Source organism: Haloechinothrix halophila YIM 93223 (assembly GCF_000504245.1).
GTDB classification, from domain to species: domain Bacteria; phylum Actinomycetota; class Actinomycetes; order Mycobacteriales; family Pseudonocardiaceae; genus Haloechinothrix_A; species Haloechinothrix_A halophila.
On the sequence record NZ_KI632509.1, the window covers coordinates 485,557 to 716,242 of the forward strand.

The following is a 230,686-nucleotide window of genomic DNA, read 5'->3' on the forward strand; positions in this document are numbered from 1 at the left end:
TGCCCGCGATAATCGAGGAGCTCAACGCCCGGTCGAAGACCTGATCTTGTCCGGGCCGTCCTCGACACAACGGAAGTGCCCTAGACTCGAAGGTCGTGAGCTCCCCTAATGATGACCGCAGGCCCGGCGGTGTGCAGTCCGTCGACAGGGCGATCACCATCTTGGAGTTCCTGGCGCGCAATGAGTGGTCGGGTGTCACCGAGGTGGGACACGAGCTCGGGGTGCACAAGTCGACCGCGTTTCGACTGCTCAACACGCTGGAGGCGCGTGGCATCGTCGAGCAGCACACCGACAGTGGCAAGTACCGGCTCGGCGCTGGTCTCGCGCATCTCGCGCGTGGCATCAGCGTCGACCCCGACCTGACCCAGAACTCGCGGTTCGGCTGCGAGTGGCTGGCACGGCAGACCGAGGAGACCGTCACGCTGACCGTCCTCGAGGAGTCGATGTGCGTGACGATCGACCAGATCGTGTCGAGTTCCACCGTGGTGAGCCGCAGCTGGCTTGGCAGGCAGACGCCGCTGCACGGGACCTCGCCCGGCAAGGTGTTCCTCGCCTTCCTGCCGGAGGAACGGCGTACCGAGCTGCTGTCCGGCGAGCTGGAGTCCTACACCGAGAACACGATCGTCGACCCCGTCGCGCTGCGCAAGGAACTCGACATGGTGGTCAAGAACGGCTTCGCCACCACGATCGAAGAGTTCGAGGAAGGCCTCAACGGCGCCGCGGCCCCCGTGCGTGACGCGGAAGGCACGGTCGTGGCCACCATCGGCGTGTCAGGCCCCTCGTACCGGCTCGACGAGGACGAGCTGCGCAAGCTCACCCCGGTGATCCGCGAGGCAGCAGACCTCGCGTCGTCCAGGATGGGCTACTTCCACCCGGTCAGCGGCAACGACTGACGCGGCCACGCGGCTGCCCAGCTTGGGTGCCCGGCCGCTCAGCCCAGCGCGCCCCTGCGGCGTGCTGGCGGCCCCGCGGGCACCATGACCGGCTGCAGGTCGCGCCGCATGCAGACCCTCGGCCATTTGCCGAGGCCGTTGGCCCGCTCCGCCTCGATGATGGCGAGCAGTCCAGGCGACAACTCAGCGAGGTCGAGTTCCCGGAACCCGCAGCGCAGGTAGTACGGGGCGTTCCACGGCACCGCGGCGAACGTCGTCAGCGTCAGCGCCTCGACGCCACAGCGCGCCGATTGATCGGCGATGTGGTCGAGCAGCGCCTTGCCGATGCCGCGCCGCGCGAAGTCGGGGTGCACCGAGACCTGTTCGATGTGGGTATTGCCGTCGACGACATCGGTAAACAGATACGCCATCAGCCTGCCGAATGGCCCGACAGCCACCCACGCCTCGCCGTTGCGCTGGGCGTACGCCAGCTCGGTCAGCGTGGGCGGCTCGTCGTCGGCGATCTCCGCCATCCCGATGTCACGGAAACACCGGCCGGCGGCACGCTCGATGTCCTGCAGTGCAAGCAGCTCGTCGGCACGAGCCGTTCGGATACGCACTCCCCCAGTATCGGCCCCGTTGGCCCGCCGTGCCATCCCTATACAGTGTTCGACTGCTCGCAGACGTGATCCGGCCCACGAGTGGTACCACCCGCTGTGGCATCATCCTGCTTATGAACATCATTTCCATCTGTGTCGATAGATGCCAATCCGGCCGAAAGCGCGCCGCCGAGCAATGCGACGACACGGTAGCCCGTCGGCCCACGTCCGGCCTTCTTCGCATTGCGAGCGAGTGACATGGCAACGCTGCTCATGGTGGAGAGCTGGCTGCGCTCGACCGGCCACAGCCTGCCGCCGCTGATCCGGCGGCTCGGCCACGACTACGTCCTGCTGACCGCGGACCCCGCGCTGTACCCGGACTCGTCGTCCGGGCTGCGGCACCCGGTGCGCGGCAACGCGAGCGAGATCGTGCGCGCCGACACCAACGACCCAGCGGCCGCCGTGACGGCCGCGCGTGTGGTGGCGAAGCGACGTCGGATCGACGGCGTGCTGACGACGTGTGACTACTACCTGCCGACGGTGGCCACCATCGCACACGAACTCGGCCTGCCAGGCGCGCGGCCGGACGTGCTGCACACCGCGACCCGCAAGCACCGGGTGCGACAGGTACTCGACGACGCTGGAGTGCCGAACGTCGAGTTCGCGGTGGCCGACTCGTACGACGCCGCGCGGGACGCGGCGGCGCGGCTCGGGTATCCGCTGGTCGCGAAGCCGGTGGACCTCAACTCGGGCACCTCGGTGCAGCGGGTCGACGACGACGCCGCGCTGAAGGACGCCTTCCACGAGATCACCGCGGCCGAGCGCAACACGCGCGGCCAGCCGCGCGAGCGGGTGATGCTGCTTGAGCGGCTGGTCGAGGGGCAGGAGATCAGCGTCGAGGCCATCACACGAGGCGGCGAAACCACGATCGTAGGTATCACCGACAAGAGTCTCGCCGGACCGCCTGCCTTCGTGGAGTCCGGGCACATGTTCCCCGCGGACCTGCCAGCGTCCACCGCCGCCGAGGCGGCGGACTACGCCCGCGACGTGCTCGCCGCGCTTGACTATCGTCACGGCCTCAGCCACACCGAACTGCGGCTGACCAGTGACGGCCCGCGCCTGATCGAGATCAATCCCCGGCAGGCTGGTGGGTACATCTTCGACCTGTTGCGGCTGGTGACCGGAGTGCATCCACTTGAGCAGCTCGTGCGGCTCAGCATCGGCCAGCCACCGCGCGACCACGAGGCCACGGACGTCGGCAGCGCCGCGGTGTTCTTCGTGATCTCGCCCCGGCCGGGAACCGTCGTCGGGGTGGCGGGCACCAGCGCGCTCGACGCCGACCCGGACGTGGTGCGCTGGCAGCTCTCGGTGCCAGCGCGGGCTGGCCTGCCGCGCAGCAACGACGCCTACCTCGGCCACATCGTCGTGTCGTCCGCCTCACCCTGCGACGCGCGAGCCAAAGCGGAGGCGGCGGTCGGCTCGCTGCGGCTGCGGTTCGCGGACGGTACGCAGGCCCAGCCGCTCGGCGTTCCGTCCGTGGTGACCCCGGCTCCGGTGGGCGCGTAGACCTCCCGAAACGGACGGCGAACGCGGCCAACCTGTGCTTTTCTGAAACCGTGGACTTCGATGCCGTCGCCGATGAGCTCTACAGCGGCCCGCGCGAGGAGTTCATCCGCAGGCGCAACGCCCGCGCGGCCGAGGCCGAGGACCGGTCGCTGGCCGCGCGGATCAAGGCGTTGCGCAAGCCGACGCTGGCGGCGTGGCTGGTCAACCGGCTCGCCCGCGAGCACCCTGACGACCTGGCCGAACTCGCGGCACTCGGTCAGGAGTTGCGCGCCGCGCACGAGGAACTGGCTGGCGGACGACTACGGGAGCTCTCCGTGCGGCGACGCGAAATCGTCGACGCGCTGACGCTGACCGCGCGAGAGATCGGGCGCGAAGCGGGGCTCGGTGTCAGCGAGGCGGTCACCGATCAGGTGCACGCCACGCTGCAGGCGGCGCTGGCAGGCGGCGATGCGGCGGACCTGGTGGCGGCCGGGCGGCTCGCCACCCCGCTGGACCCGTCCGACGCGCGGCAGTGGCTCACGGCTGGCACGCTCGCGCGGCGGGCGCCGGAGGCGGACGACGAGGATGAGTCCGGCGAGGCGGACGACGAAACGGCCGCACGCGCGGAACCTGGCGAACAGCCGTCCGGTGGCGCTCGCAGGACATCACGGGGCCCGTCAGGCGCGAAGTCCCGCACTCGCCCTGGCACCACGACACGCGCCACCGTCAGCGCCAATGAACTGCGGCGCAGGCGCGAGGGACGCGAGCGAGCCAAACGGGATGCGGAGGCAGCGAAGGCGCGGCGGGACGAGGCCGCCGCGACACTGGCCGAGGCGCACCGACGCGCGAAGGAAGCCACAGAGGAAGTCGCCGAGCTACGCGCGAAGCTGGTCAAGGCGCAACGGTACGAGAAGCTGGCGCGCAACGCGGTGCGGGCCGCGCAGTTGGAACTCGGCACCGCCGAACGGGAATCCGACCGCACCGAGCGTGCGCTGCGCCGCCAGGAGCCCCCGCCCTGAGCATGAAGAAGTCGACATGTGGCCCGGTCCCCGCGAGGCCACATGTCGACATCTGCAACCCGGCATCAGCGCACGGTGCGCCGGTACCAGGTCGTGCTGCCTTCGGGCAGTGCGACGCGGCTGATCAGGGTGGTCAGTCCGGAACCGATCACCAGCCACAACAGCGCTGCGATGCCTTCGTTCAGCGCCACCTGAAGCTTCTCGTTAGCCATCGTGAACAGGTTGCTCAGACCGAGATCCACCGCGCCAGCCAAGTTCGTGACGAACTGCGCGAAGCTGTTACCCATGTTCGCCTCGCCAGCCACGAGGATGACGTGGATCGCGAGCGCAACGGCGAACAGCCCGGTGACGACGCTGATCAGCCCGTTGATGCCCCGGACGAACCCATGCCGTCCGGTCGGCCGCTCCGCCACCACCTCTTCGCGCTGGCCAGGGTCCGGTTCAGGGTTGGTCGTCATGCCCTGGGGATATCCAGGCCGTCCACAGCGCAAACCCGGCCTACGGCAGGGAACGGCCGGACCAGGACCACGCGTAGCCGGGATCCTCGCAGGCATCGGCGGCTTCGCCCAGGTCGAGCGGGGCGAAGGTGTCCACCATGACCGCCGTCTCGTCGAAGAACTCCGCGCCGACCGACGCCTCCGCCGCACCGGGCTGTGGCCCGTGCGTACACCCGGACGGATGGAGCGACATCGAGCCGATATCGATGCCGGAGCCCTTGCGTGCCTCGTAATTGCCGCGCACGTAGAACATCAGCTCGTCGGAGTCGACGTTGGCGTGGTTGTACGGCACCGGGATCGCCAACGGGTGGTAGTCCACCTTGCGCGGGCAGAACGAGCAGACGACGAAGTTGGGCCCTTCGAACGTCTGGTGCACTGGTGGCGGCTGGTGCACCCGGCCCGTGATCGGCTCGAAGTCGTCGATGTTGAACACCCACGGGTACAGGCAGCCGTCCCAGCCGACGACGTCGAACGGATGGTGGTCGTAGGTGAATCGCGTCAACCCAGCGCGATGGCGGACAAGGACCTCGGTGTCGGCGTCGGCGTCCGGGCCGTCGACAAGCAGCGGCTCGGTCGGCCCTCGCAGGTCGCGTTCGCAGTACGGCGCGTGTTCGAGGAACTGGCCCTTCGCGGACAGGTAGCGCTTCGGCGGCCCGATGTGCCCGCGCGCCTCGAGCGAGAGCACGCGCAGCGGCACTGTGCTGTCACCGCCAGGCACCACCCGGTACGTGGTCGACGTTGGCAGCACCACGTAGTCGCCGTCGGCGACGTCGAGAGCGCCGTAGATCGTCTCGATGGTCCCCGCGCCGCCCTGGATGTAGAGCAACTCGTCACCGGTGGCGTTGCGGTACAGCGGGCTCGGCTCGCTCGCGACGGCGAAGCCGATGGTGACGTCGTTGTTGCCGAACAGCCTGCGCCGCGCGGTGATGGCGTCGGCGTCCGGCTTGAAGCTGAGGTCCTGCGTGCGGTAGGCGCGAGGCTTGAGCGGGTGGTTGGCCGCGATGGGGCCGCGGTCATCCTCGACGGCGTCCGCGCCGACGATCGACGTGGGCAGGTAGCGGTGGTAGAGCAGGGCGGAGTCGGAGGAGAAGCCCTCCACCCCCATCAACTCCTCGGCGTAGAGGCTGCCGGTTGGCGAGCGGAACTGGGTGTGCCTTTTGGGCGGTATCTCGCCGACTTTCCGGTAGTACGGCATAACGATCTCCAGGAGTACGCACGTCGATGCGGTGAATGAGCCTTCGTTCACCGCACCCAACATGTCCGATAATCGGAACGTTTCGTTCGACTATAGTACGCTACTAGCGTGTCAGTCGTGTCAAGCGCAGTGGAACTCACGCCGCCCGGCCCCAGCGGCATCCCGCCCCTGTTCACGAGGCTCGTCGACGACTCCGCGCTCTTCCCACCAGGCACGGCGTCGATGTCCGATGCGCTGAACTCCTACCTCGACGCCCGCGCGGGCAACTACTCCGGCGTGCTCGGCCTGTTCCTGTGCCCCGCGTCCCGGCTGCCCGAGCTGATCACCGAGATCATCAAGATCAAGCCGTCAACGCCCCTGCCGCTCTCACTGATCATCGACACCGGTCTCGGCGGCGTCCCGAAGGCGATCTCGATCGTCGAGTCCCGCGCCGAGTTGCTCACGTTGCGCATGGTCGAGATGCCCGCACCGTCCGATGTGGACGAAGTCTGGCTTGAGCGGGTCTCCGAGTTCGTACCGGAGGACGTCGTCCGCGTGGTCGAGCCCCGGCGCGGCGTTGGCTGGCTCGACGGCGTCCGCAAGGTCATCGAGCACGGCAGCTGGCCCAAGATCCGCTGCGGCGGGCTCTCCGAGGAGAACTTCCCCAGCGTCGACGAGGTCGCTGACTTCTTCGCCGTGGTCGCTGGCGTCACCGGCGCGTCGTTCAAGGCGACCAACAGCCTGCACCGCGCCGTCCGGCACATCGACCCGGAGACCGGTTTCGCTCACCACGGATTCCTGAACCTGCTCGTCGCGTCGGCCCGCTGCCTGGCTGGCAAGGACGTCCGCGGCGCCCTGGAGTCCACCGACGGCGCCGCACTCGCGGCCGAGGCCAGCGAGCTGAGCGACTCGGCCGCCAAGGCGGTGCGGGAGCTGTTCGCCTGCTACGGCTCGGCCACGTTCTCCGAGTCCATCGCCGACCTCGAGGAGCTGGGCCTGCTGTGACCGCGAGGCGCCAGCCATGAGCACGGCGAACTCCGGCAGTTCGCTCACCCTCGACCGTGGGCTGGCGCTGCTGCAGACCGTCGCGGACGCCGAAGGCCAGGCGTGCAGCGTGTCCGAGCTGGCCGAACGCATCGGCGTCAGCAGGGCCGCGGTGTATCGACTGCTCGGGCCGCTCGTGGAGCGCGGGCTGGTATGGCGGGACGGCACCAAGGTCCGGCTCGGCGTCGGCCTGCTGCGGCTGGCCGACCGGGTGCTGCCGCAGTTGCGCGAGGCCGCGACTCCGATCCTGCGCGCGCTGGCCGAGGACGTCGGCGCGACAGCGCACCTGTCCATCGCGGACGGCGATACTGTGCAGGCCGTCGCCGTGGTGGAGCCGTCGTGGACCAGTTACCACGTCGGATACCGGATCGGCAGTCAGCACCCGATCACCAAAGGCGCCGCTGGTAAGGCGATCACGCTGCGCCAGGACGACCCTGAGTGGGTGGTCACGGTCGGCGAGCTGCAGCCGGGCGCTTTCGGCGTCGCCGCGCCGGTGCGCAAGGTGATGGGACTGCGCGCCAGCATCGGTGTGGTCTCACTCCACCATCTCGATGCCGACGAAATTGGCCCGCGAGTGGTGGCATCGGCAGCCGAATTGGCTCGCGTGCTGCGGTGATGTCCCGCTAGCCTGAGCGTGCGCGGCCGCGCGGGCGTGAAGGAACGCGCCCCTGCGTAGCGGACCTATCGGGGCCGCACCGTCATCGGGATGCCGTTGGCTGGGCGCAGCGTGACCGCCGTCAGCGCCTGTGGCTGATGCCCCGGCACGAGATCGAGTTCGAACCGCTGCGTGATCGTGGCGAGCAGCAGCACCGCCTCCAGCATCGCGAAGCCGCCGCCGATGCACTGCCGCCGCCCGCCACCGAAGGGGAGATAGGCAAGCCGGTGCCGATCCGCGGCGCCTGGCAGGAAGCGATGCGGGTCGAATCCCTCCGGATTCGGCCAGTGGTCCGGGTTGCGATGCACCAGATACGGCGGCGTCGCGACGATGCTGCCAGGGGGAACGCGGATCCCGTCCAGATCGTCGGCGTCCCGAGCCTCCCGCTCGATCATCCATGCCGGCGGGTAGAGCCGCATGGACTCGGACAGCACGGCCGAGGTCCATTCCAGCTTGTTCATGTCGGCTGCCGTCGCTGGGCGCCCGGAGAGCACGTCGTCGACCTCGGCAACGAGCCGGTCGCGGGCAGCTGGATGGCGTGAGAGCAGCAGCAACGTCCAGGCGAGGGCATTGGCGGTGGTCTCGTGCCCCGCGAGGAGGAAGGTCATCAGCTCGTCGCGGATCTGCTGTTCGTCGAGCGGGTTGCCATCGTCGTCGCGCGCGGCGAGCAGCGCGTCGAGCAGGTCGGTGTCCTCGCGGCCTGCCGATTCCGCGCGGCGGCTGCTGATCAGGCCGTCAACGACGCCACGCAGGTGCTGCTCGGCGCCCCGCGCACGCAGGCGTGCGGGCGTCGGCCAGCGGTGGTAGTCGGGTACGAGCAGGAACAGGGGGTGACGCACCACTTTCACGAACGATTCGAGAACCGTCTCCAGCGCTGGCGCCATCTGGCTGGCCTCGCCGCTGAGGTCGGCGCTGAACAGGGCACGTCCGACGACGTCGAGCGTGAGCGCGCTCATCTCGTCGGCGACGTCGACGACGCTACCGCTGCCGAGCGCAGCCCAGCGGTCCATGGCCGTGCTCGCGGCGTCGACCATGGCGGGGGCGAAGGCATCGATGCGCCTGCGGGCGAACATCGGCTGCACCAGCCTGCGCTGATGCGCCCAGCTCTCGCCCTCGTTGGTGAGCAGGCCGTTGCCGAGCACTTCGGTGAGCGGTCGGTAAGTGCGCGCCTTGCGGTAGTTGTCCTGGTTACTGACCAAGACGTGCGCGACCAGCTCCGGCCGCGAGGTGAGCACAAGCTGATTGCCGCGCGGCAGCGGCACGCGCACCACATCGCCGTGGGTGCGGATCAGTTCGGAGATAGCGGTGAGCGGGTCGGCGCGCAACGTGGGCAGCAGCCGTAGCGCTTCTCGTCCGCTGAGCTGTCGCGCCATCGCTGCCTCCCTGCTCCGATGGATCTCGTCCGAAGGGACTTTAGACAAGCGTCTATCTACCGTCCGGCGGTGTCAAGCGAACCGGTGGCAGGTTGCTGGCCTTGCGTCCTCACGGCACGTTCCTGGCCGCTGGACTGTCACTCCGCGCGCACAGGCGCCAGCGATGACGTGCGGGATGGGGCTCAGGCGAAGGTCTGCACGGCGGCGACCACGGCGAAGACGGCGAACGCGACACCGGAGACCCGGTGCAGCAGACGCGGGTCGATGCGGGCGCGCACCTTGCGGCCGACCAGCACCGCGATGCCCGCGACCGCGACCAGCGCGACGAACGAGCCGAGGCCGACTGCCAGCGGCTCACCCCAGCGCGCCGCGAGGCCGACCGTCGCCAGCTGCGAGGCATCGCCGAGTTCGGCGGCGAACAGCACGCCGAACGACGTCAGCGCGGCGCGCACGAACGACACCGGGCCCGCGCCCTGGTGGCTGGCGTCCTCCGCGCCGTCGCGCACCGGGGCGAAGCCTTCCCGCAGCAGCAGGTACGCGCCGATGCCGAACAGCAGCGCGACGACGCCGGTCACCAGCGCGCCAGGGAGTAGCCGCAGCGCGCCGCCGAACAGCGCGGCGACCGTGACGTGCAACGCGAACGCGGCGGTGACCCCGGCGAACACCGGCAGCCCCCGGTAGCGCGTCGTCAGCACGAGCGTGGCCACCATCGTCTTGTCCGGCAGCTCGACCGCGAAGACCAACGCGAACGCGCTGGCAAACGCCAGCAATTCCGCAGTCATCAATTACCTGCATCCCCTTTCCAATCCAAGCTAACGGAAAGGCGATGCCGGGGTCTATATTATTGGAATTGCGAATCGCTATTTTTGCCGCGTGGCAGATCGGTTTTTCGGCGTGCCGCAACCACGATTTCCATATGACAGTTTTCGTTTTTCGCGCGTCGGCGTTTAGTTTTCAGCGCGCCAGCCGCTGCCACAGGAACTCGAACACCAGTGCCCACTTGACCGCCCGCTGCTCGTTGTCCGCGGCGCCGCCGTGACCGCCCTCGATGTTCTCGTAGTAGCGCACGTCGTGGCCGAACTCGCGCATCCGCGCGACCATCTTGCGCGCGTGGCCGGGATGCACCCTGTCATCGCGGGTGGACGTCATCAGCAGCGTCGGCGGGTACGTCAGCTCCGGTGCGAGGTTCTGGTACGGCGAGTATTTCCGCAGGTAATCGGCGTCGTCGGCGTCGTCTGGGTCGCCGTACTCCGCCATCCAGGACGCCCCGGCGAGCAGCAAGTGGTAGCGCAGCATGTCCAGCAACGGCACGCTGCTGACCACCGCGCCGAACAGGTCGGGGTAGCGGGTGAGCATGACGCCGGTGAGCAGGCCACCATTGCTGCCACCCTCGATACCGAGCCGTTCAGGAGAGGTGATGCCGCGCTCGATCAGGTCGCGCGCGACCGCCGCGAAATCCTCGTACACCCGCAGCCGGTTGCGTTTCTGCACGGATTGATGCCACTGCGGGCCGTATTCGCCGCCGCCGCGAATGTTAGCTACGACATACGTGCCGCCGCGCGCCAGCCAGGAGCGGCCGATAATTCCACTGTAGGACGGGGTGAGCGAAATCTCAAATCCGCCGTATCCGATGAGCAGAGCCGGCCCATTCGACTCCGGCGCACCGACCACGAAATACGGGATGCGGGTGCCATCGTCCGAGATCGCGAAGTGCTGCCGGACGTCGATTCCCTCGGCATCGAACCGGGCTGGCGCTCGCTTGAGCGTCTCGAGTTCACCGCCGATCACGCCCCGGTGCAGTGTGGATGGCTGGGTGAAGCCGCTGACGTCGAGCAGAAACTCGTCGCCGTGATCGGGGTCAGTGCCCCTGATGTCCGCCGTGCCCACTTCGGGCACGCCCGCGAGCGGTTCCTTGCGCCAGCCCTCGTGTGGCGTGAGCACGTCGAGCCTGCTTTTGACGTCGGTGAGCGTGGCGAGAATCAGGTGGTTGCGGGTCCAGGCGTGGTAGCTCAACGAGGTGTGTTCATCAGGTTCGAACAGCACGGTGAACTCGCGGTCACCGGCGAGGAAGTCGTCGAACCGGATGGCCAGCAGCGCCCCCGCCGGGTACGTGCGCGTGTTGATCGTCCATTCGGAACGAGTCTCGACCAGCAGCCACTCGCGCTCGACGTCGATCTCGGCGTCGTCGGGCACCTCAATGCGCGTAAGGCTGTCGTCCGCGCCGAGGAGGTAGTACTCGGTGCGGTAGAAGTCGACCGCGCGAGCGACGAAGTCGCGCTCGTAACCGGGCGTCGGGTCGTGGTAGGCCACGACGGCGACGTCGTCCGGCTTGCCCTCGAACACCACCGTCGCCTCGGACAGCGGTGTGCCGCGCCGCCAGCGCTTCGCGATGCGCGGGTAACCGGAGTTCGTCAGCGCGCCCTCGCCGAAGTCGGTGCCGACGAAGACGTGGTCGGCGTCGATCCAGCCGATACGGCTCTTGGCCTCGTCCAGCGCGAAGCCGTCGTCGACGAAGGTCAGCGACTCCAGGTCGAACTCACGGACGACAGTCGCGTCCGCGCCGCCGCGCGAGAGCTGCACCAGACAGCGGTCGTAGCCGGGCCGCAGCACCTTCGGGCCATGCCACACCCAGTTCTCGCCCTCGTCCGCCGCGAGCGCGTCGACGTCGATGAGGACCTGCCAGTCCGGTTCGTCCGTGCGGTACGACTCCAGCGTCGTCCGCCGCCATAGCCCGCGTGGGTGCGCGGCGTCCTGCCAGAAGTTGTAGAGGTACTCGCCCCTGCGTCCGACGTACGGGATGCGGTCATCGGCGTCGAGGACCGCCCGGATGTCATCGCGAAGTTCGGCGAAGCGCGGTGTCTCGGACAGCTCGGTGAGGGCTTCGGCGTTGCGGGCTCGCACCCAGTCAAGCGACTCGTCGCCGGTGACGTCTTCCAACCACAGATACGGATCGTGTTCCACGCCCGCGAGGCTAACCGACCCGCGCCGTGTTCCCCGCTCCCGACGCCGTGTCCCGCACTCCCGACGCTGTGTCCTGCACTCCCGACGTCGTGTTCGTCGTTCGTGACGCTGTGTTCGGCACTCCCGACGCTGTGTCCTGCACTCCCGACGTCGTGTTCGTCGTTCGTGACGCTGTGTTCGGCACTCCCGACAAACGAGGCAACAGCATCGCCGGCGAGTACCGGCCTGTCAGCTGCCCGGCCGGTGCCAGCCGTTCAGTTGCACCTGCGCTGATTGCTCCCGTTCGCGCTTAGCCAGCTCCGCGTGCAGCTCACGCAACAGCTCGCGGTCCCGGTCGCTGAGCTGCGCCTCGGCATCGGCGGCAGGCAGCTCCACCGCCTCCCGCTGAGGAGGCTGAGGAGGTGGAGGTGGCTGAGGTGGTTGGTGCGCTTGGGGCGCACCCCGATCGGCGGCTTCGGCCTCGCGCAACGCCTGGTGCAGTTGCTGCGCATCGTTGCGGGACATCTCCGCCGTGCTCTCCGCTTCTGATTCCGGGAAGTTCACAACGTTGTTGCCGCCATGGTTCGGCGGCTCGGCGGGATAGTCGTTGCGCGGCGGTTCGGCAGCGGGGTCGGCGCGTGGCGGTTCCGCCGGATGGCCGTTATGCGGCGGCTGCGCATGGTGGCCATTGCGCGGCGGCTCAGGGTATCCGTTGCGAGGCTCGGCTGGCTGGGCGTTGTGGAATGGCTCCGCGGCGTGGCTGTTTCGGGGCGGCTCTGGAGCATTGCCATTGCTCTGCAGCCCGGTGACGCGGTCGGCGCGTGGTGGTTCAACGGCCTCATGACGGCTGGGTCCAGCAGGCCGGTCGGCGTTCGGCTCAACGGAGTGGCCATTGCGAGGTGACGCGCCGGGGTAATCAGCACGTGGCGGCGCGAAGCTGTTCTCCTGCCGAGGTGGCTCATGGCGAGGTGGCTCGACGCCGTGGTCAGCGCGCGGTGTCTCGGCAGCCTGGTAACCGCGCGGCGACTCATCGGCGTGATCGTTTCTGGGTGGCTCGACGGCATGGCCGGTCGGCGCCGGTGCGGCAGTTCGCTCAGCACGCGGCGGCTCAGCTGGCTGCTCAGCGACCGGCTGTGGCTGTGGCCAGAACGACTGGCTGGCCTGCTCGGGCGCACGGTGGTGTCCATTCGTTCTGGGCGGTGTTGTGTGTGCGCTGGTCTCGTTCGTGCCGTTCGCGGGGGTCGACGTCCCGGTCGCTGCGGCCGTGGATGTCGCGACGGCGTGGGCTGGCGCGGACTCGCCGTGCCCGTTGCTGTACTCCGGGGCCGACTGCGCCGCGAATGCGGGCTTCTTCGCAGCGAAGAAACCTGCCGACTCAGCGGGGCGTTCCGATACGGCAGCACGCTCCGGCGCCGGTTCCTGGCTGGGCGCGGGTGCCTGCTTCTGCCCTGGCACCTCGCGCACCGGCGCACTCGCCTTACCGTCAACCACGGCTACTGCCGCGGCGAGCGCGTGCTGGTGGTAGTTGGTCCACGGGACATCAGCGGACGCCACCTCGACAGCGGTCCGGATGCCCGCATCGCGCAATGCCGCAGCGACAAGGTGCGCCGTCGCTGGCGCGCTGCCTCGTGCGCCGAGTTCGATCAGCACGACGCGCTGCGGCACCTGGCCAGGCACCCTTCCCGCGGCGGTGGTGCGCCACGCCGCGTGGATCGAGCGCACGTCCGTCAGCGCAGCCTTGATCGGCTCGATCGCCTCAGCGACTCCCGCGTCCGGCTGGTCCTCAGCGCTGAAACCATGCGGCGGCTCGACATCGTGTTCACTGACGATCAACTGGTCGAGCAGCGCGACGTCGGCGCCGCTCGCTGTGAGGACCTCACCGAACTCACGCCGTTCCGACGGCCGCAGCGGAATTCCGCCCGCGATCAGCGTGCCCGCGATCAGTTCACCGGCCTCATCGACCCGCGCCGCCGCCGACAGCTGCCTGGCGTGGCCGAGCGCGCCGTCATCGATCCTGCCCGCCAGCGCCAGCAGCACGGTGTGCAGCCGTAGCGGGACCGACGTCACTGATCCCTCATGGTTTGCCACCTTGCGACCTCTCCCTCCAGCTCGCGGGTGGTGCGGACAGGCTCACGTCGCTGCTCCGACCGCACCCACGCTGACGGGGCGCGAGTTCGCCAGCGCTTCCCGGTGGTATTCGGGCATTTCGAAGTTCGGTGGCAGCACCTCGATGCTCGGCTCGTCGTCACCAAGCACCCGCAGCACACGTTGCAGTTCGCCGGTCAGCCGAGGCCAGCCCGCGACCGCGCTCACGAGCAGCACCCGCTTCTCGCCACGCTCGCTGCCATCGCCGCGGCGCCAGGTGGCTCGCACCTCACCGACGTCCGGCCTGCCGCGCAACGCCGCGTCGAGTAGCGCGGACACCGAGTCCGCCGCGTTCGCCCAATCCGATGGGGATTCCGAGAACGTGTAGCGCGGAAGTGTGACCTCGCCTACGCGCAGTGTCGAACTGACCTGATGGAAGTCGGCCCCGTGCGGTACCAACCCGGTGGACAGCAACGCGTGTTCGCGCTGATCAAGCCCAATACCGTGTCTGAGCAACGATTTCGGCAAAGTCCGGGCGAGCACGGAGAGTTTACTTTCGCCGAGCCAATCCCGGAACCGCCAGAGCGCCACGTCTGGCAGCCGACCCGCGAGCAGGAGCAGCAGCTCGTGGCACGCTAGCTCGTTCTCGGATTCCATCGGCCCTCCACGTGCACACTCAGACGCCCGTGACGGCAGCATGCCACAATCGAGATTCACCCGTTAGAGGGGTGCCAACGTCGATTTGTGACTTACCGTATCAAGTGCGATTCCAGACAAATCGACTTTGACCTGCTTCATCCACACGTCGCGTGGCACTCAACGCGGACACGTCTATCCCCATACTTTGGGGTGCAGACGAATTGTCAGCGTCGAGGAGGCAGCGTGCTTGTCGCGTTCAGTGTGACCCCGCTCGGCGGGGAGTCCGACGGCGTCGGCGAGGCCGTCGCCGAGGCCGTGCGAGTAGTCAGGGAATCCGGACTTCCCTGCGAGACCAACGCCATGTTCACCCTGGTGGAAGGCGAGTGGGACGAAGTGATGGACGTCGTCAAACGCGCGACGGACGTGGTACAGCAGCACGCCCCACGGGTGAGCGTCGTACTCAAGGCAGACGTTCGGCCAGGCCACACCGGACAGTTGCAGGCGAAGCGGGAGCGCGTCGAACGCTACTTGGAGGACGGTGCCTGACTGGGAGATCCCTCGGTGGGCTCTGGCTCGGTGAGCGTCGGGTCGGCAGGCGCTGAATCGGCCGTCTGCTTGAGTTCGATCTCGTACGACGCGGTACCGCCCTCGACAGCCGTGACGACGACTTCGACTTCGTAGTCGACGCCGTCTGCCGTCATGGTGCAGCTGGTGATCTCCGCGATCTGTGCCTTCACCGGACCGTCGCAGTCCAACTCGTCGGGCGGGGTGTTGGCTTTGCGCAGCGCGTCCGCGACGCCGTGTTCCAGGTCCGCGACGGATATGACGTCCTCGGTGCCCGTCCCGCACCCGCTTGTCGCGAGTGCTCCCGCGAGCACCGCCGCAGCCACGACCAACCCCCTGCGCACCATCCCAGATCCTCACTTCCCGCTCGCCATGTTCCGGCGCGCTCCACACTAGCGCCGCCCTCGTGCCAGGTGCGCCGCGTCCTGCGTTCCCGACGCCGTGTCCTGCGTTCCCGACGCCGTGTCCTACGTTCCCAACGCTGTGTTCCTCATTCCTGCCGATATGCCCGGCACTCGCGACGTCGTATCGCTACGGTGTTCTTCGGCTCGCAACCAACTTCGAGGGGGACGGCATGCAGATCACCCGGACCGTGAAAGCCTCAGCTATCGCATTGGCGCTGACTGGATTCGGCGCCACGGGATGCACTTTTGACGTCGGCGGTGGCGTCGAAACATCGCCATCGGTGCCACGGGAACGAGTGGAACGGATCGTGAAGGAGCGGTTGACCGAGACGGTTGGCCGGAGCCCGGACTCCGTATCCTGCAAAGACGGCCTCGAAGCGACGATCGACGCGTCCATCCGGTGCACTCTCACCGCAGACGGCGAAACCCACGGCCTGACCGCCACGGTGACCGGCATCGAAGGCGGCACGGTCAACTTCCACATCCAGGTCGACGACAAAGCGTTTCGCTAGGTCCCGCCAACGCGGGTGAGGGAACACGGCGGTCCGAGCGAGGAACACGCCGCCCGGAACGCACAACACAACGTCGAGAACGACGAACACGGCGTCCTGAGTGCAGGACACGGCGTGCGGAACGACGAACACAGCGTCCTGAGTGCAGGACACAACGTCGAGAGCGACGGACACGGCGCAGCGGGCAGGCACCGCAGCGCCGTGCGCGACGTGAGGGGCGTCACCGTCGTGACCTCGTCGTCTTCCAGGTTTTGTGGGGTTCCTACAACGGGCGGCCGGGAGCCGGTGAGGCGAATGGCCATACCTGTACTGCCTAGTAACCGGCATGCTGCACATGGGAAGCGGGAATCGCCCGCTTGACCACGACAGCGCTGTAGTCCCGGTTCCATTTGGCCAACTCGAACAGTTTTGGCCGCCACACTCGCGTCCCCACTCAGGAGGCTCACCGGTGTTTCGCCGTGTCGTCATCGTCAACCGAGGCGAAGCCGCGATGCGGCTCATCCACGCCGTCCGCGACCTAGCCGCCGAGACCGGCGAATCGATCGAGACCGTCGCGCTCTACACCGACACCGAACGGACGGCGACATTCGTCCGCGAGGCGGACATCAGCTACTGCCTCGGACCCGCGGCCAACCGGCCGTATCTCGATCTCGACGTCCTGGAACGCGCCCTCAAAGACACCGAAGCGGACGCTGCCTGGGTCGGGTGGGGTTTCGTCGCGGAGGATCCGGCGTTCGCGGAACTCTGCGAGCGCGTCGGCGTCACCTTCATCGGGCCGAGCGCGGACGCGATGCGCAGGCTCGGCGACAAGATCGGTGCGAAGCAACTCGCCGAGGAGGTCGGCGTACCGGTCGCACCGTGGAGCGGTGGCCCGATCGGGGACGTCGACGCCGCGCACCACGCCGCGAAGGAGATCGGCTACCCGCTGATGCTCAAGGCCACCGCGGGCGGCGGCGGCCGCGGCATCCGCGTCGTGACCAGCGACGATGAGCTGACCGACGCCTTCACGCGCACCAGTGAGGAGGCCGCGCGGGCGTTCGGCAGCGGCGTCGTGTTCCTGGAACGCCTCGTCACCGGCGCGCGGCACGTCGAGGTCCAGGTGATCTCCGACGGCGAGACGGCGTGGGCGCTCGGCGTGCGCGACTGCTCGGTGCAGCGCCGCAACCAGAAGATCATCGAAGAGTCGTCCTGTCCGCTGCTGGACGCCGACCAGATCCACCAGCTCAAGACATCCGCCGAACGGCTCGCGGTCACTGTCGGCTACCGGGGCGCGGCAACCGTCGAATTCCTCTACCAGCCGACCGAGCGGCTGTTCGCATTCCTCGAGGTCAACACCCGGCTGCAGGTCGAGCACCCGATCACAGAGGCCACCACCGGAACAGACCTCGTCAAAGCGCAGCTGCACGTGGCGTCCGGCGGCAAGCTGACCGGCGACATGCCACGAGAGGCAGGCCACGCCATCGAGGCACGCCTCAACGCCGAGGACCCTGACCGCGAATTCGCGCCCGCACCGGGCAGGATCGCCCTCCTCGACCTGCCAGCGGGACCCGGCATCCGGGTCGACACCGGCGTCACCGGCGGCGACACCATCCCCGCCGACTTCGACTCCATGATCGCCAAGATCATCGCGTATGGCCGCGACCGCGACGAAGCGCTCGGCAGGCTGCGCCGCGCCATCCGCGAGACGACGGTCATCATCGAGGGTGGCGTCAGCAACAAGAGTTTCCTGCTCGACCTGCTCGACGAGGACGACGTCGTCAACGCCACGGCGGACACCGGCTGGATCGACCGGGTGCGCGCCGAGGGTGGCCTCGTCTCCGACCGGCACTCGGGCATCGCGCTGGCCGCCGCGGCGATCGAGGCGTACGAGGACGCCGAGCGCACTGAGCGGCAGCGGCTGTTCAGCACCGCACACGGTGGACGTCCCCAGGTGCAGCACGAGGTGGACCGCGCGATCGACCTCAGCCTGCGCGGGGTCAGCTACCGGGTGAAGGTCGCCAAGACCGGCCCACACCGGTTCCGCATTGGTATCGGCACCGACGACACCGACATCACCAGGGTGGACGCCGAGCTGGAGCGCTACGGCTCCGGCGGGAACGGTCAGCGCGACGTCGCCACCGGCAGGCTGATCGTCAACGGGCACAGCTTCCGCCTCGTCACCCACACCCACGGTCCGGTACACCTGATCGAGGTCAACGGCACCGCGCACCGTGTCAGCCGCGACGAGGGCGGCGTGCTGCGCTCGCAAGCCCCAGCTCTTGTGGTCGCGACGCCGGTCGAGGTCGGTGCCGAGGTCGAGGCCGGCGCGCCGGTGATCGTGCTGGAGAGCATGAAGATGGAGACCGTGCTGCGGGCGCCGTTCGCCGCGACGCTGCGGGACTGTTTCGTCTCCGCTGGCAGCCAGGTCGAGACCGGCGCGCCGTTGCTGCGGTTGGAACCGCGCGCCGAGGACGACGAGGCACCAGCCACCACCGCCACCCCAGTCGACCTCGCGCTGCCACCCGCGCCGAACGGCTCTCCCGCCGACCGTGCGCGGCGGCACCTGGAGGACATGCGCAGCATCCTGCTCGGCTTCGACACTGACCCCGCCGACGACGGCAGTGTCCTGCGCCGATACGTCGCCGACCGCGACGCGGCGGGTGACGGCAGGCTGGCAGCCGAGACAGAGCTGCTCGAGCTGTTCGCGGACATCTCCGAACTGAGCCGCAACAAGCCTGCTGGTGAAGAGGCCAAGGCAGACACCCGCGTGCACAGCGCGCGCGAGTACTTCCACACCTACCTGCAGAGCCTCGACGTCGAGCGCGCGGGCGTCTCGGAGACGTTCACCTCGCGGCTGAAGCAAGCGCTGAGCCGCTACGGCGTCGACGACCTCGAGCGCACCGATGCGCTCGAGGAGGCGGTGTTTCGCATCTTCCTGGCGCAGCAACGAGTCAACGCGGACGTCGAGGTCGTCACCACGGTGCTGCGACAGTGGCTGACCGACCCGCCGCCGGTCGGCGACGCCCGCTTCACCGCTGGCGAGGCGGTGGAACACCTGGTCGCGGCCACCCAGCTGCGCTTCCCCGTCGTCGGGGACCTCGCGCGCAGCGTCGCGTTCCGCTGGTTCGCCCAGCCGATGTTGCGCCGCACCCGCGCCGAGGTCTACGCCGGGGTCCGCAAGCACCTGCGTTATCTGGACGAACACCCCGACGCGCCGGATCGCGCCGAGCGGATCACGGAGATGGTCGCCAGCCCAGAGCCGCTGGTGCGGCTGCTCGGGCAGCGCATCGGCAGGCAGGGCTGCGACCTCGGCCCACTGCTCGAGGTCATGACCCGCCGCTACTACCGGTCGCGTGGGCTGGCCGAAGTCCGCTCCTTCGAGCGCGACGGCCAGCCGTTCGTCGCGACGTCGTTCGACCTCGATGAGCAGCGGCTGCGGCTGCTGTCGACCGCCACGGACTTCACCCAGCTGCCGAAGGCCGTCCGCGCCATCGCCGAGGTGGCATCAGACACCGAGAGCACCTCCGACCTCGTCGTCGACATCTACCTGACCTGGGAGGACCAGCCGGTCGGCACGGACGCCGCCGACGCGATGGCCGCCGACCTGCGCGCGGTGCTCAGCGAGGTACCCGAGCTGACACGGGCGCGGCGTGTCACCACCACGGTCGCTGGCCCTGGCGGTGGACACGGGCCGACGATGCACCACCACTTCACGTTCCGGCCGTCCACGACGGGGCTGACCGAGGAACGGCTGATCAGGGGCATCCATCCGCTCGTGGCGCAGCGGCTGCAACTCCAGCGGCTCAGCAACTTCGATCTCACCCGGCTGCCGTCGGCGGACGAAGACGTCTACCTGTTCCGGTGTGTCGCGCCGAACAACCCGTCCGACGAGCGGCTGGTCGCGATGGCGCAGGTGCGGGACCTGACGCCACTGCGGGACAACGACGGCAGGCTGGTCTCGCTGCCCGCGGCCGAGGGCGCGCTCGCCGCGTGTCTCGACGCGATCCGCAAGGTGCAAGCGCAGCGCCCGCAGAAGAACCGGCTCGACACCAACCAGATCCTGATCTATGCCTGGCCTACGAGCGAACTGACGCCGGACGAGCTGACGGCGCTCTCGCAGCGCATCGGGCCGTCAACGGCTGGCGCCGGGATCGAGGAGGTGCGGTTCATCGGGCGGCAGCTCGACCACCACACCGGGGAGGCACACGACGCCGCGGTGCGGGTGTCGTACGAGGCGAGCACCGGGGTGACTGTCGCGGTCGGCGAGCCGTCGTCGGAGCCGATCACGCCGCTCGACGACTACCAGCAGAAGGTGTTGCGGGCGCGCAGGCGCGGCACGGTGTACCCGTACGAGCTGATCGAGCTGCTGGCTGGCGACGGCGGCGCGTTCACCGAGTACGACCTGGACGACACCGGCACGCTGGTACCGGTCGAGCGACTGAAGGGCAACAACACCGCCGCGATCGTCACCGGCGTGGTCAGCACGCCGACCGAGCGGTACCCGGAAGGCGTCACCCGGGTGGTGCTGCTGGGTGACCCGACAACGGCGCTCGGTGCACTATCCGAACCGGAATGCGCGCGGGTGATCGCCGCGCTGAACCTTGCCGAGCGAATGCGGGTACCGGTGGAGTGGTTCGCCCTGTCCGCTGGCGCGAAGATCTCCATGGATTCCGGCACCGAGAACCTGGACTGGGTCGGGCGTACGCTGCAGCGCATCGTCCGGTTCACCCAGGACGGCGGCGAGATCAACGTCGTCGTGGCTGGCATCAACGTCGGCGCGCAGCCGTACTGGAACGCCGAGGCCACGATGCTCATGCACACCAAGGGAATCCTGGTGATGACGCCGGACTCCGCTATGGTGCTGACGGGCAAGCAGTCGCTGGACTTCTCCGGCGGCGTATCCGCCGAGGACAACTTCGGCATCGGCGGCTACGACCGCGTGATGGGCCCGAACGGGCAGGCGCAGTACTGGGCACCCGACTTGGCCGGCGCACGGGATGTGCTGCTGTCGCACTACGAGCACTCCTACGTCGTGCCGGGCGAGACTGGCCCGCGCAGGATCGAAACGTCCGATCCGGTCGACCGGGACATCTCGTCGTACCCGCATGAGCTGGCGGGCAGCGACTTCCGCACGGTCGGCGAGATCTTCACCGCGAACCCGGAACGCAAGAAGGCGTTCGACATCAGGACGCTGATGCGCGCGGTCGCCGATGCAGACCAGCCGCTGCTGGAGCGCTGGGCTGGCATGGCCGACGCGGAGATGGCCGTCGTCACCGACACCCACCTCGGCGGGTATCCGGTGTGCCTGATCGGGATCGAGTCGCAGTCGGTGCCGCGCAGGGGCTTCCCGCCGACCGACGGGCCGGACACCTACACGGCTGGCACGCTGTTCCCGCGCTCGTCGAAGAAGGTGGCGCGCGCGATCAACGCGGCGAGTGGCAACCGGCCGCTCGTCGTGCTGGCGAACCTGTCCGGCTTCGACGGCTCGCCGGAGTCGATGCGGAAGCTGCAGCTGGAGTACGGCGCCGAGATCGGGCGCGCGATCGTCAACTTCGACGGGCCGATCGTGTTCTGCGTGATCTCGCGCTACCACGGCGGCGCGTTCGTGGTGTTCTCCAAGGCGTTGAACCCGAACATGACGGTGCTCGCCGTGGAGGGCTCGTACGCCTCGGTGATCGGCGGCGCGCCAGCGGCCGCGGTGGTGTTCCCCAGCGAGGTCAACGCTCGCACGGCCGCGGACGAACGGGTGCGCGCGCTGGAGGAACGGCTCGCCGCGGCGTCCGGCACCGAGCGGGCAGAGCTGACGACCGAGCTGGCGGAGACGCGGGCGGCCGTCCGTTCGGAGAAGCTGGGCGAGGTCGCCGCAGAGTTCGACCAGGTGCACAGTGTCCAGCGCGCCGTCGACGTCGGCTCGGTCGACGCGATCATCTCCCACACGCGGTTGCGGCCGGAGCTGATCGACGCCGTCGCGCGCGGCGTGACGCGCTGAATGACGCCTTGCCGCAGTTTCGACCCAGTTTGATAGTACCCTTCACTTTGTGCAGGGCGCTATCAAACTGGGGAGAAACTCGTGACTACGTCAGCTCAGGTTCATGCAGTCCTTGATCAGATATGGGCCGGGGCTACGCCAGACAGCCTCGAAGGTACGCGGCTTGATTTCAAGGAGGATGCCAGAAGCAAGAAGGAGTCCCTTCGGATAGCGCTCGAGACTGCCTTGTGTCTTGCCAATACGGCAGGCGGGCACGTGATCTTCGGCTTGGATGATGATGTAGCCGGTCCCGATTCGTTCGTTGGCACCACGCTTGATGCCACTGAGGTGAAGAAGTACATCCACGACAACAGCCGCCCTCGCTTGCTTGTCGATGTGGATGACGCGCTCCATCGTCAACACCGAGTGCTGGTCGTGACCGTGCACGCTGACCACGACATTTACTCCGACACCAAAGGGCGTGCGCCGCATCGGATTGGCACCGATTGCGTGGGGATGGAGCCCGTGACCCAGCAACGGTTGCGCGAGGAGCGCCGGGGCTTCGACCCGTCCGGTGTCCCTGCTCCCGGGCATGAGGTGGACAGCGCGGCATTGCTGCGCGCGAGGCAACGATTGAGCGCATCGTTGCGACCCGAGCGAAACGCACTGGCGAAGTTGTCCGACAGCGACTTGCTGCGGGCACTGGGTGTGGCTGACGCCGCAGGCCAGCTTCTCGACGCGGGGCGGCGGCTGGTTGGCACGGAAGGAACCAACGTGGTCTACCAGTACCGGGAGTCGCCCGGAGGTGAACCACGTGCGGTCGAGCGCCTAGTCGGACCGCTGCTCACGGTGTACGACCGCGTGCTGGAACTGATCAGCCTGCGCAGGCAGTCGACTCCGGTGACGTTGCCGGATGGCCAGCAGTTGCAGATCGAGGACTTCCCCGAACTCGCCGTTCGTGAAGCCATTGGCAACGCCCTGATTCATCGCGACTTCCGTATGGACGGACCCGTGGTCATCGAGCACTCGCCATCGGTGCTCGTGGTGGTATCACCTGGTCCGCTGGTGGCAGGCGTCACGGTCGACAACATCCTGACGCACCCATCGAAGCCACGAAACCGTGCGCTGACCGCTGCGGTACGCACGCTCGAACTGGCGGAGGAAGTCGGTCGCGGGGTCGATCGAATGTATCGGGAAATGATCAGGTCGGGGCGGCCCACCCCCACCATTGATGCCACGTTCGAGCAGGTGCGCGTAGCACTGGTCGGTGGCGCCCCCGACGTCCACATCGCGCGATATGTGGCGCAGCTGGAACCGTCGGTGCGCGACGACACCGACGCCATGCTCGTATTACTGCGGTTGTGTACGACACGGACGGTGACAGCAACCGCGATCGCTCCGTTGCTCCAGAAGAGCGTGGCCGAAGCCGAGGCCTCGTTGCGGCATCTCGCCTCGGAGCGTGTCGGGATGATCGAACCGACCCGGCAGACAATCAGGGCAGCGCATCCCAACTACCGATTCCGCGAAACCGCCGTCAAACAGTTGGCCAGCGTTCTACCCTATGCCCGTCACACCTCCGACGAGATCGACCGGCGCGTGATGGCGCACGTGCGGGAATACTCTCGGATCACCAACGCGACGGTGCGCAACCTCTTCAACGTCGGGACACCAAGGGCGAACCAGATCCTGGTCAGCCTGGTCGAGCGAGAGATCCTCACCAAGACGTCGAAAGCGCAGCGCGGACCCTCGGTCGAGTACGGTCCCGGCCCAAAGTTTCCGACGTCCTCGGATCGACGACGCCAAAAGAGCCGTGCCAAGGACGACGGCGACGATCAGGAAACGCTGCCGGGCATCTGAGCCCCTCCCTTCGTAGCCTTGCCACCACCACCGGACAAGGTTAGGCTCACCTAACAACAGGAGGGAGCGCCATGACCAGCACCGTACGCAGGCGACCACCCGCACCCTCCCCCGAAACGAAGGCGAAGTCGATCGCCGCGCACCGCGCGCCCGCCAGGCTCGCGCCCGCGTCGGCATCCGAGCTGACCGGCGCGATCACGGGCGAGGCAACCGGGTCCGTCGATGCGACGACGCCCCGGTTCTGCCACGTGCACGACACCGGCGGCGCGAGCGTGCTGCTCGACGAGAACGACCCTCTCGTCGTCACGACCGCGACCGCGCGCGGCGGCGATCTGCCGGTACTGCTCGAACTGACCGACGTCGCACCGGTCGGGTTGCGCGAGCGCACGCGGGGGCTGCTGTGGATCACGGGGTGGCTGCGGCTGTTGCCGTCGAAGGCCGCGCGCCACCGGGCGATCATGCTCGCGGAGGAGCGCCCAGCCGCCGAACTGCTCGACGTCGGCCACGGCGCGCGGATGGCATGTTTGCACCCGTCGTCATTGGTTCTCGCGGACAGCGACGGTACCCATCCGCTGCTGCCGCACCAGTTCGCCAAGGCGAAGCCCGACCCGTTCTGCGAGTTCGAGCGCTATTGGCTGCGGCATCTGGAGGGCACGCACCCAGACGTCGTCAGCGCACTGGCGCGGCACGTGCCCGCCGAGTTGCGGCACGGCAGGATCCGCCCGCTCAGCCTCGATCAGTATGGGCTGCGGCTGCGCGTGGAGGCGGACACCGGTGACCACGACGTCCGGCTCGCGTTCCGGAATCCCGCCGCCACACCACAGCAACTGTCCGACGAGATGCGACGTCTTGTCGGCTGCCCATTCATCGCCGCGCATAGCGCGGCCCCCGGCGGCTGATCAACGCCACCGGGGGCCGCGGTGAATGACTGCTCCTAACGCGAGGACTTCGTCGTCGTCGTGGCCTTGCCACTGTCGCCGCCATTCGGCTCGACGAGTCCATCGTCGATCAGGCTCTGCGAGACGTGCTCGGTGAGCTCATCACGCTGTTGCCTGCGCTGTATACGCAGCATGATCGCGCGCTCCCGCCGCAGCTCCTTCAACGTCGAGACGCACATCGCGAGCATCACGACGCTGAACGGTAGTGCGATCACGATCGCCATCATCTGCAACGCGGCCAGTCCGCCTGCCAGCAGCAGCGCGATCGCGACGAGCCCCTCCATAGCGGCCCAGAACACGCGGCTCCAGGTCGGCGGCTCCGGGTCACCACCGGAGGCGAGCATGTCGACCACCAGCGAACCGGAGTCCGAGGACGTCACGAAGAACAGCACGATCAGGATGATCGTGATGCCGATGACAATCGTCCCGCCGGGCAGCGCGTCGAGCACGCTGAACAGCGAGCCCTCCGTTTCCACCGAGGGCGAGCCCTCGTCGAGCGTCACGAGACCGCCCTCGCCGAACAGCTCACGGTACAGCGCGGAGCCGCCGAAGACCGTGAACCACAGGAACGACAACGCCGTCGGGACGAGCAGCACACCCGCGACAAACTCACGGATGGTACGGCCACGGGAGATCCGTGCGATGAACACACCGACGAAGGGCGCCCACGAGATCCACCAGCCCCAGTAGAACATCGCCCAGCCGCCTTGCCAGGTGGCGCCTGCCTCCCCTTCGTTGGCGGTGGTGTCGAAGCTCAGCTGCAGCAGGTTCTGCAGGTAGAGACCGATGTTCTCGACGAAGTCACGGAGCAGGTAGAGCGTCGGCCCCGTGATGAGCACGAACAGCATGATCGCTGCCGCGATGATCATGTTGGTGTTCGACAGGTACCTGATGCCCCGCTTGACACCCGTGACCACCGAGACGATCGCCACCAGCGTGATCGCGCCGATGAGGATGACGAGCAACAGATCGCTCGGCTCGTCAACGATCTCGAGGAAGCTCAGCCCGGAGGCCACCTGGGTGACACCGAAGCCAAGCGAGGTCGCCACACCGAATAGCGTGCCGACGATCGCCGCGATGTCGACGGCGTCCCCGATCGGGCCCTTCACCTTGTCGCCGAGCAGCGGTTGGAGCACCCAGCGAATCGAGATCGACTTGCCTTTCCGGTGCACCATGTAGGCGACCGCGAGGCCGACGACCACGTAGATCGCCCACGGGTGGATGCCCCAGTGCAGGAAGGTCTGCACCATCGACTGCTCGGCGATGTCAGTGTTGCTCACCGGCCCGCCGGTGGCATCGACACCGCCTTCACCCGCGAACCGCGCGGCGTTGGTTTCGGCGTCCACCCCCAAGCTCGGCTTCGGGTTCGCGAAGTGATTCAGCGGCTCCGCGACACCCCAGAACACCAGGCCGATGCCCATGCCTGCCGCGAAGAGCATCGCGAACCAGGAGCCGAGGCCGAACTCGGCTTCCTCATCCTGCGGAGAGAGCTTGATGTCACCGTAGTGACCGAGCCCCACCCACAGTGAAAACACCACGAACAACGAGACGATGATGGTGTAGTACCAACCCACCGTCTCGACAATGAATGTCTGAACATTCGTGATGGTTTCATTCGCCGTGTCCGGCGCGATCACCGCGAAGAGGACGAACCCTGCGATGATGACCGCTGACGGCCAGAACACCGGCCCATGAATTGCTTTGTACCAAGGCTGTGGCCCGGCTGTGCCGGGCTCAGCAGCTGACGGTTCCGCCACGAGACTTATCCTTCCTCTCGGCAGCTCGGGCTAATCCTCACGCGTTGCAGCCCGGACGCTATACCGACGGAATAACAAATAGGTTGCTTAGCTGCGGTTTCACTGGGCTCCGATAGCATGAGCCGACCGCTTGTAACCCTCCTGACCAGGCATTACCTCCTCTACCAGCGAACGTGAAACAGTGTTAAGGAATCTTCGCGACTGGCTGACGCCAGCACCCGTGCCATCACACAGTGTGGTCACTGACAACGGACAGCGCAGGGCGATCGTGGTCGAAGTCGTCATCGTCTTCGCCATCACGCTCGGTCTCTCCGCGTTGCGCAGCCTCCTTTCCCTGGTCGAATCGCTGCTGCGTGCCGGAGCGCTGTCCGACCAGCAGGTCGCGCTGCACCGCCCGCAAGCTGACATCGCTACGATCGATCTGCTCAAGCAACTGCTCGGTGTCGTTCAGCTGATCGGGTGGGGAGCACTGGGGTTGTACCTGCTCTGGCGCGCCGGATTCAAGCTCGCCGAGGTAGGACTCCCCCTTCGGATAGGTGGCCGCGACATCGGAATCGGCGTCGGCCTCGCTGCCGTAATCGGCATCCCTGGCCTGGCGTTGTACCTGCTTAGCTGGCAGCTGGGGTTCAGCGTCGCCGTCGTGCCGTCGTTGCTCGACGCGACCTGGTGGCGACCGATCACGCTGACGCTGTCCGCCTTCGGCAACGCCTTCGCCGAAGAAGTCCTTCTCGTAGCATTCCTCCTCACGCGCTTGCGCCAGCTCGGCCTGTCCGAGAACTCGTCGCTACTGCTCTCATCGGTGCTACGAGGTGCGTATCACTTGTATCAGGGCGCCGCTGGCTTTTTCGGCAACATCGTTATGGGACTCATCCTTGGCAGGGTCTGGCAGCGGACGAACCGGGTGTGGCCGCTTGTGCTGGCACACTTCCTGCTGGACTTCGTCGCGTTCGTCGGGTACGCGCTGCTCAAGCCGGTACTGCCCTGGTTGCCATAGCTCGTATGCGCTGCCGCCCGCTGCCACGCGCGGTTACGCTCAGCACGGTGATGACTGACACCGAACCCGCTGTGGCCCGTGTGGACAGTGAGGTCGGGCGGCTGCGCACCGTGCTGCTGCACCGGCCAGGCGCCGAACTGAAACGGCTCACTCCTCGCAACAACGACACGCTGCTGTTCGACTCGATCCCCTGGGTAGCCAGGGCGCAGGACGAGCACGACCAGTTCGCGGACGTGCTGCGTTCTCGGGGCGTCGAGGTGCTGCTGCTCACCGACATGCTGCGCACCGCGCTGGCCGAACCGGCAGCACATGACGCTGGCGTACGGACGGCCGTCGACCGGCGCCGACTCGGCACCGACCTCGCCGACGTCCTCAGCTCCCACCTGTCCAGTGTGGACGCCGCGACACTCACGGAGACGCTCGTCGCGGGCATGACGTTCGAGGAGTTGCCCGCGGCGGAGGGGGCGTCGCTCGTACGGAAAATGAACCACCCACACGACTTCGCCATCGACCCGCTGCCGAACCTGCTGTTCACCCGAGACTCGTCGGTGTGGATCGCGGACGCCGCCGCGGTGGCGTCGCTGGCTATGCCAGCACGGCGCAGGGAGACGTCGCTGCTCGACCTGATCTACGACCACCACCCACGCTTCGCGGGCACCGAGCTGGCGTACGGCTCCCACCACGCACCAGTCGAAGGCGGTGACGTACTGCTGCTCGCACCCGGTGTGCTCGCGATCGGCGTCGGAGAACGGACGACGGCGGCCGGTGCCGAGTCGCTGGCGCGGTCCGTGTTCGCGGACAACCTCGCGCACACCGTGCTCGCCGTGCCGATCACGCAGCACAGGGCCACCATGCACCTCGACACGGTGTGCACCATGGTCGACACCGACGCCGTCGTGATGTATCCGCTCGCCCGCGACGAGCTGGTCGCCTACACGCTGCGCGACGAAAACGGCGGCCTGCGCGTGGACGGACCGGCACCGTTCCTCAGCGTCGCCGCCGATGCCATGGGCATCGACCACCTCAGGGTGATCGACACCGGGCTCGACCCGGTCACCGCGGAACGAGAGCAGTGGGATGACGGCAACAACACGCTCGCCATCGCGCCGGGCACCGTCGTCGGCTACGAGCGCAACGTCGAGACCAACGCACGGCTGGAGCAGGCTGGCATCGAGGTGCTGCCGATCGCGGGGTCGGAGCTCGGGTCAGGAAGGGGTGGGCCGCGCTGTATGTCGTGTCCCATTTCGCGCGATTTTCATCGGGAGAGCTATTCATGAGCGAAAGGGAAGCCTAACTAAAATGAGCACACCCTTTCCTAACAAGATGTGACACACAATTGACGTATCTCACGAATTTGCGGTGGAAATGCGTTCAGCGATCGGGTTAGTGTCGAAATATGACCACGAATGAACCCCGTTCCAAGTTCTACGAGCTACTGCAGCAGCAGGTCCACAACGAGTTCAACGCATCGCAGCAATACATCGCGCTCGCGGTGTGGTTCGACAAGGAAGACCTGCCGCGACTCGCCAAACGCTTCTACACACAGGCCGTCGAGGAGCGCAATCACGCGCTCGCGATCGTGCAGTACATGCTCGACACCGACCACCACGTCGAGATTCCTGGCACGGGTCAGGTCCGCAACGACTTCTCCGATCCGGTCGAGCTGATCGAGCTCGCGCTGGCACAGGAGAAGGAGGTCGCCAGCGATATCGAGACACTGGCCAAGACCGCGCGCAACGACGACGACTACACCGGCGAACAGTTCATGCAGTGGTTCCTCAAGGAGCAGGTCGAGGAAATCTCGCAGATGTCGACGCTGCTGAATATCGCCAAGCGCTCACAGGGCAACATGTTCGAGGTGGAGCGGTTCCTCGACCGTGAGAACGACGGCGGCGGCGCCGACCCGACCATGCCGCCGGTCGCTGGCGGCGCGCTCTAACGCACGACTCGGCCGCCACGACCGGCGGCCAGCGACGATCCCTACCGCCGCGGGCTGCTCTGACGTTCGTCAGGGCAGCCCGCAGTCCTGTTCGTCGGCCACGAGCGAGAGTGCGCTGACCCGGTCGTCGTCGACCCGGAACAGGTAGTAGCCACCAGCGCCGGTGGGAATCTCATACTGCGCGGGATCGTCGGCCTCGGTCGCGTCGTAAGCCCGTTCCAGCTGCTCGCGGGTCGAGCCCACGGCGATGCCTTCCGGTGTGCTCGCCCGGTTCGCGACGACCGCAGCGAGGCCGACGTTCTCGGACACCAGGATGGCGCGCACCGCGACGTCGTCCTTCGCGAGCCGGTAGCGCACGCAGTCCCTCGGCGGTGGCGCGTCCGGGTCGGCGAGCATGCCGGTCTCGCGGATCTCGTCGTAGGACATGCCGAGCCGGAGCGAGCGGTATCCGTCCGGGCCGAGGTGTGTCCGCTCCGCTGCCTCGTCGGGCACGGGCGCCATCCGCTGCCTGGTCACCCGGTCGGAGCCGGTGGCCATCGGCGCGGCGTCACTCGGCGGTCCCGGTTCGGCACGCGCTTCCGCGCGAGCGCCGGGCGGCTGGGACGTCGATGGCGCGTCCTCGGCGAGCGTCGCCCCCTCCTCCGGCTGATGCGGGCTTACCAGCAGGAACCCGCCGAGCAACACGCCAGCGACGGCGAGTGAGCCGCCGGTGGCGTAGCCGACCTCCCGACGTCTGCGCCGCCTGCGTGCGGCTGCCACGATGGACTCCCGCGCTGAGGCCGTAGGCCGCAGTGCGAACCGGTCATCGGAGAGCGACGCGCGCAGGCCGTCGGTGAATTCGGTGTCGTCATGCTGGTTCACGCCCGGCCTCCCTTCATCCGTCGCTCTCAACCGGGTCCGCTACTTTTGTCCGAAGTGTCGATATCGCCTTGCTTGCCTGGCTTTTCACCGTTCCCGTGCTGATTCCGAGCGCCTCCGCGATTTCGTTTTCGGAGAGTCCCTCGTAATAACGCAGCACGACGACCGCACGTTGCCTCGGTGGTAATTCCCGTACGGCACGGACGAGCGGTTCGTGCTCGAACGGGTCCGCCTCGGTATACCCGTGCTGTTCCGGCGTTTCAGCGACCAGCCGCTCCCGCTTGACGCGCCGCCACCTGCTGATGTGCGCATTCGCCATCGACCGCCTGATGTAGGCGACAGGATCGGACGTCTTCCGCCGGATACTCGGCCACTTCGAGCCGACCTTCTCCAGCACGGTCTGCACGAGATCGGAGGCGTCGTGCGGATTCCCGGTGAGCACGTAGCCGTAGCGCAACAGTCCAGGCAGTTCGGCCTCGACGAACTCCCCGAAGTCCGCGAGGTCGTTTCCCACCGAAACCTCCTGGTCAGCGGAGCGTGAACTGGCGGCCGATCAAGCCATCCCGCGCGCGGCGTTCCGCGGCGTCGAGCGGCTGGTCCGCCAGGCTCGCGAGCGACTCTTCCAGCCGCGCGCCGAGCTGCTTGGCAGGCTCCACCCACTCCCGAGGATGCGCATCGGGGTCGAGGTCCCACACGGGGACGAGCAGGCCATGCGCCCGGAACGACCCCGCGTACCGGGAGTCCTCGCCGAGCGCCAGCTCATGACGCACCGAGAGCCTGGCAAGCGCCTTGAGGACGTCGTTCTCGTCTTCCTGCCGCACCCAACGCAGGTGCGCCTTCTCCCCGGCGTGAACCCAGTACGCGGCGGGTCCGATGCGTTCGGAAGGCTGAATCGCCGCGTTGGCCCGCTCAAGCGAGAGCGCGACCTCACCGGTCGGCTCGGTGTCGGAATCCATCCACCATGAGAAGTCCTCGTGCAGCTCCGGCTCGAGCTCAGCGTCCGGGGCGAGGAGATCCTGCAGCCGCTCATTCTCGCCGGGCTCGCTCGTCGTATCCGGCGCCGCGAGCACGGCGCCTGGCTCCGCGTCGAGTACCCAGCGCAGCGAGCGGCCGATGTCCCTGCTCACGTCGGACGACCGAGTCTGTACCTGCAATCCGACGAACCGCTCGCCATCGGCGCGCACCATCGCGGCGGCGGCGCCCGGCAGCACGGACGCCAGCGTGACCTGTGTGTCGCCCGGCTCGGCCAGCGTCAGCGGCGCGGTCGCGGATGGGACGAACTCCCGGAGCGCGATGAGCTCCGGCTCGGCGGCGAGTCCCTCGAACGGCCTGCCGACGAAGACGTCCCTGACCTTGCGACGCTTGTTCTCTGCCCTGCGCGCCGTCCGTGCCTTGCGGGAACCCTTGCCCACGTCCGTCCTCCTCGGAAAGTCGTCATCACGATCGTGTTCGGGCAGGCCGCCCACGCGTGACGCTACCGGGCAGCTACCTGCGCGCACCCGCTGGGCGCGTCGTTCGCAGCTCCGGCTCGGGCGCACCGCGCACGCCCACCACCCGGAACTGCCGCCGCGAACGCCGTGAGCCCGGCTCGAGCAACGCCATCACCCTCCTGATCACCAGCACGGTGAGCACCGCGAGCATGGCGGCTACGAAGTCGGTGAGCGCCGTCAGCACCACGGCGTCGGCCTGTTGTTGCAGACCATCGCGAGTGCGCCAGATAGCGGTCAATGCGACGAGCAGACCGTTGCCGACCCATGCCGCCCACCACACCAGCGCCAGCCGCGACGGCCGTGGCGTGCCTGGGCCGTTGCCGAGCGCGGCGTGCTCCAACTCGACGACGACGGGACCGGCGAGCACGAGTGTCACCAGCAGCACGCCGAGCGCGGCCACCGGCATCAGCGTCTCCATCACCTGTTCCGTCGCCGGCGCCAGCGTCGCGACGAGCCACAGTAGGCCGAGCGCGAGCCCGACCGCTGGCCACGGTGCGAAGATCCGCAGAATGACGCTGACTACCGACCGGGGTGGCTCGTAGCCGGAGCGCCATGCGGCGGCGGTGCGGGCGAGCAGCAGCCAGGCGAACGTCAGGCTTACGGCAACCAGCGAGAGCAACGGCACCGTGGCCAGGTAGACCCACACCACGAGGGTGTCCGACGCCTGCACCGCGCTCGCGCTCAGCGCGGTGTCCCTGCTCTGGACGAGCAATGCGTAGCGCCACAGCTCGGTGCCGCCCGCGAACGCGGTGAACGCCGCGAGCACCAGCAGCACGACGATCGCGGCGATACCGGTGGCGCGCTGGGCGTCAGCCGGGTTCTGCCTGGTGGTCGCGGTGCCCGGCACGCTCGTCGGCAGCCGCCAGATCAGGTTCGGGAAACCCCACTTCGGCGGCGCTGGATACGACGGCGGCCCGGTGTAGGACTCCTGCCTCCGCGTGCGCCGGGTAGCGGGCGGGTACGGCGCGAGCGCCACCCACCGGATGCCACCCCGCGCAGGGCCGGGCGGCGGCTGCCGCCACCCGGGGCCCTGGAACTGCCAGGCACCCGACATGGCTCACAGCACCGTCGGCGCGGCGTCCGGGTGCTCGGCGACCACGTCCCTGCCTTCGGTCTGCCACGACTTCATGCCACCGGCGACATTGACCGCCTCGAAGCCGTTGGCGTTGAGGAACGCCGTCGCCTGCTCGGAACGGCCCCCGGTGCGGCACACAACGTAGATCGGCTTGTCGTCCGGGAAGTCGGTCAGCTCGCCCATGCGGGCCGGGATGTCCCGCAGCGGGATGTGCACCGCCTCGGGTGCGTGGCCCGCCTGCCATTCGTCGGGTTCGCGCACGTCGAGCAGCGCAAGGTCGGATTCGGGCAGGTCCTTCACCGATGCGGTCGGTACGTCTTCTGCGAACAGCACACCCCGATGGTGCCACGGACACCCGTTGCCTGCGCGTGAGCTGCGGCGGGCCTCACCGCCGGTGGCGGCCGTGCCCCTGTCCGAGGCGGACGCGCTCCTCGGCGCGGCCGTAGCGCGGGATCGCGGCGTCGGTGACGAAGCCGAGCCGGTCGGGCGCGTGCATCCGCAGCATGAAGTTGTTGACCGTGGCGGACTTCGTTTCCCTGCTCGCCAGGCTGATCAGCACGGTGGTGAGGAACGCGGCTGGCACCGTCAGCAGTGCGGGCCGCTCGACGAGGACCGGCGCCCAGTCGCCGGTGTAGTCGCTGGCGATGTCCATCCCGAGCGCGGCGAGCACCGCGAACCCGCCGACGAACATGCCCGCCGCCGCGCCCTTCGCGGTCAGCCCGCGCCACCAGATGCCGAGCACGAGCACCGGGCAGAACGTCGACGCCGCCAGCGCGAACGCGATCGCGATGCTGTGCGCGATGTCCGGCTGCCTCGGCAGCAGCGCGACGGCGAGCGCGGTGAGCGCGAGTAGCACGGCGGCGACGCGGAAGTCCCGCAGCCGCTCCGGCATCAGGTCGGCGGAGACCACCCCGGCCACGCTGTGCACCAGCCCGGACGTCGCGGCGAGGAACGCGGAGAACACCCCTGCCACGATCACGGCGGCCAGGATTTGTCCGCCGATGCCAGGCAGCACGGACGTCGGTAGCAGCAGCACCGCCGCGTCGGTCTCGCCGGTGACGAGCAGCTGCGGCACGTACAGCCGGGACAGCGCGCCGAGTAGCACCGGGAACAGGTAGAACAGTCCGATCAGCAGCACGACGTGCAGCGTGGTGCGGCGGGCCGCCCTGCCGTCCGGGTTGGTGTAGAAGCGGGCGAGGATGTGCGGCAGCCCCATCGTGCCCAGCAGCAACGCCGTGAGCAGCGAGTACGTGCCGAACAGGTCCCAGGTGTCGTTGCCGCCGGGCGCCAGCCAGTCGGCGTTGTCCGCTGGCGCGCCGACCACGACCGGTGTCGGGGTGCCCGCGTCGAACCGCAGCGTCGTGCCCGCGGCGACCTGGTGGCGCACCTCCGCCGACCACAGCACCTCGCCTTGGGCTGGTGCGCCGTCGACGACGCCGTCCGCGTACAACGTCGTCGGCGTGCTGACCTGCAGCTCAACCGGGGTGTCGACGCTGACCGTCGTGTCCTGCGGCAGTGTCGGCGGGGCGGTGTCCGCCAGGCCAGCGGCCGTGCCCTTACCTCCCGCGCCGATGAACACCACGCACAGCACCAGCGTCGGCACCGCGATGGCGAACAGCTTGAGCCAGTAGTGGAACGCCTGCGCCAGCGTCGTCGCTCGCATCCCGCCACCGAGCACGGTCAGCAGCACGACGCTGATCACCGCGACCGGGCCCGCCCAGTCCGGCAGCGGCAGCAGGGTCGTTACCGCGAGCTGCGCACCCTGCAACTGCGGCACAAGGTAGAGCAGCGCGATCAGCACCGTGATGAGGCTGGCGAACCAGCGGATGCCATGCGAGTCGAGCCTGCCCTCGACGAAATCGGGCAGCGTGTAGGCGCCGCTGCGTCGCAGCGGGGCCGCCACGAACAGCATCAGCACCAGGTATCCGGCGGTGAAGCCGATTGGGTACCACAGCGCGTCCGCGCCGTCGGTAAGGATCGCGCCCGCGATGCCGAGGAACGACGCGGCGCACAGGTACTCGCCGGAGACGGCGGCGGCGTTGCGGCGCGACCGGACGGTGCGGCGCGCCATGTCGAAGTCTTGCGCGGCGTTGTGCAGGGTCGATGACCGACGACCGAGGTAAAAGGTGACAACCGCGACGAGCGCTACCGTGGCCGCCGAGATCTCCCAACCTGTCATCGCCGCGTCAATCTCGATCAGTCAGCTCTCGATCATGTCGACAAATTCTCGCTCGTGCCGTTCCGATAGCCGTTCGTAGCTGATGCCGAGCACGAACAGCACCGGAGACACAAAGACTCCCAAAATCAGCCAGGCCATGGGGACACCCACAACGGTGAATGACGCGACGTCCGGCAGTAGCCAGAACAGCAGCGGCAGGCCCCCGAGGAGCAGCACGATGATCGCGGCGAAGCCGGTGCTCCAGCGCAGCAGCGCGTTGATCAGATCTCTGATCAGCATCTCGCCCCAGCTGGTCTGCTCGGCCAGCTCCATCCGCGAGCGCAGCGACGGCACCGGCATGCCCTCGGGCCCGCCGAGCACCACCCGCTGCCGCTTCGGCTTGGTCGGCTGGTCCACCTCGCCCTTCATGTGCGTGGGGGTGCGGGGCACCCGCTCCACCGTCGCGGGCCGCACCGGCCGCATCGACGGCCTGCTCCTGCCGAGCGTCGGATCGGGGCTGCGCACTCGTCTGCGATGGGCTCCGTCGGACATGGCTGCCTAGCCGTTCCTCACGCCGCCGGTGAGCCGGTCCTTCAGCTCACGGGTGTGCCGCCGAGAGACCGGCAGCACCTTCTCCCCGTTGCCGATGACGACCTGGTAGCCACCTTGGCCCATGCGCAGTTCGGTGATCAGCCGCTGTGCGACCAAGTAGGAGCGGTGGATTCGGACGAAGCCCGCCGTGCCCCAGCGTTCCTCCAGCTGCGCCAGTGGGATGCGGACGAGGTGCGACGAGCCGTCCATGGTGTAGAGCCGGGCGTAGTCGCCCTGCGCCTCGACCCACTGCACATCCTTGCGCTGGACCAGCTTGGTCGTGCCCGCCAGCTCAACCGGGATGACCTCGTCGTCGCCGGCCACCAACTGCTCGGCGGCACCGCTGCTGTCCTCGACACGTTCCCGCAGCTTCTCCAGGACCCTGTCGATCGACTTGTCCAGCCTCGGCTGCTCGTACGGCTTGAGGATGTAGTCGACCGCGCCGAGGTCGAAGGCGTTGACCGCCTCGTCGGTGTGACCGCTGACGAACACCAGCAGCGGGGCAGGGTTGAGCGCGGCGAACACGCGCGCCATCTCCATGCCGGTCAGACCGGGCATGTGGATGTCGGCGAACACGACGTCGACCGGCGGCAAGCCGCTGGCCTTGCGCTCTTCCAGGATCGGATGGCCGTAGGAGATGAACCGCAGCGCCTCGGAAGCGTCCACCGCGTTGAAGATCTTGCCGACGTGCGGATTGTTCTCCAGCCGATGGGTCAGCATTTCCATGCCGGGCTCCTCGTCGTCCACAGCGAGGACGACGAGCCTCCGGGTGTTGTCTTGCGTACTCACAGTAACAAGCATCCTGCCTAGTGCCGCAGGCAATGTCCAGAGGGAATCTGGGTGGCGGCGGTCCGCACCACAAACACAGCGGCGCCGCTCGCCTTGCCTGTCACGTTCAGTTACAACCCAAAGCGGGACCAGCTTGTCCGCTGCTCGATCGCGTGCAGCAGCGCGCTGGCGCCAGCGGCGGCCGGTGCGCCCAGCCCCAGCTTCGCGAGCAGCGGCTTCTTCGGTTCAGCCACGGTGATCTCGGCGTCGGGGAACCGCTTGCCGACGACCTCACGCAGCGTGCCGACGCCGTCGACAAGGCCCAGTTCCTCCGCCTTCGCGCCGAGCCAGACGTCGCCGGTGAACAGGTCGGCCTCCTCGGCGAGCTTGCTGCCGCGTCGCTCCCGGACCCAGTCGGCGAACAGCTGGTGCAGCTGCTCGTGCATGCCCTTGAGCCAGGCGACGTCGGCGGGGTCCTCCGGCTGGAACGGGTCGAGCCTGCGCTTGTTCTCGCCAGCGGTGTACAGCCTGCGCTCGATGCCGAACCGCTCGATCAACTGGTTGAAGCCGAAGCCGCCGCTGACCACACCGATCGAGCCCACCATCGACGTCCGGTGGGCGTAGATCTCGTCGGCCGCGCAGGCCAGCCAGTAGCCGCCGGACGCGGCGACGTCCTCGCAGAACGCGAGCACCGGCACCTGCTTGTCGGCGGCCAGCTCGCGGATGCGCTCCGCGATCAGGCCGGACTGCGTCGGCGCGCCGCCCGGCGAGTTGATCAACAGCGCGACGGCCTGCAGCTTGTCGTGGCCGAACGCCCTGGTCAGCGCTGACTCGACGGAGTTGATGTTGAGCGTTCCCCTGCTGAACGGCGTGCTGTGCGGCGTGATCACACCGTGCAGTTTCACCACGGAGACGACGTCGGACTTGTCGCGATGGTCGGCGATCATGGGCAGGCGGGATGTCAGCTTGTCGGTGACGCTCATGGGCCCCAGCGTAGCCGCGATGCACGCGGAATGACGGGACTCAGCGCACCCGGTCGGTCACCTCGCCGCGTGCCGGGCGCATCCGTGGCCGGGTCGGGCGGGTCCGCTCCGGGGTGGCCTGCTGTTGCGGCGGCAACAGCGGCGAACCGGAACCGTCGGTCGTGTCCTTGGGCGGGGTGTAGTTCGGGACGTCCGGGCGCGCGTTCGGGTGAAACTTCGGCACCCGCAGCGTCACCTTCATGCCAGCGCCCTTCGCCGTTTCCACGATCAGCGGGTAGTCGGGGCCGAACAGCTGCCGCATCCTGTGGTTGATGTTGCCGAGGCCGACGTGCGCGCCGGTGCGGTGCGAGTCGCGCAGCTCCTCAAGCCGGGCGGGGTCCATGCCGACGCCGTCGTCCTCCACGCTGATCAACGCCTCATTGCCAGCGTCCTCCGCGATGACCGTGACGGTGCCGCCGCCCGGCTTACTCGCGAGGCCGTGTTTGACCGCGTTCTCCACGAGCGGCTGCACGATCAGGAACGGCACGACGACCTGCAGCACCTCGGGCGCGATCTTGAGGCGCACGTTGAGTCTGCCGCCGAAGCGAGCGGTCTCGATGGTGAGGTAGCGGTCGATGTTGCGCAGTTCTTCCGCCAGCGTGGTGAACATGCCCGACGTGCGGAAGGAGTAGCGGGTGAAGTCGGCGAACTCGAGCAGCAGTTCGTTGGCCTCCTCGGGGTCGGTGAGGATCATCGAGGAGATGGTGTTCAGCGCGTTGTAGACGAAGTGCGGCGAGATCTGCGCGCGCAGCATCTTGATCTCGGCTTGTTGCAGCGCACGCTTCGACTCCTCGAGGCTGGCGAGTTCGAACTGGGTGCGCACGAACTGCGCGACGGCGTCGGCCATGTGGATCAGCCGGTGTCCCCTGCTCCTGCCGACGACGATCAGCACAGCCTGGGTCTTGCCGTCCACGATCAGTGGCACGATCACCGCGGTGCGCATCCGGCAAGCGTTGCCCTTGTCGCACGGCAGCTTCTCGTGGACGACGATCTCCCGGTGGTTGCCCTCCCGCGCGGCGGCGATGCAGTCCTCGAAGTCGACGTAATGGTCGTTGGCCTCGCCATCCCAGCTCTGCAAGATGCCGTCGGCGTCGGTGATCCCGATGGCGACACACCCGAGCAGGTCGAGCAGATGGCGGGTGATCCGGTCGGCGGCCTCCTGGTCCAGGCCTTCCCGCAAGTCGGGTGCGGCCAGCGAGAGCTGGTGCACCGCACGCAGGACGGCGTCTTCGGTGGCCTTGCCAGGTCGGCGGGACCGCACGTAGAGCCACACCGAGAAGATGACGGCCAGCACAGCCACGCCCCACGGCACAAGCTGTGACAGCGGCGAGTCGAGCACGTCGTCAATGCTCTGTTAGTTACCCATCGTTGACAAGGCTTCCGCAGAGTGTTGCGTCCTGCTTTCGGTGCATTGTGTGGACTGAATGGGTCACCCCGGGCCGCCATTGCGGTGAAAGCAGCATTCCGCGGGCTTCACGGAGTGTTATCGAAGCAGCCGATCCATCCTGCGGTCGGAGAGCGGTTTGCCTTTCGTTTGGCACGTCGGGCAGTACTGGAACGACTTGTCGGCGAACGACACCTCCCGCACGGTGTCCCCGCAAACCGGGCACGGCAGCCCGGTGCGTCCGTGCACCCGCAGCCCGGAGCGTTTCTCCCCCTTCAGCCTGGCAGCTTCCTGTCCGACCGAGCGCTGGACGGCGTCAGCGAGGATCTGCTGCGTCGCGTCCGCGAGCCGGTCGAGCGACTCGGCGTCGAGCTTGCCCGCCGTCGCGTACGGCGAAAGCCCGGCGAGATGAAGGATTTCGTCCGAGTAGGCATTGCCGATACCCGCGATGAGGGACTGGTCCGTTAGGGCGGTTTTCAGTCGGGCGGTGCTGTTCTCGAGGATGTCCGCGAGGTCGTCGCGGCCGAGGGCGAGGGCGTCGGGGCCGAGCCGCGCCACGCTGTCGACGTCCGACGGGTCGGTGACGACCCAGACCGCGAGGCCTTTCTTGGTGCCTGCCTCAGTGAGATCGAAGCCGGGGCCGCCCAGATGCACCCGCAGCGCGATGGGGCCCCTGCCCTGCTTCGGCGGCGCCTGCGGCAGCGAGTCCGACCAGCGCAGCCAGCCAGCCCGCGCCAGGTGGATCACCAAGTGCAGGCCGTCCGCGACGAGGTCGAGGTGCTTGCCGTGCCGCCCCACGTCGGTGACGGCCTTGCCTGCCAGGTCGGTCACCGGCGGGTCGAACGTCTTGAGCACGGCAAGCGAGGCGACGTCGACCCTGGTGATCTCGCGCCCGACGCCGTGCTCGCGCACGTAGTGGGCGAGCGCTTCGACCTCGGGCAGTTCCGGCATGGCTACTCGACCGGTCGCAGCGGGCCTTCGAACTCAGGCTGCGAGGCCCGCTCGATCGACTGCTTGGTCCGGGACATCTCGGTGCGCACCTTGATCATGCCGCGCACAGTGCCGACCCAGCGTTCGGACGGCTTCTCCATCTCGGGGTCGCCGTCGGTCTCCGCGACCACCTTCCATGGTCTGCGCAGCACCCACCGCAACGGGAAGAACAGCGCGAACAGCGCGATCGACAGCAACACCCAACTCGGCACGATCACATCCGCTGGCCGCCACGCGACCAGCACGATGACGAACACCGTGATCACGGCGATCATGACCGCGGCGGGGACGTACCCGCCCGCGGCGTCGTTCTCGAAGTCGTCCGCTGTGGCCGGCGTGCGCCATTCCAGCTCACTCCGCAGGGTCCACATGCGTCCGTCAGCGCCCTCTACCGGACGATCCATCGCAGCTCCCGTCGCGATTCGTCAGCAACCCTCACGGGTACCCAACGTTACCGTGCGGACACAGCCCGGCGCGAGTGTCGGCGGCGACTAGGCAGCGGCACGGGTGGGTGGTGTGCGGCAGCCAACGTGGGTGAGGATGCGAGGTATGTCGCCCGGACGTCCACCCGCCGAACGCAACGCGCCAGGCTTGTATCCCACGACGGGGTCGTACCCCACGGAGGTGTTTCCCCGTGCGGGGGCGGGCGTGCCAACAACAGGGAGTGACCTGCCCACGGTGTCCGGTGTGTCGACGGCGTCTGACTCGCCCACCGTCACCGGGCTGTCCGTCACGGCCGAGCATCCCACCGTGTCCTGCTCTCCCACAGAATCCGGCTCGGCGGCGTCCGGGCTGCCGACGGCGGCGGAGTGGGAGCGTCTCGAGCAGGGCGTCATGCAGCGAGTGCGGACGTTCGAAGCGTTCCTTACCGACGTCTACGGCGGCACCGAGGACGCCCGCGTGCTCACCGACGGCGTGCTCCCGCGACGTCTGGTCACCACCAGCGAGCGCTTCCGACGGGAGGCGGTCGGTATCGCGCAGCCCGTACGCGTCGCCGTAGCGAGCGTCGACGTCGTCCGCGACGAGCACGGCACGTTCCGCGTGGTGGCGGACGACCTTTGCTGCCCGGCGTGGCCCGCACACGTCGCACCACACCTACTCCGGGCGTTGCGCACGGTGGCGCGGACCGCCGCGCGGATGGCGGATCCGGCCGTCACACAGGCCATCGACCGGATTTCCGACCGGGCAACCGACCCAGTCGTCGTCGCACTCACGCCCAGCGACTCGGCGCTCGCCCGGCAACCCGGCGTCGCGGCTGTCGCGGGGCGGGATCTGGTGTGCCGGGACAACGTCGTCTACCACCGCGACCGCAGAGTGGATGTGCTGTACCGCACCGTCGCGGACGACCTCATCGACCCACTGCACTTCCAGCCCGACTCCGTGCACGGCCTCTCCGGGGTACTCAACGCGGCGCGGACCGGCGCCGTCGTGCTGGCCAACGCTGTGGGCAACGGGCTCGGTGAGGACCCACTTATCCACAGCTTCGCGCCGCGGTTGATCGAGTACTATCTCGGCGAAAACCCCATCCTGCCCACGGTGAACCCGGAGTCTTTCCACACCACCCAGTTCCTGCCCATTATGCCAAATGAGCAGGACTTTCCCCAGTTATCCACAGACTCATCCACAGTGGATAACTCGTCCATCAGCGGCTTGCGGCTGTTCGCCGTCAACGACGGCACCGATGTCACCGTACTGTCCGACGGCGTGTGGACATCCGACCTATCCACAAGCAACATTCCACAGCAGAACAGCGCTGTGGATACCAAGGTGCTGTGGTGAGCTGGCGGCTGCGCGTGGTGCACCGCACCGGATATCACTACGCGCTGCCCGCGACGCAGTCGTACAACGAGGCGCGGTTGACCCCGCGCTCCGATCGCACGCAGACCGTCGAGACCAGCAGGCTCGACACCACGCCCGCCACTCGCGAGTACCGCTACACCGACTATTGGGGCACCGTCGTCAGCGCGTTCGACCTGCACGCGCCACACACGGAGTTCAGCGTCGTCGCCACGTCTGTCGTCGCGACAAGTAGTCCAGTCGCACCGGTCCGAACACTGGGCTGGGCGGACCTGCGCCGTCCCGACGTCATCGACGCTTACGCGGAGTACCTGCAGCCGACCGTGTACACGCCACGAGACGACGAACTCGACCGGATGGCACGCGCGCTCTCCGCGCACACCGCCCCTGCCGACGCCGTGTTCGCCATCGCGCGCTGGGTGCGGGAGCAGCTCACCTACCAGCCCGGCAGCACCGGAGTCCACAGTTCAGCGAGCGACGTGTGGGCGACACGCGAGGGTGTGTGCCAGGACTATGCCCACGTCGTGCTGGTGATGCTGCGTGCGATCGGCATTCCCGCGCGGTACGTGTCCGGCTACCTGTACGGCGAACCACGCGCGGAGCCGGGACGGACGGTGCTCGGCGAGAGCCATGCCTGGGTCGAGGCCTGGACCGGGGGATGGTGGGCCTACGACCCGACCAACGCGCTGCCGGTCGGCGCACGGCACGTGTCGGTCGCGCGCGGCAGGGACTACGCCGACGTCACGCCGCTCAAGGGCGTGTTCACCGGCGGCGGGACGTCGGCACTCGACGTCGCGGTGCACCTGACGCGACTGGGTTGACCGTGTGCCTGAGCGTGCGGCACCACGGTGCGGCTCGGGCGATGCCGACCTGGTCAGGGGCAGGAGTCGTACCAGTAGTACTCGTAAGACTCGTAGCGGCCGTTGTCGTAGTAGTACTCGTAGGACTCGTAGCCCTCGCCGTCGGTGTACGAGAACTCGTGCACCTCACGCCGGTTGCGGCGGTCGTTGTAGGTGTCGCTGTAGTAGTAATCGTCGACGCACTTCTCGTAGGACGACCGCCCCGGCTCTGACCCCTGGCTCGGCGGCTGCGAAGTGGATGTCGTGCTCGGCCTGGGCTGGTTGTCCTCGCTGGATGGCGCCGACCGCTCAGGCGGCGCCGACCGCTCGGGCGACGCTGTCCGCGACCGCTGTTCGGGGGACCGCGACTCGCCCTTCGTCTTCGACGGCGCATCGGGCGTCACCTTGACCGGGGAATCCGGGCCCGTCGCCGCGTCGACCCGCGGCTTGTCCGGCTTCGGCAGCGTGGTCAGTTGCGGTGATGATGTCGGGTCGGTCGTCGGCGCTGGCTGCTGGCTCTCACGGTCGTCGTTGTCCTGTGCGCGACTCGTGTCGCGAGTGCTCGACTCGCCGTCCTGAGTATGCGACACGCCGGGGAGCGGATACCCGTCGTCCGGTCCGCGCTCCAAGGACGGTGCGTTGTCAGGGGCCGTCTGGGAAATCCCCTGTTCACCGACGAGGCCGAAGTACTCGCCAGCAGTTTCGGTCATCGCGGGGCCGACCGAGAAGCCGAACACCCCAGCGGCCGCGGTCGAAGCCACCGCGATGCCCACCTTCACCTTGGCAGTGGTGAAGGCTGTCTTGAACGCACCGGACAAACTCGCCGAGGTCCCGGCCGCGCCTGCCGCTCCCGACGCTTCCGCACCTGCCACGGCCGCGACACCGGCGACGGCGATCCCGTTCGCGTTGGCGCGCAGCGAGAAGCAGACGTCGCGCAGCTCGTCGTGGGTAGCGTGGCACCGCGGGCAACCGGCGAGGTGCGCGCTGATCCGGTCGGCTTCGGCGCCCGTGACACTGCCAGCGGTGTAGCCGCCGAGCTTCTCAAGCACCGAACGGCAGCCGCCGTCGCTCTTGCTGGTGGCGAGGTGCGCTTGCAGGTAGGCGGCGCGTAGGCCCAGCCGCGCGCGGCGGGCGAGCGCCGCGGTCGCGTTCGGACTGAGCCCGATCTGCGGTGCGACGACGGCTGGCTTGGCGCCTTCCACTTCGGTCTGCCACAGCACGGTGCGCCAGCGCTCCGGCAGGCTGGTGAACGCCTTGGTGATCAGCGAGTGTTCGGCAGCACGGGACGGGTTGGACTCGGCGGCGCCCGCATGACTGGTCAGTTCGTCATCGCTGACCGGAACGTCCTGAACCGCGCCTTTCCACTCCCACGACACCCGGCGGGCGACAGTGAGCAGGTACGCGCGGATGTTGTCCTTCGGGCCGCTGCCCCGCTTGACCGCGCGCAACACTCGGAAGAACGTCTCCGCGGTGATGTCCTCGGCCTCGGCGCGATCTTTCGCCAGGCCGAGCGCCAGTCTGCGGACCGCGGGCGCGTGCTGTTCGAACAGTTCGCTGAAGGCAGCGTCCTGTCCCTCCCGCAGTCGGCGGAGCAGCGCTGGCTCGTCGATCGCCTGCGTCATCCGGCCAGGTACCTCCTTGCCGATCATCGATCGGCCGCCACCAATTGGCCTACCCTACGGAGCGACGGAGTTGGTCCGTCACGCACAGTGTGACGTTAACGCCGACTGAGCGTGACGATTTTACGCCAGAGGCAACGTTGTGCCACCTACTATCGAGGTACGCCGAATGTACGTTCCGTGATATCGATGTTGACGGCCAAATGGCGGTATGACCCCCTCGACCGCCAGTGGGGGCGGGCATATAGACTGGCTGTCACGCCGGGAAGCACGGCGTGATGCGGACGTAGCGCAGCTGGTAGCGCATCACCTTGCCAAGGTGAGGGTCGCGGGTTCGAGTCCCGTCGTCCGCTCAGTTTAACTCCCTGAATCCCTCGGGTTCGGGGAGTTTTTGTTTGCCAGCCGCAGCACGCGGCTGCTCCCTGTCGCTCAACCCGGCAGAAGCCGCCTTGACGTGCAACCTATTGGCTGCATATCGTAAAGGCAACCAACAGGTTGCATATTTGAGGTGGCGTGGATGGACGACGTGTTCAAGGCACTGGCCGACCCCACTCGTCGTCGACTGCTGGACACCCTGAATGCCCGCAACGGCCAGACGCTGCGCGAATTGTGCGCCGGGATGGACATGACGCGGCAGTCGGTGAGCAAGCACCTCGCCGTGCTCGAAGCCGCCAACGTCGTCACGACGACCTGGCGCGGCAGGGAAAAGCTGCACTACGTCAATGCCGCGCCGATCAACGCGATCGCCGAGCGCTGGATCGACCAGTACGACCGCGAGCGGGTGCGCGCGCTCGCGGACCTGCAAACCGCATTGGAGCGCGACCCGATGAGCAAGCCCGAATTCATCTACACGACCTACATCAAGACCACGCCGGAGCGGCTGTGGCAGGCACTGACCGACCCCGCCTTCACTCGCCGCTACTGGGGCGTGGCGTTCGATACCGACTGGCGAGTCGGCTCGACGATGACCTGGGAAGAAGGCGGCAACACCACCGCGGACCCCGAGCAGGTCGTGCTCGAATCCGACCCATACCGGCGGCTGTCCTACACCTGGCACACTGTGACGCCGGAGTGGGCGATGGCCGTCGGCATCAGCGAGGACGTCTACGAGCGGGTGGCGGCGGAACGCCGGTCGAAGGTGACGTTCGAGATCGAGCCGCTCGGCGAACTGACCAAGCTGACCGTCGTCCACGACGACTTCGACGAGGGCAGCACCATGCTCGCCATGCTCAGCCAGGGCTGGCCCGGCCTGTTGTCCAGCCTGAAAACACTGCTGGAGACCGGCGACCCGCTACCAGAGCCCGAGCCAGCCCCAGTGCCTTCCGAAAACTGACTACTCGCATCGATTGACAGTGTGGGCACCGTGACGTCTACCACTGCGTGGATGTTACGTTCCGGTCACGACGAGCCGGGATGTCGTGGGCTGTTGCTGCCCAGAGTTGACCTGTTGGCAGTCCATCCCCTGGCCGACACGCGACGCGCACAGGAGTGATTCAGTATCTGGAAGCTCGGGAGCAAGCCCAAGCAGAAGGAAGCAGCCGCTGGCCGTGGAACCGACGCCGACCGGGCGGGGTTCTTCGACGACTATCCCCGGTTCTTCGACACCAGCGACACGTTCGCTTACCGCGACAGACTGAACCTGCGGCACCAGGCGATGATCGCCGCCAACCGTGACATCCTCGCCGGCGCGCGCGTGCTCGACATCGCCAGTCATGACGGCAGGTGGTCCTTCGCCGCTCTCCAAGCAGGCGCCGCCCGTGTGACGGGCATCGAGGCTCGCAAAGAACTCGTGAAAGGTGCCGAGGACAACTTTGCCCATTACGACATCGACCCGACCAAATACCAGTTCATCTGTGCGGATGTATTCGACGCCCTGACCACGGAGGACCTCGACGTCGATGTGGTGATGTGCCTCGGATTCCTTTACCACACCCTGCGATACAACGAACTGTTCGCGCACATCAGGGCGCTACGGCCCCGCCACCTGATCATCGACACGAACGTGATGCCGGGCCAGGAAGAACCGGTGATCCGGCTCGTCCGCGACAAGACGGCCAAACAGCAGCACGCCGTGGCCGACGCTTACTCGCATAACGGGCGCGCGCTCGTCGGCAAACCGTCGACACCGGCGGTTCAGCACATGCTGGAGACCTACGACTTCGAGGTCGAGGACATCTACGACTGGCAGAGCTTGATCGCCCAGCGGCCGAGCGTCACCGGAGTGGCCGACTACAGCAAGGAGAAACGGGTCACCGTGCGCAGCAAACTGCAGGTCGCCTAGCGACACCTGGTGCGGCGTCGGTGGGCCGCCGGTCCACCGACCCCCTGCCAGCTATCCCGCCCCCAGCCCGACCGGGCAGGAAACGCCGGTGCCCGCGATGCCGCAGTAGCCGTTCGGCACCTTGTGCAGGTACTGCTGGTGGTAGTCCTCCGCGTAGTAGAACTCGCCGAGCGGCGCGACCTCCGTGGTGACCTCGCCATGGCCCGCCTGCCGCAGTGCGGCCCCGAACGACTTCGCGGACGCCTCCGCCACCGCTCGCTGCTCGTCGTCGGCGTAGTAGATCGCCGAGCGGTACTGCGTGCCGACGTCGTTGCCCTGCCGCATGCCCTGTGTCGGGTCGTGGTTCTCCCAGAACACCTTGAGCAGATCCTCATAGCTGACCCGCTCCGGGTCGTAGACGACGAGCACGGCCTCGGTGTGTCCGGTGCGGCCGGTGCAGACCTCTTCGTAGGTGGGGTTCGGCGTGTAGCCACCCGCGTAGCCGACCGCCGTGGAGTACACGCCGGGCGTCTGCCAGAACAGCCGTTCCGCGCCCCAGAAGCAGCCCATGCCGAACACCGCCGTGCGCATCCCTTCCAGGAACGGCGGCGTAAGCCGGGCGTCGGTGTTCACCGCGTGCCGCTCGGCGACAGTGATCGGTTCAGCTCGGCCTGGCAGTGCCTCCGACTCGCTGACGTGCCTACTCTTGTCACCGGAAAACCACATGGTTCTACAGTGCCACGAACCAGCCGCGAACGACGACGCCATGTCGGCGGTGGCACGAGACGTCACGACAACGTAAGGGTGGACAGTGGGCAACTACGGTGACTTCCAGGCAGCGATCTACGCCGAGGGCATGTTCGGCAACACGCCACCGAAGCTCACCACCGACCTCGCCCACCTGGAGGACAAGGCGCGGGAGACGTTGAGTGCCGAGGCGATGGGCTACATCGTGCCCAGCGCCGGATCGGGCGCCACCGCGCGAGCGAACCGGGAGGCGTTCGACCGCTGGCGCATCGTGCCCAGGATGCTGCGCAACGGCCCGGAACGCGACCTGTCCTGCACGATCCTCGGCACCGAGATGCCAGCGCCCGTGATGCTCGCACCTGTCGGCGTGCAGACGCTCGCGCATTCCGAGGGCGAGTTGGCGACCGCACGCGCGGCGTCGTCGCTCGGGCTCACCTATACCCATTCGACGCAGGCCGGCTACTCCATCGAGGCGGCAGCAGAGGCCAGCGGTGACGGGTCGCGCTGGTTCCAGCTGTACTTCCCGAACGAGCGGGAGCTGTGCGTCAGCTTCCTGGAACGCGCCAAGACTGCCGCGTACTCCACCGTCGTCGTCACGCTCGACACCACGATGCTTGGCTGGCGACCCGCCGACCTCGACCGGGGTTTCCTGCCGTTCCTCGCTGGCAACGGCATCGCGAACTATCTCACCGACCCGGTCTTCAACGACTCGCTCGCCAAGCCGCCGGAGGAGGATCCGACGATGGCCGCGCTCCGGTTCGCACAGGTCTTCCCGAATCCCGGCCTGAGCTGGGAGGACATCGCGTTCGTGCGGGAACACTGGGACGGCCCGGTCGTGGTCAAGGGCATCCTGTCGACCGAGGACGCGAAGCTCGCTGCGGACCACGGGGTCGATGGCATCGTCGTCTCCAACCACGGCGGCAGGCAGGTCGACGGCGCCATCGCCGCCCTGGACGCGCTGCCCGGCATCGCGGACACCGTCGGCGACCAGCTCACCGTGCTGTTCGACTCCGGCGTGCGCACCGGCGCGGACGTCGTCAAGGCGATCGCGCTCGGCGCGCAGGCGGTGCTGCTCGGCAGGCCGTACCTGTACGGACTAGCACTGGAGGGCCAGCAGGGTGTCGAGCACGTCCTGAAGTGCCTGCTCGCGGAACTGGACATCACCCTGACGGGCGCCGGTTACACGAGCCACCGCGAGTTGGGCAGGGAGTCGCTGGTCACTGCGTGATCGCGAGCGCAGCCGGATATGCGTACGCTCACCGGCATGGGTATCGCCGCCGAGGAACGTCAGGCACTGTGTGATCTGTTCATCGAGGTCGGCCCCGCCGCGCCAACGCTGTGCGCTGGCTGGCAGACCAAGGACCTCGCAGCGCACCTCGTCGTCAGGGAGAGTCGGCCGGAGGCGGCTGGCATCCTGTTGAAGCCGATCGCCGCGCGGCTTGCGAAGGTGCAGAACGACTACGCCGCGAAGCCGTGGTCTGAGCTGGTGGAACAGGTGCGATCGGGACCGGCGTGGTACTGGCCAACCCGCATCGGCAAGCTCGACGAACTGGTCAACGCCGCCGAGTACTTCATCCACCACGAAGATGTCCGGCGCGCGCAGCCCGGCTGGGAACCGCGCGAGCCGGACGCCCGCCGCGACAAGGCGTTGTGGCAGATCGTGTCGCGGATGGGCAAGCTGCTACTACGGTCCAGCCCGGTCGGCATCCAGTTGCGGACACCGTCCGGGAAGCAGACAACGGCCAAACACGCCGAGAACCCGGTCACCATCACCGGCGAGCCCGGTGAACTGCTGCTCTACGCCTACGGCCGCGACGAGATCCGGGTGGACTTCGACGGCGACCCCGCCGCTGTCGACACGGTGCAGAGCATCAACCGAGGACTGTAGGAGGACTCGTGGACAACAAGGACTCACGCCTCGCGCTCACGCTGGCACTGCTGCTCGGCGGTGTCGGCACCCTGCACTTCGCGGTGCCGAAGTTCTTTGACGCGCTCATCCCCCGCGCACTACCCGGCTCCCCGCGTGCCTGGACATACGGATCCGGCGTCGCCGAACTGGGCTGCGCCGCCGCCGTCGCAATGCCACGCACCCGCCGCATCGGCGCGACGCTGGCCGCACTGCTGTTCATCGCCGTCTTCCCCGGCAACGTCAAGATGGCGGTGGACTACCACCGCACCCAGAAACCGCTGCCGATGCGGGTTGGGACGCTACTGCGATTGCCGTTGCAGGTGCCGCTGGTGCTGTGGGCACTACGCATCCGCAACCGGGCATAGCTCGGAGTCAGCGAAAGCGGGACAAGCTCACGCTGCGAGAAACTGCGGCGTCGGTGGCGTGGCCACCTGGTATTCAGCTAGCGACATTTGCTTCAGTCGCGAGTTAGTCATATCCCTGACCTTACAGCGACCCGGTAGCAACCCGAATCGGAAGGCGCATGTAGACCTTAGCAAGGTAACCGCTAAAGTCCCGCAATTCTCTATCGGGTGCTACTCTCACGGTTTACCCTTCATTAACACAAAACATACATCCGCTTACCACGCACCTAGCACGAAACGGAGTTGCACTCCCGAGTTCCCTGGCAAACTCGAATTGTGCACACTTCGCGGTGCGACCAAGTAGTGGCCGAGATAGCCCCGAACCCTGCCCGACTGAGCTGACAACAACCGTGATGCCATCCCGGTAGTCCACTCCCGTCCGGTTCGGCGATTAGTGGCGCGTTCCTGCCGTAGGCGTAGGGATCAGCTACAGTCACATCAGCCAACCGGGAAATTAAACATCGAATTATTGGAATCCCATGTGGCCATTTTCTACGAGAAACCACAAAGAAACTATTCCAATAAGAAGCCCGATGAAAAATTCGAAATTGGACGGCATGCATAGCCAACGAACTACACGTCGCCGCAAAGTCCAAGATACTTCTGAAATACTTTCTTCTGATTCATCGTCAGAAATTCCAAACGCCCAGTCGTCAGCTAGCCACACAGTGATCATTCGTAAACTTACAAAGAGTCCGGAAATAGCGCCTGTACAGATCACAAGGACCATCACGGAGAGGAGGATACTGAACCAGATCCCGCGCCCCACTGAAAAATCGAGCAAGAACGATACGATTCCGAAAGTTATGCAAGATACGATTAATAACTCAATCCATGCTGACCATCTGGCAACAAGGGAAGAATACGCTTGATCGGGATTTTCAGGTCGAGCGTGGATAAACTTTACCCATTCCGATACAGACATTTCCTCGTCGTCTGCGTATACAGTCCTATGCGTCCTTCCTGTAATGTGAAACGGCATTTTTAAGAAAAGTCGTACAACATAGCTACCGGCATCGTGAATTTTTTTCGGGCCCAATTCCGTTCCACTCACAGAAATCCTCCGAAGGAGCCTGGCTCTCCCGTATTCACGACGCCGGTAGCTACCCACTACTTACGGTTCACAGCAAGAGCATTCCACCTGATGTACGGAACCCACTATAACTGCCCCAGGAGCTAGCAGTGAGCGTGGGCGTTGACGACGCCATCGTCTTCTGATGACTAGAGACGTCAAACCGCGAGCCGGGACAGTGACCCCAGGTGTTGCAACCGACGTAGGTAGAATTTTCTACGGTTGCAAGCCTTCCTGCCCACTCTGTGGTCCGATCAGTCGACCATGCAGGGTTGTGGCGACTGCGAGCCCATCGGGAATCTTGTTTTGCATACTTCTTATGCAATTTAGTGGACTTTAGATTCTGCTTTGCTAGACGAAGCCGATCCTTGGCGACACGGAAACTGTCTCCATTTTCCTTATCCCATCGCTTCCTGTTCGAGCGATCGAACCACGATGGCTTTGTTCTACGGTGGTCATTGACACTATCGCGTGCATCGTCACGCATATTTCTTGCACTTCGAACATCTTTCTTCGCCGCCTTTAAGGATTTCTTCATGTTCCGCATACTTTTAAATCCTCTAACGGCCGCGCTAGCTTGACGAAGTCCTGGAATACTAGTAACCGCCGTAAAGGCCGCGTCACCATGATTTCCCTGAACAAGGTTTCCCGTAACTTCGACTGCAGCAGCCGTTGTTGCGACTACGGTCGCAGCCGCGGCTACCGGGGGACAAATCGCGGCAGTTGCCAGTGCGACCGTGCCGGCCGCAGCACTGACCTTGCTCGCAACATTCGTAAGCTCTTCCCAGAACAAGCCCTGCGGATCAGTGAAGGTGAGCGGTGCGTTGTTGCTGTAGGAGTAGGGATGCATCCGCTGTGGCTCGTACTCGTCGGTTTTGGGGTCGACCGTGAGAAACATTCCCAGTTGTGGATCATAGGATCGCGCACCCAACTGGATGAGTCCGGTGGGGTCGTCGACGCCGCCAACGAAGCTGCGCTGCCCGCCCGGCCACCGGCTCGGGTCGTCATGCCCTCGCATGCCACCGAACGGGTCGCGGCGTTTCACCGACGAGTTCATAGTGACCGAATTGATCGCCCAGTCCGCTGTGCCGTGGTGGTCACTGGCCAGCCAGGTGAGGTCGCCACCTGTGGTGCGGGTCGCGATCACCGAGTCACCATGGTTGTAGTAGCGGGTGCCGGTTTCGGTGCCGTCGGCGGCAACGGTCAACTCCTGACCGAACACGAACGCGGTCACACCACCGTCGGCATCCTTCCGCACCAACCGGTCGCCATGGGCCCCGTAATACATCTGCGCCGTGCCGTCCGGCGTGTCAATCGACTCCGGCTTCCCCGCCGCGTTCCAGGTGAACGCATCCGTCTCGCCGCCACGGGTACGCGACGTCAGATTGCCCGCCGCATCCCAGTCATACGTATCGGTTTCCGTACCGGTGGTCACCGACCGCACCGCACGGGGCTGCGGCTCACCCGCCGCCGGATAGTTGTAGGTCGAGGTGACACTGCTGCCGTCCGTCTGATGGTCGACAACCTTGGAGCGTGAGCCGTCCTTGCGGTACTCGTAGGAGTTCCAGTACGGCTCTACACCACCCATGACCTCGGTAGACGGCGAATCGGCACACCCGCCGCTGCCCTGCGACCAGGCCTCGGTCATCCGCCGCAAGTAGTCGTAACCGAAGCACTGCACATCGGCCTTGGCTGGCTGCTCCTCCGGAGTGTCCGCCAGCGACAACACGTTCCCGGCCGCGTCGTAGGACCACTTCAGGTGCGCCACGTTCGGCACGGTCGTGCCGTCGCGGTCGAAGTAGAGCTCAGACACCCGGCGGGTGGCTTCCTCGTAGACGTAGGTGTGTTGAACCTGGGAGCTGGTGTTGACACCCATCGTGCGCTGGGCGATCTCGCCGTAAGGGGTGTAGAGCGCATCGTCCAGATACACGTGGGCATACGTGCTGGAGCTGTCCGTGGCTGTGATGCGGCCGACGTTGCCCCAGTCGTCGTAGGCGTGCGCCAACGTCTCCTTCTCCAGCCCGCCAACGGCTGGGAGAGTCCGGTACCGCAGCGACCCGTCGTCCAGGTAGGAAGCCGTGGTCAGGTACCTGCCCGCGACGGATTCCAGCCCGGGCATAGAGGGGATCTCCATGCCAGTCTGCACCGGGTTGTAGTGATCGTCGTATTTCCTTACGAGTTCGTAGAACTCGTTGCCGTCGATGAAGCTGGAGGTCCGGGTGACGTGGCCCTTCTCGACCGTGTCGTAGACCCATGCGGCGAGCTTGGTGCCGGTCGACGGGCTACCTTCGTAGCGGGCCGTGGGCCGGTCCAGCTCGTCGTAGGTGGTCGACACCGTCCGGCCCAGGGCATCGGTCGACTCGATGACCTGGTCGGTTGCGTCATAGACGGTAGTGGAAGTGCCCTTGTCGGGATCTTCCACCTTGACTTCACGGCCACGCAGGTCGTAATGATGACGCCACGTGTGACCCATCGGGTCTACGACGGTCTTCAGGTCGCCGCGCGGCGTGTAGGTGTAGGTCGTGGCGTCATACATGCCTGACGTTGTTCCGTCGTGGAACTGCCGCAGCTCGACCACATTGCCATGCACATTGCTAATTTCCGCGGTCGCGGTGTCGCCGTCGGGTGGGTCGACCGCGACCTGCCACCCATCCGGGTTACCCCCATAGGTAGTTGTCGTTCGACGCTGCTCCACATCCCTGGAAAAGAATGCCCTAACGCGCTCCCTACCTACGTTGTCATAGGTGTATTCGGTACGCGCCCGGTCGTCAGAACGGGTGAAGGTGACCAGCGAGGTAGAGGGATCGCCGGTGGTGTGGTTCGGGCCCGCTGCGGTCGCGACCTCGCCGCGTTCGTTGTAGACGGTGTGCGTCACGAGTCGACCACCGCCCACAGCGGGTTCCTGAGTCTGCACCGGCCGGTACAGCGAGTCGAACAACCCGATTTCCGTTGAGTAATTCCCAGCGGGCTGCAGCTGCTTCGTTGTGACCGCAAGGGGACCATCGTTTCGTAGGGTGTACGAGAACTCCATGTTGGGGCTCTCGGAGCCCTTGTCCCGGCTCGGCAGCCACACCTTGGTCAGTCGCCCCATCGGATCGAGCGTCAGGTCGGTGCGCTTGCTGTTTGCGTCCACGACTGCGGTCGGCTCCGCGAACGCCGGCTCCTGATGCGTCGTGGTGGTGTGGCCAAGCGGATTTGTCTTGACTGTCTTGGTCACGGGCCCCGCACCGGTCGGCGTGTACGCGGTGGTCGACTTGCGGTTTTTGGCGTCGTACTCCGTAACGACGCGGCCGAGCTTGTCGTAGTTGGTGCGCTCGACCGTGAGGTAAACCGGGCCGTTGTTCCATTTGTCGATCTCGTCGGCGCGGGTCACTCGGCCCTTGGTCGGAGTCGAACCGTGGGTGGTGGACCCGTCGTAGAACGTCTTGGTGTCCTCAATGACGTGCTTGGGGCGGGTTGGTGTCGCGCCGCAGGACACCGACACCGTCTCGGACCGCGAGATCAGACCCCGCAGCCACTTGCTTGAATTGCCGACATACGTATTGCGGGTGCACTTCTCGTCACCAGACTTACCGACCTCACCGAGGTCGTTGACCTTGATCGGCTGGCCTTCGTCGTTGAACGTCGTGTACACCGCAGTGCGTTGCCACGCATCCGAGGCAAGCCGCTTTCGGGTCTTGCCAGCGGACTCCCCGGTCAGGAACGCCCGGTGGGTCACACCGTTACGGCTACGCTTGGCCGTGAGCTTCTTCCAGTACTTATGGGTCGCGGCGTCCACGAGGGTGGTGCCGTTGTAGGTCGCCTGCTCCCACGGAAGACCGGTCAGTGCCCGGTGGTCGGTGGCAGTGTTGCCCTCGGAGTCGGTCACGCTGACCGAGCGCGTGGTGCCATCGGGCAGGGGTTGGCCGTGCATGCCGCGGTAGAACCGCGATCTCGTCTTCAGCTGCCCCTTGGTCGGATCACCGGTCAGCTTGATGACCTGGGGATAGCCGCGCCACATGCTGTAGGTGCGGTGCTTCTTCTTGGTGAACTCGTTGGTGTCGTACGCCCACAGCTGGTTTGTGCCGCCCCCTGCGGTCGCGTACTTGAAGTCGTGGCGTATCTCCTGGGCACCGACGGTGAGGTCACTCTCCGTCACCTGGGTGACCACGTACTTGTGGAACCAGTCCATCACCGGGTCCGGCTGCCCCTTGGGCGTCCAGTACACCGGATAGCACTTCTTCGCATTCGACGAAGGCTTCGGCGTCGTACTCGCCGTGCACTCCTTACCGGAGTAGGTCACGTGAATGTCGGCGCCCGATTCGGTACGGATCGAGGAGAGCCGCAGCCGCACCATCGCGTCGGTGTACTTGTCCTCATCCACCCGGTTAGCCCGCTGCACCGGGGTGAAGGTGATCGGCGGCGACGTCAACGTACTACCGACATGTGCGGCGTGGGTGACCGACCGCAACCACAGGATCTTGGTCGTGCCATCACCGGGCTTGCGGAACTCGTGCTTCAGGGTCCACGACTCGACATCCGAGAAGCTCGAACCCCGCCACACCTGCGTAGTGACCTTCGCCAGCCGCTTCGCCGTCCAGAACGTCGGCGCCACCTGGTCCGTACACGGTGTGGCGTCGCAGTCCTGGTCCCACGGGACATCCGGCCAGCTCGCCGGTTTCGGATCACCATCAGCGTCGTAGCAGTCGCTGAAGCAGCGGTCCCCTGCGGTGAACAGCACCCGCCCGGTCGCTGCGGTGTCCGGCTCCGAGGAATGCTTACCGTATGCGATCCGCTTCAGGAAACCGCCACGGTTGTAGGTGACCCTGTTGTTCTCGTCGCCTGCGGCGCCGTAGTGGCCGAACTCCCGCTGGTAGTAGTAACGGGTGATGTTGCCGTTGACGTCGACGGCCTTGTCCAGCATCCACCGCCACGCCTGCTTACACGACGAGTCCTTGAACGACGTGGCATGGCACGGCTCGCCGGGGTGGTTGCCGAAGACCGGCGCGACCCACGTCGACTTCGACGTCCCGGCCTTGCGGCCGAAGAAGTACTTCGTGCCGTCCGGGGTGGTCACCTTCCAGTACTCACCGGAGTTGTCGTAGCCCGTCAACGCATCATCGGTCAGCTTCTGAACGCGCCAGTTGTTGTCCGAGCTGACCCGCCACTTCCCGGTTGTGGCGTCCTTGACCAGCGTGCCGTTCGTGCCGTTCAGCGAGATCGAGATCTTCTGACCCGCCCAGCACAAATCGGCGGTGTCCTTGTCCGCGTTGTTCGGCTCCTGACCATCCACAGCAGACTGGTCGTCAAGACAGGTCTTGTACGAGCGCTCGATAAACCCGGGCGAGTAATTCCACCCATCACCGGTCCACGGCGCCTGGTTGTTCTTACCCGACGTCTTGCCATCGATGGACTGCGAGTTGTAGTTCAACCCGACCTGTGGCACGACACCCTCTGCCGGTGGGGTCCGCATCGGCACCGAATACGTGAACGCGCCGGAGGGGCCACCGGCTTCCCACGATCCTGCAGCCGACAAGTCGGTGGCCTTGTAGTCACCATCCTCGGACGAATCACCAGACGACACCGCGAGCGTGGTGGTCTCGCTCGTCGTAGAGAACGTCGACGCGCCGCCACCCGACGGCGTCTCGGTGCTGTCCGTGCCTTCCGTGGGCTTGTCGGACTCGTCAGGCCGTGCCGGGGTGCCCTTGACCGGCACCCTCGCCGACAGCCTGCCGCCCTTGCGGTCGTTCGCCGATGTCAGCGGCCGTGCCTCGCCACACCTATCCGACTCACAGTCGAAGCGGACCAGGCGAGCGCGCTTGACCCACTCCGCGCCGTATAGCCCAGCGAAACCGGTGTAGTCGATGCTCAGCTCGACCTCACCGTCGCTACCATCCAGGCTCGTCACGGTGAATACCGGGCCGCTGACACCCAGTTCCTTGGACTTCGACCGGTCAAGCAGCCGGACCCGCACAGCGGTAGGCGTCCCCTTCGCCGCGGCGACCGACACCGGCACGCCGCCGGCCTTGGCCTTCCCGAGCGCAAGTCCCCGTGCCACCGCCGTCGCGGGACGCTTGCCGTTCCTGCCCGGCACGGCGATCTTCGCAACCCCCGGTGCGGGCCACGATGTCCTCGCCCGCGACGGCTTCCAGATCTCGCCGTCCCCTTCGGGCACCGGCGGCACCTCGACCGAGGACTTCTTATGCGGAACCGTCCTCGACTCCGGCACCGAACGATCGGCATCCCGCACTGGTTCCGCACCGGCAGGTAATACCGACGACAACGTCACGGTCATGACAAGCGCCATGAGCATCGCGCAGGCCGACCGCAAAGCCAACCTCAGGCGCGTAGCACCGCTTCCAGGCATCACAAGATCGCCTTTCATCAGAACGAAGAAATCAGCAGGGGTTCAGAAGCGAGCGCTCACGCACTCTCGTCTTGACCGAGGTCGAAGATCCGGTCTTCATGCACAGTGGACTTCCACACCCGTCCCATATCGACGGTTCCGCCGAGGTACGTCCCGGTCGTGCCGTCCGAGTTGGCCACACACCCGACACGCACCGGTCCCGCCACGTTGTGCGGCGTGGCCGGTCCCTCGACCCGGGCCACCTCGTTGCCGTCGACGTAGAGCCGCATATTGCCGTGCTCCAGGTCGTACACCGCCGCCACATGTGTCCACACATCAGCGGTCCCGAGGCCACCACTCACACTGTCGACGCTGACCGAGTCACCACTCGGCGTCACCAGCTCGAAGGTCCAACCGTCGGTCGCGTCGTGATACAGGCGCATTGAATGCGCATGCATCGTCCCGCCATCCTTCGACATCACCGCACGGTCAGCGGTCACGTCATCGAGCTTCACCCACGCCGCTACCGTGAACGACTCGTCAGTACGGACCGTCTCCGACGACGTCTGCGAACACGCATCCGTCTCAACCGGCAAATGCAGCGCATCCGCAGGTTCATTAGCGGCGTTGCTCACCCACGAGTAGCTTGCTGGCTCCGACAGGTGGTTACCGTTGCCCGACGTGTCGTCGAACATGTGCGACTCGTCCTCGGTCCTATCTGACCACCAGTCAGGACCCTGCAACGGCCAGAACGCCAACGGCTTCACGCCGGGGTTGGACACCAAGTGGTCGACGTCGGTGGCGGTCAACGCGCCCCGATACGCCGCCACATTCGACACCGCACCCTTGAGGTTGTGCGACTGGCTGCCGTCGCTGGCACTGGCCTGACAGCCCACTAGCAGCGAGCCGGCACCGTATTCGACAGGTGAGCTCAGCGTGTTCTCACCGTCCAGCTGGCCGTCGATGTAAATCCGCAGCACGTTCGCGGTCACATCAACTACCCCGGTCAGATGGGTCCATTGGTCCTTGACCGGAACCGATGCCGAGGTCACCGACGCCCACGCCGGGTCGGTACCCCCTTGGGTGAGCACCGAAAGCAGCCACCGATCGGCGGTCGCGTCGTAGCCTAGGTCGAACCCGGTCCACTCCGTGCCAGACTGCGAGATCACCGTGGCGTTACCCGATGCGTCTGCGTCAAGTTTGACCCACGCCGACACGGAGAACGACTCCTGCTCCCGCAGGATCGGCGCCTGCGAGTCCATACAGGACCCAGCCTGCCCATCCAGCCATGCGGCACGTCTCTCACGCGCGTACTCGTCATGCACCCAGTCGCCGACCGCAGCGTCGGAGAGGCCGCGAGCGAACTCCGAGGAATCTTCGCCGCTGCCCTGCATACGCCAGTCACCGACACTCCGGGCAGGCAACTCGGTCATGGACCGCTTGATCTCCTCAGCGGTCAGCAGGCCCTGCCACGCGGAGGCCTGGTCTATCGCGCCGTTGAGTTCGCTCCACGTATCGCCGGTTTTGTCGCCCGCGCAGCCGACCAACAGTGAACCCGTGGCGTTCCACGGCGTGTAGGTGATGGAACGTTCCGCCGTCAGTTCCCCATTGACATAGAACCGCACCACCTTCGCCGCCGTGTCCATCGTCGCGGCCAAGTGCGTCCATTCCCCTAGCACCGGAGTCACATCCGAACCCAGGCCTTGCCAGTTCGTGGTCTCGGCATCATCGGTCGGAAGCGCGAGATTCCACTCGTCCGCGTTGGCGTGATACCTAAAGAAAAACGCGGGACGATTCTCACCGGCCTGTGACACGAACGTCTGCCACCGGTCCCGCTCCTCCAGCCGTACCCACGCCGTCACCGAATACGACGTGTCCGTGCGGATTACCGAGTCCGATGTGGTCACACACTGACCAGCGGTTCCGGTGAACTCCAGCGCCGAGTCCGCCACACCGTTCCGGTCGGCTGCCCAGGCAGCCTCGGACGAAAGCGTCAGCGTGTTCCCTTCGCCCGAGTCGTCATACGGATCGCCGTCCAACCGCCACGCACCCATAGCGACAGCCTCATCGACAGTACCGACGAAGATGCTGTGTTGGGCGCGGGCGGACTTGTTACCGGCCTTGTCGTAGGCCCACACGTACAGAACGTGCCGTCCTTTGCTGAGGTCGGACAGGGTCACCGACGCGGAGCCACCCGACGCCGACACTGTGTTGTCGACCGATTCGGTGTCCAACCCATAACCGAACTTCGTGATCCCGTTCTTGTCGGTCGCTGACAAGGTGAACGTCGCCGAATCGCCTACCGCTAGCGGGTCATCCGAATTCGGGCTGATCTCCACGTTCTTCGGCGGTGTCGCGTCGACCCTGTAGTGGCAGAACTTGGTGAAATCGCTGGTGAGATCCCCATCGTCGCTTCTCATCCGCCATATGTACTTACCATCGGACAGGGTCAAGCCCGTCTTCCAGAACACCCGCTTTCCTGAGGACTTGAACCCCGAGGTATGGGTGTCGATACGGACATAGGCGTTCTGGCTCTCGTCCCACTGAGACAGCCGGAAATGGCCCTTGACCGAGCCATCGGCGTCATACACCCTTCCCGACACTTGCGGCCTACGGGTGGTCACCCATGGCTGGTCGCTCGTTGACGCGCACTTCTTACCGTCGTTGAACAGATACTTCGGCGTGTCCGGCTTGGTGTTGTACTTCAGCGTGATCCGCGCCTTACCCGCGTCGAACCGCTTCCAATGCGCCACCGTTGACTCATCGACCGCGATCATGCCCAGGTTCACCGCGTGATGGGAGTTCGCCTCCGCGATATCCACGATGTGCTTGACCCTGAAGATCGCATCCGCCGGACCACCAGCGCAGGCAGCGCCATGGTTGGCGTACTCCGTGCTCTTCGCCGACTTCGCATACCACGACGGCTGGTCATTCCACGTGTGATGCGACTTGATGCGACTTATGCGACGCAACTTCGCCTTCGACAGCGGGCTCGAGTCGTGGCACACCCACGCATGCTTCTGCAGGATCTTGAACTTCGCCGCCTTCAGCACCCGAGCATCACTACGCGTCACATAAGCGGTGTCCATTCGGAAAAGCGACCGCATCCGATACGACGGCGTGTAGCACGTGAAGTTGGACGACTCATCACACACCCGGCCAACGCCGGCGCCACCGAAATCAGCCTTGTTATACAGGTGGCTGGTCTTCCAGTACGCGGTGTTCGGATACTTCTCCGACACCGTGGCCCACTCACCGTTGCGCTTTTTTCCAGTCCAGTACGGATCGATGATCACCGGGTACTGGGTGTCCTCACCACGCAGCACATCGGTGTCGGTGACCAAGGTCAGGTCCTGGCCGCGGACCTCGACGTCCATCACCGCTTTCTTGGCCCGCCGTGCCTTCCCTGGTGCCACACCGCCACGGTCGGACTGCGTCCGCTCCTTAACCGCTGGCGAATCCCACATCATCGGTGCGGGTGCCACCAGCCACGGCTCATCACCGCCAGCAACCTCCAGGCCGCCACCGCGAGTCTTCCGCACGGCCGCATCACCGGTCGACACACCGAACCGGACTCGCTCCAGCATCCGAGACCGCGCAGCCTTGCGGGTCTTGACCACAAGGTTGTGGGAGAAACCCATCGCGTGCGCAGTCACCGTCAAATCCACGCCGGGGAGCACGTCGGCATAGGTCGCGGTGTCACCCTCGACACTCGGCTTCGGCAGTTTGCCGGGCCACGACAAGCCAAACGCCTTGCCGTCCTGCTCTATCCGGGCGAAATCACCATTGCCGCCACCGGAGATCGTGACGGGCAAGACCGTGTTGCCAGGTTCGATGCTCCCGTCAGCACGAACCCGCAACGCCGTGTCGATCGGCGCCCAGTCGTCCTTGTCGTCCCGTGCCCGGACCGGTTCCGCGTACGCCGTGAACTCACCCGTCCCATCAGGACGCACGACAGCGTCGGAGAACTCCGTCCGACCTTCAGCAACCGGAACGTCACGATCGCACCGCTTCGCCACCGTAGCGGCGACCTCATCAGACGGTGCCCCCTCGTTGAAGTCGTACTCCGCGCAAGGATCCTTCTGGTCCTTCAGTTCCTCAGCCGCTTCGGCCGATGGCACGACTGGCGTCGCGATGAGCGACAACGCCCACACCAGCACCATTATCAGAGCCGCACGGCTCCATTCCGCACCACGAAACGATCTGCGAGCAGTCGCCACGACGCCCTCCCCGGTCATCACAAACCCCGCAGGCGACCACGACGACTGTCACAGTCGGTACTGCAGCTATCACCATATGTAGTTGGAGTGGACACAGTGATAGGACCCGACGGAAGCCTCAAAACCCCCAGCCCCAGCAACTACGACCAAGCGTTCAGCACCGTAGAAAACGTGTGTAGATCGCGTCAAGCGAACGAGTGACGACAACCGAACAGGGCAGACCTTCACGGACCTACTGGACACACCGCGACACAGCGTCCTTAAAGTGGCCTTTAACAGCGGAAATACCCCGGGCGGCAAGCGGCATGGCGAAGCCGTGCACCTAACGAGCGCGACCATAAGTCTTCACTCAATATGCGCAATGAGGCTACGTAGCGACTCGGAATGCTACCGAAAGTAGCTCTACCGGTCGTTTATGCTGGTCAGAGCACCTTCAGTGCCTACCCTCATCGACCTGAGGCGCGTAGCTCACGTCTCGCATCCGAGCGCGCCGCCCGCTGCACCGTAGCCGGATAGAACCAACCACGCTCAGCAACTACTCGTCGCACAAACTGCTTCTGTCGCCTTCTGTCGTCACATTGGAGTCGAAAGCGGGGCTCGATTCTTTGACTCCAAAGAACTTCGCACAGCGATTTATATATGGCCACCTATGCTCTTATCACAAGCGTGAATATATGCATCGATCCCACGCGGATTGAGCCAATTCGTCTGACACAGAGAAATCGACGTTTACTGGATCCATGATAGATCAAGCAACGCCGAGAAGATAATCAACCGGAGCAGCGGTGGGCGTGCAGTTCAGGCACGCACCGGCCGCACGTTACTCGCTCATCCGGCAGGTCAATGTGGCCTGCCTTCGCCGCCGATCACCGTGTAGAACACGGGTTTTCCGAATCATTATGAATGTAGTTCAGATTTACACTAGCTAGGGCTCAGCTCCGGTGAACCTCGGTCGGCGTGCTGCGATGCCGCAGTCGCATCCGAAACGCCCGGTAGCAATTCGCGTGCCCGAACCCGCCGCGATACCGACATCATCGGCAGTCTGCCGCGCCGACAGCCGAGCCTACGCCACTGGTCGAGTGAGACTTATCGAGACATCGATCGGGCGGAACATCCAGTCACCCGATCAGCTAGGTTACGGGAGGGCACGAATCGACCCGCCAGTGACGCCGAACATGCAAAATGGGCGCACGGTCAACACGATCTCGATAAGGGGGTGCCGGGGTGACCTGGCAAGAGGAGCTGCGCAAGCTTGACGAGGACTTCTCGGCAGGCAAGATCACCGCAGACGAGTACCGGGAGCGGCGGGACCAGGTGCTGTCATCCGCGGTCACGCAGCAGCCACCAGACCAGAACGGTGGTTCGAACGCCGAGGCCACCCAGGTGTTCTCTAAGGACGTCGCCAGCCAGGCCCCGCAGGGCCAGCAGTCCAACACTCCACAGGAAACTCCGCAGTCACAAGCGCCCGGCTCGCCCCAGCAGCCAGGCACGCCAGGTTCACCCGCGCAGCCCAGCGACCCGCAACAGCCGCAAGTACAGCAGCCCCCACAGGAACAGCAAGACCAGAGCTCCGCCGAGCGGACCCAGGTCGTGCAGCCGTTGCAGGGGCAACCGCCGACACCGCAAGCACCCCAGGTCCCGCCACCGCAGCCGCCCCAGGCGCCGCCGCAGCAGGCCCCGCAGCAGCCTCCGCAGCCGCCCCAGATGCCACCGCCACCACAGGGGTACCCGCAGCAGCCGATGGCGTCGCCGCCCGGTGGGTTCCCACAGCCGCATACCGGGGGATTCCCGCAACCACACACCGGCGGCTTCCCACAACAGCACCCCGGCTCCCCTGCCGCTGGCTTCCCCCAGCAACAGCACCCCGGCTCCCCTGCCGCTGGCTTCCCCCAGCAACAGCACCCCGGCTGGCACGCACCGATGCCGAACCCCACCCCGCCGTGGGGCCGCGACGAGTTCCCGCCAGTCACACCCACGGCCAACCAGGGCTGGCCGTATGGACAGGACGACTGGCGCAAGCCACAGAACAAGGGCCGACCCGGCAAGCTGATCGTCATGGCGGTCGTCGGCGCGGTGGTCGCCGGGCTGACCGTCGGCGGCTGGTGGCTGTGGTTCCAGGGCGAGGACCAGGCACCGAACACGGCCGTCGCGGCGACGACGACCACCACGACGTCCACCACCACAACGACGACAACCACCACAACCACGACGACGACCACGCCGACCAGGACCAAGCCGAAGAACAACGCCGAGGCGCTGGTGAAGCTGCCGGGCAAGACACGGCGCACCGACGGCCGGTTCGGCATCAAGCGGGTGCGGAAGGCCGACCTGCTGCCGTCGTCGATGATCAGTGAGCTGCGGAAGGCCAAGCTGGACAGCGGGCTACTCCGCACGACCAAAGTCAAGGGCACGAAGATCGAACTCTTCGCGATGGAGTTCAAGAAGCGGAAGCGCATCGACGACGTCGCGGACGCCTACGCGAAAGCGCAGCGGAAGAGCAAGCTGACGCGCCACAAGCGACTCTCGACGAAGCGGATTCGGGTGTTCAGCACGGGGAAGAAGGCCACCCCGACGATCTACCGCGCGGTCTACCTGACCAAGGAACGGGTGATCATCCTGGAGACCTTCGGCAAGAAGCGCGCCAAGGTGCGCGACCGCTTCAAGAGCATTCTCGAGCGCCAGGTCGATCACGCGCCACCGAAGAAGGGCTGACCGTCACCACCCTGGCCGACGCATACGCGAGCACCGTGCCGCCGAGCACCTGCGCGAGGGCGCGCGCCACCCCGAGGGTGCTCGGTTCACCCATGACGAGGACCGTGCCGCCGAGGGTGTTGAGGCTGTTCCACGCGCCCCACGCGAACAGCGCGCCGGACCCGGCCCACGCGGCCATCAGCGGCAGCCAACGCACGCCTCGGCGCAGCCACCACACGCCGACAACGCCGATCAGCGCGAACGCGCCGTGCACTGCCCACACGACATCGCCGCCGTCCTCGCGGATGATCCACACGCCATGCACGACAGCCACGAACAGCGCGAGCGCGGACCCGAGCAGCGCGGCGACCGGCCCTCGCGGCACCGTCGTGAGCCGACCCGACCAGCGCTCGCGGGCGTAGAGCAGGAACGCCGTCAACAGCAGCACGCCCAACCCGACGAAGCTGCCGTACACCAACGGAATCACCCAGCCTGCCAGCGGCAACGTCGAAGCACCCGCCGAGTCGCCTGACGTCGTCGCGGCGAGCGGCGTGGCCACCACGATCGGCGCCAGGAACCCAGTGCCCACCCAGATCGGGAACAGCACCAGCGGGGCGGGCGCACGCATACCCCGGCGGCTCGCGAACGTCACCGCGAGCACGATCGCGACGACGTCCATGCCCGCCGTGAGTAGGTTCAACGCATAAATGCCGCCGTCCTCGGCGAACGCCGGATCAGTGATCCCGGCGTCGCTGCCGGACAACCACAGCAGTTTCAAGCCCAGGTACGGCAGCGCACTCACCGCTGCCGCGTAGCCGACGATGGCTCGCACGTGTCTCCCCACAGCGCCACGCTACGGCATCACACCGACGGCGATCGGACGGCGCGCACCCGGACCCGCTGCCCAGACAGCGCGGCCGTGCCGGACAGTTCGTCGACGTACTGCTCGTCAGTGACGTCGTTGATGCTCGCGCCAGGGTGCGCGCTCGCGACGCCGAGCCGCACGCCGTCGCGGCCGTGGCCCCAGCCGTGCGGCAGGCTCACCACGCCAGGCAGCATCGCGTCGCTGACCTCGACCGGCACCTCCACATCCCCGACCCGCGATGACAGCACCGCCAGCTGACCGTCGGTGAGCTCGTTGCGCTCGGCGTCGTCCGGGTGGATCAGCAGCGTGCACCTCGGCTTGCCCTTGACCAGGCGTTCGCTGTTGTGCAGCCAAGAGTTGTTGCTGCGCAGCTGTCGACGTCCAATCAGGACCAATTCGCCCGGCTGCCACGCCTGCTGCCTGCCCCGCAGCCGGTCAAGGTCCTCGATGTACTCGCACGGCGCGAGGTTGATCTTCTTGCGCGGGGTGAACAGCCGGTCGGGCAGCCGTCGTTCCAGCGGACCCAAGTCGACACCGTGCTGGTGCTTCTTCAATGTGCGCAGCGACAGGCCCTTGGCGAGTTTCCGCAGGCCGTACGGCCCGGAGCGCAGCCCGAGTTCGAACATCGTCTCCGGCCCGAGCCGTTCCAGCGCCGATGCGGCGAGCTTGCCAGGTATGCGCAGGCTGTCCGGGCCGAGCACTCGAGACGCCAATTCGAGGCAGATTTCCCAGTCGTGCCGCTGGTCCTCGCCGCGCTCGAACACCGCAGGTGAGTACTTCGCCCAGTTGCGCACCGCGACCATCGTGAGCAGCAGTTCGTAGTGCGAGCGCTCCAGCGGGCCAGTCGGCGGCAGGATGACGTCGGCGTGTCGCGTCGTTTCGTTGAGGTACGGGTCGATCGCCACCATGAAGTCGAGCTGGCCGAGTGCACGGTCCAGTCGGGCACCGTTTGGAGTGGACAGCACCGGGTTGCCCGCCGACGTGATCAGCGCGCGGATCTGGCTGTCGCCGCCCGTCTCAATCTCATCGGCGAGCGTGGCGACGGGCAGCTCGCCACCGAACTCCGGCAGCCCGCGCACCCTGCTGCGGAAGCTGGCGAAGCTGCCAGCGAATCCGGCCATGCTCGCGAGCGGGACCGGATCGATCGCGGGCGTCGTGAACATCGCCCCGCCAGGCTCGTCGAGGTGGCCAGTCAGCGCGTTGACCACCACGAGCAGCCACGCCGCGAGACCGCCGAACTCCTGAGTACAGACGCCGACCCTGCCGTATACCACCGCGCGTTCGGTTGTCGCGATCGCCCGTGCCAGCGCGACGACGTCCTCCGGTGCGACGCCGGTGATCGGCGCCGTGCGCTCGGGCGGGAAGTCCATCGCGGCGGTCTTCACGCGGGTAACGCCGACGACGTGCTCGCCGAGCCTGCCGGTGTTGACCAGGTCGTGTGCGAACAGGACGTGGACCAGCGAGAGCAGGAATAGCGCGTCGGTGCCGGGCCGGATGAACAGGTGCTCAGCGCGCGAGGCCGTTTCCGTGCGACGCGGATCGATGATCACCGCCCTGCCGCCGCGCTGGCGCAGCGCGGCGAGCCGCCCGCGCATGTTCGGCGCGGTCATGACGCTGCCGTTGGAGACGAGCGGGTTCGCGCCGATGCAGACGAACAGGTCGGTGCGGTCGATGTCGGGCACCGGAAGCAACGCCTGATGCCCGAACATCAGATACGAGGCCAACATCTGCGGCAGTTGGTCCACCGACGTCGCCGAGAACAGATTGCGCGTGCCGAGACCGCGGAAGAACGGCTGACCGAAGAGAAGCAGGCCAGGATTATGCGCGGTCGGATTGCCCTGGTAGACGGCGACGGCGTCCTTACCGTGCTCGGCGCGGACCTGCTTCAGCCGTTCGGCGGTCAGCTCGAACGCCTCGTCCCAGCCGACGTCTCGCCACGTGTCGCCGTCGCGCACCATCGGCCGCCGCAGCCGGTCAGGATCGTGGTGCAGGTCGGCGAGCGCGGTCGCTTTCGGGCAGATGTAGCCGCGCGAGATCGGGTCCTGCTCGTCGCCTCTGATGTCGACGACACGGTCGCCCTCGGTGGCGACGACGATGCCGCACGTCGCCTCACACAGGGTGCAGCTGTGGTGATGCGTGTGTCGCGTGACGCTCATTCCCGCTCCACCATGGTCCGCTTGTTGGCAGTCTTCCAAAAGGCTACCCGGGTACGCCGCCCGTCAGCTTGGCACGGAACGTACGCCGGTAGGCGTCGGGACCGACGCCTAGCTCTGCCCGCAGTCCGCGCCGGAGGTTCGCTGCCGTGCCGAGACCGGAGCGTTCCGCGACGCGATCGACGGTCAGGTCGGTCGCCTCGAGCAACCGCTGCGCGTAGCGGATGCGCTGGTTGCGCAGCCACTTGCCCGGCGTCATGCCGGTCGCGGCGGTGAACTCACGATGGAACGTCCTACCGCTCATACCCGCGTGTGCCGTGAGGTCCCCGCACCCGATCGGCTCACCGAGGCGAGCCATGGCCCAGTCCATCGTGGGTGCGATGCCAGTGACCCGCCTCGGCACCGGCGTCTCGGCATATTGTCGCTGCCCGCCTTCGCGCACCGGTGGCATCACGACGCGTCGCGCAAGCGCCGATGCGACGTCACCACCGAACTCTCTGCGGATGAAGTGGAGGCACACGTCCAGCCCGCCAACGACTCCCGCCGATGTCAGCACCTCGCCCGCGTCGGTGTAGAGCGCGTCGCGATGGATATCGGCGCCAGGTGCCGCGTGGGCGAGATCGTCGAGCAACGCCCAGTGCGTCGTAGCCGGGCGGCCGCTGAGCACCCCGGCCGCCGCGAGCGTGAACGCGCCGGAGCACAGCGACATCAGGACGGTGCCCCGCTCGTGTGCGTCGCGGATCGCGGCGATGACTGGCCGCGGGACCTCGGTGCGCTGGTGCCTGCCTGGCGCGATCACGACGTCGCATGCGGCGAGGCCGCCGATCCCGTGCGTCGCGGACATGTCGCCCGCCGGGTGCATCGGAGTGCGCCGTCTGCCCTGCGAACACCATCGGACGTCGAACGGCGGGACGCCATGGTCGGTGCGGTCGATGCCGAATACCTCCGCGATCACGGCGACGTCGAACACCCTCGCGTCCGGCAGCATCACGACACCGATGGTGAGCATGGCAGGAATGTATCGGGTAAGTACATCTTTGTCTGGTCCGCCGACCACCGCCGGTAGGCAGGATCAAGGCATGGACAAACCAGCGCTCATCGTGATCGACGCGCAACGGGCCTTCGACGGTGGCGGAATGCCGCGGCACAACAACCCGGCGGTCTGGTCGAACATCGCCGCGCTGCTCGACGCCTGGCAGCAGGCCAGCCGGCCGATCGTGCTGGTCCGCCATGATTCGCACGAGCCGGGATCTCCGCTCGCGCCAGGCACTCCCGGCAACGCGTTCGTCGCCGAACTGGACGACGTCGAGCCGGACCTGCTGGTCACGAAGCACGTCAACTCCGCCTTTCACGGAACGGTTGACCTGCACGGCTGGCTCACGGCTCGTGGCATCGGGCGCATCGTGCTCGCGGGGCTGACGACGAACCACTGCGTCGAGACGACCGCCAGGGTCGGCGGCAACCTGGGCTACGACGTGGTGGTCACCATCGACGCCACCGGCGCCTTCTCGGGCACCGACCCGAACGGCGATACGCTCAGCGCCGATCACCTGACGCGCGTCACCGTGGTCAACCTCCACTCGGGCGGGTTCGCGAGCATCAGTTCCACCGCCGAGGTGATCGCGGCCCGCTGAGGCGGGCGGTGACGCAGCGACGCTGTCGCTGCCACCTGCACCGATAGGCAGCTACACAACCGCACAATCGGACCTATCTCGGCGGCCGTTCGGTCGATTGCTCCGCTTTTGAAAGCGGCATAGCGTCACCACGAGCCAGGAAATGCGTCATCCGGTTGAGGGGGGGAACTCGGCCGGACCCAACGGACCGAGATCACCGCCGGGCGACCCTGCCCCGATAGCCGGAGTGTGAAATGGTCCGTCCCCAGGTGACGCGCAAGCGCCGCCGCACCGCTGTCATAGTCGCCGCCGTCGCCGCCCTGCTCATCCCGCTGTTTCCGATCTCGGCCAGCGCCGAGGATGACACGTCGTTGTCGGACACGCTGACCGTCAACTGGGCGGAGTGGCTGCCGGCGTATATCGGCCCCTTCGATCCGTCCAGTTCCGAAGAATGTCTCGCCGGCAGGGACAGCTGCATCAAGAAAACGCTCGGTGAGATGGGCGAACGGGCCAGGGAGCTGGCCGAGAACTGTGATCACGACGCGGTGTTCTCGCTCGCCTATCTCCGTATCACGCAGGGCTACGAATGGATTCGGGACACGACCGATGACGATGGGAGCCCGCATTACGAGGACAAGGCGTGGATGAACTACGTCGTGGAAACGTTCGCACGGGCCTACCTGTGGGCGTTCGACGAGTGGCATGCCGGCAATCCCGACGTGCCGTTGGCGTGGCACATCGCCTTCGACGCCGCGGCCGCGCGGGAAGCCACCGGCAACGGTGACCTGCTGGTGGGAATCAACGCCCACATCAATCGAGACCTGCCATTCGTCATGGCGGCGAGCGGCCTGGTCCGCCCGGATGGCACGTCGGGCAAACCGGACTACGACAAGGTGAACGAGCTGCTGCAGCTCCTGACGCAACCACTGGCCGCCGAGCTGGCCGCCCGGTTCGACCCTGACATGGACGACGGCGAGGAAAGCATCGCCGACCCGACGAGCTTCCAGCTGATCGTCGGCTGGCGGGAGCGTGCGTGGCGCAACGCCGAGGACCTGGCCAGCGCCAGCACCGCCGAGGAGCGCGAGCTCATCGCCGCCAGGATCGAGGAAGACGCCGCCGCCGAGGGCGCGCTGCTGCTGGAGTCCAACTCCTACGCACCGCCGCTGACCACGACGAAGCCACGCGACGACTACTGCGCCGAGCACCACTCCGACCCACCGCCCGAGGAGTACCCGTTCAAGATCAAGTGGTAGCAGCACGTCTTTTGGCCCACCTAGGCGCGGTGCAGGTGTGAATGTCGGTCCATGAACCCGAGTCGGTTGCTGGTGCGGTCGGCGATGTTGACGAGGCGCCCGGTGTCGCCGACCTGGCTGTTGCGTTGGGTGTGGCGCAGCGGGGTGGTGAGGATGGGTTCCGGGTGTTGTATCGGGATGTGCAGCCGAGGGTGTTGCGGTATTTGCGGGCGTTGGTCGGGGGTGACGCGGAGGATGTCGCGGCGGAGGCGTGGCTGCACATCGCGCGTGATATCGGTGCGTTTCGTGGTGGTGTCGATGATTTCCGTGGCTGGGCGACGCGGATCGCCCGCAACCGGGCGATGGATCATCTCCGCCGGCAGCGCCGACGGCCGAACGCCGACGCCCCTGCCGAGTCGCTGCATGATCTGCCGGCCCCGTCGGATACCGCTGACGCGGCGGTCACGGCACTGGCCACGGACACGGCAGTGGCGTTGATCGCGCGGCTGCCTCGTGATCAGGCGGAGGCGGTGTTGCTGCGCGTGGTGGTCGGCCTCGACGCGAAGGCCGCGGCCACGGTGCTCGGCAAGCGTGCCGGAGCTGTGCGCACCGCCGCTCACCGGGGACTACGCACACTCGCGACCATCCTCGAGCAGGACGGTGTGACACATTTTGCGGACTCGGCGCTGAGGGATATGAGATGAGCACGAACCGTTCCCGCCGCATCGACCGGCGCACCGCAGAGCAGCTGCTCGGTGGTGCGTCCGCGTCGTCGCGACCCGCTGACCTGGAACCGCTGGGCGATCTGCTCGACGCGGCCTCGGGTCCAGCACATCCCGGTGAGCTCGCGGGCGAGCACACCGCGATGGCGGCGTTCCGGTCGGCTCAGGTCGATCCCGTACCTCAGCAACGGAGACGTTCCATGATCAAAACCGCACTCGCGACCCTGCTCACCGCCAAGGTGGCCGCCCCCGCCGCCGCCGCGGCCGCTGTCGGCGGCATCACCCTGGCCAGCGCCACCGGCACGCTCCCGCTACCCGGCGACTCCCCCGCCGAGCCCCCGGTCAACCCGGCGCCGACCAGCTCGGTCCCGGCACCGACCAGCACACCCGGCGGCCACGCCGACACCCCGTCGCCGTCGCTGATCGGACTGTGCCAGGCCTACACCTCCGGCGCGGACAACGAGCACGGCACAGCAACCGAGAGCCCCGCGTTCGAGGTGCTGATCACCGAGGCGGGCGGCGAGGACAACGTGGCCGCCTACTGCGGCAACGTCCTCGCCGAACGGCCAGGCAAACCCAGCAGCCTGCCCACCCAGGCACAAGACCGCGGCCAGAACCGAGGCGAGGCGCCCGAGACGCGACCGACCGGCGCACCCGAAACAGTGCCCTCCGAAACCGCCCGCCCCGGCAACGACGACAGCACCGCGCGCCCCACCACCACCCAGGAACACCCCGACAGCCAGCCCGACAACGACCCCACCGCGACACCGGACAACCCAGGCAGCGACTACAGCGAGAACCACGGCGAACAGGCCACCCGACCCTGATCTCAACGTCGAAAAGGGGGACGCTCAACAACGAGCGTCCCCCTTTTCGACGTCCTACGGATCACCCGTTACGGGCGGCCCCCATTCCCGCCATTCCCGCCGCCGTTGCCGCTCGGGTGCGGCGCGTTCTGCGCGCACCACTCCTCGACGGTCTGGTCCGATTCCTCGGCCGCCGCCTCCAGCGCCTGGAACGGGGGCGCCTGACGCTTCTTCTCCTTGCCCTTGTCCGAACCGGCGAAGTACGCCGTGCACAGGCCAAAGTTGTTCGAGCCGTTAGGCCCCGGCTGCGCCGCGGCGATCCCGGCACTGCCGCCGATGAGCAGCGCGATCGCCACCGGCGCCACGATCTTGCTTAACCGCATTCCCGCTCCTTACTCGTTGCCCTGACTCTTAAGCGGCATCCCGCCAACCTGATCCGCAGGCGCAGCCCCGACTGTTCGATGTCGCCCAAACGGGTGTGTGCTGGTTAGTATTGCCTGGTGCATCTAATGGAGCAAACAACTCATAAGTCGAAACGCTTAGTACGCGTTTTCTTATTGGTGGCGGCGTTCGCGCTGACCGCCTGCGGCATGAGCCCCGTCGATGACACGGCGACACCGCAGCGCACCGTCGACCTGGCGCCGACGTTCACGCCAGCACAGACCGAACACCCGCGGCCCTCGGGCCGCCCGAGCGCCCCGGCTCGCCCGCGCGCGGATGCCACGACGACCTCCGCGCCCAAGCACACGGCGCCGCAGGTCTCTCGGCAGGCGGAGGCCGCGCCCGTCTCGACGCCGCGACGTACGCCCGTACGAATGACCGCGCGGACCAAGGACACCACGAACGACGTCGACTGGACGTTGCAGCGCCCGCCGGACTACACCGACATCGCCGTCGCGACGCTCACCCGGACAGCGGACGGCTTCACGCTGCGGGTCCGGTTCACAGCCGAAGTCCCGCGGCGGCAGCAGGACGGAAACCGCACGATGAACGTGGCGTCATTCTTCGACACCACGGGCGACGGCGAGATCGACTACGAGATCTGGGCGAACCTCGCAGACAACGGGTGGGGACCGAGCTACCGCGACCGGCGCAACAACGAGGCGCGGTTCATGACGAAGAGCGGCGTCCGCGTCGCGGCCAAGGGGCACAGCGTGGTCTTCCGGTTCTCGTTAGGCCATCTGGACGATGCCCGCAGCGTCCAATGGGCGACCGCCTCCGAATGGGGTAGCTACGAGACGATCTCCACCGCTGCCGCCGCCAGCGACCACGCCCCGAACACCGGCGCGGCGCCCTTCCCCGGCTGAGCACTCCGTCCGAAAGGTGCAACTCGGAGCGATTACGGTGCGACTCGCGCGGGATACGGTGCGACTCGCGGAGCGTCGGACGGCGCGTGATGGCAGTCACGACGTCGCGGTGATACACGCCCCTTATCGCAACAATTCGCTAGCCTGCACGTTCACAGACTTGGAGACCAAAACCAGCTGGGGGACGAAGGAGCGGGCAGATGGAACTCACCTCGACAGCAGCGATCGTCACCGGCGGCGCGTCCGGCCTTGGCGGAGCGACGGCGGCGGCACTGGCAGCCAAGGGCGCCAGCGTGTTCGCGTTCGATCTGCCAGCCGCGATCGAGAAGGCCGAACCCGCGGAGGGCATCACCTATGTCGAGACCGACGTGACTGATCCCGAGCAGGTGCAGGCCGCCGTCGCGACCGCGTCCGGCGCTGGTGTGCCGCTGCGCACCGCGGTGAACTGCGCTGGCATCGGCCCGTCCGCGCGCATCCTGTCCAAGAAGGGCACGCACGACCTCGCACTGTTCCGCAAGGTCGTCGAAGTGAACCTGATCGGCACCTTCAACGTCACCACGCTCGCGGCCGAGGCCATCGCCAAGACCGAGCCGCTCGACGACAACGCCCGCGGTGTCATCATCAACACCGCGTCGATCGCCGCCTACGACGGGCAGATCGGACAAGTCGCCTACGCGGCATCCAAGGGCGGCGTCGTCGGCCTCAACCTGCCCGCGGCACGCGACCTCTCGTCGTCCGGCATCCGCGTCATGACGATCGCGCCCGGCATCATCGACACGCCGATGCTGGCCACCGTCAGCGACGAGATCCGCGCCGGGCTCGCCGAAGGCGTGCCGTTCCCGAAGCGGCTCGGCAAGCCCGCCGAGTACGCGCAGTTGGCCATCGACATCATCGAGCACGACTACCTGAACGGCGAAGTCATCCGGCTGGACGGCTCGCTGCGCATGGCGCCGCGCTGACATCCATTCCCGATGCGCCGCCCTATCGGGATCCGAGGTCGCCGGGTACTAGTTCGTCCTCAGGCAGCGCCAGGCGCCAGGCGGCAGGCGCGCCCGCCGTTACAAATCCCCGATATACGGGACGTCCGCCATCGCTGAGCCGGACATCCACGTGCGCAGCGCGTGCGTGGCGCGGACGTCGTCCTCGTTGTAACGCAGCAGCCGTTCCCGCTGCCGCAGCGCGGGCGCGCTGCCATCCATGCCGACGGCCTCTCGGTACCAGCGCATCGACGCCTCGCCACTGGCCTCCGGGTCGTCCCAGTCATGGCCAGCCTGTCGCGCGAGGACCTTCAAGCCTTTGCCCGCCGTTGACAAGAAGGTGTCCGCGACGCTCCGGAACAAGTCGATCCACTCATCGGAGTCAACGAACGCCTGCACCTCTTCGACCTCGGGCACGCCAGGTTTACCCGCGAACCGGGTCGCCGAGCTGAGCAGCCAGCGGTTCTCGGCCAGCGCGTTGTAGCAGTAGGCGCGGAACGTCAGCCCTCGCTGCGCCGCACGCGCGCGGACCTCGTTGAACCACGTCCAGAACTCCGCGAACGAGCGCGCTTCGTCGTCGGTCGGCACCGGCTCCCACGTGCCGAAAGAGTGGTACCCGTGCGGCAACCCGACGTCGGCGCCAGACAGCAGCGCACCCCACAGGTACGCGCCGTGATCGGCGAAGCTCTCCATATCGACGTCGACCTCAACGTCACCGCGCGGGACCACGACGTCACGAACTTTGCGCACCACGGACACCCCGCCGCGCCACGCCCGTGCGAGCGCCACCGCGTGTTCGAACGGCATCCCGGTCAGTAGCGCGGGCGGCTCACCTGACGGGTCGAGCGCGGCGAGCTGATCCACCGTCGCGACGCCGCGCTCGCGAAGCATCACCGCGTCGTCACCGCGCGCGACAAGGCTGACGTCGCGCGCCTCGAGCAGTGCCGGTTCGCATACCGACCACCACGGGCACTGCTTGCACTCCACGATCCTGGACGGCTGCGCCAGCGGTTCCCCGCCGGTGGCCGCCGCGACCGCGATGGCGTGACGGTCGCCGAATCGGTCCGCGTACTCGGTCATCGCGCTGCGCTCACCGGGGAACGTCGGCGCATCGAGGTCGAACCACAGCACGACGTCGGCGTCGAGCCCGATGACGCCGCCGCGCGCGGTGTCCGGCTCGGCGTGGCCCGCCGCGCGCAGCAGCTCCCGCAGGTGAGCGAGTCGAAGCTGGTCGCGCGGGTGGGAGCGCATCTTGCGCTCGGCGTCCTCCCGTGCGTTCGCGGGGTTCAGGTCGGGCAGCGTCGTGGTGATCGCGCCCGCGCCCGGGTCGCTGATCCGATGCCGCACGACGATCACCGGCACGTAGCCGCGCTCGGTACGGACAAGCACCTCGGCCCCGCCGCGCCGTCCACCATCGGTGTCGGCGGGCAGCAGCCCACCGGAGATGTACCGGGCGCCGGCCGCGAGCGCCTCCACCGTGGCCGCCACCCGCTCACGATGCGGCACGTCGACCGGCACGCTCACCCAGCCGTCCGGGTGCGCGGCACGCAGCCGCTCGGCGACGTCGGCCCTGTGCTCGGCCGCGTCCGCGATGCGCTGCTCGGTCGCCGGGTTGAGCGGGGCGAGTTCGACGTCGGCATACGCGGGGTCGTTTTCGAGGTGCACACGACGCCTGCACCTCGTGAGTACCCCAGCGTCGAGTAGCACATCGCCCATACTCACCACCCTAAGCGCAGCCACCGACACCGTGCGCGAAGCGTGCCCCGACAGTTGCCTGGCACACCGCGCGTCCGCTGGGCCGCCGGTACACACTGGAAGTAGGTTTGATCCACCAGCGACCAACGACGAGTACGAGGTGGCCACGGATGGCGCGCACGAAGAAGCAAGCGCCCGAGGCGGAGCACGGCTTCGCGGCGGAAACCATCGAGTCCCTTGAGAAAGCCACCAAATCCAAGAAACTGACCAAGGCGGCGAAGACCGAGGCGAAAGCGGCCAAGAAGGCAGCGAAGAAGGCCCGCAAGGCCGCCAAGAAAGCCGCGAAATCGCCGGATACCGACGAGACGGCAGCGCACGCGACAACTGAAGAGGAGCACGCCCTGACCGCGAAGAAGGCGCGTCAAGCCCTGACTGTGACGAAGGTTATCCTTCCGGCTGTGATTCCCGTTGTCACCCCGATCGCGGTGCGGGCAGCAGGGGCCTGCCGCGAGGCCTATGACAAGTACCAAGCACGCAAGCTCGGCGTCGCCGTTGATTCGCTCGGCGAATACTCCGGCCATGGTGGCGCCCTGCACGCGCGGATCGCCGGCCTGTCCGACGGCCTTGCCGAACTCCGAACAGGTGGAACGGCTGCGGGCGTCCAGTTCGCCAACGAAGCGGCCAGCACGGCTCGGCAGCTCAGTTCCGCGGTGCGGGCCGCCGAGCACATGCCACCCGGACGGCGTAAGGACGCGCACCGCGCGATCGCGGCCGAGCTCGATGAACTCGAGGCGACCTTGTTGCATCACCTCGGAGTCTGAGGAACTGCGGCAGGCATCACGCCGGTAGCTTCACGATGACGCGGCGCGATCGCATACCCTCAAACGCGTGATCATCCGGTCGCGGTCAGTCCACGCGGGTCGTGCCCTTCGCGCGACGCGCGGTTCGGTGCTTGCCGTGAGTTCCGCCGTGCTGACCATCAGCGCGCACACGGCGGCCGGTGGTGGCCTGCCCGACCCCGCGACGACGATCGCGCTGACCGGGCTGCTCGGCTGGCTGGCCACCGCGATCTCCGACCGCGTGAGCGGCACCACCGGCATCCTCGCGACACTCTCGGTGGCACAGCTCCTGCTGCACAGCGCGTTGACGCTGATCAGCGGGCACCACGGGGCACCGGCGTTCGACCCTGGCTTGATGACGATGAGCCACGCCGTCGCCACCCTGCTCATCGCGCTGCTGCTCAGCCACACCGAACGCGGGCTACTGCTGGTCGCGGCGAGCCTGCGCCGACTGCTGCCGGTGGTCTTCACCCCCGCACCGCCCCCGCACGGCACACCAGGCGTGGTGCTGTGCTCGCCAGTTCCTGACGACTACGTCCGGGTGCTGCTCCGTCGCGTCTGCACCCGGCGTGGGCCGCCCGCGTACTCCTGATCTCCGCTTCCCATCACCCATCGCGGCCAGGCGAGGCCGCGATCTCATCCTGATCAGGAGTTGTCATGCCTTCAACCAGAACGTTCACGCGCGCGGGTGTCCTCGCGCTGACCGCCACGATCGCGGGGTCGCTCTCCGGCGGCATCGCCGCAGCGCACGTCACGGCCAATGTCTACGGTGAGCAGCCGACCAAGGGCGGCTACACCGCGATCGTCATGCGCGTGCCGAACGAAGACGACAGCAAGGGCACCATCAAGCTGTCGGTCGGCATCGCCGAGGAGTACGCGCTCGCATCCGTGCGGACCCAGCCGGTGCCGGGCTGGGACGCCGACGTCACCACCACCAAACTGGACGAACCGGTCACCAACGCGAGGGACGCCGAGCTCGACGAGGTCGTCACCGAGATCACCTGGACCGCTGAGGACGGCAACGCCATTCAGCCGGACGAGTACCAGGAGTTCACCTTCTCGGCTGGTCCACTGCCCACGGATGTCGACCAGCTCGTGTTGCCCGCCACGCAGACCTACGAAGGTGGCAAGGTCGTGGCATGGGATGAGCCGCCGGTGGACGGTGAGGATCCGGAACGTCCCGCGCCCGTGGTGCAGCTCGCGGCCGAATCGAGCGGCCACGGCTCGGGCTCGTCCGACTCGGCGTCGGCCACCGCACAACGAGCCGCCGAGACGGAGGACGTCGCCGATGCCGGCGCGACAACCGACTCGACCGCGCGTTGGCTCGGTGGGCTCGGGCTCGCGTTCGGCGCGCTCGGGGTCGGCTTCGGCATCGGCGCCATCGCCCGATCACGGCAGAAGACAGCACGGGAGGACTGACCATGCGCACCGCACCGGGCACGGCACTGGCACGGACGACGATCGCCACGCTGGTCACGGTGCTCGCTTTGCTCGCCGCCGCGCCGCAGGCGCTGGCGCACAACACGCTGACCGGCTCCGACCCCAAGGAGGACGCGGCGGTCGACGTCGCTCCGGAGAAGGTGACGCTGACCTTCGACCAGCCGGTGCAGCCCGGCGAGGTCAACCAGGTCGTCGTCAACGGCCCGGACGGCGGCCAGTGGGCACGCGGCCCGGTCGAGGTGGACGGCACCGAGGTGTCACGCTCGCTCGGTGAACTCGGCCCTGCTGGGGAATACACGATCGGGTTCCGCATCCTGTCGGCCGACGGCCACCCGGTGACGCGGGAGGTCCCGTTCACGCTCACCACGGCTGGTACCGGCTCGCCGGTCGAGACGAACCCGGCGCAGCAGGCCGAGCCCGGTGACGTGACGGACGCCCAGGAACCGTCGTCGGTCATCCCGGTATGGGTATGGATCGCCGGTGCGGTTCTGCTGCTCGGCGCGGGAATCGTGCTGGCGATGCGGCTCGGCCGCGAGCGATGACGTCCCCGAGCGCGGCGGCGCGGCTGGCTCCCTTTGGCGCCGCCGTCGCCGCCGCACTCGCGGGCGCGCTTGCCGGTGCCGGGCTCACGGTGGCGACGCCGGTGACTGGCATCGCCGATCCCGGCACCGGTGTGCTGGTCGCACTGCCGCTCGTCCGGGCGCTGCTCGGTGTAACGGCGGCGGCGACCGTGGGGCTCTGCCTGCTGCCGCTGCTCCTCGGGACCGGCGGTCCCGGTGACGGCAGCGGCCCTGGCAGCAGCCGAGACACCGCCGACCGCGCGGAGCCCGTGCTGCACCGGGCCCGCCGGTGGTCGGTGGTGACGTCGATGGTGTGGGCAGCGACGGCCGTCACCGCATTGCTGCTGCACACCGCCGAGTTCACAGTGCAGGCCGACGCCATCGGCCTCGCCGACGTCGTAGGCTACGTCACCACGGTCGGCACCGGCAAAGCGCTGCTCGGCGTCATCGTGCTGACGCTGCTGCTGTGCGGGCTGAACGTGCTCGCCGTCCGGCACCGCGAACGGGTGCCCGCCGAGATCCGCACCGGGCTCGGGGTGTTCGCGCTGCTCCCACTGCCTGCGACCGGGCACGCGGCGGGCTGGCTGGGGCAGGACTACGCCGTCGTCGCGCTGGAACTGCACGTCATCAGCGCCGTGGTGTGGCTCGGTGGTCTCGCGGCGCTCGCGGTGTCGCTCGCCAGCGACACCGCGCTGCTCGCCACGGCACTGCCCCGGTTCTCCGTGGTCGCCACCGCCTGCATCGCGACCACCGCGGTGACCGGCACGATCAGCGGCCTCACCCAGCTCGGCACGCACGGCTCGGTATCGGTCGCGGCGATATCGGCCGCACTGATCGGCACGCCCTATGGCGCGCTGCTGCTCGCCAAGCTGGTGTGTTTCGGCGCGATCGCGCTCGCGGGCGCGAAGATGCGCTGGCGCATTCTGCCCGCCGTCGTCGCGAGCCATGACGAGAGCGCACGAATCAGGACGCACGACGGTAGCCAGCGAACCCGTACCCGTCGCCCGGCCTTCGTCGCGTGGGCGAGCGCCGAACTACTCCTCCTCGGACTCGCGTTCGGCATCGCGGCCGTGCTCTCCCGCGCCGGTTTCGGTTGATCCATTTGGCCCAGTGGGTGACTAGTCGGGCCGAATTTCCGCCCGTTCGGCACCCCCGTGTGATCAAAACGGTGAACGGTATCCCCGCGTCGATGAACGCCGCCATTCGAGTGGGTAGTTCCGCGCCGAAACGGCGTTTCACCCGCTTCGCCGGACTCCCGCCAGGTCACCACGATTCAGCGCGGACGGTGCAACTCGCGCCAAATACGGTGCGACTCGCGCCAAATACGGTGCGACTCGCGCGATTCAGCGGTAGCGCGTCCAGCGTGCGTCGCGGTCGCCCGCCCTGATGTCGGCGAGCCGCCGCTGGAACTCCGGCCGCACGCCGGGATGGCTGCGCAGGATCGGCAGCACGCTCGTTGTCAGCTTCAGCTCCCGCGCCGCCTGCAGCACCTCGAAGCCCTCCCAGGCCATGACGTCGAAGCCGTAGGCGTCCGCCAGCTCCTCGTACACCGCCATCGGGTCGCCGAACCGCAGCACACCCAGCGCGACCGGCATCAGGTCCCACTCCGGCGGCCCGACCCCCGACGAGTCGAAATCGCAGAGCACGGGGCCGTCCTCGCCGACGAGGACGTTGCCGAGATGGGCATCGCCGTGCAATAACGCTGGCCGCAGCGGGAAGGCGAGCGCGTCGAGCTTGGCCTGCACCTCATCGCACCGGTCCAGCAGGAACCGGCGGTCAGCGAGGTCCAGCTCCTCGGCGTCGGCCACCCGGGAGCGGACGTCGGTCAGCGGCGACCAACCGGGCAGCCCCTCGGGCACTGGCAGCACGTGCACCTGCCGCAACAGCCGACCCAGGTCGGCGGGCGCTGCGCGCACCGGTTGCTCGCGCACCCGCCACCACAGCGTCGCGACGTGCTCACCCGCGCTGACCGGCTGCTCGACCCCCGGGTAGAGCCGCACAGCGGGGACGTCGTGGCGGGCGAAGTGCTCAGCGACGGCGACCACCTTGGCGACCCGGTGCCGCAGCGTCTCCGAGCCCACGATGCGCACCACGACCGGCGCGCTGGCCAGCGAGTACACCGCGTTGTTCGTGAACCGCAGCAGCTCGGCACCCGCCGAGTCGAGACCAGCCTGGCCACAGACGTCGGCCAGCGCGGCCTCGAGCTTGTCCCGTGTGAAGCGCGGATTCTGCTCCTGCACCGTGTCGCAGCCCCCCAGTCCCTGCCAGTTAAGCCGCGTAGAAGGCGTTGATTCGCTCGGTGAGTTCCCTGGCGTCGACGTTGTTCCTGCGCTTTTCGGCCTCGGCCTTCATCGGCGCCATGCGGTCCTTGACCCGCGCCGACTTGAGCCCGTCCGCGGCGTCCAGCGCCGACCTGCCGATCTTCGCACCGTGGTCGATGTCGCCCTCAAGCAGGTGATTGGTGGCCAGGGCACTGAGGTTGAACGCCTTGCTGCGCGCCATATCCTCGCCATAGCTGTCGATCGCCCTGGTCAGCGCGGGGATCGCATACTTCGTGTGGCCCTGCCCTGCCGTCCGCGCGAGCACCGTGTGCACGGTGCCGACCATGGCGTGCAGGTCGGTCTGGTTGAAGAACTTCACCCAGGACTCGGCGTTGTCCAGATCAGCGCGCGCGAAGGTGTCGCGAGTCATGCCGAGCAGCTTGGTCGACTGCTGCTCATTGCCCATCTCAGCGTAGGCCCACGCCTCGTTCGCGCAGAGCACGGCGACCGCGAGATCCGAACCGGACTCCTGCGCCGCGATCTGGCCGAGCTGGAACATCTTCAGCGCGTCGTCCGGCGACTTGTGGTGCAGGTAGACCCTGCCCATCCGGTACAGCACGTTGGCCACGAGCGGGTGATTGCCGCCCTCCTTGGCCAGCTCGAGCGCGTTGGCGAAGTGGGTGCGTGCCGAGTCGACGAGCCCGGTGTCGAACGAGGTCCACCCCGCGACGTTGTGCAAGTCGGCGAGCGCGACGTAGAGCCGCGACCTGACATTGTCGGTTCCGCTCGCCGTGAGCAACTGCCTGCCCCACGACAACTGGGCGACGACGGCGTCGCGGCAGAAGCCGCCGCCATACTGGTAGTCGAGTGCGCGCAAGGCACGGGTGGCAGCCTCGACCTGGCGGACGTCGGCCATGCCGATCCGTCCCGGCGCCGGCGTCGTCGCCGGACTCGCCGCAGCCCACGACCCGGAGTCCACGGCGAACACGGTCGCGCCCATCGTGACCTGGGCGGCGTGCGCAAGGAACCTCCGTCGTTTCACCGCCTCGTCCTCCTCAGCCTGTTCGGCGCCGTCGCTGCCAGCAGCGACGACCTTGACCTGCGTGGCCTCGTCGTAGGCGAGGCCCATGTAGCCACGCGGGATGCGCAGGCCGTCGGCGATCCGTACGAGCACGTCGTACGCCATGACCTGTCTGCCCTTGAGGATCTCGGAGACCTCTGACTGCGACTGACCGGTCATCGCGGCGATCTGCCGCTGCGAGATGCCGTGACGTCGCAGCAGCCGGTACACCGAGCTGACCCGCCGTGCGGCCAGCGCCCCGCGCATCTCGTCGCCTTCCCAGGTCTCCGGCGGTATCGGGTGAGACTCTGGCAGGCCCTCAGCCTGGGGCTCAGGGCGAGATTGCTGGTGAGACACCATGTTCTCGGTCGCATCCATCGGCAAGCATCCTCGTGGAGTGGCTTTGTGCTGAAGAGTAGGCATACTCATTCAACCGCGCGAAACCGTGGAAATGAACCCTTGATCGGCTCGAGTGAACTTCTGTGACCGCTCATCGGCGCGGTGATGCCGGTCGCCGCTGCCCTCTCCCGCACACCGTTGTTGGGACGCACTCTTGAATCAGCGCTCCATGTGGCGCAGACAGGGACCGACCTACCACGGCCCGGCAGTACGGACGTAAAGGACGTACCGGCGAGCCAGGACGAACAGAGCGGAGTTGATCCGGTGGAGCTCCTCGACTCGATCGCGAGACGACGTATCGGGGCAGTAGCGAACCCGGCGCGTCCCGCACCGCGACGGCCCGTCCACCCCAGCACCCACCGTGACGCGCCTACCGCCGAGCGGGAGGGCACGCGGCAGGTGGAGAACGGCCAGACGGTCTGGCGGATCCGCTGCGGCGACATGATCCACCGGGATCGCTGCGTGACGGTATTCGTCGACAACGGCGAGGTCGTCGTCGTCGGACCACCCGGCGAGACGGCGCGGCTCACTGATGGCCAGGTCGGACAGCTACGCGCTGCCCTGAACGAAGCGGCAAAGCTCGCGGAAAGGTAAGGCACACAGTGGACGAGATCCTCGGCCAGGTGCTCCGCAACGCGGTATGGGAGCGGCTGGACACGCTGGCATCGCTCCCGGACGAAGCCGATGCGGGATCACTTGCCTCGGTCGCCCGTACCGAACTGCCCCGGCTTGCCCAGGCATGGCGCGCCATGCTCAGCGCGCACGAACCGGACAGCCGAGGCGACTGCCCCACGTGCTCGACCCGCTGGCACCGCAGCAAGGCCCCGTGCTCGGTCTGGCAAGCGGCGCACGAGCACCTTGTCGCCGGTGGCCTGGCCCACACCACCCCGGCGCAACGGACATCGTCGGAAGGCCGTCACGCATTACGCGTGCCCCACGTCGCGGGGCTAGGCGTCGGCTGAGCAGCAGATTTGGCGATGATCGCTGACCGAGCCGCCCCCACAGGTCACCGCTGATCATCCGCCTGCCGGCCGCGGCCCGGCTCGTCCGTCCCCCCGAGCGTTATGAGCCGGGCCGCGGCCACCCAACAACTTGCAAATTTCATATCCCACTGGCCGATCGCCCATCCCCCAACCCCGCGAGCCGGTGCCGCGCTCCCCCTCCCCCCGACCGGCACCGGCTCGCGGTCCCGTTTCCGCACTACGCCGCATGGCGTAACCTGAATATCTGTCCTGCGTTGTAACAGCCGAGACCGTGGGTCACCCACGCCCCCGAGTCTCCGTTCGTGGCGCACCATGCCGCGGTGGGGGAAGTGCCGCAGGGTGCGACAACAGAGGAGATGTGCGTGTCCGACGTCGACACAGTCCGTACGGTCCCTAAGGTGGAACCCGTGGTCCTACCACCCGAGTTCACCCCTCTTCGCCGGAAGCCGGTGCAGCAGCGCAGCGCGAAGCGGGTTGAGAAGATGCTCGACGCCTGCGCCGAACTGCTCGATGAGATCGGCTACGACGCGCTGACGACGACACTCATCGCCAAGCGCGCCGAGGTCGCCGTCGGTTCGCTGTATCAGTTCTTCCCCGACAAGCGCGCCGTCGTGCAGGCGCTGACCCAGCGCAACCTCGAACAGTTCATGCAGTCGGTGCAGGAGCGGATGGGCACGGTCGACCCCGAGCACTGGTGGGACGTCGTCGACGGGCTGCTCGACGTCTACCTCAGCATGCACCGCGACCAGCCAGGGTTTTCCAAGGTCCACTTCGGTGACGTCGTCGACACTCGACTGCTCGACTCACGGCGCGACAACAACACCGTGGTCGCCGACTCGCTGTCCGCGTTGATCGGCGCTCAGCTCGACCTACCAGAAGAAGAGATCGCGATGCCGGTCTCGATCGCGGTCGAGGCCGCGGACGCGCTGCTCAAGCTGGCGTTCCGGCGCGACCCGAACGGTGAACAGCAGATCGTCGACGAGACCAAACACCTGATCAAGGTGTACCTGGAGAGTCGCTTCGGCACCTGATGCGCCCTGGTGCGCGCTTGTACGCTCCGCGCTCAGCCGAAGTTCTTGCCTTCACCCCGGTAGGTGAACACGGTCGCTTCCCGCTGCCCGTCGCTGACGACGTGATAGGCGTCGACGCGTTCCGCCAGCTCACCGGCTTTGGCATGGCGCAGCCACACCTTGTCGCCGATGGTGAGGTCATCGGCGACCGCGCCGGTGACCGGGGTCTGCACCTCGCCGGCGCCTTCCAGATCGAGCAACCGCAGCCCACCTGGCAAGTACGGCCTTGGCAGCCGCGAGCGGCGTGCCGGGCCCGAAGCGACGTAACCCCCGGAGAACAGCGTCACGACGCCCGGCGCCGGTTTGCGCACCACTGGCAGCGCGAACAGCACCGCTGGGCGCGGCCGGAAGCTGCGGTAGCCGTCGAACAGGGTCGGGCCAATCAGCCCGGATCCGGCCGCGACCTCGGTGACCGACGCGTCCGCGATGGTGGTCTCGATGCTGCCGGTGCCGCCGCCGTTGACGAACTCAAGCTCGGTGACCTCGCGCACCGCCCGCACCGCGGCGGCCCGGCGCTCGCTGAGTTCCGCCGAGGAGCGCTGCCGCAGCAGTCGCATCGCCAACGCGGACGCCGGGTTGCCCGCTGCGTCGCCCACCCCGGCGATCTGGCCCTCGTAGCCCATCAGCCCGACCAGCTTGAAGCCATCACGCGCGGTGACGTGGCGGGCGAACGCCGCCGCCTGCTCCGGGGTGTGGATCGGCGAGCGGCGCGGCCCGATGTGCACTCCTGGCACCGGTCGCCAGGAGACGTCCAGCTCGAGGCACACTCGCAGCGTTGGGTGGTCCGCGCCGAGCAGCCGGTCGATCAGGTCGAGGTGGTCGGCGGCGTCGACCATGATCGTGATGACCTCGCGCGCCGCCTTGTCCTCGGCGAGCTTGCGCAGTGCGCCCGCGTCCACGGTCGGGTAGGCGACGAGGATGTCCTCGCTGACGCCCTGCTCGTGGAGCCACAGCGCCTCGGTGAGCGAGTAGGCGAGCACGCCAGCCGTCCCCGGCGCGGCCAGCGCGCGTGCCAGCAGGAAGCGGCAGCGCAGCGACTTGCTGGCCAGGCGGATCGGGGTGCCGTTGGCCCGCAGCACCAGGTCGTCGAGGTTGGCGTCGAACGCGTCGATGTCGACGATCGCCAGCGGCGCGTCGATGCCCTCGGTCGCGCGATCGTAGGCGTGCCGCGACCGGTCCTCGTCGCGCGGTGCGCGCTGGTGAACGGGGCTGACCATAGGGTGAAATACTACTCTCTATCCGATTTTATATGAAGTATATTCACATAACATGACCGAGTGTACTCCACATCACGGCACGAGGGTGGCGGCATGAGGATTGCTCGCAGATCCGAATCATCAGGCATGAGTGCGTCGACTTGGACCAACTGGGCAGGCACGGCGTCCGCGGCGCCCGACGTCGTCCATCGGCCACTGACCGCTGAGGAGATCAGCGCGGCAGTCGCGGCAGCGGCGTCCGAGGGCACGCGGATCCGCACCCGGGGCAGCGGGCACTCCTTCACGCCGATCGCGGTGGCGGATGAGCACGCCATCGATCTGTCCGGCTACACCGGCATCACGCACGTCGACCCCGAGACCAACGAGGTGACGGTGCGCGCGGGCACCACTCTGCGAGCGCTCAACGCGGCACTGGACGCACATGGGCTCGCCCTGATCAACATGGGCGACATCGACAAGCAAACCGTCGCGGGCGCGCTGTCAACCGGCACCCACGGCACCGGTGCCGCACTCGGCGGGCTGGCCACGCAGGTCAGCGCGCTGGAGCTGGTGCTGGCGGACGGCTCGGTGGTGCACTGCTCGGCGTCAGAGTCACCCGACCTGTTCGCGGCGGCCAGGGTCGGCCTCGGCGCGCTCGGCGTCATCAGCACCGTGACGCTGCGGTGCGTGCCGTCGTTCGCGCTCGCCGCACGGGAGGCGCCTGGCACGCTCGCCGACGTCATGGACCGGCTCGACCACGACGTCGATGCGACGGACCACTTCGAGTTCTACTGGTTCCCGCACGGCGAGACCGTGCTGACCAAACACAACACCCGGCTGCCAGCCGGTACCGAGCCGAAGCCGCTGAGCAGGCTGCGGTCCTGGGTGGAGTACGAGCTGATCGAGAACCGGCTCTTCGGCGCGGTGTGCCGGGCCGAACGAGCGGTGCCCGCACTGGTGCGTCCCGCGCAACGGCTGATCGCGGCGACGCTATCCGAACGGGACTACAGCGACACCTCGCACCGGGTATTCGTGACCAACCGGGCAGTGCGGTTCGTTGAGTCCGAATACGCCATACCGCGCGAGTCACTCCCTGAGGTGCTGGCCGAGCTGCGGCAGGTCGTCGCACGGCTGGCCGACCCGGTGGCGTTCCCGGTCGAGGTCCGATTCGCCGCCGCCGACGATGTCTGGCTGTCCACCGCGTACGGCCGCGACACCGCGTATGTCGCGGTGCACCAGTATGTCGGGATGCCGTACCGGGAGTACTTCGCGGCGTTCGAGTCGATCGCGGGCGCGGTCGGCGGCAGGCCACACTGGGGCAAACTGCACACTTTGGACGCGGTGGCCCTGCGCGAGCGGTATCCGAGGTTCGACGACTTCCTGCGCGTGCGGTCCGACGTCGACCCTGAAGACCGGTTCGGCAACGCCCACACGGATCGGGTGCTCGGGTCGGTCTGAGCCAGGGGACGCCGCACCTAGCTCCGGACAGCCGCCACGGCATCCTCGATCGGGGTGTCGCCCGCGATCAGCTCCAACGTCTTACCGGCGGTGGCCGGTTCGTCGAGCAGCGCGAGCAGCACCGCCGCGACATCGTCGCGCGGGATGTCGGCGCGTTCGGTGTGCTCGGCGAGGTGCACCCGCCCCGCGCCCGGCTCGTCGGTGAGCCTGCCCGGCCGCAGGATCGTCCAGTCGAGATCGCGCGCTCGCAGATCGTCCTCCGCCGCGGCCTTCGCCCGCAGGTACGCGGCGAACACCTCGCCGACCTCGGGATCGTCCGCACGCTCCAGCGCCATCGCGCTGATCTGCACGTGTCGCCGGACGCCTGCCGCCTCGGCGGCGTCCGCGAACAGCGCGGCAGCCGCACGGTCAACGGATTCCTTCCGCGCGACGCCGCTGCCGGGCCCCGCGCCGGCGGCGAACACGGCGGCATCCGCACCGCGCAGGGTGTTCTCGACCTCGGCGACGCCCGCGGTTTCCAGGTCGACCACGGCGGCCTCCGCGCCAGCGGCGGCGAGGTCGGCGCCGTGGTCGGGATTCCGCACGATGCCGATGACCTCGTCACCGCGCTCGGAGAGCAACGTGGACAGCCGGAGAGCGATCTTGCCGTGACCGCCAGCGATGACTACGCGCATGTCCGGCAGGGTAGTGGCCAACGACGTCGGCCGCTCCAGCGGCGCGGGTGAGCCAACCAGTGCCAGGCGCTCTCAGGCGGCGCCAGTCAGCGTCAGCCGGTGCTAGGCAGTATCAATCCACACCGGCCGGGACCTCGTCCACGGCGAGCAGTTGCTCGTAGACCATCTCGTTCATCCAGCGCGACAGCGCGTCGTCGGCCATCATCACCCGCTCAGGGCGGCCCGGCAGGTCACGCCGCACGATGGTGTTGTCATCGACCGAGAGGACGTCCAGCCCATACGCGCGGGCGCGCGGCAGGCAGTTGCTGACGTAGTCGTGGGTGAGCATGACGGTGTCCGGCAGCACCATCGCGGCGTCGTAGTACCGCGCGAACGGCACCGCCCACGCCAACCCGGTGCGCCAGTGCCGCGCCACCGCGATCACGCCGAGGATCTCGGCCGCTGGTGCGGGCGCCTCGTGCGCGAGCTCCGGCCAAGTCCAGGTGGACACGCTGGCGCGGTCGATCACCGGCGGCATGCCGGTGGCGATGCGCTCGGCGTGTGCGTCCGGCCGCAGCCGCGCCACCATGTGCACCTTGCGACCCAGCAGTGTCATCTGCGGTAGGACGACGCCATTCCTGCCGAGCACCGCAGCCGATTCCTTCGCGATGTCGTGCGTGCTCGCGGGAAGCGGGCCGGGGGGCACGACCCGGGTCGGGCTCGTCCGCGCACGGTGCGCCGCCGAGGTCGCAGCATCAGAACCTGTACGTCCCGGTGTTGCCGCCACGTGGTCAGCCTCCCTAGTTGTTTCAGCCAGCAGGGACCGCTCGAAGTAAGCGGTACCTTTCCTGGATAACAAGCGGGATGTACCCACGTCTGTACCTTGGCGACCCGCCTGCGATCGGCGGCACGGAGTCGTCGGTGACCGGTCGATGAGTGGTCAACCAACTTCGGCCGGACAGTGCGGCCGTACGGGTGAGTGAATTGGTCCATTGGCAGCCGGTTAGCCCAGTGCCTGTTACTCAGCGCAACATACAGTCGGCACGACCAGGCGTTATGTCGTTGACACGTGGTCACCGTACGGTGATCGCTGTGTTCAGCGACCGGCCAGCGTCGCTGGCGGACGACCGCTCGTCGCCGTTGAGCGGCAAGTCGCTGGTCGCGGCATGCTCGGTCCAGTTGTGGCGAGAGGTATATCTCACGACACCGGTTTTCGGCCACCCCTGCCCCCGCGACGCGCCGTAAGGTAAACAACGCCGCTGACACATTGGAGGTTGCATGCGCTCACCGAAGGACTTCTTCGCGCCGCTGGCTCTTGGCGCGCCGGAGCCGGTCCGTGAGATCCCCTTCCGGCCGTCGCGAATGATCCACTTCTTCGACCCGAGCAACGAGAAGATGCGCACCAAGGCGCCGTCGATCGCCGCGAAGGTCGACGTCCTGCTCGGCAACCTGGAAGACGCGATCTCGGCGGACAACAAGGAAGCGGCACGTAACGGCCTCGTCGAGGTCGCCAAGGCGAACGACTTCGGCCAGACGCAGCTGTGGACGCGCATCAACAGCCTCGACTCGCCGTGGGTGCTCGACGACCTGCTCACGCTGGTCACCGAGATCGGCGACAAGCTCGACGTCATCATGGTGCCCAAGGTCGAGGGCGCACAGGACATCCACTACGTCGACCGGCTGCTCGCCCAGTTGGAGGCGCGCGCGGGCCTGACCAAGCCGCTGCTGGTGCACGCGATCCTGGAGACCGCGTCCGGTGTGGCCAATGTGGAGGAGATCGCGGGCGCGAGCCCCCGGATGCAGGGCATCTCGCTCGGCCCTGCCGATCTGGCGGCGAGCCGTCGCATGAAGACGACGCGTGTCGGCGGCGGCCACCCCGGCTACCTGGTGCGTACCGACCCGACCGGGGACGACCTGAGCGAGGGCCGCACCACCTATCAGCAGGACCTGTGGCACTACACCGTCGCGCGGATGGTCGACGCCTGTGCGATGCACGGGATCCTGCCGTACTACGGGCCGTTCGGCGACATCAAGGACGTCGTGGCGTGCGAGGACCAGTTCCGCAACGCGTTCCTGCTCGGCTGTGTCGGGGCGTGGAGCCTGCACCCGGCGCAGATCGACATCGCGAAGAAGGTCTTCTCTCCCGCGGCCGAGGACGTGGCGTGGTCGCGACGGGTCATCACGGCGATGGGCGACGGCACCGGTGCGGTGATGATCGACGGCAAGATGCAGGACGACGCGACGTACAAGCAGTGCAAGGTCGTGGCGGAGCTGGCTGACGCGCTCGCCGCCCGCGACCCGGAGCTCGCCGCGGCCTACGACGCGGCAACAAAGGAGGCCATGGCCGGTGAATGAGACGCAGCCTGACCAGATGATCGAGCAGCAGCAGGCCACCGCGTCCGCGAGTGAGCAGACGCTGCGACCCCGGCGGTCGGTGCTCTACATGCCGGGCGCGAACGAGCGCGCGCTGGAGAAGGCCAAGTCGCTCGATGCCGACGCGCTGATCCTCGACCTCGAGGACGCCGTCGCGCCCGACGCCAAGGACGACGCACGCGAGCGGGTGTGTGCCGCCGCCGCGTCCGGCGAGTACGGCGCGCGCGAGCTGACCATCCGCGTCAACGGCCTGGAAACCGAATGGCACGAAGCCGACCTGCGCGAAGCGGCGAAGGCGGGCCCAGACGGCATCGTCGTGCCGAAGGTGAACTCCGCGCAGGAGGTACACACCATCGAACGCGCGCTGGAGTTCGCGGGCGCGCCGGAGCGCACCAAGATCTGGGCGATGGTGGAGACGCCGATCGCGATGCTGCGCGCGGCCGACATCGCCGCGGCAAGCGACCGGCTGACCGTGCTGGTGATGGGCACCAACGACTTGGCCAAGGAGTTGCACGCCGAGTTCGTGCCCGGCCGTGCGCCGCTGCTCGGCGGGCTGTCGCTTGCGCTACTGGCCGCCCGCGCGACCGGGAAGGTGATCCTTGACGGCGTCTACAACGACGTCAAGGACGCCGAGGGCTTCGAAGCGGAGTGCGTCCAGGGGCGCCAGATGGGCTTCGACGGCAAGACGTTGATCCACCCCGCGCAGCTTGAGCCGTGCAACCGCGTGTTCGCACCGTCCGAAGAGGAGGTGGCGCACTCCCGGCGGGTGATCGAGGCGTTCGACGCCGCACAGGCCGAGGGCAAGGGCGTCGTCACGGTCGACGGCCGGATGATCGAGAACCTGCACGTGGACAACGCTCGGCGGATTCTGGCGATGGCGGACGCCATCGCCACGCGCGGCTGAAGCCTGGCGGTGGGAGCCCGCCAGCGCGGCGCTCCCCCGCACGCCTGCCGCTACTCAGACGCCTGCCCACCCCGATGTTGATCAACTTACCGCGCGCTGTGACCACTAGAACCGGTCGAACCGGACATCGGATGGTCCTAACGCGCAGGAAGTTGATCGACTTCGGGAAAAGCGGGCGCGGCAGCCACCAGCGGCCCCTCGCCGCCACGGCGCCACCGACGCAGGCCGCTAACCCACCTGCTCCAGTGCCTGGGTGATGTCCGCCCACAGGTCGTCCGGGTCCTCAAGGCCAACGGAGAACCGCAGCGCACCGGCAGGGACGTGCGCGTCGCTTGGCCGGGCGGCCCTGCGTTCCAGCGTGCTTTCCGCTCCGCCCAGGCTCGTCGCGTGCCGGATCAGCCGCAGTCCCGCGCAGAACGCGTCCGCCGATGCCGCGTCAGCGAGTTCGAACGACACCACGCCACCGCCGATCGACGGGTACCGGACGTCCACAACGGACGGATGCTCGCGCAGCCGCTTCACCAGCTCCGACGCCGTCGCGGAGACCGCCGCATATCGCACCGGCAATGTCCGCATCCCCCGCAGCGCCAGCCACGCCTCCAGGGCCCCAGGGGTCGCACCACCCCGCCGCCGGGCGGCGCGAATTTGCTCGGCGAGGCGTTGGGACGACACCACCGTGACCCCAAGCAAAAGATCGCTGTGCCCGCCGATCAGCTTGGTCGCGCTGTGCATCACGACGTCCGCGCCGAGCGACAACGGCTGCTGGCCGAGCGGCGTCGCGAACGTATTGTCCACCGCGACGATCGGCGGGTCGTCGGCAGCGGCAGCCGCGGCGGTGATCTCCGCGATGGGCATCTCGAACAGGCTCGGGTTCGTGGGTGACTCCAGCCAGAGCAAGTCCGCTTCGCCCGCCGCGGTCAGCCAGGCGTCGATGTCGCGGGGGTCGAGCCGCCGCGCGCGCAGCCTGCCGCTCGCCTCGGCGTGACCGAGCATGTCGCGCGTCCCGGCGTAGCTGTCAGTCGGCACGGCAACCTCGGCGCCACTCGGCAGCAGGTCGAACACCGCGGAGATCGCGCCCATGCCGGACGCGAACGACGTCGCGTGCCCGCCTTCCAGATCACCGACGGCGTCCTCGAACGCGCGCCAGGTGTCGATGCCGTCCTCGCGGGCGTAGGCGAGCCCCAGGTGGCTCGCGGGCGTGATCGGCACGTTCGCCGGATCGCCTTCGCCGTCCTGTCTTCCTGAGTTGACCGCCCTCGTGCGTGCCGACCAGTTCATGATCCTCCTTCGCGCCAGTTACCGCCCGGTAGGGCGAGTCTTAATGGTGGCAGAGCGAGTCGGCTCATTGCCCTCGACCGTTCAGCGCAACGGCCCTGCTCCGCTAGCCCCAAGCCCCTATCCAGGGACAACGCTACCCATTACGGTGATCCCACTCATAGCGAAGCGAGCGCGGTTCGCATTTCGACATCGTCGTCAGGAGGGGGACTATGACCACTCGGTTATCGGTTGTCGTCCCGGTCCACAACGAGGAACACCGCCTGCGGGGGACCCTCGACGGACTCAGCGACGCGCTCGCGCGACTACGGCGACGAACGGAGATCGTCGTCGTGGACAACGACAGCACGGACGGCAGCGCGAAGATCGCGCTGTCCTATCGCGACAGTGCCGTACCCGTCCGCCTGCTCTCCTGCGTGACGCACGGCAAGGGCGCAGCCGTCAGGACCGGTGTGCTCGCGACGAGCAGCGAGTACACCGGATTCTGCGATGCCGATCTCGCCACCGACGTCCGCGCGTTCCCGCCCATGCTCGCGCAACTCGATGCTGGCGTGAACGTGGTCATCGGCTCCCGGGCGCATCGCGACTCGAAGATCACCGCAGACCACGGCATCGGGCGTCGTACCGGCGCGTCGGTGTTCCGGTTCGCCGTGCGACGTCTCGTCCCCGGCATCGGTGACACCCAGTGCGGGTTCAAGTTCTTCGACAGAGCGACAGCGGAAGTCGTGTTCCGGCCACTGTGCACGCATGGCTTCGCCTTTGACGCCGAGGTGCTCGCCCGCGCGCAACGGGCAGGCGCCCTGATCGCCGAGATTCCGGTGACCTGGACCGACGCCCCCGGATCCACCTTCAATCCAGTGCGCGACGGCTACAACAGCTTCGCGTCACTGGCTCGAATCCGTGCCGTGCTGGCCAACGAGGCGACGGCACACGCACAGCGAACGCCGAGCACCCCCGGCGTGCTGGACAGTACAGCTCCCGAACTGGCTCGAGGTGCATTGCGGAGTGCCTAGAACGACAACCGAACACCGCGACAACCGAATCCAGCCGCTGCGGGATGTCCGCGTGGCGATGCTCAACTGGCGCGACCGGGAGCACAGCCAAGGCGGTGGCGCGGAGGAATACGCGATGCGGGTCGCGCACGCGCTGGTCGAGGCCGGCGCCCAGGTCACATTCGTGACCGCACGAGATCGCGACCAAGCCCGGCGCGGTGAGGATGGCAAGGTCCGGATCGTGCGCCTCGGCGGACGCCTGACGGTGTATCCGCTCACGCTCGCCTGGCTGGCGCGGCACCGGCGCGCCATCGACGTCGTCGTCGACTGCCACAACGGCATCCCGTTCTTCAGCCCACTGGTCACCAGCGGGCACACGAAGACGGTGCTGCTCATCCACCACGTGCACGCCGCCCAATTCGCGGTGCACTACTCGCCGCTGCTCGCGCGGTTCGGCGCATGGCTGGAAGGCCCGGTCGCGCGGTGGCTGTACCGCAAGGCCATCACCGTCACGGTGTCGCCGTCGACCGTGCGGGCGATGCGCTCCCGGCTCGGCTGGCGCGGCCCGATCTTCGTCGTCGCGAACGGGATGGAGTCGCCGCCACAGGTGCCGGCAACGCGCACCGAGGAACCGACGTTGGTCTGCCTCGGCAGGCTGGTCACCCACAAGCGCGTCGAGCAGCTCATCGATCCGGTGCTGCGGCTGCGGCAACGCTGGCCAGGCCTGCGGCTGCACCTCATCGGGCGCGGTCCGCTCGAACACGCGCTGCGCGCGGCGACCGCCGACCTCGATGGCGCGATCATGGTGCATGGCTACCTCGATGACGTGGCGAAGTCACGACTGCTCAACCAGTCGTGGCTACACGTCACGCTGTCGGACGGCGAAGGCTGGGGCCTCGCCGTGCTGGAAGCGGCGGCGCACGGCGTGCCGACGGTGTGCCGCGACGTCGACGGGCTGTGCGACTCCGTCCGGCACGGCGAGACCGGCTGGCGCATGCAGCCAGAGGACGATGTCGTCGCCACGCTGGACCAGTACCTCGGCAAGATCGCCGACCCGGCGTCGGCCAACGACGTCGCGGAGGCGTGCCAGAACTGGGCGGCACGGTTCAACTGGACGTCGACCGGCGAGCGATTCGTCGGAGTTGTCGCCAACCTGCTGCACGGCGACGCCGCTGCCGGCTGGTATTCCGGCCAGCACGAGGCGATCGTCGCCGAGTTCCGGCTGCCCTGCGATCACCAGTGGCTGAAGTGGGCAGTCGCCCAGATCGGCGTCGGCACCAGGTTCGGCACCGATGGCGAGCACGGCTGGGTGATCGCCGAGCAATACCCGGCCGGCGACCTGGTCACCGCGCTGCACGAAGCGGGCGCGACCGAGGTCACCGTCAGGGCGGCGGATGACGTGGAACGACTGCTCGGCGAAGCAGTCCCGCAACGAGAGCACATCAGGCCGCGACCGCGGCTGAGCCGCTAGGAGGACCGGTTGCGAAGTGCACTGACTTACATCCTGCTTGGGCTGGGCGTTTTCGCGCTCGGCTTTGGGTTGGTGCTGCGGTTGTACACCTACCCGCAGTTGGCCAAGATGCCGCTCGACCTCGACTCGTTCTCGGTCGCCACCGGCACCGCCGATCGAGCGCTGGTCTTCGTCGAGAACGGTCCCGACCAGCACGTGCCGGAGTTCCGCGAAGACCTGCCCATCACGTCGACGACCAAGGTCACCGCCGATCCCACCGCGCCAGAGATGGAGAAGGGCAGCGATGTCGCGGCGTACATCGAAGCGACACGGATCACCGCGAACGACAACCCCGACATCGGAGCGCTGTCCGCCAGCGTGCGGCAGCTCTGCGTCGACCGGCACACCGGCGAGGCGGTCGCGCCGTGCACCACGCAGTTCATTCAGGAGTCCAGCTCCGAACAACCGGAAACCCCAGAAGAGGGGCGTGTCTACGGCGAGAACGGGACCGTGCAGCAGCCCGGCTTCGGCTTCAAGCTGCCGTTCGACACCGAGAAGACCACCTATCCCTGGTACGACTTGCGGATCAAGGATACGGTTGATCTCACGTTCGAGCGTGAGGACACCGTCAAGGGGCTCGACGTCTACCAGTTCTCGTATCGCATCGAACCGCAGAAGGTCGGCAGCCGCGAAGTGCCCGGCTCGCTGCTCGGTGAGCCGGACACGCCAAGCATCGAAGCCGACCTCCACTACGAAGCCGACCGGACGATGTGGATCGACCCGGTGACGGGCGCGGTGATCGCGCTCGAGCAGTCCGTGACGCAGAAGCTGGTGCAGGACGACGAGACCTACGAAGACGGCGAGGTGGTTTTCGACGGCACCCTCGCGCTCGACGACGAGACCGTCACCAAGAACATCGCGGACGCCGAGGACGGCGGCGGCAAGCTGTGGCTGCTGACCACGCTGCCGATAATCCTGTGGATCGTCGGCGGATTGCTGATCGTCGGCGCGGTCCTGCTCCTCGTCCGCTTCCGCGAGCCGAAGGTGGATGCGGGCAACCACCGGCTCGAGTAGCGGCGGCCGCGATCCCGGTGGATCTTGAGCCCGTTTGGCGATATGTATCACCAGATACTCTCAAGATCCACCGGGTCCAGTGCGTCGCTACTTCAGGGCATCGCCGTTCGGGATGTCGCGCTACCGCTTACGCAGGATCATCGCGAGATTCCAGGACGCGATTTCCCGCAGTCCTGGAATCCGCACGATCCAATGCGACCACCATGGGTGATAACGCGGCAGCGCGTCCACCAGAATCACATCGGGCCGCTGTCGCGCCCAGCGCAATACCGAGCCGATACTGACCGCGAAAAGCGTTTCCCCGAAACGGTTTTTCGGCTCGTGGCCGTGCCGCCGCACATAACGTTCGCGCGCGTAATGGCCGCCGAGGAAATGCCACGGCGACGTCTCGTGCCCGCCCCACGGCGAGAGCCACGTCGTGTATGAGGCGAACACGATGCCGCCCGGCTTGGTCACCCGCACCATCTCGGCGAGCATCGTCTCCGGCCGCGCGACGTGTTCGAGCACGTTTGACGAGTAACAGACGTCCATAGTGGACGTACGTATCGGCAGCTCAGTGCCGCTTCCCAGCAGCATTCCCGGACGCATGTCACCCCGCGCCGACAACTCGCCGACGTCGGGGTCGAGCCCGACGTAGCGGGCGCCAGCCGCCTCGAACGCGTCCGCGAAGTAGCCGGGCCCACCACCGACGTCGAGCAGCGTCGCGCCCCGCAGCGGGGCGTACGACGCCACCTGCCGCGCCGAATCGTCCGCGAGTGCGCCATAGAACCAGTCTGGGTCGGACTGCTCGCTGCGAAACGCGCGAAACAATGCGACCGACCGCCGGAGATTCGCCTTATGTGGCGCCACTGTCACCATAGGTTGAGTCACTTTCTCCCGGGTTCAGCGATTATCCCGCATCGAACCTTTCAGTGGCCAGGAAAATGCCGCATCACATCGGTCAGGAATCCGGCCGCGGTGACGGTGTCGACATGCGCGCGGCGGGTGCGCATGGTCACCGTCGTCGTCCCCGCAGCGGTCACCGCGCCGAAAGCCACCCCCGAGTTCCCGCTCGCGACAGGAAAGAAGGCAAGCTCGGTCACCTGCCCAGCGGCAGTCACACCGCCCACATTGGACACGAGGAAGGTGGCGGCGAGCCGGTTGGCGATCGGTCGCGTCACCCGGTGCGCGATGCGGGCCAGCGGCGTCGCGGGCGGGTTCGGCTCGACCCGAGCGCGGACGAGCTCGGCACCGATCCGCTCGGCGTCGGCGTCCTGCCCGACAGGCAGCAACAGATACGCGCTGGCGTCCACCGGCTCAGGCGCGCTGCCGGCGCGGCGCGACGCGCCGATTCCGGCCACGATCCTGCCGTTCTCCGCACGGTGAGCCCGGTTCCAACTCACCACGGTGCGCGCGACGGCCGCGGTGAGTGTCGACGTACGCAGACCCACATCACCGCTGCGCAGCGCGACGAGGGTGTCACCATCGGCCGATCCGTCCACAGTGGAGCTAGGAGCGATGCGCGTTGATGGCCGCAGCAGGGCGTCCGCGAGCCTGCGGGCGGCCGCACGCGCGAACGGCGTCTCGACGACGTCCCCGCCGAGCCCGGCCACGCTGCTGGCTACGGGGACGTCGAGCGCGCGGCCGAGCAGCCCGAGTAAACCAAGCCCGTCCACGGCACTGTGGTGCGCCGCGAGCAGCAGCAACGGCTCCACTTCCCCGACGGCGACGCGCACCAGCGGATCGCCGTGGTGATAGGGCGTGTCGGCGAGCAGGGTGCGCACCGCGCCCAGCGTCGCCTCGGTCACCGGGGTGACGTCGGGCGGGAGGCCGAGGTGGGGATGCTCCACGGTCGTCGCTGCCAGCCGCTGCGCCACCTTGTCCGGATCAGCCGGGTGCGTCAGCCGCGCTTGCAGCACGATGCTCCAGGACACCGAGGTGTCGCCAGCATGCGCGAGCAGCGATTCGGCCCCTGTCACTCGCTCAGGCGAGAGCCGTAGTCGATGTTGTTGTAGACGTTGTTCGCGCCGAGACCGCTCTCAAGGTCGGCATTGGAATCCGGATTTCCAGCAGCCGTCAGGCCAACACCGGCGGCGAAAGCGAGCGCGAGTCCAGCGAGCACCGACGTCATGACACCTACGAGCTTGGCCACCTGACCCCCTCGACTTCGGATGTGGCGGACAATCTATCGCGACCGCGTGGCCAGGGACAATATCCAGCCAGCAGAGAACTACCGATGAGTAGAATGGCTAGGCCATCCGCGAGCAACACTGGTACCAGCGGCGGCGCGAACTGCTGCGCTCGGCCGATGTCGCCGGCCACCCGGTAGAGCGACAACCACTCGCCCCGGTACTCGCGATCCAGCCGATCGAGCAGCGCGGGGTCGACGTCACCGGGCGTGCCGTGCTCGACGAGCACCCACCCGATGCCGATCGCACCGAGATCGCCGTCCGCCGCCAGGGTGCGGCGAACCTGCTCGGCCCTGGGGTCCTCGCCGGTGATCGGGTCACCGTCGACGTAGAGGGTGTCGCCGATGACCGTGTCGCGCGGCAGGAACCGGGGTGCGGGGTCGTGCATCGGCCGGTTGCCGTTCCACGCGAAGACACGGAACGACGACAGCGGCAGCGCGACGACATCGCCCTCGCGCGGATCGTCCGCAAGGCGTTCGGCGACGGCCCGCCAGTCGTCCGGGTAATGCACCGGCGTCAACCGGCCGAACCCCGCGAAGGCGAGGTCGGGCAACAAGATGAGCGGCGCGACGGCTGCCGCCGTGAACAACGCCACCCGCTGCCATCGCTCGCGCAGGTACCGAGCGGCCTGCTCGACAGCGAGCGCGAGCCCGAGCGCGAACGGCACCGCCCACAGCGCGACCCACTTCTGGCCGTCCCGCAGCAGTCCCGCGCCTGGCACCGTCACGACCAGCCAGCGCAGCAGGTCCGCCCCGTAGGGCACCGTGGCCAACGACGCGAGCACGACCCCACCCGCGCCGAGCGCCAGCAACGACCGCGCGGGCGCGGCACCGATCCGGCTGGCCAACACCCGCTGCCCCAGCAGCGCCAGGACGACGAACACGAGCGTGAAGACCGGCACCAGCGGCACCGCCCGGCTGGCGGGTACGGCATCGGCGTTCCACACCCCGCCGAGCCCGAGGACGCTCACCACAGGACCGGCCCAGTTCTCCGCCCGCGCGGCGAACGCGGCGACCGCATCGGGGCTGGACAACGCGCTCCCGCCGTGCAGCAGCGCGGGAACGAGCCACGGCGCGTTGAGCACGACGGCGGCGCCACCGACGCTGGCGGCACGGCGGACACCGGCAGACGCGAGCGCGGCGAGGCAGACGATGATGCCCCCGGACGGCGTCAGCACGGCTGGCGCGATCGCCAGCACCAGCTTCGGCAACGCGCGGGGCTCACCCCGGCGTAGCGCCAGCCCGAACGCCACGACCCACGGCAGGCAGGCGTAGGCGATCAGGTACGGCCAATGGCCGAGGAACAGCCGTTCCGCGACGAACGGCGTCCAGCCGTAGGCGACGGCGGCGACCAGCCGCGTACCAGTGGAGACCGTCGGCACCAACCTGCCCGCACCGAGCGGAGCCGCGACGAACGCGCCGAACAGGATCAGCTTCTGCAGGACGTCGCCAGGGACGATCGTGGTGGCGAGCGCGAGAACGGCGTCGGCTGGCACTGACCGCGGCAACGTGGAGCTGACACCGATCACATCGGGTAGCAGCGGTTGCCGGGGCGTGAACACCATGTCGTAATGGAGCAAGAAACCACCGGACAACACCGGGGCGAGTCCGATCAGAGCAATACCGATGGCACAGATCGGCAAGGCCATTCGATGCAGTAACCCTGCACCGTTTGGACCCGATTTCCACACGCGATTTGCCTCCGGTGATCTCACGGTTAGAGTTTCGTGGAACTACCTTTTGGTAACTGAGGTCCGTTATGACGCGAGTTGCTGCGGCGCCCCGCAGTACTGCCAGGCGAGCGCAGGTCGACACGCTGATCGTCGCCATCGCGTTCGGCATGAGCAACATCGGCGCGTACCTGCTGAACGTCATCGCGCCCCGGTTGCTCAGCCAGGCGCAGTGGGGCGAGTTCGGGTCGCTGCTCGCGATCGTCGTCGTGGGCGCGGTCCCGGCACTGGGATTGCAGACCTTCGCCGCGCTGCGGGTAGCCAAGCTCCGCACCGGCACAGCGCCGAGCACGGACCCGCGCAAACTGCCCAGGCGTGACCTCGGCCAACTCCTCTCCCTCGCGCTGACCGCGAGCGCGGCCGTCACCGGGCTGCTGATCGGCGCGACGCCATTGCTGATGTCGTTGCTGCACTTCTCGACACCGTGGCCGACGCTGTGCGTCGCGGTCGCACTGGCCGGAGTGACCTGCAACGGCGTGTTCCTCGGCATCCTGCAGGGCTCGCAGCGATTCGGCGCGCTGGCACGACTGATCATCATCGACGGCCTCGGCCGCACCGGTTCCGCGCTGCTCGGGCTGCTGGTGTTCGGCACGCCGGTCGGCGCCCTCGGCTCGATGGTCGTCGGCACCCTGCTTGTCGCGACGACCGGCTGGCTCATGTGTGGCAGGCCCCCGCTCGCCAAGCGGCAACCGGGCCACATCACCGGCGCATTCCACACCTCGCAGGCGCTGCTCGGGCTCGTGCTGCTGGTCAACCTCGACCTGATTCTCGCGAGGCATCACCTGTCCCCCGATGCGGGCGGCGAGTACGCGGTCGGCTGGGTGATGACCCGCATGGCGTACTGGTTGCCGTACGCGATGGCCGTCGTCGCGCTGCCCCGGCTCGCCGACGCCGAGCAGCGGCGCCGCATCGTGCCGATCACCCTCGGCTTCTGCGCCGGGCTGAACATCATCGTGGTTGCGGTCGCCGCGGTGTTCGGCAGCAACATCGTGACGCTGATCGGTGGCGGCGGCTACGCGGCGAGCACCCTGCCGCTGTGGGCGTTCGCGCTGGTCGGTTCGCTGCTGTCGCTCGTGCAGATCTTGCTGTACTCGCGGATCGCGAGCGCGGACCGCCGCTCCACGGTGCTGGTGTGGGTCGCGGTCGGCGTCGAGATCGGCATCGTCACCGCATGGCTGCACGACTCGATGATCGAGATCGTCACCGCGGCGGTCGCGACGACGGCGGCGCTTGTGGTGGCGAGCGCGTTGATCGAACTGCGCCACAGCATCATCGCGCGCCACGGCAGGATCGCCCTGCCGCAGACGCCGCAGCTGCCCTGACACCAACGGCCACGCGATCCGACCTTGGCCGAGTGGATCTTGAGGCGTTCTGGCGATACGGATCACCGCAACGCCTCAAGATCCACTCGGTGCGGGTGGCTCGGCGTCGCCTGGCTCGACGTCGTGGGACCTGTCAGCACTGCCGAGCGGCGGCGGCAGATACCGCTCGACGCACGCCGCGGCGACGGCGGCGAGCGCGACCAGCATCGCGCCCTGCGCGAGCCAGCCATACGCCCATTCCTGACCGTTGCCGAGCAGCCGCCCGGTGACCGCCGTCAGCGCTGCCGTCACCACCCCCGCGACGGCGAGCACCCGTGGCGCCGGTTCCCACAACGTCGCCGCGAGCAAGCAAGCGAGCAGCGCGATCACGGCAGGCACGCCACCGACGACCACAAGCAGTACGCCCAGCGCCACGGTGATCACCCGCGCCCCACCGGGGACCGTGCTGATCAACGACCGCCGCCGCGCGGGGACGAGCAGCACGATCAGCAGACCGAGCGCGGCGAGCCCGCCGATCAGCAGCGCCTGCCGGTAGCGGGTGTCCGGCTCGAACGTCAGCGTCACCGTCGTCGCGTCCCCAGCTGGCAGCAGCCATGCCTGTTGCCAGCCATCGACCCGGGTGCGCCGCAACGGTTCGCCGTCCACGGTGGCGACCCAGCCGTCGTTGGCGTTCTCCGGCACGGTGAGCACGGCGGACTCCCCCGCCGCGACGTCGAGTTTCCGGTGCCCGATGTCCCACTGCCGCACGGTGACCGCGCGGGTGACCACCGGCCCGTCCGGTGACGCCGACGCCGCGGCAGCGCCGCCAGCCCCCGACTCCCCAGGTCCGCTCGATCGCACCGGACGCAGCCACAGGTCCTGCACCACGAACGACGCCGACTCCCCGCCGTGCACCTCGTGCGAGCCTGGCCCGAGCTCGATGCCGCCCTCGCTGTCCTCGCAGGTGCCGAGCCGCAGCTCGCGGTGGTCGTTGACGTCGCCGACAGTGCCGGACACCGACGTCGCGTACTGGAAGCCGTCCACGGTGACCGGTGGCCCCGACCCGCACGGCACGGTGAACGGCGTGTCTGGCCCGACCTCGCCGAGCAGGTCGCCTGCGCCGTCCAGCGACAGCTCTGTGATGCCAGTCGTCCCGGCTGGCCAGGTGATGCCAGCGTCATTCGGCTGCGGGGCTGGCGCGACCAGGTGCACGTCCAGCTGGTCGGTGACCAGGTCGATCGGCGCGTGGCCCTGCTCGTCCAACTCGACGGTCCGGTTGGTGAACGGCGTGCTCAGCACGACCTCCGCAGGCCGTGCCGCGCCGGACGTCTCGTCGGTGCGCAGCCGCAGCCCAGTCAGCTTCCGCTGGCCCTGCCAACGCAGCCGCAACGTCGGTCTGGTGTCGGTGACGTCGGCGATCCAGGTGGTCGCCGGGTTGCCGTCGACGGCAGCGAGCGGTCCGGCCGCTGGGTCACCCGCCAGCGTCGTCGACGACGACAGCTCGACGCCGGGCAGCGACACGGGATGGTCACCGCCGAACGCCGGCAGCACTGTGCCGCCGAACTCATACCGCGTCGTCACCGGGGTGCGCAGCAGCCGGTGCAGGCCGTGCGGCTCCTCACCGAACCGGGTCAGCCCCGAGTCGCAGCGCTGGCCGGCGTGGCCCGTCACGCAGGCGTAGCGCGGCAACGACCCCCTGCTGAACGAGAACGCGAGCGGCTGACCCTCGGCAGGGTCGACGTCGCCCGGCACCCGCAACGCCCGCTGCGCCGTCACGCCGGGGATGTCCAGCTCCGCGATGCCGACGTTGCCGGTCTGCCGATTGGCCGCGACGTCGAGGATGGTCACTCGGACGCTGCCGGTGAGCCCGCTGGCGACCGGCAGCCGCGCTTCGGTACCGCCGTTGGACAACTCGTGCTCGACGGACCCGGCATCGGTGGTGATCCGCACCCTCGTCACCGGCCAGCCGACCCTGCGGTCGTTGACCAGTCGCAGCGTTACCTCCTCCACCTGCCGGGGCGTGTCCAACTCGACGTTGAGCCACTGCCCCTGCGGCCCGTAGAAGCTGGACGACTGCCATGTGGTGTAGGCATTACCGTCGATGGCTGCGAACGGCTGCCCTGACGGATCGCTCACCCGCACCGCGTCGGCGTAGCTCACCGCTGATGACGCCGTCACCGAGCGGATGCCCTGGTAGTCGGCCAGCGTCTTGTGGCTCAGGCCGGACACCGGCAGCAGGTCGAGCGCTGGCCGGTCCTGCCGCGGCTGCTCATCGACGGTCATGGTCTGGCTGAGGTTGGCGCGAACCCTGCCGACGTTGCGCTCCCGATGCCGCAGCCCGTCCGTGGCGAGCCACCTGCCGGTGCGCAGGCCGTCGGCGTCTCCGGCGAGGATCGTGGGCTCGCGCTGCCGCAGTAGCCCGGTGTCGAGCAGTCGCAGCACCGACTCCGGTCCGCCGCTGACGGTGGCGACGTCGTCCAATCGCACGGCGGTCGCGGTCGGCACGGGCCGCTTGACCCGGTAGATCTCGATCGCGCGGGCAGGCGCGGCGTCCAGGTCGATGCCGCTGACGATCGGCAGCTCGGACGGCCGCAGCTCCGGCCCGAAACCGGTGACCCGCTCGATACCGTCCGATCGGGTCAGCGCGGCACGCAACACCGTCAACGGCGGCGCGGACGTCGTCTCCCTGTCGATGTCGTTACGCAGCAGCAGGAAGCCGTGACCTCCCCTTGCGAGGAACGCAGCGAGGCCGTCGCTGCCCCTGCCGTTGGCGAGCGCGTTCTCCACCGCCTCCATCAGCCGCGTGTTGCCCTCGGAGCCGAGCGGGATCTGGCTGCGCATCGCCCAGGACGACGCGGCGAGCGGCTGCACCGGCTCGTCGACGGTCTTGCCCCACTCGTACTCACCGAAGCCGGTGCCAGGCACCAGCAGCGTGCGGGTGCCTTCGCTGTGCTCGCCGAGCCAGCCCATCGCGGCGCCCCAGTAGTCCGGGATCTCCTGCCAGCCGGGGCCAGGCCGCAGCGTCCCCGTCCACGCCGGGGTCGCGACGATCGCGACGAGCAGGAAGCCGACGCCGAGCCGGGCGCGCCGCGCCCACACCACCGTCCACGCCGCCGTGCCGCGCGACAGTCCCCGTGCCATGCCAGGCAGCACTCCGCTGATGGCGTGCGCGAACGCCAGCATCAGCGGTAGTCGTAGCCCTGGCTCGAACTTGTGCACGTTGCGCAGCGGGGCGAGCGGGCCGTCGAGCAGGTCGCGGACGGTCTCGGCGAACGGGCTGTCCAGCGTGCCGACATAGCCAATGGTCAGCAGCGTGACGCCGGCGAACACGCCGAGGATGAGGAATGGCCGTTCCGGCAGCCCAGGCCGCAGCAGCCCGAACAGCGCGACCATCGCCAGCAACGCCGTCGCCAGCATCAACACCGGGTTGTCGACAAGGAAATATCCCGATGGCCACCAGGCCGTGCCCTCGTAGACATAGGCCACCCACTGGTTGGTGCCGCGCAGCACCTGCAGCAGCGACGTCGGCGACGTGGTGTTCGCCGACGATTCGACGTAGTCGATGAACGGCAGGCTGTACTGGCCGAGCAGCAGCAACGGCAGCAGCCACCACAGCGAGGCGAGGGTGACCGAGCCAGCCCACCACGCGACAAGCCGCACGTGTTCGCGGGTCCAGCGCCGGGTCAGCAGCCACAGGCCGGGCAGCACCAGTGCCATGACGACGGCGGCGCCGTTGACGCCGCCCATGCCGAGCACCGCGAGCGCGGAGAGCGCGGCCGCCTTACGTGGCGAACCGATGCGGTCGGCCGTGACCAGCGGCAGCATCGCCCAGGGCAACATGACCGCTGGCAGCATCTCGGCGGAGATCGGGCCGATCTCGGTGAGCATCCTCGGCGCGAGCGCGTAGCCGAGGGCACCCGCGTAGCGGGCCGGCTCCGACCCGATCCGCAACGCCCGCGCCAGCGCGAGCGCGCCAAGGAACGCGAGGCACAGCAGCAGCGCGCACCACAGCCGCTGCGTGATCCAGGGCGGGATACCGAGGATGTCGCCCGTCGCGAAGAATGGCCCCATCGGGAACAGGTAGCCGTACGCCTGGTTCTGCAGCTCGCCGCCGGATGCTTCCGGGTTCCACAGGTGCAGTGAGCGGCCGAGGAAGTCGATGGGGTTGACGACGAGGTCGAGCTTGGTGTCGAACGTCGTCCTGCCCGGCAGCTGCAGGAACGACAGGACGGTCAGCGCGACCATTACCCACGCCGTCGGTGTGCGCCACACTCTCGTCACCGACATCAGGTCACCGGCCGCCCGACGACGACACCGGTGACACACGCGGCTTCGACCGGCGTGTTCCGCTTGATCTCGACCCGGCTCACCACGCCGTCGATCGGGACGTAGAGCCGATTGGCCCCTTCGTCGAGGTGGACGCGAGTCCGCGTGCTGCCCGCGATCACGGTGGCGGGGCCGCTCCGCGCCGTGAAGTACCTCAATCGCGCCAGCCGCCTGCCGTCAACCGTGGACGTCAGCGGAATCACGCTCCAGCGATCGGTCACCGCGTAGCCGCACTCGTCGACCGGACCCGCCACCCCAGCGACGGCATCGACGATCCCGGCTACCTCCGTCGGCCTGCCAGTGCGGTCGAGCACGTAGAGCTGGCTGCCGGGGGCATCGAATCGGGGAGCGTCGTGGAGCTGTCCAAGCACTCGTGACGTGACCCGGTCGGGACCGAACCACGGCGTCATCACCTCGCGGGGCACCCGCGCGTCGTACAGCACGATGTCGCCGCGCTCTGCCAGCGCGGCGCGCGCGGTGGTGACGTAGTCACGGGACGCCGAGAACCGCATCTCGGGCGCCAGTCGCATCGTGCTGGCCATCGTGCCGATCGCCACCGCCAGCACCACGACAGCCAGCACCGGTGCGCCGAGCCGCGCCCTCCGCTGTGGCGCCGGGGTCAGCACCATGCGTTGACCACGCGGCGTGAGGAAGGCGAACGGCGCACACAGCACCATCACCAGTACGGCGTCGGCGATGTAGCGCATGTCCGTGCCGATGGCCGGTCCGACCAGCGCCAGCCTGGTGACGGCGACCAGCGCGACGTCGATGACCAGGTATGTGCCAAGCAACGCCCAGGCATAGCTCGCGCGTCGGCGGCCCACTAGCCATCCTGCCACCAGCACGACGACCCCGACCGCGACGGCGACCACCTCGAACGCCACCGGCGGCGCGGCCACCTGCGCGGCACCGTCACCGTCGGGTGCGTCAACCGGCAGGCCTAGTGACGGCACGAGCAGGCTGTCGACGATCATCCGCCACGCCAGCTCCGGCACCGCCCGCGTGGCCACCGGTTCCCGCGGCGAACCGTCGGTCAGCGCCAGGTAAACCACGACATAGGCCGCAAGCAACGCGCCGTACGCCAGCCACACGCGCACGTGGGAGCGCGCCGCCCAGATGATCGGGGGGCGCTGCCCGGCAGGCGCCAACAGCACGGTGACCCCGAACAGCAGCAGCGGAACAAGGCCAGCCTTCTCGTAGAACAGCAGACCGGCAGCCGTCCACAGTAGCCCCGCGACGGCCTGGCTGGTGCGACCGTCCCGCAGATATCCGGTGTGCGCGAACAGCGCGCCGACCATCGCCAGCATCGTCGGCAGCAGCTGCACGCCGTAGGCCCACCACAGCGTCGGCGTCAGGACGACGGGTGAACAGGTGAAGACCACGAACGGCAGCAACAGTGGCCACCGGACTCCGAACCACCGCACGAGCAACAGCCACAGCACGACCGATGTCGCCGCCTGCATGGCCAGCAGCGGCAGCATCGCGGCCGCGAAGTTCAGCGGCGCGATCTCGGTCACCGCCCAGGCCAGCGCGAAGACACCCGGAGACAGGTGGTCGTTGTAGTCCTGGAACAGATACGCCAGGCCTGGCCCTTCGGTGGCGGCGCGGTACGTGATCAGGAAGTCGTCATGCGCGAAGAACCCCTGCAGCGCGTACCAGGCGTGCACCCCGAACGGCACCATCGCGGCGATGAGCGCGGCAAGATGCACCGCACCGTGTTTACGCCGCACGCGTCAGCGTCCCGAGTCCGGTTTGCACGCCGGTGGCTGGCAGAGCAGCTTCGACAACGCCGCGTAGAAGACGTCCTTGATCTTGCTGGGATCCGGCGTCGTGAACGCCTCGCCGCCGGTCGCCGCCGCGATCTGCTCGAGTTCCTTCTTGTCGACGTCCGGCCCGATGCCGATGCCGATGACCTGCAGCGGGCGGCGCGGGTCGTGGAGCTTGTCCAGCTTGGCGAGCAGCTGCTCGCGGGTGATGCCTTCCGGGTAGGCGTTCTTGCCGTCGGTGAGGACGACGACGATGTTGATCCGGCCAGCCTCCCAGTTCTCGGTCGCATCCCGGTAGGCGGCGAGCGTGCTGTCGTACAGGCCGGTGTTGCCGCCGATCTGGTTCGCCGCCGATCGCAGTCGCTCGATGCCATTGCCGTTGAGGTGCTCGCGCACCTGCCGCACCGGCAGCAGCTCGCGATACGGCTTCGACCCGTCGAGGTAGGTGGAGAACGCCCAGAGCCCGATCTTGGTCGTCGGCTTGAACAGCCGCAGACCAAGTTCGGCCGCCTCGATCGTCGCGGCCATCCTGGTCTGGCCGGTGCCTGGCACGGCAGCGCTCATCGAGCCGGAGACGTCGAGCAGCACCTGGATGCGAGCGCTGAGATTCACGCCCGCCCACTCGTTGAGCAACTGCCGCACCTCGCCCGCGTCCGGCAGCGCCACCGGCGGCACCGCCTGCGCCGAGGTCCGCTTGCCGCGGTTCCGCAGCGCGGTGCCCTCAGGAGAACGGAACCCGGCGTCGGCGAACGCCTCCGCGAACCGGTCGCTGACCAGCAGGTCGAGGAAGTCCTTGGCAGCGTCGCGCCGCTCGCCGGTCGTGTCCGGCAGCACGATGTAGGGGAAGTCCAGCGCGGGGATCGGCCGCTCGGGGTAGCTGGCGACCAGATCGGCGGTGCGCGCCTCGAGGTTGTGGGTGAGCAGGTCGAACTCCGTTGTCGGGAAGGCGTCCAGCGGCTCGGTGTCGCCCGAGCTGCCCGGCAGCCTGCGGTAGAGGGTGGACGGCTCCTCGGCCACGTTGGCCGAGACGTGTCGCAGCGAGGACGTGTACGCCTTGCCGGAGCGCGGCGCGTCGCTCGCGAGGTGCTTGAGCGCGATGAGCGCGGACAGGCTGGCCGGATCCCACGCCGGATCGGCGATGCCGACGTCGAAGTCGCCCGCGTCCGGCCCGACGAGCGCCGACCAGCGCGGCGGGACGGCTGGCCAGCCGAGCTGCGTCGCGGCGTCCTCGGTCAGCGCGAGCACGACCGGAGTGCTCGCGATGGAGGTGCCGTTGACGGGGACGTCCCACGCGCCCTTGTCGTTGGCGTGCTGCAGCCACATCGTCGACTCCGGGATCCAGACGTCCGGCGGCTTCCTGCCCTGCGACAACACGAGGGACTCCGCGGTGACCTCGGAATCCCGCGCGGTGACGTGCACGCGATAGCAGTCGTCCCCCTCCTGTTGCGACACCGTGCGCGCCGCCCGCTGGACGACCGGCGCGATATCGGTGGCGGCGGTGACCGTGATGGCGGTGTCCGAACCGCAGCCAGCCGCGCGGAGTTCGTCGACAAGGAAATCGAACGCGAACCAGCCGACGAGAGTGAGCACCAGCAGCGTGCTCAGCACGATGACGCGCGCTCGTGGGGGACCCGCCGACGCGTGTCGACCCATCGGCTTCGCCCTCCTCGCTCGTAGCCCCCGTCCATTCTCGTCAATTCCGCACGTCACGGAACGTCCGAACATCGGTATTTGCCTGCGCCATTCGCACCAAATCGGGCCGGATGATCACACCGCGTGGCGGATTGTTACCGCTCGGTAGCGCAAATCGCCGTCCCAGCCTCCAGGGCGTCGTGTTGATCTTGAGGCGTTCCGGTTGCCATAGCGACCACAACGCCGACAGGTTCCGGACGCAGGAACGCGGTCCGAGAATCCGCGAAAATTCCACCGCGAGGATGTCGAGGACCGCGGAACAGCTCCGACCTACCCGGGAAGACGCCACGATGGCGTAAGCGCGACACCGAGGAGAGCATCATGGCGAAGTACATGCTGTTGCAGCACTACGGCGGAGCCGACTGCGGGCCGATGAGCGAGTGGGCACCGGACGAGATCACCGCACACATCGACTTCCAGCGCGATCTGACCAAGGAACTGACCGAGAGCGGCGAGCTGGTCGGGGGTGAGGGGCTTGCCGGCCCTGAGCTGGCCAAGATCGTCACGTCGGACGGCGGCGCGCCGGTCGTCTCCGATGGGCCGTTCCCCGAGTCGAAGGAGTTCCTTGCCGGGTACCGGATCGTCGACGTCGACAGCGAGCAGCGTGCACTGGAGATCGCGGCGCGGATCTCGGCGGCGCCCGGCCCGAACGGCGACCCGATCAAGCAGCAGATCGAGGTTCGCGAAGTGATGTCGGCCTGACCGACGTTGTCGGTAGTCGCCGATAGCGTGTGATGCGTGAGCGCCGTGCCCGAGGACCTGCTGCGAGAACTCGCCCCGCAGGTGCTCGGCACGGTGGCGCGCCGCTATGGCGACTTCGACGCGGCGGAGGACGCCGTGCAGGAAGCGCTGCTCGCCGCGGCGACGCAGTGGCCCTCGTCCGGGCTGCCGGATAATCCGCGCGGCTGGCTGCTCCAGGTCGCCTCGCGCCGCATGGCCGACCAGGCGCGCGGCGAGCAGGCGCGTCGGCGCAGGGAAGACATCGCCGCGCAACAGGAGATCACCGGCACCGAGGTGCGGCACGCCGACGACACGCTCACGGTGCTGTTCTTGTCCTGCCACCCCAAGCTGACCACGGCGTCCGCGATCGCGCTGACGCTCCGGGCGGTCGGCGGCCTGACAACGGCGGAGATCGCAGCGGCGTTCCGGGTGCCCGAGGCGACGATGGCGCAGCGGATCAGCCGCGCCAAGCAGCGCATCGCACGTTCCGGCGCGACGTTCCGAATGCCGCCCGACGACGAGTGGCGCGACCGGCTCGCGTCGGTACTGCATGTGCTGTATCTCATTTTCAACGAGGGCTACACCAGTACGGCTGGCCCCGACCTGCAGCGCATCGAGCTGGCGACCGAGTCGATCCGGCTCGCGCGGATGGTGCGTGCGTTGTTGCCCGACGACCCCGAGGTGGCCGGCCTGCTCGCGTTGATGCTGCTCACCGACGCGCGCCGGCACGCGCGGACCGGACCGCACGGCGAGCTGATTCCGCTCGAAGACCAGGACCGCGCGCGCTGGGACACCGCACTGATCCGCGAGGGCGTCGCGCTGCTCGAATCCGCGATGGCACGCGAGGCGGTCGGCTATTACCAACTGCATGCCGCGATCGCGGCGGTGCACGACGACGCGGCGACGTCCGACGAAACCGATTGGCCACAGATCCTGCGGTTGTACGGCCTGTTGGAGAACCTGACGCCGAACCCCATGATCGCGCTGAACCGCGCCATCGCGGCGGCGATGGTGCACGGCCCCGCCGAGGGACTGCGCCAACTCGACGAACTAGACAACGACCTGTCCGGACATCACCGCCTCGCGGCGGCGCGGGCGCACCTGCTCGAGCGTGCCGGCGACGTCGACGGCGCGATCGTCCAGTACCGCCGCGCCGCCGACCGCACCACCAGCCTCCCGGAACAGCGCTACCTCACCGAGCGCGCCGCGCGTCTTCGCGCGGCGTGAGCGCGGCGACGGCGCGAGTCGCACCCGGACCACCCCGACGTCCTAATCCCTCGGCCACCGTAGATCTTGATGCAAAGTGGCGATACGTATCGCCACTTTGCATCAAGATCGCCCCGGTCAGCGACCACACTGTCGACAGACTTCGTGTCGTGGCGGCCCGCGCCAGACATCCCGGACAAACGAAAAGGCCCCGCCGGAGCGGGGCCTTTCGATGTGGGCGAGGAGGGAGTTGAACCCTCACGTCCTTTCGGACACACGGACCTGAACCGTGCGCGTCTGCCATTCCGCCACTCGCCCGAGTGCTGAACGCTGAACTAGCCTAACGTAGCCGGATTTAGGAGCGCCCGCGGGGGTCGGCATCCGAGCCAGCGGGCAACACCAGCCTCAACGCTGGTTGACAGCGGACTCACCCAGCACTGGCACAGTGGGAGCAACGAGAGCGTCACCACAAGGTGTTTCCAGGATGGCGAGTGCCGAACCGGCCGCGCACAGATACGATCGGACCGTGAAGGAGCGTGCGAAGGAGGACGAGTCCCGGTGGGCCGTATACAGCGCTTTGACCGGCGTCTTGAGGGCATCGTGGGCAACACCTTCGCGCGCATGTTCGGTGGCAATGTCGTCACCCAGGAGGTGGCACAAGCCCTTGAGCGTGAGAGCGAGGACAATGTCCGCGAGCTCGCTGGTGGGCGGTTACTCGCACCTAACCACTACATCGTGTCCCTCGGTCCTACCGACCACGATCGAATGTCCGGTGACGAGCGCCGCGTTACCAGGGTGCTCGCGAATGCTGTCGCGGAACATCTCGCAGAGCACGGTTGGGACACCTATGGTGACGTCGTAGTCTCGCTAGAGCGCAATGACGCGCTGCATACTGGGCAGTTCAGGACTCGATCGACCGTGGACCCCGACATCGCAGCTACCAACGTGGGACGCTCAGGACAGGAAGCACCACCCCGCAACGCAGGAGACCGAGCAATGAGTCAGCCACCCGGCTACGGCCACTACGACCAGGGCGACCCGTACGGCCAGTACGGCTACGGCCAACCCGGCTACGACCAGCAGGGCGGGCAGCCAGGTTACGACCCTGGCTATGGCCAGCCCGGCTACGACCAAGGCGGTTACGGCGCACCAGGCGGGCAGCCAGGTTACGACCCTGGCTATGGCCAGCCGGGCTATGACCCCGGCTACGGACATCCCGGCGGGCAGCCCGGCTATGACCCCGGGTACGGCCAGCCGCCCGGCGGCTACGACCCTGGCTACGGTGCTCCCGGTGGCCAGCCGGGTTATGACCCCGGCTACGGACAACCGGGCGGGCAGCCCGGCTACGACCCCTACGGCGCTCCGCCACCGCCTCCCGGTGGCCAGCCCGGCTACGACCCTGGCGGCTACGGCCCGCCTCCCGGCACGCCGCCCGGCGGGCAGCCCGCGTACGACCCCGGCTACGCGCCGCCACCGGTGCAAACCGGCGCCCGGCCGATGGCCGCGGCCCTGATGCTCGACGACGGCTCCAACCGCAGCTACTCCCTCAAGCAGGGCAGCAACGTCGTCGGCAGAGGCCAGGACGCGGACTTCCGGCTGCCGGACACCGGTGTGTCGCGCAGGCACCTCGAAATCACCTGGGACGGCCAGAGTGCGACGCTGGCTGACATCGGCTCGACCAACGGCACTACCGTGAACGGCACGCCGGTGCAGACCTGGCAGCTCGCTGATGGCGACGTGATCCGCGTCGGGCACTCCTCCCTGACGTTCCGAACACAGGGCTGATGCGAGGGTCCCGGGCTGTCCGGGCGATGATGGAAGCGGGAGTGGACTTACTCAGGTGCCAGAGCTTGTCGTGCAATTGACCAGAGCAGGGTTTCTAGCCCTGCTCTGGTTATTCGTGCTGGCCGCTCTGCGGGTGGTGCGCTCCGATCTCTACGCGGCGTCCGGCCTCAAGGTCGACGTGCCGCATTTCCGCAAGAAACCACAACCCCAGAAGGCAGGCGGCGGCAAGTCACCGGGCAAGCTGGTCGTCACCCACGGCGCGCTGGCGGGAACCCGCATCGCGCTCGACGGCAGACCGATCCTGATCGGCAGGGCGGACGACTCGACGCTCGTGCTCGACGACGACTACGCGTCGACGCGACATGCTCGCCTTTCGTTGCGCGGCAACGACTGGTACGTCGAAGATCTGGGATCGACGAACGGAACGTACTTGGATCGGGCTAAGGTCACAGCACCACTCCGAGTACCCCTCGGTGTCCCCATCCGGATCGGCAAGACGGTGATCGAGCTTCGCCCATGACGCTTGTGCTTCGCTACGCAGCCCGCAGCGACCGGGGTCTGGTTCGCTCCAACAACCAGGACGCCGTGTACGCAGGTCCCCGCCTGCTCGCGCTCGCCGACGGCATGGGCGGCCATGCGGCTGGGGAGGTCGCGAGCAAGGTCGTCATCGCCGCGCTGGCGCCCCTCGACGACGATGAGCCGGGCGACGACCTGCTCAGCCAGCTTCGCGAGTCGGTGGTCGGCGGCAACAACGCCATCGCCGAACTGGTGGAGAACGAGCCCGAGCTTGAAGGCATGGGCACCACGCTGACCGCGATCCTGTTCTCCGGCAGCACCCTCGGCCTTGTCCACATCGGTGACTCGCGCGCCTACCTGCTCCGGGGCGGCCAGCTCACCCAAATCACCCACGACGACACCTTCGTCCAGAAGCTGCAGGACGAAGGGCGCATCACCGAGGAAGAGGCGGACTCGCATCCGCAGCGTTCGCTGCTCCTCAAGGCGTTAACCGGCCATGACGTCGAACCGAGCCTGACGATCAGGGAAGCGCGCGCGGGCGATCGCTACCTGCTGTGTTCCGACGGGCTCTCCGGCATGGTCAGCAGGCAGACGCTGGAAGAGGCCATCACGATCGCCGACGCGCAGGAGTGCGCCGACCGGATGATCGAACTGGCGCTCAAGGGCGGCGGCACCGACAACGTCACCGTGATCGTCGCGGACGTCGTCGACGTCGACTACGGCGACGACGCCCCGATCATCGGCGGCGCGGCGGGCGACGGCACCGACGAGATCCATCAAGGCGACTCACCCGCCGCGAGAGCCAGGGCACTGAACCCACCCCCGCCACCACAGGCGGTCGAGCAACCGGAGCCTCCCGACCCAAAAGCGAAACGCAGCAAGCGCATCAAGCTGATCGTCGGGCTGGCGCTGGTGCTGCTCGTCCTCGCCGCCGCGACGATAACGACCCGGTTCTTCGTGATGCAGCAGTACTACGTCGGCATCGACGAGACCGGTGAGGTCTCCGTCTTCCGCGGCATCAAGGGCAGCATTCTCGGCATCGACCTGAGCTCGGTCGAGGCGGACTCGTGCGCCGGGCTGAGCTCGGTCTGCGAGCCGCTGATGGCTGACGACCTCGTCGAGAACGTCCAGGACGTGCTACGCAGCGGCGTCGAGAAGGACAGCCTCGACGCCGCACAGACCTACATCCACACGCTGCGCTCGCGGTCGAGCTTCCACCGCGATCCGGACGAGGACACCGTGGTGTCGCCGTCGCCGACACCAGGGCCGTTCCCCGCGCCGACGACAACCGACGCCGACTCGGACGACCGGACCGGTGATACGACGACCGGCGCTGACCAGGGTGGCGGTGGCTGATGAACCGGCCGTTGGGGGTCGGTGGACGGGAACCTGAGGCGGCGACGACCAATCCTGGCGGTGCCGCCCCCGCCACCCGACGCGGCACGGAACTGCTCATGCTGGCGTTCGCCACCGTCATCATGACGAGCGCGCTCGTGCTGGTCGACGCCAACCAGGAGCAGGAACTCACCCTGGCCATCGTCTGGTACGGGCTCGCTTACCTCGGCATCTTCGCCGCCGCGCACCTCGCGGTGCGGCGGTGGGCGCCCTACGCCGACCCGCTGATCCTGCCGTGCGTCGCGCTGCTCAACGGCATCGGCCTCGTCATGATCTACCGCATCGACCTGGCGCTCGCCGAACGGGCGACCCAGGTCGGCAGGGACTTCTCCGGGGTGGCGCCCCGGCAGGTGCTGTGGACAGTGCTCGCGCTCGCGCTGTTCCTCGGTGTGCTGACCGTGATCAAGGATCACCGCACGCTGACCCGCTACTCCTACACCTTCGGTCTGATCGGCCTCGTGCTGCTCGCGCTGCCAGCCGCGCTGCCGAGCGCGATTTCCGAGGTCAACGGCGCCAAGGTGTGGATCAAGTTCGGCTTCTTCAGCCTCCAGCCAGGTGAGTTCGCCAAGATCCTGCTGCTGATCTTCTTCGCGTCCTTCCTTGTCGCCAAACGCGATCTGTTCACGGTGGCAGGCAAACGGGTACTCGGCGTCGAGCTGCCCCGCGCGCGCGACCTCGGGCCCATCATCATCGCCGCCGGCGTGTGCCTCAGCATCTTCGTGCTGCAGAAGGACCTCGGCCCCGCCCTGCTGTTCTTCGGCGTCGTGCTGATGTTGCTCTACGTCGCGACGGAGCGGTTCATCTGGGTCGCGGTCGGCCTCAGCATGTTCGGCGCTGGCTGCGTGCTCGCTTACAGCCTGTTCACCCACGTCGAGCAGCGCGTCGCGAACTGGATCGACCCGCTGGAGACCTACGACGAGCCGGGTGGCGGCTACCAAGTCGCGCAAGCGCTGTTCGGGCTCGGCACCGGCGGTGTCATGGGAACCGGCCTCGGCGCTGGCCGCCCCGAAACGGTGCCGGAGGCGAACACCGACTTCATTCTCGCGGGCATCGGCGAGGAACTGGGCTTCATCGGTCTCGGCGCGGTGCTGATGGTGTACCTGCTGCTCGGTATGCGCGGTATGCGCGGCGCACTCGCCGTCCGCGACACGTTCGGCAAGCTACTCGGCGGCGGCCTGGCCTTCGCGCTCGTCATGCAGGTCTTCGTCGTCGCGGGCGGCGTCACCAAGCTGATCCCGATGACCGGCATCACCTCGCCGTTCCTGTCCTACGGCGGGTCGTCGCTGCTGGCCAACTACATCCTGGTCGCGCTGCTGTTGCGCATCTCGGACGCCGCCCGCAGACCCCAGCCGCAGGCCCGGCAGCGCCCGCAGCAACAGCAGCCGCCGATCGCCGAGGCGCACACCGTGATGGTGCAGGCGCCGAGCGGTGGTGGCACCGGGGTGCCTGCCCCGGATCCTGCCGCGCCATCAAGACCGTCGAACGGGGCAGGCGCGGCGCCCGGTCCTGGTCCCGCCACCAATCCCGGCCCACCGGCGCCGCTGAACGGCGCGGAGCAGGCTAACGCGAACAGCAAGGCCAGCAGCAATGAACCCGGCACGGAAGGGGAGTCGAAAGCATGAACACCCCCCTGCGCCGGGTCGGGCTCGCGATGCTCGCGATGGTGGTGCTGCTGCTCGCGAACGCCACCTACATCCAGGTCGTCAAGGCGGAGGACTACCGCGACGACTCCCGCAACCAGCGGCAGTTGCTCTACGAGTACAGCCGCGAACGCGGGCAGATCGTGTCGCAGTTCGGCGGCACGATCCTCGCGCAGAGCAGCAAGACCAACGACCGGCTGCAGTTCTTGCGCGAGTACCGCAACGGTCCGATGTACGCACCGGTTACCGGCTACTACTCCTGGCGCTACGGCTCGGCGGGCATCGAGCGTGCCACCAACGACATCCTCACCGGCGAAGACGCGCGGCTGTTCGTACGCAAGCTGTCCGACATCATCACCGGGCGCGATCCGCGCGGCGGACACGTTCAGGTCACCATCGACCCAACCGTGCAGCGGGCCGCGTACGACGCGATGACGTCGCGGGGCTTCACCGGCTCGGTCGTGGCGCTCAAACCGGACACCGGCGAGATCCTCGGCATGGTGTCGACGCCGTCGTACGACCCGAACAAGCTGGCGTCGCACGACGGCAAGAAGCAGGAGGAGGCCTGGGCGTCGTGGAACTGCGACCCGTCAGCGCCGAACTGCGGCCACAACAACCCGATGCGCAACCGCGCCATCCAGGAGACCTACCCGCCCGGATCCACGTTCAAGCTTGTCGTGACGGCGGCGGCTCTCGAGGATGGCGCGACGGCGGATACCCCGGTCGAGAGCGCGAGCAACGTCGTGCTCCCAGGCACAAGCAACGTCACGCTGGAGAACTTCGCGGGCCAGACCTGTCCCGGTTCGACGCTGGCGGACGCGCTCGCGTACTCATGCAACACCGCGTTCGCCAAGCTCGCCGACGAACTCGGCGCGCAGAAGCTGCGCTCGACGGCTAAGCAGTTCGGCATCGGGATGGACGACCTGTCGATCCCGCTCGACGTCGAGCAGTCGCATCTTGGCCCGCTCGACTCGTCCGCCGTGCTGTACCAGAGCGGTATCGGCCAGCGCGACGTCCGGCTCACGCCGCTGCAGGACGCCATGCTCTCCGCGACGATCGCCAACGACGGCATCGCGATGAAGCCGCAGTTGGTCAAGGAACTGCTCGCGCCAGACCTCTCGACGCTTGAGGAGTACGACCCGGACGAGCTGACCGGCGACCGCGCCCTCAGCAGCGAGAACGCCGCCGTGCTCCGCGACATGATGATCGCGTCCGAGGCGAACACCAGCGGCGAGGGCAAGCGTTCCGACCTCACCATCGCGTCCAAGACCGGCACGGCCGAGCACGGCAACGACCCGAAGAACACCCCGCCGCACGCCTGGTACACCGCGTTCGCGCCCGCGGAGGACCCGCAGGTCGCGGTCGCCGTGATCGTGGAGAGCGGTGGTGACAGGGGGCTGGCTGCCACCGGCGGCACCGTCGCCGCCGCGATCGGACGCCTGACTATCGACGCGGCGCTGGGGGAAGGCTAGATGGCGATCACCTCGGGGCGGCTGCTCGCCGAGCGATACCGGCTGGACAGCCGTATCGCCGTTGGTGGCATGGGTGAAGTGTGGCGGGCAAGCGACACCAGGCTGGACCGCACCGTCGCGGTCAAAATCCTCAAGGCCGAGCTGTCCGGGGACGCCGAGTTCCTGCACCGGTTCCGCACCGAGGCGCGGACGACGGCGTCGTTGAACCACCCCGGCATCGCGGCGGTACACGACTACGGCGAGACAGCGTCCGGGGTGCCGGGCACCGACGGCGAGGACAACCTCGCGTACCTGGTGATGGAGCTGGTCAACGGCGAACCGCTCGCCACGCTGCTCGCCAGGGCTGGCCGGATGACCGCTGACCGGCTGCTGCCGATCCTGGAACAGGCTGGCAGGGCGCTCAACGCCGCCCACGAGCGCGGCCTGGTGCACCGCGACATCAAGCCGGGCAACATCCTCGTCGTCAGGGGTGCCGACGGTGCGGACATGGTCAAGCTGACCGACTTCGGTATCGCCAAGGCCGCCGACGCCGCACCGGTCACCCGCAACGGCATGGTGATGGGCACCGCGCACTACATCGCGCCAGAGCAAGCGACGGGCAACGACGCGTCGCCAGCCAGCGACGTCTACTCGCTCGCGGTGTGCGGCTACGAGTGCCTGGCGGGCAGGCGGCCGTTCCTGTCGGAGAACGCGGTCACCGTGGCCATGATGCACATCCGCGACCTGCCACCGCCGCTACCGCCGGACGTCCCGCCAACGGTGCGAGCGCTGATCGAGTCCACGCTGGTCAAAGACCCCGCGCTGCGCTACGCCGACGGCGGCGAGTTCGCCAACGCCGTCGCCGCTGTCCGCCACGGTCACCCGCCGCCGCTACCGGTCGGCGCGACGACAACACCCCCACGCGGCATCCCTGCCCAGCCCGGCCCCGGCTCGCACCCGACGATACGCCCGGCCGCACCCGTTCCGAGCGGCGCGTTTCCCTCGCAGCAGCCGCCATCACACGGCGCATCCCGCAGCGCGTGGCTGTGGGTGTTGCTCGCGCTCGTCGGCGTTGGCTTCGTCGTGATGGCCGCCGTCATCGTGCCGATGCTGATCGACAACCTCGGTTCGAGCGGAGACCGGAACACGCCAGCGACGGCACCCACTACCCTGCCCGCTGAACAACAGCCGGACACCCCCCAGACCGCCCAACAGGACGCGACTCCCGACCAGGATCAGGGTCCAGCGACAGAAACGACAACATCACAGGCCGACACCGAAGACGCCACGGCCACGACAACCGAGCCATACCCGACAGAGACTGAGCAGGGTGGCGCCGCCATCGACGAGCAGCAGCCGGCCGGTGCCGGTGCCGGTGACCACTCCACCGGAACCGGACCCTTCGGCCTCGACGCCACCCCAGCGGACGACAATGAGCGTCACCCCGACGAGGTGCGGTATGGCGCATGATGAACAGGACGACAGTGCGATGAACCACGACGCGCACGGCATCGCGGCCGACCGGACAGCGACCGATCGGCCACCCGGCCCTGCCACATCGGCGCTAATTGCGAAGCGAGGACGGCGATGAGCACAGCGAACCTGCTCTCGAACCGCTACGAGCTGGGGGACACCCTCGGCTACGGCGGGATGTCCGAGGTCCACCACGGCCACGACGTGCGGCTCGGCAGGGAGGTCGCCGTCAAGATCCTGCGTGCCGACCTCGCCCGCGACAGTGTGTTCCAGGAGCGGTTCCGCCGCGAAGCGCAGAACTCAGCCGCGCTCAACCACCCCGCGATCGTCGCCGTCTACGACACCGGCGAGACGGACTCCGAATTCGGCCCGTTGCCCTACATCGTCATGGAGTACGTCGAGGGCCGCACGCTGCGCGACATCGTCAAGACCCAGGGTCCGCTCGACCCGAAACGCGCCATGGAAGTCATGGCCGACGTCTGCGCCGCGCTCGACTTCTCACACCGGCACGGCATCGTGCACCGTGACGTCAAACCGGCCAACGTGATGATCAGCAAGACCGGCGCCGTGAAGGTGATGGATTTCGGCATCGCCCGCGCGATCCACGATGGCCAGGCCGCGATGACACAGACCGCCGCCGTCATCGGCACCGCGCAGTACCTCTCGCCGGAGCAGGCGCGCGGCGAGTCGGTCGACGCCCGCAGCGACGTCTACGCGGCCGGCTGCGTGCTCTACGAACTTCTCACTGGCGAGCCGCCGTTCACCGGCGACTCCCCCGTCGCCGTCGCGTACCAGCACGTGCGGGAGGACGCGACCGCGCCGTCGCTGATCAACCCCAACATCAGCCCTGAGCTGGACGCCGTCGTGCTCAAGGCGCTCACCAAGGGACCTGCCAACCGGTACCAGTCCGCCGCGGAGATGCGCACCGACCTGGTACGGGTGCTTTCGCAGCAGCGACCAGCGGCGCCGATGGTGATGACCGCGGACGACCGCACCCAGGTGATGGGCGCTGGCGGCTCGCACCAAGACGACTACGACGAGTACGCCCAGGGCTACGACTACGACGACTACGCGGCCATCGAGGCGGAGGAACGGCAGCGGCGGCGCAGGCGGATGATCGCCGTGCTCGCCCTGCTTGGTGTCGCCGTGCTCGCGGCGATCCTGTGGCTGGCCGACCCGTTCGGCAGCGACAACAATGTCGCCGCGGTGCCCAACATCGTCGGGCAGAAGGTCGACCCAGCCGAACTGGCACTGCGCGATGCAGGCTTCTCCGACATCGAGAAGGAAGGCGTCAAGTGCATGCCGACCGCCTTCGGTGAGGCGGCGCCCTGCGATCCGCAAACCGACGTGCAGCGCGTGATCGAGGTCAACCCGGCCGAGAACACCCAGGTGGATGTCACCCAGACCATCACCATGAAGTACGGGCTGCTGCCGGAGGAAATCCAGATGCCCAAACTGGTCGGCAAGAAGCAGGCCGAGGCCGAGCGCATCGTCGAGGAGAACAACCTGCTGCTCGACCCGAACGTCAAGAAGGTCGAGAACACCGATCCGAAAAAGACCGGCAAGGTCGCCAAGCAGACCCCGGCGGCGAACGAGTTCATCGACGAGGGTTCGGTGGTCACGCTGTCGGTGTTCGCCAAGCCGGAGATGGTCGAAGTCACCGACTACACCGGCAAGTCGTTCGAGACGGCCGACGCTGGGCTGCGGGCGGTCGGTTTCGACGTCGAGCGGGTCGACGTCGATTCGGACAAGCCGGAAGGCACGGTGGTCGGCCAGAACCCGAGCAGCGGCAAGGCCGTGAAGGGGTCGACGGTCACCGTCGAGGTGTCCAACGGTTCGCAACAGGTCATGCAGATGCCGGACGTCATCGACAAGACGGAGGACGAGGCGAAGCAGATGCTCGCGGACGCCGGCCATGTCGGAGACGTCGAGGTCGTCAAGAACGAGGTGGACGATCCGAGTAGGAACGGGCTGGTCAGCTCGTCGGACCCGGACGTCGGCAACGACATGCGCCGCTCAGACTCCGTCACGCTCTACGTCGACGAGTACGTCGACGACGGCGATGACGGCGGCAACGGTAATGGCGGCGGCAACGGCGACGGCAACAGCATCTTCGATCCGGGCTCGGCCGGCACCCGCGACGACGACGGGTAGCAACGCCCGGCGCCGGCGCGAGTCCCGCGCTCTGGTGCCGCGAGTCCCGCGTTCCGGACGCCCGAGTTCCGAGATCGGGTGCGCTGAGTTCGTACTTACCCCGCGACGGCGGCCTGCTGCAGCGTCCGGGTGGCGTGCTCCAGCTCCGTCACCCGGTTCTCCGGCACAGGGTGCCCCGCGAGCGCCATCCAGTTCGCCAGCATCCGATGTCCGCCTTCTGTGAGCACCGACTCCGGGTGGAACTGCACGCCCTCGATCGGCAGCTCGCGGTGCCGCATGCCCATCACGATGCCGGACTCGGTACGCGCGGTGACCTCGAAGACCGCTGGCACGGTATCCGGCAGCACGGTCAGCGAGTGGTATCTAGTCGCGGTGAACGGGCTCGACAGCCCGGCGAGCACCCCGACGCCGGAGTGCAGCACTTGGCTTGTCTTGCCGTGCAGCAGTTCGGGCGCACGGTCCACGGTGCCGCCCCACGCCACAGCCATCGCCTGGTGGCCGAGGCAGACACCGAGGGCAGGCAGCTCCCGCTGCGCGCACTCGCGGACGACGTCCATACTCTGACCAGCGCGTTCCGGCGTTCCGGGGCCTGGCGAGACCAACACCCCGTCAACGTCGTCGAGAGCGTGGATGTCCACGGCGTCGTTGCGCGACACCGTGCATTCGGCGCCGAGCTGGGCGAGGTACTGAACAAGGTTGTAAACGAAGCTGTCGTAGTTGTCGACAACGAGCACGCGCATAGGACCAGCGTATACGCCATGTCACCGGATATTCGGCGCACCGGTCGACAGACCCAGCGGACACCATGCCCGTCATGCCGATATCGTCCGGTTCGTGTCGCAACCACACGACAATGGCCCCTTCGCGCCACCCAACCAGGGAGCATCGGCTCACCAACCGGTGACCGGTCAGTCGCCATGGGCAACATCCCAGCAGTCATGGCAGTGGGGACCTCCGGCCTACCCGCCACAACCGGTGCCTCCGGATCGCGGCACGAACGGCCTCGCCGTCGCCGCGCTGGTGCTCGGCATCGTCGGCTTCCTGCCGCCGAGTCCACTCGTCGGCCTCGTGCTCGGGATCATCGCGCTCACCCAGGTCAAACGCAGGCACGAACGCGGCAAGGGCATGGCGGTGGCAGGCGTGGTGCTCAGCTCGCTCTGGATCGTGCTGTTCGTGATCGTCATCATCGCCGGGATCCTCGACGACGTGGAGCGCACTCCGACGGGCGAGGTCACTGCCGAGGACACGGTCCCCCTCGAGAACCTGCGAATCGGCGACTGCGTCGAGAAGGTCACCGAAGACAGGAACTACTTCAGCGTCACCGTCATGCCGTGCGACGAGCCGCACCACAGCGAGGTGTTCGCGAAGTTCGACCTCCGAGGTGAGGCGTGGCCCGGTGAGGAGACCGTGTTCGCCGACGCGAACGCCGGCTGCTCGGACGCGTTGCGCGAGTACTCGTCGACCGCGTACGACGACATCGACGTCGCGATCTTCACCTTCCACCCAACGGCGTTCACCTGGGCGGACGGTGATCGCGAGATCATCTGTCTCACCGACTACGAGGACGGCCCGCGCACCGGCTCCATCGAGGGGACGTGACCGACTTCTCACGCGACGCCGCGGGCACGACATGCCGCAGGGCGCGATACTGGAGGCGAACCGGGACAATGGGTCCGATGATGGTCTCTGGTCGTCGAGCGAGGAGCGAGCATGGCAGCTGAAAGTGGCCGCAACGCCGCCCACGACATCGTGCTGTTCGGCGCGACCGGCTTCACCGGTGGCCTGACAGCTGAATATCTCGCCGCGCACGCCCCGGCCGACTGCCGCTGGGCGCTCGCGGGACGCAACCGCACCAAGCTCGAAGCGGTGCGGTCCCGGCTCGCCGAGATCAACCCGGATTGCGAGAAGCTGCCACTGCTGCACGCCGACGCGAACGATTCCGCGTCGCTGCGGGAGGTGGCTGGCAACGCCAGCGTGGTGATCACCACGGTTGGCCCGTACATGACGTACGGCGAGCAGCTTGTCGCCGCATGTGCCGAGGTTGGCACGGACTACGTCGATCTGACCGGCGAGCCCGAGTTCGCCGACCTGATGTATGTCCGCTACCAGGCGAAGGCCGTCGCGTCCGGGGCGCGGATCGTGCACGCCTGCGGCTTCGACTCCATCCCGCACGACCTCGGCGCGTACTTCACGGTGCAACAGCTGCCGCAGGACCGGCCGATCCACGTCGACGGCTTCCTGCGCGGCGGCGGTCAGCCGTCCGGCGGCACGCTCGCCTCCGCGCTGGACATCCTCTCCCGCACCACGCAGACCCGCGATGCCGCCAAGCAGCGCAAGAAAATCGAGCCGACGCCGCCCGGCAGGTCCGCGAAGGCGGTCGCTGGCAAGCCGAGGCGGGACGAGATCGCGCAATCGTGGGTGGTGCCGCTGCCGACGATCGACCCGCAGATCGTGGCACGCTCCGCTCGGACCCTCGACGTCTACGGACCCGACTTCACCTACAGCCACTACGCGGCTATCAAGCGGCTTCCGATGCTCGCTGGCGGAGCCGTCGGTGTCGGCGCGCTGGCGGGGCTGGCCCAGATCGGGCCGGTCCGCGAACGGCTCGGGTCGCTGCGCAAGCCGGGCGAGGGCCCGAGCGAGACGCAGCGGGAGAAGTCGTGGTTCACGGTGCGTTTCCACGGCACGGCTGGCGACGCGGAGGTCGTCACCGAGGTGTCCGGCGGTGATCCCGGTTACGGCGAGACGTCGAAGATGCTGGCCGAGTCGGCGCTGAGCCTCGCGTTCGACGACCTGCCAGCGCGGGCCGGTCAGCTCACCCCGGCCGCGGCGATGGGCAACGCGCTGATCGAACGGCTGCGCAGGGCAGGTATCCGATTCGAGGTACTCGCGGGCAAGCCGACACGGCCGCCGTCACGGCACCTGACGGGGAGCTGACGGGGGGCGTCAACCCGTCAGCCGCGATGTTCCACCTGGTGGACCTGTCACGTGCATCACGTTTTCACTTAGGGCAGCCTTACTTACTCTGGTGTATATGACCAGAGCCCTGCGTGTTGCGATCGTCGGTGCCGGCCCCGCCGGGGTCTACGCCGCCGACATCCTGGACAAGTCCGACACGGACGTGAGCATCGACCTGTACGAGCGCATGCCAGCGCCGTTCGGCCTGATTCGCTACGGCGTCGCGCCGGACCACCCGCGCATCAAGGGCATCGTCACGGCGCTACACAAGGTGCTGGACAAGCCGAGCATCCGGCTGCTCGGCAACGTCGACTTCGGCACCGACCTGAAGCTGGACGACCTGCGCGAGTTCTACGACGCGGTCATCTTCTCCACCGGAGCCGCCGCCGACAGGGACTTGAACATCCCTGGCATCGAGAAGGACGGCAGCTACGGTGCGGCTGACTTCGTGTCCTGGTACGACGGGCACCCCGACGTCTCCCGTGAGTGGCCGCTGACCGCGCGAAGCGTCGCGGTGATCGGCGCGGGCAACGTGGCGATCGACGTCGCGCGGATTCTCGCCAAGACCGCCGACGAGCTGGCATCCACCGAGATCCCGGACAACGTCTACGCCGGGCTCAAGGCCAGCCCGGTCACCGACGTCCACGTGTTCGGCCGTCGCGGCCCGGCGCAGGCGAAGTTCACGCCGCAGGAGCTGCGCGAGCTGGACCACTCACCGAACGTCGAGGTCATCGTGTATCCGGAGGACATCGAGTTCGACGAGGGCTCGATCGCCGAGATGCGCGCGCACAAGCAGGTCGACATGGTCGTCAAGACGTTGCAGGAATGGGCGATCCGCGACGAGGGCGACCGCCCGAAGCGGCTTCACCTGCACTTCTTCCACTCGCCCGTCGAGGTGCTCGGCGACGGCTCGGTGACCGGACTGCGGACCGAACGCACCGAGCTGACCGGCGACGGCAACGTGCGCGGCACCGGCGAGTACCACGACTGGGACGTGCAGGCGGTGTACCGCGCGGTTGGGTACCTGTCGTCGGCGCTGCCCGAGGTGCCGTTCGACCACTCCAGCGGAACCGTGCCGCACGAGGCGGGCCGGGTGCTCGACATCGACGGCGACCAGGTGCCTGGCGTGTACGTCACCGGCTGGATCAAGCGCGGCCCTGTCGGGCTGATCGGCCACACCAAGGGCGACGCGCAGGAGACCATCCGCAGCCTGCTCGCCGACGCCGAATCGCTCACCCCTGCCACCCAGCCGGACGAGGACGCGGTGCTGGAGTTCCTCGAGCAGCGCGGCGTGGAATACACCACCTGGGACGGCTGGTACCAGCTCGACGCGCACGAGCGCGCGCTGGGCGAGGCCGAGGGCCGTGAGCGCAAGAAGGTCGTCGAGCGCGAGGAAATGGTCCGCGTCTCCCGGGCCTGAGTGGGGCGCGTCGTGCTGGCACCGGCGGTGACGTCGGCTGCCCGCTACGGCCTGCCCGTTAACTGTGGATCTTGAGGCGTTCTGGTCGCTATGACGACCACAAAGCCTCAAGATCGTCGCGTGCGGCCAGCCCAGGCGCCGGTTGTTACACCGAGACGTCGTTGAACGGCAGCTTCGGCTCTAGCCACGGGAAGACGACGAACAGCAGCACCGCGACGATCACGATGAGCAGCGCGATGGCGGTGAACAACCGGACCACCAGCGGTCCGGGCAGATGACGCCACATCCAGCCGTACATCAGGCTCCTTCCGACAGATCGCTGCGGGCCGCACCCCTCGCGACACGGGCAACACCGGCACCGTGCACAACAGCGGCACCCCGGCCATGCCCGGCGGTCACACCGGCTCCCCGATCAAGCCAAGCAGCGCCTCGTAACTCCCAGCCTGCTGCTTGGGCACCTGGTTCACCAGCGCGCCGTGGACGATCATGCGCTCGCTGTTGCCGTACTCGGGGTGGCATGTCGTCAGTGTGACCAGCGATGCCTGCTGCGCCTTCGGCAGCGGATTCTCCGGCCGGTACGGCACCGGCGCGACGGCGTCACCTCGATCGGGCGTCACGATCCTGCGGCCGACGGTGCGACCGTACGGCCCGCCCTCCGGCTGCCCAGCCTTGCGCAGCGACGGCACCCTGGCGCACCGAGGATCGCGCTGCTTGACCGACTCCCAGTTGGCGACCTCGTCCGGCATCGGCATAACGCGGTAGACGAAGAAGTCGGTCTCGGTCTCCAGGACGATGGCATCGCACGAATTGAGCTTGTCGAGGTCGTTGAATGGCGCGCCCTTGCCGATCCGGTGACCGGCGATGCCGACGTTGCCTGGCTGGCCGGGCAGAGCGGTGTCGGGATAGTGGCCAGGCCCGATCTCGAGCTCAGCCGAGCCGACCCCCTCGACGATGACGAACTGAAAGTCCTTGCCGAAGTGCGGGATGTAGATCCGCGCGAACCCGGCGCCCTGCTCGGGCTTCGCCGGTCGCTTGGGCTTCTTGTCCTGCTGGGCCGGCTGCTGTGCGACCGGAGCCGCCCACGACCGCTCCAGCTCGTCGTTGACACCGTCCTGCTTCTTCGCCGCCACGATGTCGGTGACATACAGGGTGTAGACGACGAACAGCAGGACGACGACACCGAAGGTGATCATGAGCTCGCCAAATGTCCGCACGATGACGACGAGGGCGCTCGTTCGCTGCCGCTGCCTGCTTCCCACGGCTCTCCTCCTCGGCTCCCCCGTTCTCGGAACGTCGCGGCTACGTTAACGTGGTGGTAGACGACGGTTGCGGGCGCACCTGCGAAGAGTCCCCACCCGGCGAGGGTGCGCTCATCGCGCCGTCCAGCGTGAAGGAGACAGACGAGCATGCCCAAGTCCAAGGTACGCAAGAAGACGGCGTACACACCGCCCGCCAACAAGAACACGGCGGTCAAGGTTCGCGCGCAGGGTCCGTCGCACCCGGTCTACCTAGCCGTGATGTTTGGCCTGATGCTGCTCGGGCTCGCCTGGATCGTGGTGAACTACCTGGCTGGCCACCGGATCGACTTCCTGGCCGAACTCGGCAACTGGAACTTCGCGATTGGCTTCGCGCTCATGATCACGGGGTTGCTGATGACCATGCGATGGCGCTGAAAAGTGTGAATTACACCACTGTGTCGAATCCCCACTGTGGATAAGCCCTGTGGATAAGCACCCTGATCAGGGGCCTCATGTGGATAACCCGGGGTCAATCTGGGGACCGAAACCGTCACTCCTAGGCATCGGCGCAGCTCTGACGCTGTGCGCGGCGGCTGCCACCGCCTGGTTCGCGACCGCCGATGACGCGCAGGGTGCACTGCTGCTCGGCGTGTTCACCGCCGCGGCGGCGATGGCAACCGGCTACGGCCTGCTAATCCGGCCCCGGCTGCGTGCGGATGCCGACGGCGTGCACGTCCGCACCCTCGCTGGGACGGACTACGCACCGTGGCGCGCGGTGCATGCACGGCTGGTGAGCGCCCGCAGGCTCGGCAGGGACAGCACCACGCTGGAGATCGAGTTCGACGACGTCAGCGAGGAACCGAGGCTCGCGGTGCTTGGCTGGCTCGATCTCGGCGCCGAGCCGAGCGACGTCCTTGACGACCTCAACCGGATCAGGCCGACGTAGCGCCGACCGCGAAGCAGATCTGCGGCGCGTTGCGGCAGATGTACTCCGTCGTGAGCTGAGCATCGCGGGTCAGCACGATGCCGATCAGCGCGACGAGCAGCAGCACCAGGACCGTCGTCTGCATCGTCACCCTGCGTTTCTCAGGCGCGTAGACCATCGCCGCGGTCGCCAGCGCGCCGATCACCAGGCCGCCAAGGTGGCCGAGCAACGAGATCGCCTCGATCTGCACGCTGATGAACAAGTTGATGGCGATGATGCCGATGACCGGCGTCGCGTTCAGCTTGAGCCGCAGCACGGCGATCAGCACGCCACCCAGCACGCCGTACACCGCGCCGGACGCGCCCGCCGTCGACTTCAACAGGCTCTCGAAGGCGAACACCGCGACGCTGCCGCCGAGCAGCGAGAGCACATACACGGCGACGTAGCGGACCCTGCCGAGTAGCAGTTCGAGATCCCTGCCGAGCAGCCACAGCGCCAGCATGTTGACCGCGAGGTGGAACGGCCCGAAGTGCAGGAAACCCGACGTGACCAGCCGCCACCACTCATCGTCGACGGCGATGGCTGGTGTGAACAGCGTGCCGTCGGTGAACAGCGGTGACACCTGATTGGTCATCAGGCTCTGCGCCTGCGCCGCCGTCACGATGAACACCGCGACGTTGATCGCGATCACCACCGGCGTGACGATGGCTCGCGACGACGCCCGCGCGCCCGCGACGGTGCGGTAGCCGAAGCCGGACTTGCGATACTCCGATGCCCTCGCCTTGGCCTCTTTCCGTGCCGCGTTGACGCAGTCGACGCACTGGTAGCCGACCGATGCCTCCCGCAGGCAGTCCGGGCAGGCGGGACGGTCGCACCGCACACAGCGCAGCCCGGTCTGCCGGTTCGGATGCCACCAGCAGGTGTTCATCGTGCCCTGCTCCGCCTGCTCGGACACCGCGGTGTCAGTCCTCGTACTCGACGGAGACGCGCTCGATCACGATGTCTTCGAGCGGCCGGTCAGCCGTGCCCGTGGCCGTCGTGGCGATGGCGTCGACCACGTCGCGGGATTCCTGGTCGGCGACCTCGCCGAAGATCGTGTGCTTGAAGTTCAGGTGCGGCGTGCGCGCGACCGTGATGAAGAACTGCGAGCCATTGGTGCCCGGCCCCGCGTTCGCCATCGCCATCAGGTAGGGGCGGTCGAACTGCAGCTCGGGGTGGAACTCGTCGCCAAAGCGGTAGCCAGGGCCACCGCGACCGGTACCGGTCGGGTCGCCAGCCTGGATCATGAAGCCGTCGATGACCCGGTGAAAGATCGAACCGTCAAAGAACGGGCCTTCGGTCTCATTCTTGGCATTCGGCTGCGAATAGTACTTCGTGCCTTCCGCGAGGCCGACGAAGTTCGCGACCGTCTTCGGCGCATGGTCTGGAAAGAGCACCAGCCTGATGTCGCCGAGAGTGGTGTGCAGCGTTGCCGTGGACGCCCGGCCGGGCGATTGATTGCTTTCAGTCACCCAATCATCGTGCCATCACGAGCGAAGGAGCGCGTCAACGGGCAGGATGGGTAGTGGCAGACACGTCGTGACAACCGATTGTTGAGGTGAAAGCCATGACGGCGGCCACGGAGAAACTGGCCGGCACTATCTCGTCTGGCGCCGAATCGGTGCGTGACGAGGCCGGGAAGACGACTCGCCGCGCACGTAAGCAGTTCAAGAAGGCGGCGAAACAGGCTAAGAAGGACCTCGCCACCAGCGCCAAGAAGGCCCGTAAGGCCGCGAAGGAGGACACGGAGAAGATTAGGTCCGACGTGATGGATGCGGCACACCAGGCACGCGAGCAACTCCAGGATGAGTGGGAGAGCCATAAGGCACGGCACCAGGAGGACGCGCGGCCGAAGTCCCGCAAGGACCGCAAGAAGGCCTTCAAGGACCTGAAGAAGCAGGCCAAGGAGCAAAAGAAGCGCCGCAAGGAATACGAAATGAGCCGGGCCGACGCCAAGGCGGCGGCCAAGGACCTCAAGGCGGCCGCGAAGGCGGCCAAGAAGGGCCAGGACGCCGCGTCCGGTAAGGGCACGAAGAAGCGCCGTTGGCCACTGGTCGTCGGGCTCGGCGCGGTCGCCGCCGGTGCCGCCTACGCGATGCGGCCGAAGTCGGAGCCACCGCTCTCGCTGGTGCCGCCGAGGTCGGACGATGGGTCGGCGGACGCTTCGTCGAGCGGCGCGTCGTCCAGTGCTGAGTCGTCCGGTGGGGCGCACGCCAAGCAGGCGCCGCAGCAGCGCAACGGCCAGCAGGACACGCAGGCATCAACAGGCAAGCAGTCCTGACGGCATACCAAGAAGACCGGAAGTATGCCCGCTGGCACACTCGCTTGACCTGCCAGTGTGGCTTACTTCCGGTCGGATTGGTATCTACCGGCACAGCACGAAAGGGGCGGGAAGCAACGCTGGTTCCCGCCCCTTTCTGTGCGCTACCCGATACGGCGGAGCCGATCAGGCAGTGTGCTTCTCGATGACCGCGCCGAGCCGGGGAAGCGCCTCCTCGACGTTCTTCTTCCCGCTCGGACGCAGCTTCTCGTAGACCTTCTTGATCGACTCACGGCTGGACCGCTCGGCACGCGCGTCGGTGACGGAGAGCAGCGCGTCGGCCACCTCGTCCGAACGCGAGCTGAGGTGGTCACCGAACGAGCCGCTGCCCGACGCGGCGTAGTCGGCGTAGAACGGCTCCAGCTTCTCGGTGAATTCGTCGAGCAGCGAGTCAACGGCATCCGAGATGATGCCCGGCTTGACCTTCTTCACGACGCCGTAGCCGCTCTTGATGGCGATGCCCTTGTCATCGACCTCGTCGTCAATCATCTGACCGAGGTCCTCGACGACCTGCGGCCGCTTCGATGAGTCGAGCAGTGCTGCCTTGAGCGTTTGAGTCACGGATTCCCGCCTTCCGATGCTGACAAGCGATACGAGGGGTAACTCACACGAGAGTGCGAGTGCGCGGCACAACCTAGTACAGCGACATAACTCGTTCGAAGTGGGTATCCCAGCCGTGATCACGATGGGTTTGTAGTACGTTACGGGGTTCGCGACATGCCAGTCGGCGCCGCGACGGCAGCCGCGACGCCGTAGCTGGATCGGGTGGTTCCGTTAGTGCTCTCGAGCGCTCGCCCAGCGCCTGCCGAGTAGCAACAGGACGCCGCCGATGAGTACCGCGGCGAGACCGCTCAGTACCGGCAGGGCCGCGCTCACACCCGTCGTTGGGAGCGCCTCAGGCGCCGCCTCAGGGGCCTCGCCGCCTGCCGGGGGTTGCGTCCCTGGTGCGGTCGGCGCGGGCTGAGTCGACGTCTCAGGCGGCGTTGTGTCCGTCGTGGTGGGTGGTGTCGTCGTCGACGTCTCCGGCGGTGTGGTCTCGGGAGGCGTGGTCTCCGGCGGGGTCGTCCCGGGCGGAGTCGTCCCCGGCGGTTGCTCTTGGCATGAGGTGTGCGCCGGGTTGCTCTTGCCGACACCGTTGTTGGTGTCGCACTCGTAACCCGCGTTCGGGTCGGAGCCGCCTGGCATCTGCCCCGGCGGGTTCTTGTTGTCTGCCTTGCCGACGCAGCCAGCGCACGGCTTGCCCTTGGCCTTGCCGTCGCCGTTACCGTTCTGCGACGGCGAGCCATCCCGGGTGGAGTCGTACGGGCCGTGCGTGTTGGCGCCGTTGCCGGAGTAATCAGCATTGGACGGCGGCTGCGGGCTGTTCGTGTCCTCGCTGGACGACGTGCCCTGCGATGACGTGCCCTGCGATGACTGCCCGTTACCGCGATCGGACCGTGGCTCGCCCTTCTCGTCGGGTTTGCCAGTGTCCGAGGGCTGGCCCTGCGCTGAAGCCGAGGCGTTCGCGCCGTTGCCGTTGTCACCTGGCTCAGCGCCCGCACCGGCGGCCACGAAACCAAGGGTGAGGACGATGGCCGTGGCGGACACCGCGGTGACTCGCGCGAGGCCCTTGATGACCGAGATCCTCATGATTCCTCCCGAGCGTTCGGGCTGATCGGATTGATCGCTTCACTCGGTATGTCGTTCTCACCCTAAGATCGTTACTCCGATCGTTTGAACGACGACACCGTCTGCGGGTCAGTCGCTGCTACAGACGGGGCTATGTCGTAACCCGAACGCGAAAAGTCCCGGCCGATGAGGGCCTTTTCCTCTCGCTGCGACCAGGCGGACGCGCTGAAGTGTGGGCACGACGGCGAGTCGACCTGCGAGGAACGATGCGAATTCTTGTCACCTATGCGAGCAAGTACGGCGCGACCGAGGGCATCGCGGAACACATCGCGCGCACCCTGGACGCCGCGGGCCACACCACGATCGTGCGACCGACGCGGGCGAACGACGACCTTGGCGGCTACCACGCTTACGTGATCGGCAGCGCCGTCTACCTCGGCAAATGGCTATCGGAAGCACGGAAGGTGGTTCGCCGCAATACGACGGCGCTGGCGGGCAAGCCGGTGTGGCTGTTCAGCTCGGGACCACTGGACGTCGCGATCACCGAGGCGGCGAAGCGGAAACAGCTCGCGGAAGCGACACCGAAGCACATCGCCGAGCTGACGAAGGAGATCAGACCGCGCGGTCACCGGATGTTCAGCGGCTCGCTGGACGCCGCGCGGCTCACGCGTCTGGACCGGCTGGTGCGCATGTCCCCCGGCGGTAAGGCGCTATTGCCGGACGGCGACTTCCGCGACTGGTCGGACATCAAGGACTGGGCGACGGAGATCGCGCTGGAGCTCGACGAGCTTCCGGCGGGAACGTTGCCGGACGACCGGAGGACGTGAGGTCACCGGGAGCGCGATGAGCTCCGACGACGTTCACAGTCGCTTCGCGGAACGGAACGAGCGAGCGTACAAACCGCCACCGTCAAGCAACGACGCTCCGCCGACGTCGCTCATCGTTGGTCCATCGATCTTGGCGCGACTGGACAGGAAGCGGTGGCGCCCCTCGGTGTCGACGCCGAGATAGATACCCGTGTGATCCAGCCTCGGGCCCGTGGTCGGATCGTTGTCGAAGAAAAGCAGGTCCCCCGGCTGGAGCCTGCCGTAGGCCGTGGCTTTGACCTGCCGGTCAGGGATGATCTGAATCCCGGGGCCGACAGTGCCGATCTCGTGTGCCCGCCGCGGCAACGCGGACGTGGCCGTCGCGGTGGACGACAACGGGAAGCCACCCCGGTAGCCATAAACCAGCCGAACGTAACCAGAGCAGTCCACCGCGCCGTAACGACGCTTGTCCGGGTACCGCACCCCTTCAGGGCCGAAGTCCCAGCTGATGCCGAGGTAGTCGTAGAAGTCGTTCTGCTGGTCACGACCGACCCTGCTCTCCGGGTTCAGTGGCCCGAACGAGGCGTCACCCCGCACCCGTACGCCGTCAGCATTGCGCCGTTCGGCAGCGCCGTGAACGTACTGCATGCCGATAGCCAGGATGTCCGGCTGACTACCAGACATCTTCTTCCGCAGCCACTCGCCGAACCATGGCTCGGACTGCATGCCCTGCCGCCACGGCCGCGGCAGCAGGTGCACGTACGCCCTCGTGCTGACCGCGGCACCAGGGAACTGATCCTCGGCCAGCCTGCGCCGCTTGCCATACGTCACCGCGGTGCGCGCTCCGTCGGTCAACGTCGCCAGCACCCTGCCATCGGCGTCACGCACGACCGTCCTGGCGGGGTCGGAGATCCGCTCATAGGTGAAGTCACTCGCGCTCACGCTCGCCGCGAATTCGGCCTTCGGCTGCCGGTTCACGGTCAGCCCTTCTGGGGCCATCACCGCTGCCATCGGCTGGGGATCCTCCTGGTTGCCACCCACGATGGTCACCAGCACCCCTGACACGGCGATGACAACCGCAAGCACCGCGATCTCGGCGGCCTTGACCCTGCCTCGTCGCCCCTGACGCATGTAACGCTCTCCTCTTTGTCTCATCACGGCCGGCATCACAACGACGGCACCAGGCCTACAAGCACTCCACTGACCAGCACGCCGTACCCGGCGACGCTGACCGTCGCCGTAGCGCCCAGCGTCGCGATCGGCGGCTGGCGCACCAGTTGGTAGGCGATCAGTCCCGGAATAACGAAAATCAACGTCTGGTGCGCAAAGATCAGCGGATAGTCATGCTGGACGATCATGAAAAACGTCGTCTGCAACACCACGCCAAGCAACACGACGGCGGCGAAGAGCCGCTTGCCGTAGAGGATCACCAACCGCTGCATGACGCGGGTTCCGGCGAAAGTCAGCGCGGTGACCAGGACGATGATCGCGATCTTGCGCAGATCCTCGAGCATGGTCAGTGCCAGCCAGCCTGGCGTGATCATCCCGCCAGGCGACAGGTTGGTTGTCAGATAGCACACCAGCGAGAACACCAGCCCGATTGCCAGCCCCAGGGTCGCCACTTCAGGGCTCAGCGTTTCCGAGATCACCGCGACGCCCCCATCCGCGCTGGCTCGCTCGCCGTCTTCGACGCCGCCAGCCGGTCGATCAGTACTTCGCCCTGCCCGTGGATGTTGCCGATGGCCACGACGGAGACCGAAGACTCCTCACTGTCGGCGATCTCGGCCAGCATCTTGTCGATGTCTGGGTTATCGCCGCGGTCGAGCACGCGGTCCTGCCACTGGCTCGGAATGGTGCTCCGTGCGCTGCGAACCGGCTCCCCGATCAGGGCCACACCGTCCGGGTCGATATCGGCGATGAGGGCGCCCATCTGCTGGTTTCGTTCCATGCGGTCGGTCCTGCAATTGATCACGACGTGCAACGGCCGTGCGATGGCCCGCTGCGCAAGCAACCGTTTGATGTTCATCAGGGTCGATTCCGGGTCGTTCGCGGCGAACACGTTGGCGAAATGCACCGGCGTGCCGTGCACGGTGTACTCCTCGACGCTCAGCGCGCCAGGGTCCGGCGGCGCCGCGATCATGCCGATAAGCGCATCGCGCCTGCTGACGCCGAGCAGTTCTGCGACCTTCAGCGCGATGGCGACGTTCTCCTTGAACATGATGGAGCGAAAGCCCCGCATCTCAGCGTCTGACACTGACTCCGGATCCACCGCGATCAGCCGGCAGTCGCGGGCATCCGCCTCTTCGCGCAAGATCGACAGCCGTTCGCGCTCCGCGGTGACGCAGACTCCCCCGATCGGCATCGAACGGCACAGGGAACGGGCGACGTCATCGAGCGTCGGGCCCATCTCGGCGAGGTGGTCCTCCCGCACGTTGCACAACACACCGATCGTGGAGCGGATCAGCTTCTCCTGGTTGATCTCCTGCAACGCCGGGTCGACGGCCATGCACTCGATGACGAGGGCTTCCGGCCGGTACGCCGCGGCATTACGGACGATCCCGATCTGCTCAACGACGTTGGCGACACCGAACTTGCGATACACCGGCACCTCGCTGGCGTCCGGGTAGATGATGCGAGCCGCGGTGCCGGTTGTCTTGGCGAAGGTCGTCATGCCGCCTCCGCGCAGCGCACCAGCACACAGCCGGGTAATAGAACTCTTGCCGCGAATTCCGTTGACCAGCACCCGGTGTGGGATCGACTCAAGGTAGAAGTAGTGCCTGCGCTGTTCGATGATGCCCGCGACGAACAGCAAGAAGCACAGGCACAGCAGGAGGACGTAGAGAAACAACACCGCGGCTACCCTCGCCCCCGGCTTCCCGCGCTACGAGGCGGCACACGCCGGTCCTGGCGGCGCGGCGCTGTCCGTGACATGCCGGAGCGTGGTGCGAAGGCCCTGGGCTGTTGGCCTGCGGGCTGCGGGTGGCCGGGGTGGGCCGCCCGCTGGCGCTGTGCGGCGGTAGGGCGCGGTCGCACCGGCTGTACCGGTCGCAGCTGTCGTGTGCGCAGATCTGCTGGTCCGAGCTGGCGCAGCGTGCCGAGCCGGTCGGGCCCGTCGACCAGCGCGCGGCGACACACCTCGAGACAGATCGCGATCGCGCCAATCTCATCGTGTCGCTGCGGGTACAGCACCGTGTTCTGCGGCGAGCGCAGCATCGTCTCGGCCGACGCGCCGAGCTCCCGCAACGGCCTGACGAACACGAAAAAGTGCCAGCCACCGATGATGATGGCGACGAGCGCGACGACCAGTGCGACCATCAACGCCGCACGGCGTTGCTCGACGGCGGGCAACGCCAGCTCCGCGACGGGCTTCTGCGCTACGGCTGCCCACCCCAGCTCAGCAGCGGCACCGCCGCCGACGACCGGGGCGCCAGCGACAATCTTGGCATCGATGCCGGTGCCGTAGACGTCCGCCGCTGACTGCTTGCCGTCCACTTTGGCCAGCACCGATTCGACGTCGTTGTCGGTGACCTTTTCGAACGCGATGAAGCCCCCGGAGTCGGCGATGACGCGCTGCCCGGCGTCGACCAGCCGGACGTGTCCGTGCCGCTGACGTACCAGGTGGAGCAGATACGGCACGTCGAACTCGGCTACCAGCACGTGTCCGGAGCTCTCCAGGGCTGTGTGTGCGTAGACGATCGGCACCCGGCCGCTGGTGTTGGCTTGCCGGACACCGTCGCCCTCGGGTACGTCGTCCGCATCGAAGCGCGGCCGCTTGCCCGACACCGCCACGACCTCGCCATCGTCGCCGAGCGCCGAAACCGAGCGGTACCGAGACTGACTCGACAGCCTGTCCAGCTGCCCGGCGACCTCGTCGGCGTCACTGGATTCCGCGATCTCACGCAGGTCTGTGATCCCGCGGTCGAGCACGTCGGCGACGGACACGCTCAGCCGCTGCACCTCGTTCTCGGTGTCGGTCACCAACCGCTCGGGAATGCCAGGGTCGCGGTCGAATGCTGCCGGCACGTAGGAAGCCCATGCAAGCGCGACCACGACGAAGCCGATCAGGGCCGTAGTCGCGGATACCTGGAGCCGGGGAGCGGTCATCCCGCGGACTCGCTCGCCCCCGCCAAGTCCTAACTGCACACGGTGCAGCACACCGCTGAGCTTGGCGACCTCGCGTATGCGCGAATGGCGAACCGGATTGCCCAGTCCGCCAACCGCGACAACTAGTGAGTCGGCCCGCAGTCGGCGCACCGGACGCACAATGCACAGCCGCAGGACCACGAAACCCACGACCGCGACACCGGCGAGGACCGCGAACACAGCGGTAGCGTTGCTGTCCTGCTGTGCCTGCTGGGCGTCGACTTCATCGATGAGCACGACGTGAATTGCCGCTGTCTTGGTGTCGCCAAGCGCGGCGTAGGTCGTCACCCGTGCCTGCTCGTTCGCAGGATTCGCCGCAGCTGCGGCGTCCTTCGAGTGAGCGCCTTCGTCTAACCGGGTGACTAAGCTGTCAGCGGGCCGACGCATCGCCGCTGTTTTGACTCGGCTAGCCGCTTGGTCCGCCACGCTGGGGCTAGGCGGAACCCCGGATGTGGCAAGTATGTCGCCTTCGGAGACAAGCAGCATCGTGCGGACCTGACCGCCGAACATAGCGTCTTGAGGCAAGTCGATCCGGGTGATCGCGCCCAGCAGCGGTGATCCCTCGCGACGATCGAGCGGCATAGCCACAACCAGGTCCATCGCTGCTCCGCCAATATCGGCCGGGATGATGGCCGGGCTGTCGAGCGACGTCACTACCGATGGCGGCAGCGGTACTGGCGTGCCGTGGCTGGCGCGAAGTTTCCCGCGCTCTCGGCCGAACATGGCCACGCCGTGCCATTGATCGCCGCGTGCGAGGTCTTCAACCAGCCGTGACGGTTGGACGACGTTCGCATTCTGCGCCACGTCAACCGCTGCCCGCAGCTTCCTAACCGCATCCTGCGCCTGCTCGGTGAGCCCGTCCGCGAGATCACGGGTCAGCCCCATCTGGGAGTCCACGACAGCCGTGGCCACGACTTCATCGGAACGGTCATCCCCAACCAGCAGCCATCCGCCACCAGCTAGCACCAGGAGCAGGACCAGGGCGATGGCACTGGGCACCGCTATGCCGCTGGGAAAACCCGCCTGTGGGATCTGTTTGCGGAACTCGCTGGCCTCCACAGCATCCGCCACGGCAAGCTGCGACGCTCCCCGCCGTCGCACGCGTCGCACGTTCTGCCACCCCTCCCCGGCCAGCTACAGATCAATCCACCGCGCGGTCACGCTGCGTCTTGTCACAATGCCGCAGTCAACCCATTCGAGTTAACCATTTAACATTGGACATCACTCAGCACGTCGACATAGTGGTCCATCGTCATGCGGCGCGGCAAACGTTACTTCGCCAGAGTGAAAAATTCCAAATAGTGCAAAGCTGGCGTGAGATATCGCACGCAGACGCGCCTGCGGCCGTAAGCCAGCTCGGCGGATCCAGCGATGGGCGACCACCGCTGGACGCTCCGCCAGAGGCTGCGGAAGCGACGCGATCTAGTAGTCGTACTTCCGGGGTCGGGTGTACCGCGTCGGTGAGCGTCGCGGCTGAGGTGGCAACCAGTCGAAAGACTGAGGATGGTGTTCTTGGCGGTACCGACGATGAGCTCGGCACCGTAGCGGTCATAGATGGCGACCTCGTGGTCCCCTCGTCGGTCGGCGACCGTTTTCGGTTCGCCGAACCCATGTTTGCTGGTGGATGTCGGTGACGAGGTCGACGGCACGGGGCCAATCGGCGTCGGAAATACTGGCGGGCGAATGACCGGAGGTGTACCGACGGACGTTGCCATCCAGTACAGCTGACAATTCGCCGGGGCACCCCGACCGACTGATGGGTTCTTCCTTGTCGAGGATGAACGGCGCACCCTGCGCCGCACCGGCCGAGGCTGCAGCGGCGAGTGTGGTCGCGCCGTCGTCACCGGATAACCCATGAGCCCGCGCCCGCTCCTCGGCCTCCTCGACAGCGTGCCGCAGCCCGATAATGGCGTCAGCCGCGCTGCCGATCGCTGAGCGGGCCGCCGACACCGAAGTGACGCTCTCCTCCATCCGATATGCTCACGAACCGTGGGCAATCTGTGGGCAATCTGTCGTGATCGTGAGCAACAACTCGGTCGAGGCTGTTCGCTCCTATCTCGATTCCCACGATCTCGCACAGCGTGTGCGACCTGTTCGCACGAATCGACACGGATCCCGCTCTGCTCAAGGCAAACCCGTACCTGCTCCATCGCGCAATGGAGCGGCTGATCACAACACCGGACCAGTGCGTCAGGATCGGTGACTCGGTCGCCGACATTCAGGCTGCACACGCAGCAGGAGTAGCCGCAATCGCTTACGCCAACAAATCTGAGAAGAGCCCGCGCCTTGTCGAACGCGGCCCCGCCGCAGTCGTTGACTGCCTGCTAACTACCGCGATGGCACCCGCCCCCTCGGACGAGTAGTAGTCCAGAGGATGGAATTCAGATCAAGGACAGTAATGGTTGAGCACTGACTATCGACCTATCGGACTAACAGTACAAACAGGTCCGATAAGGGGGTCAGCATGAGCGAGCAACCATACCCATCCTCTCCGCTATCGCCGGAGCCGTCGCAAAAGCCACGTCGCCGGTGGCCATGGATCACAGGCGGCGTTTTCGCAGCTGTAGTCGTAATCGCCGCAGCGATGTTTGCAGGAGCACAACTGTTCGGCGGGGCTCAAATAGAACCCCGTAGCGGTGCGACGTCAACGAACAATGCCGTAGAACCGTCTACCGCTACGGCAGCCGAGGCCACAACCGAACCGATCGAGTTCACACCCGAGATGTTTACGTTGAAAGTCAAGATCCTGTCGAGAGACTGCTACGGCAGCGCTGGGTGCCTTGTCGATTACCGCGTCGTACCTACTTACCTTGGCGACAGTAGTGATCTTGAAGGCGTGAATCTTGAGATGACCTACGAGGTGACGGGCGCCACCGGTGGCTCCGACATCGGCACCGTGACATTTGAGAACGGAGAGTACGACGTATACGACGTCGAAGGAGACGCTGACACCGCTTCGGCGAAGTCAAAGTTGAAGGCTAGGGTGACAGAACTCGAGTGGTACTGACCGGGGAGCTTTCTCTAGTCGGTCACGCTATTTGGTCCGTGGCCGCTGTATTCGGCTACCGAGGATCTCGGCCGCTCGGCGATCAGACTCAGCCACCCACGCGGCATAGACGCGAAGCGTGGTGACACCGCAAGCGAGTCAAGGCCCGCTCAGCCTCACGCTCGTCCGTTGTCGACTCGGACAGATACATCCGCTGCCCGGTGAGCGGATCCACACCCGCATAGACGTTGACTTGGAGCGAGCTACCTCGCCGCCGGATGGGTCCTCGCGGTCGTCGCTTGCGCTTCGTCACTCGTACAGCGATACGCCCGCAGTCATCCTGATTGACATTGATCAACTTCGCGGGCGATGCTGCGGACGTGTCCGCGGATCACATGTTGTGGAGCCGAGGGGAATCGAACCCCTGACCTCTGCCTTGCAAAAGCGACGCGATGACTCGGCGGGTGCGGATGCTGCAGGTCAGCACACCCCTTCGCGTGCTTCTACTGGCCTAATTGCATTAACCCGATGGATGTTCGCACCCACTGTGAGTCCCAGTCAGTCCACTGTGGATGGACAAAGGCTCACGCCCTTGACGCCGTCGGGCATAGTCGGGCGCGTACTCCAACATTGCCGCAGTTGATCGACTGCGTGGCCCGCCCCGAGCCATGCTGGCGGCATCGATTCAAGGTGAGGCCCCCGCGATGGTGCCTACAACTGCTTGACAATGTGGCCCCGGCGCCGGACCGCGTCTAGGCCGCTGACGTCGGCCCCATGCGGCAGGTGGATTCGCGCCGTTCTCGGCAACTGCGCAAGGGGCGTGAGGTCGAGGCCATCCGGGCCTTCGCTAAGGCTCAGCGACTCCAATCGGGGGAGGTTGGACAGCGGGCGCAGGTCGGTGACGGGAGTTCCTTTGAGAGAGACCCTGCGGAGGCTCAGAAGGCTGGCGAGGACCGAGATGTCTCGGACATGGCACCAGAGTAGCGACAGCATCTTGAGCCGTTGGGCAATCGATAGCTCGGCGAGGTCGATCTCCACGTCGGTGAGAACCAGCTGTCGCAACTGGGGCAGGACAGGGCGCAAACCTGCTAGCCCGTCGAAAAGGGGAGCCCTGAGTACGACGATCTCAAGAGCCGGAAGAGATGTGACCACCGGTGTCGGGTCCGTGGTGCTGTCGTGTAGGACCAACGACTTAAGGAGATTCAGCCGCTGGATGGGCGTCAGATCGACGCTGCCAACCCCTCGAAGGGCAAGCCATTCCAGCGTGCCGACCTCGGCGATCGGATCTAGCGATCCTTGCCCGCTTGACAGCTGGAGGCCCATTGTTTCGAGGCCGAGTCCAGACAGCTCGCCGAGGACCGGTTGCACACCTTCGCCCCAGACCCAAAGTTCTCGTAGTTCCTCATGTTGAGTCACCGGTGTCAGGTCGACCGGGCGCACGGTGGCGCAGCGGAGGTGGACGAGGTGACGTGCCTCATCTAGAAACGACAGGTCGGCGGGTTGGTCATCCAAGTCGATGTCCAGCTCCGACAAGTGTTGCAGATCTTGGGTGAACCGAACGTGCCGGCTTTGCCTGACCGTGATGGCGCCACCGTCCAGCGGCGCGTCGGCAAGTACCTCGTTGGCATAGGTCTCCGGGTCGAAGTAGCGCCAGGCGTCGGCGAGGGCGCATTGCACCTCTGGTCGGGGGTCTCTGGCGTAGCCGGTCAGCAGGCGTAGGGCCTGCTGACCGTTGACAAATGCTGCGGTCTGCACGCAGGCCGCAGCCTGGGCAGCGGTCAAGTCGTCGAGGGACGTGGGCAGCTTGCGCAGGACGCCAGCGCCGCACCGGGCCAGGGAGCGCGTCTCTCGGCTGCTACGCGGCGGGAGCACCGCGTCAAGGCCGTCGTCGATGCGTTCGCTGACCGCGCGATCGACCTTCTCTGCGGTCTCGCGGCAGGCGACGGCGAGCAAGCGCAGCGACCGGGTGTGGCGGCTTGGTGTGCGGTCGGGGGTGGTGCGATTCAGGATACCGGTGAGCAAGTCAGCACACTCTTTACGTGAGGCGTGCCCGGCTGCCATCACGATTGTTTCTCGCCACTGGTCGAGATGTGCGTGTGCCACCAGAACGCCGATGTCCTGCTCATCTATCGCTTCTCGAGCGGCCAGGTACTCCTGGAATGACCGGTGCACGAAATCCACCCGATCTTCGGCTGGCGCCTGAATGATCCCGCTGCGCTCGATAAGAAAGGCGATGGCTTCCTGGGGCTCGACGCCAGCGCCGAGCTGCTCAAGCGTCCGGCGGCAGCGCTCGACCGCTTCAGCCCGAGAGGCCTCAACCCGGCCGTTGCGCGTGAGCCACCACGCCAAGTCACGTAGGACAGCGAGTTTGTCTTTCAGCGGCAGTTCGAGGGCGTGGGGTACTCCTCGTTCGGTGTCTCGCCGGTCCACCAGCATGGTCACTGCCGTTTCGTACAAGGCCATCCGGTCTTGTGGTAGCTGCTGGCGCCGGTTGAGGTTGACCGCACACAGCAGCGCACACAGCAAAGGCGTCGTTGCCAACCTCCGTAGGTGTGGTCCGGAGTCCAGGTGCCGCAGCATGGCGCTCTCGTAACCGTCGAGGTCATCAGGGTCGCAGGGTACGGCTGCCGGGTTCGCATGGGCAGCCTCACGGATCGCGTCGTGCCAGCGGTGGATGAACTCGGTAACTTCGCTAGGCCCCATTCGTTCCAACAGAACAGGATTGAACCCCAGATCAGCCAGCCACGTCTTGCGGGCGGCCGCGGGCCGGGACGTCACCACGATCGGCAGCTCGGGATAGCGACTGACCAGATCTTCCAGCCAGCTCCGCACCTTCCGGCGCCGCGCCGGTGCGAGCTCGTCAACGCCATCGACGAGCATTAGGGCCCGGTCGGCAAGCTCGCGGTGGACCCAACCTTTTGGCATCAGGTCGGCGTCCATGTCGGCGACGCCGTGTACGAAGTGTTCGGGCCGGGGTAGCGCGCCTTCGGCATGCTCGCGCAGCCGGATAAGGAAGGGCACCCGCCCGTTCCATTCGATTAGCGGGCCGGTGAAGCTGCCGCGCGCACTGTGCACGCCGAGCCACTGCAGCAGCGTGGTCTTGCCGGACCCTGCCTCACCGAGCAACAGCGTGCGCGGATGTGCAGCCAGGGCATCCTCGGCGCGTAGCCCGCCACGTTCACGCTGGCCGCCGCGATCGGTGAACCAGCGTTCATCCAGCGCTCGGCGGTCGTAGCCGGCGTCAGAAGTAACGGTGAGACTGAGATAGCCCACCGACACGCGGGTGCGCGGATTGTGCTGATGATCGACGCCGAGCAGGTGTAGGTGATCGAGCCGATTACTGACGGCATTCAGATAGCGGTCGCGGAACTCCGCGTCGCGCTCGGTTCCATCTGGGGCGGTCAAGCTGGTTCTTGGCAATCGGCGCAACACCTCGCTGACGTCATCAGATAGTCGCGCCAGTCGCTGTAGTTGCTCAGCGGTAGCGCGCGGAGTGAACTCTGGTAGTTGCCCCACGATATGGACGACGGCGACACAGCACTGGTCGAGTACGCGGTCATACAGACTCTGCGCGCCGACGCTGAGCAAGGTTGTCGAACTCGTGCGTGGTATACGGGCACGAATCGCTATGGCGAGCTTGCGGGCATCGGCGTCAGCGGCGAACAGTGCCTTGTCGGACAGGTCCGTCACCTGGAGTACTTCGACCACTGCGGCCAGCGCGGCCGCGCGTTCGTTCTCGGGGACCTCTCGGAACTCCTGCTCGTATAGCGGCTCCAGTTTGTCAGCGACCTGGTCGACGATGTCCTCGAGTTGGCGGGCGAGCTTTCGGCGGGTGCGGATGTCACTGATCGACAGCTCGAGCAGGTCGGTCAACTCGGCGTTGCGAGCGTGTTCGGCTCGACGTAAGTCGAACCACCTGTGCACGACGTGCTTGACGACTTCGCTGCCAACTTTGAGCGCCTGCACGTGAAGATCCACTGTTCCCCTCTCGGTCTCGAGTCTAAGCGCACCTAGCTCGGTGGCCTGCAATGCAGATGCTCACGTAGCGATGGCTAATTATGTTTGGCTGGCAGGGCGGGTCGACAACGATCGTCAGAAGGTAGGTCGGCAGCTTGGGCCTCGGCGTCGGGGCTGGTTGTCCGATCGTCTCGACACGCACACCCTTAACGTCGTTGTGAGCCAGATGTGTGTTTCGGCTTCAGCCAACGCGCACTCACGTCGTTCATCGTGTCCTCCTCCTGGAACCTGATCACGGTTCATCAGACGGGAAGCCATCCGGGTCACAGTCGTGCCTTCGCGGCCCGATTAGCGGGCGATGCAAAGGGGCGGGTACCCGTAGAGCGCTCCGCATCCAGCAGGTCAGGCTGCATGCGCACGTGCTTTGATTGGCATCTGTGCACGGTCTAGCGAGCCTTCGCAGTCAACGCAACCACGACCGCAGCTTGATTGCATAGATTGGTTCATGCGGAGGTTCGCAGTCACCATGACTGTCACCTGGTCCGACTGCAGATGACGCATCTCAACAGCCGTACAGCCGACAGACCAGTCTGCTCTCACTCAGTTAGCAGTCGCGTACCAGTTGTAGTTCCTGCCAGCATCTTCTGCGCGTCAAGAACGACGCCGAGGCACTGAGGGCGGGCACTATGACGGCACACGAGGTGTTCTTTCAGCGCAGGCAAGCGGCCGCTGTGTTGAAGCACGGGATCCTGTCTAGATATCCCCGAGTCTTCGCCACGCTGACTGGATCAACCAGCGTCGGCGGGCGTGTCGTCTATCTCGACGGATACGCGGGACCGGGCCGATATGAACCTGATCAGGGACAAGACATTGGTGCGCCAGGGTCTCCGCTACTGGCTGTAGAAACTGCCGCAAAGGTTGCTCAGTGGGCGCGAGAAGTCTGCTGTGTCTTCGTTGAAAAGGACCCTACGTATGCCGACAACCTTCGTCGAGTACTCGGTGACGAGGCGCCGGCAACGTTGAACTATCACGTGTTGGAAGGGAGTCTAGAGGACCGGCTTGGGGAAGCACTTGCGCTAGCGGGAGAGTCACCACTGCTCACGTTGCTCGACCCGTTCGGTACGGCGTTGCCGTATGGCCAAATGCTGAATGGGCTCTTTCGTCGAGGTGACGATCTCAAGACCGAAGTCCTGCTGAACCTCAATCTAGAGTCGGTCTGGCGAATCGGTGGACTGTTGACGGGCGCGGAGACCGACCCTGAACAAACCACAGCCGGCAGATCCGCCACACTTCAACGAATCGACAGGTTCCTCGGCGGCGACTGGTGGCGGGCCACGTTCCGTGAAGCACGCGAGTCGGGTGATGCGGGGTCTGCGGCCGAAGCAGCGCAACAAGTTGCGACCGAATTCTGTAAGCGGGTCGAGGCCGACTCGGGCTTCAAGTCGTTCCCGGTGCCCATACGGCGGCGTCCAGATCACCACCCACTGTTCCTCATGATCCTCTTCTACCGGCATCCGGCGGCACCGTACATGTTTAACGACTCGGCTTCGGGAGCCAACAAGGACTGGCGTGAGCACTTTCGTCAGGCCGACCTTGCCGAAGAGCTTGCAAAGCAAGAGCTACAGCCGGACCTGTTCGGCGCCGAATTCGCGATCGAGGTGTCGGACAACGATGCCCGCCGGATTGAGGGGGAGTTCGATGAAACCTGGACGGCCATCATCGCCTCGAACATCCGTGATCGGCTCACAGAGAGTCCCATCATCCCAGTGGAGACGCGATTTAGTGACTTGTACGGCCCAACGCTTGGGCTGGCTCGTGAGAAGCACTTACGCGCGGCATGGGACCGCGTTGCCGATGACGGACTGGCCGAACCACGCAACAGACAGGAGAAGAGACTCAGACGGCAGTCGATTGTTCGACGCCAACAGGACCGAGCGCCGTAGTTGGCATCTCGTCCCATGTCCGCCCATCGAGATCGCGGCCGCCCGCCTTAGGTGTCCGTCCTCCCCACTGCTTGTGGAAGAACGGAACCTGCTCCCGGACGCACTTGTCGCGGATCTCCCGGACCCACGCCGGGTTCACGGGTCGCGCGTCAGGCCCGGACTCCCCGCCTGTGATGACCCATCCGATCCCTTCTAGTTCTAGGTCGGAAAGCGGGCCAAGCAGTGGTTCGCACGACAGGAACCGGACCGCGGCAGGCACCTGACGCAACTCGTCGACTCGGTGCAGTCTCGCTGAGTCCTCGACACTGACTCCCATCCACAAATTGGCTGGCCAGTCCAGCGTCTCAGCAAGCCGCCGAGCACGTCTCGCTCGCTTGGTCAGTACCTGGTAGGTGTGCTGCGGAGTGTCGGCCATGACCTGAAAGACGTCGCGCACAAAGCTCACCGGAACCTGAGCGTGAAACAGGTCGCTCATCGAATTGACGAACACGACACGCGGATTGCGCCACCGGTACGGCTGCAGCAGGGCTGCTTCGTGCAATGCCACGCCGAATCCTGGGCCGGAGGTGCGCACGTCACCATCGGTCTGATACTTCGCCGAACCCATGGCCTTAAGCCTCTTGGCCAACGTCAGTGCATAGCAGTGATCGCAGCCCGGCGACACTCGGTCGCACCCCGTAGTCGGATTCCACGTCGTCTCTGTCCACTCAATGGACGATCGATCACTCATAGCACCTACCTTCCATGTACACGTTACGGGATATCCGTAACGTGTATCCAGTAAGATTCGTAGCGTGTCGGAAGATGCGACCGAACGGCTGCGCATGCTGTCGCAGGCAGCATTTGGACAGCGTTACAGGCTTGAACTCATGCTCGCCGTGGCAAGCGCCGAGGATGGCCTCGTATGCCTGACCGACCTTGCTCGCTCACTTGACGTATCAGCGAGTAACCTCCAGCAGCCCCTTAAGTCTCTAGTTGCTACAGGGCTTCTGACCGCGCTCCCGACTGGAGACTCTCGACGCAAGTTCTACCTACGTAACCAGAGTGCTGCATGGGCGTGGGCACATGAACTCGCAACGATGTGCAGCATTGCCCCGGACGACACTAAACGGGCATCTGGCAAGGAGCAAGAGGGGGCTCAGTAGTCCGCCGCTCCGCCCGGGCAGCTTCGCTCGCAGCTATGGTTAGACCACTTCCCTTGGCTAAGTGGCGGACGTCGTGCGCTGACCCGCTCCTGTTTCGCTCTCGCAGGGCCGACGCATAGGCTCGCGGGCGGACGGGCCAGCTATCCCCTGGCCCGTCCGCCTCTCGGTTCAGTGGCCGCACCTGACACAGACCACCTTCCGGTCGGTTTGTCGTAGCGCTTGTAGCAGCCTTCCGGGCAGGGTGCTCCGGTCGGTGCGTCGCTTCTGGGGTTGTGCATTGCTGTTCACCTCCCTTCTGCCACTTGGTCTGACTCGGCGACGGCGAGGCCGTCGAGGAGGTGTTCGAGACGGGTGGCGGCGTCGAGCAGGCCGAGGCCGTACTCGGTCGTCACGGTCTCGCCTTCGTCCTTGGTCGTACGGGGCGCTGACGTGCGCAGCGACCAGATGAAGCCGAGCAGGACGTCGGCGCACGGTGTGCTTGCGTGCTTCACCATTGACGAGCGGTTGCAGGTGGTCGCGGTCCCACTCGTCGCGGGCTTGCTCCTCGCCACTGTCGGTCGGTGCGTGGTGCTGGCTGCTACGCCAGCCGCAACTGCACGCGGCTACAAAAACGACGTGCGCATCTGAGGGGTAGCGCGCGGACCATTCACCGTTGCTGAACTCGCCGCTGGGCATGAGCCGGTCTGCGTAGCCCTCGTGCCGGTGGTAGCCGATCGCGTCGGCGTACGGGCCACAGTAGATGGCTCCCATGAGCTTGCTTCCTCTCTCGGGTCTATTGCTGTTCGGGTTCGAAGTTGGTGCCGCAGATGCCGCAGGTGATGGGGCCGGCGTCGCGGACGCTGGTGGCGACGCGGATGCGGCGGCCGCACTGACACACGCAGGGCGGCGGGTTGCTCGTCTTGGTCGTTCCGCTGTCGGTGTTCTCGCGGCGGCGGTAGAGCCGTAGGGCCTCGCTAAGCACCTCGACGGTGTGGGCGTAGTCGTTGCGGGTCGTGTCGGGCAGGTCGGTGGGTGACCAGCCGATGCGCGGGTCCTTGGTGACGGTGATGCCGACTTCTTCGGCGACGGCTTTGAACTTGGTGTTGTGGTAGCGGCCTTGCCTGCTGGTGTCTTTGATGCCGCGCGTGTGGGCGAGGGCGTGCGCTGCTTCGTGCAGCAGGGTGGCGAGCACTCCGGCCGGGCCGCGTTGGAGGCCTTCGCCGCCGATGAACACTTCGGCGAGCTGGTCGCTGCCGTCGGTGTCGGTGTGCCAGCGCATGGCGGCGAAGTGTCCAAGGGTGAGGGCGCCGGAGCGGGAGCCGATGGACCCGGCGCCGAGCACGATCACAGCGGGTGGCAGCTCGGGGTGGCGTTCGCGGATGTCGGCCCAGGCCTGTTCGAGTGCGTCGACCATGGGTGTGCTGATCCGCGTTGACACGTCCGCGTCAACCGGTGATTCGGTGTCCTGCTGGTGGCGGGTGATCGTCGAAACCATGTGCTCTGCCTCCCGTGTTCTTCGCGGCCCGATCAGCGGGCAACGGCCCCTCGGGGCCTCGCCCTTATCCGGCGCCGGGCACGGCCCCCAGAGGCTCGCGGGCAAGTGGTTCCGGTGTCGGCCGTGCGGGTGGGATCGCCGGAGGCGACCGAGCGCAGCGAGGCTTGTCTCACCCGCACGGCTGTGCACCGGGTTCATTGCCCGTGAGTAGGGGGTCGTGCTAAGCCGGGCCGCGAAGCGGTCGAACACTGCGCCGACCGCAGGGAGGCACCGGTTCCCGACCGGCAGGTCGGGTCCGTTTCCGCGCGAAGCGCGGGCCTCAGCGGCATGGTGGTGGCCTGAAACTGTCGGTGCCCCGTGTGACCATCAGGCCTATGGAGGTTTCGGCCACCGACGTCGCGAGGATTCCCGCGGGCAACATCCGGGTGCCGCGGCAAGAGTTCGCGGCCGTGTGGCGCGAGGCCGAGTACCGCAACGAAGCGCTGGGGGCGCGGGGCGAGAGCGACTGGTTCAATGCTGGTGTGTGCGTGACGTGCCGCTGGCTCGCCGCCACAGACGTCCGGCCAACGGACGGGCGCTGGTATCTCGCCCCGTCGCCGATCACCCGGCGAACGGCACGTGCCTACGAAGAACTGATCGTGGCCGAGCACTACGAGGCCGAGAAGCTCGCGCTGCGCAGGCCCGTCCCGGCGTGGTTGCAGCGGCGTCCGGGGTGGGTCGAGGGCATCCTCGCCACGCTCAACTGGGCATGGCGACGCAACGGCCAGCCACCCATCGACGTGTCGTACCGGGCCGCGGCGCAGTAACGACGGCTCAGTCATCGATGGCCGCCATTTCCAGCGCGGGTGAGCGCTCGGCCTCGTAGGCGACGTCGACTTCTTGTGCTTCGACGGTGCGCCACCGTTCGATGCGTTCCGCGCGGGCCTGGTACTCGGCCTGGCGCGCCTCGAGCTCCTGCCGCGCGCGCATTTCGGCGAGAGCGCGCTGCGCCTGTTCGACGGATTCGGCGGTCTCGCCGGCCGAGGGCACCCGTATGTCGTCGTCCTGCTCGCGGACGGGCTCGTCGGCGGCGACCTCGCGAATGTCCGGCACGGCGGTCTCGGCAGCGTCGGCATGGGCCTCGGGCTCGGCGTGACGAATGTCGTCGTTGCGCTGCTCGGCGACGTCGGCGAGCTCCGCCTCGTCGGTCACGTGGCGGTGCGGGTCTTCGGCGCGATGGTGCTCATCGTGAACGGCGAGCCATTCCTCGGCGTAGTTGGCCCTCGCTCAGTTCGAGTTCGTCGCGGTCGGCTTCGGGGCGGCCGAGTGCACACCAGGCGGCTCGCCAGGATGCGTAGGCCTCGACCTGGCCGGCCTTCGGTGCGGGGCCGAGCGGGGTCGTGTCGTCGTCGTGGCCGGTGAGCTCGCGGTGCGCGGCGACGGTCGCGGCGCGCTCGATCCACGCGTCTCGCTCGGTGTCTGTGGTAGGTACGGGGCCGAGCGACTCGATGGCCCATTGGGGCGGCTGGTCGGCGAGTTGCTCGCCGAGGTCTCTCCGGCGGGTGTCGGCAGCGGTGGTGAGCTGGTCGAGGTAGGCGCGCCACTCCGGGTTGTCGACGCGGGGTGTCCAGTCGGCGTAGCTGGTGCCGACAGGGTCGAGCGAGGTCTCGCTGGTGATGCGGTGGTGGATGACGTTGGTCAGCTCCGGGCACCGTCGAGCGGGCGGTATGCGACGGCGTCGGAAAGCACCTGCTGGGGGTCATGCCCGGCGAGTTCGGCGCGGCACCGGCGGACTGCGTCATGGTCGGCGACTCTGTGGCGGACATCGCGGCCGCTCGTGCAGTCGTCGTACCCGCTATCGCCTATGCCAACAAGCCCCACAAGCGGGGTCGACTCCAAACACAGTCACCTGCCGCAATTGTCGCCCACCTTGCCGGACTAACGACTGCCGTGTAAGAGCACTGTTCCGTATTCGGTGGACACACAGAAGCAATTCATGCTCACTCTATGGTCACACGCATCACGCAGATGAACTGAAGTCACGCACGCGGCATACGGAATCTCGCAAACTTCTGTAGTTCCTGTATTAGTTCGCGGGCGATAGGTTCAGCTTCGCGTCGCGTCGAGCCTGATTCATCACTCACGAGCGTGGTAATACGCTGTAGCAGCAGCTCGTCCCATTTGGCGCGAAAACCAGAAGCGTTGATTTCAACCAGCATCTTTGGCCGGTTGACATCGTGAAGTATCCGATCTCCGGGCTTTCCTGCCTGCAAATATACCGCACCTGCCGCTAGGGCGCATTCCACGAGAATGGCTTGGTGCTCGATACTGAAGCGTACAATGACCCGCTTCTCTATCGGCCGCGCGAAGTCGAGTACAAGGAGGACGTCGTCGGATTGACCCTCACTACCCGCCCACTGGCTGACTACATCACCTGGCGGAAGATGCTGCTGCGCGCGGACTATCTCCGCAATATCCGGCCGTTTCGTCGTGTCCAGAATGAGTACTGGTATATTGACACCTTCCGCAACTCTCCCCGATATTCCGCCATCACCAACGACCTCGACTATGTCGTCAATTCGAAATGTCGTTTTCCTGACCTTGGTCTTCGCTTTCGGCGCCTTCGGCTTCCTTGGACGCTTCACAATCCTCGATCTCCTCCAATACCCACGGATGGACACTCTCTAAAGGGCCTCGGCTATCCCGAACTACCGCCTCATATCGTTCGACGGTAACGCCCTCGAGCAACGCATGACTTAGACCGAAAACCAGCCACCCGTCAACCGCGCCGTTAGCAGGCAGCGAAATCGGTAGATCGAATTCCTCGATCCCTTTTGGAAAGCATGTACCCATCGGGTCATGTGGTATCTTCGCAACAACGTTAGCACCATCGGACGTAGAATATGTCACATGAAGATCTGCTTGTACGATAGCCCCGTCTCGATCCGTCGGATTAACGGCCAGAACGCGTGCCCCGATCCATCGTTGTTTAGAATTGACAGGGCACCAGGAAACTGCTTTGACAAGGCTTACATCGAGCCGGGCGACGCGACGTCTTTCCTGTTCCTTCGAAAGTTTCAATGACTGGCGTGCTGTTCTCGAACTGAATAGTGCGACAATAAATGATCCAGCGGCAATAGCAACCGAGATATAGGTCGCCCAAATCTGCCACTCAGCGGGCACTTCTGCTGATAGCTGCAACACTGTTCGGACCACCAACACATCATGCCCTGGCTACCGGCCGAGAGCCTGATCACCGGGTGGCGAGGCAGGTCGTTTCATCCGGCCACCCGCCGCCGCCAGTGCACCGCTGATGATGAAGTGAATCTTCGAGATGGTGGACGCCTTGAGGGGCTCGCACAGGTGTGGCTGGCACTCGATGACCTTGCAGCCCGAAGCTTCGCAGTCATGCTCGGGATACCCACCCTCCGGCGGCCGGCCTGGCGGCCTCTTGTGCCTGACCTCTCGGCACTCGTGCGGACCATCAACCCGATGCTCTATGGCCGGCTTCCCGTCGCATCGCGCACGGCACTGTCGCAGCTCGGCATAGAGCTCCTCCAATAGCCGTGCCGAGATCTTCGCTACCGGCTCGGCTCCAAGCGCAGGCTTGATGTACCTGCGGATGTAGGTTTCGTAAGTCTCACGGGTCGACTTTTCAATCTCGACGATCTTCAGCCACTCGGCGAGGGCGACGCGGAACGTCGCCCTCGTGGTGGCGTTGCGCTGCTCGTCGACTTGGGCGAGCAATCGCGTCAGTATCCGCTCGGCCACCCGCTCGTCAGTCGTTGACTCGCGCAGATAAAGCCGCTTACCGGTCAGCGGATCAGTGCCCGCGTAGACCTTCACGCGCAGCGACTTCCCCCTGCGCTCGATCGCTCCGCAGCGCCGTATTCGTGGGGACCCCATGACCATCAAGTGTACCCGCACCCATTGTGGGTCCCATTGATCAACTTCGCGAGCAAGACCGCAGACGTTTCCGCAGGTCACATGGTGTGGAGCCGAGGGGAATCGAACCCCTGACCTCTGCCTTGCAAAAGCAGCGCTCTACCAATTGAGCTACGGCCCCTCGCCGCGAGCGGTTCGCTCGCGGATGGATCAGTTCTGGCCGGACGCCCCCTGCGTGCTCTTCGCCGGAGTCGAGCCGTTCGTGCTAGCCGAACCAAGCGGAGTCTCGGACGGGGCGGTCGCCTCACGCCAGAGGTCCGCCTCGGACTTCGCGTCCTTATTCCGCTTCAGCACGAAGAGCACGCCTGCGATACCAGCCAGCACCAGCAGCTTCTTCATGACCGCTTCGCCTCCTCCGCACTACGCCGAACTTGCCCGATGCTACCGCCTGGCGCTGCGGATGTGTCGCGCACCCCACCCAACGCCAATGCTTCACGTGAAACACGCCGGTTTGGCCAGCAGCCGCGAAATCCGCGTCGTGCGGCTACTACTCGACCTGTGTGTCCCACGATATGTGTTCCCTCGCGACCACCCGGTATGTTGGTCTGTTCGAGTCACTTCCCGAGTCCGCTCGGCTAACCCACGGGGGTCGCACGTGCGCATCAACGAAGTCACCGGCCACCACTCGGCGGCTGGTCGGCGCGCCGACCTGAACGGCCGAGGCTGACGATGGAAGAAGTCGTACTCGTCGACGACAACGGCAACCGAGTCGGCACGGCTGACAAGGCCACGGTCCACCACCAGGAGACACCGCTGCACCTGGCGTTCTCGGCGTACGTGTTCAACTCGCGGGGCGAGTTCCTCATCACCCGCCGCGCCGCGACCAAGAAGACCTGGCCACACGCGTGGACCAACAGCTGCTGTGGCCACCCGCTTCCGGACGAAGGACTGCCTGCTGCGGTCGCCCGACGACTCCAGGACGAACTCGGGCTGGCAAGTACCGCCATCGACCTTGTGCTCCCCACGTTCCGCTACCGCGCCGAGATGCCGAACGGCGTCGTCGAACACGAACTCTGCCCGGTCTTCCGGGTACGGGCCGACAACACGCCAGAGCCAGACCCCAGCGAGGTTTCAGACACCCTGTGGCTCCCGTGGGACGCATTCGTCTCCGGCGTCCTCAGCGGTGACCTCACGATCTCGCCCTGGTGCTACGAGCAGGTCGTCGCGCTGAGCAAGCTCGCCGACGATCCGCGGGACTGGAACGTCGCCAGCACCGCGGACCTACCGTCAGCGGCACGGCACACCGAGCGCTGACCCTCCGCCGCGACTCATGCGGCCTCGCGCTCGGCCGCGTCGATCCTGCCGTCGGTCGCGATCGCCATCCCACCAAGCATCGTGAGCACCACCAGCGCCGTGATCGCGAACGTCGTCTGCAGCCCGAATAGCTGCGCCAGGAGCCCACCAGCGAGGGCTCCGAGCGGTCTGGTTCCCCAAGCGACGAGCCGGTAGCCGCTGTTGACACGTCCGAGTAGTCGGTTGGGTGTGATTCGCTGCCGCAACGACACCACGATCACGTTCCAGGCGACGATGCCGATACCTCCGATGAAGAACCCAGCACCGATCACGAAGGGGTTCGCTGTCGCGGCCGGGATGCCGACGAGCATTGCGCCACAGAGGATAGAAAACGCGAGCGCCCGGGCACGGCCGAGCACTCGGCCGATCCATTCAGCGACGAATGAACCGAACAGGCTTCCCCCGGCGATGGTCGCCAACAGCATGCCGAAGGCCTGCTCAGACAACCTCATCGCGGAACTCTCCCCGACCGCGTACAGGACGAAAACGGCCAACGTCGCACTGGTCGCGAGGTTGAACAGGCCGGTCATGACGGCGAACGTCCGCAACAGCTGGTGACGCCCAAGGAAACGTAGCCCTTCTGCGATGTCGGTGCGCATGGTCGTGCGTTGGGATCGCTCGATCCGGAACGAGCCGCGCACGAACACCAGCGCGACCACCGCGACACCCCACAGCGCTGCTGGGGCCGAGAGGGCAATCGCCACGCCTGTCGCCACCAAGAAACCGGCCAGGGGTGGACCGACGAAGTCGTTGGCGGTCAACTCGGCCGCATACAGACGCCCGTTGGCGCGCGGGAGCAGGTCCGGGCGCACAACCTGCGGCAGGATCGATTGGGCCGACGTGTCATACATCGTCTCGGCGATGCCCAGGCCAAGTGCGGCGGCATACAGAACCCATATCGAGCCGACGTCGACAAGAGCGACGAGCCCCAGCACAGCGATGAGCAACGCCCGGACGCCGTTCGCTCCCAGCATCGCCCTGCGCCGATCGAGCCGGTCGGCAAGTGCGCCCGCGGGCAACGCGAAGAAAAGCCACGGCAACGTCACGGCGGCGGTCAGCCCGGCGATCAGCGTAGGAGACCGCGTGAACTGTATGGCCACCAGGGGCAGCGCGATCTTGATGATCCCATCGGCGAGGTTGGACAAGCCGGACGACACCCACAGCCGCCAGTAGTTGGTTCCCAATGCCCGTCCTGGCCGGGGCGCGATCTGAGTACTCCCGGACGCGAAACCGTCATCCGCCATGATTCGAGGAAAACACATCGATGGAGAAAACTCCATCGATATGAAGTATCAATCCGTCCGTATTACTCTGCGGGCATGGATGATCGGGACACGGAGCAGCTGCCGACGAACTCTGCACCTGAGCTACGGAATCGCCGTGAGGTAACGGCGGACGAGGCCAAGGCCCTGGGGCATCCGCTGCGTCTACGGATCCTGCGGCTCTGCCGACAGCACGAACTGACGAACAAGCAATTGGCTGACCGGCTGGGTCGTGACCCGGGGACAGTGCTTTATCACGTTCGGCACCTCGTCGACGTGGGCTTCTTGGAGCAAGCGCCCGTACGAAGCGGCGACAGCGGCGCCCTGGAAAAGCCGTATCGGACAGCGACCGATACCTGGGGGTTGTCCGTTCCACCGGCGACCACGGAGCCCGAAGGCGCGATTGCCCCTATCCAGGCCTTTCAAGACGAACTGCGTGAGGCAGGTTCGAACTCCGTCCAGACCTACGCGCGGTTCATGCTGCACCTCTCGCCCGACGACATCGCCGAGCTGGATCGCCGAATCTGCGCGGTTCTTGACGAATACGTCGAGACCGAGGAAGCCCGCCGCGACCAACCCGTGTACGGGGGCATCTTCGTCCTGCACCGACTCGCCGACGAGGACTGACGCACTGGCTTCGTGACGCTACGTCTCAACGCCCGTTTCGGCACATCGCTCTGCGCGTACGACGCTGCGGTCGGACGCACCGGTCGGTCGAAAGCGATCAAGCAGCCATAGCAGAACGCCGCACAACACTGACGCCGCCGCGATCAGTTGCAGCACCGCGGGAAGCCCGAGGGCAGGCACGAACGCCCCCACCGCCGCAGGTGCGACGATCGAGCTGATGGCCCCGACCACCAGCGCTACGGTGAAGCCGTCACCGGGCCGGTCCGCGACAGCCTCGGCGGTCCAGATCGCGAGCACCGCCGAGCCGACCATATACGCAGCTCCGAAGAGCAGGGCGGACACCAGCACCATGGTCAGCGAGGCCCGTCCGAGGGCCAGCAGAGCGAGGGACCCGCCGACCACGACGAGGCACGCCGCGCCCGCCCTCGCCGGTCCGATCACGCCAGTGACGGTGCCCGTGCGCAGCCCTAGAAGCCCGCCGATGCCGATCACCGCGATCAGGGTCGCACCTGCGGCAGCCGCGAGCCCGCCGCTGCGGGCCGCATCGCTGGCGTAGGTGAAGTAGATGGTGCACGCCGCGAAGTAGACAACGGCGTAGGCCAGCGGTCTCACCATGCTGCGGCGCAGTGGCGGACGCGGGGTGGCGGGCCCGCCAGCTCGCGGGCGCAGGCGTGGCACCGTGCGCAGGTTGATTACGGCGGCCACCGCCGCGGCGAGCGCGATGCCGGTCCAGGCAAGCCGCCAGGAGGTCAGCGTCGCGATCACGCCGAGCATCCCGAGCCCGAGCAGGCCGCCACTGGTACCGGTGGTGATCACCGCTAGCAGGGTCGGTCGGTGTCGGACCGGTACCATCGCCGCGACGATGTCGGAGTACGGCGCCCACACCCAGCCCGCGGAACTGCCCGCGAGCACCGCACCCGCTGCCAGCAGCCCCGGCGTCGGCGCTAACGCGACCGTCGCGGCTCCCGCCACCCCGCACAGGCCGCCGACGGTCGTCGGGGCCCGAGTGCCGAAGCGGGCGGCGACGTAGGGGACACACATGAGCCCGGCTAGATAGCCAGCGAAGGTGCCGCTGGCTATCAACCCGAGTAGCAACTCCGAGAGACCGAACTCCGCACGCACGTCAGGCAGCGTCAGGCCGTAGGCGTAGCGGGCCATGCCGAAGGCGACACCAACGACGGCGGCACCGCCAACACCGAGCCGTACCGTCGAAGAGTCCACACCACTACGTTCTCATTACGGACGACCTGATCGGCATACGATCGGCTGGGGTGAGACAGACCGCACTGGAGCCTGATTCACGATGGCGACACCTCCAGCTCATCTCAAGTCGTTATCGGTGCCACACACCTCCCCAAACACAAAACGCCGCCCTGACCGTGCTGGTCAGGGCGGCGTTGTGGGGGTGGGCCTACCAGGACTTGAACCTGGGACCTCTTCGTTATCAGCGAAGCGCTCTAACCGCCTGAGCTATAGGCCCTTACAACGTCGATAAGACTACCGCATGGCCTCGGCGGTCAAGGAAACCACCCCGGGGCGTTCAGGACCACCGCCATGCGCTGCTATTACACGCGCTACTCCCGCTCGGACAACGTCACCTCGAGCCCGCCTGCCAGGTCGGCCGAGACGTTGTAGATGAACGCACACACCGTCGCCAGCGCCGACATCAGCACGATATTGATCATGCCGATGATGGCCGCTACGCCGAAGACGTTGCCCGCGCTGATGAGCGGATCGGACACCACATCGTCGCCCTCGCCGGACACCAGTGAGGTGTAGGTGCCGTTGAGCTTGTCCCACACTCCCATGCCGTCGAGCACGATGTAGAGCAATCCGACCGCGACCAGCCACACCAGGAACAGCGCGACACCGAGCACCAGGGACAGCTTCAGCACCGACCACGGGTCGATCCGCTTGATCTGCAGGCTCGCGCGCCGAGGACCTCGACCCGGTCTGCGCAACGCGGACGGCGCCGTTCGAGTGGTTGTGTCCGCCCCAGCCGCACCCACGTTGCCCTGCCCCTTCATGCCAGTGGAGTTCCCATAATGCTGCTGTCCAGTGACGGGGTTGCCGAACATCCCCTTGGCGGCGGTACCAGTCACAACGGGCAGATCACCAGTATGCGACATCGGCTCGTCGACACCGTGATCACCCGCGTCCGCGTCGTCCTCGGACCGCGCAGGAAAATAGGCGGTGTCCGCGTCAGGTGAAACCTCCGCCGTCTCCTTTGCCACCCGCTGCCACGGCGGCGCCTGGTGCACCTCGCCGTTTGGTTCCTGGTCGATACCGCGTTCCGCGCCGTCGACCTGCCTGCCATCTTCGGGTGGTGCCATAACGTCGTCCCTCGCTCACTTACGGCGCGATCGGCGCCGCTGTCACTCCGCAGTTTCCGAGTTCGTCGACTCCGGCTCCGACTCCGCTTCTTCACCGACATCGTTGGGCTCATCGGCGTTACGCGCAACCGCGAGCAACGTGGTGCCCTCGTCCAGGTTCATCAACCGCACGCCCTTGGTCTGCCTGCCGGCCTTCCGAACCTGGTCCGAACCGGTCCTGATCACACCGCCGGTCGATGTGATGGCATAGAGCTCGTCGTCAGTGTTGACGATGAGCGCTCCGACCAGCCTGCCACGACGATTGTCGTACTGGAGTGTGAGCACACCCTTGCCGCCCCTGCCCTGGACCGGGTAATCCTCGATCGCGGTCCGTTTCGCGTAGCCACCCGTGGTCGCGACCAGCAGGAAAGTGCCTTCCTGCACGACGTCCATCGCGAGCAGTTCATCCCCTTCATTGAACCGCATACCAAGGACACCGGATGTCGCCCTGCCCATCGGGCGCAGCACGTCGTCGGACGCGTGGAACCGGATCGACTGGCCATCGGCCGAGACCAGCAAAAGGTCGTCGTCACCCGATGCCAGCACCGCTCCGACGAGTTCATCGCCATCGCGCAGGTTGATGCCGATCAGTCCGCCGCTGCGGTTGGAGTCGAAGTCGCTCAGCCGCGACTTCTTCACCAGCCCGGCCTTGGTCGCCAGCACCAGGTACGGCGCGACCTCGTAGTCGGCGATCTGGATGATCTGCGCGATCTCCTCATCAGGCTGGAACGCGAGCAGGTTCGCGACGTGCTGCCCACGCGCGTTTCGGCTCGCCTCGGGCAGTTCGTAGGCCTTAGCCCGGTACACCCGGCCCTTGTTGGTGAAGAACAGGATCCAGTCGTGCGTGGAACACACGAAGAAGTGCTGCACGATGTCGTCCTGCTTCAACGTCGCGCCCTGCACGCCCTTGCCGCCACGCTTCTGCGAGCGGTACAGATCAGTCTTGGTGCGCTTCGCGTACCCGGTCCGGGTAATGGTGACGACGACGTCCTCAACCGCGATCAGATCCTCGACCGAGACATCGCCGTCATACGGGATGATCTGCGTGCGCCGGTCGTCGCCACGCTTGTCGACGATCGCCTTCAGCTCATCCTTGATGATCTGCCGCTGCCGCTCCGGACGCTCGAGAATGTCCTTGAGGTCGGCGATCTCGCGCTCGATCTCGGCCAGTTCGTCGATGATCTTCTGATGTTCCAGCGCGGCCAGCTTGCGCAGCTGCATGTCCAGGATCGCGGTGGCCTGCACCTCGTCGACGTCGAGCAGCTCCATCAGGCCGGTGCGCGCCTGGTCGGCCGTCGGCGACCGGCGGATCAGCGCGATGACCTCGTCGAGCATGTCCAGCGCCTTGACGAGCCCGCGCAGGATGTGCGCCCGCTCTTCCTTCTTGCGCAGCCGGTAGCGGGTGCGCCGGACGACGACCTCGACCTGGTGGTGGACGTAGTGCCTGATGATCTGATCGAGCCGTAGCGTGCGGGGCACGCCATCGACGATCGACAGCATGTTCACACCGAAGTTGTGCTGCAGCTGGGTGTGCTTGTAGAGGTTGTTCAGCACGACCTTGGCGACCGCGTCCCGCTTCAGCGTGATCACGATGCGCATGCCGCTGCGGCTGTTGGTCTCGTCTGCGATGTCGGCGATGCCGGTCAGCTTGCCGTCGCGGACGAGCACCGCGATGTTCTCGATCAAGTTGTCCGGGTTGACCTGGTACGGCAGCTCGGACACGACCAGAATCGTGCGACCCTTCGCATCCTCCTCGACCTCGACCACCGCGCGCATCCGTACCGAGCCACGGCCGGTGCGGTAGGCCTCCTCGATGCCGTTCGTGCCGAGGATCAGCGCCTTGGTCGGAAAGTCTGGCCCCTTGATGCGCTGCAGCATCGCGGCCAGCGTCTCGTCGTCGCCGGCCTCCCAGTTGTCCAGCGCCCAGTAGACGCCTTCGGCGACCTCGCGCAGGTTGTGCGGCGGGATGTTGGTCGCCATACCGACAGCGATGCCGGAACCGCCGTTGACCAGCAGGTTCGGGATGCGCGCCGGCAGCACGTCGGGTTCGAGCGTCTTGCCGTCGTAGTTATCGGAGAAGTCGACCGTGTCTTCTTCGATGTCGGCCAGCATCTCCATGGCCAGCGGGGTCAGCCTGGCTTCGGTGTTGTGGCTGACGAACCCGTTAGTGATGAAGGCGTGGTCGTCGCTGTCGACTCGCAAGCTGTAGACCGGCTGGACTCCGGCGTCAGTCACCGAGGAGACCTCGGCGTAGTAGTAACGGCCGTCGACAAGTGGCTCGACGACGTCGAGCACGTCGGGGTTCGTAATGTGCTCGGTGATCTCGTCGCGGCGTGATTCCCAGCGCTCGATGCGATCGACGTTGTGCCTGCGCAGCCAGTCGCGCTCGGTCCACCGGGTCGCACCGTGCTCGCGGATGTAATCGGCGACGAACGGCACGTGATCCGAAGACTTCGAGGTCGACTCCGTCGGCAGGCCGTCGAGGATCGCGACGAGCTTCTGCTGCTTTGCGCTGTGGAAGCCGATCCTGGTTGCGAACAACCGGGCGTCACGGCGGTTGGTGATCACCAGCTTGCGCTCGCCGCTCTCGTACCGCACGAGCTTGGCGACGATGCCGAACTCAAGCAGCAGCTGGTGGACGTCTTGAGAGAGCTGCTCGCTGTAGGTCGAGTAGCTGATCTGCACCGAGTTCCGCGGCAGTGCCGAGCACGAGCCGTCACCTGTGAACAAGCCGACCAGGAAGGCCCGCTTGATGGTCTTACTCGCCGCCCATACGAAGTCCGGCACCCGCTTCTGTGCGCTGCGTTGGCCGATCAGTCCGCCGAGCACGCTGCGCCGCAACGCGGTCAGGTCATGAATGTCTAGTTCGTGGATCACCGAGCCGGATGCGATGCGCCGCGTCGACGTGTACCTCGGTCCGCCGACAACGCCGTCGTAGACGTCCACGATGTAACGGAAGAAGTCCTCATCGACGTTGTTGAAGCCAGCCCGGTCCTCCGAGACGAAGCCTTCTGCGACGAAGGCACCCGCGAGCAGGGCCTCCACCCAGCTGCGGACCTCCGTAACGGCCTCATCCGCCGCCTCGGTGCGCTGCATGACCACCCGGTCACCGGGTTCGATCTCCTCCAGCAGCTTCCACAGCAGCGTGGGCACACCGAGCACGTTCACCAGGCACAGCACCGGGTGGTTGTACGTGCCGGTCAGTTCGTACCCCTCGCGTGTGGTCAGCCGCAGCGTTGGGTGATCGCCGGAGTGGAACAGCGCGTCGGCGCGCACCGGGTCACCGTTACGCCCGACGACCTTGAGGTCGACGTCGTTGTCGCTGTTCGGTGCGGCATCGGGGACGATCTCGTCTATCCGGGCGGTCGCGCCATCGGCCAGCTTGACCCTGGCGTCACCGGTGACGCAGTACCGCATCGCGGCGGCCGGATCGTTGCCCGGTGAGCCGAAGTTGCCCTGGCCGTCGACGAGCCGGTACCGCATCGACCACGACTGCGCGAGCCGGACCAGCGCGTCGTAGATCGCCGAGTCGCCGTGCGGGTGGTAGTTACCCATGACGTCACCGACGACGCGCGAGCACTTGGTGTAGCTGCGGTCGGGACGCAGGCCGGTGTCGAACATCGAGTACAGCACCCTGCGGTGCACCGGCTTCAGACCGTCGCGCACATCGGGCAACGCACGAGACACGATCACGCTCATGGCGTAGTCGATGTAGGAGCGCTGCATCTCCTGCTGGATGTCGACCGGCTCGATGCGGCCGTGGTCCGGAGGCAGAGTTTCGGTCACTTCAGAACTTCCTTTCCGATGCCACTCGGACTGTCAGCGCCCCGTGCCTGTGCCACCGCAGGCGGGACATGACGAATGTCGAATCGCGGGTTGAGTCCGGTTCCGTCGCGGGTGACGTGCTCGCGGACAACGCAATGTTCGCGGACAACGCAATGTTCGCGGACAACGCAATGTTCGCGGACAACGCAATGCTCAAGATTCTGTACCGACGCCATCACTACACATCGAGGAAGCGGACGTCCTTGGCATTGCGGGTGATGAACGATCGTCGTGCCTCGACGTCCTCGCCCATCAGCACCGAGAACAGCTCGTCGGCCTGCGCGGCGTCGTCCAGGCTGACCTGCAATAGCAGCCGGTTCGTCGGGTCCATGGTGGTCTCCCACAGCTCCTCGGCGTTCATCTCGCCAAGCCCCTTGTAGCGCTGGATGCCGTCGTCCTTGTTGATCTTCTTGCCCGCCGCGAACCCACGCTCGAGCAGCCCGTCACGCTCCCGGTCGCTGTAGGCGTAATCCGGCTCGCTGCGCTGCCACTTCAGCTTGTACAGCGGCGGCTGCGCCAGGTAGACGTGCCCTTGCTCGACCAGCGGCGTCATGAACCGGAACAGCAGCGTCAGCAGCAGCGTCCGGATGTGCTGCCCGTCGACGTCGGCGTCGGCCATCAGCACGATCTTGTGATAACGCAGCTTCGACAGGTCGAAGTCGTCGTGGATGCCGGTACCGAGCGCGGTGATCAGGCTCTGCACCTCGTTGTTCTTGAGCACCTTGTCGATGCGGGCCTTCTCGACGTTGATGATCTTGCCTCGGATCGGCAGGATCGCCTGGTACATCGAGTCGCGGCCTTCCTTGGCCGAACCGCCCGCCGAGTCGCCCTCGACGATGTAGAGCTCGCATTCGTTCGGGTTGTTGGAGCGGCAGTCCTTGAGCTTGCCAGGCAACCCGCCGATGTCCATCGCGCTCTTGCGCCGCACCAGCTCCCGCGCCTTGCGCGCCGCAAGACGTGCCTGCGCCGACGACACCGCTTTGGTGATGATCGCCTTCGCGTCGGACGGGTTGCGCTCGAACCAGTCCGACAGCCACTCGTTGGTCGTGCTCTGCACGAACGACTTGGCCTCGCTGTTGCCCAGCTTGGTCTTGGTCTGCCCCTCGAACTGCGGCTCAGCCAGCTTGATCGACACGATCGCCGCGAGCCCTTCGCGGACATCGTCCCCGGTGAGGTTGGTGTCCTTCTCCTTGAGCAGCTTCTTATCGCGCGCGTAAGCGTTGACCACGCGGGTCAACGCGGCACGGAAGCCTTCCTCATGGGTGCCGCCCTCATGGGTGTTGATGGTGTTCGCGAAGGTGTAGACCGACGGCGTGTAGCCGTTGTTCCACTGCATCGCGATCTCGACGTGGACACCCTGTTCCTCGTCCTTGGCCTCGAAAGCGATGACCTTGTTGTGGATGGACTCGCGCGCGGAGTTGATGTGCTTGACGAAGTCCTCGAGCCCGCCAGGGTAGTGGTAGACGAGCTCCTTGCGGATGGCCTGCTGTCCGCTGGCGTCCTCCGCGGTCTCATCGGCGACGCGCTCGTCGCGCAGCACGATGGTCAGGCCCTTGTTGAGGAAGGCCATCTCCTGCAGCCTGCGGGCCACCGTTTCGGTGCTGTAGTACGTCGTCTCGAAGATCTCGTCGTCCGCCCAGAACGTGATGGTCGTCCCGGTCTGCGTGGTAGCGCCCTGCTTCTCCAGCTTGCCGGGCACCGACTTCTGGTACTGCTGCGTCCAGATCGTGCCGCCGCGATGGATCTCGATGTCGAGCTGCTTGGACAGCGCGTTGACCACCGAGACACCGACACCGTGCAGACCACCGGAGACCGCGTACGACTTGTCGTCGAACTTGCCACCCGCGTGCAGCACGGTAAGCACCAGCTCGACCGCGGGCTTCTGCTCGGTGGGATGCATCTCGACCGGGATGCCCCGGCCGTCGTCGGTGACCTTGACGCCACCGTCGTTGAGGAGGGTGACCTCCACCCTGGTGGCATGCCCCGCCATGGCCTCGTCGACGGCGTTGTCCACAACCTCCCAGATGAGGTGGTGCAGGCCGCGCTCACCGGTGGATCCGATGTACATGCCGGGGCGCTTGCGAACGGCCTCAAGGCCCTCCAACACGGTGATGGATGATGCGCTGTAGTCGCTCTTATTGGCTGCCACCGGCTCGGTGTCTCCTGTCTTCGAGTCAGCGAAGGGTGTCCGTGCGGGGGCCCTGCCCAATGGGCCGGCCCACGCGCTGGCCTAAGTCTACTTGGCCGGTGTCGCTCACATGCGCCAAGGACACCCCTAGACGCGCCATAGAGCGCCTAAATCGAACCCGGACGTGTCCGGTCCCCCGTCAGCGCTTCCACTCGCGCCTCAGCGGGTGTTGAAGTCGGCGGGTCATATGGCTCATCCATAGGTGTCCCTCGGCCCCCTGCCCGGCACGTGACGCGGCCCGTGGCGCCAGCTCGGCGACGTCGGCCCCTGAATCTTGATGCGCTTGACGACGCCGTGCCCGACCCCTGCCGCGATTTTGGCGATGAGCTGCGGTTGCAGCAACCGCAACTGGGTCGCCCATGCGGTCGAGCGCGCCCGCACCGTCAGCTCGCCGTCCTGTAGTGACACCGGCTCAGCGTGCTCGGCGACGTCAACGCCGACCAGCCGGGACCACTCGCCGAACACCTTGCCGTTGGTGAGCTTGGCTGCCCAGCCCCTGTCCGCGACGATCCGGGACGCCACCCTGCCGAAAGGTTGTGGATCGCGGTCGTCGGCACCGGGTCCAGACCAGCGCCTGCGCCGTGACCTGCGAGAACCACCTCCGGTTGCCCGCCGCGACCGCACGCCGGGCTGGGTGCCGCGCGCGGCGGCTCGCCGTTGCGCATCCTGCAGTGCGGCCATGGCGAGATCGCGTCCCGACCCGCCTTGCTCGTTTGGAGCAGCGCCGTCCTGTTGCGTAACCGGCTCCGCCGCTGACGCACCGCCGTGCGGGTGACCGGTTGCCCGCTCCGGGTGAGCGTCTACTCGACGTGGTCGCTCGTGTACAGCGTTATCCACACTATCCACAGGGTTATCCCCAGCTGGGTGATCCTGCCCACCTGCCGATGTCACCCGAGGTGTCCGGCCTGTTCGTGATTCACTCACGTGACACCTCTCCGTCAGCCACTCGGTACCGGACCCCTGACAATTCGTCCGGCACGTCTTCGTCCACGGCCGCGGTCACCAGCACCTGTTCGGCGTTCACCGCGACCTCGGCGAGCCTGGCCCTGCGACGCTGATCCAACTCGGCGAAGACGTCGTCCAGCAGCAACACCGGATCACCCCATTCCGCCCGTAGTAACTCGTAGGAGCCGAGCCGGAGCGCGAGCGCGAACGACCACGACTCGCCGTGGCTGGCGTAGCCACGCGCGGGGGCGTCGCCGAGGTTCAGTGCCAACTCATCCCGATGCGGGCCGACCAGGCTCACCCCGCGTTCCAAGTCAGCGTGCCGCGACTCGCGCAGCGCGTCCAGCAGGACCTCGGTCAGCGTGTCGGGCTCAGCCTGCTTGCCGCCCGGCGTGCCGTAGCCGTCCGGGATCGCGTCCCCAATGCTCGACCGGTAGACGACGTGCGCCTGCCGATCGGGATTCTGCCCAGCGATGCCCTCGTAGGCGGCCGTGGCGTGGGGGGCCAGCTCGGCGACGAGGTCGAGCCGCCCGGCGAGCAGCTGCGCGCCCGCTTCCGCGAGCTGGGTGTCCCAGACGTCGAGGGTGCTTTCCGCGTACGGGTCTTCCCGTCCGCCCTTGCGCTTGCCCGACGTCTTGAGCAGCGCGTTACGTTGCCGCAGCGCCTTCTCGTAGTCCGAGCGCACGCCCGCGAAGCGCGGCGCCCGCTGCACGAGAAGGTCGTCGAGGAACCGGCGTCGCTCGCTCGGATCACCCTTGACCAGGGAGAGGTCTTCCGGGGCGAACAGCACGGTGCGCACGATGCCGAGGATGTCTCTCGGCCGGGTGGGCTGGCCGCGGTTGACTCGCGCGCGGTTGGTCTTGCCCGGGCTTATCTCCAGCTCGACGGTCATCTCCCGGTCGCCGTTGACCACGGCGGCCCTGAGCAGTGCGCGCTCACAGTCGTGCCGCACCAGCGGGGCGTCGCTGGCGACCCGGTGCGAGCCGAGCATCGCGAGATAGCCGACGGCTTCCAGCAGGTTGGTCTTGCCTCTGCCGTTCTGCCCGACGAACACCGTCGGGCCGGTACCCAGGTCGAGGTCGACGTGCGGCCACGAGCGGAAGTCGGTGACCTGCAAGCGGCGAAGGTACATCGGCGAACTCAGCGTTGTCGATATGTCGACATGTGCACCGGGTCAGTCCTCGCCATCGGCGGAACCGGTGTCCCCGGCACGGGTGACGGCGTGGCCGCCAAACTGATTACGCAGCGCGGCTACGGCCTTCATGGCGGGCGAATCGTCCTGGCGGGAGGCGAACCGCGCGAACAACGCCGCCGAGATCACCGGGGCAGGCACGGCGTGGTTGATCGCCTCCTCGACGGTCCAGCGCCCCTCACCCGAGTCGTTGACGTAGCCCTGCACCTCGGCGAGGTCCCTGTCCTCCTCCAGCGCGTTGACCAGCAGGTCGAGCAGCCAGGACCGGACGACGGTACCCCGCGACCACGCCTTGAGCACGGCGGGCACGTCGGTGACCTCACGCGCGGCAGCCAGCAGTTCGAAGCCCTCGGCGTAGGCCTGCATCAGGCCGTACTCGATGCCGTTGTGGACCATCTTCGCGAAGTGACCCGCGCCGACGTCACCCGCATGAGCGAACCCCTCGTCCCGGGGCCCCTCGGGGCGGAGCGCGTCGAAGATCGGCATGGCCTGCTCCACATCGACATCTGACCCGCCGACCATCAGGGCGAAACCGTTCTTCTCGCCCCATACGCCGCCGGACACCCCGGCGTCGACGTAGCCGATGCCGTGTGCCGCGAGCAGTTCCGCGTGTGCGGCGTCCTCGCTGAACCGGGAGTTGCCACCCTCGATCACCAGGTCGCCCTCGCCGAGGACGTCGGCGAGTTCCGCGATCGTGGCACGGGTCGGCTCGCCGGACGGCACCATCACCCAGACGGTCCTCGGCGCGGACAGCCGCGACACCAGTTCAGCGAGCGACGCGGTGTCGCTAATGCTCGGATCGGTGTCGTAGCCGACGACGTCGTGGCCGGCGGCCGTCAGACGTGCCCGCATGCCGGCACCCATCTTGCCGAGCCCGATCAAGCCCAACTGCATCATCGGTTCACCCCTTCGCGCGTCGGCTCAGCCGGGCAGCCGGACCGGCATCAGCAGGTACAAGTACCCGGATTCGACAGTGCCCTCGGCATCAGTCGGCTTGAGCAGCGCGGGGCGGTTCGGGGTGGTGAACGTCAGCTCGGCGCGGTCGCTGTTGAGAGCCGCGAGGCCGTCGCTGAGGTAGCCGGGGTTGAACGCGATGGTCACCGGCTCGCCCTCGTACTCGACGGGCAGTTCTTCCTCGGCGCTGCCTTCGTCGTCGCCACCAGCGGTGAGCCGTAGCGACTGGTCGGCGAACTCGAGCCGGACCTGGGTGCCGCGTTCCGCGACAAGCGAGACACGCTTGATCGCCTCGGCGAGCGCGCCGACCTCGAGCACGGCACGCGAGGTGTGCTGCGACGGCAGCAGCTGGCGATACGGCGGGAACTCGGCGTCGAGCAGCCGGGTCGTGGCGTAGCGGCCAGCGCCGGAGAGGCCGAGCAGCCCTTCGCTGCTCGAGAGTCCCAATCGGACGGTCGTGCCGCTTGAGCCCAGCGATTTCGCTGCCTCGGCAAGGGTTCTGGCCGGCACGAGCACTGCCGCGTCTTCCATGCCCTCGGCGGGTTGCCAGGTGAATTCCTTCATGGCGAGCCGGAACCGGTCGGTCGCGACCATGGTCAGCGTGTCGCCGGTGATCTCAAGCCGCATGCCGGTGAGCATCGGCAGCGTGTCGTCCTTGCCGGACGCCACGGCGACCTGCGCGACGGCTTGACCGAACGTGTCACCAGCGAGTTCACCCGCCAACGCTGGCTGAGCAGGGAGTTGGGGATAGTCCTCGACCGGCATGGTCGGCAGGCTGAACCGCGCGCTACCGCAGGTGATGGTGGCACGGGAGCCGTCGACGGTGATGTCGACCGGCTGAGCGGGCAGCGCCTTGGTGATGTCGGCCAGCAAGCGACCGGAGACCAGGGCTTTGCCGCCGTCGGCGATCGTCGCTGGCACCCCGACCGTTGCCGAGACCTCGTAGTCGAAGCCGGACACGGTCAGCGCATCGGTGTCATCCGGCCCGGCGCCCGCTTCCAGCAGCACGCCGCCCAGTACGGGAACCGACGGCCTGGCGGGCAGGCTGCGCGCTACCCAGGCAACGGCATCGGCGAGCCCGTCACGCTCGACCCGGATCTTCATGCGCCACCCCTTCGACGGCCGAGTGGGTACTCGGCATGGCTGGACCTGGTGATGCGCCCACGCCGGACCAGCTTGGCACAGCGGGACGCACCGAGCGGCGACCGTTGCGGCGAGGGTGTCGGCCTGCCGTACGGACGACCGGTGTGCGAACCCACGTTAGAACGTCCGCCCGGAGCTCGTCATCCGGGCCTCGGTTCTGTCATCCGCTCGCTCGGTGGCCTGTCCCCACAAAACGCCCTCGCTTGTTTTCGAAGAAGTTCTTTCCTGTGAAGAAGAGATTTCCGCAGTAGTAATAGGGGCTGTGAATTGTGTGGACAGCCGGTGTTGTCGCAGTTCGCAAGAGCGCGAGGGCTGTGGACATCAGGCGGACGAACGCGGTGGACAACTTCGGCCATCGGTGGACCGATGCGATCCGTCCGAGATAGTCCACCGTCCATCCACCGATGGTCCACAGTTTTCCACAGGGTTGTCCTCAGATGTGAGTGGACAACTCCCCAAGTCGAGTGCGGGCCAATTGAGTTTCAGAGTTCGCCCGAGACGGTGAGTACGCACGGCGTGTCGTCGTCAAGCACCACTGGGCGTGTCGCACCCACCAGTTGACGCCGTTGTCAAGCCGACGTCCGGGTCGGGTGAACGCGGTTCGCTGGTGGCGTAGCGCCGCCTGCCTGTCGTCACAGCTCTCCAATCGATCCCCAACCCACCTTACGTCCAGGTTCGTCATGGTAACCGATTTAACCGGTGTTGGACACCGTTTATAGTAGTTACATGCAGGCAGGTGTGCGACTGCTCGACAGCGACGACGGGCGGCGGTTCGGATTCGACCCGGGAAGCTTCTGTCTCGAACTGCTGCTGACGGGCGGCCCGGTCCAGGTGCAGCGCGTCGAGCTGTTGCGCGGGCCTGGCGATTTCACCGAGTGGGTCGTCGAATCACGGCTCGCCCGCGTCGCCGCGCTCGACGACGTTCGGGTGCGGCCGTCCGAGCTTCGCGAGTTGAGGGACTTCCGGGACGCGATGTGGTCGGTGGCGCGGGGCGTCGCACGAGGCGAGGCGGTCGACAGGGAGCAGGTCGACCTGATCAATGACTGCGCCACCGTCGATCTCAATCCGGAACTCGATCCGGAGACTGGCGTCCGGCGGTGGGCGGCGCCGATCACCGGGGAGCAGATCCTCGGCGCGGCTGCTCGCGACGCGATCGAGCTGATCGGTGAGCGCGCTAGCCGTGTCCGGGAATGCGTCGCGGCCGGATGCGCGCTGTTGTTCTGCGACACGTCGCGGCCGGGCAACCGCCGCTGGTGTTCGATGCGACGCTGCGGGAATCGCAGCAAAGTGAAGGCTTATCGAAACCGTCAGGATTAGATGTCCAGCGCGCGGTTCGTGTCCTTATATATAGGGCGGTATCGCGGACGGCTTCTCCTTATATATAGGGCGCCAGACTGAGCCCGATAGATAGCCCTATATATAAGGAGAGGATCACCGGTTCGCCGCATGCGGCATCGGCGTGCGGCGATGACTGCCATGATGAGTCCGTGTCCCCCGAACCATTGCGTGCTGATTCGCTCGAACAGGCCGGCGTATCGGACAATCAATCCCACCCGGCTCGGCGGGTGCCGCTCGCGCAGGCGATCGGCGTCGTCGGCGTGCTGCTGCTCGCGGGCAGTTCAGTATCGGTGGGCGTCGTGCCGGCCGCCGCTGATCCTGGCGCGATCCCGGTACTTGGCGGCATTACGGAGCTGCCCGTACTCGGTCTCGCCGCCGCGTTGGTCGGGATGGGTCTGGTGGTCACCGCATGGTTGCTGCTGGCCACGGTGCTCATCCCGCACCCTGACGCGGTGTCGCCCCGGCGCATCGCGGCGACCCTGGTGCTGTGGGCGGCGCCGCTGCTGGTCGTGCCGCCGCTGTTCAGCGACGACGTCTACAGCTACCTCGCGCAGGGTGCTGTCGCCGACCGAGGCTTCGACCCGTATGTCGGTGGTCCTGCCGATTTCTTGGCCGCCGACGACCCACTCCTCCGCAACGTCAGCGGGTACTGGGAGCGCTCGGCTGCCCCGTACGGACCGTTGTTCCTGCTGATCGCGCAGCTCATCGCCCGGATCGCGGCCACGGACGTTCTCGCGGGCATCGCGCTGCACCGGGTGGTGGAGCTGGCAGGGCTTGCCCTTGTGCTGTGGGCTCTGCCCGCGCTCGCTCGGCGTGCCGGAGTGAGCGCGGCACGGACGTTGTGGCTCGGGGTGCTGAACCCGCTGGTGCTGTTTCACCTCATCGCTGGCATCCATAACGACGCCCTCATGCTTGGGCTGATGCTGGCGGGCACCGAACTCGCGTTGCGTGGGCTCGACCGAGACCGCCTCGGATACCTCCCGTTAGTAGCGGGCGTCGGGCTGATCGGTACCGCCGCATCGGTGAAGTTGCCCGCCGCCGCGGCGCTCGCGGTGGTGGTAGTAGGGTTTACTCACCGTTGGAACGGCGGGCCGATCACCTTCGTTCGAAGCGTCACGGTGACGATTGTGCTGTTCGGGTCCGTGATCGCCGCGTTCTCACTCGCGAGCGGCTTCGGGTTCGGCTGGGTAGCCGGGCTGACGACTCCCGGTGAGGTGAACAGTTGGCTGGCGCCGACCAACCAGGCTGGGTTCCTCGCGGGCGGCATCGGGATGCTGTTCGGTGTCAGCATCACACAGGCGGCCATTGGCATTGGCAAGATCATCGGTGCGCTGGTCGCGGTGGTGCTCGGCATCGTGGTGCTGCGCCGGATGCTGGACCGCACGGTCGAGCCAGTGGCCGGGCTCGGGTTGCTGTTCGCGGTGGCGATCGTCTTCGGCCCAGTGGTGCAGCCGTGGTACCTGCTCTGGTGCGTGCTTCCGTTGTCGGCTGTCGTGCTGCGGACCCGGTGGCTCTGGGTGCTGACCTGGCTCAGTGCGGTACTCGCCGTCATCGTGCCGCCGCTCGGATCCGGCATCCATGGCGACGTCCTCGGTATCGCGCTCGGCTACGCCATCGCCTTCGGACTGCTCGCGACGGTGATCATGCTGGGGCGTTCACTCAGGATTGCTTCGCCTGTTGCTTGATCCGGCTGGTCAGCTCCTGCACCTGGTCATAAATCCGCCTGCGCTCGGCCATCTCCTTGCGGATCTTCTTGTCCGCGTGCATCACCGTGGTGTGATCCCTGCCGCCGAACGTCTGCCCGATCCTCGGCAGTGACATGTCGGTGAGCTCCCGGCATAGGTACATCGAGATCTGCCGGGCGGTGGCCAGTGCCTTGGTCTTGCCTGGCCCGCACAGGTCCTCGATCGCGACGTCGAAGAACTCGGCGGTGACACCCATGATCGTGGACGCGGTGATCTCCGGCGTCTGCGAGTCGGGGATCAGGTCGCGGAGCACGATCTCGGCGAGGCCGACCTCGACGGGCTGCTGGTTGAGCGAGGCGAACGCGGTGACCCGGATGAGCGCGCCTTCCAGCTCCCGGATGTTGGCCTCGATGCGGTTGGCGATGAACTCAAGGACGTCACCGGGAACGTCGAGCCGGTCCTGCGCGGCCTTCTTGCGCAGGATCGCGATGCGGGTCTCCAGCTCGGGTGGCTGGATATCGGTGATCAGGCCCCACTCGAACCGGGTACGGAGCCGGTCCTCCAGCGTCTCCAGCCGTTTGGGCGGCCGGTCGGAGGAGACCACGATCTGCTTGTTCGCGTTGTGCAGCGTGTTGAAAGTGTGGAAGAACTCCTCCTGGGTTCCTTCCTTACCTTCCAGAAACTGGATGTCGTCGACGAGCAGGATGTCGATGTCGCGGTAGCGGCGCTGGAACGCGACCTTGCGGTCGTCGCGCAGCGAGTTGATGAAGTCGTTGGTGAACTCTTCTGTGGAGACGTAACGCACGCGCATGCCGGGGAACAGCCGCTGGGCGTAGTGCCCGACCGCGTGCAGCAGGTGCGTCTTCCCTAGCCCGGATTCACCCCAGACGAACAGCGGGTTGTAGGCGCGCGACGGCGCCTCAGCGACCGCGACCGCGGCGGCGTGGGCGAACCGGTTGGACGCGCCTATGACGAAGGTGTCGAAGGTGTACTTCTCGTTGAGCCGGGTCTTCGACGTCTGCGGCTTGGCTGGTGCGGTGTAGGGCTGACCAGCGACCGGGCGGCCGGAGAAGGTGGGCCAGATCTCGTGGACGGCGGCCATGGCTTCGCCTTCTTCGTCCACTTCCTCGTCGTCGGACTCACTGCTTTGATCGCTGCCGCTGGAGCCGTTCGCGCTGTTCGCGCGGTAGCCGTCGTTGGTGTCGCTGTGTTCTGCGTGCGCTTGGCCGGCGGCTACCGGCTGCGCGGTCGCGGCGGGCATCTGGTCGCCCGCTTCGACGGTGTCGACCTTGACGGCGAGTGAGACGGAACGGCCGAGCCTGCGCGAGAGCGCGTCGGTGATGGGATCACGGAGTGCGCGCTCGATCGCTTCCTTGGCGAAATCACTCGGTGCGGCGAGGAGTGCGGTGCCGTCGAGGAGCCCGATGGGTCTCGTCACCCGCATCCACGCCCGCTGTTGCGGGGAGAGCGTCCCGCTGGACAGCTCCCGGACGACCTGCTCCCACACAACTCCCAAATTGACTTGGTGTTCGGACACCTGCTCGGCTCCCCTCCCCTCCGGTTCACGACGATGTCGGCGTCAGTACAAGTAACGGCCGTTCGTCACGATCACCTGAGTGGTCACCTGCCCAGCAGGTATCCACATGGTTATCCACAACTGTGCACTAATGTACTGCGGCCGTAGAACGCCCTGCGGCCGAGTGCGACTAAGCTATCGACAGAGGTTGTGGCACGGAGCCGCGCGGCTCGGTAGAAACCTCAGAAGGGGAACGCTAACAAGCACCGCGAGCTGCCACAAGACTTCCATGGCGGCAAGCATCGCACCATACACGGCGTGTTGCCAGTCGGTCCAACTATCGTGACGGCGTGTCGCTACAGGGGGCCGGGTGATGGTGAGTTCGAACCGGTGCGTACCCTCGAGAGGTCTCCCGTCGACACCGGGCGGGTTTCGCGTGCCCGGGTTCTCCCGCATGTACAGCGGAGCCAGGTCGGTCGGAGACACACCAGACACAGGTTGACTGTCGGCGCCACAAACCGAGGCTGCCCAAGAGTCAGTAATCGTGAGAGACCGGGAGACACTGCCGTGAGTAAGCGTACCTTCCAGCCGAATAACCGTCGCCGTTCCCGCAAGCACGGGTTCCGGCTCCGGATGCGGACGCGCGCGGGCAGGAGCATCATGGCCGCCCGCCGCCGTAAGGGCCGCGCGAAGCTGTCCGCCTGAGGTTCGGGGCAGCGAGGCAGGCTTGTTACCCGCATCCGCGCGGTTGCGACGGAGTGAGGACTTCCGGCTGGTCATGCGCAAAGGCGCACGATCGGGCCGACGCAGGCTTGTCGCGCACGTTCTCACCTCTGACCCGGCCGCCTGCTCGGCCGACGCACCGGTTCGTGCCGGTTTCGTCGTGAGCAAGGCGGTCGGGAATGCTGTCGTGCGGCATCGAGTGCTTCGCCGCCTGCGGCATTTAGTCGCCGCCAGGTTGGGAACGTTGCCGCGTGGCACCACGTTGGTTGTACGTGCGCTTCCTCCGGCCGCATCGGCGTCGAGCGCGGAGCTCGGGAAAGATCTCGACAGGGCGCTGCGCAAGCTTGGGCTACTTAATGGGGAGCGCGGGACCGCTGCCGGGGATCCGGCGTGAGCACGAGCATGGCGTCGGACGCTGAGAACAGGGACCGGTGCCACGAAGAAGGTGACGGCCGGATGAGCGATCACCACACCGTGCCGTCAACCGAGCCCGCATCAACACCCAGCCCGCTGGCCTGGGTGTTGTTGCTGCCCATTCGGCTGTACCGCGTGGCGATTGGCCCGCTGCTTCCGCCCAGCTGCCGCTTCTACCCCAGCTGCAGTGCCTACGCCGTCGAGTCATTGACCCGGCATGGCGCGTTCCGTGGGCTCTATCTCACCGTCCGCCGGTTACTTCGGTGCGGTCCGTGGCACCCGGGCGGGTTCGACTTCGTGCCCGACCGCTTCAGCTTCCGTGTTCAGCCTGAGACCACGAATCCCCCGGATGATCCGGACCTTGATAGTTCGACGCAGGAGTTGCCGTAGTGTTCGAATACCTTCTCTACTACCCGGTCACATTCATCTTGTGGGTCTGGCACAAGGTGTTCGGCTTCGTGCTTGGCGAGACCAATGCGATCTCCTGGGTACTTGGCATCGCCTTCCTGACCTTCACCGTCAGGGCGATCCTGTTCAAGCCCTTCGTGAGCCAAGTCCGCTCGATGAAGAAGATGCAGGACTTCGCTCCCGAGATCAAGAAGATCCAGAAGCGCTACGCCAACGATAAGCAGCGGCAGGCGCAGGCGATGCAGAAGCTGCAGCGCGAGCACGGGGTGAACCCGCTCGGTGGCTGCCTGCCGATCCTGCTGCAGGTCCCGGTCTTCATCGGTCTGAACCACACCCTGCGCGCGTTCCAGTTCCACTACAGCGAGACGACCTGGGGTAACTACTTCTTCGACCGCACGGGCGTCAAGCAGTACATCGACGCCGATTTGTTCGGCTCGCACCTCGGTGAGGCGATCTACAACACCGGTCTGACTGGCGGAACCGGTGCGGGTGCTTTCCACGCCACCGCGATTCCGGTCGCCATCCCGCTGATGATCCTCGCCAGTGTGCTGACGCACCTCACCGCGCGGCACTCGGTCGAGCGGCAGAATCCCGCCTCGGCGACGCAGCAGACAGCCATGATGAACAAGCTGACGCTGTACGTGTTCCCGATCGGTCTGCTCGTGTTCGGTGCCTTCCTGCCGCTCGGCTTGCTGATCTACTTCCTGTCCAATAACGCGTGGACGCTGATGCAGCAGCGGATCGTCTACACCAGGATCGACCGCGAAGAAGAGGCGAAGAAGGCCGAGCAGACTGAGAAGCGGAGTGGCCTCGCACCGAAGCCGGGCCAGAAGCCGACCCAGCAGAAGAAGCGCTCCACTACGACGTCCGCGAATGGCGCCTCGGGCACTGCCGACAAGGGCACGCCCTCGAAGGATGCCGCGTCGAAGGACAGCTCGTCCAAGGGTGACGCAGCGAAGACCGCGTCGTCGAAGCCCTCCCCGAAGTCCACTGCGTCATCGAAGAACACAGGGGCATCGAAGAGCACCGGGGCGAAGAAGCAGGGCACTAATCAGGGCAAGGCCAAGGGGCAAGGCAAGTCGTCCAACTCATCTGGCGACAAGACGGCACAGGGCAAGTCGTCTGGAAACTCATCGACCGAGCCATCGAGTACAGCGCCACAGAACGGTTCGAGCGGATCGGACTCGGCGAGCGAGACCGCCAAGAAGAAGGCCGACCGGAAGCGGCGCTAGGGCAACGAAGGAGACGATCATGGCTGAGACGGCACAGCAGGCTGTCGAGTCGGAACCCGCCGAAACGGCGCCGGCGGAAGGCGACACGAAGACGGAGGCAGGGACGGAGCACTCCCCTGAGGCCGACGAGGGGCTGGTGCAAGAGGGCGACATCGCGGGTGACTACCTTGAGCGCCTGCTCGATCTGCTCGACTACGACGGCGACATCGATCTGGACGTCGAAGGCGGACGGGCTGTCGTCAGCATCGACGGTGGCGAGGATCTGGACAAGCTCGTCGGGCCGAGGGGCAATGTGCTGGAGGCGCTCCAGGAGCTGACCCGGCTCGCGGTGCAGCAGGAGACCGGGGTGCGGAGCAGGCTGATGCTCGACATCGCGGGCTGGCGTGCTGATCGCCGCGAGGAGCTCAGCGAGCTTGGCAGGACGACGGCGGAGCAAGTGGCCGAGGCTGGCGAACCGGCGCGGCTGAAGCCGATGACGCCGTTCGAGCGCAAGGTCGTACACGACGCCGTCGCGGCGGTGAAGGGCGTGACGAGCGAGAGCGAGGGTGAGGAACCTCGCCGTCGGGTCGTGGTTGTTCCAGAGACCTGATCGACGAAACGACAGACAACGGGGCGGTCCGAATGGGCCGCCCCGTTTGTTTTGTCTACAGCCCGTGGGGTCGGGATAGTTGCGTCAGAGCGGCGGAGTTGGGCGCGTGGTGACCGGGGTGCCTGTCCGGCTACGTGACCGCAAGCCGATGACGACACTCCCCTGGACGGGTCGGCACCTGTTGATAGCGCGTATCGGTCGGCTTGGCGACTCGACGCGTTCATGGGAATCCGTGCGAGGCGTGGGGCGACTGGCAGTCTCGGACAGTCGGCTCGGTGTCGACCGACTCAGTGACCGACGCGCGGTGAAGTTGGCGGCGGAACTCGTGATACTTGCGCGGCGCTGGGACGCGGGTTGATAGCGCGTCGGTTCGGTGGCGGTGAGGTTGGTGCCAACCGGTCGAGCTTGGCGGACTAGATTCGCGCCGAGGTCGACCACCACGAGGTGTGGCGGGTCGCCACCTCGACTGTGGTTAATGGGGTGGGCGGGATCGGTGGGTTTCACGTGAAACGGCTCCCGCCGTCGCGCTTCGGAAAGCGGGAGGCCCCCCAGCGGTCAACTCCTGGGTTCCGTTCAGTTTCATGTGAAACCGAACGACGTCACGCCAAGGCGCGGTGCTCGACTCGTGTAGCCGCTGACGCCGAAGGCCGTGGAGCGGAACGAAGGCACCGCACCGACTCGTGGCTGTCGTATCGCGGTGGCGGCCACCGACGGCCGGGCAGTGCTACGGGTTCCTTTGACCGGGCTGGTAGGTGAAGGAGCTGACGGGCTCGTCGAGGGATAGGCGCGGGCCCGCCTGCGGGATGCGGAGAGCCCATTGGTGTCGATGACCGCGCGAGACCCGATGGGGATTGCCGGGAGCTCGTAGGTCAGGTGCGGCGTGGTGGCCGGACACGTGGTGGTGTTCGGTAACCGGATGACGATTGACAGCGTCGTGCCGGGCGGATGGCTGTGGGAGCCGACCGCCGGTTGGTGTGCGGCTACTAGTCCCGACTTGCCGGCTCGGCTCAGCGTCGGCGGCGCCACCTCGCGTCTACCCCGGGGCCGGCTTGATCCGTTTCACGTGAAACGCGGTGCGACCCATGTGATCGCGAGAGCGTGCGGGAGAATCAACCACGATCCATCCCGACCGACCGGCAGGACGTGACGAGTGAGCGCGGTTGAGCATTCCGTTCCGACCCCCGACGTAGCGCGGCGAGTCTTCGGTGACCACGTCGACCGCGCCGAGGAGTTCGTGGATTTCCTCGTCAACCGCGGCGTCGTCCGCGGCGTGATCGGGCCGAGGGAGATTGACCGCCTGTGGGGTCGCCACGTTCTCAACTCCGCCGTGCTGTCCGAACGGATTCCCGATGCCGCGCGGGTGATCGATGTGGGATCGGGTGGCGGCTTCCCTGGCATCCCGCTGGCGATCGCGCGACCGGACGTGGACGTCGTATTGCTGGAACCCATGGCGCGACGCATCGACTGGCTCCACGAAGTCGTTGACCGGTTGGAGCTGTCGAACGTGACGGTGGTTCGGGGGCGGGCCGAGGAGAAGGCGGCGCGCAAGGAGGTTGGCACCGCGGACGTCGTGACCGCTCGCGCGGTGGCGCCGCTGGGTAAGCTCGCACGCTGGTGTCTGCCGCTGGTGCGGCGTGACGGCGAACTGCTCGCACTCAAGGGTGAGAGCGCGGGAGAAGAGATCGAGCGGGACGCCCAGCAGATCCGTTCCGCGGGTGGGTTCGATCCTGTCGTGGTCCGATGCGGCGAGGGCGCTCTGGAGCGTCCGACGACCGTGGTGCGGATCCACAAGCGCGTGCGAGTGGACCAGTCGCAGGGACAATTTCGGCGAAAGTGCCCCTGACAGTGCGTCGCTGGTGTGTTTCGTATCCAACGCGCCTATGGAGTGTTCTACTCGCTACCCCAGCCATGGGAGGATGAAGTCGCCGCGCTCGGACGGGGTGTGCACCGTCGGATGGTCGCGGACCGATCGCACAGGTGACGGGCTGTTTGCCAGCGCCAGCGGCGCGAGGTACGCCGCGCGACGGGTGACAGGTCGGGCTAGTCGTACGGTCGAGGAGCTTGAATGGTGCTACACGACGACAAGACAGGGATGTTCCACGTGAAACGGTGCACGCTCAGGCAAGCGAGTCCAGCCACGAACGCCGCGGGGAGGTGGCCGCACCAGTGAATCCGCCAGCTGTCCCCGGCGAGCACGGCAACGCGCCCGGCTGGACCCCGATCGCAGAAGAAGCGCTCCGCGCCGCGCGGGTGCTTCACCCCGAAGGAAATGCACTCCCCCGTCCCACAAAGCGACGTGTCATCACGGTCGCGAACCAGAAGGGTGGCGTCGGCAAGACCACCAGCACGGTGAACCTCGCCGCAGCGCTCGCCCTCCACGGTCTCCGGGTGCTCGTCATCGACCTCGACCCACAGGGCAATGCCAGCACCGCGCTCGGCGTCGAGCACCGGTCCGGCACGCCGTCGATCTACGAAGTCCTCATCGGTGACGTCTCGGTGACCGATGCGACGTCGGTGAGCGACCAGTCGGACAACCTCTTCTGTATTCCGGCCACGATCGACCTCGCTGGTTCCGAGATCGAACTGGTCGAGATGACGTCCCGCGAAGCGCGGCTGAAGGAAGCGCTCACCAGCCAGTCGCTCGACGCTATGGACATCGACTACGTCTTCATCGATTGCCCACCGTCGCTTGGCTTGCTCACGGTGAACGCGCTCGTGGCCGCACACGAGGTGCTGATCCCAATCCAGTGCGAGTACTACGCGCTAGAAGGGCTCGGGCAACTCCTCAGCAACATCGAGCTGGTGCAGGCGCACCTCAACCGCGACCTCTCGGTCTCAACGATCCTGCTCACGATGTACGACGGCAGGACGAAACTGGCCGACCAGGTCGCGGACGAGGTCAGGAACCACTTCGGCGACGTCGTGCTCCGCACTATCATCCCCCGCAGCGTGAAGGTCTCCGAAGCACCGGGCTACGGCCAGACGGTGCTCGCCTACGACCCCGGTTCGCGAGGTTCTATGAGCTACGTCGACGCGGCGAAGGAAGTCGCTGAGCGTGGCGTCGAGCACCAGGAGGCGTCGTGATCGATACTTATCGGGGCATTCTCGTTCACGCCAGCACGAGTGCTGGCTCAGCGGAGCAGGAGTAGGCATGGTTGAGCGAAGGGGCGGGCTCGGTAAAGGGCTCGCGGCTTTGATCCCGACCGGCCCAGCGGCGGACGACAACGACACTGAGGCCATCCCCCAGGCCAACGTCAAGGTCGTCAACAACGCTGACTGGTTCGCCGCGAATGGTGCGGTTGGCACGCCGAGTGGTGAGGTCGCGGGTGCCGTCTATCAAGAGGTGCCCGTCGCTTCGGTCACGCCGAATCCGAAGCAGCCCCGACAGGTCTTTGACGAGGAGGCACTGTCCGAGCTGCAGCACTCGATCCGCGAGTTCGGCCTCATGCAGCCGATCGTGGTGCGGCAGCTCGAAGGCGAGAACTACGAACTCGTCATGGGCGAGCGGCGGCTGCGTGCCGCCGAGCGTGCCGGGCTGGAGACGATCCCCGCGATCGTGCGGCAAACCGCCGACGATGCGATGCTGCGCGACGCCCTGCTAGAGAATATCCACCGGGTTCAGCTGAACCCCCTCGAAGAGGCGTCGGCATATCAGCAGTTGCTGGAAGAGTTCGAGGTGACTCACGAGGAACTCGCTGGGCGCATCGGGCGCAGCCGTCCCGTCATCACCAACACCATCCGCCTGCTCCGGCTCCCCTTCCCCGTGCAGCGGCGGGTTGCGGCCGGAGTGCTCTCGGCGGGTCACGCCCGCGCGTTGCTGTCGCTTGAAGACCCCGAAGGTCAGGAAGACCTCGCCGGCCGCATCGTGTCGGAAGGACTCTCCGTCCGGGCGACCGAGGAAGCTGTCACCCTCGCCAAGCGGGAGGAACCGGCCAAGCCGAAGCAGCCGCAACGGAAGCCGATGCAGGCTCCCGGTCTGCAGCAGGTTGCCGATCGGCTGTCCGACGCCTTCGACACGAAGGTGAAGGTCGACCTCGGCAAGCGCAAAGGTCGCATCGTCGTCGAGTTCGGCTCGGTCGACGACTTGGAGCGCATTGTCGGGCTGATGGATCCGAACAAGTCCTCGTAGTAATCGGCCTGCCGTCATATCGAATAAAAATGACGAATCAGACACCGAAGAATCCGCATGCCATCACCCGACGTTATTTCGTCACGGTGATGGTCGCCGTGAGGTGGTGTGTCAGCCTCGGCTGATGGCCTGATCGATCAGATCGGAGTAGATCGTGCCGATCGACTTCCCGGACGCCTCGATCGCCATCGGCACCGTCGATGTCTCGGTCAGGCCCGGCGAGTTGTTCACCTCAAGGAACTGGACTGTGCCGTCCTCGGCCACTATCGCGTCGGTGCGGGAGATGTCGCGCAGCCCGAGCAGCTTGTGGGCGGCCACCGCCAACTCGCTGACTGCGCGGGCGGTCTCATCGGACAACCGCGCCGGCGTGAAGAAGTCTGTCAGTCCCGCCGTGTAACGCGCGGTGTAGTCGTAGATCCCCTTTTCCGGAACGATCTCCACGGCGGGCAGCGCCGTCGGTTCGCCGTTCAGCTCGATCACCGTCACCGCGACCTCGGTGCCGGAAATATAGCGTTCGGCCAGCACCGTCTCGCCATACGCGAAGCAGCCGACCATCGCCGTCGGCAGTTCGATGGCGTCGGTGACGACCTCCGCGCCGAGCGCGGACCCGCCCTGGTCTGGCTTGAGGATCAGCGGCAGTCCGATACGGGAGACCATCGCGTCGAGTACCGCCTGCGCGCCCAGTTCGCGGAAGGTGCCGTGCGGCAGCACCACCCACTCCGGTGTCGCATGCCCTGCTTCGAGCAGTTCGGCCTTCGCGATCGGTTTGTCCCAGGCTCGGCGGCAGGCGTGCGCGGAGGTGCCGACGAACGGGATGTCGAGCATCTCCAGAATCGACTGCACCGACCCGTTCTCGCCCTCACCGCCGTGCAGCGCGATCACCACCGCCGCGGGGCGTTCGGTGCGCAGCCGGGTGATCAGTTCGGCGTCGGTGTCCCACTCCTCCACGTGGAACCCTTCATCGCGCAGCACCGCCGACAGCCTCCGGCCGGAACGCAGCGAGACGTCTCGTTCGTGCGAAAGCCCGCCAGCGAGCACGGCAACGGTTCGATCTGCCACCCTGGACAACTCCTTGCGTGTGAACGATTTCGTGCGCGCCGGAGCGCCTAGGCGGTGTCCGGCGACGGTGATTCCGGTCCCGAGGTCAGTCGAGTGTGGACGGTACCGAAGGTGCGGACAAGCTCCAATTCGGACTCAAGCACCCCTGCCAGCCTACGCACGCCCTCCTTCAGCCGCTCGGGCGTCGGATAGCAGTACGACAGCCGCATCTGCCTGCTGCCCAAGCCGTCCGCGTAGAAGCCGGTTCCAGAGGCGTACGCGACCCTGGCGGTCACGGCGCGTGGCAGCATCGCCTTGGTGTCCACCCCTTCGGGCACGGTCAGCCAGACGTAGAAGCCACCGTCCGGGTGAGTCCACGTGCAGCCCGGCGGCATGTGCTGCTCTAGCGCGGAAATGATCGCGTCGCGGCGCTCCCGGTAGATCTCGCGGAACTTCTTGATCTGGCCCATCCAGTCGTGCGTCGACAGATAGCGCGACACCAGCAGTTGGTTCAGCGTCGGCGGACACAACGTCGCCGACTCCGCCGCCAGCACCAGTTTCTCCCGCACCGCGTGCGGCGCGAGCACCCAGCCGACCCGGATGCCTGAGGCGAACGTCTTGGAGAACGAACCCAGGTAGACGACGTTGTCCGGGTCCGTCGCCCGCAGCGCAGGGTAGATCTGGCCATCGAAACCGAGCAGGCCGTACGGATTGTCCTCGATCACCAGCACGCCGTGTCTGCGGCAGATCTCCAGCACCTGCTCACGGCGCGACACCGCGAGCGTGACGCCCGCCGGGTTGTGGAAGTTCGGGATCGTATAGAGGAACTTGACTCGTTTGCCCTGCTTGGCGGTCTGCGTCAGCGCCTCTTCGAGCCGGGATGGCACCAGGCCGTCGTCGTCCATCTCGACGTGCACGACTTCGGCCTGGTACGCGGTGAAGGACCCGAGCGCGCCGACGTACGACGGTCCTTCGGCGATCACGACGTCGCCGGGGTCGCAGAACAGCCGCGTCACCATGTCGAGGCCCATCTGCGAGCCGACCGTGACGACGACGTCGTCTGGATGTGCCTGGATGTTCTCCAGCGCCATGATGTCGCAGATCTGCTCCCGCAGCTTTGGCACGCCGTGCGCGGAGCCGTACTGCAGCGCGACCTGGCCGTCCTCGGCGATGGTGTCGGACAGCTGCTTCGCGAGCGACTCGAGCGGCAGCGCCGCCAGGTTCGGCATCCCGCCTGCCAGCGACACCACTTCCGGCCTGCTCGCCACCGCGAACAGCGCCCTGATTTCGGACGCCGTCATGCCCTCAGTGCGCGCGGCGTAGCGATCGAGATGGGGGTCGAGCTTGCGCGGCGCCTGCCCTGCTGCGGGCGTGGTGTCGCCTTCCTGGCCATATGCTGACATATGACCGGACTGGGAACTCGGATCAGCTGGAGTCATCTGCTCGTCACCTAGGTCGCGGTGGTCAGTCCATCGAGTGTAACCAGCTCCTGCCCACCAGCGGTGATGCCGTCGTATCGCATCACACCCGGTCGGGCGATGCGTAACCAGAAGTGGGCAGCGACTAGCCGTGGCCCGTTCCCGCGGCTTATCCTGGCGAGGGCAGGGTTTCGTGCCCGTGGTCTCGCGGCGCCGCGTGTTGTTCGGGCGCCCCCGCTGGGCAGATCCCGATGGCGCACTTGCCGCCCGCACGCACGTTAGAACTTGCCGGACTCCTGGAGGTCGGAGTGTCCCGTCATGTCGTCGGCATCACGCTCGACAACCTGGAGGACCTGCCTCGCCACTGCCGCCGGTGCGTGTACTGGGAGATGGCGCCCCACCTCAAGGGCACCGCTGAGGAGTTCGGTGAGACCGAGCTGGAGAAGGAAGCCTGGGTATCCAGCCTGCTGCTGGAATGGGGCTCGTGCGGCCGGGTCGCCTACAGCGACGACCTCCCTGTCGGCTTCGTGCTTTACGCCCCGCCGAGCGCGGTTCCCCGCGCCGCCGCGTTCCCGACGTCGCCGCCAAGCCCGGACGCCGTGCTGCTCACGGCGTTCCATGTGCTGCCGGAGTTCCGAGGCGGTGGGCTCGGCAGGCTCCTGGTGCAGGCCGCCGTGCGCGATCTCACGCGACGCGGCGTGAAGGCCGTCGAATCGTTTGGCGACGCCGACCCCGGAGCCGCCGAGCGGGATACTCACGACTGCGTGGTGCCCTCGGCGTTCCTGGCCAGCGTCGGATTCAAGACGGTGCGCCCGCACCACCGCTGGCCGTTGTTGCGGCTTGAGCTGCGCTCCGGCATGTCATGGAAGGAAGATGTCGAGTCGGCGCTCGAAGACCTGCTCGGCCAGGTCACCGTCTCCGTCAGCGGCCCGCAGCTCACCCGGAGCAGGTGAGTGTTTCGGGCGTGACGGGTGCGTTAGCGCTTCGCGAGCTCGTGGCGGAGGACGTCGGCGAACGTGAACGTGCCGGTCGGCTGGTCGTCTTCGCCGAGCAGGTACAGCCGCTTGATCGCGATGAGGATCCCCTCGGCGACGACGTCCCGGAACGCCGGGTCGGACATCTTCGCCCGGTCGCCATCGTTGGTGAGGTAGCCGATCTCAGCGCGCACGGCGGGGCAGCGGGTCAGCCGCAGGATCTCCCACGTCTTCGGGTGCACACGGCAATCGAGCAACCCGGTGCGCGCGACCAGTTCCCGTTGGATGTAGCTGGCCAGCAGCTCACCCACCGTGGACGTCGTGCCGTTGCCGGTGCCGAAGTGGAACGTGGCGACGCCGTTGGCCGCTGGTGAGGCATTCTTGTCGCAGTGCAGCGAGAGAAATAGGTCGGCGCCCGCCTCGTTGGCGAACGCCGCCCGCTCGGCCTCGGTTGGGCCGCGCTGGGGCCCCCGCGAGATGAACGCCTCCATGCCGGTGGCCTTCATCCTGCCTTCGAGCCTGCGGGCCAGGTCCCACGCGATGTCGGCCTCACACACGCCCGCGACCGAGACACCGCGGTCGTCGCCGCCGTGGCCAGGGTCGATGACGATGCGCTTGCCGCGAAGCCTCGGCCCTGCCTGCCGGACCTGTTCCTGCTCGCGCAGGAACACCGGCCTGCCGCCGCGTGCCCGTGGCGACAGTTGCTTGAGCGCCCGCACCGTCGCCGCGCCGCACATGCCGTCGATCAGCAGTCCGTAGTCGCGTTGGAAGCTGCGCAGCGCCTGTTCAGTGCGTGGGCCGAAGATGCCGTCCGGCCTGCCGCTGTCGTAGCCGAGCTCGGTAAGCCTCTCCTGCAGCGTGAAGACATCGTCCCCGTGCACCTGAGCCGACATCAGGTACGCGAGCGGCCTGCTGCCGAGGTGGTAGCTGGCGCCACGGAGCGACCGGTACGTCGCTGGTCCCACGATGCCGTCGGTAAGCAGCCCTCTTTGCTGCTGGAAAGAGCGCACGGCGTGTTCGATCTCGGCGTCGAAAGCGGCCTGCTGAGCGCTTTCGGAACCGTTCGGCAGGGCTAGCAGGCCCAAGCCGACCAGCAAGGACCGAATTTCGGCGACGTCAGCCCCGACATCACCGCGGCGGAGTACCCGCATGCACTCCTCGCTCTTTCCGTGTGCACCAGCGTTCACCGATAAATGGTGAACCCCCGAGTCATTCTCGGGGGTTCCATTGTGCCTTGTGAACTCTGCGTGAGCGCGTAGGGAGGGTCGGTGCGCCCGGGATTCTGACCTCATGGCGCAATCGCCGCGTGCTGAGCCAACGCTCGGTGCGTGTCAGCAGGTCAGCGCGCTGGCCCGGCCGGAGGGGGCCACCTCCGAACGCCGTACGTGGCGTTCGGAGGTGGCTACCCTTGGTAGTTGACCGCTGTCAAGGCGTGTCGACGTCGAGGTCAAGGGTGGTATTTCGGCGGTGTTCCTGATGCCGGATTTGGCTCAGTTCAGCACGTCGGAGAGGTCGTTCAGCAGCGCGGCCTTGGCCTTCGCGCCGACGATCTGCTTGACCGGCTTGCCGCCCTGGAACAGGATCAGCGTCGGCACCGACATGACCTGGAAGTCCCGCGCGGTGCCCGGGTTCTGGTCGATGTCGAGCTTCGCGACGGTCAGCTTGTCCGCGTGCTCGCTTGCGATCTCCTCGAGCACGGGAGCGACCATCTTGCACGGCCCGCACCAGGTGGCCCAGAAGTCGACCAGGACGGGCTTGTCACTGGTGAGCACGTCGTCGGCGAAGCTGGCGTCGGTGACGGTGACGGTGGAACCGGCCATCGAATTTCTCCTTGTCGGTCATGACCCCTGCGGGGTCGCGTGTGGTTGTCCTGGAATGTTGGGGTGGCCTCGCTGCCGAGGCCGGGCGTGAAGCGCTTCAGCCGGCGGGCGCTGTGGCCGCGTAGCCGCCGCCGACCAGCTCCGCCGCCTCGTGCGCGGTAGCGGAGCCGTGCTCGGCGAGCCAGCGCTCCGCGTCGATCGCGGCCGAGCAGCCGGTGCCCGCTGCCGTGACCGCCTGCCGGTAGGTGTTGTCGACCAGGTCGCCGCAGGCGAATACGCCGTCCAGGTTGGTGTAGGTGCTCTTGCCTTCGGTGCGGACGTAGCCCTCATCGTCGGTCTCGACCTGCCCACGGATGAGGTCGCTGCGCGGGTCGTGGCCGATGGCGACGAAGAACCCGGTCACGTCCAGTGACGACTCCTCGCCGGTGACGGTGTCAGCGAGCCGCAGCCCCTTCACGGTGCCATCGCCGACCACCTCGGTAACCTGCGCGTTCGTCTTCCACTTGATCTTTTCGTTGGCGCGGGCGCGCTCCAGCATGATCTTGGACGCGCGGAACTCGTCGCGCCGGTGGATGATCGTGACGCTGCGGGCGAACTTCGTCAGGAACGTGGCCTCCTCCATCGCGGAGTCGCCACCGCCGACCACGGCGATGTCGTGGTCGCGGAAGAAGAAGCCGTCGCAGGTCGCGCACGAGGACACACCCCTGCCGAGTAGCTCCTGCTCGCCGGGCACGTAGAGATAGCGCGGCTCGGCGCCCATCGACAGGATCACGGTGCGCGCGGCGTAGCGTTGCCCGTTGGCCGTGACGTACTTGACCGGCCCGTCCAGCTCAAGCTGCTCGACGTCTTCTGACCGCAACTCGGCGCCGAACCGGTCGGCCTGGGCGCGCATCTCGTCCATCAGCTCCGGACCCTGGATGCCGTCCCGGAATCCGGGGTAGTTCTCGACCTCCGTCGTGGTCATCAAGGCGCCACCGAACTGGGAGCCCTCGAACACCAGCGGTTCGAGTTGGGCACGGCCCGCGTACACCGCTGCCGTGTAGCCCGCGGGTCCGGAACCCACGATGATCACGTTTCGTATGTCTTCGGCTGCCACCAGGGACCTCCGCTCGTGCCCCGTGCCGGGGACTGATCGTCTTGCTGTAGGCGTCAACACGATCGTATGCGCCGTTGTTCCCGGCACGTTGGTGGCACGGGACACGCGGTCGCGTTATCCCCCGACGACCTCGTCGTAGATGATCCCCTGGTTGTTCTCGTCGCAGCCAGCGGGAAGCGCGAGCATCCGGTATCTCGCCAGCTCACCGGTGGTGAACACGGCCAGCACCGCGTCCTGACCGTCCACCGTGGCCGGGCGGACGCCGAGCAGTTCGTCGTCGATCGTGAGGTCGTTCGCCGCGAGGCAGGCGTCCAGACCCGCGCGGTCGCCGAACGCGCCGAAGTCCTTGACGCCGATAGTCTCGCCCGCGCCGGACGCCACGTCGTCGCCGCGCAGCGACAGCGGCTCGTCCGCTGACCGCGACTGGCTCGATGAGTCACCGGCGAGCGGAGTGCCCTGGGTGCTCTGGGTGGGCAGCGAGAGGGCGACGGCGGCGACAATCGCGGCCGCCGCCGTGAGGAGGCCAGCGCCCCAACCCAGCTGTTTCGCACGCCTGCGCCGCGCCAGGTCCACGACATGGCCGTCTGGCTGCGCCTGTCCCCGCGGCTGCCACGAAGCGACCGGCGCTACCGCTGGTTGCTGCTGCGTCGAGGGAAACGCGCGCTCCCGCTCGGTGGCCAGCGCGGCGTTGATGCGCGCGGCGACGTCGTCCGGCATCGGAGCGACCGGGGCCTCCCGCAGTCCCGCGAGCTCCGCCCTTGTGGTGTCCAGTTCGTCGAGCACGGCCAACGCGTCGGGATTGTCGCGCACCCGCGACCACAGCTCGGCCGCCGCGACGTCGTCGAGCGCGCCAGCGTGCATATCGGCGAGCTCGTCGACCGTCCATGAGCGGGAATCACCGCCGGCAGGCAGGTCCGAGTCAGTCATTGTCCCTCCCTCTGCCGCGGTGACCCTTGCTGGTGACCACGTGCGGGGTCCTGCGCGGTGGCAGTACTTCCTCGTTTGCTTTCGTGAGGTGGGACGTTCGCATTCGCACCGGGGTTCCGCAGATGATGGAGAACCTTGGCCAGTTTCGCGCGACCACGGGCGCACCGGCTCTTCACGGTTCCTTCCGCGACACCAAGCAGTGACGCTGTCTCCGCGACCGAGTAACCCTCGATGTCGACGAGCACGATCGGTACCCGTTGCTCGTCGGGCAAGTCGGCGAGCGCGTCGGAGATCAGCATGCGGGTCTCGCGCTGCGCCATGGTGTCGCCGGGCGCGGCTGGCTCGCGGTACTCGTCGGTGTCCGGCAGCGGCACGGTCGGTCTTGCCTGGCGCTTTCTGATCCTGTCGAGGCACGCGTTCACGACGATCCGGTGCAGCCACGTGCTGACCGCCGATTCCGCGCGGAACTTCCCCGCTGCCCTGAACGCCGAGATGAACGCCTCTTGCAGTGCGTCCGCGGCCTCCTCGTGATCGCGCAAGGTGCGCAGGGCCACCGCCCACATCCTGTCCTTGTGCCGCCGGACGATCTCGCTGAACGCGGTGGGATCACCAGCGGCATGGGCGGCGATGAGATCGGCGTCCGTGGGAGCAGCTGCGGTCACTTGGCAGAGCTTAGTAGCCCCGGGTGGGGCCCTCGCGTGTGCCCGCGATCACGCGTTGTCACGACGGACGGCGGTAGAACTCCAGGTCACCGATGCTCGACTGGAACTTGCCTTGCTGCCCGCCGAGTTGGGTGAGCCAGACGACGACGTGCGATGTCGGCTGCGCGTTGTCCACGTCGATCTGCGTGGGCCCCTGCTCAAGGTCGGTCGGGCCAGCGACGAGCCTGGTGTTGTCCAGGAACGGGTTGCCGATCTCCGCGGTCCTGATCTCCACCCTGGTGGCGGGCGTGCCGTTGACGACGAGCACCCGCGCAAGGTCGATCGGCTGGTCGAAGCTGACCACGAGCCCGACGCCGCTCTTGAGCGCGGGGAGTTGCTGCTTGTACTGGTCTGTCTGCCACGGCGTCCCAGGATCGCCGTCGATGGCCGCTGGCGCTAGCGAGGTGAAGTCGCCGGTGCCCTCCGGGTTGTAGACCTGGATCGACGCGGGACGCACCGGCTCTGGGGTCTCTGGCGGCGGCGATGGCGACGTCTTCTGCTCGGTGTTCTGCTCGCCCGACTCGGCGACGTTGACATCGGGGCCTGAGGTGTCGTCCTCGGAGAAAAAGCTGATCAGCGAGAGGCCGATCCAGGCGAGGATCGCTACGGCGGCCACGACGAGCGCGGTCGCCCCGAGCGCGACCTTCTTGCGCCGCGCTGGGTCGCTGACCGGCCGCTTCGTCGTCCAGAACCCGCTGTCCGGGTCGTCGCTGCCCGTTGCCGCGCCTTCGGCGGGCGCCGCCGCTTTCCGCTCCTCTGTCGCCGCGACCTGCTGCAACACCCGCAGGAACGCCGAGCTGGTGCGGATGCCGCCCTCACCGCCGTCGGAAAGGGTGCGCACCGCGAGCGAGGACAGTTCGGCTGGCACCGTCGGCTCGAGCGAGCGCGGCGGCACCACCCCGCCGTTCGGCGCGTGCGGAGCGGGTGCGATGGCTGCTGGCCCGCCCGGTAGCGGCCAGCGGGCGGTGAGCAACAGGTACAGCACCGCGCCGAGTGCCTTGATGTCGTCCCGCAGCGTGGTCTCCGGCAGCGGTCCCGGGAACGCTAGCCGCAGTTGCCCGTCCGGTCCCCTGCGGATGCGCTGCGGGTGGTCGAGGCCGAGCACGAGGCCAGAGCGGTGCGCCTGCTCCACGGCGCTGACCAGGCTGTCGATCATTCGGCACGCCACGACCGGCGCGACTGGTCCCTCGTCGACGATGTCGATCAGATCGGTGCCCTTGCTCCACTCGGCGACGATGATGCCGAGCAGGCCCTCACCAGCCGCGATGCCGCTGCCGAGGGTGAGGACGTCGAGCACACGGGCGACGTGCGGGTGGCCGAACTGGGAGGTGTGGGCGGCGCGTTCCAGGGTGCGACGGGCCTCGCGAGTGGCGTCGAGGTCGGCCTGGTCGCCGAGGATGAGCGTGAGGGCTACGTCGCGGCGGAGCTGGCCGTCGCGCGCACGCCAGAAGTGCGCGTTCGCCCGTTCGTCAACGCCGAGCTGCGCGAGCAAGCGGTAACGGCCATCGCCGACGACGCCGCCGGGCGCGAGTGAGCCACCTGTGGCTCTGATGCTGGTTCTCGGCGCGCCGTTCGGCTGCTCGTTCCGCCTGGTGTCCACCGACTGCGACAACCTCCGTGTCCGATCTTTACCCGGGCAAGAAGAGCCCTGCCGGCGTCTCGTGCTCACTACCGAGACTACGGCAACGTCGCCCTTCGCACGCCGTGATCGCGTTGTGACGTATGACGTCACCCTGTCGGCTGGTATATCGATCTACCAGGCACGACGTCGCAGGGTCATGCACGTCCAAGCAGCCGGGAGACCCGGTTAGTCAGCGGAGCGAGTTCGTCAACCTTGAGTGCGGCGAGGATGCCGAAGGACACCCCGAGGCCGACGATGCTCTGCGCGATCAGCGACACCCATGCGTGCAGTGTGCTCGGCAGCGCGTCCGGTACCAGCATTCCGGTGACCACGGCGGCGGCGACGCCGAGCCCACTGGCGAACACGGTGAACAGGATGACACCGAGCACCCTGCGGCTGCGCAGATTACCAAGCCGCACCCAGAGCCAGACTTGGCCAAGTACCGCGCCGACGACGAAGGTCAGCGAGTTGACCATCATCGCGCCGAGCACGACCTGTTTCGGGTCGAGCAGCGCCGCGGACAGGTAAAGCAGCGGCACCTTCACCGCCGTCATGACCAGCATGATCAACGTCGGCGTCCTGGCATCCTTGAGCGCGTAGAACACCCGCAGTTGCAGCATGACCAGCGCGTACGGCAGCAGCCCGAACGCGGCGATGGCCAGCGACTCACCGAGCCGCCCCGCGGAGGCGACGTCGCTCTCGCCGTACGAGAACAGCGCGACACCGATCGATGAGCCGACGACGGTCATCACCGCGGCGATCGGCAACAGCGTCACCGTTGAGATGCGGGAGGCGTACGACAGGTTGGAGATCAGCTTGGGGTGGTCGCCATCGGCCGCGGCCCTGCTCATCCTCGGCATGATCGCGGTGAGCAGCGAGACGCCGATGACGCCGTATGGCAGCTGGAACAGCAGCCAGGCGTTGTAATACGCCGTCATACCGCCTTGGTCGCCAGCGGTGAGCACTCGCGTCGTGACGATGTAGCCGATCTGGCTGACCGCGACGTAGCCGAGGATCCACGCCGCGAGGCCGCCGAACTCCTTCATCCGGGAGTCGAGCCCGAAGTTCCACTTGAACCGGAAGCCGGTGCGCAGCATCGGCGGGATCAGCATCACCGCTTGGGCCACGATGCCGAGCGAGACGCCGATGCCGAGGGTGAGCAGCTTCGCGTCGCCCATCCGCACCGGGTCGATCGAGATCTCGCCCGGCACGAGCGCGAACACGCCGATGGTGGCCATCACGACCAGGTTGTTGACCACCGGCGCCCATGCTGGCGGGCCGAAGATCTGCTTGGCATTCAGTATCGCCATGAGCAGCGCGAACACGCCGTAGAACAGGATCTGCGGCAGCAGCAGGTAGGCGAACGCCGTGGTCAGCTCTGGGTTCGCGCGGTCGGTGGACGCGTCGACGTACACCGAGGTGAACAGCGGTGCGGCGAACACCGCGATGACCGTGGCTACCGCGAGCAGGCTCAACGCGACAGTCAGCAGCCGTTGCGTGTACTCCTGGCCGCCATCGGGGTCGTCCTGCGAGCGCACGAGCAGCGGCACCACGATGCTGGCCAGCACGCCACCGAGCAGCAGCTCGTAGATGATGTTGGGCAGAGTGTTCGCCACGTTGAACGAGTCGTTGCTGACACCGAAGCCGAGTGCCCAGACCAGCATGATCTTCCACAGGAAGCCGGTGATGCGGCTGATCAGCGAGGCGATCGCGATCTTGCCGGTCGACTTGGCCAGCGACTCCTTCGCCGCTGGCCGCTCCGGTGCCTCGGTGGGCTCGCCCGGCGCTGTCGGCGCGCCGACAGCGGGCAGTACCCGGGTGAGCTCCTGATACGGCTGCAGGACGTCCGGGTCGGCCGTCGGCCAGCGGTGGGACGGCGGCTGTCCGTACGGCGCGCGCGGTGGCCTCGGCGGGCGTGGCGGGCGCTGTCGCGGCCGTTGTGCTGGTCGCCTGGGTCCGTGTGGTGGGCGGGGCCCTCCGCCAGGTCCGGGTGTGCCGGGTGATTCCTGTGCCGGGCGTTGTTGGGGCCGCTGCGGCCGCTGTCCGCCTGGCGGTGTGCCGGGTGGTTGTCCCTGTGGGTGACCCGGTGGCGGGCCAGGTGGCTGTCCCCTCGGTGGCTCCGGTGGCGGCCCCTGGGGCGGGTGCTGTGGCCCGCCGTGGCCGTGCCCCGGCCGCGGTCCGGGCGGTGGCCCAGGCACCGGGCTCTGTGCGGGGCGGGTCGGCTGATCGTGCGGTGGCGGCGGCTCGTCGTGCTCTGGACGCTGGCCGCCCTGCTGCGCCTCGCCGTGGGGTGGCGGCGGGCCGTGTGGCGGCGGTTGCGGACGGCGCGATGGGAAGGGTCGCCGGGGTGGCTCTGTGTTCAACGCGGTCCCATCCTCGCGACGTCGATCCCGGTTGTGGCGCGCCGCCGGAGTCTAACCCCGCTCGGCTCCGTTGGAGCGGAGCCTACGGTGGATTCGCCGTCCCGCGAGCAACAGCAACGCGCCGCCTGCTACTGCGGTCACGATAACTGTGACGACCCCATACTCGGTTGATGCCAGCTGGAATCGCGTGGGACGACCCAGCGGCGTGCCGCCCGGTGTGCTCAGCGACACGTCCACCGTGAACCGGCCGGCACGCATCGCCTCCGCGGGGACCCGCAGGTTGACCGAGGACTCCGGCGCGAGCTTCTGGTCGCTGATGTCGTCCGGCCGCAGGCCGCTTGTGCTGGACAGCGTCACCCGAACGATGATGTCGACCGGTAGGTCGTTGCGGATCGACACCGGAATCGGCGACGACCCGGACGCCAGCGAGATGGTGCGGTCCGGCTCGGTGATGCTGACCTCACCCAGCAGTTCGGTCAGCTGGTTGTCCGCGTCGGCGACGGCGGCCCGCGCGACCGCCGCCTGATCGGGCAGCGCGTGCGATGTCGCCCGCAGCAGTCCCTCACGCACCGGGAGCAGCAGGTCAGCAGGGTCGACCTGCATGGTGGTCGCCTCAGTCATGGCGGACATCACGTCCTCGACGGTCGCCTCGATCCCCGCGATGTCGGCTGTGACCTCCCGTGACCCGCGTGGGTCGAGGCTGCCTTGCTGCGCGGGCCGCGTCGTGCCGTCGACGTTCGCGCTGAAGAGGGCGCCTGCCTTCACCGGGACCAGCATGCCGTCGTCGGCGAGGTCGCCGATCCCGCGTAGTAGCCAGATCAGCTCGTCGTGCGGCGCGCTCCACTCCCTCGGTGGTGCGATGAGCAGCGGCGTATTGCCGCCGTCGCGCGCGCGGAAGGCGATGGTGGCGAGGCCGTTCTGGGTCGCGATGGCGGGTTCGTCCGCCGCGACAGTGGCATTGGCCGTGGTGTCATTGCGCGCGATGCCTGGCCGCAACGCGAGCGTGACCAGCTCGTTCGACGGCACGACGGTGTGTTCGCTTTCATCGGTGGTCACGGTGATCGGCTGGGCGGCCTGCCGTCCGCCCATGGCGCCGATGAGCAGGCTTTTGCCCGCCTCGCCCACGGCGTCCAGCGCCTGCGTGCTCAGTTCGCTTTCGATGGCGAGCGCGCCGTCCTGCGGTTTCACACCGAGGACATCGTTGATCACGCTTTCGCGGGATGCGGCCAGCGTGGCCAGGTCAGGGGAGCTGCCAGCGAGCAGCGAGATGTCGGCGCGTGCGTACGGCATCGGCACGACGCAGCCGCCCGCGACGAGGGTACGCAGGTCAGCAAGCCAAGCTTCGGCGTCGGCGCTGCCAGAACCCTCCGTCGTGCCTGGTCCGCTCCGCACCCGGTAGCCCCGCGTCATCGCGGAGGCCGTCGCGATCAGCTCGGGGTCGATGGCGAAACACAGCGAGGAGAACAGCTGGTCGTCGTCCCGCACCGACTCCGCGGCGCGTACCAGCGCGTCGAGTCGCCCGCCGGGCCGCATCTCCTCGGCGAGTGTGTCGTCGGCGAGGACGAGTCCGTCCCTGAGTCGATCCTCGACCACCCGCGGTGTGCTTGCGATCGGCCAGAGGATCGACGTCGCGGGCCCGCCGCTGAACTGTTCGCCGCTGTTGGTGCCGGGCACCGAGAGGACGGGCAGCAGCAGGTGTGACGCTGCCAGGCGTGCTTCCAGCCCGGCCTCCGGCCTGCCGTTGACGTTGATCAACAGCGGGTAGACACCCGATTCGGGGAACACGAAGCCGCCATCGCCGCCACGCAGGTTGACTTTGAGCGTGAAGGTCAGCTGCTGCTGCGGTACCAGCCTCGATCCGACGTCCTTGAACGGAGTGAGCTGGTAGTCCATCGGAGCGCCAGCCGTCAGCGCCTGGGTGAGCGTTCCCCGATTCGTCTGCTTCGAGCCGAGGTGCAACCGCGCCCTGAGATTGTCGACCGGTCGCTCGGAGATGTTGGTGAGCGTGACCTTGATCGCGAGGGTGCGCGACCGCGTCGTCACGATGCGTGGCGTCATCGACGCCACGTCGAGCCGCAGTGTCTCGGTCAGATCGGCAGGCGGCTGGGATGAGTCGTGTTGCCGCTCGGGTTCCGCCGCTCGCACGACCGAGGCAGGCATGCCGGTGAGTAACAGCAGCAGGACCGCGGCGCCGAGTGCGAGTGCGATTCGTGTCACTCGGATACCTCATCAGGACGCCGTTCGGCGAGTGACCCGGGGTTGGCGTGGCCGTCGGCGGCGAGCAGTTCGCGCGCTTTGGCGACGAGCCTGCGCTCATCGCCGTAGGCCAGCGTGGTCGGCAGCTCGCTGAGCCGGACCCACGCGACCTCGGTGACCTCGTCGTCCTCGTCGCACAGCTGGCCACCGGTCGCTTCGAGCAGGAAGTGGTGCACGGTCTTGTGCACTCTGCGGCCATCGGCGACGAACCAGTAGTCGATCTCGCCAAGCGGTAGCAGCACCCGCGCCGAAATGCCGGTCTCCTCCTTCACCTCACGCACCGCTGTTTCCTGGTGCGTTTCGCCGTCCTCGACGTGCCCCTTCGGCAGCGACCACAGCAGCGAACCGCTACGGTCCAGCCTGCCGATGAGGACGGCATGGCGGTGCCCTGGGTCGACGACGAGGCCACCCGCTGACGTCTCGTCGACCGTCGTCATGCGCCGAGGGCGGTGACGCCGTGATCGGCGTCCAGGCTTAGTCCGCCGCGATTCACCGCGCGCGTCACCGGATCCTGGCATACCAGCGATGCTAGCGGGAATGGCGCTGTCCCGAGTCCGAACTCGGCCAGCCAGGCGCGGACGCTAGGCTAAATCGCCGTGCCTGATACCAGCTCCAACCGCCACGCCAAGCACAGTGCTCAGCGCAACGCCGTTGCCGAACTGATGCGCATCTCGCCCGTCGCCGATGAGCTGACCAAGCGGTTCTCTCAAGCGGGGCACCAGCTGTTCCTCGTCGGTGGCAGCGTGCGGGACGCACTGCTCGGCAGGCTGTCCGATGACCTCGACTTCACGACGTCCGCGCGGCCAGCGGAGATACTCAAGATCGTCGGCGGCTGGGCGGACGCGGTCTGGGAGACCGGCATCGAGTTCGGCACCGTCGGCCTCACCAAGGGCGGCACCCAACTGGAGATCACCACGTTCCGCGCGGACACCTACGACCGCGTTGGCCGCAACCCCGACGTCGTCTTCGGCGACAACATCGAGGGGGACCTCAAGCGCCGCGACTTCACCGTCAACGCGATGGCGATCGATTTGTCGGTCAAGCGCTTCATCGACCCGTATGGCGGGATGGACGCTCTCAGCGAAGGGCTGTTGGACACGCCTGCCCCGCCGGAGGAGTCGTTCGCGGACGACCCGCTGCGGATGCTGCGCGCCGCCCGGTTCGTCTCGCAGCTCGGCTTCGTACCCGCGCGTCGGGTCGCGAAGGCCATGACTGACATGTCCGGCGAGATCACCCGCATTACCGCCGAGCGGGTGCAGGCCGAGCTGAGCAAGCTGATGCTGGGCACCAAGCCCCGGCTCGGCATCGACCTGATGACCCACACCGGGCTCGCCGAGCACATCATCCCCGAGGTGCCCGGCATGCGGCTCGCGATCGACGAGCACCACCAGCACAAGGACGTCTACGAGCACTCGCTGACGGTGCTGGACCAGGCGATCGACCTGGAGACCAGGCACGAGCCGACGACGGAGCCCGACCTTGTGCTGCGGCTCGCCGCCTTGCTGCACGACATCGGCAAGCCCGCGACACGGCGGTTCACCGAAGGCGGCGGCGTGACGTTCCACCACCACGAGGTCGTCGGCGCGAAGATGACGCGCAAGCGGTTGCGGGCGCTGCGTTACCCGAAGGACGTCATCAACGACGTCTCGCAGCTGGTGTTCCTGCACCTGCGGTTCCACGGCTACGGCAAGGGCGAGTGGACCGACTCCGCGGTGCGGCGCTACGTCGCGGACGCCGGTGAGTTGCTGCCGAAGCTGCACAAGCTGGTGCGCGCCGACTGCACCACCCGCAACCGGCGCAAAGCCGCCGCGCTGCAACGCACCTACGACGATCTCGAAGAGCGCATCAAGCGCATCGCCGAGGAGGAGGACCTGGCGAAGGTCCGGCCCGACCTGGACGGTAACGAGATCATGCGGCTGCTCGACCTGCCGCCAGGACCGCTGGTCGGCAAGGCGTGGCGGTTCTTGAAGGAACTGCGGCTCGACAAGGGGCCACTCGAGCACGAAGAGGCCGTCGCGGCGCTGCGCGAGTGGGCCAAGGAACAGGGACTCGACGTCCCGGAGTGAGCGGCTACTCCAGCGCCTCGAGCGCGCCGGTGGAGACGTGCTGGCCGATGGGCCTTGGCAGCAGGTAGGCCAGCGCGCCGCCGGGCATCCCGCCCCAGGGCAGCGTGACGCCGGTCAGCACCCGTAGCGGACGCCGCAGCCGGTACTCGGTGCGGTGGCCCTCGCGGTCCGGCAGCAACGACGTCTCCCGGAACGTCGCCGACGCCTCGTGCGTGAGGTTGCCCGCGTCGTCACCGAACCGCACCAGCCGCGTGCCGGCTGGCAGCGTGACGATGCGCTTGCCCCGTAACAGCGTCAACGGCGGCTCACCCCGCAGCGGCACGATCGGCCAGTCGGTCGGGTGCTCCTCGTCGTGCGGCGCGGCCAGTGCCCGCGTCGGGTGGAACGCCAGCACACCGAGCAGGTGCGCGGCGGCCGCCTTGATCGTCGGGAATTCCTGGACGTCGCGCTGCTTGCCATCGGCGCACCAGGCGACTCGCCAGCCGCCGCTGGCCCGCAGCAGGCACCAGGCGTCGTCAGCCTGCTCCCCGAACCGGTACGCCTCTTTGCCGACACCCAGCTCGTCAAGCCGCTTGCGCAGCAGCGACAGCACCTCGGACGCCCGCAGCGTCGGGATCACGCTGTCGTCCCGCTCGACCTCGGTAACGGCGTCCTGCTCGTCGAGGTCAGCGGCGGACTGCGGCGGGTAGGGCGCGCCGAGCACCTCGGCGCGGGCGGTGTCCCGCAGTCGTTGGCTGACGAACGGCGGCCGGTAGGAGTTCGCCCTGATGTGCGCGAGCAGGTCGGCCTCCGGTGAGACGCCGTGCATCCGCAGGTAGTGCGGCACGGCGGCGGACCAGATCCAGGTGCCGTCGGTGTGGAAGGCGTTCGGCACGCTCGGCGCGGTCTGCGGTGCGAACAGGTCCGGCGTCGGCGCATCGCCCACGTGTACGACCGGCGAGCGGTACAGGTAGTTCATCACCCCGCGCAGCTCACCACCTGGCACCGGCGCGCGGTTCACCACGGGACGTTTGCCGGGATGGTGCATGTCGACGACCTTGGCGTGCCGGAACGTCACGTCGAGCGGCAGCCCAGCGCGGGCGCCGAGCCATGGCGGCACGTGCCTGGTGTCCCTGGGGAAACGCCGCAGCTCCAACTCGAACGCCTGCGCCGCGTCCCTGCCGTCCTCGTCCGGCGCACGCCGCCAGCGTGGCTGGGACGACGCGTCGTAGTCGAAGGTGAAGTTGTCGTCCGGCGTGACGGTCATGGTGCCCTGGAACCACGTGCCGAGATTCGGCTGGTACATCAGCGCCCGCAGCTCGCTGAACAGCTGGCCGAGCAGTGGCGGCGCGGCGAGTGAGTGTGCGACGTCGTCCGCGACACCACGGACTTCGAGCTCGGCGTACCCGCCGACCTGCCGGAACCGGGCCGCCGTTGTGCCGCCGTCCGCGGGGCGCAGCTCGCGCAGGATGCGTCCGATCCTGCGCAGCAACCGCCGCTGGTCCGCTTCGCTCGCGTCGGCGGGGGCGCTCGCGCCGAGGCCGTGGTACTCCTGCCACAGCGCTTCGACGTCGGCGGGCTTGGCCACGGCCCCGAAGTGGCGTTCCTCGCCCATCGGCGTCAGGCCGAGTTCGGCGGCGACGGTCGCGTCCGAACCGATCCAGTGCAGCTCAAGCGTGCCGTCCGTGTGCTGGTCAGCGAGCGCGAACGTCTCCTCGGCGAACCGGCAGTGGGTGCGGATGGTGAACGTCGATGGCAGGTCGTCCTCGGCGACGAGCTTGGCCGCCGCGCCGTCGTGCGTGGTGTCGAAGCCGTCCGGTTGCTGGCCTTCCGGCGCGATGAGCAGCACTTTTCCCTCCGCGGTCGAGGGTGTGACACGAAACGGAGTGCCGTTCCACAAGGCGTACTGGGCGTCCGGGTGTACAGCGGGCAGAGCCTGATGACGCACGGAATTTCCCTCCAGGTGTTCCAGCTCAACTTATCGGTTCGCTGGGCCCGCACGCGCATCGCCTCGTGGTCAGCGACCGGCTGTGCTCGCGCGTTTGATGGCACCGGTTCCGCCGCAGCGTGGCCCCCGAAACCCCGCCACATCAGCCCGAGGTGGAGTGGGATTATGGACCCCGTGCGCGCGGATGCCATTGCGCAGGGTTGCCTGCTTGTCGCTGATCCCACCATGTCCGACCCGAATTTTCGCCGAACGGTGGTCTTCATCCTCCACCACGGCGACGAGGGCACGCTCGGCGTCGTGCTGAATCGGCCGGGCGAGGTGCCGGTCGACCAGGTGGCGCCGGACTGGGCCGCTTACGTCGGCGATCCCGGCGAGGCGTTCATCGGCGGTCCTGTCGAGCAGGACACGCCGTTGTGCCTCGCGGCGCTCCGCAACGGGGAGACGTCGTCCTCCGTGCCGGGCACCATCGCCGTCAGCGGTCCGGTCGCGCTCGTCGTGCTTGACTCCGACCCCGACGAGCTGGTGGCCAAGGTGCGTGGGATGCGGGTGTTCCTCGGCTACGCGGGCTGGGATGCCGGCCAGCTCGAGGGGGAACTGGAGCGCGAAGACTGGATCGTGGTCCCCGCGCTGCCCAGCGACGTCTTCGCCGCGCCTGGCACCGATCTGTGGGCCAGGGTGCTGCGCCGTCAAGGCGTCCCGACGGCGCTACTCGCCACGCACCCCGGCGACCTGCAGCTGAACTAGCCGCAGCCGCCAGCGCCGCAGGCGCAACCCCCGCAGCCGCCCGCGGCGTCCTCAGCGGGCGCGGGCTCCGGGACGGCGGCAGCGGCGCGGTTGCCAAGCACACCACCGGCCGCGAGCAGGCCGAGCAGCCCGACGACGCCGAACACCGCCGCCAGCGTCGTCCCGAGCGCGCCGGGCATGGCCAGCGCGGCGAGCCCGCTCGCGATGCCGACGACGCCCGCCGCCATGGTCGGGATGCCAGCTACCTTGTTGCCGACGGCGAAGGCTTCGTCGCTGCGCAGCGTCGCATCGGTGCGCACACCGGTGCCCCGATCCCTGCTGAGCTTGCCCTGCCAGCCGAGGAAACCGCCGACACCGACGAGCAGCCCGCCGATCAGGGGAATGAGCGCGACAACGACCATCATTCGAGGATAAGCCGCACTCGCACGCCGCGGCCTCGCGGCCTGCCCTGGTGTGGCGCGCGCCGCTGCCCGCCGGGTCCAGGCGACGCCGTCAGGGCTTGCGGCTACCATGGAGCGCATGAGCACGGCACGCCTGCTCCTTCTTAGTAGGCCGCGCTGACCACCCGGTCACGCGCGGCGACCCCTCATGCCTCCATGGCTGAGGGGTTCCGCTGTTTATGGGGTTGATGAGCGGGAGACCGGCACCGATAGGGAAGGGCTAGTCGATGAGTGAGGCATCCGGTGCGCCAGCGCATCGCTACACCGCGGCGGTCGCGGGCGATATCGAGCGACGCTGGCAGGACTACTGGGAGAGCAACGGCACGTTCCACGCGCCGAACCCAGTAGGTGACCTCGCCGACGAGAACACCGGCAAGCCCACCGGCGACAAGATGTTCGTACAGGACATGTTCCCGTACCCGTCGGGGGCGGGGCTGCACGTCGGCCACCCGCTCGGCTACATCGGTACGGACACATTCGCCCGGTTCAACCGGATGCTGGGCCGCAACGTGCTCCACACCCTCGGTTTCGACGCCTTTGGCCTGCCCGCCGAGCAGTACGCGGTGCAGACCGGCACCCACCCCAGGGTGACCACCGAGACCAACATCGCGAACATGAAGCGCCAGCTGCGTGCGCTGGGCCTCGGCCACGACGAGCGGCGTTCGTTCGCCACCACCGATCCGGAGTACTACCGCTGGACGCAGTGGATCTTCCTGCAGATCTACAACTCCTTCTACGACCCCGAGCAGGGCAAAGCCCGCCCGATCGCCGAGCTCGAGGCGGAGTTCGCCGACGGCACCCGCGAGACGCCGGACGGCACGCCGTGGTCCGAGCTGACCCGTGCCGAGCAGTCCGAGGTGCTGGACACCTACCGGCTGGCCTATGTCACCGAGTCGCCGGTGAACTGGTGCCCCGGCCTCGGCACCGTGCTCTCCAACGAGGAGGTCACCGCCGAGGGGCGTAGCGAGCGGGGCAACTTCCCTGTCTTCCGCCGCAACCTCAAGCAGTGGATGATGCGCATCACCGCCTACGCCGACCGGCTGGTCGACGACCTGGACCGGCTGGACTGGCCGGAGAAGGTCAAGGCGATGCAGCGCAACTGGATCGGCCGTTCGCACGGCGCGGAGGTGCACTTCGCCGTCGATGGCGGCAACGACACCATCGAGGTGTTCACCACCCGGCCGGACACGCTGTTCGGCGCCACGTACATGGTGCTCGCTCCGGAGCACCCGCTGGTGGACACGCTGACCACCGAGCAGTGGCCCAAGGACCTGGAGGACACCGACAGCCGCTGGACCGGCGGCGCGAGCACGCCGGAGAAGGCCATCGCGGACTACCGGCGGCAGGCGTCGATGAAGTCGGAGCTGGACAGGCAGGAGAACCGCGACAAAACGGGCGTGTTCACCGGGTCGTACGCCGTCAACCCGGTCAACGGTGCGCGCATCCCGGTGTTCGTCGCGGACTACGTGCTGATGGGCTACGGCACCGGCGCGATCATGGCAGTGCCCGGCCAGGACCAGCGCGACTGGGACTTCGCCGAGCGGTTCGGGCTGTCGATCGTCCGCACCGTGCAGCCGGAGGAGGGTTTCGACGGGCAGGCCTACACCGGCGACGGCCCGGCGATCAACTCCGCCAACGACAGCGGGCTGTCGCTGAACGGCCTCGGTGTCGATGAGGCGAAGAAGACCACCATCGCCTGGCTGGAAGAGCACGGCCACGGAACCGGCACGGTGCAGTACAAGCTGCGGGACTGGCTGTTCTCCCGGCAGCGGTACTGGGGCGAGCCGTTCCCGATCGTCTACGACGTCGAGGGCATCGCGCACGCGCTGCCGGAGGACATGCTGCCGGTCGAGCTGCCGGACGTCGACGAGTACGCGCCGACCACCTACGACCCGGAGGACGCTGAGAGCAAGCCGTCGCCGCCGCTGGAGAAAGCGACCGACTGGGTTGAGGTGGAACTGGATCTCGGCGACGGCCCTCGGCCGTATCGCCGTGAGGTCAACACCATGCCGAACTGGGCAGGGTCGTGCTGGTACCAGCTGCGCTACGTCGACCCGACCAACGACGAGGCGATGTGCGACCCGGAGAACGAGCGGTACTGGATGGGGCCGCGGCCGGAGAAGCACGGGGCGGATGATCCCGGCGGCATCGACCTCTATGTCGGCGGGGTCGAGCACGCCGTGCTGCACCTGCTGTACGCGCGGTTCTGGCACAAGGTGCTCTACGACCTGGGCCACGTGTCCTCCGAAGAGCCCTACCGCAAGCTGTGCAACCAGGGCTACATCCAGGCTTTCGCCTACACCGACGCGCGCGGCGTCTACGTGCCCGCGGAGGAGGTCGTCGAGGAGAACGGGAAGTTCTTCTACAACGGCGAAGAGGTCAGCCAGGAATACGGCAAGATGGGCAAGAGCCTCAAGAACGTCGTCACGCCGGACGAGATGTTCGACCAGTTCGGCGCGGACACGTTCCGGTTCTACGAGATGTCCATGGGGCCGTTCGACGACTCGCGGCCGTGGGCGACCAAGGACGTCGTCGGCGCGCAGCGGTTCCTGCAGCGGCTGTGGCGGCTTGTCATCAACGAGGACACCGGCGAGCTGCGGGTGTCGGACGTCGAGCCGACCGAGGACGACCTGCGCGCGCTACACAAGGCCATCGCCGGGGTGCGCTCAGACTACGCGGACCTGCGGTTCAACACCGCTGGTGCGAAGCTGATCGAGCTGAACAACCACATCACCAAGACATATGGCTCCGCCGATGCGACGCCGCGCGCGTTGGTCGAGCCGCTGGTGCTGATGCTGGCGCCGCTGTGCCCGCACATCGCCGAGGAGTTGTGGCAGCGGCTCGGCCACGACGCGTCGCTGACCTACGGGCCGTTCCCCGAGGCCGATGAGCGGTACCTGGTCGATGACACCGTCGAGTACCCGATCCAGGTCAACGGCAAGGTGCGCTCCCGGATCACGGTGCCCGCCGACGCGGACGACGACGCGGTGCGGGAAGCTGCGCTGGCCGAGGAGAAGATCGCCGCGCTGCTGGACGGCGGTGAGCCGCGCAAGGTCATCGTGGTGCCTGGCCGGCTGGTCAACGTGGTGCCGTAGCGCTTCTCGGTGTGCTAGAGCGCACCGAGGCCAAGCTCGCGGGCTAGTTCGGCCAGGATCGCGTCGAACAGCATGTCTGGCTGCGCGAGACGCATCGGGAAGTTGCCGAACACTTCGAGCGTGACGTGCCCGTAGATGCGGATCCAGTACTGCACCATCAGGAACGCGACTTCCAGCGGCAGCCGGTTCGGGTCGATGCGCACGCCGTCGCGGGCGAGCGTGTCGAGCACTGTCTCCCGGAACTTGGCGACGTCGTTGCGCAGCGCCGATGGCACGAGGTCGTCCGGAAGACCCGCGAGTTCATGGCTGACGAGTACCCCCGCCATGCTGGTGATGAACACCCTGCCGAACGGTTCGTTCGCACCGGTCAGCGGTGCGGAGCTTTGCTCAGTGGACACCGACGCGAACACCAGCCCGAACTCGTGCGGATGCGCGAGCGCCCAGCGGCGGAAGCCCCGGCAGACGGCGAAGAACTGCCCGATGCCATCGTCAGGCAGCCGAGCGACGTCCTCGGACAGTTCGTCGGCGAGTTCCACGCTGATCTCGCCGCGTAGCTGCTCGAGTAGTTGCGAGTGGGAGCGGTAGTAGCGGTACAGCGCGGGAGCGGTCAGCCCGAGTTCGCGGGCGATGGCGCGTAACGTCACCCCCGCGACACCGTGCTCGATGAGCAGCCTGCGAGCGGCTTCCTTGATCAGGGAGCCGGTACTCGATATGGGCCGTTCCGAGCGGCTGACCTGGCTCATACTTCGACGATACTGCTGGCAACCGGTGTGGCGCAGTGCCTCGATCGAGGCGCCACCGGCGCCGATCACTCGGGGGGCTACGCGATCGACGCCGGCGACTCGATCCGCCACCGATGTCGGGTGGCCGGACTGATTGCTGGCCGTTACAGCCGTGGGTACCTCGATGTGGTTAACCCACGAATGAGTGACTCAATGCAACCTACGCCATGATGCCGTGCATTGTGTCATTTCGCAGCTCTGGGTCCGAATTCGACGCTTCTGGCTGTCGGGACTGCCTGATTCGTTATCGACCGTGACGGTACGTAAGTGGGGGACAACAGAACCGGACCGAGTGAACCCGAGTTATGACAGGCTGGCGTCGTGGCAGCACTGACTCCTGAGTTGATCGTCGTCGGCTCGGCCAACGTGGACCGCGTGGTGCGCGTGCCGCACCATCCCGCGCCTGGCGAGACCGTGCTCGGCGGTGATACCGCGCTGTTTCCCGGCGGCAAGGGCGCCAACACGGCGGTGGCCGCAGCACGGCAGGGCGCGCGGACCGGCTTCATCGGCGCGGTCGGTGACGACGACGGCGGCGCGCTGCTGCTCGCCTCGCTCGCGGAGGCTGGCGTGGACACCAGCACCGTGCGCCGGGTCGACGCGCCGAGCGGCACCGCACACATCACGGTGAGCCCGGACGGCGAGAACGCCATCGTCGTCTCCCCCGGCGCGAACGCGCGGGTGAGCGTGGCAGACGTCCGCGGGGCCGAGGACGTCATCGGTGCGGCGAGGGTGCTGTTCGCGGTGCTCGAAGTGCCGCTGGAGACCGTCAGTTACGCGGTCGCGCACGCGTCCGCGCGCGGTGTCCGTGTGGTGCTCAACGCCTCCCCTGTGGCGGACCTACCAGCGGAAACACTCTCCGCACTCGACCCGCTGATCGTCAACAAGCACGAGGCGGCTGAGTTGCTCGGCCGCTCGGAGAGCGGCGAGCGACTGGCGGCAGGACTGCTCGGCCACGGTCCTCGTTCTGTCGTCGTGACGCTCGGCGCGGCTGGCGCGATCCTCGCCGACGCCGATGCCGTCGTGGCGGTGCCCGCACCGGAACTAGGAGACGGTCGGGTCGTGGACACCACGGGCGCTGGCGACGCCTTCGCGGGCGCGCTAGCGGGCAAGCTCGCCACCGGTGCACCGCTGGCCGACGCGGTCCGCCATGCGGTGACGTATGCGGCGACATCGGTGACGCGACCCGGCGCCCAGGGCGCTTGACCCGCCGTGTCCCCCGTTCAGAACGCTGTGTTCCTCGTTCGGGTCGTGGCGGGCACGCCTTCGCCAGGGATATTGCGTCGTACCGGACGCAATCGTGGCTTTCTGTCGGTTTCCGGCGACCATATGGCTGGCGAAGTACTCGACGGCGTCCTGCGTTCAGCGGCGGGGCGCGTCAACGTGCACCAACCCCGGCAGGTCGGCCAGCACGATGTTGAGCTGGCTGCGGGTCGTGGCGTTGTAGGCGAGGTCGGTGCGCTCGGTGAACTCGTCCAGGTCGATCAGGCCGCGCCCGATGGCCCGCTGGAGCAGGCTCACGACGTGCTCGCGCTCGGCGTCGGAGACGCGCAGGTCGCGCGGGTTGACGGTGGCGTTCCCGGTCTCGTTCGCGGCGTCGGTCATGACACCGATGCTAACCACGCGCCACGCACGGCGAATCCGGGAAAAACCCTGAACCCGCCGTGTCCGCCCCTGTGTGTCCTGCATTACGGACGCCGTACTAGGCGTTCGTGACGTCATGTGTGACGTTCCAGAACCCGGAACCTAGAACACACGGCACCAGAAGTCGCGGCTCGCGGCACCGAAACGTGGGACTCGCGGCGAACAGGGTGTAACTCGCGGCGAGAAAGGTGCGACTCGCGCCGGAGGCCGTGTTCGTCATTCAGGCCGCCGTGTCCCTCAGTCCGCGTCCCGCGCCGCGTCGTGCCCGTCCTCCGACGGCTCATCCACGACGTCGGGCGCCGAACCGCCACGCGCCAGCACCGGCACGTCCGCCCCGGTCTGCGCCTCGTCGTCGGCGATCAGCGACTTCGCGCCCGCGTTGATGACCGCGACCAGCGGCACGGACACCAGCGCGCCGGTGATGCCCGCGATGACCAGACCGGCGGTGATCGCCAGGATCACCGCGAGCGGATGGATCTTCACCGCCCTGCCGAGTAGTAGCGGCTGCAGCACGTGGCTCTCCAGCTGCATCACCGCGATGACGACGGCGAGCGCGATGAGGGCCTTGACCCAGCCAACGGTCACCAGAGCGACCAGCACCGCGATGGCTCCGGTGAGAACGGCACCGATGATCGGGATGAACGCGCCGAGGAAGACCAGCGTCGCCAGCGGCACCACCAGCGGCACGCCGAGTATCCACAGCCCGATACCGATCCCAACGGCGTCAACGACGGCCACGATCGCGGTGGCCCGCACGTAGCTGACCAGCGACGCGAACCCGCGCCTGCCAGCGACGTCCGCCTGCCGCCGCGCCTCGCCCGGCACCGCCTTGACCAGGAACGACCAGATGTCATGCCCGTGCAGCAGGAAGAAGATCAGGATGAACAGCGTGAGCAGGAATCCGGTGAGGAACTCGCCCACCGCGCCCGCTGTGGTGAGCGCGCTGGTCGTGATCGTGCCCTGGTTCTGCTGCACATAGGACACGACCTGGCCGATCAGGTTGTTGATGTCGGCGGTGCCCAGGTCAAGCGGCCCCTCGGACAGCCAGCGTGCCACCTGATCGAAGCTGCGGTTGAGTTGCTCCCGCAGCGCGGGCAGACCATCGGTGAACTGCACGACGACGAACGTCACCAGGCCGGTGAGCAGCGCGAGTCCGCTGACAATGGTCGCGGCGACCGCGAGCCCCCTCGGCAGCCGGGCCTTGCGAATCAGTAGATCGACGACGGGTGCCATGAGCGCGGCGAGGAGCAGCGCGACCGCGAGCGTCGTCGTCACCAGTGCGAGTTCGCCGATCAGCCAGATGACGACGCCGATCGCTGCGGCGACGATGAGCAGCCGCCAGGCGAACGCGGCGCTCAGCCGGAGGCCGACGGGAACCATGCGGGTCACATCGGTGGCCGGTGCGGCATCGGTGGGTGCGGCATCGGTGGGTGCGGCATCGGTGGGTGCGGCGTCTGCGGACGTCGGGGCGGGTTCGGCGCGGTGTGCACTCTTCTCGGACACGGCGCAACGGTAGCGGCCCGCGTGTCACATCAGCACGAGGATTGGCGCAAAGATTGACTTACTCACCAGTAACCGCACGCCGTCAGTCTTGATCACGACAAGTAACACCCGGCTGCACAGAGTGTTTGTCACACGATGGGGGGCACTGGTCGTGTCGAGCGTGCGGAAACCGCTCGACGTTTGCCAGTGTCTTTGGCACGCACCACTTGCGGTGCCGATGCGAATACGAAGTGCTACTCCCCGATCGCAGCGAGGAAACGAGTTGCGGTTCAGCACGTCCCAAGTCGTCTAGGTAGTTGAAGGACCCGGTGAACTCGGTGGCAGCAGTGAAGCAGGAGCGCGCGAGCCGTGCCCGCCGCTGGTGCCTGCGTGCGCTCACCGTGGTCGGCGGCTCCATCGCGGCCAGCGTCGCCGCCTGGGCCATGACGACTGCCACCGCGAGCGCCGATCACGACTCCGGCGACAACTCCTGGCTCGGCGGCGGCGATCTGGTCAAGGTCGACGAGGTCGTCTCGGAGAGCAAGCAGGCTCTGCGCGATGGCGTGCACCGCGTCGACGGCGGCGTCGATCGCGTGCAGGACGCGCTCCGCACGAACAACGAGCCCGGCCCGGCCAAGGACGATGACAAGGACGGCAAGCCCGGTCGCGAGGACGCAGACAACGCGGCGGACGACACCGACAACGCGGCCGCTGGCGCGCACGGCTCCTCCTCGGTGCACCAGGCCACCGGCGCGCTGGGCCTGAACGACCACATGCACGCGACCGCCGATGGCATCGCGGCCATGCTCGACGGGCTGTTCGCACTCGACTACCAGCACCCTGGCCGTGGCGACCTCGGCCTCGGTGGCGCGCTTGATGACGCGGGACACCTCAACGACCTGCGCGACAAGCTCGACAGCTGGTTCCGTCCGGCGGCCGACGATGTGCTGCCCGCCCTTCCCGGCGGCATCACAGACGGCGCCGCCCCGATGCCGATGCCCGCGCCGAGCGTTCCCGCCGGCGTTGGCGGCTCGGTGTCCGACAACCCCTTCCTCACTGATTCCGCCATCGAGCAGGCCACTCCCATCCTGTCGGCCGCTGGTGGCAGCATCGACCGCGCCGCCAACGCCGCCGCGGCTTCCGATGTCACAGACTCCCCGAGCGACGGCAGCCCAGTGCGGCTGCCGGCAGGTGCGCCTGCTGCGCCGTCCGCGCCCGCCAATGGTGGTGCCACCGGCGGGCACGCGGACGGTTCGCAGTTCGCCGTCACCTCCGGCTCGGGTCTTGCCTTGATCGCCGCTTCGGCGACCAAGGCCCTTACCGGCGCGTCTGTCGCGCCGGTCGAGCCGGGCCGCCAGCCCGGCGTCACTCCTGACTGAGGTCATTTCCTTAGGGCAACGCGCGTTCTGAGCGCCTGCCCGAATCCGTCACGGCTATCCGCCTGACATCTCTCCCTGCGAAAAGTTCGCAACCCCGATAAATCCCTATCAAGGAGTACCTCTAATGCATAAGTGGGCGAAGCGCGGTATTCAGACCGCGCTCGTGACCGGCGGGATGTTCATGCTGGGCACCGGCATCGCATCCGCGGACGAGAACGTCGATCCGGACCGTCCGACCGGTCCGATCGACGGCGGCGTGACCGTCCCGATCGATATCTCGAACAACAACATGGGCATCTTGGGCGATGAGCAGCACGACGCTCCCGAGATCCAGCAGACCATCAGCACCAAGGACGTCACCGGCTCGCTGACCGGCAGCAGCTCGTCAACCACATCGTCGACTAGTGACTCCTGTGACTGCGAGGATGACGGGCTCCTGAGCGGTGTCACCGGCGACGGTGGCCTGACGGGCGGTGGCGGCCTGACCGACGGCGGTGGGACCGGCGGCGGTGTGACCAGCGGTGTCACCGGCGGAGACAGTGACCCGCTGCTCGGCAACAAGGTCAACGCCGACCTCGTCGTGCCGGTCCAGGTGACCAACAACGCCGCTGGCGTGCTTGGCGACGCCGAGACCACGGGCGGCGACTCCACCCAGACCTACGACGGCACCAGCAACATCAGCACCGATGGCAGCGGCGATGCGCTTGCTGGGAACGTGATCGACCTCGACTACGCGCTCCCGGTCCAGATCGCGAACAACGCTGGCGCGCTGCTCGGTGACGCCAAGACGTCGGACAACTCCGCCCAGCAGGACACCACCACCGGCGGCAACGTCGAGACGGACGGGTCGGAAGGCACGATCTCCGGCAACATCCTCGCCGGGCAGGCCGCCACGCCGTTGCAGGGCAACAACAACGCGCTCGCCGCTGGCGGCACCGCGTCCTCGGACGGCAACTCGGCCGAGTCGAACGCCCACAGCGGTGGCTACTTGGAGACCGACGGCTCCGACGGCGTGCTCTCGGGTAACGCGGGCGGTGGCCCGCTGGCCGCGGCAGGCGGGTTCAACAACAACGCTGGTTCCTACATCGGCAACTCCGAGACCACGGGCGCCGAGAACGACACCAGCGCGTCGGCAGGCGGCACGCAGACCGGCCTGAACGACATCGACACTTACATCCAGACCGACGGTGACAACGGCGTCGGCTCCGGCAACATCGCCCAGCCGCAGGGTGCGGGCAACCTCACCGGCCACGGCATCGCTGGCACCCACATCGGCACCGCCGAGACGGACGGCACGTCGCACTCCACCGACACCGAGGCTGGCGCGTTCTCCAACACGTCGGGCCAGGACTCGGTGCTGTCGGGCAACTTGGCCGACGCTCCCGTCGCCGCTCCGATCGAGGTCTTCTGCAGCGCGGGCAGCTACATTGGCATCGCGTCGACCTCGAACTGCGACAACTCCAACAGCGCGGAGGCAGGCAGCGGAACCTACACCGACGGCACCGGCTCCACCGGTGGCGGCAACTCGGTGAACGCGCCGATCGCTTCCCCCGTCGAGGCCTTCGGCATTGGCGGCACCCACATCGGCACCGCGGAAGCGGATGCGGTGTCGGAAACCAAGAACGTCGACGCCGGTGGCTACAACGGCACCCGTGGTGACGACTCCACGGTCGGCGGCAACATCGTGCAGACCCCGGTCGCTACACCCGGCGAACTGTTCGGCGTCGGTGGCTCCTTCGGTGGCAGCGGCTCCGGCAGCGCATCCGAGACCAAGGTTGTCAACGCCGGTGGCGACGGCAACACCTCGGACGACAACGGCACCGGCAGCTCGAACGTGGTCGCGACCCCGATCGCGCAGCCGCTGCAGGCCTTCGGCGTCGGTGGTTCCTTCATCGGTGACGGCCACGGCCAGTCGAGCGCCGACACCACGACCACGGCCGGTGGCGACTACACCGGTGCCGGTACGGGCGGCACGCTCTCCGGCAACGTCGGCCAGGTGGCGAGCGCGTCGCCCGCGCAGGCCTTCGGCATCGGCGGTGTGCTCGGCGGCAGCGCTTCCGGCAGCGCCGAGAACAGCTCGAGCACCGAGGCTGGTGGCAACGTCGAGACGGACGGCTCGGAAGGCTCCCTCTCCGGCAACGTCGCCAACGGCGCCCTCGCGACGCCGCTGCAGGGCCACGGCATGGGCGCGTCCGGGATCGGCCAGGCCGACGGCACCGCGTTCAACGTGACCGAGGCCGCCGCTGGCGGCGACGCCGAGACCGGCGGCACCGGCGGTTCGCTCGGCGGCAACGTCCTCTACGCCCCGCTCGCCGGCGCTGGCACGGGCTTCGGCAACGGTGGGTCCATCATCGGCGGCGCGTCGGGCGAAGGCGCCAACGAGGTTGTCTCCGAGGCTGGTGGCGACACCACGACCTCCGGTGACCAGGGCTCCGGCTCCGGCAACGCGCTCGGTCTGCAGGGGCTGCCCATCGCCCAGGGCTTCGGCAACGCGGCCAGCGTTGTGGCGAACGCCGACGGCGTCGGCACCAACACCACCGACTCGACGTCCGGTGGTGACATCACGACCTCGGGTGAGTCCGGCTCGCTGTCGGGCAACATCTTCGATGTGCCAGCCGCGGCGGTGGCGCAGGTGTTCGGCAACGCCGCCACGCTGGGTGGCATCTCGCACGGTATCGGCGACAACACCACCACGGGTGTCGCCGGTGGCACCGCGACCACGGCCGGTGACCAGGGCAGCCTGTCGGGCACCAACAACAAGCTGCCGCTCGGTGGCCTGGTGCAGATCTACAACGTCAGCCTGCCGCTGCTCGGCGAGGCGCTGGCCATCGGCACCAACGTGACCAGCGTGAACCTGGACAGCCAGGAGCCGCAGCTCAACCTGCCGATCGATGGCTCGGAGATGTCGATCGACAGCGTGCCCGCCCTGAACCGGATGGCTGCCGCTCCGGCTGGCCCGCTGCGTTCGGAGCGTGCTGGTCTGCCGACCGACGTGAGCCCCGCGATGATGCCGATCTCGGCGCCGGTTTCGCCGGGTGTCGACATGCCGCTGCCCGCGCCTGGCCTGCCCACCGGTGGCGTCCCCGGTGCTGGTGAGCTGCCCGGTGCTGGTGAGCTGCCCGGCCTCGACGGCCTGTCGCTGGACGGCCTGCCCGGCCTCGACGGCCTTGGTGGCCTGCCCGTCCCGGCTGGCCGCGACATGACCGCCGTTCCCGCGCTGCCGACTGACGTCGACGCGCTCCCGGAGCTCCCCGCGCTGCCGGGTGTCGACAGCCTGCCCATCCCGGGCCTGCCGACCGGTGGCCTGCCGGCGACCGGCCGTGACCTGCCCGCCGCTGGCGGCGTGCCCGCGCTGCCGACCGACGTCGACGCGCTCCCGGAGCTGCCGCTGTCGGGCGAGCTGCCCGTCTCGGGTGAGCTGTCGGGTGTGGACGCGCAGCTGCCGCAGGCTCCGGTCGCCGCCCCGCAGATCGGCTCGACGCTGCCCGCCGTTGACTCGCTGCCCGCGCGGAGCGAGACCAGGCAGACCGGCGTCAAGGGAATGTTCGCCAAGGCCCTCGGCATGCTGACCGGCAAGTCGATCCAGGCCTGATCTCCCAGTGAATACACGAAGGGCTTCTTTGGGGCGCCAGACGTCCCAAAGAAGCCCTTCGTGGCGTCTCGACCGCCGGTCAGTCAGGCAGCCAGGAGCCGAGGACCGGCTTGAACTCACGCACCGATCGCTCGGCGATGGCCCCCTCCAGGTGGTAGGGGTCGTCGTCGATGATCTGGTGCAGCGCGTCGAGGTCGGCGGCTTGGATCAGCACCACGCCGCCGGTGTCGTCCGCGAGCGGGCCAGCGATGGCCACCGTGCCCTGCTCCGCCAGCTCCGCGAGGAACTCGCGGTGTCTCGGCCGGACCGCGGGCATCTTGTCCTGCACATAACGAATCTCAACCAGGTACCACGCCATGGGAGTGCAAGCTACGCCAGTCGACTCGGCTAGCGACCGCGCGGTCCCACCGAACACGCCATCACCGTGTTCGGCCATGCGCGCAGCGTGACTCCGATGTGCTGCCGATACGCTGGGACCTACCGGCTTCGACCGGCGGAAAGGGGGATGTGGCATGCCGGAGCGCAGTGCGGAACGCACCGTTGAACGCACGCTCGGTCACCTCCGCGCGATCGACGCGCCGGACGAGCAGACCGAACCGGGCATGCCCGTCACCCTCGAAGACCTTTATCGGGTGCACCGGATGCGCCTCGTCCGGCTGGCGATCCTGCTCGTCGACGAACCCGCGACGGCAGAGGACGTCGTGCAGGAGGCGTTTACCGGGCTGCACCGCAACTGGGGCAAACTACGAGACGAGGCCGCTGCGATCGGCTACCTGCGCACCGCCGTCGTCAACGGCTCGCGCAGTGTGCTTCGGCGGCGCAAGACCGCACGCGAGTACGTGCCGCCGCACGCGGTGACAGCGCGTTCCGCGGAAAGCCTCGCGATGCTGTCCACCGAACACCAGGCCGTCGTCAACGCGCTTGGCGTGCTGCCGCCGAGGCAGCGGGAGGTACTGGTGTTGCGCTACTACGGCGGGATGAGCGAAGCCGAGATCGCCGATGCGGCTGGCATCTCGAAGGGGACCGTGAAGTCGACGGCGAGCAGGGCGCTGGAAGCCTTGCAGCGCGCGATGGCGGAAGCGCGGCAGCAGTGAAGGAATCACGGCCCGAATCGAGTCAGCATCTCGGCGAAAGCAACGGAGCGATGACCGAAAATAGGCCGGAAGAGTTACTGGCCGAGGCGCTGCGCGCCAAGGCTGGGCAAACCGGCCGTAACGCCAGCGTCGTCGCCGACGAATCACAGACAGACCGCCTCACCCTGCCGTCCGACACTGACCAGCAAGAGTCTGGCGAAACGGATATTCAAGGCATAAGCCTGGGCTGGGTGATGGTGCTGGCTGCGCTCTTAGGGCTAGCGACCGGTGCCCTGATTGGACTACTCACCGTAGTCTGATCGTGGAGCATCGCCTGGTTTCATATCCCCCAAATGTACGCATGGTGACACTCGATCGATGCGGTTAGGATGTTCGTGGGGCTAATGCCCGAATCAGCCGGGTGAGCCCAACCACTCAGCGTGGTCCGCGTCGTCCTAGACCCCGACGGCACCTAAGTATTGGTGTATGCGCTTAGGGGTCGAAATGTCTGGATACAGCGCGAGCCTTCCTCTTGGCAATTTTCACGTTCGGTCGGTAGCGGCTCCTGAGCGAACGGTGGCACGGGAAACCCCGGAAGCCCCCGTGAGCGCTCCCGCGGCCGCCGCCGATCCTTATGCCCAGTTGGTCGAGGCGGCCAAGACTGGCGACCGGTACGCGGTGGACGATCTGCTCGCCGCCCTCCGGCCAATCATCGTGCGTTACTGCCGCTCCCGCATCGGGCGAGCGTTGAGCACGTTCTCCTCGGCGGACGATGTCGCGCAGGAGGTGTGTCTCGCGGTGTTGATGGCGCTCCCGTCGTACCGGTCGAGCGGGGCGAGCTTCCTCGGCTTCGTGTACGGCATCGCGACACACAAGATCATGGACTTCCACCGCAAACATTCCAGGGACAAATCACTGCCGGTGTCCGACGTCCCGGACACCGGGGTGGACACCCTCAATCCCGAGCAGCACCTGCTGCGGTCGGAAATGGGGCAGCAGCTCGGTGATCTGCTGAACACACTGTCCGAGACGCAACGCGAGGTGCTGACGCTGCGACTGGTCGTCGGGCTTTCCGTCGCGGAGACGGCGGAGACGATCTCGGTCTCGCCAGGCGCGGTGCGGGTGTGCCAGCACCGCGCGTTGACCAAGCTCAGGAACCGGCTGCAGGCCCGTGTGGGCTCGGATTCATCGAGAACATTGACTCTGGATTGAACAGGTTCTCCGGATCGAGCGCCTGCTTGATGTCGCGGTGCACCCGCATGCCGACCGGCCCGATCTCGCGCGCCAGCCACTCTTGCTTGATCTTGCCGATGCCGTGCTCGCCGGTGACCGTGCCGCCGAGCGAGAGCCCGACGTCGAGGATGTCGTCGAACGCCTTGTGCGCCCGCGCCGATTCGTCCGCCGAGCTGGGGTCGTAGACGATCGTCGGGTGCATGTTGCCGTCGCCCGCGTGGCCGACCACCGCGATCAGCAGCCCGACATCCTCACTGATCCGCGCGCAGCCAGTGATCAGTTCCGCGATCCTGGTGCGTGGCACCGAGACGTCGTCGGTGAGCCAGGTGCCGTACGTCTCCAGCGCGGTCAGCACCACCCGCCGCGCTTGCAGCAGCATGTTGCCCTCGGCGAGGTCGTCGGTCACGTAGGTCATGTCAGCGCCCGCGTCGGAGCAGATCTGCTCGATCGCGGTCAGCTCACGGCGCGCCACCTCGCCGCCGGAGTCCGACTGGCACAGCAGCAGCGCCTCGCAGCCAGAACCAGCGCCGATGTCGGTGTTGAGGTAGGCCTCGGCCGCCTTGATCGACGCGGCGTCCATGATCTCCATCAGCGACGGGACAAGGCCTTCCTTCACTACCCGTGCCACGGCGTCACCCGCGGCCGCGGTGTCGTTGAACGCCGCGACCAGCGTGCCAGGAGCCTGCGGTAGTGGCTTGAGCGCGACGGTGGCTTCTGTGATCACGCCGAGCGTGCCCTCGCTGCCGATGAATAGCTTGGTCAAGTCGTAGCCAGCGACACCTTTGACCGTGCGGCGGCCGGTCTTGAGCAGCGAACCGTCCGCCAGCACCACCTTGAGCCCCAGCACCGCGTCGGTGGTGACGCCGTACTTCACGCAGCACAGCCCACCGGCGTTGGTGGCGAGGTTGCCGCCGATGGTGCACCAGTCGTAGCTGGAAGGGTCCGGCGGATAGAACAGCCCGTTTTTGGCCACAGCGTCCCGGAAGTCCAGGTTCACCACGCCCGGCTGAACGACGGCGAGCCGGTTCGCCGCGTCGATCTCCAGGATCTCGTTCAGCTTGGTCAGGACGAGTATGACGCAACCGTCGATGGCGTTGGCCGCGCCGGTGAGTCCGCTGCCAGCGCCGCGCGGCACGATCGGCACCCCGGCGTCGGCGCACGCGCGGACGGTGGCCTGCACGCCATCGGTGTCGGTCGGCATGACCACCGCCAGTGGCGTGCCGTACGGGGCGAGCGGCATCATGTCCCGGCTGTAGCTGTCCGTGACGTCGGTGTCGGTGATGACCGCCGAGTGGCCAAGGGTAGCGCGCAGCCGATCGACCAGCTGGGAGCTGCTGGCAGTACTCATGCCTCCACGGTAGTGCGTGAGTCGTCGTTACTGTGCTGGTAGATACCAATCCGACCGGAATTAAGCCGACCTGGCAGGGTCAAGCAAGCGTGCCAGTCGACTGACTTCCGGTCTCCTTGGTATTCCGATGCGTCTTGTGCTCGATCGCGAGCACGCCGAGCACGATCACGACGCCGAGCAGCATCAGGCCGACGGTGACTACGACGTCCCCGCTCGGCGCGAGCAGGTCCCGCTCGCCGGACTCCCACGGCTGCCACGGCCACAGCGCCCGCAGCGACCCCGCAAGTAGCCCGGTCATGACGACATGGGTCAGGTGGTGGTGGCGTTCCAGTAGCCACTGCAACAGCTTCACGAACAGTGCGAGCCCAATCAGTGCGCCGAGCGCGAACGTGCTGACGTAGCCGAGGTCGCGGTCGTTGATGGCATCCATCGTCGTGGTGTAGAGCCCGATCGCGAGCAGCATGAATGACCCGGACACACCGGGCAGCACCAGTGCGCAGATGGCGACGGCCGCGGCAGCCATGACGATCAGCGGGTGCGGCTCGATCTCGGTCGGCGGCAGCCCGGTCAGCACGAAGGTGACCGCGGCGACGGCGAGCGCGAGCAGGTAGTTGGCGGGGCTCCACGAGCGTCCCGAGCCGGAGTACGGCACCCATAGCGACGCGAGCACGAGGCCGAAGAACACCGCGAACGACTGCTGCGGATGCTCCTCGACCAGCGGCGAGACCAGCTTGGCCGCGGTGAGCACCGCGACGATCATGCCAGCCATGACGGCGATGACGAGGGCCCAGTGAACCCTGCGGAACTCCGCCGCGGCGCGGTCGGTGCCCTTGCCGCGCGGCAGGTCGCTCACCGCGAGTTTGGCGCCGGAGACCGTGTGGCCTGCCGAGATGATCAATCTGTCGTAGATGCCCGTGATCAGCGCGACGGTGCCGCCGCTGACCCCGGGGATGACCTCGGCGGTGCCCATGAGCCCGCCCCGGAACGCGTTCAACAGATGAGTACCAACGGATTTGGTCGACGCAGCCACGCGATCAGCCTACGACCAGCCGTCGGGCCGCTTGCCAGGGCGTGCACCTGTGTGTCAGCGCTGAGGATGGCGTTGCTCACAGCGAAATATTTAGCTTGCGTAACTAGTTCCTGAAAGGCATAGTTGTGTACTGAAATTAGTTGAGTCAAGCAAGTAATTGAGACTGGGGCATGACCGATACCACGCGGCAGGACGACCTTGGCGTCGCCGATGACCTCGGCGTCGAACTGGTACGCACGATCCGGCTGCTCGCCAAGGCCAAGGCCAAGCTGTCGTCGATCCCAGGCAGCGCGGACCACACGACCTTCCCGATCATCGCGACGCTGGTCTGCGAGGGTCCGCGCCGGACGTCGGCGCTAGCCGAAGCGCTGCACATCGAGGTCTCCACCATCAGCAGGCAGACCAGCGCGCTGGTGCAGCAGGGCCTCATCGAGCGGCAGGCCGACCCGAACGACGGCCGCGCCTGCCTGCTCGCGCCCACCGACGCGGGGCGTGACCTCTACGAGCGGGCACGCCAGGAGCGCAACCGCTGGCTGGCCGCCACGCTGCGGGACTGGGACGCGGACGACGTCGAGCGGCTGATCGGCCTGCTCACCCGGCTCAACATCGATCTCGCCGGCAACCTCGGCGTTTCGCACGAACCGGTAGCGCAGGGGGAGGACACATGACGAGCACGGTGAACACTGACGGCGGCGCGCCGCACCCCCAGCAGGCCTCGCAGGACCCGCCGCTGCTGAGCCACCGGAAGATCCTGACGATCCTGTCCGGGCTGATGATGGGAATGTTCCTCGGCGCGCTGGACATGACCATCGTTTCCACGGCCGTCCGCACCATCGCCGACGATCTCGACGGCCTCAGCATCCAGGCGTGGGTGACGACCGCGTACCTGATCACCGCGACGATCATGACCCCGATCTACGGCAAGCTGTCCGACATCTACGGTCGCAAGCCGCTGTACCTGATCGCGATCTCGCTGTTTCTGATCGGCTCCATGGCATGCACGCTGGCGACGTCGATGTACCAACTCGCGGTGTTCCGCGCTGTGCAGGGTCTCGGCGCTGGCGGGCTGATGTCGCTGGCGATCACGATCATCGGCGACATCGTGCCCGCACGGGAGCGCGCCCGCTATCAGGGCTACATCGTGGCCGTGTTCGGCACGTCCAGCGTGCTCGGCCCGGTGTTCGGCGGGATGTTCGCCGGGATGGACGCCTTCCTCGGCGTGGACGGCTGGCGCTGGGTGTTCCTGATCAACGTCCCGATCGGCATCGTGGCACTGTTCGTCGTCGCCAAGGTGCTGAATGTGCCGCACGAGCGCCAGCATCACCGCATCGACTGGTGGGGCGCGGTCTCGCTGGCGACAGCGGTGATCCCGCTGCTGCTCGTTGCGGAGCAAGGCAGGGACTGGGGCTGGACCTCAACCGGCGCACTGATCTGCTACGTCGTCGCCGTCGGTGGGATCGCGCTGTTCATCCAGGTCGAGCGTGCGATGGGCGACGCAGCCCTGTTGCCGCTGCGGCTGTTCCGCAATCCGACGTTCAGCGTGGCGATCGCCGCGGGCATGCTCGTTGGCGTCGCGATGTTCGGCACGATGACGCTGATCCCGCAGTACCTGCAGATCGTGCAGGGGTTCAGCCCAACGGAAGCCGGGCTGCTCACGCTGCCCATGATGGGCGGGATCATGGTCGCGACCACGATCACCGGCCGGTTCACCTCGGCAACGGGTCGCTACAAGCTCGCCCCGGTCATCGGGACGCTGCTGATCTCGCTCGGCGCACTGCTGCTGGCCCAGATCGAGTGGAACAGCCCGGTGTGGCAGCCGATGGTCTACATGGGCGTGATCGGCATGGGGCTCGGCGGCTGCATGCAGACGCTGGTCATCGCGGTGCAGAACGCGGGGCCGCGTAGCGACATGGGCGTATCCACGGCGTCGGCGACGTTCTTCCGGCAGATCGGCGGCACGCTCGGCGTCGCGGTGTTCCTGTCCATCCTCTTCAGCACGCTCACCGCCAACGTGCGGGCGGCGTTCACGGAACTCGGGCTGCCTGCCGCCGCCGCGAGCGCTGGCGATAGGGACATCATGGTGGACTCGTCGTTCCTCAAGACGATTCCGATCGAGCAGGCGAAGCCGTTCCTGATCGGGTTCACCGACTCGATCAACACGGTGTTCTACGTCGCGGCCGCGGTGGCGTTCGTCGCCAGTGTGGTCGTCATGACCATGCGTGAGATTCCATTACCTGAAGTGCGACGACAGTAGGAATTCACCCGTAGGACGGCATCCCGACGGAGGGGCAACGTACCCTTAGGGGTCGTGAGTGTCGTGCAGGCCGCTGCGGCCGAAGTAGGTGTCAGCTGGCTGTCGAACGCTGGCCCGGCCCTGGTGTGGGTCATCGTGCTCAGCTTCATCTTCCTCGAGTGCGCGGTGATCGTCGGCCTGTTCCTGCCCGGCGACTCGCTGCTGTTCGTCGCCGGTGTCGTGCTCGCGAGTCACGGAGCCGAGGCGAGCGCGTGGTGGTTGTCCGTCGTCGCGCTGCTGGTGGCGTCGGTGGCGAACCAGGTCGGCTACGTCATTGGCAAGAAGAGCGGCACCGCGTATATCGCGCGCAGGGGCGGCAAGGTCCTCAGCAGGGAGAAGCTCGACAAGGCGCGCGATTTCCTCGACCGCAAGGGCTTTTTCGCGATCGTCGCGGCGCGCTGGATTCCGTGGGTACGCACGTTCGCGCCGCTGATCGCGGGCGCGGCTGGCATGAACCCGCGCCGGTTCGCGCTCGCGACGTTCGCCGGTGCCGTGCTGTGGGTGCCGACGCTGGTGTTGCTCGGCTACTACGCGGGCGACCTGATCCGGTCGATGCCGTGGCTGCAGACGATCGCCGTCTGGGCGGGCATCCTGTTCCTCGTCGGGGGCACGGCGTACGGCATCTGGCAGTACCGGCAGGAGGTGCGCAAGCCGATCGTGGCGGAGCCTACGCCGCAACCGAGCAGTTCGCGCTAGCTGGCGCGGCTTGCCTGCCGGTCGCCGGGCCGTGCCCGTACGCTTATCGCTCGCCCGGCGTCAGTGCCCGAGCGTGGCGGCGGCTTCGATCACCAGCCATCCCCCGACCTGCACGGACAGTTGCCGCGATGGCTCCTGCTCCCCCTTCGCGGGCGCACTCGCCTGTTTCGCCCAGTCCGGCCCGAACAGCGGCCCGTGCGCGAGCGCGGCATTGCGCCAGCAGGCGTCCGCCGAGGTCAGCACGATCTCCCGCGCGGTGTCGGCGGCCGTGCCACTCGGCAGTTCTGACGCGGCGAGCGCGAGGTAGCGCGCGCAGATACCGGAGAACAGTCCGCCGTCGCCGCCTCCGTGGCCGCGCAGCACGCCACCGGGCGCGAGCTTCGTGGCTATCGCGTCGATGGTGCGTTCGGCTCGGTCCCGCCAGACCGAGCGGCCGTCGGTGCGCGCCAGCTCCACGCAGCCGCCGAGGTACACGCCTTGGCAGTAGGTGTAGATCCGTTTGTTCAGCTCACCCACTTCACCGGTGTCCCGGTCGATCCGCAGCCCGTCGAACACCAGCCCGGTCGCCGGGTCGACGAGGGTGTCGGTTAACCACGTCATGATCTCGGTGGCCCGCGCCTCGTCGCCGGTCCGTGCATGCAGGATCGCCGCGGGCCCATTGGCCGGCGCGTTCTTGTAGCCGTCCCCGCGCCGCCACCAGATGCCGCCACCGCCGTCCGGCGTCCAGGCGATGCGGAGCTGTTCGGTGAGATCGGTCAGCGCATCGGCGGCGTCCAGCCCGATGACGTCCTGGGCGCGGTGCAGCGTGAGGCCGAGCCACGCCATGTCGTCGTAGTAGTTGTTGGTCCAGCTCAACCGGTTGCGCAGCCGGATTCCGGTGGCCAGCCTGCGGATCAGCTTCACCCTGCGCTGGCATGGTGCGCGCAGTTGCGCGTCAACGAGGGCGTCAAGCAGATGCGCCTGCCACCAGTAGTTCCAGTGCCGGTGCCAGCGCTGCTGCCAGGTCGGCGGCCAGTCGTTGCGGCCGAGCGCGGTGCCGGGCAGGCACCACAGCCGCACGACATGTCTGCCGATGACGGCGTCTTCCGCTGCCGCTGCGCGGTCGGCGAGATGGTCCACATGATCACTGTGCCACGCTGCGCCGATCGGCCACCTCCGAAAGGCGTAGCTCGCGATGGAGACGCGGAATAGTGTTGTGTTGCTGCTGAATCCCGCCACCGACAGCGAGGTGTGTTATGCCAAAAACCGCTCATGTCACCTGCCCGCTGTGCGAGGCAACGTGCGGATTGTCCGTCTCCATCGACGGTGGCACCGTCACCGATGTCCGGGGCGATCGCGACGACGTCTTCTCGCGCGGCTTCATCTGCCCGAAGGGTGTCTCGCTCGGCGCGCTGCACGCCGACCCCGACCGGCTGCGGGCGCCGCTCGTCAAGCGGGACGGCGAGTTCGTCGAGGTGAGCTGGGACGAGGCGTTCGCGGAAATCGACGCCCGGCTACGGCCGATCATGGCGGAGCACGGCAACGACGCACTCGCGATCTACGCGGGTAATCCGTCTATCCACAACGTATCCACAACCCTCTACGGTCCGGTGCTGTACCGCGCGATCGGCACCAAGAACTTCTACAGCGCCAGCACCGTCGACCAGATGCCGAAGCACTACACCTCCGGGTATCTGTTCGGCGCGCCGCTGTCGATCCCGATCCCGGACATCGACAACACGCAGTACCTGCTGATGCTCGGCGCGAACCCACTGGTGTCCAACGGCAGCCTGATGACCGCGCCGGACATACGCGGCAGGCTCAAGGCGCTGCGTGCGCGCGGCGGCAAGTTGGTCGTCGTCGACCCCAAGCGCACCCGCACGGCAGAGGCCGCCGACGAGCACCACGCGATCCGGCCCGGTACCGACGCGCTGCTGCTGTTCGCACTGGTCAATGTGCTGTTCGACCGCGACCTGGTCACGCTGGGGATGCTCGCGGAGCACACCGCGGGCGTGGCCGGGGTGCGTGCGCTCGCGGAGCCCTTCACCCCGGAAGCCGTGGCGCCGGTGGTGGGCATCGATGCCGACATGATCCGGCGGATGGCCGTCGCGCTTGCCACGACCGAGCGGGCGGTGGTCTACGGCCGGGTCGGCACCACGACACAGGAGTTCGGCACTCTGGCGAGCTGGCTGGTCGACGTCGTCAACGTGCTCACCGGCAACCTGGACCGGCCGGGTGGCGCGATGTTCCCGACGCCCGCCGCGAGCGCGCCCGGCAGCAGCAAGCCGTTCCGGCACGGGCGGTGGCGCAGCCGGGTGCGCGGGCTGGCCGAGGTGTACGGCGAGCTGCCGGTCGCGACCCTGGCGGACGAGATCGAGACGCCGGGTGAAGGCCAGGTAAAGGCGCTGCTGACGGTCGCTGGCAACCCTTGCCTTTCCACGCCGAACTCGGAACGGCTCGACGCGGCGCTCGGCCAGCTGGACTTCATGGTGTCCCTCGACGTCTACCTGAACGAGACCACCCGGCACGCCGACGTGATCCTGCCAGGCCCGACGCCGCTGGAGCGCCCACACTACGACCTGGCCTTCTACCAGCTCGCGGTGCGCAACGTGGCGAACTGGACGCCCGCCGCGCTGAGCTCTGACCTGCCGCAGGAATGGCAGACGCTGCTGCGGCTGCTCGGTGTCGTCACCGGGCAAGGGCCCTCTGCCGACATCGCGGCGCTGGACGACTTCGTGGCAGGAGAGTTCGCCAAACGCACGGGGGTCGACGTCGCGGCGGCCGCTAGTCGGGTCGGTCCGGAACGACTGGTGGACCTGCTGTTGCGGGCGGGACCGTACTCGCTCACCCTCGCCGACCTGGAAGCCGCGCCGCATGGTGTGGACCTCGGACCGCTGACCCCTCGGCTGCCGGGTGCGCTGAAGACCGCGAGCGGCATGATCGAGCTGGCACCGGAGGCGATCACCGCCGACGTGCCCCGGCTCGCGGCGCGGTTGGACGATGCGCCGAACGGACAGTTCGTGCTGATCGGCAGGCGACAACTGGCGTCGAACAACTCCTGGATGCACAACCTCGAGACGCTGGTGCGTGGTTCGAACCGGTGCACGGTGCAGGTGCACCCGGACGACGCCGCTGGCCTCGGGCTCACCGGCGGTGCGCTGGCGAAGGTGTCCTCCGCCGCGGGAACGGTCGAGCTGCCGGTCGAGGTCACCGACGTGCTCCGCAAGGGTGTGGTCAGCATCCCGCACGGCTGGGGTCACGACGCCGATGGCGCGCGGATGTCGGTCGCCGCCGCGCACGCCGGAGCGAACTCGAACGTGCTCACCGACGACGGCCCGCTCGACGCTCCGACCGGCACCGCCGTCCTCAACGGCATTCCGGTCCAGCTCACCCCCGCCTGACTCACGCCAGAACGTCGCGAGTCGCACCTAAATCGCGCCGAGTCGCACCTTAGATGCCGCGAGTCCGGACTTGTGGCCGGGCGAGTCCCGCGTTCCGGTGCCGCGAGTTCCGACTTCGCGATCCGAGCGCCTCCTGGAAGGGGCCTCGTGCCCGGAAAGGTGCAACTCGCGGCGGATAGGGTGCAACTCGCCGTCATCAAGGTGCGACTCGCGGGGCCTCACCAGGCCTGGTCGAGGTCCGCGTGCTGGGTGATCCAGGTGTGCATGACGATGCCCGCCGCGACGCCCGCGTTGATCGAGCGGGTTGAGCCGAACTGCGCGATGGACACCGACACGTCGGCGGCTTCGCGTGCCTCGGCGGATAGCCCTGGCCCCTCCTGCCCGAACAGCAGCACGCACCGGCGGGGCAGCGTCGCGGTCTCGATCCGGCGCGCGCCGTGGGTGTTGTCCACAGCGACGATGGTCAGCTCCTCCGCTCGCGCGAAAGCCACCAGCCCGTCGACGGCTGGGTGATGGTGCAGGTGCTGGTATCGGTCGGTCACCATCGCGCCGCGCCGGTTCCACCGCCGCCTGCCGACGATGTGCACCGCTGCCGCCGCGAAGGCGTTGGCCGTGCGGACGACGGTGCCGATGTTGTGGTCGTGCTGGAAGTTCTCGATCGCGACGTGGAACGGATGCCGCCTGCGGTCCACATCGGACACGATGGCCTCGCGTCGCCAGTAGCGGTACGGGTCGACGACGTTCCGGCGGTCGCCGTGCTCAAGCAGCTCGGGATCGTAACGCTCGTCGGTGGGCCACTCCCCCTGCCACGGTCCGACGCCGACCTCGTCCGGCCGGATCCACTCGGTGGGGCCAGCGGCGTCGTCCTGCTCGCCGGGCACGGCGTCAGACACCGGCTCAGGACAGCCCGAGGTCGTCGAGGCCTAGCAGCGACCGGTACGGCAGACCGTGCGCCTCGATGGCCTCCCGCGCCCCGGTGTCGCGGTCGACGATGGTGGCGACGCCGACGACCGAGGCGCCAGCCGCCTCGAGTGCGTCGACGGCGGCGAGCACGCTGCCACCGGTCGTCGAGGTGTCCTCCACGGCGAGCACCTGCTGCCCGGACACCTCGATGCCCTCGATGCGGCGCTGCAGGCCGTGGGTCTTGCTCGACTTGCGCACCACGAACGCGTCCAGCACCACGCCGTCGGCAGCGGCGGAGTGCATCATCGCGCAGGCGACCGGGTCCGCGCCGAGCGTGAGCCCACCAGCGGCGACGTAGTCCCAATCGGACGTGATCTGCCGCAGCAGCGTCCCGATCAGTGGCGCGGCGGCGTGGTGCAGCGTCGCGCGCCGCATGTCGACGTAGTAGTCGGCCTCCGCGCCGGACGAGAGCGTGACCTTGCCTCTGACAACGGCGAGCTCCGTGACAAGGCGAGCCAACTCGGTCTTGGCCGCGAGGTCGATCCCACTACGTGATCCCGGAGCGTTCACCACGCGGACAAGCCTCTCTATCTGATCAGGTGCGGTTGCGTCGAGCAGCGAGTTTACCCGTCAGGGTGCGCAACACCGGCGGCGGCAGCGCCTTGCCGACACCGACGATGGCCTGCCATCGCTTGCCGGGGATGGAGATTGTCTTGCTGCGTGCCAGGTCCTGCAGGCAGTCGCGCACCACGCGGTCGGCGTCCAGCCAGAGCACGTCGGGGATCGCGTCGGTGTCGTCACCGGATCGGGCGTGGAACTCCGTCCGGGTGAATCCGGGGCACAGCGCGAGCATCCGCACCCCCGTGTCACCCAGCGACGCGGCCATGCCTTCGGTGAACGCGGTGACCCACGCCTTCGTCGCGCCGTAGGCGGCGCCGGTGCCAGGGAAGAACCCGGCAACGCTTGAGACGTTGACGACAGCGCCCGTGCCGCGCTCGATCATGCCTGGCAGTGCGGCGTGCGTCAGCCGGAGCACGCTGGCGACGTTGACGTCGAGCTGCGACTGCAGCTGGTCGACACCCGTCTCGGTGAACCTGCCGTTGAGCCCGAAGCCCGCGTTGTTGACCAGCAGGTCTACCGGCTTCTCGCGCAGGGCGTCTTCGACGGTGCCGCGCTCCGCCGCGTCGGCCAGGTCAGCGGGCAGCACCTCGACGTCGATGCCGTGCCGCGCGGACAGCGCGGCCTCCATTGCCTTGAGCCGGTCGACACTGCGGGCGACGGCGATCAGGTCGTATCCCCGCGCGGCAAGCTGGCGGGCGAACTCGGCGCCGATGCCAGCGGTCGCCCCGGTAATCAACGCGGTAGGCATGTCCTCAGCCTATGTCGCCGTGCGGCTTCTCATGCATGTGGTCGACGTGGCGGACGCCCTCCGGCGGGTCCTGCCAGACGTGTTTGCCACCCGCTTCGTCCTCTTCGGCCGGATCGATGATGTCCGCGATTTCCCCGACGTCGCGCAGCAGTCGCTCCAATCGGGACGGTCCGGCGTTCGGCGAAACGGCGGCGAGCACCCAGTCGTGCTCCATCCACACCACGCTGACGTCTCCGCCGAGTTCCCCCGCGGCGTCGATGAGTAGCTGCGAGATCACCGATCGGGCGGCTTCGACGTCGTCGGTGAAGGCGTAGCGCTGCCCTGCGGGACCGAGCAGATCGGGCATCTCGGAACGCTGGAACGGTACGCTCGCCAGCCACAGCTCGAGCAGAACCGGGAACGCCTTACCGCAGCGCACCGCGACGACCGACGCCGGGATCTGCCGGTTGGCCTCGATGTCGAACACGTACACCGAGCGTCTGCCCTCGCTGGTGAACGTCGTGCCAGCGACGACGTTGACGGCGGCCTCGGCCCGGTAGTAGCCCATGGCGCCCTCGGTCCAGTGGCTGACCATGCGGGCGTCTTCCTCGGCGAACTGCCACCCGCGTAGGTCGGCCCAGCGCAGCCGTTCCCGGTTGCGCGAGCCTTCGCGGGCGCGGTCGACCGCGAGCAACGCCAGCCCCGTCACGAGGGCGATGAAGGCGATGAGAAACCACATCCACGCCGGTATACCCACGGCGGACACCCTATCGTCTGCTGGCGTGTTGTGACGTCAACCGCGCCGGGGCGTGCCTCAGCCGTGGGTATCGGGCGGCGGATCGCGCTCCCCTATGCGCGCAGCTCGTAGAGGATGAAGAACGGATTGTCGATCGGGACCGTGCGGACATCGCCGAATCCCGCGTCCGCCGCGAGCTCCCGGAACCGTTCGTCGCCCATGCAGGTGCCGAGGCCAGCGCCGCCCTGCGCCAACGAGGTCGTCATGCAGTACAGCAGGCTGGCCGAGTACATCAGCCTGCCAACGGGGCCGATGTTCTCCTCGACCGACGACGAGGCGTTCATCTCCACGGCCACGTAGGTGCCGTCCGGGGTCAGGGTGTTGCGGATGGCCCGCAGCAGTCCAGCGGGGTCGGCGGAGTCGTGGACGACATCGAAGGTGGTCACCACGTCAAACGCGCCGGTGGGCAGATCGACACCGTCTCGCCGCTCGAACGTGACGCGGTCGGCGACACCCGCTTCCGCCGCGTTGCGACGGGCGCGGTCGAGCGAACCGGTGTGGATGTCGTACCCGGTGACCCGCGCCGATGGGAACGCATCGGCCAGCACGATCGCCGCTTGCCCGCTGCCGCACCCGACATCGGCCACGCTGCCGCCGTTCGAAAGCAGCCGCTTGACGTTCGACGTGCCGTCCAGCCAGTCCACCAGCCGCTGCTGCTGAAATGGTGCGCTCGCCCGCTCGATGGCCTCCCACGTCTCGTCCATGTACGCGCTCTGCGGAACGCCGCCGCCGGAACGGAACGCGGTGGCGACCTGCGGGGCGACGCTGATCCACGGAACGATGAACTCGAGGAAACCGCCGACGAAGAACGGGAAGCTGCTGTCGACAAGCGGTACGGCGTGTTCGACCGGGAGTTCGTAGCGGCTCGTGGCGGGGTCGTACGTGACGTACTCGGCCGCCGTCATGGAGTCAAGCCACTCCCGCAGGTAGCGCGGTTGCAGGCCCGTCGTGTCCGCGAGTTCGGCCACGGTCACCGGTCCGGCGTCGGCCAGCGCCCGGAACAGCCCGAGCCGGTCGCCGATCCACAGGGCGCCGCCGTGCAGCGCGGTGCCGATGTCACCGACCAGCTGTTGCACGAATTCCTCGACCTTGTCCTGGTCCGGCTCCGCGACGGCGGTGCGGGGTTGCGTCTCGGTGGTCATCGCGTGCTCCTCACTGTCGTGTCGTGTACGTGACACTCGGACCCTCGGGCACCGACCTTGTGGCGTCCTTGCGGCGGAGTTGCGGCGGAGTTGCGGCGAGTGTGGGCGCCAGGAATGAGGCATATGCTTAGTTTCGATGCGGTTCCTCGTGTTGGGTCCGGTTGAGCTCGCGGGCGACGGGTGGACCGCCGGTGTGCCCAGCCGCAGGCGCCGGCTCCTGCTGGCCGCGCTGCTGGCACGACAAGGAGAGCTGGTCGGCGTCGATCAGCTGATCGACGCGCTGTGGGGCGCCGATCCGCCAGCCTCCGCGGGGCCATCCCTGCAAAGCCATGTGTCGCGACTCCGTGCCGAGTTGCGTGAGCTCGATTCCGAGCGGGACAGAATTGTGACTCGCCGTGGGGCCTACGGGTTGGTGCTTGCTGATCACGATGAGATCGATGCGATCACCTTCGAGCAGGAAGTGCGGCGGGCGCGCGGGCGTGTCGATGACGACCCGGCCACGGCGGTAGACCTTGTGGAGCATGCGCTCGCTCGCTGGCGTGGCCCGCCGTATGTTGACGCCGTCGATGCGGTCGAGGACGAGGTTCGCCGGTTGTGGTCGGTGCACCGCATGGCTTGCGACGTGCGCGTCGAAGGGCTGCTCGCCGCCGGGCGCGCCGACACGGTGCTCGGCGAGTTGCAGGCGCGGCTTGAGCAGGATCCGCTGGACGAACGGGCGGCTGGTCAGCTCATGCTCGCGCTGTTCCATTCGGGGCGGCAGGCCGAGGCGATCGGCGTGTTCCACGACTACCGCCGCAGGCTCGGTGATGAGCTGGGGGTCGACCCCTCGCCGTGGTTGCGGGACCGCTATGACGCGCTGGTGCGGCAGGACGAGGGCCTGGTGGCTCCCCCTGCTTCGAGCAACGCCTCGGCAGGCCGGGAGCGAACTCCGTCCGGGCTGCTTGTGGGGGCGGCAACCAGCTTCGTGGGACGGGACGCCGCCGTCGCCGACGTCGCCTCGCTCGTGACGTCGCGGTCTCTTGTCACGCTGACGGGCCCCGGTGGAGTCGGCAAGACCCGGCTGGCCGAGGCGGTCGGCGAGGCAGTGTCCGGTGTGTTCGACGACGTCATCGCGCTCCGGCTTGCCGCGATGCGGGACCCGTCCGCACTGGGGGCGGCGGTCGCCGGTGCCTGCGGCATCGTGCCCGGGGAGGACACCGCGATTCGGGACACGCTGGTAGAGGCCTTGCGAGGTCGCGAGGTGCTGCTGATCGCGGACAACTGCGAGCACCTGCTGCCCGACGTCGCCGAGCTGGTCGAGTACCTCCTCGGACGCTGCCCGCATCTGACGGTGCTGGCGACGTCCCGGGAACGTCTCGCGGTGCGCGGCGAGCACCGGTGGCCGGTCACCCCGCTGCGGCTCCCTGCCGTGACTCATGCGGTGACCCTCGATGAGGTGTGGGACAGCCCCGCCGTGCGGGTGTTTCGCGATCGTGCCGAGGCAGCTGATCCGGCCTTCGAGCTGACCGGTGACAACGCGGCGGTGGTCACCGAGGTCTGCCGGCGGCTCGATGGGCTGCCGCTCGCGCTGGAACTGGCCGCCGCCCGCGTCGCGGCATTCACCGTTGCCGAACTCGCGCGACGGCTCGACGAACGCTTCGCGCTGTTGACCACGGGGCCGCCGCACGATGGCGGCAGGCACCGGACCTTGCGGGACGTCGTCGCGTGGTCGTACGAGCTGCTTACCCGGGAGGAGGCTGACCTGTTCGACCGGCTCAGCGTCTTCGCGGGCGGGTTCACCCTGGACGCCGCCGAAGAGGTCGCGGGAGGAGGTGCGGAAGATCCCGGCGCGGTAGCGGCCAGGCTGGCGGCGCTCGTCGACTGCTCCATGGTGGCGCGCTCCGGGTCGCGCTACGTCGTGCTGGAGACGTTGCGCCTGTACGGCGCCGATCGGCTCGCGGAGCGTGGGCAGGTCGATGCGGCGAAGCGTGCTCATGCCCGGTTCTTCGCGCGGTTCAGCCAGCAGGCTGACCCCGGCATCCGGGGCGCGGACGACGACGTCTGGGTGCCCCGGGTGGAAGCGGAGCTGGACAACCTGCGGGCGGCGCACCGCTGGGCGGTGGACAGCGGCGACGCGGACCTCGCGTTGCGCGTGTCGGCGCCGCTGGGGCTCTACGGCGGCTGGTGGCTGGTCGACGAGGTCACCACATGGGCGGAAGAAGCGGCCGATATTCCCGGCGCCGAGGGGCATCCGCTGCTGCCGGTCGCCTACGGTGCCGCGGCGCACGGCGCGGGTAACCGTGGTCAGCTCGAACGTTCCGCGGCACTCGCCCGGCAGGGGCTCGCCGCCGCGTCCGAGGACGACCCGGCGCGGATTCTCCCGCTCAGGGCGCTGAGCCTGGTGGCGTTCTTCCAGGGCACGCTCGAGATGAGTAGTCAGCTAGAGGCCGAAGTGCGCGACCTCGCCGAGGCCGTAGGCGACCGCTATCACGTCGCCTACGCCTGGGTGATGTGGACGCTCATCGCGACCTACCGGGGCGAGGCGGATGCGGCGCTGGCGGCCGCGCGCCGCGCCGGTCAGGAAGCGGCGGCGCTCGGCAACACCCATATGCGGGCGTTGACCGCCTACTGCCGGGGCGAGGCCCTTGCGCCGCAGGACCCGGACGCCGCCGTGCCCTGGCTCGACGAGGCTGTTGGCGCCGCCCACGAGATCGGAACGCGCCTGGTGGAAGCCATCGCCCTTGTCACCCGGTCGTCGGTCAGGGCAGAGCGCGGTGATCCCGACGCGGCATTGGCGTCGTTCTGGGAGGCCATCGACCGGCTGCGCAGGGGCGGGGACTGGACCCACCAGTGGACGACGCTGCGCAACCTGGTGTTCCTGCTGGTTCGGCTGGGTACTGCGGAGGCAGCCGAAGCCGCTGCCGGGTTGATCGGGGCGCTGGAGACCTCAGCGACGGCTGCCCAGGTCTACGGCGCTGACGCGGCGCGGCTTCGTGCCGTAACCGCGCAGCTGCGCGACCGGCTGGGAAAGGTGGGCTTCGACGCCGAGTATGAGCGCGGTCGGCGGATGACCGACCCCGATGCCGTCGACGTCGCCCTCACCACGATCGACAGGATGCGAGGGGCGGCGACGCGCGGCTGAGCCGTCGTCGCGGCACCACAGCCGCGCCACAAGCGGCACACAAGGATGTGCCGCCATGGCTCCGGTGTTCACTCACCCGCATCCGACATGAGGAGGGATGAACCGTGACGATCACCCGCATCGGCCATCGACGGCGGACGACACACCTGGCGCGGTGGGGCGCTCAGCCCCGCGACACCACCAGCGTGTCGGCGGCGGCGTTGTCCGCGGGGACGTCGACACGCACCGTGTCGCCATCGCGGATGTCACCCGACAGCAGCGCCTTCGCGAGCTGGTCGCCGATCGCCGACTGCACCAGCCGCCGCAGCGGCCGCGCACCGTAGATCGGATCGAACCCGCTGACGGCCAGCCACTCCCGCGCGGCGTCCGTGACATCCAGCGTGAGCCTGCGCTGCGCCAGCCGCTCGCCGAGCCGCGCGACCTGGATGTCCACAATGGCCGCGAGTTGCTCTGTGCCGAGTGAGTGGAACACCACGATGTCGTCCAGCCGGTTCAGGAACTCCGGCTTGAAGTGCTGCTGCACCACCGACAGCACGGCGTCCGAGCGCTGTTTCTCATCGAGTGAGGCATCAGCGATCGCCTGCGAGCCGAGGTTCGACGTCAACACCAGGATGGTGTTGCGGAAGTCGACCGTGCGGCCCTGACCGTCGGTGAGCCTGCCGTCGTCGAGCACCTGCAGCAGCACGTCGAAGACATCGGCGTGCGCCTTCTCCACCTCGTCGAGCAGCACCACGGTGTACGGCCTGCGCCGCACCGACTCGGTGAGCTGCCCGCCCTGGTCGTAGCCGACGTAGCCGGGCGGCGCCCCGACGAGGCGAGCCACCGAGTGCTTTTCGGAGTACTCGCTCATGTCGATGCGCATCATGGCGCGCTCGTCGTCGAACAGGAACTCCGCGAGCGCCTTGGCCAGCTCGGTCTTACCGACACCGGTCGGCCCGAGGAAGAGGAACGACCCAGTCGGCCGGTCGGGATCGGCGACCCCTGCGCGCGCCCTGCGCACCGCGTCGGAGACCGCGGTGACGGCCTCGGACTGGCCGACCACCCGCTTGCCGAGTTCCTCTTCCATCCGCAGCAGCTTGCCGGTCTCGCCTTCAAGCAGCCTGCCTGCCGGGATGCCGGTCCACGCGCTGACCACGTCGGCGACATCATCAGCCCCGACCTCTTCCTTGAGCATCACCTGCTGGCCCGGCGCGGAGGCCGTCTCCTGCTCGGCAGTCGCGAGCTCCTTCTCCAGCGCGGGGATCTTGCCGTAGCGGAGTTCGGCCGCGCGCCCGAGGTCGGCGTCGCGCTCCGCGCGTTCCGCTTCGCCGCGCAGCCGCTCCAGCTCTTCCTTGAGGTCGCGGATCTTGTCGATGGAGCCCTTCTCGTTTTGCCAACGCGCCGTGAGGGTGGACAACTCCTCGCGCTTCTCGGCCAGCTCACCGCGCAGTGCCGCCAGCCGCTCCCGCGAGGCGGGGTCGCTCTCCTTCGACAGCGCCATCTCCTCGATCTCGAGGCGGCGCACGGCGCGCTCCACCTCGTCGATCTCTACCGGCCGGGAGTCGATCTCCATCCGCAGCCGGGACGCCGCCTCGTCGACGAGGTCGATCGCCTTGTCCGGCAGGAACCGCGCTGTGATGTAGCGATCGGATAGCGTTGCCGCCGCGACAAGCGCCGCGTCGGTGATGCGGACACCGTGGTGGACCTCGTAGCGCTCCTTGAGCCCGCGCAGGATGCCGATGGTGTCCTCAGCGGACGGCTCACCGACCAGCACCTGCTGGAAACGGCGCTCCAGCGCGGCGTCCTTCTCGATGTGGCCTCGGTACTCGTCCAGCGTGGTCGCGCCGACCATGCGGAGTTCGCCGCGCGCCAGCATCGGCTTGATCATGTTGCCCGCGTCCATGGCACCCTCGCCGGTCGCGCCAGCGCCGACGATGGTGTGCAGTTCGTCGATGAAGGTGATGATCTGGCCCGCGGAGTCGGCGATCTCTTTGAGCACCGCCTTGAGG

General features: G+C 67.4%; 191 protein-coding genes, 4 tRNA genes and 3 pseudogenes (2 of these 198 running past the window's edge). 93 read left to right on the forward strand and 105 right to left on the reverse strand.

Features of this window, described 5'->3' with window-relative positions; genetic code table 11:
- Together AMYHA_RS02320 and AMYHA_RS02325 are read left to right on the forward strand one after the other, a co-directional pair.
- A protein-coding gene (locus tag AMYHA_RS02320; protein WP_034267516.1) for an electron transfer flavoprotein subunit alpha/FixB family protein crosses the window boundary here: on the forward strand, positions 1-44 show its 3' portion. The gene continues 919 nt to the left of window position 1, outside the view; 44 of the gene's 963 nt are visible here — the last part of the coding sequence; the start codon falls outside the window, past its left edge; the stop codon is at positions 42-44.
- 51 nt (positions 45-95) lie between these two features.
- On the forward strand, positions 96-893 hold the full coding sequence (locus AMYHA_RS02325) for an IclR family transcriptional regulator (protein ID WP_196776822.1): 798 nt from the start codon (positions 96-98) through the stop codon (positions 891-893).
- Between the two features lie 38 nt (positions 894-931).
- Here AMYHA_RS02325 and AMYHA_RS02330 read toward each other — a convergent pair whose 3' ends face one another.
- A complete protein-coding gene (locus AMYHA_RS02330) occupies positions 932-1,528 on the reverse strand; it encodes a GNAT family N-acetyltransferase (protein WP_157361735.1) in 597 nt (198 codons plus the stop codon).
- A gap of 201 nt (positions 1,529-1,729) precedes the next feature.
- Between AMYHA_RS02330 and AMYHA_RS02335 the strand changes: the two genes are divergently transcribed.
- Both AMYHA_RS02335 and AMYHA_RS02340 read left to right on the forward strand, forming a co-directional pair.
- Positions 1,730-3,037: an ATP-grasp domain-containing protein gene (locus AMYHA_RS02335; protein ID WP_051399448.1), complete on the forward strand. Its 1,308-nt coding sequence runs from the start codon at positions 1,730-1,732 to the stop codon at positions 3,035-3,037.
- A 50-nt stretch (positions 3,038-3,087) separates the two neighbouring features.
- Positions 3,088-4,035 carry a hypothetical protein gene (locus AMYHA_RS02340; protein WP_051399449.1) on the forward strand — a complete coding sequence of 316 codons (948 nt, stop codon included), beginning with the start codon at positions 3,088-3,090 and terminating at the stop codon, positions 4,033-4,035.
- Positions 4,036-4,100: 65 nt separating this feature from the next.
- Here AMYHA_RS02340 and AMYHA_RS02345 read toward each other — a convergent pair whose 3' ends face one another.
- Both AMYHA_RS02345 and AMYHA_RS02350 read right to left on the reverse strand, forming a co-directional pair.
- Entirely contained in the window at positions 4,101-4,493 is a 393-nt protein-coding gene (locus tag AMYHA_RS02345; protein ID WP_034267522.1) for a hypothetical protein, read from the reverse strand.
- Positions 4,494-4,533: 40 nt separating this feature from the next.
- Positions 4,534-5,727 (reverse strand): homogentisate 1,2-dioxygenase, encoded by a 1,194-nt coding sequence (locus AMYHA_RS02350; protein WP_034275462.1) that lies wholly within the window; start codon positions 5,725-5,727, stop codon positions 4,534-4,536.
- Positions 5,728-5,856: 129 nt separating this feature from the next.
- On the opposite strand from AMYHA_RS02350, the gene AMYHA_RS02355 reads away from it, so the two are divergent.
- Complete coding sequence (locus AMYHA_RS02355; protein ID WP_157362436.1) at positions 5,857-6,711, forward strand: hypothetical protein; 855 nt, start codon at positions 5,857-5,859, stop codon at positions 6,709-6,711.
- Positions 6,712-6,727: 16 nt separating this feature from the next.
- Positions 6,728-7,366, forward strand: a complete 639-nt coding sequence (locus AMYHA_RS02360) for an IclR family transcriptional regulator (RefSeq protein ID WP_034267525.1) — start codon at positions 6,728-6,730, stop codon at positions 7,364-7,366.
- A gap of 65 nt (positions 7,367-7,431) precedes the next feature.
- On the opposite strand, the gene AMYHA_RS02365 is transcribed toward AMYHA_RS02360, so the two are convergent.
- The 5 genes from AMYHA_RS02365 to AMYHA_RS02385 all read right to left on the reverse strand — a co-directional run bounded on the left by AMYHA_RS02365 (position 7,432) and on the right by AMYHA_RS02385 (position 14,460).
- Positions 7,432-8,778, reverse strand: a complete 1,347-nt coding sequence (locus AMYHA_RS02365; RefSeq protein ID WP_034267528.1) for a cytochrome P450 — start codon at positions 8,776-8,778, stop codon at positions 7,432-7,434.
- A 182-nt stretch (positions 8,779-8,960) separates the two neighbouring features.
- Positions 8,961-9,560 carry a TMEM165/GDT1 family protein gene (locus AMYHA_RS02370; RefSeq protein WP_034267530.1) on the reverse strand — a complete coding sequence of 200 codons (600 nt, stop codon included), beginning with the start codon at positions 9,558-9,560 and terminating at the stop codon, positions 8,961-8,963.
- A gap of 172 nt (positions 9,561-9,732) precedes the next feature.
- The gene (locus AMYHA_RS02375) at positions 9,733-11,739 is read right to left on the reverse strand and encodes a prolyl oligopeptidase family serine peptidase (protein WP_034267533.1); all 2,007 of its coding nucleotides are present in this window, start codon (positions 11,737-11,739) and stop codon (positions 9,733-9,735) included.
- Positions 11,740-11,967: 228 nt separating this feature from the next.
- Entirely contained in the window at positions 11,968-13,785 is a 1,818-nt protein-coding gene (locus AMYHA_RS25460) for a hypothetical protein (RefSeq protein ID WP_051399450.1), read from the reverse strand.
- A 63-nt stretch (positions 13,786-13,848) separates the two neighbouring features.
- Complete coding sequence (locus AMYHA_RS02385; protein ID WP_034267536.1) at positions 13,849-14,460, reverse strand: hypothetical protein; 612 nt, start codon at positions 14,458-14,460, stop codon at positions 13,849-13,851.
- 225 nt (positions 14,461-14,685) lie between these two features.
- Between AMYHA_RS02385 and AMYHA_RS02390 the strand changes: the two genes are divergently transcribed.
- Positions 14,686-14,988 carry an MTH1187 family thiamine-binding protein gene (locus tag AMYHA_RS02390; protein WP_034267539.1) on the forward strand — a complete coding sequence of 101 codons (303 nt, stop codon included), beginning with the start codon at positions 14,686-14,688 and terminating at the stop codon, positions 14,986-14,988.
- Here the strand turns inward: AMYHA_RS02390 and AMYHA_RS02395 are convergent.
- Complete coding sequence (locus AMYHA_RS02395; protein ID WP_034267541.1) at positions 14,967-15,353, reverse strand: DUF4333 domain-containing protein; 387 nt, start codon at positions 15,351-15,353, stop codon at positions 14,967-14,969. The genes AMYHA_RS02390 and AMYHA_RS02395 overlap by 22 nt on opposite strands.
- Before the next feature lie 227 nt (positions 15,354-15,580).
- On the opposite strand from AMYHA_RS02395, the gene AMYHA_RS02400 reads away from it, so the two are divergent.
- The 5 genes and pseudogenes from AMYHA_RS02400 to AMYHA_RS02415 all read left to right on the forward strand — a co-directional run bounded on the left by AMYHA_RS02400 (position 15,581) and on the right by AMYHA_RS02415 (position 24,625).
- Entirely contained in the window at positions 15,581-15,922 is a 342-nt protein-coding gene (locus AMYHA_RS02400) for a DUF4333 domain-containing protein (protein ID WP_051399451.1), read from the forward strand.
- 448 nt (positions 15,923-16,370) lie between these two features.
- Positions 16,371-21,890 carry an ATP-binding protein gene (locus AMYHA_RS02405; RefSeq protein ID WP_034267543.1) on the forward strand — a complete coding sequence of 1,840 codons (5,520 nt, stop codon included), beginning with the start codon at positions 16,371-16,373 and terminating at the stop codon, positions 21,888-21,890.
- Positions 21,891-21,971: 81 nt separating this feature from the next.
- Positions 21,972-22,328: pseudogene (locus AMYHA_RS28335) on the forward strand (AlbA family DNA-binding domain-containing protein); the annotation flags it as partial.
- Positions 22,329-22,394: 66 nt separating this feature from the next.
- Entirely contained in the window at positions 22,395-23,726 is a 1,332-nt protein-coding gene (locus tag AMYHA_RS02410) for an ATP-binding protein (protein ID WP_231104600.1), read from the forward strand.
- Between the two features lie 71 nt (positions 23,727-23,797).
- Positions 23,798-24,625 carry a DUF2470 domain-containing protein gene (locus AMYHA_RS02415; protein WP_034267549.1) on the forward strand — a complete coding sequence of 276 codons (828 nt, stop codon included), beginning with the start codon at positions 23,798-23,800 and terminating at the stop codon, positions 24,623-24,625.
- A gap of 35 nt (positions 24,626-24,660) precedes the next feature.
- Here the strand turns inward: AMYHA_RS02415 and AMYHA_RS02420 are convergent, their stop codons facing one another.
- Complete coding sequence (locus tag AMYHA_RS02420; RefSeq protein WP_231104601.1) at positions 24,661-26,421, reverse strand: BCCT family transporter; 1,761 nt, start codon at positions 26,419-26,421, stop codon at positions 24,661-24,663.
- Between the two features lie 181 nt (positions 26,422-26,602).
- On the opposite strand from AMYHA_RS02420, the gene AMYHA_RS02425 reads away from it, so the two are divergent.
- From AMYHA_RS02425 to AMYHA_RS02435, 3 genes are all read left to right on the forward strand, one after another.
- The gene (locus AMYHA_RS02425) at positions 26,603-27,415 is read left to right on the forward strand and encodes a CPBP family intramembrane glutamic endopeptidase (protein ID WP_157361737.1); all 813 of its coding nucleotides are present in this window, start codon (positions 26,603-26,605) and stop codon (positions 27,413-27,415) included.
- 50 nt (positions 27,416-27,465) lie between these two features.
- Positions 27,466-28,692, forward strand: a complete 1,227-nt coding sequence (locus tag AMYHA_RS02430; RefSeq protein ID WP_157362440.1) for an arginine deiminase — start codon at positions 27,466-27,468, stop codon at positions 28,690-28,692.
- A gap of 119 nt (positions 28,693-28,811) precedes the next feature.
- Positions 28,812-29,354: a ferritin gene (locus AMYHA_RS02435; protein WP_034267557.1), complete on the forward strand. Its 543-nt coding sequence runs from the start codon at positions 28,812-28,814 to the stop codon at positions 29,352-29,354.
- Between the two features lie 69 nt (positions 29,355-29,423).
- Here AMYHA_RS02435 and AMYHA_RS02440 read toward each other — a convergent pair whose 3' ends face one another.
- The 12 genes from AMYHA_RS02440 to AMYHA_RS02495 all read right to left on the reverse strand — a co-directional run bounded on the left by AMYHA_RS02440 (position 29,424) and on the right by AMYHA_RS02495 (position 40,094).
- Positions 29,424-30,215 carry a hypothetical protein gene (locus AMYHA_RS02440; protein ID WP_034267560.1) on the reverse strand — a complete coding sequence of 264 codons (792 nt, stop codon included), beginning with the start codon at positions 30,213-30,215 and terminating at the stop codon, positions 29,424-29,426.
- A gap of 13 nt (positions 30,216-30,228) precedes the next feature.
- Positions 30,229-30,726 carry a SigE family RNA polymerase sigma factor gene (locus AMYHA_RS02445; protein ID WP_034267562.1) on the reverse strand — a complete coding sequence of 166 codons (498 nt, stop codon included), beginning with the start codon at positions 30,724-30,726 and terminating at the stop codon, positions 30,229-30,231.
- Between the two features lie 13 nt (positions 30,727-30,739).
- A complete protein-coding gene (locus AMYHA_RS02450) occupies positions 30,740-31,624 on the reverse strand; it encodes a DUF5926 family protein (RefSeq protein WP_034267564.1) in 885 nt (294 codons plus the stop codon).
- Positions 31,625-31,697: 73 nt separating this feature from the next.
- Positions 31,698-32,756, reverse strand: a complete 1,059-nt coding sequence (locus tag AMYHA_RS02455) for a DUF4328 domain-containing protein (RefSeq protein WP_051399454.1) — start codon at positions 32,754-32,756, stop codon at positions 31,698-31,700.
- Between the two features lie 3 nt (positions 32,757-32,759).
- Positions 32,760-33,107, reverse strand: a complete 348-nt coding sequence (locus AMYHA_RS02460; protein WP_157362443.1) for a rhodanese-like domain-containing protein — start codon at positions 33,105-33,107, stop codon at positions 32,760-32,762.
- Between the two features lie 55 nt (positions 33,108-33,162).
- The gene (locus tag AMYHA_RS02465; protein ID WP_034267569.1) at positions 33,163-34,956 is read right to left on the reverse strand and encodes a sodium/solute symporter; all 1,794 of its coding nucleotides are present in this window, start codon (positions 34,954-34,956) and stop codon (positions 33,163-33,165) included.
- Positions 34,957-34,977: 21 nt separating this feature from the next.
- A complete protein-coding gene (locus AMYHA_RS02470) occupies positions 34,978-35,487 on the reverse strand; it encodes a hypothetical protein (protein ID WP_034267571.1) in 510 nt (169 codons plus the stop codon).
- A gap of 6 nt (positions 35,488-35,493) precedes the next feature.
- Positions 35,494-36,327, reverse strand: coding sequence for a LytR/AlgR family response regulator transcription factor (locus tag AMYHA_RS02475; protein ID WP_034267573.1), 834 nt, complete (start codon positions 36,325-36,327; stop codon positions 35,494-35,496).
- Between the two features lie 98 nt (positions 36,328-36,425).
- Positions 36,426-37,277, reverse strand: coding sequence for a S49 family peptidase (locus AMYHA_RS02480; RefSeq protein WP_034267576.1), 852 nt, complete (start codon positions 37,275-37,277; stop codon positions 36,426-36,428).
- Positions 37,278-37,317: 40 nt separating this feature from the next.
- Positions 37,318-38,664 (reverse strand): histidine kinase, encoded by a 1,347-nt coding sequence (locus AMYHA_RS02485; protein ID WP_084036727.1) that lies wholly within the window; start codon positions 38,662-38,664, stop codon positions 37,318-37,320.
- 135 nt (positions 38,665-38,799) lie between these two features.
- Positions 38,800-39,651, reverse strand: coding sequence for an Fpg/Nei family DNA glycosylase (locus AMYHA_RS02490; RefSeq protein WP_034267579.1), 852 nt, complete (start codon positions 39,649-39,651; stop codon positions 38,800-38,802).
- 2 nt (positions 39,652-39,653) lie between these two features.
- Positions 39,654-40,094, reverse strand: a complete 441-nt coding sequence (locus AMYHA_RS02495) for a hypothetical protein (RefSeq protein ID WP_034267582.1) — start codon at positions 40,092-40,094, stop codon at positions 39,654-39,656.
- Positions 40,095-40,377: 283 nt separating this feature from the next.
- Here AMYHA_RS02495 and AMYHA_RS02500 point away from each other — a divergent pair, with 283 nt between their 5' ends.
- Entirely contained in the window at positions 40,378-41,469 is a 1,092-nt protein-coding gene (locus AMYHA_RS02500) for a circularly permuted type 2 ATP-grasp protein (RefSeq protein ID WP_231104602.1), read from the forward strand.
- Complete coding sequence (locus tag AMYHA_RS02505) at positions 41,466-42,308, forward strand: transglutaminase family protein (protein WP_034267585.1); 843 nt, start codon at positions 41,466-41,468, stop codon at positions 42,306-42,308. Before AMYHA_RS02500 ends, AMYHA_RS02505 begins: the two co-directional genes overlap by 4 nt.
- Positions 42,309-42,361: 53 nt before the next feature.
- Here the strand turns inward: AMYHA_RS02505 and AMYHA_RS25470 are convergent, their stop codons facing one another.
- Positions 42,362-43,948 carry a sigma-70 family RNA polymerase sigma factor gene (locus AMYHA_RS25470; RefSeq protein ID WP_051399456.1) on the reverse strand — a complete coding sequence of 529 codons (1,587 nt, stop codon included), beginning with the start codon at positions 43,946-43,948 and terminating at the stop codon, positions 42,362-42,364.
- A gap of 277 nt (positions 43,949-44,225) precedes the next feature.
- Here AMYHA_RS25470 and AMYHA_RS02515 point away from each other — a divergent pair.
- From AMYHA_RS02515 to AMYHA_RS25475, 3 genes are all read left to right on the forward strand, one after another.
- A tRNA-Gly gene (locus AMYHA_RS02515) sits at positions 44,226-44,298 on the forward strand.
- 164 nt (positions 44,299-44,462) lie between these two features.
- Entirely contained in the window at positions 44,463-45,278 is an 816-nt protein-coding gene (locus AMYHA_RS02520; RefSeq protein ID WP_034267588.1) for an ArsR/SmtB family transcription factor, read from the forward strand.
- Positions 45,279-45,599: 321 nt separating this feature from the next.
- The gene (locus tag AMYHA_RS25475) at positions 45,600-46,226 is read left to right on the forward strand and encodes a class I SAM-dependent methyltransferase (RefSeq protein ID WP_051399457.1); all 627 of its coding nucleotides are present in this window, start codon (positions 45,600-45,602) and stop codon (positions 46,224-46,226) included.
- A 51-nt stretch (positions 46,227-46,277) separates the two neighbouring features.
- Here the strand turns inward: AMYHA_RS25475 and msrA are convergent, their stop codons facing one another.
- Positions 46,278-46,931 carry a peptide-methionine (S)-S-oxide reductase MsrA gene (msrA, locus tag AMYHA_RS02530; RefSeq protein WP_034267591.1) on the reverse strand — a complete coding sequence of 218 codons (654 nt, stop codon included), beginning with the start codon at positions 46,929-46,931 and terminating at the stop codon, positions 46,278-46,280.
- 130 nt (positions 46,932-47,061) lie between these two features.
- On the opposite strand from msrA, the gene AMYHA_RS02535 reads away from it, so the two are divergent.
- Genes AMYHA_RS02535 through AMYHA_RS02545 form a run of 3 tightly spaced genes read left to right on the forward strand, consistent with a single transcriptional unit; the run spans position 47,062 to position 49,226 of the window.
- Positions 47,062-48,180 (forward strand): lactate 2-monooxygenase, encoded by a 1,119-nt coding sequence (locus AMYHA_RS02535; RefSeq protein WP_051400308.1) that lies wholly within the window; start codon positions 47,062-47,064, stop codon positions 48,178-48,180.
- Between the two features lie 36 nt (positions 48,181-48,216).
- Positions 48,217-48,840 carry a TIGR03085 family metal-binding protein gene (locus tag AMYHA_RS02540; RefSeq protein ID WP_034275483.1) on the forward strand — a complete coding sequence of 208 codons (624 nt, stop codon included), beginning with the start codon at positions 48,217-48,219 and terminating at the stop codon, positions 48,838-48,840.
- An 8-nt stretch (positions 48,841-48,848) separates the two neighbouring features.
- Positions 48,849-49,226 carry a DoxX family protein gene (locus tag AMYHA_RS02545; RefSeq protein WP_034267598.1) on the forward strand — a complete coding sequence of 126 codons (378 nt, stop codon included), beginning with the start codon at positions 48,849-48,851 and terminating at the stop codon, positions 49,224-49,226.
- A gap of 505 nt (positions 49,227-49,731) precedes the next feature.
- Here the strand turns inward: AMYHA_RS02545 and AMYHA_RS26735 are convergent.
- The 3 genes from AMYHA_RS26735 to AMYHA_RS02555 all read right to left on the reverse strand — a co-directional run bounded on the left by AMYHA_RS26735 (position 49,732) and on the right by AMYHA_RS02555 (position 60,882).
- Positions 49,732-50,319, reverse strand: a complete 588-nt coding sequence (locus AMYHA_RS26735) for a hypothetical protein (RefSeq protein WP_157361741.1) — start codon at positions 50,317-50,319, stop codon at positions 49,732-49,734.
- 67 nt (positions 50,320-50,386) lie between these two features.
- Positions 50,387-56,611, reverse strand: coding sequence for an RHS repeat-associated core domain-containing protein (locus AMYHA_RS02550; RefSeq protein WP_169732888.1), 6,225 nt, complete (start codon positions 56,609-56,611; stop codon positions 50,387-50,389).
- 128 nt (positions 56,612-56,739) lie between these two features.
- Positions 56,740-60,882 (reverse strand): LamG domain-containing protein, encoded by a 4,143-nt coding sequence (locus AMYHA_RS02555; RefSeq protein WP_169732889.1) that lies wholly within the window; start codon positions 60,880-60,882, stop codon positions 56,740-56,742.
- Between the two features lie 1,224 nt (positions 60,883-62,106).
- On the opposite strand from AMYHA_RS02555, the gene AMYHA_RS26740 reads away from it, so the two are divergent.
- Positions 62,107-63,594, forward strand: coding sequence for an SHOCT domain-containing protein (locus AMYHA_RS26740; protein WP_051399458.1), 1,488 nt, complete (start codon positions 62,107-62,109; stop codon positions 63,592-63,594).
- Here AMYHA_RS26740 and AMYHA_RS02570 read toward each other — a convergent pair.
- The 3 genes from AMYHA_RS02570 to AMYHA_RS02580 are packed head-to-tail and all read right to left on the reverse strand — an operon-like array spanning position 63,542 to position 67,600.
- Entirely contained in the window at positions 63,542-64,405 is an 864-nt protein-coding gene (locus AMYHA_RS02570; RefSeq protein WP_051399459.1) for a hypothetical protein, read from the reverse strand. The genes AMYHA_RS26740 and AMYHA_RS02570 overlap by 53 nt on opposite strands.
- Before the next feature lie 29 nt (positions 64,406-64,434).
- Positions 64,435-66,594 (reverse strand): molybdopterin-dependent oxidoreductase, encoded by a 2,160-nt coding sequence (locus AMYHA_RS02575; RefSeq protein WP_034267609.1) that lies wholly within the window; start codon positions 66,592-66,594, stop codon positions 64,435-64,437.
- A 43-nt stretch (positions 66,595-66,637) separates the two neighbouring features.
- Positions 66,638-67,600, reverse strand: coding sequence for a GlxA family transcriptional regulator (locus tag AMYHA_RS02580; RefSeq protein WP_034267612.1), 963 nt, complete (start codon positions 67,598-67,600; stop codon positions 66,638-66,640).
- 70 nt (positions 67,601-67,670) lie between these two features.
- On the opposite strand from AMYHA_RS02580, the gene AMYHA_RS02585 reads away from it, so the two are divergent.
- From AMYHA_RS02585 to AMYHA_RS02600, 4 genes are all read left to right on the forward strand, one after another.
- The gene (locus tag AMYHA_RS02585; RefSeq protein WP_034267614.1) at positions 67,671-68,225 is read left to right on the forward strand and encodes a cysteine hydrolase family protein; all 555 of its coding nucleotides are present in this window, start codon (positions 67,671-67,673) and stop codon (positions 68,223-68,225) included.
- Positions 68,226-68,458: 233 nt separating this feature from the next.
- A complete protein-coding gene (locus tag AMYHA_RS25485) occupies positions 68,459-69,457 on the forward strand; it encodes a DUF5995 family protein (protein ID WP_051399460.1) in 999 nt (332 codons plus the stop codon).
- Positions 69,458-69,498: 41 nt separating this feature from the next.
- A complete protein-coding gene (locus tag AMYHA_RS02595; RefSeq protein ID WP_084036737.1) occupies positions 69,499-70,140 on the forward strand; it encodes an RNA polymerase sigma factor in 642 nt (213 codons plus the stop codon).
- Positions 70,137-70,985: a hypothetical protein gene (locus tag AMYHA_RS02600; protein ID WP_051399461.1), complete on the forward strand. Its 849-nt coding sequence runs from the start codon at positions 70,137-70,139 to the stop codon at positions 70,983-70,985. Before AMYHA_RS02595 ends, AMYHA_RS02600 begins: the two co-directional genes overlap by 4 nt.
- Positions 70,986-71,053: 68 nt before the next feature.
- Here the strand turns inward: AMYHA_RS02600 and AMYHA_RS02605 are convergent, their stop codons facing one another.
- Positions 71,054-71,347, reverse strand: coding sequence for a hypothetical protein (locus AMYHA_RS02605; protein ID WP_034267617.1), 294 nt, complete (start codon positions 71,345-71,347; stop codon positions 71,054-71,056).
- A gap of 207 nt (positions 71,348-71,554) precedes the next feature.
- Here AMYHA_RS02605 and AMYHA_RS02610 point away from each other — a divergent pair, with 207 nt between their 5' ends.
- Together AMYHA_RS02610 and AMYHA_RS02615 are read left to right on the forward strand one after the other, a co-directional pair.
- Complete coding sequence (locus AMYHA_RS02610; protein ID WP_157361743.1) at positions 71,555-72,271, forward strand: hypothetical protein; 717 nt, start codon at positions 71,555-71,557, stop codon at positions 72,269-72,271.
- 200 nt (positions 72,272-72,471) lie between these two features.
- On the forward strand, positions 72,472-73,230 hold the full coding sequence (locus AMYHA_RS02615) for an SDR family NAD(P)-dependent oxidoreductase (protein WP_034267623.1): 759 nt from the start codon (positions 72,472-72,474) through the stop codon (positions 73,228-73,230).
- A gap of 99 nt (positions 73,231-73,329) precedes the next feature.
- On the opposite strand, the gene AMYHA_RS02620 is transcribed toward AMYHA_RS02615, so the two are convergent.
- On the reverse strand, positions 73,330-74,964 hold the full coding sequence (locus AMYHA_RS02620) for a TM0106 family RecB-like putative nuclease (protein WP_051399462.1): 1,635 nt from the start codon (positions 74,962-74,964) through the stop codon (positions 73,330-73,332).
- 149 nt (positions 74,965-75,113) lie between these two features.
- On the opposite strand from AMYHA_RS02620, the gene AMYHA_RS27755 reads away from it, so the two are divergent.
- From AMYHA_RS27755 to AMYHA_RS02645, 5 genes are all read left to right on the forward strand, one after another.
- A complete protein-coding gene (locus tag AMYHA_RS27755) occupies positions 75,114-75,764 on the forward strand; it encodes a DUF6474 family protein (protein WP_231104603.1) in 651 nt (216 codons plus the stop codon).
- Positions 75,765-75,900: 136 nt separating this feature from the next.
- A complete protein-coding gene (locus AMYHA_RS02630; RefSeq protein ID WP_231104604.1) occupies positions 75,901-76,374 on the forward strand; it encodes a hypothetical protein in 474 nt (157 codons plus the stop codon).
- Positions 76,375-76,439: 65 nt separating this feature from the next.
- Positions 76,440-77,201: a YcnI family copper-binding membrane protein gene (locus AMYHA_RS02635; RefSeq protein WP_034267629.1), complete on the forward strand. Its 762-nt coding sequence runs from the start codon at positions 76,440-76,442 to the stop codon at positions 77,199-77,201.
- 2 nt (positions 77,202-77,203) lie between these two features.
- Positions 77,204-77,764 carry a copper resistance CopC family protein gene (locus tag AMYHA_RS02640; RefSeq protein ID WP_051399463.1) on the forward strand — a complete coding sequence of 187 codons (561 nt, stop codon included), beginning with the start codon at positions 77,204-77,206 and terminating at the stop codon, positions 77,762-77,764.
- Positions 77,761-78,879 carry a copper resistance D family protein gene (locus tag AMYHA_RS02645; protein ID WP_051399464.1) on the forward strand — a complete coding sequence of 373 codons (1,119 nt, stop codon included), beginning with the start codon at positions 77,761-77,763 and terminating at the stop codon, positions 78,877-78,879. The genes AMYHA_RS02640 and AMYHA_RS02645 overlap by 4 nt, the downstream gene beginning before the upstream one ends.
- 246 nt (positions 78,880-79,125) lie before the next feature.
- Here AMYHA_RS02645 and AMYHA_RS02650 read toward each other — a convergent pair whose 3' ends face one another.
- Positions 79,126-80,022: an aminoglycoside phosphotransferase family protein gene (locus tag AMYHA_RS02650; protein ID WP_034267632.1), complete on the reverse strand. Its 897-nt coding sequence runs from the start codon at positions 80,020-80,022 to the stop codon at positions 79,126-79,128.
- A gap of 28 nt (positions 80,023-80,050) precedes the next feature.
- The gene (locus AMYHA_RS02655) at positions 80,051-81,370 is read right to left on the reverse strand and encodes a helix-turn-helix transcriptional regulator (protein ID WP_084037519.1); all 1,320 of its coding nucleotides are present in this window, start codon (positions 81,368-81,370) and stop codon (positions 80,051-80,053) included.
- A gap of 396 nt (positions 81,371-81,766) precedes the next feature.
- Here AMYHA_RS02655 and AMYHA_RS27760 point away from each other — a divergent pair, with 396 nt between their 5' ends.
- The 3 genes from AMYHA_RS27760 (at position 81,767) to AMYHA_RS02670 (ending at position 83,516) form a co-directional block, all read left to right on the forward strand.
- Positions 81,767-82,096: a hypothetical protein gene (locus tag AMYHA_RS27760; protein WP_034267635.1), complete on the forward strand. Its 330-nt coding sequence runs from the start codon at positions 81,767-81,769 to the stop codon at positions 82,094-82,096.
- Positions 82,097-82,104: 8 nt separating this feature from the next.
- On the forward strand, positions 82,105-82,464 hold the full coding sequence (locus AMYHA_RS02665) for a hypothetical protein (protein ID WP_034267637.1): 360 nt from the start codon (positions 82,105-82,107) through the stop codon (positions 82,462-82,464).
- A 377-nt stretch (positions 82,465-82,841) separates the two neighbouring features.
- Entirely contained in the window at positions 82,842-83,516 is a 675-nt protein-coding gene (locus tag AMYHA_RS02670; protein ID WP_084036741.1) for a TetR family transcriptional regulator, read from the forward strand.
- Between the two features lie 32 nt (positions 83,517-83,548).
- Here AMYHA_RS02670 and AMYHA_RS02675 read toward each other — a convergent pair whose 3' ends face one another.
- Entirely contained in the window at positions 83,549-84,772 is a 1,224-nt protein-coding gene (locus AMYHA_RS02675) for an amino acid deaminase/aldolase (RefSeq protein WP_051399465.1), read from the reverse strand.
- Positions 84,773-84,898: 126 nt separating this feature from the next.
- Here AMYHA_RS02675 and AMYHA_RS02680 point away from each other — a divergent pair, with 126 nt between their 5' ends.
- Positions 84,899-86,209 (forward strand): D-arabinono-1,4-lactone oxidase, encoded by a 1,311-nt coding sequence (locus AMYHA_RS02680; RefSeq protein WP_034267639.1) that lies wholly within the window; start codon positions 84,899-84,901, stop codon positions 86,207-86,209.
- 17 nt (positions 86,210-86,226) lie between these two features.
- On the opposite strand, the gene AMYHA_RS02685 is transcribed toward AMYHA_RS02680, so the two are convergent.
- Positions 86,227-86,883, reverse strand: coding sequence for an NAD(P)H-binding protein (locus AMYHA_RS02685; protein WP_034267642.1), 657 nt, complete (start codon positions 86,881-86,883; stop codon positions 86,227-86,229).
- 112 nt (positions 86,884-86,995) lie between these two features.
- The gene (locus AMYHA_RS02690; protein ID WP_034267644.1) at positions 86,996-87,649 is read right to left on the reverse strand and encodes a hypothetical protein; all 654 of its coding nucleotides are present in this window, start codon (positions 87,647-87,649) and stop codon (positions 86,996-86,998) included.
- A 491-nt stretch (positions 87,650-88,140) separates the two neighbouring features.
- Here AMYHA_RS02690 and AMYHA_RS02700 point away from each other — a divergent pair, with 491 nt between their 5' ends.
- Together AMYHA_RS02700 and AMYHA_RS02705 are read left to right on the forward strand one after the other, a co-directional pair.
- Positions 88,141-89,217: an HpcH/HpaI aldolase/citrate lyase family protein gene (locus AMYHA_RS02700; RefSeq protein ID WP_034267649.1), complete on the forward strand. Its 1,077-nt coding sequence runs from the start codon at positions 88,141-88,143 to the stop codon at positions 89,215-89,217.
- Between the two features lie 61 nt (positions 89,218-89,278).
- Positions 89,279-90,139, forward strand: coding sequence for an HpcH/HpaI aldolase/citrate lyase family protein (locus AMYHA_RS02705; protein WP_034275512.1), 861 nt, complete (start codon positions 89,279-89,281; stop codon positions 90,137-90,139).
- A 228-nt stretch (positions 90,140-90,367) separates the two neighbouring features.
- Here the strand turns inward: AMYHA_RS02705 and AMYHA_RS02710 are convergent, their stop codons facing one another.
- Complete coding sequence (locus AMYHA_RS02710) at positions 90,368-91,417, reverse strand: trans-sulfuration enzyme family protein (protein ID WP_196776823.1); 1,050 nt, start codon at positions 91,415-91,417, stop codon at positions 90,368-90,370.
- Positions 91,418-91,626: 209 nt separating this feature from the next.
- On the opposite strand from AMYHA_RS02710, the gene AMYHA_RS02715 reads away from it, so the two are divergent.
- Genes AMYHA_RS02715 through AMYHA_RS02725 form a run of 3 tightly spaced genes read left to right on the forward strand, consistent with a single transcriptional unit; the run spans position 91,627 to position 94,930 of the window.
- On the forward strand, positions 91,627-92,427 hold the full coding sequence (locus AMYHA_RS02715) for a glycosyltransferase (RefSeq protein ID WP_051399466.1): 801 nt from the start codon (positions 91,627-91,629) through the stop codon (positions 92,425-92,427).
- The gene (locus AMYHA_RS02720) at positions 92,420-93,877 is read left to right on the forward strand and encodes a glycosyltransferase family 4 protein (protein ID WP_157361745.1); all 1,458 of its coding nucleotides are present in this window, start codon (positions 92,420-92,422) and stop codon (positions 93,875-93,877) included. The genes AMYHA_RS02715 and AMYHA_RS02720 overlap by 8 nt, the downstream gene beginning before the upstream one ends.
- 9 nt (positions 93,878-93,886) lie before the next feature.
- Positions 93,887-94,930 carry a DUF3068 domain-containing protein gene (locus tag AMYHA_RS02725; protein ID WP_034267655.1) on the forward strand — a complete coding sequence of 348 codons (1,044 nt, stop codon included), beginning with the start codon at positions 93,887-93,889 and terminating at the stop codon, positions 94,928-94,930.
- A gap of 120 nt (positions 94,931-95,050) precedes the next feature.
- On the opposite strand, the gene AMYHA_RS02730 is transcribed toward AMYHA_RS02725, so the two are convergent.
- The 4 genes from AMYHA_RS02730 to AMYHA_RS02740 all read right to left on the reverse strand — a co-directional run bounded on the left by AMYHA_RS02730 (position 95,051) and on the right by AMYHA_RS02740 (position 98,746).
- Complete coding sequence (locus tag AMYHA_RS02730) at positions 95,051-95,740, reverse strand: class I SAM-dependent methyltransferase (protein ID WP_330759142.1); 690 nt, start codon at positions 95,738-95,740, stop codon at positions 95,051-95,053.
- A gap of 98 nt (positions 95,741-95,838) precedes the next feature.
- A complete protein-coding gene (locus AMYHA_RS02735; RefSeq protein WP_034267657.1) occupies positions 95,839-96,888 on the reverse strand; it encodes a hypothetical protein in 1,050 nt (349 codons plus the stop codon).
- The gene (locus tag AMYHA_RS26750; protein ID WP_157361747.1) at positions 96,885-97,061 is read right to left on the reverse strand and encodes a DUF2613 family protein; all 177 of its coding nucleotides are present in this window, start codon (positions 97,059-97,061) and stop codon (positions 96,885-96,887) included. The genes AMYHA_RS02735 and AMYHA_RS26750 overlap by 4 nt, the downstream gene beginning before the upstream one ends.
- The gene (locus AMYHA_RS02740; protein WP_051399469.1) at positions 97,046-98,746 is read right to left on the reverse strand and encodes a hypothetical protein; all 1,701 of its coding nucleotides are present in this window, start codon (positions 98,744-98,746) and stop codon (positions 97,046-97,048) included. The genes AMYHA_RS26750 and AMYHA_RS02740 overlap by 16 nt, the downstream gene beginning before the upstream one ends.
- 110 nt (positions 98,747-98,856) lie before the next feature.
- Here AMYHA_RS02740 and AMYHA_RS02745 point away from each other — a divergent pair, with 110 nt between their 5' ends.
- Complete coding sequence (locus tag AMYHA_RS02745) at positions 98,857-100,149, forward strand: lipopolysaccharide biosynthesis protein (RefSeq protein WP_051399470.1); 1,293 nt, start codon at positions 98,857-98,859, stop codon at positions 100,147-100,149.
- Between the two features lie 75 nt (positions 100,150-100,224).
- On the opposite strand, the gene AMYHA_RS02750 is transcribed toward AMYHA_RS02745, so the two are convergent.
- From AMYHA_RS02750 to AMYHA_RS02760, 3 genes are read right to left on the reverse strand one after another with little or no spacing between them, the layout of a single operon-like run.
- A complete protein-coding gene (locus tag AMYHA_RS02750) occupies positions 100,225-104,415 on the reverse strand; it encodes an alpha-(1->3)-arabinofuranosyltransferase domain-containing protein (protein ID WP_051399471.1) in 4,191 nt (1,396 codons plus the stop codon).
- Positions 104,415-106,184: a hypothetical protein gene (locus tag AMYHA_RS02755; protein WP_034267660.1), complete on the reverse strand. Its 1,770-nt coding sequence runs from the start codon at positions 106,182-106,184 to the stop codon at positions 104,415-104,417. Before AMYHA_RS02755 ends, AMYHA_RS02750 begins: the two co-directional genes overlap by 1 nt.
- A gap of 3 nt (positions 106,185-106,187) precedes the next feature.
- The gene (locus AMYHA_RS02760; protein WP_034267662.1) at positions 106,188-107,873 is read right to left on the reverse strand and encodes a substrate-binding and VWA domain-containing protein; all 1,686 of its coding nucleotides are present in this window, start codon (positions 107,871-107,873) and stop codon (positions 106,188-106,190) included.
- 360 nt (positions 107,874-108,233) lie between these two features.
- On the opposite strand from AMYHA_RS02760, the gene AMYHA_RS02765 reads away from it, so the two are divergent.
- Entirely contained in the window at positions 108,234-108,614 is a 381-nt protein-coding gene (locus AMYHA_RS02765) for a YciI family protein (protein ID WP_034267665.1), read from the forward strand.
- Positions 108,615-108,650: 36 nt separating this feature from the next.
- Positions 108,651-109,859, forward strand: a complete 1,209-nt coding sequence (locus AMYHA_RS02770; RefSeq protein ID WP_034267667.1) for an RNA polymerase sigma factor — start codon at positions 108,651-108,653, stop codon at positions 109,857-109,859.
- A gap of 214 nt (positions 109,860-110,073) precedes the next feature.
- Here AMYHA_RS02770 and AMYHA_RS02775 read toward each other — a convergent pair.
- Positions 110,074-110,156 (reverse strand) — tRNA-Leu (locus tag AMYHA_RS02775).
- 240 nt (positions 110,157-110,396) lie between these two features.
- Here AMYHA_RS02775 and AMYHA_RS02780 point away from each other — a divergent pair.
- From AMYHA_RS02780 to pknB, 7 genes are all read left to right on the forward strand, one after another.
- The gene (locus tag AMYHA_RS02780; protein ID WP_034267669.1) at positions 110,397-111,623 is read left to right on the forward strand and encodes a DUF3662 and FHA domain-containing protein; all 1,227 of its coding nucleotides are present in this window, start codon (positions 110,397-110,399) and stop codon (positions 111,621-111,623) included.
- A 55-nt stretch (positions 111,624-111,678) separates the two neighbouring features.
- Positions 111,679-112,143, forward strand: coding sequence for an FHA domain-containing protein FhaB/FipA (locus AMYHA_RS02785; RefSeq protein ID WP_034267672.1), 465 nt, complete (start codon positions 111,679-111,681; stop codon positions 112,141-112,143).
- On the forward strand, positions 112,140-113,495 hold the full coding sequence (locus AMYHA_RS02790) for a PP2C family protein-serine/threonine phosphatase (protein WP_084036743.1): 1,356 nt from the start codon (positions 112,140-112,142) through the stop codon (positions 113,493-113,495). Before AMYHA_RS02785 ends, AMYHA_RS02790 begins: the two co-directional genes overlap by 4 nt.
- On the forward strand, positions 113,495-115,156 hold the full coding sequence (locus AMYHA_RS02795) for an FtsW/RodA/SpoVE family cell cycle protein (RefSeq protein WP_084036745.1): 1,662 nt from the start codon (positions 113,495-113,497) through the stop codon (positions 115,154-115,156). Before AMYHA_RS02790 ends, AMYHA_RS02795 begins: the two co-directional genes overlap by 1 nt.
- Complete coding sequence (locus AMYHA_RS02800; RefSeq protein WP_034267674.1) at positions 115,153-116,646, forward strand: peptidoglycan D,D-transpeptidase FtsI family protein; 1,494 nt, start codon at positions 115,153-115,155, stop codon at positions 116,644-116,646. The genes AMYHA_RS02795 and AMYHA_RS02800 overlap by 4 nt, the downstream gene beginning before the upstream one ends.
- On the forward strand, positions 116,647-118,095 hold the full coding sequence (locus AMYHA_RS26755) for a serine/threonine-protein kinase (protein ID WP_084036747.1): 1,449 nt from the start codon (positions 116,647-116,649) through the stop codon (positions 118,093-118,095). It abuts the gene before it with no gap.
- Positions 118,096-118,212: 117 nt separating this feature from the next.
- On the forward strand, positions 118,213-120,252 hold the full coding sequence (gene pknB / locus AMYHA_RS02810) for a Stk1 family PASTA domain-containing Ser/Thr kinase (protein WP_051399472.1): 2,040 nt from the start codon (positions 118,213-118,215) through the stop codon (positions 120,250-120,252).
- A gap of 95 nt (positions 120,253-120,347) precedes the next feature.
- On the opposite strand, the gene AMYHA_RS02815 is transcribed toward pknB, so the two are convergent.
- Positions 120,348-120,992, reverse strand: coding sequence for an aminodeoxychorismate/anthranilate synthase component II (locus AMYHA_RS02815; protein ID WP_034267677.1), 645 nt, complete (start codon positions 120,990-120,992; stop codon positions 120,348-120,350).
- A gap of 235 nt (positions 120,993-121,227) precedes the next feature.
- Between AMYHA_RS02815 and AMYHA_RS26760 the strand changes: the two genes are divergently transcribed.
- The 3 genes from AMYHA_RS26760 to AMYHA_RS02830 all read left to right on the forward strand — a co-directional run bounded on the left by AMYHA_RS26760 (position 121,228) and on the right by AMYHA_RS02830 (position 124,630).
- Positions 121,228-121,851: a DUF4190 domain-containing protein gene (locus AMYHA_RS26760; protein ID WP_051399473.1), complete on the forward strand. Its 624-nt coding sequence runs from the start codon at positions 121,228-121,230 to the stop codon at positions 121,849-121,851.
- A gap of 111 nt (positions 121,852-121,962) precedes the next feature.
- A complete protein-coding gene (locus tag AMYHA_RS02825) occupies positions 121,963-123,189 on the forward strand; it encodes a saccharopine dehydrogenase family protein (RefSeq protein ID WP_051399474.1) in 1,227 nt (408 codons plus the stop codon).
- A 97-nt stretch (positions 123,190-123,286) separates the two neighbouring features.
- Entirely contained in the window at positions 123,287-124,630 is a 1,344-nt protein-coding gene (locus tag AMYHA_RS02830) for an FAD-dependent oxidoreductase (RefSeq protein WP_034267680.1), read from the forward strand.
- Positions 124,631-124,775: 145 nt separating this feature from the next.
- Here AMYHA_RS02830 and AMYHA_RS27340 read toward each other — a convergent pair whose 3' ends face one another.
- Together AMYHA_RS27340 and AMYHA_RS02835 are read right to left on the reverse strand one after the other, a co-directional pair.
- A complete protein-coding gene (locus AMYHA_RS27340) occupies positions 124,776-124,928 on the reverse strand; it encodes a hypothetical protein (RefSeq protein ID WP_169732890.1) in 153 nt (50 codons plus the stop codon).
- A gap of 97 nt (positions 124,929-125,025) precedes the next feature.
- On the reverse strand, positions 125,026-125,889 hold the full coding sequence (locus AMYHA_RS02835) for a class E sortase (protein ID WP_051399475.1): 864 nt from the start codon (positions 125,887-125,889) through the stop codon (positions 125,026-125,028).
- Positions 125,890-126,036: 147 nt separating this feature from the next.
- Here AMYHA_RS02835 and crgA point away from each other — a divergent pair, with 147 nt between their 5' ends.
- Both crgA and AMYHA_RS02845 read left to right on the forward strand, forming a co-directional pair.
- A complete protein-coding gene (gene crgA, locus AMYHA_RS02840; RefSeq protein WP_034267682.1) occupies positions 126,037-126,303 on the forward strand; it encodes a cell division protein CrgA in 267 nt (88 codons plus the stop codon).
- 79 nt (positions 126,304-126,382) lie between these two features.
- A complete protein-coding gene (locus tag AMYHA_RS02845; protein ID WP_034267684.1) occupies positions 126,383-126,814 on the forward strand; it encodes a PH domain-containing protein in 432 nt (143 codons plus the stop codon).
- Here AMYHA_RS02845 and AMYHA_RS02850 read toward each other — a convergent pair.
- Both AMYHA_RS02850 and AMYHA_RS02855 read right to left on the reverse strand, forming a co-directional pair.
- Entirely contained in the window at positions 126,801-127,748 is a 948-nt protein-coding gene (locus tag AMYHA_RS02850; protein ID WP_034267687.1) for a rhomboid family intramembrane serine protease, read from the reverse strand. The two genes, AMYHA_RS02845 and AMYHA_RS02850, sit on opposite strands and share 14 nt — an antisense overlap.
- 7 nt (positions 127,749-127,755) lie before the next feature.
- The gene (locus tag AMYHA_RS02855; RefSeq protein WP_034267689.1) at positions 127,756-128,304 is read right to left on the reverse strand and encodes a peptidylprolyl isomerase; all 549 of its coding nucleotides are present in this window, start codon (positions 128,302-128,304) and stop codon (positions 127,756-127,758) included.
- Between the two features lie 95 nt (positions 128,305-128,399).
- On the opposite strand from AMYHA_RS02855, the gene AMYHA_RS25490 reads away from it, so the two are divergent.
- Complete coding sequence (locus AMYHA_RS25490) at positions 128,400-129,113, forward strand: hypothetical protein (RefSeq protein WP_051399476.1); 714 nt, start codon at positions 128,400-128,402, stop codon at positions 129,111-129,113.
- Positions 129,114-129,278: 165 nt separating this feature from the next.
- On the opposite strand, the gene AMYHA_RS02865 is transcribed toward AMYHA_RS25490, so the two are convergent.
- Complete coding sequence (locus AMYHA_RS02865) at positions 129,279-129,713, reverse strand: DUF6918 family protein (RefSeq protein WP_034267692.1); 435 nt, start codon at positions 129,711-129,713, stop codon at positions 129,279-129,281.
- A gap of 213 nt (positions 129,714-129,926) precedes the next feature.
- A complete protein-coding gene (locus AMYHA_RS27765; RefSeq protein WP_051399477.1) occupies positions 129,927-130,781 on the reverse strand; it encodes a hypothetical protein in 855 nt (284 codons plus the stop codon).
- 245 nt (positions 130,782-131,026) lie between these two features.
- Between AMYHA_RS27765 and AMYHA_RS02875 the strand changes: the two genes are divergently transcribed.
- On the forward strand, positions 131,027-131,587 hold the full coding sequence (locus tag AMYHA_RS02875; RefSeq protein ID WP_034267695.1) for a flavodoxin domain-containing protein: 561 nt from the start codon (positions 131,027-131,029) through the stop codon (positions 131,585-131,587).
- A 33-nt stretch (positions 131,588-131,620) separates the two neighbouring features.
- Here AMYHA_RS02875 and AMYHA_RS02880 read toward each other — a convergent pair whose 3' ends face one another.
- The 5 genes from AMYHA_RS02880 to AMYHA_RS28340 all read right to left on the reverse strand — a co-directional run bounded on the left by AMYHA_RS02880 (position 131,621) and on the right by AMYHA_RS28340 (position 137,859).
- A complete protein-coding gene (locus AMYHA_RS02880; protein WP_034267698.1) occupies positions 131,621-132,697 on the reverse strand; it encodes an NlpC/P60 family protein in 1,077 nt (358 codons plus the stop codon).
- Positions 132,698-132,732: 35 nt separating this feature from the next.
- The gene (locus tag AMYHA_RS02885) at positions 132,733-133,215 is read right to left on the reverse strand and encodes a poly-gamma-glutamate biosynthesis protein PgsC/CapC (RefSeq protein WP_034267700.1); all 483 of its coding nucleotides are present in this window, start codon (positions 133,213-133,215) and stop codon (positions 132,733-132,735) included.
- Complete coding sequence (gene pgsB, locus AMYHA_RS02890; RefSeq protein ID WP_051399478.1) at positions 133,212-134,417, reverse strand: poly-gamma-glutamate synthase PgsB; 1,206 nt, start codon at positions 134,415-134,417, stop codon at positions 133,212-133,214. Before pgsB ends, AMYHA_RS02885 begins: the two co-directional genes overlap by 4 nt.
- A 5-nt stretch (positions 134,418-134,422) precedes the next feature.
- The gene (locus AMYHA_RS02895) at positions 134,423-136,780 is read right to left on the reverse strand and encodes a cache domain-containing protein (RefSeq protein ID WP_157361751.1); all 2,358 of its coding nucleotides are present in this window, start codon (positions 136,778-136,780) and stop codon (positions 134,423-134,425) included.
- A gap of 200 nt (positions 136,781-136,980) precedes the next feature.
- Positions 136,981-137,859: an LppA family lipoprotein gene (locus tag AMYHA_RS28340; protein WP_407919867.1), complete on the reverse strand. Its 879-nt coding sequence runs from the start codon at positions 137,857-137,859 to the stop codon at positions 136,981-136,983.
- Here AMYHA_RS28340 and AMYHA_RS28345 point away from each other — a divergent pair.
- Positions 137,791-138,072: an HAD hydrolase-like protein gene (locus tag AMYHA_RS28345; protein WP_051399479.1), complete on the forward strand. Its 282-nt coding sequence runs from the start codon at positions 137,791-137,793 to the stop codon at positions 138,070-138,072. The two genes, AMYHA_RS28340 and AMYHA_RS28345, sit on opposite strands and share 69 nt — an antisense overlap.
- A gap of 101 nt (positions 138,073-138,173) precedes the next feature.
- Positions 138,174-138,716 (forward strand): hypothetical protein, encoded by a 543-nt coding sequence (locus tag AMYHA_RS26775; RefSeq protein ID WP_157361755.1) that lies wholly within the window; start codon positions 138,174-138,176, stop codon positions 138,714-138,716.
- 690 nt (positions 138,717-139,406) lie between these two features.
- Here AMYHA_RS26775 and AMYHA_RS02910 read toward each other — a convergent pair.
- Positions 139,407-142,673 (reverse strand): NACHT domain-containing protein, encoded by a 3,267-nt coding sequence (locus AMYHA_RS02910; RefSeq protein ID WP_051399480.1) that lies wholly within the window; start codon positions 142,671-142,673, stop codon positions 139,407-139,409.
- A 665-nt stretch (positions 142,674-143,338) separates the two neighbouring features.
- On the opposite strand from AMYHA_RS02910, the gene tcmP reads away from it, so the two are divergent.
- A complete protein-coding gene (gene tcmP / locus AMYHA_RS26205; protein WP_084036755.1) occupies positions 143,339-144,595 on the forward strand; it encodes a three-Cys-motif partner protein TcmP in 1,257 nt (418 codons plus the stop codon).
- Here tcmP and AMYHA_RS02920 read toward each other — a convergent pair.
- From AMYHA_RS02920 to AMYHA_RS02930, 3 genes are all read right to left on the reverse strand, one after another.
- The gene (locus tag AMYHA_RS02920; protein ID WP_034267708.1) at positions 144,549-145,325 is read right to left on the reverse strand and encodes a DUF5131 family protein; all 777 of its coding nucleotides are present in this window, start codon (positions 145,323-145,325) and stop codon (positions 144,549-144,551) included. The two genes, tcmP and AMYHA_RS02920, sit on opposite strands and share 47 nt — an antisense overlap.
- Positions 145,326-146,024: 699 nt before the next feature.
- Positions 146,025-146,234, reverse strand: a complete 210-nt coding sequence (locus AMYHA_RS02925; protein ID WP_034267711.1) for a hypothetical protein — start codon at positions 146,232-146,234, stop codon at positions 146,025-146,027.
- 278 nt (positions 146,235-146,512) lie between these two features.
- The gene (locus tag AMYHA_RS02930; RefSeq protein WP_196776824.1) at positions 146,513-147,214 is read right to left on the reverse strand and encodes a hypothetical protein; all 702 of its coding nucleotides are present in this window, start codon (positions 147,212-147,214) and stop codon (positions 146,513-146,515) included.
- Positions 147,215-147,588: 374 nt separating this feature from the next.
- On the opposite strand from AMYHA_RS02930, the gene AMYHA_RS02935 reads away from it, so the two are divergent.
- Entirely contained in the window at positions 147,589-148,020 is a 432-nt protein-coding gene (locus tag AMYHA_RS02935; RefSeq protein ID WP_034267714.1) for a hypothetical protein, read from the forward strand.
- 7 nt (positions 148,021-148,027) lie between these two features.
- On the opposite strand, the gene AMYHA_RS02940 is transcribed toward AMYHA_RS02935, so the two are convergent.
- Positions 148,028-148,405: a hypothetical protein gene (locus AMYHA_RS02940; protein WP_034267718.1), complete on the reverse strand. Its 378-nt coding sequence runs from the start codon at positions 148,403-148,405 to the stop codon at positions 148,028-148,030.
- A gap of 549 nt (positions 148,406-148,954) precedes the next feature.
- Here AMYHA_RS02940 and AMYHA_RS26215 point away from each other — a divergent pair.
- Entirely contained in the window at positions 148,955-149,149 is a 195-nt protein-coding gene (locus tag AMYHA_RS26215; RefSeq protein ID WP_084036759.1) for an HAD hydrolase-like protein, read from the forward strand.
- Between the two features lie 83 nt (positions 149,150-149,232).
- On the opposite strand, the gene AMYHA_RS26780 is transcribed toward AMYHA_RS26215, so the two are convergent.
- The 5 genes from AMYHA_RS26780 to AMYHA_RS02960 all read right to left on the reverse strand — a co-directional run bounded on the left by AMYHA_RS26780 (position 149,233) and on the right by AMYHA_RS02960 (position 151,477).
- Positions 149,233-149,838, reverse strand: a complete 606-nt coding sequence (locus tag AMYHA_RS26780; protein WP_157361757.1) for a hypothetical protein — start codon at positions 149,836-149,838, stop codon at positions 149,233-149,235.
- Positions 149,768-150,409 carry a hypothetical protein gene (locus AMYHA_RS26785; RefSeq protein WP_157361759.1) on the reverse strand — a complete coding sequence of 214 codons (642 nt, stop codon included), beginning with the start codon at positions 150,407-150,409 and terminating at the stop codon, positions 149,768-149,770. Before AMYHA_RS26785 ends, AMYHA_RS26780 begins: the two co-directional genes overlap by 71 nt.
- A gap of 18 nt (positions 150,410-150,427) precedes the next feature.
- On the reverse strand, positions 150,428-151,099 hold the full coding sequence (locus tag AMYHA_RS02950; protein WP_169732892.1) for a tyrosine-type recombinase/integrase: 672 nt from the start codon (positions 151,097-151,099) through the stop codon (positions 150,428-150,430).
- Between the two features lie 87 nt (positions 151,100-151,186).
- Positions 151,187-151,259, reverse strand: a tRNA-Ala gene (locus AMYHA_RS02955).
- A gap of 29 nt (positions 151,260-151,288) precedes the next feature.
- The gene (locus AMYHA_RS02960; RefSeq protein WP_034267723.1) at positions 151,289-151,477 is read right to left on the reverse strand and encodes a DLW-39 family protein; all 189 of its coding nucleotides are present in this window, start codon (positions 151,475-151,477) and stop codon (positions 151,289-151,291) included.
- Positions 151,478-151,807: 330 nt separating this feature from the next.
- Between AMYHA_RS02960 and idi the strand changes: the two genes are divergently transcribed.
- Positions 151,808-152,392, forward strand: a complete 585-nt coding sequence (gene idi / locus AMYHA_RS02965; protein WP_034267725.1) for an isopentenyl-diphosphate Delta-isomerase — start codon at positions 151,808-151,810, stop codon at positions 152,390-152,392.
- A 14-nt stretch (positions 152,393-152,406) separates the two neighbouring features.
- Here the strand turns inward: idi and AMYHA_RS02970 are convergent, their stop codons facing one another.
- Positions 152,407-153,675, reverse strand: coding sequence for an MFS transporter (locus AMYHA_RS02970; RefSeq protein WP_051399483.1), 1,269 nt, complete (start codon positions 153,673-153,675; stop codon positions 152,407-152,409).
- A gap of 75 nt (positions 153,676-153,750) precedes the next feature.
- Here AMYHA_RS02970 and AMYHA_RS02975 point away from each other — a divergent pair, with 75 nt between their 5' ends.
- The gene (locus AMYHA_RS02975) at positions 153,751-154,320 is read left to right on the forward strand and encodes a winged helix-turn-helix domain-containing protein (protein ID WP_051399484.1); all 570 of its coding nucleotides are present in this window, start codon (positions 153,751-153,753) and stop codon (positions 154,318-154,320) included.
- 18 nt (positions 154,321-154,338) lie between these two features.
- Here the strand turns inward: AMYHA_RS02975 and AMYHA_RS02980 are convergent, their stop codons facing one another.
- The 9 genes from AMYHA_RS02980 to dnaN form a co-directional block, all read right to left on the reverse strand.
- Complete coding sequence (locus tag AMYHA_RS02980; protein WP_051399485.1) at positions 154,339-155,541, reverse strand: MFS transporter; 1,203 nt, start codon at positions 155,539-155,541, stop codon at positions 154,339-154,341.
- A gap of 185 nt (positions 155,542-155,726) precedes the next feature.
- A tRNA-Ile gene (locus AMYHA_RS02985) sits at positions 155,727-155,800 on the reverse strand.
- Between the two features lie 94 nt (positions 155,801-155,894).
- Complete coding sequence (locus tag AMYHA_RS02990) at positions 155,895-156,653, reverse strand: DUF3566 domain-containing protein (protein ID WP_169732893.1); 759 nt, start codon at positions 156,651-156,653, stop codon at positions 155,895-155,897.
- Positions 156,654-156,695: 42 nt separating this feature from the next.
- The gene (gene gyrA, locus AMYHA_RS02995; RefSeq protein ID WP_034267730.1) at positions 156,696-160,478 is read right to left on the reverse strand and encodes an intein-containing DNA gyrase subunit A; all 3,783 of its coding nucleotides are present in this window, start codon (positions 160,476-160,478) and stop codon (positions 156,696-156,698) included.
- Between the two features lie 217 nt (positions 160,479-160,695).
- Positions 160,696-162,666, reverse strand: coding sequence for a DNA topoisomerase (ATP-hydrolyzing) subunit B (gyrB, locus tag AMYHA_RS03000; RefSeq protein ID WP_034267732.1), 1,971 nt, complete (start codon positions 162,664-162,666; stop codon positions 160,696-160,698).
- A 231-nt stretch (positions 162,667-162,897) separates the two neighbouring features.
- The gene (locus AMYHA_RS03005) at positions 162,898-163,386 is read right to left on the reverse strand and encodes a DciA family protein (protein ID WP_034267735.1); all 489 of its coding nucleotides are present in this window, start codon (positions 163,384-163,386) and stop codon (positions 162,898-162,900) included.
- A gap of 235 nt (positions 163,387-163,621) precedes the next feature.
- On the reverse strand, positions 163,622-164,782 hold the full coding sequence (gene recF / locus AMYHA_RS03010; protein WP_034267737.1) for a DNA replication/repair protein RecF: 1,161 nt from the start codon (positions 164,780-164,782) through the stop codon (positions 163,622-163,624).
- Between the two features lie 42 nt (positions 164,783-164,824).
- Complete coding sequence (gene gnd / locus AMYHA_RS03015; RefSeq protein WP_034267740.1) at positions 164,825-165,739, reverse strand: phosphogluconate dehydrogenase (NAD(+)-dependent, decarboxylating); 915 nt, start codon at positions 165,737-165,739, stop codon at positions 164,825-164,827.
- A 24-nt stretch (positions 165,740-165,763) separates the two neighbouring features.
- Positions 165,764-166,900, reverse strand: coding sequence for a DNA polymerase III subunit beta (dnaN, locus tag AMYHA_RS03020; protein ID WP_034267743.1), 1,137 nt, complete (start codon positions 166,898-166,900; stop codon positions 165,764-165,766).
- A gap of 765 nt (positions 166,901-167,665) precedes the next feature.
- Between dnaN and AMYHA_RS03025 the strand changes: the two genes are divergently transcribed.
- Positions 167,666-168,256 carry a CGNR zinc finger domain-containing protein gene (locus AMYHA_RS03025; protein ID WP_034267746.1) on the forward strand — a complete coding sequence of 197 codons (591 nt, stop codon included), beginning with the start codon at positions 167,666-167,668 and terminating at the stop codon, positions 168,254-168,256.
- Positions 168,257-168,426: 170 nt separating this feature from the next.
- Complete coding sequence (mptB, locus tag AMYHA_RS03030) at positions 168,427-169,962, forward strand: polyprenol phosphomannose-dependent alpha 1,6 mannosyltransferase MptB (protein ID WP_051399486.1); 1,536 nt, start codon at positions 168,427-168,429, stop codon at positions 169,960-169,962.
- Here the strand turns inward: mptB and dnaA are convergent.
- Entirely contained in the window at positions 169,937-171,499 is a 1,563-nt protein-coding gene (gene dnaA / locus AMYHA_RS03035) for a chromosomal replication initiator protein DnaA (RefSeq protein WP_034267748.1), read from the reverse strand. The genes mptB and dnaA overlap by 26 nt on opposite strands.
- Positions 171,500-172,045: 546 nt before the next feature.
- On the opposite strand from dnaA, the gene rpmH reads away from it, so the two are divergent.
- The 8 genes from rpmH (at position 172,046) to AMYHA_RS03065 (ending at position 178,973) form a co-directional block, all read left to right on the forward strand.
- Positions 172,046-172,183 carry a 50S ribosomal protein L34 gene (gene rpmH / locus AMYHA_RS26220; RefSeq protein ID WP_084036763.1) on the forward strand — a complete coding sequence of 46 codons (138 nt, stop codon included), beginning with the start codon at positions 172,046-172,048 and terminating at the stop codon, positions 172,181-172,183.
- 22 nt (positions 172,184-172,205) lie between these two features.
- Positions 172,206-172,595 carry a ribonuclease P protein component gene (gene rnpA, locus AMYHA_RS26225; RefSeq protein ID WP_084036765.1) on the forward strand — a complete coding sequence of 130 codons (390 nt, stop codon included), beginning with the start codon at positions 172,206-172,208 and terminating at the stop codon, positions 172,593-172,595.
- A gap of 62 nt (positions 172,596-172,657) precedes the next feature.
- Positions 172,658-173,005 carry a membrane protein insertion efficiency factor YidD gene (gene yidD, locus AMYHA_RS03040; RefSeq protein WP_051400311.1) on the forward strand — a complete coding sequence of 116 codons (348 nt, stop codon included), beginning with the start codon at positions 172,658-172,660 and terminating at the stop codon, positions 173,003-173,005.
- Positions 173,005-174,255 carry a membrane protein insertase YidC gene (yidC, locus tag AMYHA_RS03045; RefSeq protein ID WP_084036767.1) on the forward strand — a complete coding sequence of 417 codons (1,251 nt, stop codon included), beginning with the start codon at positions 173,005-173,007 and terminating at the stop codon, positions 174,253-174,255. Before yidD ends, yidC begins: the two co-directional genes overlap by 1 nt.
- Before the next feature lie 19 nt (positions 174,256-174,274).
- The gene (locus tag AMYHA_RS03050; RefSeq protein WP_169732894.1) at positions 174,275-174,844 is read left to right on the forward strand and encodes a Jag family protein; all 570 of its coding nucleotides are present in this window, start codon (positions 174,275-174,277) and stop codon (positions 174,842-174,844) included.
- Between the two features lie 1,150 nt (positions 174,845-175,994).
- Positions 175,995-176,687 (forward strand): 16S rRNA (guanine(527)-N(7))-methyltransferase RsmG, encoded by a 693-nt coding sequence (gene rsmG, locus AMYHA_RS03055; protein WP_034267750.1) that lies wholly within the window; start codon positions 175,995-175,997, stop codon positions 176,685-176,687.
- Between the two features lie 323 nt (positions 176,688-177,010).
- Positions 177,011-177,928 (forward strand): ParA family protein, encoded by a 918-nt coding sequence (locus AMYHA_RS03060; RefSeq protein ID WP_034267752.1) that lies wholly within the window; start codon positions 177,011-177,013, stop codon positions 177,926-177,928.
- Positions 177,929-177,995: 67 nt separating this feature from the next.
- On the forward strand, positions 177,996-178,973 hold the full coding sequence (locus AMYHA_RS03065) for a ParB/RepB/Spo0J family partition protein (RefSeq protein ID WP_034267754.1): 978 nt from the start codon (positions 177,996-177,998) through the stop codon (positions 178,971-178,973).
- A gap of 111 nt (positions 178,974-179,084) precedes the next feature.
- On the opposite strand, the gene AMYHA_RS03070 is transcribed toward AMYHA_RS03065, so the two are convergent.
- Together AMYHA_RS03070 and AMYHA_RS03075 are read right to left on the reverse strand one after the other, a co-directional pair.
- Complete coding sequence (locus AMYHA_RS03070) at positions 179,085-180,032, reverse strand: D-alanine--D-alanine ligase family protein (protein ID WP_034267756.1); 948 nt, start codon at positions 180,030-180,032, stop codon at positions 179,085-179,087.
- Positions 180,033-180,079: 47 nt separating this feature from the next.
- Positions 180,080-181,414: an aminotransferase-like domain-containing protein gene (locus AMYHA_RS03075; RefSeq protein WP_034267758.1), complete on the reverse strand. Its 1,335-nt coding sequence runs from the start codon at positions 181,412-181,414 to the stop codon at positions 180,080-180,082.
- 323 nt (positions 181,415-181,737) lie between these two features.
- Between AMYHA_RS03075 and AMYHA_RS03080 the strand changes: the two genes are divergently transcribed.
- Positions 181,738-182,382, forward strand: a complete 645-nt coding sequence (locus AMYHA_RS03080) for a GNAT family N-acetyltransferase (protein WP_034267762.1) — start codon at positions 181,738-181,740, stop codon at positions 182,380-182,382.
- A gap of 23 nt (positions 182,383-182,405) precedes the next feature.
- Here AMYHA_RS03080 and AMYHA_RS03085 read toward each other — a convergent pair whose 3' ends face one another.
- The 9 genes from AMYHA_RS03085 to AMYHA_RS03125 all read right to left on the reverse strand — a co-directional run bounded on the left by AMYHA_RS03085 (position 182,406) and on the right by AMYHA_RS03125 (position 193,705).
- The gene (locus AMYHA_RS03085; protein ID WP_034267766.1) at positions 182,406-183,554 is read right to left on the reverse strand and encodes an N-acetylmuramoyl-L-alanine amidase; all 1,149 of its coding nucleotides are present in this window, start codon (positions 183,552-183,554) and stop codon (positions 182,406-182,408) included.
- A gap of 339 nt (positions 183,555-183,893) precedes the next feature.
- Positions 183,894-184,223 (reverse strand): thioredoxin, encoded by a 330-nt coding sequence (gene trxA, locus AMYHA_RS03090; RefSeq protein WP_034267769.1) that lies wholly within the window; start codon positions 184,221-184,223, stop codon positions 183,894-183,896.
- 97 nt (positions 184,224-184,320) lie between these two features.
- Positions 184,321-185,319, reverse strand: a complete 999-nt coding sequence (gene trxB, locus AMYHA_RS03095) for a thioredoxin-disulfide reductase (RefSeq protein ID WP_034267772.1) — start codon at positions 185,317-185,319, stop codon at positions 184,321-184,323.
- 114 nt (positions 185,320-185,433) lie between these two features.
- Complete coding sequence (locus tag AMYHA_RS03100) at positions 185,434-186,246, reverse strand: hypothetical protein (RefSeq protein ID WP_034267775.1); 813 nt, start codon at positions 186,244-186,246, stop codon at positions 185,434-185,436.
- The gene (gene sigM / locus AMYHA_RS03105; RefSeq protein WP_034267778.1) at positions 186,243-186,908 is read right to left on the reverse strand and encodes an RNA polymerase sigma factor SigM; all 666 of its coding nucleotides are present in this window, start codon (positions 186,906-186,908) and stop codon (positions 186,243-186,245) included. Before sigM ends, AMYHA_RS03100 begins: the two co-directional genes overlap by 4 nt.
- A gap of 58 nt (positions 186,909-186,966) precedes the next feature.
- Entirely contained in the window at positions 186,967-188,547 is a 1,581-nt protein-coding gene (locus AMYHA_RS03110; RefSeq protein ID WP_034267781.1) for a protein kinase family protein, read from the reverse strand.
- 176 nt (positions 188,548-188,723) lie between these two features.
- Positions 188,724-190,931: a murein biosynthesis integral membrane protein MurJ gene (gene murJ, locus AMYHA_RS03115; RefSeq protein WP_330759220.1), complete on the reverse strand. Its 2,208-nt coding sequence runs from the start codon at positions 190,929-190,931 to the stop codon at positions 188,724-188,726.
- Between the two features lie 51 nt (positions 190,932-190,982).
- Positions 190,983-193,148, reverse strand: a complete 2,166-nt coding sequence (locus tag AMYHA_RS03120) for a DUF6049 family protein (RefSeq protein WP_051399488.1) — start codon at positions 193,146-193,148, stop codon at positions 190,983-190,985.
- The gene (locus AMYHA_RS03125) at positions 193,145-193,705 is read right to left on the reverse strand and encodes an NUDIX hydrolase (protein ID WP_034267783.1); all 561 of its coding nucleotides are present in this window, start codon (positions 193,703-193,705) and stop codon (positions 193,145-193,147) included. Before AMYHA_RS03125 ends, AMYHA_RS03120 begins: the two co-directional genes overlap by 4 nt.
- Positions 193,706-193,783: 78 nt before the next feature.
- On the opposite strand from AMYHA_RS03125, the gene AMYHA_RS03130 reads away from it, so the two are divergent.
- On the forward strand, positions 193,784-195,253 hold the full coding sequence (locus AMYHA_RS03130; RefSeq protein WP_034267786.1) for a CCA tRNA nucleotidyltransferase: 1,470 nt from the start codon (positions 193,784-193,786) through the stop codon (positions 195,251-195,253).
- A 4-nt stretch (positions 195,254-195,257) separates the two neighbouring features.
- On the opposite strand, the gene AMYHA_RS03135 is transcribed toward AMYHA_RS03130, so the two are convergent.
- A complete protein-coding gene (locus AMYHA_RS03135; protein ID WP_034267789.1) occupies positions 195,258-197,180 on the reverse strand; it encodes a TNT domain-containing protein in 1,923 nt (640 codons plus the stop codon).
- Positions 197,181-197,345: 165 nt separating this feature from the next.
- On the opposite strand from AMYHA_RS03135, the gene AMYHA_RS03140 reads away from it, so the two are divergent.
- Complete coding sequence (locus tag AMYHA_RS03140; RefSeq protein ID WP_034267791.1) at positions 197,346-197,924, forward strand: YqgE/AlgH family protein; 579 nt, start codon at positions 197,346-197,348, stop codon at positions 197,922-197,924.
- On the opposite strand, the gene AMYHA_RS03145 is transcribed toward AMYHA_RS03140, so the two are convergent.
- Positions 197,921-198,325 (reverse strand): SdpI family protein, encoded by a 405-nt coding sequence (locus tag AMYHA_RS03145; protein ID WP_034275579.1) that lies wholly within the window; start codon positions 198,323-198,325, stop codon positions 197,921-197,923. The two genes, AMYHA_RS03140 and AMYHA_RS03145, sit on opposite strands and share 4 nt — an antisense overlap.
- A 266-nt stretch (positions 198,326-198,591) precedes the next feature.
- Between AMYHA_RS03145 and leuS the strand changes: the two genes are divergently transcribed.
- A complete protein-coding gene (gene leuS / locus AMYHA_RS03150) occupies positions 198,592-201,459 on the forward strand; it encodes a leucine--tRNA ligase (protein WP_034267794.1) in 2,868 nt (955 codons plus the stop codon).
- 14 nt (positions 201,460-201,473) lie between these two features.
- On the opposite strand, the gene AMYHA_RS03155 is transcribed toward leuS, so the two are convergent.
- Complete coding sequence (locus AMYHA_RS03155; protein WP_034275581.1) at positions 201,474-202,202, reverse strand: TetR/AcrR family transcriptional regulator; 729 nt, start codon at positions 202,200-202,202, stop codon at positions 201,474-201,476.
- Positions 202,203-202,571: 369 nt separating this feature from the next.
- Between AMYHA_RS03155 and AMYHA_RS03160 the strand changes: the two genes are divergently transcribed.
- Positions 202,572-203,444, forward strand: coding sequence for a ribokinase (locus AMYHA_RS03160; RefSeq protein WP_034275583.1), 873 nt, complete (start codon positions 202,572-202,574; stop codon positions 203,442-203,444).
- Positions 203,445-203,612: 168 nt separating this feature from the next.
- Here the strand turns inward: AMYHA_RS03160 and AMYHA_RS03165 are convergent.
- Together AMYHA_RS03165 and AMYHA_RS03170 are read right to left on the reverse strand one after the other, a co-directional pair.
- Positions 203,613-203,843 (reverse strand): annotated as a pseudogene (locus AMYHA_RS03165) (DUF1707 SHOCT-like domain-containing protein); the annotation flags it as partial.
- A gap of 276 nt (positions 203,844-204,119) precedes the next feature.
- A complete protein-coding gene (locus AMYHA_RS03170) occupies positions 204,120-205,262 on the reverse strand; it encodes an AI-2E family transporter (protein WP_051400312.1) in 1,143 nt (380 codons plus the stop codon).
- A 440-nt stretch (positions 205,263-205,702) separates the two neighbouring features.
- On the opposite strand from AMYHA_RS03170, the gene AMYHA_RS26790 reads away from it, so the two are divergent.
- A complete protein-coding gene (locus AMYHA_RS26790) occupies positions 205,703-206,743 on the forward strand; it encodes a hypothetical protein (RefSeq protein WP_157361765.1) in 1,041 nt (346 codons plus the stop codon).
- Positions 206,744-206,867: 124 nt separating this feature from the next.
- Positions 206,868-210,335 (forward strand): beta strand repeat-containing protein, encoded by a 3,468-nt coding sequence (locus AMYHA_RS03180; protein ID WP_051399491.1) that lies wholly within the window; start codon positions 206,868-206,870, stop codon positions 210,333-210,335.
- Positions 210,336-210,414: 79 nt separating this feature from the next.
- Here AMYHA_RS03180 and AMYHA_RS03185 read toward each other — a convergent pair whose 3' ends face one another.
- A complete protein-coding gene (locus tag AMYHA_RS03185; protein WP_034267800.1) occupies positions 210,415-210,693 on the reverse strand; it encodes a YciI family protein in 279 nt (92 codons plus the stop codon).
- 154 nt (positions 210,694-210,847) lie between these two features.
- Between AMYHA_RS03185 and AMYHA_RS03190 the strand changes: the two genes are divergently transcribed.
- The 3 genes from AMYHA_RS03190 to shbA all read left to right on the forward strand — a co-directional run bounded on the left by AMYHA_RS03190 (position 210,848) and on the right by shbA (position 212,620).
- Positions 210,848-211,429 carry a SigE family RNA polymerase sigma factor gene (locus AMYHA_RS03190; RefSeq protein ID WP_034267802.1) on the forward strand — a complete coding sequence of 194 codons (582 nt, stop codon included), beginning with the start codon at positions 210,848-210,850 and terminating at the stop codon, positions 211,427-211,429.
- Positions 211,426-211,728 (forward strand): hypothetical protein, encoded by a 303-nt coding sequence (locus AMYHA_RS03195; RefSeq protein WP_157361767.1) that lies wholly within the window; start codon positions 211,426-211,428, stop codon positions 211,726-211,728. Before AMYHA_RS03190 ends, AMYHA_RS03195 begins: the two co-directional genes overlap by 4 nt.
- 283 nt (positions 211,729-212,011) lie before the next feature.
- The gene (gene shbA / locus AMYHA_RS03200; RefSeq protein WP_051399492.1) at positions 212,012-212,620 is read left to right on the forward strand and encodes an RNA polymerase sigma factor ShbA; all 609 of its coding nucleotides are present in this window, start codon (positions 212,012-212,014) and stop codon (positions 212,618-212,620) included.
- Here shbA and AMYHA_RS03205 read toward each other — a convergent pair.
- Positions 212,559-213,989, reverse strand: coding sequence for an FAD-binding oxidoreductase (locus tag AMYHA_RS03205; protein ID WP_051399493.1), 1,431 nt, complete (start codon positions 213,987-213,989; stop codon positions 212,559-212,561). The genes shbA and AMYHA_RS03205 overlap by 62 nt on opposite strands.
- A gap of 79 nt (positions 213,990-214,068) precedes the next feature.
- Positions 214,069-215,019, reverse strand: a complete 951-nt coding sequence (locus tag AMYHA_RS03210; protein WP_034267808.1) for a DUF368 domain-containing protein — start codon at positions 215,017-215,019, stop codon at positions 214,069-214,071.
- Between the two features lie 170 nt (positions 215,020-215,189).
- Between AMYHA_RS03210 and AMYHA_RS03215 the strand changes: the two genes are divergently transcribed.
- The 3 genes and pseudogenes from AMYHA_RS03215 (at position 215,190) to AMYHA_RS03225 (ending at position 218,008) form a co-directional block, all read left to right on the forward strand.
- Complete coding sequence (locus AMYHA_RS03215) at positions 215,190-215,687, forward strand: MarR family winged helix-turn-helix transcriptional regulator (RefSeq protein WP_051399495.1); 498 nt, start codon at positions 215,190-215,192, stop codon at positions 215,685-215,687.
- Positions 215,684-217,252, forward strand: a pseudogene (locus AMYHA_RS03220) (MDR family MFS transporter); the annotation flags it as partial. The gene AMYHA_RS03215 and the pseudogene AMYHA_RS03220, both read left to right, overlap by 4 nt.
- 75 nt (positions 217,253-217,327) lie before the next feature.
- The gene (locus AMYHA_RS03225) at positions 217,328-218,008 is read left to right on the forward strand and encodes a DedA family protein (protein WP_196776825.1); all 681 of its coding nucleotides are present in this window, start codon (positions 217,328-217,330) and stop codon (positions 218,006-218,008) included.
- Positions 218,009-218,068: 60 nt separating this feature from the next.
- Here AMYHA_RS03225 and AMYHA_RS03230 read toward each other — a convergent pair whose 3' ends face one another.
- Entirely contained in the window at positions 218,069-219,127 is a 1,059-nt protein-coding gene (locus tag AMYHA_RS03230; protein ID WP_034275604.1) for a glycoside hydrolase family 76 protein, read from the reverse strand.
- Between the two features lie 116 nt (positions 219,128-219,243).
- Between AMYHA_RS03230 and AMYHA_RS03235 the strand changes: the two genes are divergently transcribed.
- Complete coding sequence (locus AMYHA_RS03235; RefSeq protein WP_034267811.1) at positions 219,244-221,388, forward strand: molybdopterin-dependent oxidoreductase; 2,145 nt, start codon at positions 219,244-219,246, stop codon at positions 221,386-221,388.
- A 218-nt stretch (positions 221,389-221,606) separates the two neighbouring features.
- Here the strand turns inward: AMYHA_RS03235 and AMYHA_RS03240 are convergent, their stop codons facing one another.
- The 5 genes from AMYHA_RS03240 to AMYHA_RS03260 all read right to left on the reverse strand — a co-directional run bounded on the left by AMYHA_RS03240 (position 221,607) and on the right by AMYHA_RS03260 (position 225,577).
- Complete coding sequence (locus AMYHA_RS03240) at positions 221,607-222,281, reverse strand: TrmH family RNA methyltransferase (RefSeq protein ID WP_051399496.1); 675 nt, start codon at positions 222,279-222,281, stop codon at positions 221,607-221,609.
- 4 nt (positions 222,282-222,285) lie between these two features.
- The gene (pyrE, locus tag AMYHA_RS03245; RefSeq protein WP_034267813.1) at positions 222,286-222,864 is read right to left on the reverse strand and encodes an orotate phosphoribosyltransferase; all 579 of its coding nucleotides are present in this window, start codon (positions 222,862-222,864) and stop codon (positions 222,286-222,288) included.
- Between the two features lie 22 nt (positions 222,865-222,886).
- Entirely contained in the window at positions 222,887-223,660 is a 774-nt protein-coding gene (locus AMYHA_RS03250; protein ID WP_034267815.1) for an SDR family NAD(P)-dependent oxidoreductase, read from the reverse strand.
- 4 nt (positions 223,661-223,664) lie between these two features.
- Positions 223,665-224,396, reverse strand: a complete 732-nt coding sequence (locus AMYHA_RS03255; RefSeq protein ID WP_051400313.1) for a type III secretion system chaperone family protein — start codon at positions 224,394-224,396, stop codon at positions 223,665-223,667.
- A gap of 92 nt (positions 224,397-224,488) precedes the next feature.
- On the reverse strand, positions 224,489-225,577 hold the full coding sequence (locus AMYHA_RS03260; protein WP_034267818.1) for a class I SAM-dependent methyltransferase: 1,089 nt from the start codon (positions 225,575-225,577) through the stop codon (positions 224,489-224,491).
- Positions 225,578-225,713: 136 nt separating this feature from the next.
- Here AMYHA_RS03260 and AMYHA_RS03270 point away from each other — a divergent pair, with 136 nt between their 5' ends.
- The gene (locus tag AMYHA_RS03270; RefSeq protein WP_051399497.1) at positions 225,714-228,698 is read left to right on the forward strand and encodes a BTAD domain-containing putative transcriptional regulator; all 2,985 of its coding nucleotides are present in this window, start codon (positions 225,714-225,716) and stop codon (positions 228,696-228,698) included.
- Positions 228,699-228,861: 163 nt separating this feature from the next.
- Here AMYHA_RS03270 and clpB read toward each other — a convergent pair whose 3' ends face one another.
- On the reverse strand, positions 228,862-230,686 hold the 3' portion of the coding sequence (gene clpB / locus AMYHA_RS03275; RefSeq protein ID WP_034267826.1) for an ATP-dependent chaperone ClpB. It continues 776 nt past the right edge of the window; only the last 1,825 of its 2,601 coding nucleotides appear in the window; its start codon lies off the right edge, out of view; the stop codon is at positions 228,862-228,864.

Excerpts from the sequence above, each read along its gene's own strand:
- AMYHA_RS02415 (WP_034267549.1), top strand. The coding sequence starts at position 23,798 with ATGACCAGCACCGTACGCAGGCGACCACCCGCACCCTCCCCCGAAACG.
- AMYHA_RS25475 (WP_051399457.1), top strand. The coding sequence starts at position 45,600 with ATGATCGCCGCCAACCGTGACATCCTCGCCGGCGCGCGCGTGCTCGAC.
- AMYHA_RS25490 (WP_051399476.1), top strand. The coding sequence starts at position 128,400 with ATGACGGCGGCCACGGAGAAACTGGCCGGCACTATCTCGTCTGGCGCC.
- AMYHA_RS26215 (WP_084036759.1), top strand. The coding sequence starts at position 148,955 with ATGCCCGGCGAGTTCGGCGCGGCACCGGCGGACTGCGTCATGGTCGGC.
- AMYHA_RS02920 (WP_034267708.1), bottom strand. The coding sequence starts at position 145,325 with ATGAGTGATCGATCGTCCATTGAGTGGACAGAGACGACGTGGAATCCG.
- AMYHA_RS02490 (WP_034267579.1), bottom strand. The coding sequence starts at position 39,651 with ATGCCGGAACTGCCCGAGGTCGAAGCGCTCGCCCACTACGTGCGCGAG.
- AMYHA_RS02465 (WP_034267569.1), bottom strand. The coding sequence starts at position 34,956 with ATGACAGGTTGGGAGATCTCGGCGGCCACGGTAGCGCTCGTCGCGGTT.
- crgA (WP_034267682.1), top strand. The coding sequence starts at position 126,037 with ATGCCCAAGTCCAAGGTACGCAAGAAGACGGCGTACACACCGCCCGCC.
- AMYHA_RS03260 (WP_034267818.1), bottom strand. The coding sequence starts at position 225,577 with ATGACCACCGAGACGCAACCCCGCACCGCCGTCGCGGAGCCGGACCAG.
- AMYHA_RS02350 (WP_034275462.1), bottom strand. The coding sequence starts at position 5,727 with ATGCCGTACTACCGGAAAGTCGGCGAGATACCGCCCAAAAGGCACACC.
- AMYHA_RS03140 (WP_034267791.1), top strand. The coding sequence starts at position 197,346 with ATGGACCCCGTGCGCGCGGATGCCATTGCGCAGGGTTGCCTGCTTGTC.
- tcmP (WP_084036755.1), top strand. The coding sequence starts at position 143,339 with ATGACGGCACACGAGGTGTTCTTTCAGCGCAGGCAAGCGGCCGCTGTG.
- AMYHA_RS02745 (WP_051399470.1), top strand. The coding sequence starts at position 98,857 with ATGACGCGAGTTGCTGCGGCGCCCCGCAGTACTGCCAGGCGAGCGCAG.
- AMYHA_RS02495 (WP_034267582.1), bottom strand. The coding sequence starts at position 40,094 with ATGGATCGTCCGGTAGAGGGCGCTGACGGACGCATGTGGACCCTGCGG.
- AMYHA_RS26755 (WP_084036747.1), top strand. The coding sequence starts at position 116,647 with ATGGCGATCACCTCGGGGCGGCTGCTCGCCGAGCGATACCGGCTGGAC.
- AMYHA_RS03025 (WP_034267746.1), top strand. The coding sequence starts at position 167,666 with ATGCAGGCAGGTGTGCGACTGCTCGACAGCGACGACGGGCGGCGGTTC.
- AMYHA_RS02765 (WP_034267665.1), top strand. The coding sequence starts at position 108,234 with ATGGCGAAGTACATGCTGTTGCAGCACTACGGCGGAGCCGACTGCGGG.
- AMYHA_RS02975 (WP_051399484.1), top strand. The coding sequence starts at position 153,751 with ATGGATGATCGGGACACGGAGCAGCTGCCGACGAACTCTGCACCTGAG.
- AMYHA_RS03270 (WP_051399497.1), top strand. The coding sequence starts at position 225,714 with ATGCGGTTCCTCGTGTTGGGTCCGGTTGAGCTCGCGGGCGACGGGTGG.
- recF (WP_034267737.1), bottom strand. The coding sequence starts at position 164,782 with ATGTACCTTCGCCGCTTGCAGGTCACCGACTTCCGCTCGTGGCCGCAC.
- leuS (WP_034267794.1), top strand. The coding sequence starts at position 198,592 with ATGAGTGAGGCATCCGGTGCGCCAGCGCATCGCTACACCGCGGCGGTC.
- AMYHA_RS02740 (WP_051399469.1), bottom strand. The coding sequence starts at position 98,746 with ATGGCCTTGCCGATCTGTGCCATCGGTATTGCTCTGATCGGACTCGCC.
- AMYHA_RS03155 (WP_034275581.1), bottom strand. The coding sequence starts at position 202,202 with ATGAGCCAGGTCAGCCGCTCGGAACGGCCCATATCGAGTACCGGCTCC.
- AMYHA_RS02925 (WP_034267711.1), bottom strand. The coding sequence starts at position 146,234 with ATGGTGAAGCACGCAAGCACACCGTGCGCCGACGTCCTGCTCGGCTTC.
- AMYHA_RS28340 (WP_407919867.1), bottom strand. The coding sequence starts at position 137,859 with ATGGAGCAGGTACGGGTTTGCCTTGAGCAGAGCGGGATCCGTGTCGAT.
- AMYHA_RS02370 (WP_034267530.1), bottom strand. The coding sequence starts at position 9,560 with ATGACTGCGGAATTGCTGGCGTTTGCCAGCGCGTTCGCGTTGGTCTTC.
- AMYHA_RS02400 (WP_051399451.1), top strand. The coding sequence starts at position 15,581 with ATGCAGATCACCCGGACCGTGAAAGCCTCAGCTATCGCATTGGCGCTG.
- AMYHA_RS02475 (WP_034267573.1), bottom strand. The coding sequence starts at position 36,327 with ATGCTTGTTACTGTGAGTACGCAAGACAACACCCGGAGGCTCGTCGTC.
- AMYHA_RS02335 (WP_051399448.1), top strand. The coding sequence starts at position 1,730 with ATGGCAACGCTGCTCATGGTGGAGAGCTGGCTGCGCTCGACCGGCCAC.
- AMYHA_RS02675 (WP_051399465.1), bottom strand. The coding sequence starts at position 84,772 with ATGGTCAGCCCCGTTCACCAGCGCGCACCGCGCGACGAGGACCGGTCG.
- AMYHA_RS02750 (WP_051399471.1), bottom strand. The coding sequence starts at position 104,415 with ATGTCGGTGACGAGAGTGTGGCGCACACCGACGGCGTGGGTAATGGTC.
- trxA (WP_034267769.1), bottom strand. The coding sequence starts at position 184,223 with ATGGCCGGTTCCACCGTCACCGTCACCGACGCCAGCTTCGCCGACGAC.
- AMYHA_RS02685 (WP_034267642.1), bottom strand. The coding sequence starts at position 86,883 with ATGCGCGTAGTCATCGCTGGCGGTCACGGCAAGATCGCTCTCCGGCTG.
- AMYHA_RS02790 (WP_084036743.1), top strand. The coding sequence starts at position 112,140 with ATGACGCTTGTGCTTCGCTACGCAGCCCGCAGCGACCGGGGTCTGGTT.
- AMYHA_RS02330 (WP_157361735.1), bottom strand. The coding sequence starts at position 1,528 with ATGGCACGGCGGGCCAACGGGGCCGATACTGGGGGAGTGCGTATCCGA.
- AMYHA_RS02540 (WP_034275483.1), top strand. The coding sequence starts at position 48,217 with ATGGGTATCGCCGCCGAGGAACGTCAGGCACTGTGTGATCTGTTCATC.
- AMYHA_RS02575 (WP_034267609.1), bottom strand. The coding sequence starts at position 66,594 with ATGAGCGTCACGCGACACACGCATCACCACAGCTGCACCCTGTGTGAG.
- AMYHA_RS02795 (WP_084036745.1), top strand. The coding sequence starts at position 113,495 with ATGAACCGGCCGTTGGGGGTCGGTGGACGGGAACCTGAGGCGGCGACG.
- gnd (WP_034267740.1), bottom strand. The coding sequence starts at position 165,739 with ATGATGCAGTTGGGCTTGATCGGGCTCGGCAAGATGGGTGCCGGCATG.
- AMYHA_RS03205 (WP_051399493.1), bottom strand. The coding sequence starts at position 213,989 with ATGAGTACTGCCAGCAGCTCCCAGCTGGTCGATCGGCTGCGCGCTACC.
- AMYHA_RS25470 (WP_051399456.1), bottom strand. The coding sequence starts at position 43,948 with ATGACGCAGGCGATCGACGAGCCAGCGCTGCTCCGCCGACTGCGGGAG.
- AMYHA_RS02800 (WP_034267674.1), top strand. The coding sequence starts at position 115,153 with ATGAACACCCCCCTGCGCCGGGTCGGGCTCGCGATGCTCGCGATGGTG.
- AMYHA_RS03145 (WP_034275579.1), bottom strand. The coding sequence starts at position 198,325 with ATGGTCGTTGTCGCGCTCATTCCCCTGATCGGCGGGCTGCTCGTCGGT.
- AMYHA_RS03100 (WP_034267775.1), bottom strand. The coding sequence starts at position 186,246 with ATGACTGACTCGGACCTGCCTGCCGGCGGTGATTCCCGCTCATGGACG.
- dnaN (WP_034267743.1), bottom strand. The coding sequence starts at position 166,900 with ATGAAGATCCGGGTCGAGCGTGACGGGCTCGCCGATGCCGTTGCCTGG.
- AMYHA_RS02395 (WP_034267541.1), bottom strand. The coding sequence starts at position 15,353 with ATGGTGCGCAGGGGGTTGGTCGTGGCTGCGGCGGTGCTCGCGGGAGCA.
- AMYHA_RS03215 (WP_051399495.1), top strand. The coding sequence starts at position 215,190 with ATGACCGATACCACGCGGCAGGACGACCTTGGCGTCGCCGATGACCTC.
- AMYHA_RS27755 (WP_231104603.1), top strand. The coding sequence starts at position 75,114 with ATGGCGCGCACGAAGAAGCAAGCGCCCGAGGCGGAGCACGGCTTCGCG.
- AMYHA_RS02550 (WP_169732888.1), bottom strand. The coding sequence starts at position 56,611 with ATGACCGTGACGTTGTCGTCGGTATTACCTGCCGGTGCGGAACCAGTG.
- AMYHA_RS02615 (WP_034267623.1), top strand. The coding sequence starts at position 72,472 with ATGGAACTCACCTCGACAGCAGCGATCGTCACCGGCGGCGCGTCCGGC.
- AMYHA_RS02760 (WP_034267662.1), bottom strand. The coding sequence starts at position 107,873 with ATGGGTCGACACGCGTCGGCGGGTCCCCCACGAGCGCGCGTCATCGTG.
- AMYHA_RS02645 (WP_051399464.1), top strand. The coding sequence starts at position 77,761 with ATGACGTCCCCGAGCGCGGCGGCGCGGCTGGCTCCCTTTGGCGCCGCC.
- AMYHA_RS03250 (WP_034267815.1), bottom strand. The coding sequence starts at position 223,660 with ATGCCTACCGCGTTGATTACCGGGGCGACCGCTGGCATCGGCGCCGAG.
- AMYHA_RS02875 (WP_034267695.1), top strand. The coding sequence starts at position 131,027 with ATGCGAATTCTTGTCACCTATGCGAGCAAGTACGGCGCGACCGAGGGC.
- AMYHA_RS02970 (WP_051399483.1), bottom strand. The coding sequence starts at position 153,675 with ATGGCGGATGACGGTTTCGCGTCCGGGAGTACTCAGATCGCGCCCCGG.
- AMYHA_RS02655 (WP_084037519.1), bottom strand. The coding sequence starts at position 81,370 with ATGCGCGGGGCGCTGGCCGCACGGCGGGTCAGCTCGGTGTACCGGCTG.
- AMYHA_RS03180 (WP_051399491.1), top strand. The coding sequence starts at position 206,868 with ATGCATAAGTGGGCGAAGCGCGGTATTCAGACCGCGCTCGTGACCGGC.
- AMYHA_RS03185 (WP_034267800.1), bottom strand. The coding sequence starts at position 210,693 with ATGGCGTGGTACCTGGTTGAGATTCGTTATGTGCAGGACAAGATGCCC.
- AMYHA_RS03170 (WP_051400312.1), bottom strand. The coding sequence starts at position 205,262 with ATGGTTCCCGTCGGCCTCCGGCTGAGCGCCGCGTTCGCCTGGCGGCTG.
- AMYHA_RS02700 (WP_034267649.1), top strand. The coding sequence starts at position 88,141 with ATGCGCTCACCGAAGGACTTCTTCGCGCCGCTGGCTCTTGGCGCGCCG.
- msrA (WP_034267591.1), bottom strand. The coding sequence starts at position 46,931 with ATGTGGTTTTCCGGTGACAAGAGTAGGCACGTCAGCGAGTCGGAGGCA.
- AMYHA_RS02345 (WP_034267522.1), bottom strand. The coding sequence starts at position 4,493 with ATGACGACCAACCCTGAACCGGACCCTGGCCAGCGCGAAGAGGTGGTG.
- AMYHA_RS26775 (WP_157361755.1), top strand. The coding sequence starts at position 138,174 with ATGAGCGAGCAACCATACCCATCCTCTCCGCTATCGCCGGAGCCGTCG.
- AMYHA_RS02990 (WP_169732893.1), bottom strand. The coding sequence starts at position 156,653 with ATGGCACCACCCGAAGATGGCAGGCAGGTCGACGGCGCGGAACGCGGT.
- AMYHA_RS03085 (WP_034267766.1), bottom strand. The coding sequence starts at position 183,554 with ATGCGGGTACTCCGCCGCGGTGATGTCGGGGCTGACGTCGCCGAAATT.
- AMYHA_RS03065 (WP_034267754.1), top strand. The coding sequence starts at position 177,996 with ATGGTTGAGCGAAGGGGCGGGCTCGGTAAAGGGCTCGCGGCTTTGATC.
- AMYHA_RS02520 (WP_034267588.1), top strand. The coding sequence starts at position 44,463 with ATGGACGACGTGTTCAAGGCACTGGCCGACCCCACTCGTCGTCGACTG.
- AMYHA_RS02605 (WP_034267617.1), bottom strand. The coding sequence starts at position 71,347 with ATGCGGTTAAGCAAGATCGTGGCGCCGGTGGCGATCGCGCTGCTCATC.
- AMYHA_RS02635 (WP_034267629.1), top strand. The coding sequence starts at position 76,440 with ATGCCTTCAACCAGAACGTTCACGCGCGCGGGTGTCCTCGCGCTGACC.
- AMYHA_RS02670 (WP_084036741.1), top strand. The coding sequence starts at position 82,842 with ATGTGCGTGTCCGACGTCGACACAGTCCGTACGGTCCCTAAGGTGGAA.
- yidD (WP_051400311.1), top strand. The coding sequence starts at position 172,658 with ATGAGCGATCACCACACCGTGCCGTCAACCGAGCCCGCATCAACACCC.
- AMYHA_RS02365 (WP_034267528.1), bottom strand. The coding sequence starts at position 8,778 with ATGGCGCGACAGCTCAGCGGACGAGAAGCGCTACGGCTGCTGCCCACG.
- AMYHA_RS02385 (WP_034267536.1), bottom strand. The coding sequence starts at position 14,460 with ATGGAATCCGAGAACGAGCTAGCGTGCCACGAGCTGCTGCTCCTGCTC.
- AMYHA_RS02830 (WP_034267680.1), top strand. The coding sequence starts at position 123,287 with ATGACCAGAGCCCTGCGTGTTGCGATCGTCGGTGCCGGCCCCGCCGGG.
- AMYHA_RS03075 (WP_034267758.1), bottom strand. The coding sequence starts at position 181,414 with ATGTCAGCATATGGCCAGGAAGGCGACACCACGCCCGCAGCAGGGCAG.
- AMYHA_RS02455 (WP_051399454.1), bottom strand. The coding sequence starts at position 32,756 with ATGTCGGGTGCCTGGCAGTTCCAGGGCCCCGGGTGGCGGCAGCCGCCG.
- AMYHA_RS02715 (WP_051399466.1), top strand. The coding sequence starts at position 91,627 with ATGACCACTCGGTTATCGGTTGTCGTCCCGGTCCACAACGAGGAACAC.
- AMYHA_RS03235 (WP_034267811.1), top strand. The coding sequence starts at position 219,244 with ATGCCAAAAACCGCTCATGTCACCTGCCCGCTGTGCGAGGCAACGTGC.
- AMYHA_RS02930 (WP_196776824.1), bottom strand. The coding sequence starts at position 147,214 with ATGGTTTCGACGATCACCCGCCACCAGCAGGACACCGAATCACCGGTT.
- AMYHA_RS02600 (WP_051399461.1), top strand. The coding sequence starts at position 70,137 with ATGAGCACGAACCGTTCCCGCCGCATCGACCGGCGCACCGCAGAGCAG.
- AMYHA_RS02935 (WP_034267714.1), top strand. The coding sequence starts at position 147,589 with ATGGAGGTTTCGGCCACCGACGTCGCGAGGATTCCCGCGGGCAACATC.
- AMYHA_RS02580 (WP_034267612.1), bottom strand. The coding sequence starts at position 67,600 with ATGCTCACCATCGGTGTCGTGATGCTGCCGGACGCGAGGGTGTTCGAC.
- AMYHA_RS02430 (WP_157362440.1), top strand. The coding sequence starts at position 27,466 with ATGACTGACACCGAACCCGCTGTGGCCCGTGTGGACAGTGAGGTCGGG.
- AMYHA_RS02880 (WP_034267698.1), bottom strand. The coding sequence starts at position 132,697 with ATGCGTCAGGGGCGACGAGGCAGGGTCAAGGCCGCCGAGATCGCGGTG.
- AMYHA_RS02360 (WP_034267525.1), top strand. The coding sequence starts at position 6,728 with ATGAGCACGGCGAACTCCGGCAGTTCGCTCACCCTCGACCGTGGGCTG.
- AMYHA_RS02470 (WP_034267571.1), bottom strand. The coding sequence starts at position 35,487 with ATGTCCGACGGAGCCCATCGCAGACGAGTGCGCAGCCCCGATCCGACG.
- AMYHA_RS03125 (WP_034267783.1), bottom strand. The coding sequence starts at position 193,705 with ATGCCAGGATCCGGTGACGCGCGCGGTGAATCGCGGCGGACTAAGCCT.
- AMYHA_RS02480 (WP_034267576.1), bottom strand. The coding sequence starts at position 37,277 with ATGAGCGTCACCGACAAGCTGACATCCCGCCTGCCCATGATCGCCGAC.
- AMYHA_RS02595 (WP_084036737.1), top strand. The coding sequence starts at position 69,499 with ATGTCGGTCCATGAACCCGAGTCGGTTGCTGGTGCGGTCGGCGATGTT.
- AMYHA_RS02960 (WP_034267723.1), bottom strand. The coding sequence starts at position 151,477 with ATGAAGAAGCTGCTGGTGCTGGCTGGTATCGCAGGCGTGCTCTTCGTG.
- AMYHA_RS27765 (WP_051399477.1), bottom strand. The coding sequence starts at position 130,781 with ATGAGGATCTCGGTCATCAAGGGCCTCGCGCGAGTCACCGCGGTGTCC.
- idi (WP_034267725.1), top strand. The coding sequence starts at position 151,808 with ATGGAAGAAGTCGTACTCGTCGACGACAACGGCAACCGAGTCGGCACG.
- AMYHA_RS02620 (WP_051399462.1), bottom strand. The coding sequence starts at position 74,964 with ATGGGCGATGTGCTACTCGACGCTGGGGTACTCACGAGGTGCAGGCGT.
- AMYHA_RS03005 (WP_034267735.1), bottom strand. The coding sequence starts at position 163,386 with ATGGCCGCACTGCAGGATGCGCAACGGCGAGCCGCCGCGCGCGGCACC.
- AMYHA_RS02815 (WP_034267677.1), bottom strand. The coding sequence starts at position 120,992 with ATGCGCGTGCTCGTTGTCGACAACTACGACAGCTTCGTTTACAACCTT.
- AMYHA_RS02435 (WP_034267557.1), top strand. The coding sequence starts at position 28,812 with ATGACCACGAATGAACCCCGTTCCAAGTTCTACGAGCTACTGCAGCAG.
- AMYHA_RS03190 (WP_034267802.1), top strand. The coding sequence starts at position 210,848 with ATGCCGGAGCGCAGTGCGGAACGCACCGTTGAACGCACGCTCGGTCAC.
- AMYHA_RS02680 (WP_034267639.1), top strand. The coding sequence starts at position 84,899 with ATGAGTGCGTCGACTTGGACCAACTGGGCAGGCACGGCGTCCGCGGCG.
- AMYHA_RS02950 (WP_169732892.1), bottom strand. The coding sequence starts at position 151,099 with ATGGGGTCCCCACGAATACGGCGCTGCGGAGCGATCGAGCGCAGGGGG.
- AMYHA_RS02535 (WP_051400308.1), top strand. The coding sequence starts at position 47,062 with ATGTTCGGCAACACGCCACCGAAGCTCACCACCGACCTCGCCCACCTG.
- AMYHA_RS02640 (WP_051399463.1), top strand. The coding sequence starts at position 77,204 with ATGCGCACCGCACCGGGCACGGCACTGGCACGGACGACGATCGCCACG.
- AMYHA_RS02585 (WP_034267614.1), top strand. The coding sequence starts at position 67,671 with ATGGACAAACCAGCGCTCATCGTGATCGACGCGCAACGGGCCTTCGAC.
- AMYHA_RS02710 (WP_196776823.1), bottom strand. The coding sequence starts at position 91,417 with ATGAACTGGTCGGCACGCACGAGGGCGGTCAACTCAGGAAGACAGGAC.
- pknB (WP_051399472.1), top strand. The coding sequence starts at position 118,213 with ATGAGCACAGCGAACCTGCTCTCGAACCGCTACGAGCTGGGGGACACC.
- AMYHA_RS02610 (WP_157361743.1), top strand. The coding sequence starts at position 71,555 with ATGAGCCCCGTCGATGACACGGCGACACCGCAGCGCACCGTCGACCTG.
- AMYHA_RS02825 (WP_051399474.1), top strand. The coding sequence starts at position 121,963 with ATGGCAGCTGAAAGTGGCCGCAACGCCGCCCACGACATCGTGCTGTTC.
- AMYHA_RS27340 (WP_169732890.1), bottom strand. The coding sequence starts at position 124,928 with ATGTACGGCTGGATGTGGCGTCATCTGCCCGGACCGCTGGTGGTCCGG.
- AMYHA_RS25485 (WP_051399460.1), top strand. The coding sequence starts at position 68,459 with ATGGTCCGTCCCCAGGTGACGCGCAAGCGCCGCCGCACCGCTGTCATA.
- AMYHA_RS03050 (WP_169732894.1), top strand. The coding sequence starts at position 174,275 with ATGGCTGAGACGGCACAGCAGGCTGTCGAGTCGGAACCCGCCGAAACG.